This is a genomic window from Nocardia sp. CA-136227, assembly GCF_050955695.1.
Taxonomy (GTDB): Bacteria; Actinomycetota; Actinomycetes; order Mycobacteriales; family Mycobacteriaceae; genus Nocardia.
In genome coordinates, this window is the sequence record NZ_CP192081.1 from 5465919 (window position 1) to 5696604 (window position 230686).

Genomic DNA, 230686 nt, shown 5'->3' on the forward strand with positions numbered 1-230686 from the left:
ATGGAATTACGGTCATTTGCACCGGAATTGAACCCTTTTGGCCTGGGCGGCGTAAGCCTGATGAACCCGTCGAGTTGCAGCTGCATGGTGTTAGTGTGGTCAATGGTGCACAGACAGTGACCTCCATTCATGAAGCTATGACCCAGTTTCCTGATAAGGCTGAGGATGCCGACGTTACCGTGCGCGTATTCTCGCTTGATGAGCAAGGCTTGCGTTACGCAACACGAATCACTGAAACTACCAATACGCAAAACGACGTGTCAGCGCAAGATTTCGTTGCACTCGACCCGGCCCAGTCAGAAATCCGCGAGGACTTCTTGTTATCTCTCGGTATGACCTACGTGTACAAGCGTGGTGAGCCGGATCCGGCGCCGGATACCGGTTGCTCGATCAGCCAAGCCGCAGTTGCGCTGGCGTGCGCGCATCATTCGCCCGAGTTGGCGGTGCGTGCATCCAGAGACACGAACCTGCTGTGGGAACGGGGGAGTCGTGGCGCCTATTCGAGGCTCTTTGGCGAAGCTCCGAGTGCGTATCGGATATGGCGGTCAGTTCAGCTCTATCGTTCCGTGGGTGACGCTCTGGCGCGGGTGCGGAGCACTTTGAATGGTAGAGGTGCCGACATCACTCGCCGAGGCGAAATGTTGATATGCCATCTGGTCTTCCAGCAGATCGACCTGGACGAATTGGACGATCCGGAGGTGGACTGGGCTACAACGCTGGAGCAGGTGCCTCATTTTGTCTCGGCGGCTGCATCGTGGCTGATCTATCATCTCGATAGTGAATTTGGACGTAATTCCTTCCTAAGTAGCACATTCATCGACGAGACCCGATGTCGTCAACTGGTCAAACTCGTCCTGTCTGATATCAGTGCAGGGAGAGAACGGCCGGAGTTGCCACCCGACTATCAATTGCAAGCTAAACGCACTCGGAAGCCACGCCGACCAAACGCTGTTCCGCTGCTGGTAAACGCGGGCGGTATTGCTGACGGTACAAAATTGCACTTTCATCCGCAATCGGAGATGGAGCAAGTCGCTGTCAATGGATGGTTGGCCGAGGATCATCGTCGAGGATATGCAACTTGGGTGAACGATCGTCTGAAGTGCTTGCTGTGGGCCTACGATGAACAACAGTACTCCGCAACTGGTCTTGTACAGAGGATTTGGAAGCTCGCCGCTTATCAAGACTCTCCTGTCGCAGTGCAGGGCACGAAGCGATGGACGCTTTCAAGCGGTGAATCGATCGCTGATTTGGCCCTTGAGATTTACAAAGATGAGTCGGGCGGCGAATATTCTTAGCAGTGACAACCATCGACAGAATACTCCGCGACGGTAGATGCTGCGGTTATATGATTGGAGAGTCGGAGCTAAATATGTCTGTCCACAGCGAGCAGGTGTTCGGGGAGGCCATCGTCGCAGCGATGGTGGAGAACGGCTGGCGGGAGGGGAATCCGCACGAGTACAACGCGGAGCTCGGGCTGGATATCGGGGAGTTGCTGACCTTCGTCTCGCGGACTCAGCAGACGGAGTGGTACGACCTGGTCGCCACCTACGGCGACGATCAGGATGAGGCGCAGCGCGGGTTCGCGAAGCGGCTGGGGCAGGAGCTGGCGACCAAGGGGCTGGTGAAGATACTTCGGGAAGGGGTGAAGGATCGGGGGGTTTTGATCCGGGTCGCCTACTTCAAGCCGAACCTCGTCGGGTCCGAGGACGTGCTGAACGCCTATGAAGCCAATCGGCTCACGGTCGTTCGCGAACTGCGCTACGCCACGAAGCCGGGCGCTTCGCGGCCCCGTCTGGATCTCGCGATGCTGCTCAACGGGATTCCGGTGGCGACGGCGGAGTTGAAGAATCCGCTGACCGGGCAGGGGGTCGAGAAAGCGAAGCGGCAGTATCGCGAGGACCGGGATCCCACCGAGCTGATCTTCAAGCATCGGGTGATCGCCAATTTCGCCGTCGACCCGGATCTGGTATTCGTCACGACTCAGCTGCGGGCGGCGAAGACGGTGTTCCTGCCGTTCAACACCGGTTCGGAGGGGCCGGGAAACGCTGGCGGCAAGGGGAATCCGTCGGCCACTGTGGAAGGCAAGTACGCGACCTCGTACCTGTGGGAGCAGGTGTGGCAGCCGGACAACTGGCTGGACCTGCTGGAACGGTTCGTGCACACAACCGAGAAGAAGGGGCCGGCGGGAAAGGCGACTCGCTCGACCATCTTCCCGCGGTTCCACCAGTGGGATGCGGTCAAGAAACTCACCGCGCACGCCGCGACCCACGGGTCCGGGCACGACTACCTCGTGATGGCCTCGGCCGGCTCCGGCAAATCGAACACCATCGGCTGGCTCGCGCACCGGCTCAGCGACCTACACACCGAGCGGCTGGGGAATCTCGACGCAGAGGCGCGCGCGGCCGGATTGCAGCCGGGTGTACCGGTTTTCGACAAGGTCATCATCATCACCGATCGGCGCAACCTGGACTCCCAGCTTCGCGACACCGTCGGCGGGTTCGAGCAGGTGTCCGGACTGGTGGTGAAGATCGACGACAAGGCGGGCGCGAAGTCCGAGCAACTGGCGCGGGCATTGAGCTCGCAGAGCGGCAAGATCATCACCGTCACCCTGCACACCTTCCCCGCGCTGCTGGACTATCTGCGGCGCGAGCAGGCCAAGCTGGCTGGTGGCCGCTACGCCGTCGTCATCGATGAGGCGCACTCATCGCAGTCCGGTGACGCTGCGGCGGCGGTACGGACCGCGCTGCGCGACATGGGGCTCGACGCGGACGACGAGGAACAGGGCGCGGTCGAGGTGAACATCGACGCACGTCTGCGGCGTAAAGCCGAGGCGCGGGCGAAGGCCTCCAACATCTCCTACTTCGCGTTCACCGCGACGCCGAAGGCGAAGACACTGGAGAACTTCGGTACCGCCGACGGCGCCGAATACCGTCCGTTCCACACGTATTCGATGCGGCAGGCGATCGAGGAGGGGTTCATCCTCGACCCGCTGCGCAACTACGTCACCTACAAGGCCTACTACCGGTTGGTGAACCAGAATCCCGACGACGTCGAAGTACCCGAGGCCAAAGCCTCGAGCTTGCTCGCACGGTTCGCGTTCATGCATCCGTACGCGGTGGAACAGCACGCGCAGGTGATCGTCGAACACTTCGTCGCGCACACCCGTGGGCGGCTCGGTGGCCGAGCGAAGTCGATGGTGGTGACCGCTTCTCGGCAGAGCGCGGTCGCCATGGCGCGGGCGATCAAGGAGTACCTGAAGGATCGGGAGTACGACCTCGAGTACCCGGATATCGGTGTGCTGGTGGCCTTCTCCGGCAGCCTGGAAGTCGATGGCGAGGAAGTCACCGAGCCGTCGGAGAACGGTGGGCTCGCCGAATCCGCACTGCCCAAGGCGTTCCGGTACACGCGGGCCGATGACCGAGCCACCCAGGTGGGCGGCAAGGGGCAGAAGGAATATCGGATCCTGGTGGTCGCCGAGAAATATCAGACCGGGTTCGACGAGCCGCTGCTCACCACCATGTATGTGAACAAGACGCTCACCGGTATCGCCGCCGTACAGACGCTTTCGCGGCTCAACCGAACCCGCGAAGGCAAATCACAGCAGGATCTGGTGGTGCTCGACTTCGTCAACGAGGCCGAGAAGATCAAGGAATCGTTCGCGCCCTACTACGAGGACGCGTTCACCCTGCCGACCGACCCGAACCTGCTGTACGTCGCACGCGACCGGGCGCTGGCCGCGCCGATCCTGATCACGCAGGAGATGAAGGATTTCGCCGAGGCCTATCTCGACGCCGAGCAGAAGGCGGCCGGATCGGCGTCGAAGTGGGCCAAACTGCATGCCGAGCTGTATCGGCACCTGGCACCGGCTGTCGACCGGTTCAGCGTGTTTCTCAACAGCGAGGAGGAAGACGATGTCGCGCTCGCCGAGTCATTCCGCGCCGACCTCAATGACTACGTCCGCAAGTACGGGTTCCTCGCACAGATCGTGCCCTATCAAGACCCTGATCTCGAACTGCTGCACCTGTACGGGCGCCACCTGCTGAATCGGTTGCCGCGACGCGCTGATGGCGGCATCGACATCGGCGAGGTCGACTTGAGCCACCTCCGGCTCGAGCAGACCGGGGAACACGATCTCGGACTCGCTCCTGAAGGCTCACAGGAATTGCGGGGGTTCGGTGACGGCACCGGGTCGGCCAAGGAGCCCGAGAAGTCGCTGTTGTCTGAGCTGGTCGAGCGGTTCAACGAACGGTTCGGCACCGAGTTCTCCGAGGAGCACCTCGCTGTGCCGTTCAACGCCGCCATGGATGAACCGCAGGTGGCGCAGGCGCGCCTGGCGAACAAGAATGTCGACGACTTCGGCGTCGTCTTCGACAAAGTGTTCGCCGAGAAGATGGTCGAACACTTCGATACGCTCAACGATCTGGGCGAGCGGTACTTCGCTCGGGACAACGAGTTCAAGAAGGACCTGGATCGGCAGGCCCGCACCGCGGCGTTCCGGCTGCTGGGGCGGCGGCATGGACTGCCCGAGATGTAGAGCGGCGGTACATGGGTATTGAGGGATGGCAGGGGGTAGACGGTGCCGGCTCGGCGCATCGGTAAGCGGTACGACCTGATCGAAGAGATCGGGTTCGGCGGGATGGGGTCGGTCTGGCGCGGGTACGACACCGTGCTCGACCGTGAGATCGCGGTGAAGATGATCCGATTCACCCAGATCCACTCGCAGACCGATGCCGCCGAGTTCGCCGAACGGTTTCGTCGTGAAGCTCGGATCACCGCGCAGATCCGACACCATGGCGTGCCCCAGGTGTACGACGCGGTCCTCGACGCGGATCTGAGCGAGGTGTACCTCGTGATGGAACTCGTCGAGGGCGCCAACACATTGCGGCACTATCTCAACCCCGGCGCCCCGCTGCCGGTCGAATGGGCAGTCGCGGTGACCGCGCAAATCGCCACCGCACTCTCGTACGCGCACGCGCTGCCGGTTGTCCACCGCGACCTCAAACCCGACAATATCCTCGTAACGCCCAGCGGCACAGTGAAGATCATCGACTTCGGCATCGCCGCGCTGCTCACGGCCCGCGCCCCGAGGCTGACCATGACGGGTGCGATTCTCGGTTCGGTGGCATATATGTCGCCGGAACAGGCCATCGGCGCCAAGGCAACGCCACGCACCGACCTGTATGCACTGGGCTGCATCTTCTACGAAATGTTGTGCGGCTACCCGGTGTTCGACGGCGCGGCCCCGATCGTGATGCACCATCACGCTGCCACCCCGCCCGTTCCGCCCGGCGAACTGCGTGCCGAGGTACCTGCCGAATTGGACCGGCTGGTCTTGGACCTGCTGGCCAAGGAGCCCGAATTGCGACCAGGTGACGCCGCGGATGTCTACGAGCGACTGCTTCCGTTACTGCCCCCGCCGGGGTCGACTGCCAGACCGAGCGCTGGGCATCTGTCCGGCATGCCCGACCCGACCGCGATTTTCCGACGCCCCAACGGACCTCTGCGTCCGGAGCAGGTAACGCCCACCACTCGGTTCCAGGGAGCGTTGCCCGCCACCGCTCCGATCAGCGATGCGGTGCTCGAACAACGGCTGGAACATAAGCTGGCCGAGTACCGCGACTTGCTCGCCGCGGGCCGCACACTGCAGGCAGCTGATGTCCTCAGTAGCATCCTCGAGCCGGCGGGCCGCGCCCTCGGCACCGATAGCCCGCGGGTACTGGAACTACGGTTCGATATCGCGCTCGCGCGCTTCCTCGGTGGGGAATTCCGAAAGGCAAGAGCGGAATTCGACGTTCTTGCCGCGGCATCCGCCCGTGTGAAGGGGTTCGCCGACGACCTGACAATCCAATGTCGCAAGTTCGCCGCGGACTGCCGCATCGAGCTCGGCGAACTCACCGAAGCGCTGTCCGGGATGCGCTCGGTGCTGGACGACGTACGCGCCACACAGAGCGACGGCAGCGAAATGGCGCTCGAGTTGAGGCTGGCTCTCGGGCGGTTGCTGGCCCTCATCGGTCATCGCGTGGAGGCGCACACCACGTTGAGCGAGCTATACGAGGATCTGCTGGTCCTGCGCGGGATCGATGACCCGCTGACCCGAGATGCGGCGGAAGCACTCGAGCGGTTCATCGACGATGATCCGGCACCCGGTGGGCAGGAACAATCGTGACCGCATCCGTCCATTTCGCCGTCAATGCACCAGATCTGAGGCAAGGTTCTGCGCGGCCATCTGCAGTTGTCCGAGCTCGTCGGAGGAAAGACGTTGGGCTGAGGCGGCTCTGCCGGTCGCAGAGAAACTGATTCCTTCGCTTTCGAGTAGTTGGCGCGGGTTCTCAGGGATGTCGCCGGGCCCATAGGAAATCATGCCGTGTGCGTCGAGAACGCGGTGAGCATTGGGCGCTGGGTGCGACCGCAGCCGGGTGCCGACGCGGTGGGCTGCGGTGCCCAGAAGGTTGCCGAGGTCGCCATAGGTCGTCCAACGGCCGGCGGGCAACACCGTCAGCAATTGGTGCATGGCAGCCCAGGTAGGGTTGTCGGGAAAGGCTGATTCGTCGGCCGGTCCCGGCCAGAATTCGATGATCCGCTCGGACAACGCCAGGCCTCGCTTCTCGATTTGGCTCGGGCCCCACGATTCATGCGCGGCGATGTCTTGGTTCATGCGGATACTGCTGGCGCGCAGGGTCTCACGCTTGAGGGCGAACTCGTGGTTACTCAGCGATTCGTTGTAACCGGTCAGAGTGAGGTTGCCGAGAGTGTGGAGGTACCGCTCGTGCAGAACGTCGACCTCGTCCTCTCCGTACTCGGCGCTCAGCTCAGCGCGCCACTGCGCTGAAAGACTTTGCGGCATTACATGTTCGATCGACAACGATTCCGGTTGGACGGTTTCTCTCGAGAGAAACAATTCCTCGATCCAGGTCATCAGAATCTTGCGATGCGCGCTACGTCCGTTCAGGTAGAGCGGCACGGTCACGATCGCCTCGGTCAGCTGCTTATCGGTCGCATAATGCTTACGACCAGCCGAGAAGTGGACACGCAGCGCGGTGTCCACCGGCAGCGCGGTGTCGAGTTGCTGCGTGGCTTCCGCGAACAGGCGATTCAAACCCTGAGATACGCGACCGACAAGGAATCGCCGCACCAGCAACGATTCGATGTACAGCAGAGCTCGCGCAACCTGCTCGCTCGAGGCTTCGCCGCGGTCGCGTAGCAGCAGCAGGTGCAGAACCAACGGTGCAGGCGCGGTGGAATCCCACTCGGCGAGGCGGGTAAGCCGCACGCGAACCTCGGGGTCGGGCTCGCCTTCTGGCTCGCTCATCAGCCGATACAGGCGGCCGAGCCGGGCGATCCGTTCGATCTCGGCGACGATTTGTTCTTCCGAGGTCAGCTTCTCGAGTCTGGCCTGCTGCGCGGCGAAAGTCTGGCTCTGCTTAACGCTGGGACGCTTGTGCAGCAGATCGAGCCAGAACAGTGTCTCGATGCGTTCGTTGTCCAACGAGGCCTGCAACGGCAACCAGTGGGTGCGGTAGACCTCTTCACTGCGATGCGGCAGCCGCATGAACAGGTAGTTACGCAGGAGGTCGCCCTGCGTAAGTTTCAGACCAGTGTTATTGAGGGATTGAAAGATTCGGTGGACGTTATCACCGGGGTGCGCACTGATCGACACCACCGACAGTCCCGAGACCACAGCTTGGACGACCTGCGAAAGCCCAAAAGGCTTGGCGTCGGCCGCTGATAGTTCGTCAAGGCGACTGCGGAAGAAGCGATACGCACTGCCGATATTGCCGTCGTCATCGGTAGCGCTACCATCAATGACGGCCGTGTAGGCCGGTCGGTCTACCTGTGTCGGAAGCAGTTTCAGGCGATCCGGGTCGTCGTGATACTGATTTGTCAGTAGCTGGTTGTGGATGCGGTCGGTGTCGCGGCTCGCGGAACCGTCGACTGTCCGCAGGTAGTCGCGGATCGCCGCGAGCAGCAGAGTCAAGGTTGTGAGTCGCTGCTGACCGTCGACGACGAGAAAGCGGGTGACCGCGCCTGCGACACCCGCCGGCGTCGGGGCCAAGACCACAGACCCGATGAAGTGGGTCGTCTCCGGCTCCTCTGTACGATCTTCGGCGAGCTGGATTACGTCGCTCCACAGCTCCCGCAGCTGCTCGTCGCCCCAGCCGTATGGTCGCTGATACAGCGGGACAAGGTACTGCGAGCTCCCCTCGAGGATCCGCTGCAGACTGGTTTCCTGCGCCGCGACCACTCACTTCTCCTTCGTTGTGACGCCACCGAACACCGACGAGGCATCGTTCACTCGAACCCCTCACGGAAAGTGTTCCGCCGCACCGGCATCGTATCGGGGACAGGGATGGCCGAACCACTCCGAGGTCTGCTTCGGACACCGGATGGCTGGTCGGCTTCGTGCCAGCCGCGCCCGGCTCAGCACACCTCGAAGCGTTCCTCGATCAGGTTCTTGCCATGAGAACCTTCGCGGACCGGTACCGCACCACCTCCCCCATCAGGAGCGGCGACATGGGTGAGGTGTGGGGAGCGAAAGACCTGTGCCTCACCCGTAATGTCGCCGTCAAGCTGGTCGCCGCCGAATTCACCAATGACAGCGACACCCGGCGTAGGTTCAACAGCGAAGCCCGGATCACCGCGCGACTGCACCACCCTGGAGTACCCGCGGTCTACGACTTCGGCCACGGCGTTGATCTCTAGATAGTGATGGAGTTGGTGCCCGGCGGCACGGTCGGCTCGCTGCTCGCCGAGCCGGACCACATACCGACGAACTGGGCGGCCTGCATCACCGCTCAGGTCTTCGCGGTACTGACCGCGGCACACGAGGCGGGTCTGATCCACCGCGATGTCAAACCGAGCAACCTCGTGCTGTGTCCGACCGGGTATGTCAAGCTCATCGACTCGGAGCGGCGACCTCGGTCCGAACCGGCGAGTTCTCCGCCATCACCGCATGAGGCGATATTCCGGGCTCAGTCGGCTACATGGCCCCTGAGCTGCTGCGGGGCGAGATCGCCGCCTTCTCGCGCCAGTTCGGCATTCCCACGCCGATCTGCAGCGTCCACAGGCCGTAGCGGTTGAACACCTGAGTCGACTTGGCGCTCAGATTCTTCAATGAACTGGAAGTCGTCGCCGACAAGGTCCGAGGATGGCTCGCCGCCAAGGTGGAAGCCTCCACCATCGCGGTCCTCACCCGCGGCCAGAACGAACGAACCCAGTTCGTCCGCGCCCTCGGCGAACGCGGCATCGAAGCCCGGGCCCTCTACGACAACCCCGCAACCTCCGGCCACGTCCAGGTCCTCACCATGCACCGCTCCAAAGGCATGGAATTCTCCCGCGTGATCCTCGCCGGCATCGACGAATCCCACGTCCCCTCCCGCTCGGTGACCAAGTCGGTGCCTGAAGAGGAATAGCCCGAAGCCCTCCTGCGCGAACGCTCCCTCCTCTACGTCGCCTCCAGCCCTGCCCGCGACGAACTCGTGGTCATCTGGAGCGGCAAGAAGTCCGAACTACTGGATTGAGGAAGACGCCGGGCGTACCCGCACCCACGGATACGCCCGGCCGCCCGAATATCCGACAGCGGTTCAGCCCCGCCAGATCCCGCTGGAGAGGAAGCTGTCCCACTGGTCTCCTGAGAACACCAATGCAGGACCGTGCGGATCCTTCGAGTCGCGCACTCCGACTGAGCCAGCCGAAAGATGCGCGATCTCAACACAGTCTGCGGTCGGCTGGCTGTATCTGCTCTTGAACCATCGAGCACTGGACAGGTCTGCAGTCACTCCCCGTACTCCTTCACGATCTGTTGAATGCATTGCACTGTGTTGTGTTCAGTCAACGCTACCCGTTGGATGTCCAGTATCGCCCGCCGATGCCGGTCGATCATGTCAGTCCGTTCCAAGTACAGGCTTCCGTCGTAACCTTCGACATAGACGATCGGCGGCTCGGCCAGATGGCTTGCTAGGGGCGGGAATTCGAGCAGAGTGAACGACTGCGTCAGCAGACCAAGGTGACTTCCAGCGTCTGAGGGTACGACCCGGATCGACAGGTTTGTGCTGGCTTCGATCATCTCGAGCAGATGACGCAGCTGCTCGACCATGACCGACCGCCCACCCGGCGTCTGGCGAAGTACCGCTTCGGAAAGCAGCACATCCGCCCGAAAGCTCGGATCCGCCAGCCTGACCCTCCGGTGTGCGGCCAGTTCCAGACGTCGTTCAAGCGCGGCCGGCGATACCGTCGGATCGCCAACGAGGCTGAGCGCGCGCCGATAGTCGCCGGTCTGCAACAGGCCCGGAAGCAGGAGCACCTGATGCGTCGTCAGGTGCGTCGCAACAGCTTCCAGTCCCAGATAGTGGTCGAAATGCGGCTCGTACTGGTCGGTATACGCCTGCCACCAACCTTTCGCCGTACCGGCAAGCTTCGCAGCGAGCGCCTGATCCCTCACCTCTTGCCACAGCATGAATATTTCGTTCCGCTCATCACTCGGATTCGGAACACGGTATAGGTCAAGGAGATCCCGAATTTGCGAAGTGCAGATCTTTACCTTCTGCCCATCCTCCATTCGGCCGATGCTCTGCGGCGACATCTCGATATGCAAACCCGCAGCCAGTTGACTCTTTTCAGCCTCTACTCGATAGCCGCGCAGCCTGCGACCGAGAGCCCTTCGGGGAAGCGATGATCCGGCCATTTCGTTAGCCTCGCTATCTGGGATGCTCCGTTCTGGAATGTGCCCAGCTGGAACGCCAACCATTCTTCATTCAGAAGGTGCTGGACATACCAATTCTATTGCCGCAGGTGTCTACTGAACTCACGATCACGAAAAGCCGAGGGGAGCAACCAATGACCACCCACCTGCCGTCCAAAGATCTGCTCCTGCACGCCTGCGCCGGAACCATCACCCAGCCCCACCCGCTCCTGCAGGCCGCCTACGAACTGGCCAGTCTCCACGAAGCCCGCCACTCCGCCATACCCGCGGATCTCCCCGAAATCGACTGCACCCGAGACCGATTGATCTACGACATCGACCTCTGGACCGCCCGCGAACTCCCCCGCCCTTTCGCCGCCGCCACCTTGCACACCGAAACCCTCGGCATGGTCATCGACCGCCTCGCCCGCTTCTCGGTCGCCGCCCGCACAGACCTCCCTGACCCCACCACCGGCCTCTACTCCCACCACGCCTGGACCCGCCTGGCCGAAATCTCTCTCGCCTACGCCGACCTCACCCAGGACCTGACCGCCCGCACCCGCCGCATCCCACACTCCGTCACCACCCGGCCGGACAACCTCCCCTGCCGCTGAATCCGACTACCAACCAGCGGATCTCACCGACTGCCACCGGCCCGATCGATTCCCCGATCTGGTCGATTCCCCGAAAGAGGCGCACGATGACCACCCTCTGGCTCCCCTTCCTCCTCGGCCTGACCGCCGGCATCACCCTCACCTGCCTGCTCCCCCTGATCAGCCGCCCCACCCACCCACCGACCACCGACGGCTGGACCGTCGCCGACATCACTTCCCGCCTCGAACTCGAACGCGACGAGACCCGCCGAGGCTCGGCATCTGCTCAAAAACCCCTCGGCAGATACCACGCAGCTGCCTCAGCCAAGCCCACATCATCGCGGCCGATGAGACTGCGGGCCTGAACCAACGCCAGCTACGGGCATCGAACCTGAACATAGCCAACGGTAGTAGGTCTTCCAGGTCGCGCTGAGCACTACCAATCCGGGGCCTTGATCGAGCCGCGCTCGTAATAGTCGTCGTCGAACTCTTCCTCCGACTTGCGCTGCCGTTCCATGCGCTCGGCTTCCCAGCGTGCCGAGTTCGCCTTCGTGTAGGTCGAAACCGCTTCGAAGGTTGGATCGGCTCGTAGTTCCCGCAGTGCTTCATCGACCTTGGGGCGCTTGTCTTCTATCGCCGCCTGATACGCGGCCATGATCATGGCTTCCTCGTTCACTGTCACCGAGAGCAGACGATCTTCGGCGTCGACGATCACGCGGACACCCTGTACGGCACCTACGCCACGTATCTGTTCGAGAGCGTGTTGAGCACGCTGCACCTTGAGGCCCAGTTCGTCGGATTCGTTGCGTGGAGGGAACATTCACGAATCCTTACGGGCGCTTGATCTCGGTCGGTTGGGGAGCAGCCGTGCTTTCGGCTGCCTTGGGAAAACATGGAGAGCTGGCGGTGACGCTCAACGAATGGTCTTGTGCGGGAGCGTATTGAAGGACGAGTGCATAGCCGTCGGGAGTGTGCACCGGAGCCCAGCGCGAGTCGGCGTCCTGCTGAAGGGCCCAGCCTCGCGCGGTCCATGCGTTCCGGATGAGGTCGAAATATTGGGCGTTCTGGCCCGCCGGAACACCGACGACCCAATAGCTGAGCTGGAGTACTTCCGATCCGTTGCCATGGTCGTCGCAGGGGACGGTGAGGCTGGGCGTGTGCATGTTTCCGAGGTACTGATTGTCCGACGCGATCGAATAGCCCACGCTCGGCGGGAGTCCTTGGAGGGATTCGAGGAGGTAGGCGTTGAGCCGATCGCGGGCCTTCGACTCGGTGAGAGATGAATCCACCTTGGTTCCTCCGCTGTTTCCCGTGTCGATGATCCTCGGTGCGTCATGGTTGTCTCCGCGGTCCTTCGCGCATCCGCTCAACAGGGCCGCTGCGGTGAGCAGCGCAATACCGAGCTCCGAAACCCTCCTGTGCCGCCTGATAATCATTTGATTTTCACAGCCTCATTTCCGTTGCCCGCGATGATGTCGCCCATGCCACGCAAGGATTTGGAGTCCGGTAGCCAGTACTCGCTGTGCGTGTTTCCGTCATATCCCAACGCGCCCTGATGATCTGAGGGGAATGACTGAGCGCCGTACCTGTTCCAGGTGGGATCGACACCGAAGTCGTCCATATTGGCATGACGCGCGAGCCATCGGAGCGGTGAGACTTCTTGCTTTTGGGCGTACAACGCTACTGGATCGGCGTCCGATTTAGTGGCGAAGACATGTTTGGCTGTTTCCGAGCTCGGTACGCCGGTCAGACTGAGATCGCTGGCATGCTGAACCGTGGTCCCCGGACTGGCCACGAGTACAACGGCATCGGCATTCAGCGTTCGTCCATGACTGGCGGAGTCGCCGACCAGCGTCGTGCCGTAGCTGTGGCCAAGCACTGTGTTGTACGACGGTTGCCCCTCGTGGGAGGCCCGAAGCCCGTCTTGGAACCGATCCAGGGCGGGTGCTCCCTTGTCCGCATAGGACACATGCGTTGCATTCAGCAGCTCTGGCGGTGCGTCGTAGCCGAACCATGCGACCACTGAGGTGTCCGGCGCACCGCTTTTCTGGGCTTGCTGTCTCATCGCGTCGACCCGCGGCATATCGCCGTTGATTGTATTGGTGCCGTTCATCGCCGAGGGGCGCGAAGTGGTCCCGGGTACGTAGGTACACACGTTGCTGGCGGTATCGGGATTGCCGGCCGCGATTGCCGCGTGCGGGATGCCGCCCGATTGAGTATCCATCAGCATCAGATACCGGTCGGATCCGGTTAGCGCGGTGGCGATGCCCTGCAAGTCGGCAAGTTTGTCTTTGAGTGCTGGATCGCCATTCTGGGCGCGGGACAGTTCGTCGTCGAGTTTCTCGCGGTTGTAGTGGTCGCGGTCCACTGTGGGCAGCCCATCGCGGTTACCTATGTAGTTGTCCTTTTCGTACAGCGCGTCCTTCTCTGCCGGTGTCAGGCTCTCCCAGAGGTCGTGCAGTTTCTTTGGGTCACTAGGCAGTTCAGAGTTGCCGTCCAGAATGTCCTGCACGCTGGAACTAATTGGCGCGCCGTCCGGCTTGGTCTCATAGCTCCCAAGTAGTTGCAGGTCGGCGGAGATCGCTGTTTTCGCCGATATTTCCGACATGCCGAACTGGAACAGGAGTGCCCTGATCCGGGACTGGAATCCTGATGCTTGACCGTCGAGGGTCTGTTGAAGCAGCGCAGCGGTCCCTGTCAGCGGATGATCGGGGTCGGAGGGAACCTTCGGCGCGGTCACGTTGCCGTCATCGTCCACGGTCATCCCGGCGGCAGGGAGTTCGGTATCCAGAATCTTCAGCAACGCGGTCCGGGTGTCACCCAGTTGAGCGCCGTATGTGTTGTAGTGGTCGGCGATGCCGACGATGGTGGTCGCGAGGTGGTTTCCGTGCAGCTTGTGAGCTACTGCACGCTCGGAGGCGGACGCCGCGCCGGCGCCCTTCCAGCGGTTCATGGCATTGTCGACCGATTGCTCCATCTGGTCGACCTTCGAAACGAACGCATCGTTCTGCTTCACCAGATCCGTGGCGTAGTCGAGCATCGACTGTGGGTCGCATCCACGAACGTGACCGATCGTGGTCAATTCACGCCCTCACCACGGCCGTACTTGTCCAACTGGTCGGCGTTGGACTTGTCCATGTCCTCGTAACTGCCAGACGCCGACTTGGCGCGGTCCGCCAAGATCTGGATCTGGCCACGGATCAACCCGTACGCCTTCAACACCGCGTCGCCGACCTGCGTCGAGACCGCCTCGATTGGGGATCCCGGCATATTCACGGCCTTGGTCAGGGTGATCCTGCCGATATCCTCCGCCTGCCCGCCGAGCTCGTTCGCCAGCCCGTGCAGCGTAGATAGGTCAACGTCGAGAATGTCAGTCACCGCTGGACCCCCTGAATCAGTTCGCGGTACGAACGTTCTCGGGGACCCTAGCATGATCATCCGACCAGTCTGTTCAAAGACCAATGGGCCGAGGACAACCCCGCAGCGGCAACCTCACGTGAGGCTGCTCGAGGCTGACCAGCGCGGCCGAGGTCTCCGATGGGATCGAGGCGATGAAGCGGGAGTCGGAGAACATCTACAATTTCCGGCCCTGACCGACCTGATCAGCCGTTCCCTCGGTCGCCACCGGGCGATGCTTGTAGAGGGCGCCCGAATCGCACTGACAAACTGTGCCAATTTGCCCGAATCCGGTTAGCCACAGTTCTTCTGACCGAATTATTCCAGTTCCCCCACACGCATACTTACCAGTCGGTTATAGCGGATTTGCCGTCCTGCCCGCAGGCGCGCAACGTGATTGACACTCACCGGTGCCGTCCGATTTCATTGACTGTGCGGGCCGCATAGTGCCGCACAAAGATTGCGCCTCGCACGAGGTGTCACGTCAGGGGAATGTCGATGTCATATACGGCAGAGATCAGTCGCACCAATCCAACCTGCTTCGTCTTCCTGGTGGATCAGTCCACCTCGATGAACGACCTGATCGGTGGCGAGGTGCCACAGAAGAAGTCGGATGTCGTTGCGGACGCGATCAACCGGCTGCTGACCGAGCTATCGGTCAAGTGTGCCAAGGAAGAAGGCGTGCGGGACTACTTCCACGTCGCGATCGTGGGGTACGGCGCCGCTGTCGGCTCAGCCTTCTCCGGCGCGCTGACCGGTCGCGACCTGGTACCACTCAGCGAGGTCGCTGACAACCCCGCACGGGTGGAGGAACGAACCAAGAAGGTTCCGGACGGCGCGGGAGGGCTGGTCGAGACGACCGTACACTTCCCCCTCTGGATGGATCCGGTCGCCGGCGGCGGAACGCCGATGACCCGCGCGCTCAGGTACGCGGAGTCCTTGGTCAGAGGATGGGTTGAGCGCTATCCCGGAGGGTTCCCGCCGATAGTGATCAATCTGACCGATGGCGAATCCACGGACGGCGCCCCCACCGAGGCCGCCACCGCCATCACCTCCCAGGCCACCGCCGATGGCGCGGTGCTGCTGTTCAACTTGCACGTCTCGGCCAGTGGCGGCACCCCGGTCGTCTTCCCCAGCTCCGATGTGGGACTGCCCGATACCTACGCTCAGACGTTGTTCGCCATGTCGAGCGTGCTTCCGAGTCACATGCGGTCCTACGCCGCGGCTCAGGGCCAGCAAATCGGCGACACCACACGTGGTTTCGTCTACAACGCGGATATCACCTCGGTCGTCCAGTTCCTGGACATCGGTACGCGCGCAACCGAACTGCGGTGACCACTCCCGGGCTTTTCGTTACGCGCCTGCTCGCGGCGAAACAGGGCAATTCGATGAGCGAGTGTGAGGACGCCGTTTACGTCCTGCCGCCAACGCCGTTCGATGAGCTGATCGACGGTGCGGTGACGGCGAGCGTATGCGACGGCGCGACCGAGAGCGTCCTCGCCAAGGATTGGGCGCAGCTGCTGGCGTCGATTTCGGCGACGAGAGCCCACGCTGATCCAGAATTCTTCGAAACAGGGAGGGTTTTCGAGGAATTCGCGAAAGAGGTCGTGAACCACTGGGGCCCTTGGGTCGATGAATACGAGAGCCTTCGTGCGGCACAGGGCCGCCCGCTCAAGTGGTACGAACAGCAAAAACTGTCCGGCAGTACCTTCGCGACCCTCCTGAGCGTTCGTGTCACCCCGATCCACCTACCGGATCGTCATTCAGCCCAGCAACCCCCGTCGGCCGAGTGGCGGTGGCAGGCTGCGGCGCTCGGAGACTCCTGCTTGTTCCACATCCGTGACGACGTGCCTGTTCAGTCCTTTCCAGTCGAGCAGGTCGAAGAATTCGGAACGACCCCCGACCTGTTCGGCAGCCGAAACCATGACTCGGGACTCCTCACAGCTCGGACCCGATTCGCCGAAGGGCTATGCCGACCGGGCGACAGACTGCTACTCATGTCCGACGCATTGGCGGCGTGGTTCATGACCGCTGACGACTGTGCCGCCGCGACACGCGAGCTTCTGGAATACAGCGGCCCACACGATGCCGCCGAGTTCTCCGCATGGCTGGGGTGGCTACGCGCTCGACGAGAACTGCGGAATGACGACGTCGCGTTGATCAGAATCGACGTCGAGGGGAGATAGCAGGGATGGTGACGGAAACGGCTCGCCACTTTCCCACGGCCGGGAATTACCAAGAGGCGCTTCAGAATCCGAGCGTGTGCTTCACGCATGCCGAGCTACGGGACTCGGTTCCCGATTTGACGAAGCTTCGCCAGCCCAGGGCGATCTCCGGAGCATTCGCCAGTGTATTCCCATTGACCCACACCGCGACCGGGCGCAGATACGCCATCAAGTGCTTCACCCGTGACGTCCCCGACCAGCAAGCCCGCTATCGGGCCATCAGCGAGAAGCTGTCGGCGTTGCCGGCCGCCGAGCTCTCCCAGCCCTGGAAGATCGGGTTCGAGTATCTGCCAGACGCCGTGCTGGTCGGGACTGCGCGGTACCCGATACTGAAAATGGAATGGGCGCAGGGCATCACGCTATCGGCCTGGCTCGATGCGCACCACGACGACCGCCGTAAGGTGGACCGGCTCACCGAGCGGTTCGCGCAGCTGATTCTCGATCTCGAGGCCCACGGTATCGCTCACGGCGACCTGCAACACGGCAATCTTCTTGTCGCTGACGATGAAACGCTGCGCCTGCTGGATTACGACGGCATGTTCGTACCGGACCTGGCGGGGTTCGCTGGCACCGAAAGAGGCCATCGCAACTATCAGTCACCACGCCGCGGGGACGATGACTTCGGCACCGAGATGGACCGATTCTCCGCGTGGCTCATCTATTCCGCGCTGAAGGCCGTCGCGATCGACCCAAGCCTGTGGCGACAGTTACACGAAACGCACGGTGAATACCTGCTGCTCAACGAGGACGACCTCAAACACCCGGAAGGGTCATCCAGGTTCCCGACTCTGCTATCGCACTCGAACCTCGAAATACAACAACTGGCCGAACACGTCCGGATACTGGCCTACCAACCACTGGCAGCACTACCGGCTCTGGCCCCGAACCCCGTGGCGGTGGTCCCGGCACCGACAGCTCCCACCACGTCCGCGAGTAGCGGCGCACTACCAGCATGGATGACCACAGGACACCTGGAACACGCCGCCACGTCGGTAAGCCCTCAACAAGGCACGCTGGACGAGCCCATCGGATTCGCTGGTCGGCGCGTAGTCGATGTCCTGGCCATGACCTTCCTTGTCATTGCGATCGCGGTCGGAGCCTTCACCGTTCCCCTCGCGCCTGTACTGGTCGTCCTGGCTTCCATCGGCGTATGGGTGGCCCGCCGCACCCGCGTTGAAACGATCGCGCATCGGAGCCGTCTGCGTGATCTCGACGTGCGACGCGGTGCGGTCGCCGACACTGCCGGGGCCGCCGACGCGTTACAGCGCGACACCTTGGAACTCGATCGATCCGAGCAGCGGCGATCGTCGGACCAGGCCGGCCTGCGCAGTCAGTTGAAGCAGCGACACGACCAGGAACTCGCCGACATCGAACGCCGGAAGATCACGCGAGCCACCGATCTGGATCGCCAAATCCTGGCTCTGGAGCAGCGACTGCGGGAGGCGCTCCGGGCCGCGCTGGAGCAGGAGCGGAACGAAATCATCCAGCGCGAGCTGGCCAGGTTCACTCTGGCGAGCGCGTCGATCTCCGGCATCGGAAAGACGCTCACCGGCGAGCTGGCGAACAACGGGATAAGAACAGCAGCCGATTTCACGGGAATCCGCGTGAACCCAAGTACAACCGGCTACAGCTCCACATCGACATCGATCATCCTCGCCAGCGGTCGCGCAGTGCACGTCCGGGGAATCGGTGAGGCCAAGGGCAAATCCCTCCTGCAATGGCGGGATGGCTTGAAGACGAGAGCGCAGGCACGGTGCAATATCAGCGCTCCCACCCAGGGGTCGGCCATCACCTCGCGGTTCGCCGCCGATCGCCAGCAGCTCGAGGGCCAACGCCGCAGCATCGACACTGACGCCCGCACTCAGCGCGACCAAGCCAAACAACGGCTCGAAGCCGACCAGATCAGGCTCAGCGAGGATGCCGCGAAGGCTGCCGCGGCGGCCGTGCGACAGCGCCAGGAATTCGCCCGCCGCAGGCTCGAGATCCAGAACGCACCACAAGAACTGGCGATCATCGACGCACGCATCGCGGAGGTTCGTCGCCACCGACACGTAACGTCTCACCGGCGCTACCTGAAATTCGTCCTGGTAGGCCGATAGCGACGCCGGAAGTTCGACCACAACCGCTAACCGTCGTAAGGGGACACGATGCTGCGCCGCGCTGAGAACGTCGGTGTCACACACCGGCAGGGACTGTTCACCAACAAGGGCCCGATGACCTTGCACGTCGGTCGTCAGTCCTACGTCATGATCCCTAAATTGCCGGTGGAGCAGTACCGGCAGATGCTCGCGTCCTCTGCCGGCCTACCGGTGCTGTTCGGCACAGTCGGGGCCCGCGCGTACTGGCTTTTCGAAGGAAAGTGGTTCTGGGACAACGATGGGCTGACCGCGGACGAGGTTTACGCCGTGCTCGTCACGCGTGGCCAACGCCGCCAGGCGCAGATAGACCGGGCGCAATCAATGGTCGCGATGCAGCAGGCCCCCGTCCCCAGCGTGCGCGGCGCGATCCCGGATGACGTCAAGCAACTGGTCTGGACCAGAGACCACGGATGCTGCCGACAATGCGGAGCGAATATCGAGCTGCAGTTCGACCATGTCATCCCGGTATCTATGGGAGGTGCGTCCACCCCGGAGAACCTCCAGATCCTCTGCGGACCGTGCAACCGGAGGAAGGGAGCCTCGATCATCTGAGGCACGTCTGCCCGCACCTACGACACAGCCGATCGGATGCAACGCATTCGCCGAGACCCAGCAAGACGTCGTCAAGATCGGGACCGTCTACCACGCCAAGGGCATGGACTTCGGCGATTGCTTCACCTCACCGATGCACCGAAACAGCTGCCGGGGCAACTCACCGATACCGAACGCGATCGCACGGAATTGGCTGCGCGACAGCGCAGAGTGGCGCTGATACGTGCTCGCGACTACATCCGGAACGGCTTCATGCAGGGCTGACGGCAGAGCATTACATCGCCCAGCATGGCCGGGTTAGTCGAGGGGCATGTGGTATTCGACCTGGATGTCGGGGAATTGGACGCCGTGGCGGCGGAGGTTGTCGAGGAGTTGGCGGGTGAAGCGGCGGGGTGGGCGGTAGTGGGTGCTGTGGTCGGAGATGAGATGGAGGTGGCCGGATTTGGCGGAGAGTTCGCCGGCAGCGGCTACTGGGGCGCCGGACAGGAAGCTGGAGTGGTGGAACTGGCCGAGGATGTGGTGAGGGGAAGAGTAGAGGGCGCCGTCGGCGTCCATGACGAAGATGGCTCGGCCGCCCTGGGGGGTCCAGAGGGTTCGGGATGTAGTGGTGTCGAAGGGGGCGCCTTGGGCGTCGTAGAGGAGGCCGTTGGTGATGGTGAGCTTGTATGGGGCGCGTTCGGCGGGGGTGAGGTAGCGGACGTGGGTGCCGTTCCAGCGGGTGTTTCCTGGGAGGTGCTCGCCTATGAACTCGGGGCGGAGTGGGGTTGTTTCGTAAGGCACGGGAGCTGAGGGGGTCGACAGGACGGTCACTTTGGAGGGGTCGAGGGATGAGGACGACAGGATCTCCCGGACTATCGCGGCGGCGTTGGGGTCGTTCTCGCGCGCTACCAGAGCGGTCGCGTTTCGGTCGCGCCAGCCGGGCCAGATGAAGCCCACTTCGGTGCTGGACTTCAGGCGGAGGAGCAGTACCTCGCGGTTGTAGCCGGCGGGCTTTCGGAACATCTTTCCGACGATGGGCTGGATGTCGATCCAGGACAGGTCGATTCGGGCAATGGGGTCGAGGTGGACGAACTCTGACCACCTTTCGAGCGGGATCTCGCGGTAAGCGCGGTCGGGCCATGGGCGCATGGTGTCGAGGTCGGCGACTACGCGGGTGAGGAAGTGGCGCTTTTCTGCTTCGGTGAATGGGGCGTGGACGACTGGGTCGATGGCCGTGTCGGAGTGGAGGGCCGTGGTGAGGGCCTGATGTTCTTCCTCGACCGTCAGGTCCCAGAGGGGTTGGTGGACAAGCCATTCTGCGGTGCGACGGGCCTCCGTGTCGCCGAGGGCACTGGCGAACTGCGTGCGGTACAGGACGGCGGTGACAACTGCCCGCCATGTCTCGGTCATGTCGAATCCTCTCTTGCTACTTCGGGGCTCGCAGGTCGATCTGGGTGGGATCTATTCGGAGGCCTTCACTGCGAAGTTGGTCGATAACCTGGTTCGAGAATGTTTGGGCGGGGCGGTAGTGGCCACTGGCGTCGGTGATGAAGCGGAGTTCGCCGTTGACCACTTCGAACTCGCCTGCACCGGCAACCGGGGCGCCGGAAAGGAAGCTGGAGTGGTGGAATTCGCCGGGGGCATGGTACTTCGAGGCGTAGAGGGCACCGTTCTCGTCCATGACGAAGATCGCTCTTCCGCCGTTGAAGTGGGTAGCTGAGGTGGTGGTGTCGAACAGGGCGCCGGTGGCGTCGTAGAGCTTGCCATCGTGGATGGAGAGTTGGAAGCTCTGGCGTTCCTCGGGGGTGAGGTAGCGAACGGATTGTCCTGGCCAGATCGAGTTTCCGGGGAGGTTTTCGCCCTTGTAGTGGGGGTTCATCGGGGTGGTCCTGAGTTTGGGAACAGAGCCTGTTCGGCGGCCGAAGACTGCCAGTCTCGCTGCGGCCTCCTGGACCCACTTGGCGACCTTTGCCGTGAGGGCTCGGACTCGGTCGGCCATGACGCCGACGACCCGCGCGGATTCCCTTGCCTTGGTGGCCAAGCCGGCGATGATCGACGCGATGCGGGCTGCTTTGACGGCTACTCGGGCGGCCCAGGCGGTGTTGCCGATGTACTCGGACAGGCCCGCGGTCACCGGAGCCAATAACGCCAAGCCGATTTCTACCGCGGCGGTTTCGAGGCCCAGGTCTTTCAGCTCTTCGAGGATTTGGTGGTGGGCCTCGTCGAGGTGGTGGGCGTAGTCGCCGCAGGCCGTTCCGATCTCGGTGCTGATGGTGGCGAGGTCGGTCAGGTCTGATTGGCGGGAGCGGGCGGCCTCGATCGCGGCGGGGATTTCCTCGGACTGTTGGTTGGCGAGGAGGTCGATGGCCTTCGGGATCGTGTCGGCCAGGGTGTGGAAGTTGGTGGCCGTGGTGGACCAGGCGGACTGGGCGGCAGAGAGTTCGGACTGGTGGCCGTTGGGCCACATCGCGCCTACGGCGTCCTTGATGATCGACCAGCCGAACGGTTCGGGGATGCCGTCGCCGGCCGCGGAGGGAGCCTCGTCGGGGAGGCAGGATGGCGGGGTCAGAGCGGGTGGTGGAGGGGGTTCCACCTCGTTGTGGTCGGCTGCGGACTCACCTGCCTGGTGGTTGTAGGCACCGACCACGATCAGGTCTCGGACTTGTGCCGCGGCGGCGGCCAGTTGGGCGGAGGCTTGCAGGGCTGAGTTCGCGGCTTGGTCGTAGGCGGCGGACCATTCTTGGGCGATGGTGTCGCTGCCTGCCATACCGACGTTCGCGCGGAGGACGGTGAGCAGGCCGGAGTGGGTTTCGATCGCGTCGGACTCGAGGGTGCCGAAAACCTCTCCGGCGGAGCTGTATTCGCCTGAGCGGCAGACGATCAGCGGGACCGTGGGAGGCGGGCTCATGGCCACATGGACGCGTTGGTGGATCCCACCGTTTCGTAGGCGGTGTGGGCTGCGGAGAGCTTCTCGCGCAGGGCTCGCAGGGCCTCGCGCATGAGGGCGGCCGCGGCTACACGGTCATCGTGGGCGGCGCGGTGGGCGGTGGCGGCTTCGCCGGACCAGTCCACGTGGAGCTCGGCTACGCACTTCTCGATCGCGGCTATCCGGGCCTCGATCGAGGACTCCAGTTTGGCTGTGCCGTCGATGAGTTGTTGCAGACCACCCAGGTCGACCCGATAGTCCGCCACTAGACCACCTCGGGCAGGTCGAGGCCCGAGCCGGCTTGCGCGACCGCCTCCGCTCGGTGGTGGTCAATCCGGGTGTGTTCCGCGGCCGCTTGACGGAGGAGGGTGGCGTCGGTGGCGAAGGAGGTGAGAATCCGGCGGGCGCCGGATTCCCAATCGGTCCACGGGGTCTCGTGTGAGGCCGCTGCGTCACCTTGCCAGTCGCCGCCCAGGAACGATCGGACCAGCCGCATGTGTGCGGTCAGGTCGTCCACGAGGTCCTGGGCCGCGCGGTCCAGCCAATCCGCGGCCGCTCGCATCGCGGCCGGGTCGATCTTCAGTATCCCCACCATCCGCACGAAGGTAGTGACGGAAGGCGGTGGTGGGGTGCGAGATTCGAACTTCGCGCACTCGGGGTGGGGCTAGCCCGCGTGCATCCACTCGGAGGTGAAGCGGGGGCGCGGGCGGTGGTAGGAGAGGATCGAGGTGGGGGTGGTGTGGCGGCGGATGATGACCTCGAGGGCCTGGGGGAAGGTGGGGGCCACGAGGTCGAGGGAGAGGACGCCGTCGGAGACGATGCGTCCGTCGTCGAGCATCAGGAGGAAGGTGGTGCCGGCGGTGTTGGCTGCCAGGGGGGTCATGCGGTGGCCCAGGGCGCGTTCGAAATCGGCGTAGCGGTCGTACATGCCGCTGGCTACGTCGATGGGGTCGAAGAATAGGGGGTCCGCGGTCCAGAGGGCGCCGGGGAGATCCGGGGGCTGGAGGGTCAGGTTGCCGAAGCCTTGGAGGATGCTCGCAGCAGGGCGGGAGACGTGGAAGCCCTCGGCTTCCAGCTGGTCGGTCCAGCCGGTGATGTCGATACGACGGGAAGGGGTCCAGCCCGCTGCGGTGAGGGCTCGGCACGTCACTGGATTCGGCCAAAAGTAGCGCATAGTGGATATTCGGCGCTGGAAGTTCTTGGGCACGTATCGATTTGATCGAGATACGCCAAAGGCCCCCAGCAGATTGCTGGGGGCCTTCGCGAATGATGTTCCGGCGGTGTCCTACTCTCCCACACCCTGTCGAGTGCAGTACCATCGGCGCAGGTGGCCTTAGCTTCCGGGTTCGGAATGGGACCGGGCGTTTCCCCACCGCTATAGCCGCCGTAACTCTATGAAACTATCCACGCGGTGCGACAAGGACTTTCGTCCTCCGCAACACATGTCGTGTGTTGTTTCAGATACTGCACAGTGGACGCGTAGCTTCTTTGTTGGTAAGTCCTCGGCCTATTAGTACCAGTCACCTACATCTGTTACCAGACTTCCAGTTCTGGCCTATCAACCCAATGGTCTGTTGGGGGCCTTACCCCCTCGAGGGGGTGAGAAACCTCATCTTGGAACAGGCTTCCCGCTTAGATGCTTTCAGCGGTTATCCCTTCCGAACGTGGCCAACCAGCCGTGCTCCTGGCGGAACAACTGGCACACCAGAGGTTCGTCCGTCCCGGTCCTCTCGTACTAGGGACAGCCTTCCTCAAGTTTCTAACGCGCGCGGCGGATAGAGACCGAACTGTCTCACGACGTTCTAAACCCAGCTCGCGTGCCGCTTTAATGGGCGAACAGCCCAACCCTTGGGACCTACTCCAGCCCCAGGATGCGACGAGCCGACATCGAGGTGCCAAACCATCCCGTCGATATGGACTCTTGGGGAAGATCAGCCTGTTATCCCCGGGGTACCTTTTATCCGTTGAGCGACACCGCTTCCACTTGCCGGTGCCGGATCACTAGTCCCGACTTTCGTCCCTGCTCGACCTGTCGGTCTCACAGTCAAGCTCCCTTGTGCACTTGCACTCAACACCTGATTGCCAACCAGGCTGAGGGAACCTTTGGGCGCCTCCGTTACATTTTGGGAGGCAACCGCCCCAGTTAAACTACCCACCAGGCACTGTCCCTGAACCCGATCAGGGTCCGAGGTTAGAGGTCCAATACGATCAGAGTGGTATTTCAACGATGACTCCACGAACACTGGCGTGCCCGCTTCACAGTCTCCCACCTATCCTACACAAACCGTACCGAACACCAATACCAAGCTATAGTGAAGGTCCCGGGGTCTTTTCGTCCTGCCGCGCGTAACGAGCATCTTTACTCGTACTGCAATTTCGCCGAGTCTGTGGTTGAGACAGCTGAGAAGTCGTTACGCCATTCGTGCAGGTCGGAACTTACCCGACAAGGAATTTCGCTACCTTAGGATGGTTATAGTTACCACCGCCGTTTACCGGGGCTTAAATTCTCAGCTTCGCTCCGAAGAGCTAACCGGTCCTCTTAACCTTCCGGCACCGGGCAGGCGTCAGTCCGTATACATCGTCTTACGACTTCGCACGGACCTGTGTTTTTAGTAAACAGTCGCTTCTCACTGGTCTCTGCGACCCCACCCAGCTCCAGGAGTAAATCCTTTCACCAGGCGTGGTCCCCCTTCTCCCGAAGTTACGGGGGCATTTTGCCGAGTTCCTTAACCACAGTTATCTCGATCGCCTTAGTATTCTCTACCTGACCACCTGTGTCGGTTTGGGGTACGGGCCGTGTACCAACTCACTAGAGGCTTTTCTCGGCAGCATAGGATCACTGAATTCGCCTCAATCGGCTACGCATCACGTCTCAGCCTCATGGGATACGGATTTGCCTATACCCCGGCCTACACGCTTACACCAGGTATTCCATCACCTGGCCCAGCTACCTTCCTGCGTCACCCCATCGCTTACCTACTACAGCCAGGGTCATGCGCAGCCGCGTTCCCTCTCGCCCGAAGGCTCGATAAGACCGCATTTGGGCACTTAGCACAACTGATTCGATATTTGGCGCGGATACACGGGTACGGGAATATCAACCCGTTGTCCATCGACTACGCCTGTCGGCCTCGCCTTAGGTCCCGACTCACCCTGGGCGGATTAACCTGGCCCAGGAACCCTTGGTCATTCGGCGGACGAGTTTCTCACTCGTCTTTCGCTACTCATGCCTGCATTCTCACTCGCATGGCCTCCACGGCTGGATCACTCCGCCGCTTCCCTGGCCATACGACGCTCCCCTACCCATCCAGACTCCTGGCCCGAAGGCGGGATAATGTCTGAATGCCGCGGCTTCGGCGGTGTACTTGAGCCCCGCTACATTGTCGGCGCAGAATCACTTGACCAGTGAGCTATTACGCACTCTTTCAAGGGTGGCTGCTTCTAAGCCAACCTCCTGGTTGTCTTCGCGACTCCACATCCTTTTCCACTTAGTACACGCTTAGGGGCCTTAGCCGGCGATCTGGGCTGTTTCCCTCTCGACTATGAAGCTTATCCCCCACAGTCTCACTGCCGCGCTCTCACTCACCGGCATTCGGAGTTTGGCTGACTTCGGTAAGCTTGTGGGCCCCCTAGGCCATCCAGTAGCTCTACCTCCGGTGAGAAACACGCGACGCTGCACCTAAATGCATTTCGGGGAGAACCAGCTATCACGGAGTTTGATTGGCCTTTCACCCCTACCCACAGCTCATCCCCTCAGTTTTCAACCTAAGTGGGTTCGGGCCTCCACGACGTCTTACCGTCGCTTCACCCTGGCCATGGGTAGATCACTCCGCTTCGGGTCCATAGTGTGCGACTCAGGGCGCCCTATTCGGACTCGCTTTCGCTACGGCTCCCCCACACGGGTTAACCTTGCCACACACCGATGACTCGCAGGCTCATTCTTCAAAAGGCACGCCATCACCTATTACAGCTCTGACGGATTGTAAGCGCACGGTTTCAGGTACTATTTCACTCCCCTCCCGGGGTACTTTTCACCTTTCCCTCACGGTACTAGTCCGCTATCGGTCACCAGGTAGTATTCAGGCTTATCGGGTGGTCCCGACAGATTCACAGCAGATTTCACGGGCCCGCTGCTACTCGGGTGCCCACCACATGAGCCAAGATGTTTTCGTCTACCGGACTCTCACCGTCTACGGTTGGCCATCCCAGACCAATTCGACTAACAACTTGGTTTCTTACTCATGCCCAATTCGGCAGAATTGGGAAGATGGGTCCCACAACCCCGGCTATGCAACGACTGCCGTCTATCACACACAACCGGTTTAGCCTCTTCCGCTTTCGCTCGCCACTACTCACGGAATCACTGTTGTTTTCTCTTCCTGTGGGTACTGAGATGTTTCACTTCCCCACGTTCCCTCCACACGCCCTATATATTCAGGCGCGGGTAACACGACATCACTCGTGCTGGGTTTCCCCATTCGGAAATCCTCGGATCTCAGCTCGTTTGACAGCTCCCCGAGGCTTATCGCAGCCTACTACGTCCTTCATCGGCTCCTGGTGCCAAGGCATCCACCGTACGCTCTTACACACTTACTAACAAAGATGCTCGCGTCCACTGTGCAGTTCTCAAACAACACACAAGTCCGAATCCGTGTTTCAGCACCAGCCCGAGCAAGCTCGGCGGTATGACTGAGGATTCAGTCTCGTCGTTTTTGATTCCTAGAAAGAATCGCTTTCGCGTGTTCTTTCAGGACCCAATAGTGTGTCGGTATATTCACCGCGCTCGAAGACATGGCTTCGAGCTAGGTGCGATGAAGGTTGTCAGTGTTCCACCCATGAGCGTCCGCCGGCCTACGTGTGAGGCCGAAACGGTCTCTGACACAGTCACATTCGACTCTTCGAACGGTCTGTGTAGAAGTGCTCCTTAGAAAGGAGGTGATCCAGCCGCACCTTCCGGTACGGCTACCTTGTTACGACTTCGTCCCAATCGCCAATCCCACCTTCGACAGCTCCCTCCACAAGGGTTAGGCCACTGGCTTCGGGTGTTACCGACTTTCATGACGTGACGGGCGGTGTGTACAAGGCCCGGGAACGTATTCACCGCAGCGTTGCTGATCTGCGATTACTAGCGACTCCAACTTCACGGGGTCGAGTTGCAGACCCCGATCCGAACTGAGACCGGCTTTAAGGGATTCGCTCCACCTCGCGGTATCGCAGCCCTCTGTACCGGCCATTGTAGCATGTGTGAAGCCCTGGACATAAGGGGCATGATGACTTGACGTCGTCCCCACCTTCCTCCGAGTTGACCCCGGCAGTCTCTCACGAGTCCCCGCCATTACGCGCTGGCAACATAAGATAAGGGTTGCGCTCGTTGCGGGACTTAACCCAACATCTCACGACACGAGCTGACGACAGCCATGCACCACCTGTACACCGACCACAAGGGGGGCCATATCTCTATGGCTTTCCGGTGTATGTCAAACCCAGGTAAGGTTCTTCGCGTTGCATCGAATTAATCCACATGCTCCGCCGCTTGTGCGGGCCCCCGTCAATTCCTTTGAGTTTTAGCCTTGCGGCCGTACTCCCCAGGCGGGGTACTTAATGCGTTAGCTACGGCACGGATCCCGTGGAAGGAAACCCACACCTAGTACCCACCGTTTACGGCGTGGACTACCAGGGTATCTAATCCTGTTCGCTACCCACGCTTTCGCTTCTCAGCGTCAGTTACTTCCCAGAGACCCGCCTTCGCCACCGGTGTTCCTCCTGATATCTGCGCATTTCACCGCTACACCAGGAATTCCAGTCTCCCCTGAAGTACTCTAGTCTGCCCGTATCGACTGCAAGCTTGCAGTTGAGCTGCAAGTTTTCACAATCGACGTGACAGACCGCCTACAAGCTCTTTACGCCCAGTAATTCCGGACAACGCTCGCACCCTACGTATTACCGCGGCTGCTGGCACGTAGTTGGCCGGTGCTTCTTCTACAGGTACCGTCACTTGCGCTTCGTCCCTGTCAAAAGAGGTTTACAACCCGAAGGCCGTCATCCCTCACGCGGCGTCGCTGCATCAGGCTTTCGCCCATTGTGCAATATTCCCCACTGCTGCCTCCCGTAGGAGTCTGGGCCGTGTCTCAGTCCCAGTGTGGCCGGTCACCCTCTCAGGTCGGCTACCCGTCGTCGCCTTGGTGGGCCGTTACCCCACCAACAAGCTGATAGGCCGCGGGCCCATCTCGCACCAGTAAACCTTTCCAACAGCCCCCATGCAGAGGCTGCTCATATCCGGTATTAGACCCAGTTTCCCAGGCTTATCCCAGAGTGCGAGGCAGATCACCCACGTGTTACTCACCCGTTCGCCGCTCGTGTACCCCGAAGGGCCTTACCGCTCGACTTGCATGTGTTAAGCACGCCGCTAGCGTTCGTCCTGAGCCAGGATCAAACTCTCCGTTGAAGACTCTAGATGCACCCGAAGGCGAATCAGAAGTATCTCGAACCAGAGTCCGAAAACCTAGCAATCGTCGGCTGGAAAATTAGCCGACTTAAATGTCCAACCACCCTCACGGGGGTGAGAATGATTGGAACCAAATATAATATTTGGCACTGACATTCATCGACACACTATTGAGTTCTCAAAGAACACACGCACAAGCCATCGATCCGAGCGGTAAGCCCGTTCGACTAGCTAGGCAACTTTTCAAGCTTAGCCCCGTCCATGCAGCAGAACCAAATCCGCTGGTCAGGTGGAACTAGTGTGATCGTCAGGCGCTCCTCGTCCAACCTCGTTTCCCAGGCCCTTGGGGCTCCGGGTCGGTGTCCGTGTCGCTCTGACCTGGACTGTTGCGTTGAACCAAAGTCAAATCGCCTCTCTACCTGCAGTTTTCCGGCGACTATGCGGAGGGCTGCGGGGGCTTCCAGCCTTCGAGGGTCCGGCGACTGTTGGAACGGAACATCGCTACCGAGACTTTGTTCGGAATCGCGAGGAATGCGGCGTCCCGCAAGGCGGCAAGAGCGGTCGAGCCCGGAGAGGTCATTCGGGTGCCGTGCTTGGACAGAAAGCTCATCCGGGCGACGCGGCTGCGGCGGGCGGCGGAGTAGCGAGCGAGATCCGGGGCGCAGGCCGCCAGAGTGACGGCATCCTCCAATGCCATTCCCGCACCCTGACCCAGGGTCGGCCGCATGGCGTGGGCCGCGTCGCCGAGAAGGACAGCGCGGTCGTTCCACAGCTGCCGGGGTACGTCGATTTCGAGCAGCTCGTCGGTGACCACCGCGGATCGGTCGGTGGCGGCGATCAGTTTCGGAAGCGGGTCCGGCCAGTCGGTGAAGTAGTCGAGATCGTCGATGCCCGGGAGGCCTGCGGTGAAGACGTAGGTGCGGTCGCCGGTGATGGGGACGACGCCGGCTTCACCACGAATGCCCATGATCACGCCGACCGGGTCGGGCGCGGGGGTGTCGAGGACCCATCGCCAGGCGGTGATCCCGGTGCGGTGCACCGGGCCGGACTGCGGCCACAGCTGGGTACGGACCACGCTGTTGACGCCGTCGGCACCCACGATCAGGTCGTACCGGTCCGTATCCGAATCGGTTTCGATCCGGCCATCGGCATGGACGGCGACCACACGGGTGCCCGCGCGGACGCATTCGGCGGGTACCGCGGCTGCGAGGATCGCGATCAGGTCGGCGCGATGTACGGCGACGAGGCCACCGGTGAAGTCACTGATGCGGGCATCCACCAGTACCCGTCCCCGCTGGTTGCGGGCGAAGGCGCGGCGGTCCGCGACCGCTCCGGCTCGCACCGCTTCTCCCACACCGAGCATGTCCAGGGCCTTCAAGGCATTGGCCGCGAGGGTGATTCCCGCACCCACCTCTGTGAACTGCGGCGCGCGTTCGTAGACGGTGACGTCCCAGCCCGCCGCGCGCAGTGCGATCGCGGCGGCGAGACCACCGATTCCGCCCCCGACAACCCCGGCCCTGCCCTTACCTTCGGCCATGATCCCTCCCCGAACGTAGACGTGTCGCGATCGTAAATCTCCGATTCCTCCCGAAGTCGTAGGAGTGCGCGGGATCACGGCACCGAATACCTCCCGACCGGAAATCGAGTGGAGGGCAAGCGGTATGGGTGCAGCGGCGGAGCAGAGCGGAGTGTCGAAGGCGGTGTCGGCGGCGGTGGAGGCGGCCAAACGGGGTGACGTGATCGCGGCGCGGCAGTTGCTGGCATTGGCGGACCAGCTGGCGGTCGAGGCGCTGGCGCGGGAGACCGCGCGGGCGAATCGGCCGGGGTGGCTGCGGGTTCCGCGCATCCCCGGGTTGCGGCGTTGAGCTGAGGCGTGGCGCAGTTCCCACAGGGATGTGGAGAAGCCGCAACGCCAGGCCCGATGCGGGACAGCCGCCCAGCCGTCCGGGTGCCGTGGAACGGGCGACCAGTTCGGCGTTGCGTTGAGCGTTGACAGCGATTCCGGCGGCCACAATGGGCGAAGTGCGCCGTCTGACGGGGTTTGTGCGTCATCTCGGCCGAACCCAGAGATGGCTCGGGCTCCCGCGGCCCGGGTCCGGACGAAGGAGTCGGCGTGAATTCATCGGTGAGGTCGCGAACCTCGGACGATCAGGAGCGCGGGGCCGACAGCCTGGTCTACGTCGTGTTCATCACCGCGGCGGCCGCGATGGGCGGATTCCTGTTCGGATATGACAGTTCGGTCATCAATGGCGCGGTCGAGGCCATCCGGGATCGGTACGACATCGGGTCGGCGACGCTCGCGCAGGTGGTGGCGATCGCGTTGATCGGCTGCGCGGTGGGCGCGGCCATCGCGGGACGGATCGCGGACCGGATCGGGCGTATCTGGTGCATGCGGATCGCGGCGACGCTGTTCACGGCGAGCGCGATCGGGTCGGCGTTGCCGTTCGCCCTGTGGGATCTGGCCATGTGGCGGGTCATCGGCGGGATCGGGATCGGGATGGCCTCGGTGATCGGGCCCGCCTATATCGCCGAGGTGTCGCCGCCGGCGTATCGCGGGCGGCTGGCCTCGTTCCAGCAGGCGGCCATCGTGATCGGCATCGCGACCTCGCAGCTGGTGAACTTCGCGATCCTGAAGATGGCGGGCGGTGAGCAGCGCGGGACCATCGCGGGGCTGGAGGCCTGGCAGTGGATGCTCGGGGTGATGGTGATCCCGGCCGGGCTGTACGGGTTGTTCTCGTTCGCGATTCCGGAGTCGCCGCGGTATCTGATCTCGGTCGGCAGGATCGAGCAGGCGAAGCAGGTGCTGGCCGAGGTCGAGCGCGGGCAAGAGGATCTGGACGCGCGGGTCGCGCAGATCGAGCAGGCCATGCACAGCGAGCACCGGTCGACGTTCAAGGATCTGCTGGGCGGGAGGTTCGGGTTCCTGCCGGTGGTGTGGATCGGCATCGGGCTGTCGATGTTCCAGCAGCTGGTCGGGATCAATGTCGTCTTCTACTACTCGGCGACGCTGTGGCAGTCGGTCGGCATCGATCCGTCCAGTTCGTTCTTCTATTCGTTCACCACCTCGATCATCAATATCGTCGGCACCGTGATCGCCATGCTGCTGGTCGACCGGATCGGGCGGAAACCGCTGGCGCTCATCGGCTCCACGGGCATGGCCGTCGCGCTGGCGCTGGAGGGGTGGGCGTTCTCGGCCAAGACCGGGTCCGGCGAGAGCGTGTCGCTGCCGCACGCGCAGGGCATTGCCGCGTTGGTCGCGGCGCACTGCTTCGTGCTGTTCTTCGCCATGTCGTGGGGTGTGGTGGTGTGGGTGCTGCTGGGTGAGATGTTCCCGAACAAGCTGCGCGCGGCGGCGCTGGGTGTGGCTGCGTCGGCGCAGTGGATCGCCAACTGGGCCATCACCGCCAGCTTCCCGAGCCTCGCGGATTGGAATCTGTCGGGGACGTACGTCATCTACACGCTGTTCGCGCTGCTCTCGATTCCGTTCGTGCTCAGGTTCGTTCCCGAGACCAAGGGCAAAGCACTCGAGGAGATGGGCTAGCGGCCGGGCTATTTCAGGATCTTGGTGATCTGGCCCGCGCCGACGGTCCGGCCGCCCTCGCGGATGGCGAACTTGAGACCGACCTCCATGGCGATCGGCTGGATCAGCACCACTTCCATGGAGACGTTGTCGCCGGGCAGCACCATCTCCACCGCCGTGGGCAGGGTCACCACGCCGGTGACATCGGTTGTGCGGAAGTAGAACTGGGGGCGGTAGTTGTTGAAGAAGGGGGTGTGCCGGCCGCCCTCCTCCTTCGACAGGATGTAGGCCTGGCCCTCGAACTGGGTGTGCGGGGTGACCGAACCGGGCTTGATGACGCATTGGCCGCGTTCCACGTCCTCGCGGCGGACTCCGCGCAGCAGCAGGCCCACGTTCTCCCCGGCCTGGCCCTCGTCCAGGAGTTTCCGGAACATCTCGATGCCGGTGACCGTGGTCTTCGTGGTCTTCGGGCGGATGCCGACGATCTCGACCTCGGCATTGACCTTGAGCACGCCGCGCTCGATGCGGCCGGTGACGACGGTGCCGCGGCCGGTGATGGTGAAGACGTCCTCGATGGGCATGAGGAACGGCTTCTCCACCTCGCGGGCGGGGGTATCGATCCAGTCGTCCACGGCGGCCAGCAGTTCGGTGATGGTCGCGCCCCACTCCCCCGCCGGATCGGACAGCGCCTGGAAGGCGGAGACCCGCACGATGGGGCTGTTGTCGCCATCGAACTCGTACTCGCTGAGCAGTTCGCTCACCTCGAGTTCGACCAGCTCCAGGATCTCCTCGTCCTCGACCATGTCGCACTTGTTCAGCGCCACCACGATTTTCGGGACGCCGACCTGCCGGGCCAGGATCACGTGCTCCTTGGTCTGCGGCATCGGGCCGTCGGTGGCGGCGACCACCAGGATCGCGCCGTCCATCTGCGCGGCGCCGGTGATCATGTTCTTGATGTAGTCGGCGTGCCCGGGGCAGTCGACGTGCGCGTAATGCCGTTTCTCCGTTTGGTATTCGACGTGCGCGATGGAGATGGTGATGCCGCGCTGGCGTTCCTCGGGGGCCTTGTCGATGTCCTCGAAGGGGGTGAAGGGGTTCAGGTCCGGATATCGGTCGTGCAGGACCCGGGTGATGGCCGCGGTGAGCGTGGTCTTGCCGTGGTCGATATGGCCGATGGTGCCGACATTGACATGCGGCTTCGTCCGCTGGAATCTCGCCTTCGCCACTGGAACCTCCTGCGCGCCCGTCGTTTCCAGGGTAGGGAGGATGGGGGCCGGAAGAGCTGAAAACCGGGCGAAACAGACGTCGAGGACTGTTGACGAAAACCATTCCCGAACAGAGGTTTTCCACGGCCGGCACCGCTCCACCACCGCGGGCGCGGGACTGCGGCGCGCGGGTGCGCCGAGCGAAACCGGGCGGATGCGGCGGTGACCCGAGAAGCGGGGGCAGCGCCGCGAGGGTTCGAATCGATACCTTTCAACTTCACGTCGGCAGCGTCAGCCGATCGGAACGACATGAGGTATCGATGAACAAGCGCATTGCCGGTATCGCCCTCGCGGGCGCCCTGCTGGTCCCGGCCCAGTTGGCCGCCTCCGCCGTGGCGACCGCCGCACCGCAGGCCGCGAGCCCGATCGGATCGGCGGACTACGGCTGCACCTCTTCCCAGCCGCCCACGTGCAACCCGGCCTTCCTGCAGTTCCTGCTGCCGCTGCTGACCGGATCCGCCTCCGGATCCGCCAACGGCGCGAAGTAGCACCGCGATCCTCCCAGTCGCCGGCGGGGGCGGGAAGTACGGGAGAACGGTCGAAACGGACGTCGAGGACTGTTGACGAAAACCCGTCCCGACCAGAGGTTTTCCACGAATTCGCCGAGCGGTCAGCGGGCGCCGGGCTCACCGGCGGAAGTCGGCGCGGTGGGCTCGGTCGAGGTGGCCTGTTCCTTCGGGACGCACACCCACTGGCCGTCGGCGGTCAGACCCCACTGGGCGACGATGCGGCCGTCGGAGCAGTCGTCGCCGACATTGTGCTCGGGCTGGACGGAAGTCGGCGGTATCGACGGCAGCGTGGTGACGGTGGTCGGCACCGGGGCCTGGCCGGTGTCGGAGCAACTTGTCAGCAGGCAGCCCGCGAACGTGACCCCGACCAGGGCTACAGCCGATCCGGTCGTGCGCACCTTCAACCGTGACGCCATGTGGTCACCCTTTCGTGCCGAGACGATTCGGGTCAAACAGCAATCACAGAGCAATCTATCGTGCGGTCCGCGCCCAACCGGCTGTGGCCGGGGCGGCGCAGTAACGTGGGCAGCTATGACAGCTGTTGCAGATCGTTCGCTCGGGCCGGAACTCGCCCGCACCGAGGGCATCGGGGAGGCCGATGTCCTGGTCATCGGACTCACCTCGTCGGAGGACGGGCCGGTCATCGCGCCCGCCGACGCGTTCGAGGATGTGCTCGACGGTGACACCCGCGACGCCCTGCTGAGCGCGCTGCGGGCCGTCGGGGCCAAGGGTAAGGGCGAAGAGGTCACCAAGGTGCCCGCGCCCGCCGGGCTGGGCGTGGACTTCGTGCTGGCGGTCGGGCTCGGGGCGGCGGACAAGCTCGACGCCGAGCAGGTGCGCAAGTCGGCCGGTGCGGCCGGTCGGGCGCTGACCGGGGTCGTCACCGCGGTCACCACGCTGTCGGGCCTGGATCTGGGCGCCGCGGCGGAGGGGTTCTATCTGGGCGCGTACCAGTTCACCACGTTCAAGTCCGCCAAGAGCGCGCCCAAGCCGGAGGAGCAGCCGGTGCAGCGGGTCGAATTCCTGGTGCCCGCACCGGGATTCGGCGAGGAGGAGCTGTTCCGGGCGCAGGCCATCGCCGAAGCCGTCGCCACCGCACGTGATTTCGTCAACACCCCGCCGAGCGACCTGTTCCCGGCCGAGTTCGCCAACCGCGCGGCCGAACTGGCCAAGGCGGCCGGTCTCCAGGTCGAGGTCCTCGACGAGACCGAGCTCGAATCCCAGGGCTACGGCGGCATTCTCGGCGTCGGCAAGGGCTCCTCGCGGCCGCCGCGCCTGATCCGCATCACCTACGCCGGCGGCGACCCCAAGGTGGCGCTGATCGGCAAGGGCATCACCTTCGACACCGGCGGCATCTCCATCAAGCCCGCGCAGTCCATGGAGAACATGACCTCCGACATGGGCGGCGCGGCGGCGGTCATCGCCACCACACTGCTGGCGGCGCGGCTGAGCCTGCCGCTCACCGTCATCGCCACCGTGCCCATGGCCGAGAACATGCCCTCGGCCACCGCGCAGCGGCCCGGTGACGTGCTCACCCAGTACGGCGGCACCACCGTCGAGGTCATCAACACCGACGCCGAGGGACGCCTCATCCTGGCCGACGCGCTGGTACGCGCGGGCGAGGACGAGCCGGACTACGTCATCGACGTCGCCACCCTCACCGGTGCGCAGATGGTGGCGCTGGGCACCCGCACCCCGGGCGTCATGGGCACCGACGCCTTCCGCGACCGGGTGGCGCGCATCTCACAGTCCGTCGGCGAGAACGCCTGGGCCATGCCGCTTCCCGCGGAACTGCGCGCCGACCTGAACTCCAAGATCGCGGATCTGCAGAACGTCGCGCCGCACCGCTGGGGCGGCATGCTGTCGGCGGGCCTGTTCCTCAAGGAATTCGTGTCCGAGGGCGTGCAGTGGGCGCACCTGGATGTCGCGGGTCCGGCCTACAACACCGGCGGACCGTTCGGCTACATCGGCAAGGGCGGCACCGGCGTTCCGGTCCGCACGCTGATCAGCACCCTCGAGGACATCGCCGCCGAATAGCGAACGGCCAAGTCCCACAGCGACGCCCGCCCCGCGGTTCCGCGGCGGCGGGCGTTCGCGTTCACAGGGACGCCGACCGGTCAGGTCAAGGCGGCCGCGCGGCGTTCGAGAACGCGGCGGCGCGCCTCGTAGTCCCGCATGCGCTGCGGGTAGCCGACGCGGCGCGCGTCGTAGACCGGGACGCCGAGGGCGCCCGAGAGGCGTTGCGCCCCGCGTTCGCCGACCACCCGGCGGGTCCATTCGCCGTCATGCGCGACCAGCGCCACCGTGACATCGGTGACCGTGGTGCGCGGCTCGACGAAAGCCTCCACGCCGTAATGGTTTCGCGTCCAGGCCACGAGATGGGCCATGTCGGCCGGATCGGCCTCGCCTCGGCGCGCGGCGCCGCTGTGCCCGAACAGATCCAGGAAACCCATTCCCGTCAACCTCCTCTCCGGCTTCGGAAAACCGCCGGATACTTCGATAGTGCGCAGCTCACGCCCGCTTCGCCAGACGATCGGCGATTTCCATAGCAGCTGCACAGAATCCCTTCAGAATCGACTCAGCGGGCGTGCGCGGTCCGGTCAGTGGCACGCCGGAAAGGCCAGTTCGACGCAAACGTGATACGTGTCATGGCATCCCGCTATTTCACCCGCGCTCCGTGGCGTTCGACGCTCACGCCGGGAAATGTGGCGTAGAGAGGTCGGCACAACCGCCGCCCTGTGACACGCCGCACCCGGACGAATGCAAGGATGGGTGGCTGGAACAAGAACCAACACGGATCTCCGGTGCCATCGCCGTTCGATGGCCGTCCGGGACGACACCGCGACCCGCGGTGCCACGCCCGCGGAGAGACGAACTGTTTAACCCGACGAGCAGTCAGAGGAGTCAACGGACATGACCTTCTCCGTCCAGATGCCGGCTCTTGGTGAGAGCGTCACCGAGGGCACTGTGACCAGGTGGCTGAAGAAGGAGGGAGACTCGGTCGAGGTCGACGAGCCGTTGCTCGAGGTCTCCACCGACAAGGTCGACACCGAGATCCCCTCCCCGATCGCAGGCGTTCTCGTGAAGATCGTCGCCCAGGAGGACGACGTCATCGAGGTCGGCGGCGAACTCGGCGTGATCGGCGAGGCCGGTTCCGCCCCGGCCCCGGCCGCCGCCCCGGCTCCCGCCGCAGCCCCTGCCCCGGCCCCCGCGCCGCCGGCTCCCGCCCCGGCCCCGCAGCCGGTCGCCGCCGCACCCGCCCCGGCTCCGGCCGCCGCGCCCGCTCCCGCCGCTGCCGCCTCCGGCACTCCGGTCAAGATGCCGGAGCTCGGTGAGTCCGTCACCGAGGGCACCGTCACCCGCTGGCTGAAGCAGGTCGGCGACCAGGTCGCGGTGGACGAGCCGTTGCTCGAGGTCTCGACCGACAAGGTCGACACCGAGATCCCGTCCCCGGTCGCGGGCACCCTGCTGGAGATCTCCGCGCAGGAAGACGACGTCATCGAGGTCGGCGGCCAGCTGGGCGTCATCGGCAGTGGCGCCCCCGCGGCCGCCCCGGCCCCGGCTCCCGCTCCGGCCCCCGCCCCTGCGCCCGCTCCGGCTCCGGCCGCCGCGGCTCCCGCGCCCGCCCTGGCCGCTCCGGCCCCGGCTCCCGCGCCGAAGACCGCCCCGGTTCCGGCCGCGGCGACCCCGGCCGAGGAGCCCTCCGGCAACGGTGGCCCCTACGTCACCCCGCTGGTGCGAAAGCTGGCCGCGGAGAACAACGTTGACCTCGCCGCCGTGACCGGCTCCGGCGTCGGCGGCCGCATCCGCAAGCAGGATGTGCTCGCCGCCGCGGAGGCCAAGAAGGCTCCGGCCCCCGTTGCGGCCGCGCCCGCCGCCGCTGCTCCGGTCGCCCCGGCCGCTGCCGCCGCCGCACCGCGTCCGTCGCTGTCGCACCTGACCGGCACGGTCCAGAAGGCCACCCGCATCCGGCAGATCACCGCGGCCAAGACGCTCGAGTCGTTGCAGACCACCGCGCAGCTCACCCAGGTGCACGAGGTCGACATGACCAAGATCGCGTCCCTGCGCAACCGCGCCAAGGCCGCGTTCAAGCAGCGCGAGGGCGTGAACCTCACGTTCCTGCCGTTCTACGCCAAGGCCGTCATCGAGGCGCTGGCCGTGCACCCGAACATCAACGCCTCCTACAACTCCGAGACCAAGGAGATCACCTACCACTCGGTGGTCAACCTGGGTATCGCGGTCGACACCGAGCAGGGTCTGCTCTCGCCGATCATCCACAACGCCAACGACCTGTCGCTGGCCGGACTGGCGCGCGCCATCGCCGATATCGCCAACCGGGCCCGCACCGGCGGCCTGAAGCCGGACGAGCTGGCCAACGGCACCTTCACCATCACCAACATCGGCTCGAACGGCGCGCTGTTCGACACCCCGATCCTGGTGCCGCCGCAGGCCGCCGAGCTGGGCACCGGCGCGATCGTGAAGCGCCCCATGGTGATCAGCGACGACGGCAACGAGTTCATCGGCATCCGGTCGATGGCCTACCTGCCGCTCACCTACGACCACCGCCTCATCGACGGCGCCGACGCGGGTCGCTTCGTGACCACGATCAAGCACCGTCTGGAAGAGGCCGCGTTCGAGGGTGACCTGGGCCTCTGAGGCCGGAACGGAGACGGGTCGGGGGTTGGATCGGATGAAGATCGTGGTCGCCGGTTCGTCCGGACTGATCGGGACGGCACTCGTCGCGGCCCTGCGCCGTGACGGGCACGAGGTCACCCGCCTCGTGCGCCGTCCCGTGCACGCCCGCGACGAATTCACCTGGGATCCGGTCCGTTCCAACCTGGACGAGCGCGCGCTGCGCGGTGCGGACGCCGTAGTGAACCTCTGCGGCGCGAGCATCGGGCGGCGGCGCTGGAACGGCAGCTACAAACAGGAGCTGCGCGACAGCCGCATCGTCCCCACCGATGTCCTGGCCGCCGCGGTCGCCGCCGCGGGAGTGCCGACGCTGGTCAACGCCAGCGGCGCGCACTACTACGGCGGCGAGACCGGCGACCGGGTCGTCACCGAGAGTTCCCCCGCCGGAACAGGATTCCTGGCCCGGCTCTGCGCCGACTGGGAAGCCGCCACCGAACAGGCCGCCGACGCCGGGGTGCGCACGGTGCTGCTGCGTTCGGCGGTGGTGCTGGCGCGGCACGGCGGCATGCTCGGAATGCTGTACCCGCTCTACTATCTCGGGCTCGGCGGGCGGCTCGGCAGTGGGCGGCAGTACGTCCCGTGGATCTCGCTCGACGACGAGGTGGGGGCGATCATCTACGCGCTCACCCACGAGAACCTGTCCGGGCCGGTCAATATGTGCGGTCCCGCACCGGTCACCAATGCCGAGTTCACGCGGGCGCTGGGGCGGGTCATGCATCGGCCGACGCCGTTGATGGTGCCCGCGTTCGCGTTGAAGCTGACCGTCGGCGAGTTCGCGGACGAGGCGATCCTGCACGGGCCCAGGGCGATTCCCGCCGCGTTGGAGGACGCCGGGTACGAGTTCCAGCACCCGACCATCGGCGCGGCGCTGACCGCGACGCTGGGCCACTCGGGCTGATTCCCTCCGCTTCCGGCTGATACCGGGCGCGGTGCGCGTCACAGCAACCTCGCCGATACCGTGGACCCGTGACCAATCAACCGTCCGACGTGGTGGTGCGCGGCGCACGCGAGAGCGATCTGCCGGAAATCCTGGTGATCCACAACAACGCCATCGCCGAGACCACGGCCATCTGGGATACCGAACTGGCCGACATCCACGAACGCGAGGCCTGGTTCGCGGCGCGCACCGGGTCCGGGCATCCGGTGCTGGTCGCCGAGATCGGCGGCAAGCTGGCGGGGTACGCGAGTTACGGGCAGTTCCGGCCCAAGTCGGGCTACCGGTTCTCGGTCGAGAACTCGGTGTACGTGTCAGATATATTCCATCGCCGCGGCGTGGCCACCGCGCTCATGCGGGCGCTGCTGGCGCGGGCCGAGACAGGCGATGTGCACGCCATGATCGCGGCGATTGAGTCGAGTAACCGCACGTCGATCGGGCTGCACGAGAAGTTCGGCTTCAAGGTTGTCGGGCAGATGCCGGAAGTCGGGTTCAAATTCGGGCGCTGGATGGATCTGACGCTCATGCAACGGACCTTCCCCGAGGGAGTAGCGTCGCCATCGTGAGCGAGAGCATGACGGCCACCGCGGCGTTACCCCGCGCGGTGTCGGCTCGCTTCGACAGCACACCCCTCGCGGTCGAAGATCTGGGCCTGATCGACTATCAGCGAGCCTGGGAATTGCAGCGGTCCATCGCGGACGAACGCGCCGAGGGCATCGGGCAGGATCGGCTCCTGCTGCTGGAACACCCCTTCGTCTACACCGCCGGACGGCGCACCGAGGCACGGGATCTGCCCGTGGACGGCAGCCCGGTCATCGCGGTCGATCGCGGCGGGAAGATCACCTGGCACGGGCCGGGGCAATTGGTCGGCTACCCGATCGTTCGGCTGGCCGAACCGGTCGATGTGGTCGCGTACGTGCGTCGCCTCGAAGAGGCTCTGATCGCCGTATGCGCGCAGCTCGGGCTGGAAACCGGTCGGGTGGAAGGCCGTTCGGGCGTGTGGGTCCCGGCGAACCAGTTCCTGCCCGAGCGCAAAGTCGCGGCGATCGGTGTGCGCGTACAGCGTGGCGTCGCCCTGCACGGCATCGCGCTCAACTGCGATTCCAGCCTGGACGGTTTCGATGCCATCGTGCCGTGCGGTATTCGCGATGCCGGGGTCACCACCCTGAGCCGCGAACTCGGCCGCGACGTCACCGTCGCCGAGGTGCGGCCGCTGGTCGCCGACGCGATCACCCGCGCCCTCGACGGTGTCCTCGAGGTGACCGACCACGCTCTGTCGCGCTGCGTCGAAGCCTTTGCCGAATGTCCCGAGCCGCTACCCGCCCTGCAGACCGACGAGTCCGCCGCAGGGCACGCCAAAGCCGAATGATCACGAGCGTAGGGTGAACCAGTGACCTCCGTCGATACCCCGACACCTGATAACTCGGCCGCACCCAACGGCCGCAAGCTGCTTCGCATCGAGGCCCGCAACGCCGAGACCCCGATCGAGCGCAAACCCTCGTGGATCCGCACCCGCGCGACCATGGGCCCCGAGTACACCGAACTCAAGGGCCTGGTGAAACGTGAAGGGCTGCACACGGTCTGCGAGGAAGCCGGGTGTCCCAACATCTTCGAATGCTGGGAGGACCGCGAGGCCACCTTCCTCATCGGCGGCGAGCAGTGCACGCGGCGCTGCGACTTCTGCCAGATCGACACCGGCAAGCCCGCCGCCCTCGATCGTGACGAGCCGCGGCGCGTGGCCGAGAGCGTGCAGGCCATGGGGCTGCGCTACTCCACCGTCACCGGCGTCGCGCGCGACGATCTCGAGGACGGCGGCTCGTGGCTGTACGCCGAGACCGTGCGCGCCATCAAGCGGCTCAACCCGCACACCGGCGTCGAACTGCTGATCCCCGATTTCAACGCGGTGCCCGAGCAGCTGGCCGAGGTGTTCGAGTCGCGGCCCGAGGTGCTGGCCCACAATCTGGAGACGGTGCCGCGCATCTTCAAGCGCATCCGTCCCGCCTTCCGCTACGAGCGGTCGCTGGCGGTCATCACCGCGGCCCGCGAGGCCGGTCTGGTCACCAAGTCCAACCTGATCCTGGGTATGGGCGAGACCCCGGAGGAAGTCACCCAGGGCCTGCGCGACCTGCACGAGGCGGGCTGCGACATCATCACCATCACCCAGTACCTGCGGCCCTCCCCGCGGCACCACCCGGTCGACCGGTGGGTGAAGCCGGAGGAGTTCGTCGAGCACTCCAAGGCCGCCGAGGAGATGGGCTTCGCCGGTGTCATGGCCGGTCCGCTGGTCCGGTCCTCGTACCGGGCGGGCCGCCTGTACGCGCAGGCCATGCGCCACCACGGCCGCGAGATCTCCCCGGAGATGGCGCACCTGGCCGAGGAGGGCAGCGCCGCTCAGGAGGCCACCAGCGTCCTGGCTCGTTTCGGTTCCTGACACTCCCGGTTCACTCCGCTCGACCTAGTTGTTCGGCGATTCGTGGACGCGACCCCATAACCGGTGGGAAGCTCGAAGGACCGCAATGATCGACCCACGGAGCGAGCCATGGTCGAGCGAACGACGACACCGCACGGTGTCAACGGCAAGGTAGTCGTGGCCGAACGGCCCGGCGATATCCGGAATGTGGTGCTGGTCGGGCACAGCGCGTCAGGGAAGACCACGCTGGTCGAGGCGCTCGCGGTGGCCGCCGGGGCGGTGCCCAGAGCCGGGCGGGTCGAGGACGGCACCAGCGTCTCCGACTACGACGACATCGAGCAGCGCCAGCACCGGTCGGTGCAACTGTCGGTGGTGCCGATGGGGTGGGAGAAGGTCAAGGTCAATCTTCTCGACACCCCCGGCTACGCCGACTTCGTCGGGGAGCTCAGGGCCGGTCTGCGAGCAGCGGACGCGGCCCTTTTCATTCTCTCCGCGGCCGCCGGCGTCGAGGGCGTCAGCGGACCCACCCTGGCACTGTGGGAGGAGTGCGCGAGCGTCGGCATGCCGCGCGCCATCGTGCTCACCCATCTGGACACCGCACGCGCCGATTTCGAGGACATGGCCGAGACCTGCCGGCAGATCCTCGGCGGCGGACGCTCGGAATCCATACTGCCGCTGCATCTTCCGGTGTACGGGCCCAAGAATCCCGACGGGCACCGGCCGGTGACCGGGCTGATCGAACTGCTCACCCAGCACGTCTACGACTACACGACCGGGGAACGCGTCGAGACACCCGCCTCCGACGAACAGCGCGAGCAGATGGAAGAGGCGCGCAACCGGCTCATCGAGGGCATCATCGCCGAGAGCGAGGACGAGACCCTCATGGACCGCTACATCGGCGGGGAGGAGATCGACCTCGCCTCACTGATCGCCGATCTGGAGAAAGCGGTCGCGAGGGGGAGCTTCCACCCCATGCTGATCGCCGCTCCCCCGCCCGAGGGCGCGCGGCAAGGTCTCGGCACCGTCGAGATCCTGGATCTGATCACCCGCGGATTCCCCACGCCCGCAGAGCATCCGGTGTCCGCGACCGGCAGCGGCGGCAAGTCCGCGGCACTGGCCTGCGATCCGGACGCGCCGCTGGCCGCCGAGGTGATCCGCACCGCCTCGGACCCGTACGTGGGCCGGTTGTCGCTGGTCCGGGTGTTCTCCGGAACCCTGCACGCCGACGACACCGTGCACGTGTGCGGACACGGCACCGGCACGAACGGCGATCATGATGCCGACGACCGGGTCGGCGGAGTGTCGGCGCCGTTCGGGAAACAGCAGCGGCCGCTGCCGCAGGCCATCGCCGGGGACATCGTGTGCGTGAGCAAGCTGACGCACGCCGAGACCGGGGACACCCTGTCCGCCAAGGACAGCCCGCTGCTCATCGAGCCGTGGGACTTGCCGGATCCGCTGCTCCCGGTCGCCATCCAGGCACACGGCAAGGCCGATGAGGACAAACTCTCCCAGGGGCTGTCACGACTCGTGGCCGAAGACCCCACGGTCCGGCTCGAACAGAATCCCGACACCCACCAATTGGTGCTGTGGTGCCTCGGCGAGGCGCATCGCGAGGTGGCCCTCGAACGGCTGCGGTCCCGGTTCGGGGTCCAGGTCGACGTCGTCGACCACAAGGTGGCCCTGCGCGAGACCTTCGCGACCCAGGCGGCCGGGCGGGGACGACACGTGAAACAGTCCGGCGGCCATGGGCAGTTCGCGGTCTGCGAGATCGAGGTGGCACCGCTGCCGGAGGGATCCGGCATCGAGTTCGTGGACAAGGTGGTGGGCGGAGTCGTTCCGCGCCAGTTCATCCCATCGGTGGAGAAGGGCGTGCGCGCCCAGGCGCTGCGCGGCGTGGCGTCCGGATTTCCGCTGGTCGACGTGCGGGTGACGCTGTTCGACGGCAAGGCGCACTCGGTGGATTCCTCCGACGCGGCGTTCCAGACCGCGGGCAGCCTGGCCTTGCGGGAAGCCGCCGCCACCGCCCGCATCAGCGTGCTCGAACCGATTGCCGAAGTGCTGGTGGTGGTTTCGGACACCTACGTCGGTCCGGTGCTCGGAGACCTATCGAGTCGCCGCGGCCGAGTGCTCGGCACAGAACCGGCGGGGCTGGGCCGCACCGCGATTCGGGCCGAAGTCCCGGAACTGGAACTCAGCCGCTACGCCGTGGACCTGCGTTCACTGGCTCACGGCGCGGCGAGCTTCACCCGCGCCTACGCCCGCCACGAGCCGATGCCACCACAACTGGCCGACAGCCTGCGCGAGCACGCCAAAGCCGGCCGCTCCTGACCGTCAGGACTCCGCCGCCGCGGTGCGCGCGGGCAGGGGCAGCGCGGCCAGGGCCGTCATGAAGAAGTCGAGCCCGAAACCGTAGTGCTGGTCGGCCTCGCAGGAGGTCAACGCGTCCGCGGCCGCCACGACCCGGGGATAACGCTGCCGCGGAAGGGTTTCCAGGCGTAGGCGCTTGCGGCGGATCATCTCGGCGTTGTCGTCGGCGGACTGCTGCGGGGTCGGGGCGCCGGGCTCGCCCAGCACCAGCATGACGGCGGTGCGCAGGGTGTTGCCGCAGACCGCGGCGGCGGGTTCGACGTCGAAGCCGTATTCGGTGAGGATCTCGAGCGCGGTCTCGGTGGCATCGAGGAATCCGGGGCTCGGGTCGTTGTCGCCGGGCACCTGGAACAGCGGGACCAGGGCGCGGTGCCGGCGCAGCACCGTCACCAGTGATTCGGCCAGGGCGCGGAACTGTTCCAGCAGCGGGCGCGACCGGTCGCGGGTGGTGTCGACCTGTTCCCACAGCCGGTCGACGACACCGGCCAGCAGTTCGTCCTTGTTCTTGAAATGCCAGTACAGGGCCATCGGGGTGACGCCCAGTCCCTGTGCCAGGCGCCGGATGGTGAGCGCTTCGAGGCCCTCGGCGTCGGCCAGCGCGATCGCGCCGTCGGCGACGGTCTCCCGGCTCAATCGGTTCTCCGCTTTTGCCACTTGACAAATATACAACGTACAGGCTTTCCTGTACCACGTACATGTACAACGTATGTGAATTATGTACAGGCACAACGTATAGGAGTTGCGGTGCCACTACTGCCCCGCCGCTGGTGGGCCCTGATCGGGGTTTCCCTGGCGACCTTCATGACATTTCTCGACAACAACGTGGTCAACGTCGCGCTGCCGTCCATCCAGAGCGACCTGGGGCTGTCCATCTCCGGCCTGGAATGGGTGGTCAGCAGCTACATCCTGGTCTTCGCCGGGCTCATGCTGGCCGGTGGACGACTCGCCGACCTGTTCGGACGCCGCCGGATGTTCCTCGGCGGACTGGCCGTGTTCACCCTCGCCTCACTGCTCGCCGGACTCGCCGACAGCCCGGCCATGCTCATCGCTGCCCGCGTGCTGCAAGGCGTCGGCGCGGCCGCCGCGATACCCCCGACCCTCGCCATCATCGCCGGGCTGTTTCCCGACGACTCCGAACGTGCCAAGGCGGTCGGCGTGTGGAGCGCCATCGGCGCACTGGCCCTGGCGCTCGGGCCGTTCACCGGCGGCGTGCTGAGCCAGCACGTGGACTGGAGCTGGATCTTCCTGATCAATGTGCCCTTCGGCGTCCTGACCTTCGCGCTCACCGCGCTGACCCTGGACGAAACCCGCGAACGGGTACGGCACCGACTCGACCTGCCCGGGCTCGTGACCTCGGCAGTCGCGCTCTTCGCGATCACCTACGCCCTGATCGAAGGACACACCCGCGGCTGGACCTCGACGGTCATCGTGGGGTGCTTCGCGGTCGGCGCGGCCGCGCTCGCGGCGTTCGTCGCCATCGAATCGCGCCGGCCGGACCCGATGGTGGACATGTCGATGTTCCGTTCCCGCGCCTTCAGCGGCGGCATCGCCGTCATGATGCTGTGGGGCTTCGGGGTGATGGGCATCTACTTCTTCACCGCGATGTATCTGCAGAACGTGCTCGGCTTCTCCCCCACCGCGGCGGGCGCCGCGTTCATTCCGATGGCGGTCGCCATGGTGCTGGTGTCGCCGCTCGCCCCGCTGGCCGCGCGCCGGCTGGGCACGAACGTCACCGTGGCGCTGGGCGTGGCGGGCATCGTCGGTGCGCTGCTGGATATTTCGACGATCGGCGAGCACGGGCACATCCTCGACCTGATGCCCGCGTTCATCGGCTTCGGCATCGGATCGGGCCTGCTCATGACGCCGTTGAACACCGCGATCATGGACCGGATGCCGCCCGCGGTCGCGGGCGCGTCGGGCGCGGTGGTCAATGCGAGCCGCGAGATCTCGGCGCTGCTCGGCGTCACCATCGTCGGCGCGATCCTCACCACGCGCGCGGCGACCGTGGCCGGGCAGGGCGCGGCTCCGATGCACGCGTTTCTCGAGGGCTACCGCCTCGCGATCATCGTCGCGGGCGTCATTGTCGCCGTGGGTATTCCATTGGCGCTGATCACCCTGCGGACCCCACGCCAGGAAGCACCCGACGCGATGGCCCCCGAACCGATCGGGGCGGCGGCCTGACGCCACGCGTGCCGCATCGGCCGGAAGGACTCCGGCCGATGCGGCGGCTCCGGCCGACAAGCACTCGCGCCGAGCGCGATTCGGGCCGCCCGGCACCGACCGGTCGCGTGAGTGTCCATCCCATCGCGAACCGGGCGTACCCGGCGATTAAGCTGGACCGCATGGCAGCAGGCAAGGGCGGTAATCCGTCGAAGGAAGCGAAGGCCGCGGCGAAGGCGGCGCGCAAACAGGCGTCCAAGGACCGCCGCCGCCAACTGTGGCAGGCCTTCCAGATGCAGCGCAAGGAAGACAAGCTTCTGCTGCCGCTGATGATCGGCGCGCTCGTCGGCGTGACCGTGCTGTTCCTGGTGATCGGCCTGATCTTCGGTCTGCAGTGGTTCCTGCTGCCGATCGGCCTGGTGCTGGGCGTGCTGGCCGCGTTCATCATCTTCGGGCGCCGGGTGCAGAAGAACGTGTACGCCAAGGCCGAGGGCCAGGCCGGCGCGGCCGCCTGGGTGCTGGACAACCTGCAGGGCAAGTGGCGGGTCACCCCGGGCGTCGCGGCCACCACCCAGCTCGACGCGGTGCACCGCGTGGTCGGTCTGCCCGGTGTGGTGCTGGTCGCCGAGGGCTCGCCGCAGCGGGTGAAGTCGCTTCTGGCACAGGAGAAGAAGAAGGTGTCGCGCCTAGTCGGCGACACCCCGATCTACGACATCGTGATCGGCAACGAGGAGGGGCAGGTTCCGCTCAAGGAGCTGGAAAAGCACCTGCGCAAGCTGCCGCGCAATATCGACGCGGCGCGCATGGACAATATCGAGGGGCGGCTGTCTGCCCTCGCGACCCGTGGCGGGCCCGCGCTGCCCAAGGGTCCGCTGCCCAATGGCGCGAAGATGCGCGGCGTGCAGCGCTCGATTCGCCGCCGCTGACCCATCGACGACGAAGGCCCGCATCCTGTCCGGATGCGGGCCTTCGTTTTGTTGGTCTGGTCAGCGCACGTGACGGGAGAGGAAGCCGATCACGTCGGGCGTGACCGTCCGCCAGTACTCCTCGGTGTGCGTGCCCGGGGTCACCAGGCCCACCTCGGGGCGGGCGGTGGCGATGAAGCGGCGGCAGCCCTCGATGAAGCGGTCGCGGTCGCCGCACCACAGGCCGACGGGAGCCGGGCCGAGCTTGTCGAGGTTGCGTAGCGGGTCGAGGGCCGCCCACTGGTCGGCATTGGTGAAGGCGTTCCGTTTGGCCATTTCGGTCCATGAGGTGAGCAGCCCCGGCGACATGGTGGCTACCGCGTTCAGCGGGCGGTTCTGCTCGGCGCGGCGACGCGCGTAGACCAGTGCGCCGAAGCCGCCCATGGAGGTTCCGGTGCAGGCGAAGGGCTGTCCGTCCTTGCCGGCGAGGCGACGCTGGGCGAGCCAGCCGGGGACCTCGTCGAGCAGCATGGCCATCGGGTCGTCGCCGGTGCCGTGGTCGTGCCAGTAGTTGTCACCGCCGTCGAGGGCGACGAAACCGAAGGCCGGGGTGAGGCGGGTGGCGACCGCGGCGGCCAGCAGGTCGGCGATATTGCCGACGGCGGCGTTGCGGGCGGTGCCGTGCAGGCCGTGCAGAAGCAGAGATATAGGGATGTTCTCAGCGGGGACGCCGGGCGGCAGAATCGTGACCAGGTCGACCTCGCAGCGGCGGGCCTTCGAGTAGACGCGTTCGGTGTTGATGATCGGGGTGACGCCCATGGCCGTCTGGCCGATGTCCTCGGCGTGCTGGGTGCGCTGGACGCCGTCGGCTTCGGTGGCGGCGTTGACGCCCGCGGCGACGGCCGCACCCGCCGCGGCCAAACCAACCAGTCCGGTGGTCGCGAGCAGAGACCGCCGGCTCAGGGTCCGCGCGGCCGCCCGGTAGTCCTCGACCATCGATCCCTCCATCAGCACAGCAACAGCTACCGCCCTGACGACGGCCAGGTGGCTGTATCAGGGCAAATCGCCGCCACCATACCGATCGAAAGCAAACAGCGGTGAACATTTGGCAACGCCTTGCAACACACTGCACCAACAGCATCGCAGGTAACGTGCCTGATCCGCGCCGACCCGGCGCGGCGTGATGCGTTCGAATCGTCCCGAGCACAATTCTGTGACCGGAGACGAGAGGATCCGTGACCGGAGCTGGTGAACGCGGGTGACCGCGCGGGGTCAGCGGCTGTAGACGAGGGCGGTGCCGGTGGCGCGGTCGTGCATGCCGCGGCCGTCACTGTCGGTGAACAGCGCGGGGATGACGAACAGCAGGATGAGCTGCCGGCCCAGCGCCCGGACGAAACCGACCGGCGCGTCAGCGTCCACGCGGCTGACCTTGATCTTCAGGAAGTACTGCCCCGGCGTGAACCCGAACAGTGTGACCGCGATGATCCCGAGCACGAACCACACCAGCAGCGTCGGCGTCGACAGCGCCTGGGTGATGACCTCGAAATGCGAGGGCGGCTGCTGCCCCTTCGGGATGGTCATCTTCGACAGGATCTTGTCCGCGTCCGGTCGCACGATGATGGCGGCCAGGCCCATGGAGATGAACCAGTCCACCAGCACGGCCAGCACGCGGCGGGTGAAGGGAGCGAGCGCGCCGGGACCGGAGGCGGGGAGACCGAGTTCCTTGCCCTGGTATTCACCGAGCGGGTTGTCTCCGGATTCGGCGTTCGGTCCGGACAGCCATGAGCCGGTGATGCGTGCCATGGACTCAGCTTATGCGCCGCCCGGCGGCGGGTCGCCGACGCCCGTCGATCGGCGGACGAGCGGGGGATCGTATATGTTGTCGGCACTCTTCCGGCTGCTGCCGCAACTGTTCGGCGACCCCGGTTGCCAGGTGGATGCCCGGCGGTGAGGATTGTCACGCTCACCGGGTCGGACGCGGTAAGGACCCTAACTTTTCAGAGTCTTAACAGCCGGTTCCGGCAGGTCGGTGGCAGGATATCGGTGCTGGTCGAGCATTGCTCGGCGACCGCTGCGGCGTCCACGCGAACCCGGGGGCACCGCCGAACCCCCGGCCAGCAGTGCGTGTAACACTGGCGAAACACAGCCTTGATTGCAGGGAAACACCGCATCCATACCGTGTGGTCGCGACGAACCCATGCAGTCACCACTGGCTGGGAACCGATCCGTAAGGAGTACTAAGTGGCGTTCAGCACGGCCGACGAGGTCATCAAGTACATCAAGGAGGAGGAGCTCGAATACGTCGATATTCGCTTCACCGACCTCCCCGGTGTGCAGCAGCACTTCTCGATCCCGGCGAAGGCGTTCACCGCTGATCTCGCCGAAGAGGGCCTGGCGTTCGACGGTTCTTCCGTCCGCGGCTTCCAGTCGATCGACGAGTCGGACATGCTGCTGCTGCCCGATTACAGCACCGCGCGGGTCGACCCCTTCCGTGCCGCGAAGACGCTGAACATGAACTTCTTCGTGCACGACCCGTTCACCCGTGAGGCGTACTCCCGCGACCCGCGTAACGTCGCCCGCAAGGCCGAGGAGTACTTGGCCGCCACCGGCATCGCCGACACCTGCTACTTCGGTGCCGAGGCCGAGTTCTACATCTTCGACTCGATCCGCTACGACTCGGCGATGAACGGTTCGTTCTACGAGATCGACTCGGTGTCGGGTTCCTGGAACACCGGCGCGGAGTACAACGCCGACGGCACCCCGAACCGTGGTTACAAGGTTCGCAACAAGGGTGGTTACTTCCCGGTTGCGCCGTACGACCACTACGTCGACCTGCGCGACAAGATCTCGACCAACCTGCAGAACGCGGGCTTCGAGCTGGAGCGCGGCCACCACGAGGTCGGCACCGCCGGTCAGGCCGAGATCAACTACCGCTTCAACACCCTGCTGGGCGCCGCTGACGACCTGCAGCTGTTCAAGTACATCGTGAAGAACACCGCGTGGCAGGAGGGTAAGACCGTTACCTTCATGCCGAAGCCGCTGTTCGGCGACAACGGCTCGGGCATGCACGCCCACCAGTCGCTGTGGAAGGACGGCAAGCCGCTGTTCCACGACGAGGCCGGCTACGCGGGCCTGTCGGACCTGGCGCGTCACTACATCGGCGGCATCCTGCACCACGCCCCGTCGCTGCTGGCGTTCACCAACCCGACCGTGAACTCGTACCACCGTCTGGTGCCGGGCTACGAGGCCCCCATCAACCTGGTGTACTCGCAGCGCAACCGCTCGGCCGCGATCCGTATCCCGATCACCGGCTCGAACCCGAAGGCCAAGCGCATCGAGTTCCGCGCGCCGGACTCCTCGGGTAACCCGTACCTGGCCTTCGCCGCCATGATGATGGCCGGCCTGGACGGCATCAAGAAGAAGATCGAGCCGATGGCTCCGGTCGACAAGGACCTCTACGAGCTCCCGCCGGAGGAGGCCAAGAACATCCCGCAGGCCCCCACCTCGCTGGCCTCGGTCATCGACCGCCTCGAGCAGGACCACGACTACCTCACCGAGGGTGGCGTGTTCACCACCGACCTGATCGAGACCTGGATCGACATCAAGCGCACCCAGGAAATCGCCCCGGTCAACCTGCGCCCGCACCCGTACGAGTTCGAGCTGTACTACGACGTCTAAGTCGAAGTAGCGCAAGCGCTCTCGGAAGCCCCATCCGCCTCGGCGGGTGGGGCTTTGCGCGTTACCGGCGGTGGCAGTAGACCCGGACGAGCACGGTGTCGTCGGGCAGTGTCTCGAGGTAGTTTTCGAGATCGCCGGGTGGTATGGGGCAGGCGGGCCGGTCTGCGGGGGACGTGTTCTGGTCCCAGTCCTTGTGTCGGCAAACGCCGCTCGACTCGATCCACCAGCCATCCAAGGTGAGCACATCGGGCTCTGCGAAATTGTGTGTCGCGACGTCCAGCAAGGCCTTCGGGCCGCCCGCGCATTCGCCGCGCGTGGGGGGAAGCACGATGCCGAATCGGTTGGGACCATCGTGGATCAGCCGGGGATCATCCTCGTGGCCCGGTCGGACGTAGAACCCGGCTCCGTCTCCACCGTTCCGAAGCCGCCAGGTGCTCCACATGTCTCGCTCCGGAAGCCCCTGGTGCATCTCGAATGGAGCGAGGGCTCTCGTGATCGCGGCCTGCACGTCATCGATCGCATCCGGCGGCAAGCAGACCGTCACCGAGATTTGCGCCAAAACGACTCCCCTCCTGGGGTACCGAGCGCCTCAGGTTACCTCTCGGAATCGACACTCCGGGTGGTCAGTGCGACTCCGGTTCTTGCGGGGGTAGAATAGTTGCGCGAGAGTTACTGGGGTGCAACGGTGTTCGGGGTGGTCCAGTGGTGGTCCCGGTGGGTGGGGACGGGTGGCCGGTGAGCGGGAGGACCGGTGGGTAACCGGGCGGGGCACGCGTAAGCACCCCTACCGTCGCCGCCGTGAACATCAAACGATTTGCACGACTTCGTATTTCAATGCTCGTTGTGACCGCTGCCGCGGGGGCGCTGCTCGGGGGCGGGGTGGCGGGGGTGCCGTCCGTGGCTCTGGCCGCGCCGCCGATCATGCACACCGAGGCGACTCGGATCACGTTGCAGGGGGCGGTCAATGTGCGCGATATCGGGGGGTATGCGACCTATACCGGGGATTCGACCAAGTCGGGGAAGGTGGTTCGGGCGGATGCGCTCGGGAAGCTGACCGACGCCGATGTGCAGCAGTTGGGGGCGCTGGGGATCAAGTCGGTGATCGACTTCCGGACGCAGGCCGAGGTGGGGGCGCAGGGGGCGGATCGGGCGATTCCGGGGGCGACGGCGGTGTCTCGGCCGATCAGTGATGGGGGGATGTATCTGAAGATGGTGCAGGCCATCGGGTCCAAGGATCCGGCGGTGCAGCAGGCGGCGCTGGGTGACGGCAAGGCCGAGCAGATGATGCGCGATATGTATCAGAGCTTCCTGACGCCGGATTCGATGGCGAAGTTCGGGCAGACGATCAAGGACATCGCGGCCTCCGGGGGCGCGACGCTGTATCACTGCACCGCGGGCAAGGACCGGACCGGGTGGATGACGTATGTGATGCTGCGCGCCGTGGGTGTGCCGGAAAACGTTGCCCGCCAGGACTATCTGCTGTCGAACCAGTACCGGTCGGCGGCGGATGCCGCGCAGCGGGCGCAGTTGAAGCAGACGGGCATCATGCAGAACCCGGATCTGCTGATTCCGCTGCAGGTCGTCAGCGATGAGTACCTGAACAACGCGATCGACAAGATGAACGAGCAGTTCGGTGATTTCGGCAAGTTCCTCACCAAGGGACTGGGCGTCGACGCCGCGACCATCGTGAAGCTGCACAAGACCCTGGTGGGCTGACCCTCACCCGTTCCGGCCCCGTCGTACCGCGTGCGGCGGGGCCGTCGCGTGTCCGGCTACGGCCGGGAACTCAAGGCGGACAGGTCCAGAGCGGTCGTCTCCGCCCACGCGGTGGCGCGCAGGTCGCCGGGGTCGCCGACGCCGAGGGCCTCGTGCAGGCCGCGGGTGGCAGCGCGGGCGAGGTCCTCGAAGGCGGAGCGGGTGATCGGCCAGCGCAGGGTGCGCCGCCAGTTCTCGATCTCGCGTTGCAGGGCGGGAGCGGTCCAGCCGAGGTCGCGCAGCAATTGGGCGGCGGCCTCCGAAATCGGTTCGGGCAAATAGTAATTACCGGTGAGTTCGGCGGAGAGATTGATGTCGAACTGCTGGAATTGCACGTATCGATTGCCGGTGGCGACGAGGGTGAGGGTGGCGCGGGAAGGCAACCCGGCGAGGAAGGTGGCCAGCCTGTGTGCGAACACGTCCCAGTCGGTGGTGACTATTCGTTCGCGCTGGCCCTGGATGCCCATCCCGGCCGATCATACGCCGTCCAATGCAATCACCGGACGAATTACCGTGCCGCCCAGTCCGATCACGGAAATATTGGCGACTTCGATCAGCACGGACGATCATGGACATCGCCATTACCGCCACGGTGTAAGGAGCAGACGATCCATGTCCTCGGAATTCTCCAGCGGCCCTGATCATTTCGAGGTACGCCCGGTCGGCCACGTCCGCTCCCCGCTGGCCGACCGCGCCGGGGCGCCGCGTCAGCCCGATGAGGACGCGCCGCCCGCCGAGGTGGTGCTGGCGCCCGAATTCGCCGCGGCGGCGGCCGATCTTCAGCCCGGCATGCGGGTGATCCTGCTGACCTGGTTGCACGCGGGAAGCCGGGACGTGCTCGCGGTGCATCCGCGCGGGGACCGCTCCCGTCCGGCGACCGGTGTCTTCGCGACCCGCTCCCCCGACCGGCCGAACCCGATCGGCCTGCACGAGGTGACATTGACGGCGGTGGCGCCGGGCGTGCTGGGGGTGGCGGGCCTGGAGGCCATCGACGGCACGCCGATCCTCGATATCAAGCCGGTGCTGGGCGGGGTAGAAACCCGCTGACCGGCCCGGATGGGACGGGCGGGCGACCCTCGAGGGTAGGTTGAGTCCCATGGCGGCACCCAGGCATCCGATCCCGGCGGTCGGCACGCAACGGCTGGCCGCGGCGTGTCAGGCCGAGGTGACGGCATTGACCAAGCAGTTGATGGCGGCGATCTTCACCGACAACCCGGGCTGGACGGATTACACGGCGGTGCCACGCGCGGACCTACGGGACGGCTGTCGGCGGTATCTGACGCGGATTCTGGACCTGCTGGGCGGTTTGCCGCCGAATCCGGACGGCGACGATGTGGCCGCGGCGATCGGCAGGCGGCGCGCCGAGCAGGGTGTGCCGCTGGAGGCGATGCTGCGGACGTTCCGCCTCGGCGGCCAGATCGTGTGGGAAGCCTTGCTGGACAAGGCCGATGACATCGGATCGGCGGAGACCCGGCAGGTCGGCTCGGCCATGTGGGCGGTGGTCGACGGCATGTCATCGGCCCTGGTCACCTCGTACCGGAACACCGAGCTGGATCGGGTGCGCAGCGACGAGCGGCGCCGGCATTCGCTCATCGAGGACCTGCTCGCCGGGCGCGCCCACGACGCCACCTTCGCGGCGCGGGCCGGGCGGGAACTGAATCTGCCCGCCCACGGCGCGTATCTGGTGGTGGTGGCGCGCGGCGAGGGCGGTCCGCGGCTGCACACGGGTGCCGAGGCGGCGCTGGGGGTTTCGGGAGTGCGGTCGGTGTGGCACGAGCGCGTGGATTCGACCGTCGGACTGGTGTCGCTGGAGCATCGGGACAGTTCGGTTGTGCTGCAACAGCTTCGGCCGTTGATCCGAGGCCGGGCGGGCGTCTCCCCCGCGGTCGCCGGGCTGGCGGGCATCGATACCGCGCACGGGCTGGCGGTACTGGCGCTGGATACCGCGCCCGGGGACGCGGCCGGGCTGCTGGTCTCACTGGACGAGCGCTACCCAGAGGCGCTGCTTTTACGCTCCCCCGATCTGACCGATCTCTTGGTCGCCCGGACCCTCGGCCCGGTCCTGGAATTGCCGCCGAAAGAACGCGACATTCTGCTGCGGACTTTGGCCGTCTGGCTCGCCGAGAACTGCTCCGCGGCCAATGCCGCACCCAAGTTGCACTGCCATCGGAACACGGTCATCAACCGGTTGCAGCGCATCACCATGCTGCTCGGCCGACCCGTGGAAGGCCAGCGCGCCTACCTGGAACTTTCCCTCGCTCTGGCCGCTCTGGAATTGCCCGGGACCACCCGCGGCTGAGCCGCCGAAAGCACGCTACTCACGGGTACAAATTGTGCTCTCCGCCCAGTCGCGCACAGACATATATGGGCTTCGAGGGCATTGATTGTGCAAATGGGGACCGACAGACTCGTTCGCAATGACTCGCATCACAACCGATGGCGGGTCGAGTTATCGAGAACGAGGAGCACCACGAGTGCCGGAATTCGATCTTCTGGTGATCGGTGGCGGTCCCGGCGGGTACGTCGCCGCCATCCGCGCCGCTCAACGAGGCCTCACCGTCGGCCTGGTCGAGAAGGAACGCCCGGGCGGAGTCTGCCTGAACTGGGGCTGCATCCCGACCAAGGCGATGCTGCGCTCGGCGGAGGTCTTCCACACCGTCGCGCACGCCGCCGAATTCGGCATCTACGCCGATAACCTGCGCTTCGACTACGCCGCCGTGCGGCAGCGCAAGGACGGCATCGTCAAGGAACTGACCGACGGCGTCGCGGGCCTGCTCAAGGCCAATGGCGTCACCGTCATCGAGGGCCACGCCCGCTTCACCAGCCCGACCACGGTCGAGGTCGTCGAGGCCGGCCCGTCGCCGATCTTCGAGGGCGGCCCGCGCTACGCCGCCGCCCCGACCGCGAACGCCGTGCGCACCGTGAGCGCGAAGGATGTCATCGTCGCGACCGGTTCGGTCCCGGCCGTACTCCCGATCCCGGGGGCGGACCTGCCCGGCGTCATCACCTCCGACGGCGCGTTCGGTCTCACCGAGGTGCCGAAGCGCCTGGTCGTCATCGGCGGCAGCGCGGTGGGCGCGGAATGGGCCAATCTGTTCCACGAGTTCGGCGCGGACGTCACCGTCGTGGAGATGCAGGATCGCCTGGTTCCGTTGGAGGACAAGGAGATCGGCACCGCGCTGGTCCGCTCGTTCACCAAGCGCGGCATCAAGGTCCTGACCGGCGCGACCGTCACCGCCATCGCCGAGGGCGATGCGGGCCTGACCGTCACGGTCGGCGGCGCGAAGCCGCAGGAGCTGCCCGCGGACGTGGTGCTGGTCGGTGTCGGCCGCCGCCCCAATACCGCCGGGCTGGGCCTGGAGGTCGCCGGAATCGCCACCGACGCACGGGGTTTCATCCCGGTCGACGAGCACCTGCACACCGGTGTCGAGCACGTCTACGCCATCGGCGACGTCACCGGTAAGGCGCTGCTCGCGCACGTGGCCTCGCATCAGGGCCTGGTCGCCAGCGACACCATCGCCGGTCACGCCGCCCACATCGACTACAACGTGATCCCGGCCGCGACCTTCACGCATCCCGAGATCGCGAGCGTCGGCCTCACCGAGGACGCCGCCAAGGCCGCGGGCCACGAGATCGTGGCCGCGAAGTTCCCGTTCGCGGCGCTGGGCCGGGCCAAGTCCTTCGGCGATCAGGAGGGCTTCCTGAAGATCGTCGCGGGCAAGAAGCACGGCGAAGTGCTGGGTGTGCACATCATCGGCCCGTCGGCCAGTGACCTGATCACCGAAGGGGCCCTGGCGATCTCGCTGGAGGCGACCCTCGACGAGCTGGCCGAGACCATTCACGCCCACCCCACCCTCGGCGAGATCGGTATGGAGGCCGCCCTGGTCGGGCTGGGCCTGCCGATTCACGTCGCGCCGCCCCGGAAGCGTTGAGGAGTTCCGTCATGACCACGACCACTTCAGCGGAGCTGATCAAGACCACCGCCGCGCCGCGCAAGCCGGCGCGCAAGGCCACCCGCCCGGCCGACCAGACCGCGGACGCCGCCGTATCCCAGGCCGAAATCGCCGAAACCCTGCTTGGTGGAGCCGATTTCGGCGGCACCGACGCCGCGACCCTGCGCGAGCTGTACAGCGAGATGCTGTTCATCCGCCGCTTCGAGGAGCGCACCGCGCAGGCGTACCAGCAGGCCAAGATCGGCGGCTACTGCCACCTGAACCTGGGTGAGGAAGCCACCGTCGTCGGTGTCGGGCGGGCCATGCGTCCCACCGACTACCTGTTCACCAACTACCGCGAGCACGGGTACGCGCTGGCCAAGGGCATCGAGCCCGGCCGCGTCATGGCCGAGCTGTACGGCCGCTCGACCGGCACCTCCAAGGGCTGGGGCGGGTCGATGCACATGTACGACACCGAGACCCGGCTGCTCGGCGGGTATGCCATCGTCGGCGGCCAGGTGCCTCTGGCGATCGGCGCGGCGCTGGCCATCGACTACCGCGGCGGCGATGACGTCGTGGTGTGCCAGATGGGTGAGGGCACCACGAACATCGGCGCGTTCCACGAGTCGCTGAACATCGCGGCGCTGTGGAATCTGCCCGTGGTGTTCCTGGTGATCAACAACCAGACCGGTATGGGCACCACCGTCGAGAAGTCCTCGGCCGAACCGGATCTGTGGAAGCGTGCCGCCTCGTACCGCATGCGCGGTGAGCGGGTGGACGGCACCGATGTGCTGGCCGTGCGTGAGGTCGCCGCCGATCTCATCGAGACCGCGCGCCGCGAGGGCAAGCCCGCGCTGCTGGAGGCCGTCTCCTACCGGCTCAAGGGGCATTCGGTGGTCGACCCGGCCAAGTACCGGGCCGAGGACGCCGTGTCCACCGCGGTCGCGCACGACCCGATCGTGTTGTGGCACAACCGTCTGCTGGAGGCTGGCGTGCTGAGCGAGGAGTCGGCCGCCGCCATCGAGGCCGACGTGAAGGAGCGGGTGCGCGTCGCGGTCGATTTCGCCGACCAGTCCCCGCATCCGGACCCGGCCACCCTGTTCGATTACAACTACGCGACCCCGGTCGCGGGCGATTCCCATCGCCTGCCCGGTGATCCGCTCTTCACCGCATAAGGACATCACCGTGGCTGTCATGACCTACCGTGAAGCGCTGCGCGAGACCCTCCGCGAGGAGATGCGGCGCGACGACGACGTCTTCCTCATCGGTGAGGAGATCGGCGTCTTCGAAGGCTCGTACAAGATCACCGCCGGCCTGCTGGCCGAGTTCGGCGAGAAGCGGGTGCGCGACACCCCCATCGCCGAAGAGGGTTTCGTCGGTGCGGCGATCGGCGCCGCCATGCTGGGCCTGCGCCCGGTCGTCGAGATCATGACGATCAACTTCTCGCTGCTGGCGCTGGACCAGATCGTCAATCACGCCGCCAAGATCTACGGCATGTTCGGCGGGCAGACCGCCGTGCCCATGGTCATCCGCACCCCCGGGGGCGGCGGGCAGCAGCTGGGTGCGACGCATTCGCAGAACATCGAGCTGTACTACGCGTTCGTGCCCGGCCTGAAGGTGGTCGCGCCGTCGACGCCCGCCGACGCGGCGGCGCTGATGAAGGCCGCGATCGCCGACAACGATCCGGTGCTGTTCCTGGAGAACCTGTCGCTCTACAACACCAAGGGCGAGGTCCCCGAGGACCTGCCGCCGGTCGAGATCGGCAAGGCCGCGGTCACCCGTGAGGGCACCGACATCACCCTGATCGGCTACTCCCGCATGGCGAACGTCTGCACCCAGGTCGCCGAACAGCTGGCCGCCGACGGCATCTCGGCGGAGGTCATCGACCTGCGCAGTCTGCGCCCGCTGGACCGCGACACCATCATCGCCTCGGTCAAGAAGACCGGTTGCGCCGTCATCGGCGAGGACGACTGGCTGACCTACGGCATCGGCGCGGAGATCGCGGCGTCCATCTCCGACGGCGCGTTCGACTACCTCGACGCCCCCGTCCGCCGGGTCGCCATGGCCGAGGTGCCGCTGCCCTACGCCAAGCCGCTGGAGAAGCTGGCGCTGCCCTCGCCCGAGTCGCTGTACCGGGCCGCCACCGAAACCCTTGCCGCCGTGGGCAAGCGCCGCTGAGATCCGGAAGGAACCATGTCCGAAGTAACCATGCCCCGGCTCTCCGACACCATGGAGGAGGGCGTCGTCGCGGCCTGGCTCAAGCAGGTCGGCGACCAGGTCAAGGCGGGCGAGATCCTGGCCGAGATCGAAACCGACAAGGCGCTCATGGAGCTCGAAGCCTACGAGGACGGGGTGCTCGAGCGGATCATCGCCGAAGCCGGTGCGCGCGTGCCGATCGGTGAGGCCATCGCGATCCTGGGTGACGGCAGCGGGTCCTCCTCCGCTCCGGCCACAGCCGCCGTCCCCGCTGCGGCTCCGGCCCCCGCCGCTCCTGCCGCGCAGAGCAATCCGGCTGTCGTGAACGGAAACGTCGGCGCCCCGGCGGTGTCCGCCGACGGCGAGCGCAAGAAGTCGTCCCCGCTGGCCCGCAAGGTCGCCAAGGAGCTGGGCGTCGACATCACCGCCGTGACCGGCACCGGCCCCGGTGGCCGCGTCACCAAGCTGGATGTCGAGACCGCGAGCAGCACAGTCGCTCCGCCCGCCCCCGCCGCAGCCCCGACCGCCGCCGCGCCCGTCGCGGCGGCCGCCCCGGCCACCGGCGACTACGACGAGATCCCGCTGACCACCATTCAGCGCGTCTCGGCCCAGCGCCTGACCGAGTCCATGCAGCAGGCGCCGCACATCTACCTGACCAGCGCCATCGACGTGACCGAGCTGCTGGCCTTCCGTGCGCAGATCAACAAGACCCTGGAGGAGGCCGGTTCCGGCAAGGTCAGCGTGAACGACCTGCTGGTGAAGGCGGTCGCCACCGCGCTGCGCCTGGATCCGTCGGTGAACGTCTCCTTCGCGGGCGACAAGCTGTTGCGGCACAAGGCGATCAATATCGGCATCGCCGTGGCCACCGACGCGGGCCTGTTCGTGCCGGTCATCCATGACGCGGACCGCAAGTCGGTGTCGGCGATCGCCGCCGAGGGCCGGGAGAAGGCCGGGCGCGCCCGCGACCGGAAGCTGAAGGGCGAGGACATGTCCGGCGGCACCTTCACCATCTCCAACCTGGGCATGTTCGGTATCGAGCAGTTCACCGCCGTGATCAACCCGCCGGAGTCGGCGATCCTCGCGGTCGGGGCGGCGCAGGACGAGTTGAGGCTCGACGGCGAGAAGGTGGTGTCGCGCAAGATCCTTCGCGTCACGCTGTCCGCGGATCATCGGTCGATCGATGGTGCGGTCGCGGCGAAGTTCCTGCAGCAGCTGAAGGAACTCATCGAGCATCCGCTGCGGATCGTGACCTAGTCACCCCGAGACCGTCGTCCGATTTTCTGATCCAGGATCGGACGGCGACGCCCGCCGTGAGCCGAACTCACCCGGTGGCGGGCGGAATCGCCGGATGGCGTGGACCGGTTTTACCCGGCTGGTCCCCGTCATCCGGCTTTTCACGTTTCGGCCGAGGGCGCGGGCCGGGACTGTCCGGGTCCGGCCGCCAGTTCGACGACCACCCATGCGGTGACGGTGGCGAGCAGAGTCCAGATGACCACCGGCCCGGTCGGGTACGACCAGAACGTCAGCGTGATCGCCGCGACGGCGAGAACGGCGATCCGCAGCGAGCCCCGGTAGCGGGCCACGACGGATCGGATCGCCCGTGGATCGCGCGCGACTCGGTGCGACTGCGCGGCCAGCACGATCACCACGGCCAGGGCGAACATCACTCGCACGGTGGTGTCGAGCCGCACCAGGAAGGCGTCGATCACCGCCGCGGCGGCTCGAGGGGTGAGCACGTCGGCTGGTACCGCGTCCAGGTAGGCCGATCGTGCGATGCCGACGGCGACCGCGAGCAATGCCATCGCCAACGCCAACGTCGCACCGAGCCAGGTGAGGGCGCGACGCCGCGCGCCGGCGGGTGCGGCCCAGACCGCGCCGGCCGCGACGAGCACCGTGATCCAGGGCAGCACGTCGGCCACCCGATCGAGGATCATCACCCATCGCCGCGCCTCGACCAGTTCGGGAGACCGGAAGACCACGAACGATCGGTCGATCGCCGGCACCTGGTCGGCGAACGTGAAGCCCCGGTCGGTCAATTCGGATCGGACGCTGTCGATGAGCGGGCCCAGTTGCACACTCACCGCGCCGTTCCGATCCATTCCGACCGCCGTGGGGGCCGCACCGGTCAGCACGACGACCAGCCCCCGGTGCGCCTGCCGGTTCGCCTCGATCCACACGGTTCGGAATTGGCCGGACGCCAGAACGGATTCGGCCGTGTCACGCACGAGACCTCGCGCTTGCCGGGTGGCCAGGGGAGCCAGACCGGTCACGGCGCGCGGAACGCGCGGGTTGCTGTCGGCCAGCGCGGCCAGGGCCTGGGCGGTGACGGATTGGACGTCGACGCTGTTCATGATCGCGTCGGTGGCCCGGTCGGCCAGCACTTCCCGCAGTGCGGGGTCGGCGGACAACGGCGTGACGGTCCGGACGTAGCGGTCGGTGTCGAGCAACTCGCGGTGCGCGAATCCGGCGAGGACCGAGGTGATCGCCAGGACGGCGAACAGGGTCAGCAGAACGGCCGCGGCCGTCCACCGCAATGCGCTCCGGCGTGGGCGTTCGGGTTCGGAAGCCGCCATGACTGTCCCGCCTCGATCGTGCGATGGTCAATTCGAGCCGTGCAGAAACCGTCCGATCACGGTCTCGTCCAGGGCGAAAGCCTTGATGATCGCGGCAGCGCCGACGATCACCACCGACATCACGAAAAGCCAGCTGACAGAAGTGAAAGCGAGCCCCAGGGGCCCGAAGTGCCGCTGGGCGTTGGCCGTGATCCTCGGCAGCACGGCCCGCCCGGCCAGATGCACGGCGGTCAGGCCCGCCGCGGTCAGCAGCCCGGTCGCCCAGGCCACCCGCCGGGTCAACGCGCCCTTCGTGAGCAGGAACGGCGCGAACGCCCACACCACCGTCCAGATGACGAGCTCGCCGGCCAGCACGAGCGGCCACCCCACATAACTGACCCGCGCGAGGTTCTGGGTCTGCCCGACCAGCGCGACCGCCAGGGCGACCGCGAACAGTGCCGCGAACCACCGCCACGCGTCCCGTGGCCCGATCGAATTCACCTGCCACACCGCGCCGTAGACCCGTCCGAGCGCGCGGGCGAACGACGTGCCGCTGAACACGACCATCAGCAGACCGACCACGCCGAACGCGGCCAGCGACGAATCCGACGCCTGTGCCGCGTCACCGACGGGCAGCGCCTCGAGATCGAATCCGAACTGGAAGCGGATCGCGCCGGACGCGGAATGCCAGCCGCTCAGGGCTGATGCCGCCATGATGACCGGCAAGACCGACGTGAAGATCTGCGCGGACAGCGCCAGCGAGCGATCGACGAGCTCGATCTCGAACAGGCCCTGGACCGTCCGCCAGGCGGTCCGGCCCCAGGGTGTGCCGCGCAACCAACCGGCAGCGGTGTCCACGAATCGATCGTATCCCGATCGATCGTGACGGTTGCCACTCCACCGACATGATGAGAAGATTCGGTAGTAACTCTCTCATCCTGTCGGCGCGTGACCGCCGTCAGGAACGGTCGATCAAAGGAGATCCACCATGACCGCCGCCGTCGCGCTCACCGAGGGATCCGGAGCCGCCCGCCCCGAACGCCGTCCGTTCGGACCCGGCAGCCGGATGTGGGAGGACACCGGGCTCATCACCTTCTCCCTCACCGCCGGCTCGGCCTTCCTGCTCCAGACCATGGAACCCAGCATCGCCGCCGTGGTGGACGAGCACTCCAGCTTCCGCACCGACGCACTGGGCCGCGCGGCCCGCAGCATCGCCTCGGTCATGATGTGGATCTACGGCGGCGAGGAGGCTCTCGCCGAGGCCGACCGGCTGCGCACCATGCATGCCACCCTGAATTCCACCGACGCCCAGGGCGTCAAGCACCGCGCCCTGTCCTCAGGCCCGTGGGCGTGGGTGCTGCACACCGCGGTCTTCGCCTTCACCGAGGGCAACAAGTACTTCTCCAGCGACAAGCTGACCGAGGCCGAGAAGGAGTCCTATTACCAGGAAGTCGTGCAGCTCATGCGCAACTTCTCGGTGCCGCCCAAGGAGATTCCGGCCACCTATGCCGAATGGCTCCCCTGGTTCGAGGACCAGATCGAGAACCACCTGGTGCCCACGAATGTCGCGCACGACTACCTGAAGGTCATCCGGAACATCGCCCCGCCCAAGCAGATCCCGTCCGCCCTGCGCCCGGTGTGGCGCGTGGCCACCCAACCCATCGGCCGCCTCCAGTACTTCTGCACCGTCGGCACCACCCCCGACTCCATCCGCGACCGCCTCGGCCTGGAGTGGACCGCGAACGACGAACGCGCCCTGCGGGTCCTGGGCTGGGTCATCGGCCGCCTCGTCCCGATGCTCCCGGAACGCGTCCGCTACTTCCCCATCGCCTACGAGGCCCGCCGCCTCGAACGCGACCGCGCCCGCCTGCGCGCGATCATCGACGTGCGCCCGATCTGACGTTCACGTCCGGCCGGTTCGGTTCGCGAGCCGCGCGCGAACCTCCGGCCACTCCTCGGCGATGATCGAGAACAGCACGCTGTCGCGCACGGTCCCGTCGCCGCGCCGGAACTGACGGCGCAGCGTGCCCTCGTACCGCGCGCCCAGTCGCGCGATCGCCTGCTGGGAGCGGTGATTGCGGACGTCGGTCTTCAACTGGACCCGCCCCACCTTCAAGGTCTCGAAGGCGTACTCGAGTAGCAGCAGCTTGGCTTCCGGGTTTACCGCGCTGCCCCACACCGACGGGGTGTAGAGGGTGAACCCGATCTCCAGCCCCGCATCGCGCGGGCGGGCCTCCAGATAGGCGGTGACGCCGACGATCGATCCGGCGGGGAGGCCGCCGAGCTCCACGCGCGTCCGCACGATCCAGATGTGCCAATCGTCCTGCGAATGACGTTGACGCAGGCTGTCTTCGAACTGTCGCGGGTCGGTGGGCCGCCAGGGCACATGCGCCCATGCCCGCTCATGATCGAGGGCCGCGAACAGCGCGTCGGCGTCGGCGGCCGGGTCGATCGCGGTCAACTCCACGGCCTTCCCGCTCAGGACGGTCCCGGTCGGCACCGGCCAGATCATGTCCGGCCACACCTCGTCGTCCGGCCGCGGATCCGCGATCACCGGAAACCGATCCGATTCGGTCGTTGCCAGTTCGTTCGCCCGTGTCTCAGTGGGCATGTCGACGCTCCCCCGTGTTCTCCGCTGGTTGTCCCGAGGATAACGGGGGGCCTGGGAACCAGCGGCGGATGGCGACCGCACCCGCGGTCGCGACCGCTCCCAGTGCGACGCCGGCGGAGCCGAGTGTGGCTGCCGTGCCGATGATTCCGACCGCGATCGGGCCCGCGAACATGCCGAGGTCGTGGGTCAGCCGCCAGGCGCCGAGGAATTCGGCCTGCGACGACGGCGGGGCGACGTCGGAGCCGACGGTCATGATCAGGCCGTTGCTGAGGCCGTTGGCGATTCCGAGGATCACGGCGATCACACACAAGCCGGCGGCGGTCGTGGCCAGGGGCAGCGCGGTGTAGCCGAGCGCGAACAGCAGCAGCGAGGGTGTTCCGGTCGCGCGGCGCCCGTAGCGGTCCAGCCAGATGCCGGACGGGTACGACAGCAGGACGTCGACGGCTCCCGCGATTCCGAAGATCAGTCCGATGGCCGGGGCGCTCATGCCGATGTGCGCCGCCCACAAGGGAAGCAGGGCGACCCGGGAGGCTCGGGCCGCGCCGGTCGCGAGTGCGCCGAGCCCGAGTGTGCCCAGGACACGGCGGTTTTCGGTCACCACCGCACGCAGGCCCTGCCGGACCTGCTCGGCCTCCTCGATATCACTGACCGACATCATCAGTGTTCCGCCGACGAGTATCGCCGCCAGTTGCAGCCACATCGCGCCGGTCACGCCGAACGCGTGTGTCGCGGCCGCGCCGATCAGCGGCCCGGCGAACACCCCGAACCGCTGTGAGCCCGCCAGCAGCGACAACGCTCGCCCGCGGTCGCCGGCGGGCACGACGGCCACCAGATAGGTCTGCCGCGCCAGCCCCCACAGCGCCGACGCCGCGCCGGTGAGCAGCATCCCCGCCGCCAGCCACCCCAGATTCGGCGCGAAGATGGCCATGAGCACACCGACCGCCCCGCCCACCGATGCCGCGGCGACCGCGCGCCGCTCCCCGACCCGGGCGATCAGCTGTCCCGCGGGCAGATCCGCGAGCAACAGCCCGAAGCCCGAGAGCGCCACCACGATTCCCGCCGCCCCCGCGCTCGCGCCCAGCTCGAGCGCTCGCAACGGATACATGGGAGCTGCCGCCCCGCCGCCCATCCCCAAGACGGCGGTCGGAACGAACACCTGCCAGGTCAAGGCCCGCAGCCGCACCACCGGCGCAACGAGGTCGGTGACGCCTTCACCGCTCATCGCACTCGAACCCCGAACACCGATCCCACAGCAAGATCCCGGCTACAACCACATCCGCATCGAATCAACCGGCGCGGTGACGGAACACCCTTTTCCTGCCGCTGATTCCAACCCGGGAAGACGGGTCAGCGGAAGGCCCACAGTTCGGGCGACTGCAACCCGTCTGAGCGCTACCGCGTGGCGGGTGCGCGGTGCAGTTCCTTTCGGTCGTAGTAGCCGGTCACGATCAACCCGAGTAGCAGGCCGATCACCAAGCCCAGCAGCGTCATCCAGCACGCGTGGCTCAGCCCGGCCGAGCCGTCGCCGTTGAAGTACAGGATGGCGCGGACGCCCAGGTACACCTGATGCATGGGCTCGAAATCGGCCAGCCAGGCGACCGGCCGCGGGATCGCCTCGACCGGGACGGTGCCGCCGGAGGATGGCAGGCCGAGCACGATGAACAGCACCAGGTTCACCAGCAGGCCCATGGTGCCGAGCGCGGAGACGATCGACAGCGCGGTGATGCCTACCGCGATGATCGCGAACGTGCTGTAGAGGAACAGCAGCAAAGGCCGGTCCATCGGCATGCCCAGCCACTTCCCGATACCCAGGAAGATGCCCGCCACCACCGGGGCGACGCCGGTGATGACGGCCCACTTGAGGAACAGTGTGCGCAACCGGGAGATCGGCACCGGCGGATAGTGCACATACCAGGGTCCGAACTCGGTCGGCGCGAAACCCAAGGAGGAGTCGACCATCCCATTGATGACCATCGCGCCGGTGAAGCCCGCCAGCAGCACCATCATGGTGAAGAAGAAGGCCGTGATCCCGCCGCCGGTGCCGCCGGGCAGCGGATGGAACGGCGTGACCGTCACCTCGATCGGCTTGGCCAGCATGAGCTTGCTCAGCCCCGGCAGCGTGGCGACGCCGCCGGAGGGTTGCAGCTGGGTGTTCACGGCGCCGGTGAGCCGTTGGCCCACAGTATCGTTCGCTTGTTTCAGCGCCGTCCCGGCGATGTTCTGCATCACCTGCGATCCGAAGGTCCCGGTACGCGGATTGGTGAACACCGTGATCTGCGGGCGGGCCACATCGCCGGGCACGGCACTGGCCGCCGCGAAAATGCCCAGCCGCTTGGTGAAATCACTGGGGATGACGATGGCCCCGTACACCTTGCCCGTGTTCAGCTGCTGCTGCGCCTCGCTGATGCCCAGCACCCGCAGATCGAACTTGTCGGCCGGAATCTGTTGCACCAGTGCGTCATTGATCTGCTTGCCGATATTGGTGGGCTGACCGCCGATCACATCGCCCGAATCCTGATCGACCAGGGCGACGGGAAAACCGTGCAGGTGCTTCGACGGATCCACCACGTACGCCAGGTACATGGTGGCCAGCAGTGCCATCAGCAGCGACACCACAACCGCGGGGGCCAGCCACACCCGCGGGCTCTTGCGCGGCAACGACTCGGGAGCGGTTTCCTCTACATTCGCCATGGGGTACCGACTCTCTGTGATTCAGGGGTTGGTGCCGGTGACCTCGCGCACGAACGCGTCGACGGCATGCTCCATCTGGGTGAGTCCGGGTTCCTCGAGCGGATAGTGCCCGGCGTTCTCGAGCATCACCACCTTCACCGGAACCTTGTCGATCGGGTCGAGCACGGGTTTGCTCAATTCCAGCGGCGTCCAGTGATCCTCGGCGGGCTGGGCGTGCAGGATCGGGCAGACGTCGAAATCGGGTGGTTCGATATCCGGGACATAGGTGCGGTAGTCGTCGAGGAATTTCATCGACGCCACATTGCCCGCCGAAGTCCTGTCCGCCAGAAACACTTTCATGGCGTCCGCGTTGTTGCACAGCGCGCTCATCTTCGACGCGAGGCTCATCGGGAATTCCAGGCCCTTCATCGGCGAACGGGCCAGGGCGCCGACGCCCTTCGTACCCACCGTGGCGCTGAACTTGTTGTACGCGGTCGCGATCAACACGTCGCGATTACGCTGGTCGAGGAAGGTCAGGCCGACGATGCCGCACACGGTGCCGCGCGGTGCGTGCGCGGCGACGTGATAGGCGACCATGCCACCGGCCGACAGGCCGTAGAGCACGATCGGGCGATCGTCGCGCGACTTCTCGTAGGCCAGGTAGTCGGTGACCATCTGGACCCACTGGGTGTACCCGTAGGTGCCGCCGGGGCGGACCTGCGTCATGCCGTAGCCGAGATTGTCGACAGACGTCACTTCCCAGCCCTTGTCGGCCAGCGGCTTACCGAGAATGAGGTTCAGCTGCCGCCCGTTGGTGCCGACGCCGTGATGCAGGATCACTTTCGCCGGGGCGTCGGGGTTCAGATACTGATCGAGGTGGATGTTGTTGTCCTCCCATTCCCAGAAATCCTCGGTGGGGAGGTCCGCTTCGACCGTGAGCCGGAGCCGGGGCGGGAGAAACTCCTGGAGCTTCCGCCACGCGGATTGATCGTGGTACAGGGTGTCGCGCCCGGTTTTGCGCTTCATCGAACGCCCCTCGTTGACGAGCAGTTTGCGAGCCGTTCGCTCTCCAATCGTGGCCAGTGCGTCCGGAGCAGTCAATAGCCGGCTACCCGGGGCGGCTCGCGCGCCTTCGTGACGCCGCCGACCATCGTGCACCCAGGTTCCTGGGGCTGGTCAGGGGCGCGCACAACCACCAAGGTCACTATGGTGAGCATGCGGATGGTGGTGTGGCGCGCGGTGGTCGGCGTGCTGTTGGTGATGGGAGCGGTGGTCGCGCCGGGGCAGGCGAGCGCGAATCCGGGGTATCAGTGGCGGGAGGAGTTCATCACCGCGCCCGACGGGACGCGGTTGCACGCGGACGTGCTGCGGCCGGTGGGGCTCGGGGACGATGTGCGGACGCCGGTGGTGATGACGGTGAGTCCGTACCGGTCGCACGAGGCGCGGTTGACGGAGTTGCGGCCCGGTGGCGGGCCGTCGACCGGGGATCTGCCGGTGCCGATGCTCCTGGCCGCCGGGTACACCTATGTGATCGTGGACCTGCGCGGGTTCGGCGGATCCAACGGGTGCCCGGACTTCGGGGGGCCGGGTGAGCGGTCGGACGTGAAGACCGCGGTGGAATGGGCGGCGGCACAGCCGTGGTCGACCGGGCGGGTCGGGTTGTACGGGGTGTCCTACGAGGGGTGGACCGGGCTCATGGGGCTGTCCGAGAAGCCGGCCGGATTGGCGGCGGTGGCCTCGTTCGAAGTCGTCGCCGACCCCAACGCCTACCTGTACATGCAGGGCATCGCGTGGAAGTTCTCGCTGAAACCGATCAGTGAACAAGGTTTCCGGCCCGGGGACATGGCCGGGTTCGAGCACCTGCTGATCGCGTCGACGCCCGCGCATCCCAATGACTCGGCCGAGTACAAGGCCAACGCGTCGTCCATCGATCCGGCCTGCTACCAGCAGTATCTGGCCGAGACCAGCAACCACGACGCGAGCACGCCGTTCTGGCGCGACCGCGATCTGGTGGAGAAGCTGCGCGGCAACACCATTCCGCTGTTCCTCGGCCAGGGGTTCGTCGACTACAACACTCGCGCCGACCGGGTCTTCCAGCTGTGGAACGGGCTCGGCCCCGGTGAGCACAAGGCCATGTTCGGGCAGTGGGGTCACCGCGATTGCAGCGAGAAATGCGGTGCCACACAGTTCTCCTCGGAGCTGCTGGCCTTCTTCGACCGGCAGGTGGCGGGCAAGGATGTGACGGTGCCCGGCCCGCGCGTCACGGTCGGGCAGTTCGACGGCCGCTGGCGGGCGGAGACGGCGTGGCCGCCGGCCGACAGCCGCGCCCTCGACATCGACCTGCGCACCGGACGCTACAACGATCGCGGGCTGCTGCCCGGCGCGGACCGGGAAATCTGGACCGTCTCCGAACCGCTCGCCCAGGATCAGCAGCTGTCCGGTGCGCCGACCGCCACGCTCACCCTGGACGGTCCCGCCACGGCCAGCGTCACCGTCGAGGTCTACGACATCGCACCCGACAATCGGGCCACCGTGATCACCCGCGGCATCGCACCGGTCACCCCGACCACACAGGTCCGGCTCCTCGCCCAGGACTGGCCGATTCCCGCCGGACATCGCATCGGCATCCGCGTCACCGACGTGGTCGACGACGTGTGGGCGCACCAGCCGGCCAATGCCCCCGTCACCGTCACCGCCGCCCAGCTGCACCTGCCGCTGCTGTCCGGAATCCGCACCCCGGACCTGCCCGGCGACCTCAGCGAGGCGATTCCGAAGTGGCGAAACGAGAAGACGGTCTCCCTGATCCCTGATCTGGTGAACAATGCCAGTGTGGCCGTGACCTTCCCTCCCCGGACCGGCGGTTAGCCCATGACCAGCACCGCGCCGACCGACACGCCCACCGTCGACGACGCCACCGCCGAGCGGCTGGCGGGGGCGCTCCGCTGCCGCACCGTCTCCCACGAGGACCACAGCCGTATCGACCCGGGCGAATTCGAACGCCTCACCGGCCACCTGGAGAAGTGCTTCCCCCTGGTCCACGCCCATCTCACCTGGGAGAGCTTCGGCCACAGCCGCTTGTACCGCTGGGCGGGCAGCGCGGTGGCCGAGCACCAGGCGGGCGGAGCCGGGCAGGCGGCGAAGACCGCCGACGTTGGGGCGGCCGGGAGCATGCGGCAGGGGACGCGCACCGGAGAGCCCGGGGCTGAAGCCGTAGCCGCGATTCTGCTGGCGCACATGGATGTCGTGCCCGTCGACGACCACGACGGCTGGCCGTACCCGCCGTTCGGCGGGATCGTGGACGACGAATTCATCTGGGGGCGCGGCGCGATCGACGACAAGAGCCGGATGATCGCGATTCTCGAGGCGGTCGAAGCGGCGCTGCGGGACGGCGTCGAGCCCACGCAGACGGTGTATCTCGCGTTCGGCCACGACGAGGAGATCTTCGGGGCCGACGGCGCGGGACAGATGTCGCGGCGGCTGCGGGACGCGGGGGTGCGGGCCCGGCTGCTGGTGGACGAGGGCGGTGTCATCACCGTCGGGGTCGCCGAGGGCATCGACGTGCCTGTGGCCACGATCATGGTGGGCGAGAAGGGCTTCGCGACGGTCCGGCTGTCGGTCACCGATGTGGGCGGGCACTCGTCCATGCCGGGACGGCAGACCGCGGTCGGGCGGCTGGCGCGGGCGGTGGCCCGGATCCAGGACCATCCGTTCCCGCTGCGGCTCACCCCGGTCGCCGTCGACATGCTCACCCGGGTGCGGAAATTCGTGACCGAACCGCGGCGCACCCTGCTCGGACTGGTCAATGTGGCAGGGCCGATCGCGGCGCGGGTGCTGGCCGCCCGGCCGCAGACCGAGGCGCTGGTGCGGACCACCACCGCGCCCACCGTGATCAGCGGCGGGGTCAAGTCCAACGTGCTGCCGCAGCGGGCCGAGGCGTACGTGAATTTCCGTATCCTGCCCGGTGATTCGGTGGCCGGTGTCCTGGCGCACTGCCGGAAGGTGGTGCGCGACAACGGAGTCACCATCGAACTCGACGGCACCTGCTCCGAGCCGTCGGCCAACCCCAGCGCCGGACCGGATTTCGAGGTGGTCGCCGATGTGGCGCGCGCGGTGGTGCCGGGGCTGGCCGTCACCGTCGGCGTGGTTCCCGCCGCCACCGACTCCCGCTACTACGACGATCTGGCGCGGACCCGCTGCAACTTCGCCCCGATCATGCTGTCCGCCGCCGACCTGGAACGCATCCACGGCACCGGCGAACGCATCTCCCGCGCCAACTACGCCCGATTGATCCGGTTCAACCGGCTCCTCATCGACCGCATCGCCACCTTCTGACCCGAGCCCGGCACTACCGCCGCCGGCCGCGCACCCGGGCGCATCGGCCCCTCCGAGGCGTCGGCCTCGCGTCCGACCCGCGTGAACGCCGTCATCCCCGCGCCGACTGCCACGCCCACGGGTGCGAACTTCGCGGTCCCGCTCCGCGCCGCGCCGGATACGCAAGAATGGCTTCGCCGGAGGGTGACAATTCGGGCGCACGTCGTCGTGGACGGGCGTTCCCGCCGGCACGGTGACCATTCGACCCCGAAGGGAGCGGCGATGACCCGCACGGAGACCGGTGAATTCCAAGGCGCGGGCGGGCGGGTGTTCTGGCAGGCGTGGCTGCCCGACACCGAACCGCGCGCGGTGGCCGTGATCGTGCACGGCTACGCCGAGCATTCCGGCCGGTACGCCCATGTCGCGCGGCGGCTCACCGAATCCGGGTTCGCCGTCTACGCGCTCGACCACACCGGCCACGGCAAGTCCGAGGGCGCCCGCGCCAATATCGGCTCGCTCGACACCGCCGCCGACAATGTGCGCACCATGCTCGCCACCGCCACCGGGCGTCACCCGGGGCTGCCGAAATTCGTCATCGGCCACAGCATGGGCGGGCTCACCACCGCCTACTTCGCCACCCGCGACCAGCCCGAGGTCGACGGCCTCGTGCTGTCCGCCCCCGCGATCGACATCGAGGCCGGTAATGCCGTGCAGCGCGTGGCCGCGCCGCTGGTGGCCAAGTACCTGCCGAACGTGCCTGTGGTGAAACTGGATTCGAAGCTGGTCAGCCGCGACCCCGAGGTGGTGCGCGCCTACGACGACGACCCGCTGGTGCATCACGGCGGCGTGCCCGCCCGCACCGCCGGAGAGATGCTGCGCGCCGGGGAGTACGTCAAGGCGCACCTGGATCGGCTGACCGCGCCGCTGCTGGTCCAGCACGGCAGCGCCGACGGCCTCGCCTCACCCACCGGCACCGACAAGGTGGAACGCGACGCCGCGGCCAAGGACAAGACGATCATCCGCTACGACGGGCTCTACCACGAGATCTACAACGAGCCCGAGCAGGACAAGGTGCTCACCGACGTGGTCAACTGGCTCGAGGCACACCTGCCCAATGCCTGACCGGGCTCACCTGTAGGTCTTCAGGCAGGCGTCCTCGCCGTCGAGGACGCCGGTCCGGAACGCTTCCAACCGGACGAAACCACTGGGTACCACCGCGCCGTTGACGTCGGCGGCGGCCAGGCCGTCCATCAGCAGTCCGGAGACGGCGGCGTCGAGATCGGTTGCGGACAACTGCAGATCGCTGCCGGGGCGACTCAGCTTGGTGCTGTAGGCCCCGGAGAAGCAGGCGGCGCGCAGCCCGGCGCTGTCGGCTCCGGAGATGGCGAGCCGGCGGGCTTGCTGCACGGCGATCATGTAGCGCGAGACGAACACCACGAAGGCGTTGTAGTCACCGCCAACGGTCGCGGAGAAGAGGTCGCCTGTGTCGCCAGTGGCCGCGCGCTTTGCCAGGCTTGGAATGTCGGTGCCGATCACATTGGTGGTCGGGCAGTACGAAACCGGCTGGGTTACGGTCACTTTCGGGCAGGCCCGGGTGACTCCGCTGTAGTCGAAGGCGGGCGCGGGCTGGATCGGATAAGTGCGGATCAGCGACTGCGCCACCAACGCCAGATCGGGCTGATCCACCGGCAGCTGGCGTTCCTTGTCGCCCGGCTGGAAGCTCGTCGGCAGGGTGCCGCGGCGCTGCTTCAGTTCGGCGCGGGTGATGCCCTTGCAGGCGGTCGCGCCGTCGGTGTAGCCGATCTGGACGGCGGTGACGCGCTCGAACGCGGTGCCGTGCTCGTCCTGCGACGCGCCCGGTTCGCGGTCGCGGAAGGAGATCACCGCGGCCAGTACGCCATTGAGGCCCTCGGTGGTGTTGAGGGTGAAGTGGCGCGCATTGCCTTCCGCCACCGCACGCAGGAAGACGCCGGCGAAGCAGTCGGCCTGCTGTTCGCGGACCACGGTCGGGGTGAAGAAACCGTTCAGCTTGGCCTGCGCCTGGATCGAATGGCCGTACTCGTGGGCGAGGACCATGACCACCGCCATCGGGCCGAACTTCTTCACCAAGCCGGGCAGCAGGGTGCCACGGTCGAAGCCGATGGTCTTGTCGACACCGCAATAGGCGGCATTGACTTGCTGAAACGTACTGCTGCGGCAGAATTCGACGGCCTGGGCGCGCGGGGCGGTGGAGTCCCAGGAAATGAACCGGGTCACCGGTTTGAACGCGCCCGGAAAGGTTTTGGCGTACTGGCCGTTCCAGTAGTCGGCGATATCCGCGATGGCATTGAGGGCCAGCTTGTCGACCGCGCCGCCGTCGCCGTTCTCGGCCGTGAGGTTCGCGTCCGGCACCCCGGACCGGGGTCCGCTGGGCCCGGCGGCCGAGGTCTGGCCCGCCACCACCCACGGGTTGTCCGTCAACGGTACCGAAACCTGCTGCGAGGCAGGGCTTTTCGCCGATGAGCAGCCGACCAGGGCCACCCCCGCGACCGCCAGCAGTACGACCAGTCCCCGCCGAATCCGCGACGTCCCCATCTCGCCTCCCACACCGCTCGGGACAAGTATCCACCGAGATATCGCGCGAAGTCCCCGGTCCCGCAACGACAGTTCGTGACACAGTCGAGGATCATGAGCGACTATCGCGGCCTGAACCGGGCCAATTGGAACGATCGCGCCCCACTACACGCCGATTCCCTGGACTACCACTTCGACGACTTCCGGACCGACCCGTCCTTCCTCAGCCATGTGGTGCGCTTCGACCTGCCACGGCTCGGCGACATTCGCGGGGTCGACGCCGTGCACCTGCAATGCCACATCGGCACCGACACGCTGTCGCTGGCCCGGCTCGGCGCGACCGTGACCGGACTCGACTTCTCCCCCGCCTCGCTGGCCGAGGCCCGCAAGCTGGCCGACGCCGCCGCCACGCCGATCGAGTACGTCGAATCCGATATCTACGAGGCGGTGTCCGCGCTCGGCGGGAGGCGGTTCGGGCTGGTCTACACCGGGGTCGGCGCGCTGTGCTGGCTGCCCGACATCCGCCGCTGGGCCACGACCGTGGCCACGCTGCTGCGGCCCGGGGGCCGCCTGTTCCTGCGGGAGTACCACCCGGTGCTGTGGTCGATCGACGAGACTCGCACCGACGCTCTGACGATCGGCTACCCCTATTTCGAGACCGCGGAGCCCATGGTGTTCAACGACGAGACCACCTACGTCGAAACCGATTCCACGGTGGCCAACACCATCACGCACGAGTGGAACCACGGCCTCGGCGAGATCGTCGAAGCCCTGCTGCAGGCCGACCTCACCCTCACCCAGCTCGTCGAACACGACAGCGTCCCCTCGAACCCGTTGCCCGGCCGCATGGCCCACGACGAACAGTGGGAATGGCGACTGATCGAACACCCCGAACGCCTGCCCCTCAGCTACACCCTGCAAGCCCGCAAAGGCTGACCGGCCGCAGAGGGAACCGGCATCGACCCTCCCGCGTCCAAGTACTCGGAAGCTGGACGACGGGAGGGACGCCGATGGAACCGGAAGCCTTGCGGCGCAGCGCCCGCCTGAGCCAATCGGGCGCCGAACACGACCAGGCCCGCCTCACCGACCGCACCACCGACCCCGACTACATCGACCAGGTCGAAGACTTCACCCGGCTGACCCACCAGCAGATCCACGACGCCGCCCAAGCCATGAACCCCGCCGACATGCATACTGCCGCCGACACCTGGGTCACCATCGCCGACAGCATCTTCGGCGCCGTCACCACCCTGCACGCTGCCGTCCACACCGCCCTCGCCGACAGCATGACCGGCCACCTCGCCGACGCCGCCGCGGCCACCGCCCGCCGCTTCGTCCAGGACGCCACCGACACCGCCGAGATCGCCCACAGCACCGGCCACCGCATGATCGCCGCCGCCTTCGGCGCCGAAGCCCTCCGCAAAACCGTGCCCCCACCGGTGACCCACGGCTCCCAATCCGACCGAGACGAGCAATATCAGCTCGCCCTCGCGGCCCTGGACGCCAACTACACCCCGATCTATCCGCCCGCAGGCTCAGGAATCCCGGCGTTCTTCACGATCACCACACCGGGCGCCGCCGATGCCTCCGGGAACAGCCGTGGCGCAACGGATCCGAGTCCCGCCTCCGATGCGCGAGCCATTACCACGCCAGGGTTCACTCCGAACATGGACGCGTGGCGCAATCCGGCCGACCTCGATACCCACCGGCCACACGCCGGTGAGGAGACCGCCTCGGCCACCAATTCCCCATTCGCACAGCACATCCCCCAGGATCAAGCCGCCACCGACGAGCCGGACGCGCTCCATCGCAGCGCGACCGACCCCGGCGCGGATCGGTGGCGACCGGACACCGATCCCGATCACCGCTCGACCACGCCACCGACCACCACCGAAACCCACCCCACGGCGACCCTCCCGACCTCGACGACGCCCGCCGACGATCCCACCCGTGCAAGCCGGCCCAGCTCCCGCATCGGCTCGCCATCGAACCGATACTCCCCCAACCCCTTTCCCGACCTCGCCCACAGCGTCCGGGGCCCGACCGTGCCCGAGCCGACCACCCAGCCCCGCCCCCTCACACCACAGCTTCGCCCCGAATCTCCCGGCACCGCCATACCGCCGGGTATGTTCGCTCCGGGCACCCGAACGACCGCTCCCGAATCGGCCCACACCTGCCCGCCCTGGTTGATCCGCAATCGCGAGGACGAGCTACTCGGCAGCCCACTCCCGCACGTCCCACCCACGCTCGGAGCCGAATTCCCCTCCACCCGAATCGACCCCGCGCGCACGCCGGACGACCACCTCTGACCCGCAGGCCGAGAATGGCCTGCCGCGAAATTCTCCGCCCAACGGGTTTTCGCCGCCCGACCCGGAAGGCGTGCGTTCGTACCGCATGGGTTCGGAACTGGATCCCGGGGGTTGATGGTGGACATGTTCACCCACGATCCAGGGTGCTGAACAGCCCGGAAAGCCCTGGTGACGGCCCGGTTCGAACCTTTCACGGCACGCTCGACCATCCGAGACGCCCCTGTGATCCGAATGCGAATCGACAAGATCTCTGGATTGTGAAGGGTGATACATGGACACAGGCAAGCACAGAAAGATCAGTCCGCGTCAACAGAAGGTGGGGTCGATGGTAGTGGCGGGAGCGGTTCCCGTTGTTCTCACTCTGGTGGGTAGCAGCGGTACCGCGAACGCCGAGCCCGGCCGCTACGTTCCGGGGAGCCCGACCGAGCACGGCAGCCACGTTGCCTTCGTGGCCGACGACCCGGATTCAGGCGAGGCGACCCCCGCCGTGCAGGCAGAGCAGACGAAGCAGCCCCCGACCTGGCCCGCCGCGCAAGTGCCGAATGTGCGCCCGTACCTGGGAACGCGAATCCCGGACGACACGCGCAGTTCGCTGCAGTGGGCACGGCCGGTACCGAAAAGCGAGTATCTGTCGCCGGTCGAGTTCCTGCACGCCCCGGTCCCGGTCGCGCCGGTGCCGCCGATCGCGCCGCCGCCGGGCATGTTGCGTTTCGGCAACGTGCAGGTCGAGGCGCCGGATTGGCTGCCACGGGAGCCCGCCATCCAACTCAACGACGCCGCGGCGGTCACCGAGGCCGATCTCGCAACGTTCCTCGACTCGGTCGGTATGGAACGCACTCGCTCCGATCGTGTTGCGAGTCAGACCGTCGGCTCCGCGGCGCTCGGTGCTGCCGCAGGCGCAGTGATGGCGAGCCCGTTCGCACTGATCGGCGCAGGTGTCGGCGGTGCACTCGGTCTGGCGATCGGCTTGCCGTTCGCACCGATCGGTCTCGCCGCGGCGCCCATCGGCGCCGCGTACGGCGCGGCCCTCATGGCGGCACCGCTCGCCGCCATCGGCGCGGGAATCGGCGCGACTCTCGGCGCGACGCAGGCCCTCACCGCACCCCCGCGAGCCCTCGGCCCAGCTGAGGCCGCCACCGACGCACCCGCGACCGATTGACAGAGTTCCACTTTGTCGAACCGGTCGCGATACCGCCTGAAATGCACCGGCAGATATATCGGCTGCCGCACGCGGCCCCTTTGGCCTGTCGATTTGTGACAAGTCGAAGGGGCCGAGATATCGGAGACACCGGCCGTGTGTCAGGACTCCGCGGCGTCGTCGGCCGGCTCGGCCTCGGTCTCCGGCTGCCGGTGCGCGGCCAGGAACTCGTCGACGATGCGAACGTGGTCGTTGTGGGTGGTGCGGGCGGCTCCGACCAGCCGACCGTAGGCGATCGGGCCGACCAGTTGCGCGACCACCGCGGCCACGTTGTCCGTACCGATCGCCGCACGGCCGTCCTCGGTCGCGAACAACTCTTCGAACGGCTGGCGGTAGTGGTAGTTCAACGCCAGCCGGAACATGTCAGCTTTGCTCAGCTGTGCGCTCAAATCGACCGGGGTGCCGGCGGCGAGCCAGGTCAGGGCCACCTTGCGCACCGGCGCGGCATGGATGACCTCGGCCTGGCGGTCGAGCAGCTCGATCAGCCGGTCGCGCACCGGCCCCGCGCCGGGTGCGGTCGCCACAGGCACCAGGGCGCGGTGCAGCGCGGCTGTTCCCGCCATGACCCCCTTGCCTAGGTACTGGTACATGGAGTTCTTGGCGGCCTTCTTCCGCTCGCCGTACACGTAGATCGCCAGCGGCTTCAATCCACCCGATTTGACCAGCGTCACCACCGCGCGCAACTGATCGGCCCGTGTCATCGGCGCCTGCGGGGTCTCCGCCTGGCGGGTGTCTTCGGTGGTCTCGGTGGTCATCGGGGTCCTTTCGTCCACAACCCGCCGCGACTGCTCCGGCAGGAAATCCATCACCGATCTTACGTACGATCGTTTCACACACTTCGTCATGCCAGCGGGGGTCAGGGGTCGAACCAATTTCCCCATGTCCAACCCACTCTCGGAGCCGAATTCCCCTCCGCCCGAATCGACCTCGCACCCGCGGACGACCTCTGATCCGCGGGCCGAGGATGGCCTGCCGCGAAATTCTCCGACCAACGGGTTTTCGCCGCCCGACCCGGAAGGCGAGCGTTCGTACCGTGTAGTCGACCTGAATCCGCATCACAACAACTTCCGACCGGCGAGCACGGTAATCGAGCGCGCACTCTTGCTCGCTCCATCCAGCTTGGAAGCGGCCCGCACTGGAAACCTCTGCGGCGAGTGAGCCGTGCCCGCATCGGGTTGCGTCGTCGGCGGGGCGGTCCAGCTAGCGGTAGCAGTAGGAATCGGAGGAGGCGTCACCGCCCTGGAGGCGCACCTGGTGCACCCGCAGACCTCTGAAGTCCTCGTCGTGTGGGAGGAACGACTCGTCGATGGTCATTCCGCCGTCGGGATCGGTGTGCAGCACGGCCATCCAGGCGCCGACCCCATCCGGGTAGAACTGGTCGTCCCACGTGCCGTAGAGCGAGTTGGTGAGGTAGACCCGCTGACCGTTACGGCTGATCTCGACCATCTGGGGGCCACCCGCAAGCGGCTGGTTCGGCGCCGCCGGGTGGGCGGCGCGGCCCACGATCCCGCCCAGCCGGACGGACCCGGTCTGTTTCGGGCTGGCCGGATCGCGCACGTCGAACTGCTTGAGCTCCCCGGTGCCCCAGCACGAGACGTAGAGGTACGCGTCATCAACCGACAGGTCGATGTCGGTGACCAGCGGCGGCACCGCACCGAACGGTTTCAGTGCCGGTGGCAGCAGGTCGGGATCAGCCGGCTCGGCCGGGATGGTGATCACCTTGTCGACCGCCCACACATCGCCGTCGTGGTGCCAACGCCACACGGAGGCCGACAAATCCTCGGTCGAGATCACCACGCCGACGAAACCCCAGGTGGCATCCGGATCGTGCGAAGGGCGCAGCTCGAGTGCCATCTGGTTCTGTTCCCCGAGATCGACCCGCTGCTGGTGCCGACCGGCGGTGAGGTCCCAGAAGTGGATCGCGTGGCCGTACTTGTTGGCCAGCAGCAACTCCGGCTGCAACCCGTCCTCGATCATGGACGGAGTGCCCCACTCACTGCTGATCAGGGTGTTCTGGTTGAGATGCCACCAGGCGTCGTACGCGAGGTATTGCGGCCCGCGGTCGTTCTCCCACTGCCGCAACACATCGAACGTGCCGTGATCGAGCAGCGCGATCCCGCCCGGCCCGTCCGATCCGTCTGCCCCACCGAGGCAGGTCAGGAAAACACCGTCCGGCCCGCAGTGCAGCGTGTGCGGGCGGGAGTAGCCGGCCTTCGCCGCGAGCTCGGAGCTGTCCACGATCTTGGAAAGGGTGGGCCGACGTGGGTCGGGCTGGGTGTCGAACACGTACAGGTGCGACGAGCGCAGACCCGGCACGATCAGGTAGCGCCGAGCCAGCCCGTCGATGTGGTGGCCCTCGTGCTTGAGCGCGCTGCTGCAGACGTTCCAGCCGAAATGGTGCAGCTCGTTGCCCAGGTGGGGCACCTCGGTCCAGCCCACCACCCTGCCGTAGGTGGCCGAGCCCGGATCCACATCGACTACCGACAGCGCATCCGGCTGTTGCGCCGCCCGGTCGAACGCAACAACGTAGGCGAGCCGCTCCGGTGGCGCAGCAGCCGCCTCCGCTGCACTCCGATAGAAGGTCGGGTCCAAGTCTGAACGATCCATTTCCAGCCTCCTTCGCATCGATAAGCGGAGACTCACGCACGTCGCCCGATCTGGCGTATCCGAGGTGGGGCGACCCGTGTAGTCGCAATGGCGCGGACAGGCATTAACCAGTCTCGGCCTTTCGACGTAGATCCACCAGCTGGTCAGTGCTGCAACCGCGGTCGTCGATTGACTCGGTAGCGCTCCGCACTGGTATCCAGGTGTGCCGCACTCTGACCGGGGCCAAGGCTACGAGATGGCCGAACACGCCACGTTCACCCTTCGCAACCGGCGTCTCGGTCTGTTTCTGCAACCCGGAGAACCCTCCCTACCGGTCATCGCGACACTTGTTCGAGTGCTTCTGATGGTGTGCGGAATCCGAGGGTTTGTCGAGTCCGTTGAGTTCGTCGGGATGGTGTCGAGGTCGGCCTGGCTGTAGGTGCGCAGGTGTGATCCTCATCCGACGGGTACGCCGATCCTCCCGTCGCCGCCCTAGGGTGTCCGCATGGGGAGAGATGACATCCTTACCGGGTTCCGCCAGGAGGCGAAGGCACTGGTCCACGTGGTATCAGGGCTCTCCGAAACCGAATTCGCCAAGCCGACACCCTGCGCGCCGTGGACGGTCACCGAGTTGCTCGCCCACGTGGTCGCCGGGATCGAGCGTGTCACCGACGGCCTGACCGTCCCCGAACCGGCCACGGCTCCCCTGAACGCCGTCAACTACTACAACCCGCGAATCTTCGACGCGCAGGCCAATATCGAACGCGTGGCCCTCGCCCAGCACGGCGCCACCGCCTACCCCTCCGGCCGAGCCGTCGTCGCGGCACTCGACGCCGCCTGGCCGCTCGCCCACGACTCCGCCCGCCGCGAACCCGACGACCGCCGAGTGATGACCCGCTGGAACATCGGCATGGGCCTCACCGACTTCCTCATCACCCGCGTGGCCGAACTCGCCCTCCACGGCCTGGACCTCGCCACCGCCCTCGACCGCGCGCCCTGGACCACCCCGGAAGCCGCCGACATCGTCACCACCCTGCTACTGGTCTCCGGCAAACCCGACGACCTCACGCCCCTGGGCTGGGACCCCATGACCTACCTCGCCAAGGCCAGTGGCCGCGCACCACTGACCGCCGACGAGGCAGCGCACATCGAACAGGTTGGCGTGGAATGGATTCCACTCGGCTGAGCCGCGCGTCCCCGCGTCAGCGGTCCCAGATGCGACTGCCGAGGAAGGCGTCCCACTCGGAGCCGTCGAAGAACAACTCCGGGCCACCGGGGTTCTTCGAATCGCGTACGCCGACACGATCATCGTCCTGGTAGAGCTCGACGCACTGGTTCGAGGTTTCACTTCGGGTGGACTTGTACCACTGCCGGACAGGCGGATTGTTCACGCCGCATACTCCTTCGCGACCTCGAGCACCATGGTCCTGGTGTCGTCCTCAGTCAACGCTACCGTTTGCAAAGCGGCGATCGCCTCGCGATAGCGGTCGATCACGTCGGTTCGATCGTGATAGAGGGCCCCTACAGCGCCCTCGAGGTAGACGACGGGCGGCTCGGTCAGGCGACTCTGGATGCTGTCGAAATCCAGCAGGGTGAATGATTGCATCACCAGACCTCGGTGGGGACCGATTCCGAATGGAATGACCCGGATACCAACGTTTTCCCGTTCGCCCACCTCCGCCAGCCAGCGCAGCTGAGCGGCCATCACGGCGGGTGCCGCGGGGCGATGCCGCAGGACCGCCTCCGACAGAAAGACCTTCAACTGGAAGGCTGGGTTATCGAGCCGGATCTGCCGACGCTCCATCAATTCGATCCGCCGCTCGGTATCGACAATCGACAGCTCCGGCGCATCCAGCTTGGCGACCGCCCGGCGATAATCAGCGGTCTGCAACAGACCGTGGACCAGCACGAGCTGATGTGTGGTCATGCGATCGGCTGCCGCTTCGAGCCGCAGGTAATGCGGAAAATGCGAAGGCAATTGATCCGCGTACGGCTGCCAGAAGCCTTTCGAATTGCCTTGCAACTTATCGGCTTTGGCCTGCTCCCTGACTTCTCGCCAGAGGTTCAGCGCCTCCGCTCGACTTGCCTCGTCTGCCTGATAGAAGGTGAGCAGACTTTCGAGCTGCATGGTGGTGACCTTCGTGAGCATGCCGTCTTCCAGCCGGACGATGGTCATGCGAGAGGTTTCAGCGTGCAGTCCAGCTGCCAGTGCAGTCTTCTTCGCCTCTTCCCGCATCTGACGCAAGAAGTTTCCAAATGCCCTGCGGGAGACCGTTGATCCGGCCATGTTAGTTAGCCTCGCAATCTACGGATTGCCCAGGACCGGTGTGCTCATGGTGAGCATGCACACCATGAGCGTGCACAGCCTGAGCATGCACAGTGTGTGCACCCATCGTAATTCGCGTGCAGCACATTGTGAACGGCACTCTTCGGCCATCCTGGGTGCACCGAGAACCGGCGCCGAGCGATAACGCCCGCGACGCCGTTCGGGAATCAGGCCATTCGGGAACCACGCAATTCGAGGGGATGCCGTAATGCTTTGGGACACTTGGGCGCTGCTGTCGATTCTCGCTCTCTGCCTGGCCGTGATCGGCTGGAGCGTGTGGGGTTTCTACCGGGATGAGCATCCGGGTGGTGAGGCCCGGTTTCTCCGACTGTGTCTCGACGGTTCGAGGTATGTGGAGGCGCCGGCGAGCGGGCGGGCGGGGCGTCGGCACCGCGGCCGGCATCGGTCCGGGCGGTGACGACGTTGTCCCGGACCACATCTCGCGTAAGCCATCATCGACTGCCGCTGACACCGTCGACGCAGACTTCCGACAGCGTGAAGATCCTGTTGTGGCCACATCGGCTGTGCGCCGAAGGCGATGGGCACCGGCCCGGTTCGTGCAGCGCGCGCAAGCAGCTACTCGCCATCGCCCGTGGGGCCGGATGGTCCTGGGTCGAGGGCGTGTGAGTTGCTACTCGCCGCCGAAGACCCTTTCCACCACCGTTTTCGCGCGGCGGGTGACGCGCATGTAGTGGTCGAGGAACTCGCTGCCGTCATCGTTGGGCCAGCCCGCGACCCGGGCTACCGCCGACAGCAGGGTGCCGGGGCCGGGGAGTTGGTCGGCTGGTTTGCCGCGGACCAGGACCAGGGCGTTGCGGGCCTTGGTGGCGGTGAGCCAGGCGTCGCGGAGGAGTTCGGCGTCGGCGGTGTCGATGAGTTCGGCGCGTTCGATGGCGTCGAGGGATTGCAGGGTCGAGGTGTTGTGGAGGTCGGGGACCTCGTGGGCGTGCAGCAGTTGGAGGAGCTGGACGGTCCATTCGATGTCGGCCAGGCCGCCGCGGCCCAGTTTGGTGTGGGTGGCGGGGTTGGCTCCGCGCGGGAGGCGTTCGGAGTCGACGCGGGCCTTGATGCGGCGGATCTCGCGGACACCCTCCGGCGACATGCCGCCCTCGGGGTAGCGGACCGGATCGATGGTGCGCAGGAAGCGGACTCCGAGTTCGGGGTCGCCCGCCACCTGATGCGCGCGCAGCAGCGCCTGGACTTCCCACGGCTGCGCCCACTGCTGGTAGTAGGCGGCGTACGCGGCCAGGGTGCGGACCAGCGCGCCGTTGCGGCCTTCGGGGCGCAGTCCGGCGTCGACCTGCAGCGGCGGGTCGACGCTGGGCGCGCCGAGCAGGCGCTGCACCTGTTCGGCCACGCTGACAGCCCATTTCACGGCGACGGTCTCGTCCTCGCCGGGGCGCGGGTCGCAGACGAACAGCACATCGGCGTCGGAACCGTAGCCCAGTTCCATGCCGCCGAGCCGTCCCATGCCGATGACGGCGAAGTCCGCGGGCGCGGGCCGGCCGAGTTCGGCCTCACTGGCCCGGATCACGGCCTGTAGCGCGGCTTCCAGGGTGGCGATCCACACCGAGGACAGCGCCTCGCACACCTGCTGGACGTCGAGCATGCCGAGCACGTCGGCGGAGGCGACGCGGGCCAGTTCGTGCCGGCGCAGCGAGCGGGCCGTGGCGACCGCGCGCTTGGGATCGTCGTAACGCCGTGCCCCGGACAGGATTCCGCGCGCCACATCCGAGGGCTTGGTGGCCAGCAGCAGCGGCCCGTTGGGGCCATCGGCGTACATGCGGATGGTCTCGGGCGCGTTGATCAGCAGGTCCGGCAGGTACGCCGAGGAGCCGAGCACGATCATCAGCCGTTGCGCGATGGCCCCTTCGTCGCGCAGTTCGCGCAGGAACCAGATCTCGTTGTCGAGACCCTCGGAGACCCGCCGGTAGGCGAGCAGGCCCGCGTCGGGATTCGGGGTCTCGCCGAGCCATTCGAGCAGGGTGGGCAGCAGCAGGGCCTGGATGCGGCCCTTGCGCCCGACCTCACCGGTCAGCGCCTTGAGGTGGCCGAGCGCGTTCTCCGGGGACACATAGCCCAGCGCGGCCAGCTGCCGCACGGCCGCCGCGGGGCTCAGCCGCAGGGCGGCGGCGTCCATCCGCGCCACCGAGTCCAGCAGCGGCCGGTAGAAGAGCTTGGCGTGCAGCCGCCGCACCCGCACCGCATTGCGTTTGATCTCGCTGGTGAGCACCCCGACCGCGTCCTGGCGGCCGTCGGGGCGCATGTGCGCGGCGCGCGCCAGCCAGCGCATGCCCTCCTCGTCCTCGGGGGCGGGCAGGGTGTGGGTGCGCTTGAGCTTCTGCAACTGCAGCCGGTGTTCGAGCAGGCGCAGGAATTCGTAGGAGGCGGTGAGGTTGGCGGCGTCGTCGCGGCCCACATAGCCGCCCGCGGCCAGCGCGCCCAGCGCCTCCACGGTGCTCTGCACGTGCAGCGACTCGTCGGCCTTGCCGTGCACCAATTGCAGCAGCTGGACGGCGAATTCGACATCGCGCAGACTGCCGTGCCCGAGTTTGAGCTCGCGTTCGCGCAGATCGGCGGGCACCAGGTCCTCGACGCGGCGGCGCATGGCCTGCACGTCGGCCACGAAGTCGGGCCGTTCGTTGGCCGCCCACACCATGGGCATGAGGGCCTTCTGGTATTCGCGGCCGAGGTCGAGATCACCGGTGGCGGGCCGCATCTTGAGCAGCGCCTGGAATTCCCAGGTGCGCGCCCAGCGCTTGTAGTAGGCGACGTGCGAGTCCAGGGTGCGGACCAGCGCGCCCGCCTTGCCCTCGGGCCGCAGTGCGGCGTCGATCTCGAAGAACGCGGCGCTGCCGACGCTCATCATCTCGGCGGCGAGCCGGGTGGCGGTGGTGTCGGCCGGTTCGGCGACGAAGATGACGTCCACGTCGGAGACGTAGTTCAGTTCCCGCGCACCGCATTTGCCCATGGCGATGACGGCCAGGTGCACCGGCACCTCGCGGTCCTGGCACACCCGCGCGACCGCGACCGACAACGCCGCGGTGAGCGCGGCGTCGGCCAGATCGGTGAGGTGCTGACCCACCTGCTCGTACGGCAGCACCGGTTCGTTCTCGACGGTGGCGGCCAGGTCGATGGCGGCCAGCAGCATGAGCTGATCGCGATACCGCTTGCGCAGCAAGGCGATCGCCTCGGGCCCGGAGATCCCCGCCCGGTACATCATGGGCCCGGCCGCGGCCCCGTTCTCCGGGACGGCCTGCACGGCGTCCAGCAGATCCGCCAGCACTTCCGCGCGGCTGGGCAGCGTGGGCCGCCGCAGCAGCCGCCACGCGCCCGGATCGGCCACCAGGTGGTCGGCGAAGGCACTGGAGGAGCCGATCAGCGCGAACAGCCGCCCGCGCAGCGCGGAGTCGCGGCGCAGTTCGGAATCCACGGCGGCCCAATCGCTCCCGAGCTGCTCGCGCAGCCGGATCAGCGTCAGCAGCGCCAGATCGGCGTCGGGGGAACGCGACAGCGCCCACAGCAGGGGAACGCTGTCCACGTTGTCCCACGCCAACTCTCGCAGAGAGGCGGCGGCCGACGGCTCGAGCAGACCGAGCCGCCCGACACCGGGCACAGCGGAACGAGCAGTCGGTGGCCGAACCATGCCCACCAAATTACAGGCCGCGACCACCAGACATGCCACCCATCCCACCCAAACCAGACACTGTGTCCAATCCGCTTCCGGTCCGCGACGCCACCGAGTGGCCGCGGTGACGTGCCGCTCGGGTCCCGGGAGTGCCGGCGTGAGACGCGAATCGGGCCGCAATCGCGAGGATTGCGGCCCGATTCGGGTGCTTTGCCGGGTTCAGAGACCCAGGTATTCCTTAAGCTCGTACGGCGTCACCTGAGCGCGGTAGCCCGCCCATTCGCGACGCTTGTTGCGCAGGAAGAAGTCGAAGACGTGCTCGCCCAGGGTCTCGGCGACCAGCTCGGACTTCTCCATCGCCTTGAGCGCCTCGTCCAGGGACGCGGGCAGCTCGCGGAAGCCCATGGCGCGACGCTCGGCGGAGGTCAGCGACCACACGTCGTCCTCGGCCTCCGGCGGCAGCGTGTAGCCCTTCTCGATACCACGCAGACCCGCGGCCAGCAGCACCGCGAACGCCAGGTACGGGTTGCAGGCGCTGTCAGGGCTGCGGATCTCGACACGACGCGAGGCCGACTTGTTCGGGGTGTACATCGGGACGCGCACCAGCGCAGAACGATTCGAGCGACCCCAGGAGGCGGCGGTCGGGGCCTCGCCGCCGTGGATCAGGCGCTTGTAGGAGTTCACCCACTGGTTGGTGATCGCGGAGATCTCGTGCGCGTGCTCGAGGATGCCCGCGATGAAGGCGCGCGCGGTCTCGGACAGGTTGTCCGGGTCGTCCGGGTCGGCGAAGGCGTTCTGCTCGCCCTCGAACAGCGACATGTGGGTGTGCATGGCCGAACCCGGGTGGTCGGCGAACGGCTTGGGCATGAAGCTCGCGCGCACGCCCTCGTCGATGGCCACTTCCTTGATCAGGTAGCGGAAGGTCATCACGTTGTCGGCCATGGACAGCGCGTCGGCGTAGCGCAGGTCGATCTCCTGCTGGCCCGGCGCGCCCTCGTGGTGGCTGAACTCCACCGAGATGCCCATGGACTCGAGCGAGTCGATGGCGTGGCGACGGAAGTTGGGGGCCTCGTCGTGCACGGCCTGGTCGAAGAATCCGCCATTGTCGGCGGGGATGGGCGCGGTGCCGTCGTGCGGGCCCGGCTTGAGCAGGAAGAACTCGATCTCGGGGTGCACGTAGCAGCTGAAGCCGAGGTCAGCGGCCTTGTTGAGCTGGCGGCGCAGCACGTGGCGGGGATCGGCCCAGGACGGCGAGCCGTCGGGCATGGCGATATCGCAGAACATGCGCGCCGAGTGCTGGTGGCCCTTCGAGGTGGACCACGGCAGCACCTGGAAGGTGGACGGATCCGGCTTGGCCACCATGTCCGCCTCGGAGACCCGGGCAAACCCCTCGATGGCCGAACCGTCGAAGCCGATACCCTCCTCGAACGCACCCTCGAGCTCGGCGGGCGCGATCGCCACGGACTTGAGATATCCCAGGACATCGGTGAACCAGAGACGCACGAAACGGATGTCCCGCTCTTCGAGCGTCCGGAGCACGAATTCCTTCTGACGGTCCATGACCGCGAGCGTAGGGTCCCGGAGTTAAATCCGTGTTACATACGCCGACAGATTCAACTCTCGGAACTGTCAGCAGTGACGACCCCGAACCGCGCGGAGATTCCGGCGCGCGGCCCGGGCGTCGCCGATCAGCAGGTGAGGCCCTGGGCGGGCTGCTTCAGGTCCACGAGATAGTCGATGACCGGGTCGTCGACGCATTTCACACCGGACAGCGACACGGTGTGGCGTGTCCCGTTGAAGGTGATGAGCGAGGCGCCGAGCTGCTGGGCCAGGTTCACGCCCGCCTGGTAGGGGGTGGCCGGGTCCTCGGTCGTGGAGATCACCACGACCTTGGGCAGGTTCGGGATCGAGATCTTGTGCGGGGTGCTGGTACTGGGGACCGGCCAGATGGCGCACAGTTCCAGCGGCGCGGCATCGCTGCCGTGCCCGTCGTCGAGGAAGGGCGCGACGCGGCGGTAGTCGGCGTCCTGCTTGGCGGCGACGGCGCGATCGGTGACGGCCGGGTCGTCCACGCAGCGGATGGAGTTGAAGGCGTCGGCGCTGTTGTCGTAGGTGCCGTCGTCGTGGCGGCCGTCGTACATGTCCGCCAGCGCGAGCAGGGTGTCGCCGCTGCCCTGGGCCAGTTCGCGCAGGCCCTTGGTGAGGGCGGGCCACAGGCGGTTGGAGTACAGGGTCTGCTGGACGCCGGTGATGGCGTCGCCGTAGTGGAGGCCGCGACCGTCCTGGGTGGGCACCGGCTTGTCCCACAGCGGGTCGACGAGGGCGCGGAACTTCTTGGTGGCCTGACCCGGGTCGTCGCCGAGCGGGCAGTTGGTCTTCTCCTTGGCCGCGCAGTCCGCGGCGTAGGCGTCGAACGCCTTCTGGAAGCTGGCCGCCTGCGCCACCGACTCCTTGACCGGATCCTGTTCCGGATCCAGCGCGCCGTCGAGGACCAGGGCGCGGACCTTGTCGGGGAACTTCTCGGCGTAGGCGTAGCCCAGGCGGGTGCCGTAGGAGTAGCCCACGTAGGTGAGCTTGGGGTCGCCGAGCGCGGCCCGGATCACGTCCATGTCCTGTACGACCTCGCGGGTACCGACGTGGCCGAGGAACTCCTTGCCGGTGCGCTCCACGCACTTGTTGGCGAAGTCCTTGTTCTCCGCCTCCAGCGCGGCGATGCCGGCGGGAGAGTTGTCCCGGTTCGGCTCGGCGCGCTGGGCGTCGTTCTCGGCGTCGGTGCGGCATTTGATCGCGGGCTGCGACGCACCGATACCGCGCGGATCGAAGCCGACCCGGTCGAAGCGGTCGGCCAGCGCGGTGCTGTCACCGAGGGTGACCATGCTCAGGCCGGTCACACCCGGGCCGCCGGGGTTGAACAGCAGCGAACCGATCTTGTCGCCGTTCGCCTTGACCCGCGAGATGGCGATCTTGGCGGTGGCCCCGCCGGGATTGGCGTAGTCGACCGGCACGGTGACCCGGGTGCACTCGGCGTCGCGCGGCATCTGGTCTTCGCTGTACTCGCGGCAGCTGCCCCAGTTCAGGGTCTGGTTGTAGAAGGATTCCATCCCCACCGGTGCCGACGCGGTGGGATTGCCGTCCACCACGCTGGTGCACGCAGCCGCGGTCATCGCCAACGCCGTCGCCATGAGCACGACCCGGCCGGTTCGCATCAACGCCATCCCACGATCGTGCCATGTCACGGTTTCGGCGATGGTGGAGGTTCGGTGCCGGTCCTGTCCGGTACGTGGGTGTTCGCACGGAAAGTCCCCAGGCCGCTCTCAGAAACCGCATGCTTAATGGGAGAGAACCGGGGGGCTCTACGTACGAGGGGATGCCATGTCCGTGCAACCACTTTCGCCGAATCGGTCCACCACCCGCTCGTCCCGCCCCCGCGCGCTGCGTATCGCCGCGGCGGCGGTGGTCGCGCTGACCGCCACGCTGGGACTGGTCGCGTGCGGGCCCTCGACCATGCCGGGTGCGCCGATCGCGGAATCGCCGGGCGGGGTGACGAAGAGCCAGCCCATCGACTTCACCACCGCGCCAGCCGATCTCGACGCGGCCGCGCGAAATGCGGTACCGGGCATCGTGGATATCGACACCGAGCTGGGGCTGCAGAACGGCGAGGGCGCGGGCACCGGCATCGTGCTGGGCTCGGACGGCCTCGTGCTCACCAACAATCACGTGGTGGAGGGCGCGACCAAGATCTCGGCAACCGATCTCGGGAACGGGCAGACCTACGAGGCCACCGTGGTCGGGTTCGATCGCAGCGAGGACATGGCCGTCATCAAACTGAGCGGGGCGTCCGGGTTGCAGACCGCGCCGCTCGGCGACTCCGACAAGGTGACGGTCGGCGACCCCGTGGTCGGTGTCGGCAATGCCGGCGGCCGCGGCGAGCCCACTCCCGCCCAGGGCACGGTGACCGCGCTGAACCGGTCCATCACCGCCAGCGACGACGCCACCGGCAGCTCCGAGCAGCTGACCGGTCTCATCCAGGTGGCCGCGAATATCGAACCCGGCGATTCCGGCGGCCCGCTGGTCGACGCGACCGGCAAGGTGATCGGCATGGACACGGCCGCGTCCAAGGGCTTCCGGTTCAGCATCGGCGGCGGTCAGGGCTTCGCCATCCCGATCAACAAGGCCGTCGGGGTGGCCAAGCAGATCCAGGCGGGCCAGGGCTCGGACCGCATCCACATCGGCGACACCGCCTTCATCGGCGTCTCGGTGACCTCGGCCGGGGGCGGCGCGCAGATCCGGGGCGTGGTGCAGGGCGGGCCCGCCGATCAGCTCGGGCTGGCCGCCCGCGACGTCATCACCGGCCTCGACGACCACACCATCACCACGGCCACCGACCTCACCGCCACCATGGACCTGCACCATCCGGGCGACACCGTCACCTTGAAGTGGACCGACGCGACCGGGCAGAACCGGTCCGCGCGGGTCCAACTGGCGAAGGGACCGGTCGGCTGAGATGTGAGGAATCGCATTCCTGGGGTGAGCGGCCGCGATGGCAGACTGAGGACGTCAGAACAACCCGGGGACCCGGCACGGGCCTCGAGGAACGACGAAAGGGACGATGATGTCCGTATCCGATGCGGAAACCCCTGTGTACGGTTCGGCGCCGAAAACTCCCAAGCGCGGGGAGGCGGAGCGGAAGCGGAAGACGCGAGTGCAGCACCTGCAGCAGATGAAGCAGGCGGGCGAACGCTGGTCCATGCTCACCGCCTACGACTACTCCACCGCTCGGCTCTTCGAGGAGGCCGGGATTCCGGTCCTCCTGGTCGGCGACTCGGCCGCCAATGTGGTGTACGGCTACGACACCACCGTGGCGATCACCGTCGACGAGCTGATTCCGCTGGTCCGCGGCGTGGTGAAGGGCGCTCCGCACGCGCTGGTCGTGGCCGACCTGCCGTTCGGCAGCTACGAGTCCTCCCCCGAGCAGGCGCTGGCCACGGCCGTGCGGTTCATGAAGGAGACGGGGGCGCACGCGGTGAAGCTGGAGGGCGGCGAGCGCGTCGCCGACACCATCCACAAGCTGACCGCCGCCGGCATCCCGGTGATGGCGCACATCGGGTTCACCCCGCAGAGCGTCAACACGCTGGGCGGATTCCGGGTGCAGGGCCGCGGCGACGGGGCCGAGCAGCTCGTCGCCGACGCGATCGCGGTGCAGGAGGCCGGCGCCTTCTCCGTCGTGATGGAGATGGTGCCCGCGGAGCTGGCCGGGCAGGTCACCCGCAAGCTGACCATTCCGACCGTCGGCATCGGCGCGGGCGCGGAATGCGATGCGCAGGTGCTGGTCTGGCAGGACATGGTGGGCTACACCGGCGGCAAGACCGCCAAGTTCGTCAAGCAGTTCGCGGATGTGGGCGGGCAATTGCGCACCGCCGCAGCCACTTACGCCGACGAGGTGCGGCGCGGGGTGTTCCCCGGCCCGGAGCACAGCTACTGAGCCGTCCGGCCGCGTACCGAACGAGAACGCCCCCGCGATGATCGCGGGGGCGTTTCGCTGAGGCCACCCGACGACGCCCCACCCGCCCGCGTTCCATAGCTTCCGGCTATCTCTCAGCCTTCGGGCCCGTCGACTCGGTCCACAGCGCGAATTTGGTGGCAGACTCGAAAGCCAACGAGCTGGAACGACCAAAGGGAATTCATGGATCGTGGAACGAGTCGCTGGATCCGCCGTACCTCGCTGCTGGGCGCGGCGTTGGCCGCCGTCGCGCTGACCGCGGCGTGCGGGGACAACACCTCCACCGGGTCGTCGCAGCCCAAGGGCTCCGGCTCGCCGCTCACCTCGGCGCCGACGACCGCCCCGAGCACCGGTGCGGCCTTGAACATTTCCGAGGATCAGGCCAAGCAGATCTGTGACATGCTGCGCCCGCAGCTGTCGGACTGGCGGGTGCAGGGGCCGACGCTGGGCAAGATCGCGTTCAACGCGACCGTGCTGCAGTGGGCCACCCAGAACGGCTTCCTGCTGCAACTGCCGGGCGATCGGGGCGTGGTCGACCGGGTCACCACCAAGAGCTGTTCCGACGTCCGTGATCAGACGCTGTCGGCGCTGGAGATCCCGAACATGGCCGCGGGGCTGGTGGCGGGCTGATGCGCACCCTGTACCCGGCGATCGAGCCCTACGAGCAGGGCAAGCTGGAGGTCGGTGACGGTCAGTCGCTCTACTACGAGGTGAGCGGCAATCCGGACGGCAAGCCCGCCGTCTTCCTGCACGGTGGACCGGGCGGCGGCACCGCGCCCTATCACCGGCAGTTCTTCGATCCCGAGGCGTACCGGATCGTGCTGTTCGATCAGCGCGGGTGCGGGCAGTCGACGCCGCACATCGCCGACGGAGCGAGCCTCGAGCACAACACCACCTGGGATCTGGTCGCCGATATCGAAAGGCTGCGAACGCATCTGGGCATCGAGCGGTGGCTGGTGTTCGGCGGATCGTGGGGTTCGACGCTGGCGCTGAGCTACGCGCAGACCCACCCGGACCGGGTCACCGAGCTGGTGCTGCGCGGCATATTCCTGTTGCGGCGCAAGGAAATCGATTGGTACTACAATGGCTCCGCGGGGTACGTGTACCCCGACGAGTGGGAGAAGTTCCTGGCGCCGGTGCCGGAAGCCGACCGCGGGCGTGACCTCGTCGAGGTCTATCACCGCCTGCTGCACTCCCCCGATGCCGCTCTCGCCACCGACGCGGCCGTCGCGTGGTCCACCTGGGAGGGTGCCACGAGTTCCCTGCTGCCCCAGCCGGATCGGGTCGCCGAGACCGCCGATCCGCGCTTCGCGCTGGCCTTCGCGCGCATCGAGAACCACTACTTCGTCCACGGCGGCTTCCTCGACGAGGGACAGCTGCTGCGCGACATCGACCGCATCGCCCACATTCCCGGCGTCATCGTGCAGGGCCGCTACGACGTCGTGTGCCCGGCCACCAGCGCCTGGGATCTGCATCGGGCCTGGCCCGGCTCGGAACTGCACGTGGTGGCCGACGCCGGCCACGCGGCCCTCGAACCCGGCATCACCCACCATCTGGTGGAAGCCACGGACAAGTACAGGACGTAGATGAGCACCACAGCCGGTCCCGCCTTGGTCGACGCAGTAGCCGCCGATGTGGACCGGCTGTGTACGGCCGAACCCGATGTGCGCCAGGACCTTCCGGACTCGGTACACAAGATGCGGGTGGCCACCCGGCGGCTGCGCAGCGTACTGAAGTCCTACCGCCGGGTGCTGCGCCGCAAGGCCGTCGGCCAGATCACCGACGAGCTGCGCTGGATGGCCGGACTGCTCGGCGTCGCCCGAGACGCCGAGGTCCGCGCCGAACGCTTCGCGGCCCTGCTGGACGATGACACGGCCAGCGATAGCCCGCCGTCCCACCAGACTGACGAGACCCCCTCTCCCCACCGGGATTTCGGTCACCGCCTGGTCGCCGAGGAACGGCAGATCTACGCCGACGCGCACCGCGAGGTGGTCCACGCGTTCGACGGCGACCGCTACACCGCCCTGCTCAGCACCCTGCACGGCCTGATCACCGACCCGCCCCTGAAGCACTCCCACGCGGACGAACCCGCCGAGCCGGTCTTCACCAAGGTGCTGCGCCGCGACCTGCGCGAGCTACGCCACCTCGTCCACTCCGAACACGGGCTTTCCGGCCCCGAACGCATCGAGCGCCTGCACGATATCCGCAAGGCCGCCAAGCGATTGCGCTACTCCGCCGAAGCCGCTACCGCCGTCCTCGGCAAACCCGCCGAAGACCTCGGCAAGAAGGCCAAACACCTCCAGGGCGTCCTCGGCGACCACCGCGACGCCGTCGAAGCCCTCCTCACCATCCGCACCCACGTCGCCGACACCGCCGACTCCGGCTACCGACACCTCTGCGACGCCGAGGAAGCCGCGGCCGCCAAGGCCCTCGGCGAGTACCCGGACGCCGTGGAATTCGTCCACCACCACCCACTGAGCTGACGCACGGTCCTAGGCCCTGTCCTCAAAGTCGGTGTGGCGGAACTGTGTTGATGGCAGACAGCCGTTTAGTGCGTTTGTGCAATACATCTGTTTATTACAAATGTTCAGATAGGTGACGACGGGTTCGAGACACTGCGGGGACGGCGATCGAGCTGCTCGACCTGCACCGAGCTGTCTTCGTACCACCATCGAGTCAGCCCATGCGGGCGCGTTGGCCGGCGTCAGATTCTCCAAGCCGCCGATCCTGGTCCGGCTCACTCAAACTGATGTCTCCTGCTAACCGCCCGGTACGTTGTGTTGATGACCGTGGCTCTGTATTCGGCCGAACAGGTGGCTGCCATTCTCGGATTGCATGTGCGTACCGTGCGCGGATACGTTCGAGACGGCCGCCTGCCGGCCGTGCGGATGGGCAAGCAGTACCGAATCAGCGAACGGGACCTTCGTGCCTTCACCGGCGTGGTACCCGACGAACCGATCAGTACCCCACACGTGCACGTTTCGTCTGTCGTGCACATCGACGACGTCGACCGTCTCGCGATGGACCGGATCACCGCACACCTCGCCGCGACCGCGATCGGCGACTCGAGCGTCCCAGTGCAGCTCAACGTCCACTGGACCTACGACGAATCTGCTTGCCGCCTTACCATCTTCGTCGTCGGTGACCCAGAATCCGCGGCAGCCGTGATCAGACTGATCGGCACTTCGACGCGCGCGGGTCGGGAAGTGAGCACCGAGGTTTGCCGCTGCCGATCTGGTCGGCATGCCGTCGAGCACAGGTGATCGTGAGCACCTTCGGCGCTGGACAGCGCTCGTGAGAGTTGCCTGGCGGCAACCGGTTTCCGCGTAGCCTGGCAGGTTTCCGCAGCGGCACATCGCATCCCATAATCGACACCGTGTTCGCCCTCGACGACATCGTCGCAGCCACCGCTATCCGCATTGGCAAGATCGTCGCCACCGTCTGACACCGACCTGGCAAGCCCTCCGAGATAGCGGGGAAACCTCAGGTGGGCTATGCCTGTCTTCCGCATGCCCTGCCCAGCCCAGGATGGACGCGACGGCCGACTACCTATGTGATCGTGGAGTACAGCGATGCCACGACATCGGCCGTGCGTGCTTGACCTTGTCACTGTGTAAAGGCATTGAATGGCTGTCGGAGGTGGTCCCCATCAACTCGACACACAGGAACCCACACACTATGCGACTGTTCGAGGCATTGGCCGCTGCGAACTCATCGACCCGGCTCGAGGCGGCTCTGGCAGCCGGCACGCATCCCGAGCCCTTCTTCGTCGATGCACTCGTAGAGCGGTGCGCGATCGAGCCGGACTTCTTCGTGCGCGACATGCTCACGTGGGCGCTGACCCGCCTCCCGCGCGAGATCACCGTTCCCGCACTACGGGCGGAGCTCTATTCCGAACACGCGCAAGCCCGCAGCCAAGCGTTGCACACGCTGTCCAAGATCGGGGACCCGAATACCTGGTCAGCGATTACGCATTCGATGCTGCACGATGCCGACGACGAGGTCGCGCGGAGTGCATGGCGCGCTGCGGTCGTTCTCGTGCCCGACGAGGAGGAGGTGAAGGAGGGGCTGGCCGCGGAACTGGCCACGCAATTCGGCCGAGGTGACTGCGAGGTACGGCTGAGTCTGAGCCGGGCTCTGGTTGCACTCGGCGAGGTGGTCGAGCCGGTCCTGCAGGCGGCGATGACAAGTCACGACCCGACGATGCGGGCGCACGCGAGCGCCACGCAGCGGCTCCTGAGTGACCCGGATGCCGGATTCGACCTCGCTATCGGTGAGGCGAGACGGGTCGTCGCACTCGGTCCGGATCGGGAGGAGGCAACGGCGTGCTGATCGGCGACGTGGCGCGATTCTCGGGAGTGAGCGCCCGGATGCTCAGGCACTACGACTCCCTCGGGCTGGTACGACCGACAGGCCGCACCGTGAGTGGCTACAGGGAATACTCACCCGACGATATCCGGCGGATCTTCCATGTGGAGGGGTTGCGGTCGCTGGGACTTTCCCTGCGCCAAATCGGACAGGCTCTCGACGATCCTGGATTCAGCCTGTCCATACTGGTCGGTGACCTCATTCGAAGGACCGAAGCACGACTGAACCGGGAGCAAGAACTCCTCGAGCGGCTCCGTACCGTAGATGCCGCCGATCCAGGCGGCTGGCAAGACGTCCTACGCATAGTCGAGCTCTTGCACGGACTCCGTTCGCGCAGTGCCGCCCGGCGACAGCAGGCCGTCCTCGCCCCCGCCGAGGACGTGCCGGTGCCTGCCGAACTGCTGGCCGAGGCGATCCTGACCGAATCCGATCCGAACGTTGCCGGGGCCCTTCGGTGGGCACTCGCCCGGGCCAACGGCGACGGCATGGCGAGCGTGGCGTTCGGCCTGGCCTCGGAAGACGTCGAAGTCCGGCGGCGCGCGGTCCTGGCACTCGCCGAGCTACCGGGCGACGAAGCGACCACGATACTTACGGACGCGCTCGGGGACGCCGACGCCACGGTCCGCAGACATGCCGCTCTCTCACTCGGTGCGCGGGGCGTGGCCCGGGCTGTGCCGGCACTGGTCGATACGGTGGTCAAGGGGCCGAACGATGTCGAGGCGGCCGAGCTCTTGGGAGCATTGGCACAGGACGCGAAGTGGGCGGACCTGATCATGAATGCGCTGGCAGACGAACTCACCGCGCACACAGCGGACTCGGCGGTACGGGTGCGACTGACCCAGGCGCTCGCCGAGATGCCGGGGGCCATCGCGCTGGACATCTTGCGACAACTGGCCCACGACGAAGACCGCGTCGTCGGCCTCGTCGCCTCGGCCCTCATCAGAAGGCTCGAAGAAGAGCCGGATCAGGAAAACTGAGACGGGCTGGGACTGTTGCTGCTCGAGACGCTCCCTGACACAGAAGTAACCCCAGCTATCGGGTCTACAGGCGCGCGCCCCGAAACTGTGATACTGACTCCCGTCCAGATCGAAACAGATGGAGTCCCAAATGAATTCGAAGAAGTTCCTCGGTGCCTTGGCCGTCACGGCCGGCCTCTGCACCCCCGCTACCCTCCTCGCCGCCCCCGCCCAAGCCGAGCCACTGCCGGTCACCGCCGCACAGCCCGTCGACACCACCGGATCTTCGAACGGCTCGTATTCTGCCGCGAACCACCTGGTCTGCCTCCTCTTTCACACCAGCCTCAACGGCTCCGTAGGGATCGCGTCCTGTTGACCCGCTAGCTCGAGCTTTAAGCCTTGGGGTTGTGCTGGCCGCGTACTCCTGGTTGATCATGGCCGAAGCCCTTGGTGGACGATTTATCCTGCGAGAGAACGAATCTTATGTCCGCCGGGCGGTATTGTTCCCCTTGCGCACAAAGCACTTTCACAGAATCTTCGAAATCCAAGAGGGTGTGATGATCGCAGTGGTGCGGCCGGTCTCGGCCTCGGCGGCGCGGGTGCATGGATGCTCGTGCCCTACACATCGATCAGCCCCATGCCCATGCATGCGCCGCAGACGAAAGACTGTCTGACAGTGGAAAACATCACGGCGCGAATCGAACGCGGACTGCGGGGGGCGCAACCACTGCGGAAACGGTTCGACGGTCATGACGTCGAGTATGACGTCGAAGGCGCTGGTCCGGCGGGGTAGCTGAAGGTGACCGTGCGGGTCACGGGGTCAGCCTCGGCGAGGCGGACCTTGACGTTCTCGCCTTCGGGTGGGCGGCCGATGCACTTGGCCAGCACGGGTGGGTCGGCGATGAAGATCTCGGCGGGGCGGGTGCCGTTGGCCTCGCGGAGCACGACCGCGTCGAAGTCGGTGTGCAGGCGCGGGGACAGGACGGTGGCCTCGGTGAGGTCCAGGCAGGCGCGGTCGACCTTCCCGGCCAGGGCGTCGGTACGGCGCATGGTGTCGACAGCGGCGGCGAGCTCGTCGTGGACCCAGTGCGGGACTTCGGTTTTCGCGCAGTAGGCCAGGCAGATCTCGGTGGCGTAGCGGTCGGCCAGGCGCCGCAGCGGAGCGGTCACGTGAGCATAGGTCCCGGCGATCGCGCTGTGCCGCAGGGTTTCCGGGTCCTGACCGTTCAGAATCGTGTAGGATGCGCCGCGCAGCAGGCTGACGGCCTCCGACATGAGCACCAGGGCGGCGGGAGTATTGCAGTCCAGACCAGCCAGCATGCGACCCACCGACTCGTCCGGTGGCCAGGCCACCCCGACCGCCGCGGCGGTGCGCCGCATGGACTCGATGGCGGCGGGCGGAGCCGGGGGCATGGTCCGCAGCAAACCCGGGAGCGCGGGTTTGCCGGAGCCGTTCGAGTTATGTCCATCGAGCATGATTCTGGCCGCACACATACCAGTCAGCAGGGAGACCTGTTCGTTCCAATCGTCCGCGGCGGTGCGCGGCTCGATAGCGAGTTGCCAGTGATCGACTCCGGATTGCGCACCGTCGCGCACCACGGTCTGGGCGGGCAGTCGCAGCGTGATCGCGCCGCGCTCGATGCCGGCCGCGATGCGCAGCCGCCCGAAGTCGGGCAGCGCGGCGATCGACGGGTGCAGGCGGCCGTTGTCGGCGTCGGCCTGCACGCCCTGATAGTCGAGGCGGGCGCGGGAGCGGACCAGTGCGCGGGTCACCGAGAACCGCACCGGTTCGGCGTGCGCGTCGCATTCGATGGTCCACAGCGCGGCCGGGCGGTCGACGTCGGGCAGCAGGCTGGCGAGGCCCTCGCTCAGCACCGGCGGGTGCAGCGGGACGGTGCCGTCGGGGAAGTAGAAGGTCTGGCCGCGGGCCAGGGACGCGCGGGCCAGCGGCCCGCCGGGGACGACCACCGCGGCGACGTCGGCGATGGCGTAGTGGAGGAGGAATCCGCCGCTCGGGGTGCGCTCCAGGCAGACGGCCTGGTCCAGATCCATGGCACCCGGGGGATCGATGGTGACCAGCGGAATCTCCCGCCGGTCGGCTCGGGCGCCCGCGAACGCGTCGACCGCGTCGCGGGCTTCCGAGACGGCCTCGGACGGGTAGTCCGAGGCCAGTCCGAACTCGGTTCGGACGGCGCCGAAGTCCACCGGCGCCGACACGATCCGTTGATGCAGTTCCACTGCGGAGACTGGCCCTACTGCAGGGCCAGCATCGTGCCGTTCAGCTCGTTGAACGGACCGTACACGGTGAACACCACGCGGCCGCCCGGGTACTGCGACGACAGCAACGCGGCCGAGTCCAGGGCTTCCCCGAACGACGCGGCCGACGGATGCGGCAGGCCGGCGATGACCTGTCCGAAGTGGTTCTGCGCCACCCACTGAGTGTCCGCCGCGGTGAGATCCACCTGAATTCCGCCCGGCAGCGGCGTCACGGCCACCGCGGAGGCAGAACCGGCACCCAGCACAGCGGAGGCGGCAGCGGCGAGAAGCGCCCCCACTGCCAGTTTGCGAGCAATTCGCATTGAGACGAGACCTGCTTTCCGACGATTGTCGAGCCCTTGTCCCGTCGCGGACCGCTACGGGACTTTCCAACGCGCAACACTTTATGACGTCGATCACGTTCGGTGCCAGTTCAAGGCGGATAACCCGCCCGACACGCCGAGCCGCGCCGGTACACACCGTGTGGCGCGCCGCAATTCTTATCCAACCGGATGGTTCGCGCAGGGAAAAGGGCGAGCGGTGTCGATCACGCCGCCCGCCCGCCTGTTTTCCCGCGGCCGCACTGCTCGCCGCGCGGTGCGCCTACCTACCGCGCAGTCCGCCCGGGAACTTGGCACTGAAGAGTTTGAATCCATACGCGATGGCGAACAGCACCACGATGGCCGCCGGTTGAACGACACCAGCCATGACTTACTCCCTCATCTCTTGCGACGCGCCGGGCTCCTCCGGCGCGGTCTCGGCCGGCATCCGCCCGCTGCGCTCGAGGAAACGCAGCAGCTCCACCGGGAACGGCAACACCAGGGTCGAATTCTTCTCCGCCGCAACCTGAACCACGGTCTCCAGGAATCGCAGCTGCAAGGCGGCGGGGGCGTCGGACATATTGGCGGCGGCCTGCGCCAGCTTCCGCGAGGCCTGCAATTCGCCCTCGGCGGAGATGATGCGGGCGCGGCGTTCGCGTTCGGCCTCGGCCTGGCGGGACATGGAACGCTTCAGCGCGTCCGGCAGGGCGACGTCCTTGATCTCGACGCGGTCGATGTGCACGCCCCAGTTCAGGGCGGGCGAGTCGATGAGCAATTCGAGGCCCTTGTTGAGCTGCTCCCGATTCGACAGCAGATCGTCGAGTTCGCTCTTGCCGATGATCGAACGCAGGGATGTCTGCGCCACCTGCGCGACCGCGAACAGATAGTCCTGCACCTCGATGAGGGCGCGGATCGGATCCACGACCCGGAAATACACGACCGCGTCCACCCGGACCGTCACATTGTCCCGCGTGATGCCCTCCTGCGCGGGCACCGGCATCGTGACCACCTGCAGGGAGATCTTCGACATCTTGTCCACACCGGGAATCAGCAGCCGCAATCCGGGATCCCGCACGGCCCGCACCCGCCCGAGCCGGAACACCACGCCCCGCTCGTATTGCGTGACCACCCGTACCCCGGCCGCCAGGCCGATTCCGGCGATCACGACGATGGCGGCGAGCCATCCGATCAACAGATACAGAACATCCATGGCGAGCTCCGCGAAAATATCTCCGCGCCATCGGAAATCCGACGGTGTGCCTCCATGATGGCACCGGACGGTGAACCCCGCGACGGGGAAAGGCGGACGAGTCGGTCTGTAAGCCGGATCCTGTCCCCGACGTCGAAACGCCGGGTGGCGACCATCCATCTGGACACACCGTTGCCGGGTGCCTCGAGCGGTCCACCCGCAGGCTCGGGCGAGCAGCCCTCGAACACCTGCGCAGCCGCACTCTCGCGAGTGCGGCCTTCGACCTTGCTCCGGGCGGGGTTTACCTAGCCGCGCCGGTCACCCGGCACGCTGGTGCGCTCTTACCGCACCGTTTCACCCTTACCGGCGGTGCACTTCTCGCGAAGTGCGGCCCGCCGGCGGTTTGTTTTCTGTGGCACTGTCCCGCGGGTTGCCCCGGGTTGCCGTTAACAACCGCCCTGCTCTCCGGAGTCCGGACTTTCCTCGGCGACAGGCTGTGGCACACGTGTTGCCCGTTCCTCTCGCCGCGGCCGCCCGACCGACTCGTCCGCGGCCACCAGGGTACGGTAGGGCGTCATGGAGCGTGTCGAGGTGGGGTTCCCTTCGGGTGTCGAACAGTGCGCCGGCTGGCTGTATCTCCCGGATGGACCGCCGCGTCCGCGCCCGCTGGTGGTCATGGGGCACGGGCTGGGGGCGGACCGGGAAATGGGGTTGGATCGGTACGCGCGCCGTTTCGCGTCGGTGGGAATCGCGGCTCTGGCCTTCGACTATCGGCATTTCGGGGCCAGTGGGGGCGAGCCCCGGCAGGTGATCAATATCGCGCGCCAGCGTGAGGACTGGCACGCGGCGATCGCGTTCGCGCGCACGATTCGCGGGATCGACGCGACGCGAATCGCTTTGTGGGGCAGTTCTTTCGGCGGCGGGCATGTACTCGCCGTCGCTCCCGACGACCATTACATCGCGGCGGTGGTGGCACAGTGCCCGTTCACCAGCGGCTGGTCCTCGGCACTGGCGAAGGGACCGTTCAGTCTGATCAAGACCGGGACGCTGGCGGTGACGGATCAGGTGGTGGGGACGATCATTCGGCGTCCGATCACCGCGCGGCTGGCGGGCAAGAAGCACTCCGCGGCATTGATGAGCGCGGCCGACGTGCCCGCCGGATTCGGGCGGCTCGCCGAGGAGAGCGCGCAGTACCGGCCGAAGGTGGCGGCGCGGATCGGGCTGTCGACGCTGTTCGACAATCCGACGCGGCACGTCAAGGACATCAAAGCGCCTGTGCTGTACGCGATCTGCGACAACGACTCGGTGGCCCCGGCGGGCCCCACCGTGAAGGCGGCCGAGCGGACCAAGCACGCCACCGTGAAGCGTTATCCGATCGGCCATTTCGACATCTACTTCGACGACTGGTTCGAGAAGGCCGTCTACGACCAGACCGAATTCCTGATGGCGACCCTACGTCCGTGAACCGAACCCCCTGCGGCGCAAGGGGTTACCAGTCTCCTCAGAGATACGACGTGTCGTTGACCAGGCGCACCGACGAGCCGCCGTCCGGATAGAACTCCGCGATCGACAACGACGCCAGATCCAGGTGCAGCCGGTACAGCAGCGACGGACCCACCCCGAGCGCCAGTTGCAGCAGCGTCTTGATCGGCGTGACATGGCTGACCACAAGCACATTCGCGCCCGGATACAAGGCCACCAGATCCCGCCGCACCGACTCGACGCGCTCCCGCACCTGATCGAAGCTCTCGCCGCCGGGCGCGGGGATCGAGGGATCGCCCAGCCACTGCCCGTGCAGCTCCGGATCCTGGTCCCGGGCTTCCAGGAACGTCATTCCCTCCCAGGCCCCGAAGTCGGTCTCGGTCAAGCCTTCCAGCACCCGCACCGGCAGCCCGAGCGCCTTCCCGGCCGCCTCCGCGGTCTCCCGCGCCCGGCCCAGCGGGGAGCACACGATGGCCTCGATCCCGCCCTTGCGGGCGAGCATGGCCGCGGCGTTCTCGGCCTGCTGCCGCCCGAGCTCGGTCAGCGGCGGATTGCCGCGGCCCGAATACCGGCGCTCCACCGACAATTCCGTCTGCCCGTGCCGGAGCAGCAGCAGCCGCGTCGGCCGCCCGATCGCCCCGGTCCAGCCGGGTGCGGGCGTCGCAGCGGATGCGGGACTGTCCACGACGCCGCCCGCCACCGCGGCGGCGACCTGCCCCAGCGTGCCCTGTCCGCTCCCGGAATCGCGTTCGGCCGCTGTCGAATTCGATGCGCCGGATCCGAGTTCGGCCGGTCGGCCGAGCGCCTGACCCGACTCCCGCAGCGCCGTGCGGACCTCGGCGACGGTGTCGGCGTCGTCCATGGCCTCGTTGGCGAGCCGGTCCGCGTGCGAGTTCTCCTTTCGCGGAATCCACGCGAAGCTCACCCGATCGAACCCGGCCACCAGCCGCCGCGCCCGATCGGCGAGCGGAATCATGGACTCGTGCTTGACCTTCCAGCGGCCGGACATCTGCTCGACGACCAGCTTGGAGTCCATGCGCACGGACACCTCCCGCGCACCCAGCTCGGCGGCGGCCTCCAGACCCGCGATGAGCCCGCGATATTCGGCGACATTGTTGGTGACGACCCCGAGGAATTCCTTGCGCTCGGCCAGGACGCGCGCACGATCGGCGTCCCAGACCACCGCGCCGTACCCGGCGGGGCCCGGATTGCCGCGCGAGCCGCCGTCCGCCTCCACGATCACCATGTCCACCAACGCTGTTCACCTTCCGTGCAGGTCCGAGAATCCGCCGGCGGGTCACGCCGCCGTGGCGTCGAGGTCCGCGCGGGCCAGGCGTCGATACTGTCGCGTCGCCGTGCTGGTTTCGCGGTATTCGGGCTGTCGTGTCGTGTGCCGGTCCACGCGGGGCGGCACGGGTGCCGCGCGCCGAGGGGCGCGCGGCGGGCGGGTCAGAGCCCGGAGTGCTTGGTGCGCACCAGGATCGCGCCGCATTCGGGACAGCGGACCACGACATCGGGGGCGGTCTGGGTGATGCGGGAGATCTCGCCGCGGTCCAGTTCGATGCGGCAGGCGCCGCAGCGGCGGGCCTGGAGCAGGGCCGCGCCGACACCGTAGGTGGTGCGCTGCTTGTCGTAGGCCGCGAGCAGGTCGGCGGGGACGGACCGGGTCAGGGCTTCGCGGTCGGAGTCGCAGCGCTGCTGGGCCACGGCCAGGTCGGCGAGCGCGCTGTCGCGCAGGCGCTCGGCGTCGACCAGTTCGGCCTCGGCCTGGTCCAGGTTGGCCCCGGCGTGCGCGTGCGCGGCGGCCGCGGCCTCGCGGCGCTCCATCACCTCGATCTCGTCGTCCTCGAGGACCTTGCGGCGGCGTTCCAGGCTGGTCAGCTCGTGCTGCAGTTCGGAGAGCTGCTTGGCCCCGACCGAACCGGCGGTGAGCATGCCGCGGTCGCGCTCCTCGCGCTTGCGGACGGCCTCGATCTCGCCTTCCAGCTTGCGAATGTCGCGATCGAGGTCGTCGATCAGGATCTCGGCCTTCACCGCCTCGTCCTTACGAGTGGAGCGCTCCGCCGCCAGCCGATCCACGTCCTGCTGCTCGGGCAGCACCTTGCGGCGATGCTCGATCCGCGTCAGCTCGACGTCGACGGCGGCGAGGTCGAGCAGCTTGGCCTGGATCGATGGTTCGGCATTCAACGCGAAGGTCTCCTGGACGCTCTGGACGAATTCAAGACACCCACCGTACCGTGTGAAATTTGCCCTCCGCTCCGCTCCGGGCCGGTTCGCGGCCCCGAAGTCTCGATTCTTCCCTCCTCCACCCCTCCGCTTCGCTCCTGTTTCCGCTCCAAGCGCGGGGAGGCGGAGCGCAGTCCAGAATCGAGACGGCCGCGAACCACCAGGGTGGTGCCCAGGTCAGCAGGCGTTAGCGCCCAGGGTCCACGGGTCGGTGCGGAGGGTGGAGACGCGGGTCTCGAGCCCGGGCAGGGCGTGGCGGACCACACCTTCGGCCTGGCCGCACCAGGGGAACTCGGTGGCCCAGTGGGCGGCGTCGATCAGGGCCGGGCCGCCCGCACGCAGGTGTTCGTCGGCGGGGTGGTGGCGCAGGTCGGAGGTGACGTAGGCGTCCACGCCGAGGCGGGAGACCTTGCCCAGGAAGGAATCTCCCGCGCCGCCGCAGACGGCGACGGTGCGGATGATCCGGTCCGGGTCCCCGGCGGCGCGCACGCCCCAGGTGGTGGCGGGCAGAGCGGCACGCACGCGAGCGGTGAACTCGCGCAGGGTTTCCGGGGCGGGCAGCTCGCCGACGCGGCCGATGCCCAGGCCGGACGGCAGGTCGGCGCGCTCGGTGACGTGATAGGCGGGTTCCTCGTACGGGTGGGCTTCGCGCAGGGCGGCCAGGATCGCGGTCCGGCGCGACGGCGGGGCCACCACCTCGAGGCGATCCTCGGACACCTCGTGCAGCTCGCCGACCACGCCGAGGGCCGGGTTGGCGCCCTCGAGGGGCCGGAACTGGCCGGTGCCCGCGACCGTCCAGGCGGCGTCGGAGTAGGCGCCGATCCGGCCCGCGCCCGCCGCGAACAGGGCGTCCAGCACGGCGTCGCGGTGCGTGACCGGCACCTGCACCACCCACTTGTCCAGGGCGGTCAGCGGTTTCGGATCGAGCGGGCCGGTGACGGTGAGTCCGATCGCCGCCGCGAGCGCGTCCGAGACGCCCGGATCGGCGGAGTCGGCATTGGTGTGGGCGCTGAACAGCGCGCAGCCGGAGCGGATGAGCCGGTGCAGCAGCGCGCCTTTCGGGGTGTCGGCCGCGACCGTGTCCACTCCGCGCAGCAGCAGCGGGTGGTGCACGACCAGCGCCTGCGCGCCCCACTCGATGGCCTCGTCCACGACCCCGGCCGTGGCGTCGACGGCGAACAACACCCGCGAGACCGAGTCCCGCGGGTCACCGCACACCAAGCCCACCGAATCCCAGGACTCGGCCAGTCCGGGCGGGTACGCCGCTTCCAGCGCCGCGATGAGATCCGACAGCCGCACCGTCGTCACAACCGAACCTCCTGCTCGATCCTGCCTGCCACGATCACACACCCACGTCGCGAATGGCCGCGACGAGCCGGTCCACCGCCTCCGCCGGCCGCACCGCGACCCGCAGGAAACCCGTTTCCAGCCCGGGGAACGTATCACCGCGGCGCACCGCGATCCCCTTGTCCGCGAGCTGCTTTCGCAACAGTTCCGCGTCCGGCACCCGGATCAGCAGGAACGGCCCGGCCGCGGGCTCGTGCACCTCGACGCCCAGTTCCCGCAGCCGCGGGATCATGGCGGCCCGATCAACGGCGATGCGCTCGGCCATCCGCTGCGCCTGCGCGACCGCGGCCGGTTCGCTCACCGCCGCGATGGCTTCCAGCTGCAGGGTGCCCAGCGGCCAGTGCGCGCGGCCGTGATTCAACCGCGCCAGCACCTCCGGCGCGCCGAGCGCGTACCCGCAGCGCAGTCCGGCCAGCGCCCAGGTCTTGGTGAGGCTCCGGAACACCAGCACATCCGGATGACTCTCTCCGGCAAGGGATTCCAACTCGCCCGGCACGGCGTCGGCGAACGCCTCGTCCACCACCACGATGCGCCCCGGCCGCCGCAGCGCCCGAATGCTGTCCGCCGAGTGCAGGACGGAGGTCGGGTTCGTGGGATTGCCCACCACCACCAGATCCGCGTCCTCGGGCACCACGACACCGTCGAGCGAGTACGGCGGCTCCAGCAGCACCCGCGCCACCGGCGCCCCGGCCTCGCGCAGCGCCAGCTCCGGCTCGGTGAACGACGGATGGATCACCGCGGCCAGCCGTGACACCAGCCGCGGCAGCATCGCGAACCCCTCGGCCACCCCGGCCAGCAACAGCACCTCGTCGGCCGAGCGCCCGTGCCGCGCGGCCACCGCCGCCCGCGCCGCCCGCTCGTCCGCCTCCCCCGGATACCGGCCCAGCTCCCCCAGCCGTCCCGCCAGCCGCTCCCGCAGCCATTCCGGCGGCGCGCTGCCCTGAACGTTCACCGCGAAATCCACCATGCCCGGCCGCGCGTCCACGTCCCCGTGGTGCCGCAGCCTGGCATGGTCGAAATCCTGGAACTCGGTGTCGTCCGGCACAGCCGTCCACCCTACGTGGCCGCCGTCCGCGCCTACCGGCCAGAATGGCTGTCGTGGGCGACCTGCATGTGACGTTTATCTGCACCGGCAATATCTGCCGGTCCCCGATGGCCGAGAAGATCTTCGCCGCGCATCTCGAGCGCGCGGGATTGGCGGATCGGGTGCGGGTGAGCAGTGCCGGGACCGGCAGCTGGCATGTCGGGGACGAGGCCGACTACCGGACTGATCGGGAGCTCAGCGCGCACGGGTATCCGACCGGGCACAGTGCGGCGGTGATCGGGGACGACCACCGCGACGCCGATCTGGTGGTGGCGCTCGACACCGGGCACAAGCGGGACCTGGCCCGGATGGGGGTGCCGTCGGATCGGCGGCGGCTGCTGCGCAGTTTCGACCCGGACGCGGACGGTCGCTCGGTGCCGGACCCGTACTACGGCGACCAGTCCGATTTCGCGTTGGTGCGCGAACAGATCGAGGCGGCCGTGCCGGGGATGCTGGACTGGGTGCGCGAACAGCTCGGCGAGGAACCGCGGGCCGGAGGCCGGTACGCATGAGTTCACTGCTGCGTCGCCTCACCTTCCTGCTGCGCCCGAGCTGGCTGATCCTGGCCGTGGTGGTGGCCGGTTTCGCCTACCTGTGCTTCACCGTGCTCGCGCCCTGGCAGCTGGGCAAGAACACCCGCACCTCCGAACGCAACGACCGCATCGCCGCCTCGGTGCACGCCGACCCGGTGGACATCGCCGGGCTGCTGTCGGGCGACGGCAAGAACACCGAATGGCGGCGGGTCACCGCCGATGGCAGCTACGTCCCGGACTCGACGGTCCTGGTGCGCCTGCGCCACCTCGACGGGCAGCCCGCCTACACCGTGCTCGCCGGGTTCCGGCTCGACGACGGCCGCACCCTGCTGGTCGACCGCGGCCAGATCGCGGCCGCGCAGGGCGGCACCCGCCCGCCCGCCATCGCCGACCCGCCCACCGGGCCGCAGCACCTCGAGGCCCGCATCCGCGCCTCCGAGGGCGTCATCGAGAAGAAGCCGCCGACCACCGAGGACGGCTACCGGCAGGTGTACACAACCGACACCCAGCAGGAAGCGACCGTTCTCGGTCTGCCGCTGACGCCCATCCCGACCGACGGCCTCGGCGGGTATCTGCAACTCGACGCGGGCCAGCCCGGAGCGTTCACCCCCGACGCCCTCCCCCAGCTCGACGCCGGCCCGTACCTGTCCTACGGCCTGCAATGGCTGGCCTTCGGCGTCATGGCGCCGCTGGGTCTCGGCTACTTCGTGTGGGCCGAGATCCGCGCTCGCCGCCGCGAGAAGTCCGAGGCCGCCAAGTCGACGGGCGCCGAGACCCCGGCGACCGAAGCCACGACGCAGGCGGCCGAATCACCCGCTCCGGCAACCAAGTCGAAGCCCAACGACCCGGCCCCCAAACCCGCGCCCGCCACGAACGAGGCCCGCCTCGCCGACCGCTACGGCAACCGGCGTTGAGGGCGACCGCTACCGCGGCCGGACTGCTCCTCGGGTTCGGCCTGGACCGGATGCTGGGCGATCCCCGGCGCGGACATCCGGTGGCCGGGTTCGGTTCGGCGGCAATCCAGGTCGAGCAGGTCACCTATCGAGACGACCGGGCCGCCGGAGTCGTGCACGAAGTCGTGCTGGTCGGGACCGTCACGGGACTCGGAATCGGGTTGGGACGCGCCGTCTCCGGACGGACCCGGGCGAAACACCGCACCTCGCGGCCGCGTTCGAACGAGATCGTTCGGACGCTCGGCGAGGTGGCGCTCACCGCCGCCGCGACCTGGACCGTGCTGGGCGGGACGACCCTCGCCAAGACCGGGCGCGACATGGCCGATCGCCTCGAGTCCGGCGATATCGAGGGCGCGCGGGCCTTGCTGCCGTCGTTGTGCGGCCGCGATCCCGAGGTGCTCGACGCGGACGGGCTGGCGCGCGCGGCGCTCGAATCGATCGCGGAGAACACCTCGGACGCGACTGTCGCGCCACTGTTCTGGGGCGCGGTGGCGGGCGTTCCCGGACTGCTGGCCTACCGGGCCGTCAATACCCTCGACGCGATGGTCGGCTATCGCAACGAACGCTACGGGCGGTTCGGTTGGGCCGCCGCGCGAACCGATGACGTCGCCAATCTCGCGCCCGCCCGGGTGAGCGGCCTGCTCACCACCGCCCTCGCACCGGTGATCGGCGGCCGTCCCGCCGCCGCCTGGCGGGCCTGGCGGCGCGATGCGGGCAAGCATCCGAGCCCGAATGCCGGTGTGGCGGAAGCCTCCATGGCGGGCGCGCTGGGCGTGACGCTCGGCGGCCGCACCGAGTACCGGCACGGGATCGAGATGCGGCCCACCCTCGGTGACGGTCCGGTCCCCCGGGTTCCCGATCTGCGGCGCGCGGTCCGGCTGTCCGAGGCCGTTCAGGTCGCGACGGCGGTCCTCGCCGCCACGGCCGTCTGTCTGCGGCGACGCTGACCCGTCACCGCGAATTCGCGAACCGTCCGGTCGCCTTCGCTAGATTTTCCAGGGGAATGTCACAGCCCGGCGAGCTGTCTCGTCGGTCCTGTGAACGGTCCGCCCCATCGGGCGGGCGTGAGCGAAGGCGAGGGTTGCGATGAGTGGTGACGGACGGAACGGGCCCGATCAGGCCGAGCTGGCACGGCAGTTCGAGGAGCATCGCGGCTACCTGCGGCGGGTCGCGTACAGCACGCTCGGCAGTCTCAGCGACGCCGACGACGTGGTGCAGGAGGCGTGGCTGCGGCTGGTCCGGTACTACGAGACCAGCCCGGAGGATGCGCAGATCGAGAACCTGCGCGCCTGGCTGACCACGGTCACCGGGCGGCTCGCCCTCGACTATCTGGGGTCGGCGCGGGCGCGGCGCGAACAGTATGTGGGCGAATGGCTTCCGGAGCCCGAGGTCACCACCTGGGACGACCCGGCCGACCGCGTCTCGCAGGACGAGCGGGTCACCACCGCGCTGCTGGTGGTGCTGGAATCGCTGTCGCCCGCCGAGCGGACCGCGTTCGTGCTGCAGGACGTCTTCGGCATGACCGGCCCCGAGGTGGCCGAAGTCGTGGGCCGCACCCCCGCCGCGGTGCGCCAATTGGCTTCGCGCGCCCGCAAACACGTGGAGAACGGCACCCCCCGCTTCCCCGCCAGCGCCGACGAGCACGAGAAGGTGGTGTCGGCGTTCGCGGTGGCGTGGCGTTCCGGCGACCTGAGCGCACTGCTGGGCGTGCTCGACACCAATGTCACCTTCACCTCCGACGGCGGCGGCAAGGTGCAGGCGTTCCTGCACCCGATGCACGGCGCGGACAAGGTCGCCGCGACGCTGCTCGGGTTCCTGGAGTTCGCGTCGAAGATCGGCGGCGCGTGGGGTCGCCCGGTGCTGGTCAACGGCCGTCCCGGCCTGGTGGTGTTCGACGGCAAGAACACCGGCGTCTTCTCGTTCACCATCGACGAGGGCCGGATCACCAAGATCGACGTGGTGCGCAACCCCGACAAGCTCCGCGACCTCCCGGCCGACGGCGCGGGACCCGATTGGGCGCTGGGCTCGTCCGAGTCCTGAGCGACGGACACCGCGGGCCCGCAACCGGATTCACCCCGGTCGCGGGCCCGCCACCGTGGTCAGGACGAGGTGTACGTCGCCGGCCCCAGGCCGTGCGCGGCCGCCACCTCCGGCGAGTAGAGCCGACCGGCGTCGGCCGTGAGCCCCTGCGCGAGACCGGGATCCGCGGCGCACGCGCCCGACCAGCCCAGGTTCGCGATGGCGCGCGCGTACGGCAGCGTCACATTGGTGAGCGCCACCGTGGACGTGTGCGGGACCGCGCCCGGCATGTTCGCGACGCAGTAGAACAGCGTGTCCGCCACGTGGAACGTCGGTTTCGCGTGCGTGGTCGGATGCGAGCTCTCGAAGCAGCCGCCCTGATCGATGGCGATGTCGACCAGCACCGCGCCGGACCGCATCCGCGCGACCAGACTGTCGGGCACCAGTTTCGGGGCCCGCGCACCCGGCACCAGCACCGACCCGATCACCAGATCGGCGGCCAGCACTGCCTTCTCGACCTCGGCGGTATTCGATCCGATGGTGGTGAGCCGCCCGCCGAACCGGGCGTCGAGTTCCCGCAAGCGCGCGATATTGGTGTCCAGCACCGTGACCCGCGCCCCCATGCCGAGCGCGACGGTCGCCGCGTTGACGCCCGCCACGCCCCCGCCCAGCACCACCGTGTCCGCGGGCCGCACGCCCGGCACCCCGCCGAGCAGCAGTCCGGACCCGCCCTGCGGCGCCATCAGGTGATACGCCCCGACCATGCCGCCGAGCTTGCCCGCCACCTCGCTCATGGGCGCGAGCAACGGCAGGGTGCCGTCCGCGGCGCGCACGGTCTCGTAGGCGATGGCGGTGATGCCCGAGCGCAGGATGGCGTCGGTGCATTCGCGGGAGGCGGCCAGGTGCAGGAAGGTGAACAGCACCTGCCCCGCCCGCATGCGCGGATACTCCTCGGCGATGGGCTCTTTCACCTTCAGCACCAGTTCGGCCGCGTCCCAGACGTCGTCGGCGGTGGGCGCGGTGCGGGCGCCCGCCTCGAGGTAGTCGGCATCGTGGAAGCCGGACCCGATGCCCGCTCCGGCCTCGATCAGCACCTCGTGGCCGCCCCGCACCAGTTCCCCGGCGCCGGCCGGGGTGAGGGCGACGCGGTATTCCTGCTCCTTGACCTCCCGTGGAACCCCGATTCTCATACCGCCATAGTTCCCCGGCCGGGGCCGCGCAGCCATCAGCGCCACGGCCCGAATTCGGCGGCCACTATCAGCGGGCTACCGCGGCGGGGAGTTCCAGGGCCAACGTCTCGCCCGGGCTCGGGATGCGCAGGCGGTCGGTCTGTCCCGCGAGCATGAAGCGGTGGGTCAGGTAGTCGAGGTGCTCGGAGAAGTGCGCCCAGCCCTCGGCGTGCACCGGCACGATCAGCGCGTCACCGAGCGCGAGCGAGGCCTTGGCGGCGGTGCGGCCGTTGAGGGTCAGGTCCAGATCGCCGAAGCGGTCGACGTTCGCCGCGCCCACATTGAGGATGGCGATGTCGATGCGCCCGAAGCGTTCCGCGATCCGCTGCACGTTCTCGACCGAGGCGTTGTCGCCGGAGACGTACACGGTCGGCAGCCCGTCGGCCTGCAGGACGAACCCGGTGACCACACCGGTGAGCGGCTCGCAGCCCTCCGGTCCGTGCAGCGCGGGCACGCCGGTGACGGTCACCGCGCCGATCCGCGTCGACTCCCAGTTCGCGAGTCCCCGAACGCCTTCCATGCGCTCGGCGGCGTCGGGGGTCGACAGCACGTGTTCGACGCTCGGCAGCAGCGCGCGACCGGCGGCGTCGAGATTGTCGGCGTGCTGGTCGTGCGAGAGCAGCACCACGTCGATCGGGCCGATCTCCGCGACCGGGACGGCGGGTCCGGCGAGCTTGTAGAGGGTGACCGGGCCGGGGTAGTTGCCGGGCTCGTCGAAGGTGGGGTCGGTCAGGAAGGTCAGGTCGCCGTAGCCGAAACGCACGGTGGGACCGCCGATGTGGAGGATCTCGAGGGCGGGCGCGGTGTCGATCTTGTTCGTCATGGCATCGAGTTTCGTCGTCGGGGCCGAGCGCCGACAGTGGCCCGAAGGCCTCGTATCGATAAGATCGGGCCATGAGTGCCGAGCACACCGTCGCCGTTCTGGCGCACGACGGGATCAGCCCCTTCCACCTGTCGGTCCCCACCCTGGTGTTCGGCCGGATCGGCGCGGGCGGCCCCGACCACAGCCCCTACCGCGTGGTGGTGTGCGCCGAGCAGCCCGGAACCTTCGCCACGCCCGCGGGATTCGACATCGTCGTCGGCCACGGCCTGGAGGCGGCCGAGACCGCCGACACCTTCGTGATCCCCGCGTGGGACCGCGATCGCCCACTGCCCGAACCGGTTCGCGAGGCCCTGCACCGGGCGCACGCCCGCGGCGCGCGGATCGTGGGCCTGTGCCTGGGCGCGTGGGCGGTGGCGGCCAGCGGCCTGGCCGACGGACGCGAGATCACCACGCACTGGTCGGCGGCCACCGAGCTGGCCCGCACCTATCCGGCGGTGCGGGTACGAGCCGACCGGTTGTGGACCGACGACGGCGACCTGATCACCTCCGCCGGCACGGCCGCGGCGCTCGACTGCTGCCTGCATCTGGTGCGCACCGACCACGGCAGCCGGATGGCGGCCGAACTGGCGCGCAGTCTCGTGCTGGCCCCGCATCGCAGTGGCTCACAGGCGCAGTACATTCCGGTCGCGGTGCCGGAGTCGGTGGACGAGGATCCGATCGAGCACGCCATGGTGTGGGCCCGCACCCATCTCGACGAGCCGGTGGACCTGGACGGCTGGGCGCGGACGGCGCTCATGTCGCGGCGCACCTTCACCCGGCGATTCCGCGATCGCACCGGCGCCAGCCCGCAGCAGTGGCTGCTGCAGCAGCGCGTCGATCACGCCCGGCTGCTGCTGGAATCGACCGACGACACGATGGATCGCGTCGCCGCCGATTCCGGTCTGGGCACCGGCGTCAATCTGCGCCATCACTTCCACCGGCTGCTGGGCACCACCCCCGCGGCCCACCGCGCCCTGTTCCGCCGCTAAGTTCGCCCCATGAGGATTCAGCTGGGTGAGCACGCGCCGCAGATCGACGAGACCGCGTGGATCGCGCCCAACGCCACCGTGGCCGGCCGGGTGCGGCTGGAAGGCGAAGTGAGCGTCTGGTATTCGGCGGTGCTGCGCGGGGACATGGACCAGATCACCGTGGGCGCGCGCAGCAATATCCAGGACGGCTGCGTGCTGCACGCCGATCCGGGCTTCCCGTGCACCGTGGGCGAGGGTGTCTCGGTCGGGCACAACGCGATTCTGCACGGCTGCACGGTCGGCGACGACGTGCTGATCGGGATGGGCGCGACGGTCCTCAACGGCGCGGTGATCGGCGAGGGCAGTCTGATCGCGGCCAACGCACTGGTGCCCGAGGGCGCGCAGATCCCGCCGGGGTCGCTGGTGGCGGGCGTCCCGGGCAAGGTGCGCCGGGAGCTGAGCGAGGCCGAGCGCGATCACATTCGCCTGAATGCGGCCGCATACCTGCACAACTCGGCGCTGCACCGGCAGGGTCAAGAGGTGTGACTGAAGGGGGCGTGTGAGAAGCCCCACACTGAACAAGTGACCAGTCAGTACGCTGCTAGCATCGGCGGATGCGTTCCCGGCGGCCCGCGCTGTGCCGCCGCCGGCCGGGTCCGCGCTCGGGGCTAGCAGGAGGTTTCACGGTGTCGTACAAGCACGACGGTATGCACCGACAGCGCATCAGCGTGGCCGACATCGCCGCGCAGCCAGGGGGATTCGAGGCGCTGCAACGCCGAGTCCACGAACTGCGTTCCAGCGGCATCGATTTCGCGGCCAATGCCATCGAGAGCGAAATGGCCGCCCTCGACGTCCGCTGACCGGACCGGGCGTTCACTGATCGGACGGGGTACGAACCGCGACCCCGAGGCAATGAGATACTTTCGGATCGGCCTGTGCGCTACCGCGCCTCGGCCGTTCACCGCGTTGTCGCGGGGTCGTCCACCCGATCGACTGGAGACTCGATGCCGTCCGTTCCCACCATCCTGCAACGCATTCTCGAGAAGCCGCGGAGCGAAGGCGAACAGCTACTGGAAAGCGCGCTGTCGGCGTTCCTGGACTTCGGGATCAAGCGAACCAGCATGGGGGAGATCGCCCGTCGCGCCGGGATCAGCCCCGCCACCCTGTACCGGCGATTCGAATCCAAGAACGATCTGGTCGCCGCGGTCGGCGTGCGCGAGGCGCAGCTGTTCATCGCCGAGATCGACGAACGCGTGCGCCGCGCCGCGGTCGGCAAGTCCGGGCAGGCGCAGCTGGTCGAGGTGTTCGCGGCGTTCATCATTCAGCTCGCCAACAACAAGCTGCTGCGGCGGCTGCTGCGCACCGAACCCGACACCATCCTGCCGCGGCTGACCACCGAGGCCGGGCCGGTGCTCGCGGTCGGACGCACCTACCTGGCCGAGAAACTGCGCGCGCTACAGGCTTCCGGGGACGTCCCGGACTTCGACGCGGATCTGGTGGCGGAGGTGTTCGCGCGGCTGGGGCAGTCGCTGGTGCTGACGCCGGACGGGCTGATCCCGCTCACCGACGAGACCGCGGCCCGCGAGTTCGCGCGGCGCACGGTGCTGCCGATGATCGGCGTGCAGCCGATCTGATCCGGTCGCGACGCGGGCGAAAAGTCGTTCGATCGGCGCGGGGAGTTCCGGCACACTGGCAACCATGCCGTTGCGTTCCACTCTCCGCTCCGCCCGCAGCCGGGTCGCCACATGGTTGCCGTTGCGGCGGGTGGTGAAGATCTGCGCCGTGATCGCGGTGCTGGGGTTCACGGTATTGGTCGCGTCGGATCTGTGGATCCGGATGGCGCACCGGAAGTACGAGTACAGCGTGGAGAGCGCTCCGTCCGCCGATGTCGCCATCGTGCTCGGCGCGGAGGTCAAGGCGAACGGGAAGCCGTCGGACTATCTGAAGGCCCGCCTGGACCTGGGCCGGCAGCTGCTGGCGGCCGGGAAGGTGAAGGCGCTGCTGCTCACCGGCGACAACGGCCGCTCCACCTACGACGAGCCGACCGCCATGCGCGCCTACCTGATCGAACAGGGCGTGCCCGCCGCCAAGATCGCGCTCGACTACGCCGGATTCAGCACCCACGAATCGTGCGTGCGCGCCCACGACATCTTCGGCGTCACCTCCGCCATCGCGGTCACCCAGGATTTCAGTCTGCCCCGCACCATCGCGCTGTGCCGCGCGGCCGGAATCGATACGGTCGCGGTCGGTGACGACACCATGCCCCACACCATGGTCTATCGCCAGAATTGGCTGCGCGAACAATTGGCCGACACCAAGGCCGTCTATTCCATTCTCCTGCACCCCGAGCCGACATTCCGTGGCGCACAGGAGAGTTCGGTCCGCGACGCGATGGCCGCGGACCCGCAGCCCTGACCGGTCAGATATTCCCGGCCAGCGATCCCGCGCTACCCGCCGCACCCGCGGCCACCGCGCTACCCGTCATCAGACCGACCGCGGCGAGAACCAGAGCCCACATGTGTTGAACCTTTCGAGAGCGAGAAATTGAAGACGCCTCGAAAAGTAATGCGGCCCATCATGTCCCGGCGAGAGCCGGACGCGGATTCTGCGCCGACTCCATGGCGATACCCAGCACCTTCCCAGTACCCGATCGCGGCACGGTGTGGTAAGCGCGACTAGCACGCGTGGCACCGCCGCCACAAGCGCTGCAACACACACAAACAGGATCCAACGCATGATCGTCGCGAAACGAGTTGTGTGGCAGCATCCCGTTATGGGTTGCTCGTCGGTGACTGCGAGCGGGAATCGGCGACGAGCAGGCAGTGGGAAGGCGGGCATCGGTGACCGGAGACGGCGACCGGCTGGCGGATGACATCTCCATTCCCAGCTTCGGCCAGGCCTTACGCCGCCTCCGAGACGAACGCGGCTTCTCCCGCGAACACCTGGCATACTCGGCCGGCGTCAGCGCCAGCTATGTCACGCTGCTGGAGAAGGGCGAACGCGGCAACCCCACCCGGTCCGTGGTCGAAGCCCTCCTGCGCTGCCTCGACACCAAGGCGCCCCTGACCCCCACCGACCGCCGCCACCTCTTCGACCTGGCCGGCCTGCGCGCGGACGACGCCCCCACCTCCGAGGACCTGTACGACTCCCTCACCGCCGACCAGCACGAGGCCCTGGCCCTGTTCGAACCCGCCCCGGCCGCCTATATCGCCCCTTGCGGCGACGTCCTCGACGCCAACGAGGCCTGGTACGCCGCCCTCCCCGGTCTCCGCGAGGACCGCAATATCTTCCACTGGCTCTTCGGCAACCCGATAGCCAAACTCGTCGAACCCGACTGGCAGACCGAGGTCCGCCTCTACGTCCAATGGCTCCGCATGACCGTCGGCCGCCTCCCCGACGACCCCGCCCTCACTACCCTGGTCGCCGAGCTGGCCCGCTACCCCCACTTCCGCCACTACTGGTCCGAAGGCACGGTCGACTTCACCCCGCCCGTCCGCACCCTCCGGCTCCGAAACCCCAACTCCGGCACCATCCGCGAGTACAACGTCCAGGTAGGCCCCATCCAGTGCGAAACCCACCCCGACCGAATAGTCCTGTTGCTGTGCCTGCCCCTATGACGTCACCACCTGTGCCCCGCCCCGCCGCTCCTCCGGGCTGTTCCTCGTCCTCATGATGGTCGCGGCCGCGCTCGCGGTCACGGCGGCGCCGTTCATCGCCCTCGCGGTGTGGGGCGTGCTGAACGAGAAGGCGGGGCAGGCGCCGAGTCGGCGCCTGCCCCGCCTTTCGGGTGAGACCGGTTGTCCTGCCGCGAATTACGCGGGGACTTCGCTGCGGTCGCCGCTCCACAGCGTGTGGTACTTGCCTTCGGCGTCGACGCGCTCGTAGGTGTGGGCGCCGAAGAAGTCGCGCTGGCCCTGAGTGAGGGCGGCCGGGAGGCGCTCGGCGCGGAGGCCGTCGTAGTAGGACAGCGAGGAGGCGAAGGCCGGGACCGGGATGCCGAGCTGGGTGGCGACGACGACCACTCGCCGCCAGCTGTCGATGGCCGTCTCGATGGCCTCGCGGAAGTACGGGGCGAGGATGAGGGACGGCAGGGACGGGTCGGCTTCGTAGGCTTCCTTGATGCGGTTGAGGAAGCGGGCGCGAATGATGCAGCCGCCGCGCCAGATGGTGGCCAGGTCGCCGGGGTGCAGGTCCCAGTTGTATTCGGCGGAGCCGGCGGCGATCTGGTCGAAGCCCTGGGCGTAGGCGACGATCTTGGAGGCGTAGAGGGCCTGGCGGATCGCCTCGGTGAATTCGGCGACGTCGGTGGGCTTCTCGCCCAGGACGCCGGAGGCGAGGCCCTTGGCGGCGGCGCGCTGGGCGCGGGAGCCGGACAGGGCGCGGGCGAAGACGGCCTCGGCGATACCGGTCACGGGGATGCCGAGATCGAGGGCGGACTTGACCGTCCAGCGGCCGGTGCCCTTCTGCTCCGCGGCGTCGACGATCACGTCGACCAGCGGCTTGCCGGTCTTGGCGTCGACCTGGTTCAGCACCTCGGCGGTGATCTCGACCAGGTAGCTCTCCAGGTCACCGGAGTTCCACTGGGTGAAGACGTCGGCGATCTGCTTGGCGTCGAAACCCAGCGCGTCGCGGAACAGGTTGTAGGCCTCGCCGATGAGCTGCATGTCGGCGTACTCGATGCCGTTGTGCACCATCTTCACGAAGTGGCCGGAACCGTCGGGGCCGATGTGGGTGCAGCAGGGGACGCCGTCGACCTGGGCGGCGATCGACTCCAGCAGCGGGCCCAGCGACTCGTAGGACTCCTTCGGGCCGCCCGGCATGATGGCGGGGCCGTTCAGCGCGCCCTCCTCACCACCGGAGATACCGGCGCCGACGAAGTTCAGGCCGCGCGCCTTCATGGCCGCCTCACGGCGAATGGTGTCGGTGTAGAGGGCGTTGCCGCCGTCGATGATGATGTCGCCGGGCTCCATGGCCGCGGCCAGCTCCTCGATGACGGCGTCGGTGGCGTCGCCCGCCTTCACCATGATCAGCACGCGGCGCGGCTTCTCCAGCGCGGCCACGAACTCCTCGACGGTCTCGGTGCGCACGAAGTCGCCGTCACCGCCGTGCTCGGCGAGCAGGGCGTCGGTCTTGCCGATGCTGCGGTTGTGCAGGGCCACGGTGTAGCCGTGCCGGGCGAAGTTGCGGGCGATATTGCTACCCATGACCGCCAGGCCGGTCACGCCGATCTGGGCGCGCGCTTCCGAGGTCGCCATGAAACAGCCTCTCCGTTCAGATGTCGATGACCGCACGAAGTCTCCTCGGCGGCGGCATCAGCGGATGCGTCCACGACGCCATACCTTTTCTACCGCACGCCCGATTTCCGCCGCAGCGCGGCTTCGGGGCGCGAGACCCCTCCCCTGTTCCCCCGGGCACCCGTGCTCGACAGCCGATCGAACAGCCCGCCCGGGCCTGGCCGTCGCGGTGCGCCGAAAATGCTTGGCCGCCAAGACCGATACGCCGATACAGTGCCCGAATGACTCGTTTGAACCAGATTGTCGCCGTCGAGAAAGGGATCAAGTCCCGCACCTTCTCCGAGCTCGCCGAGGCCCAGGCCAAGCTGGCCAAGAACCCGCTGCTGAGCGGTATCTCACGCACCTACCGACCCAAGGACGAGGAGGGTGAGCAGCTGCCGCCCGAGTCGACCCGGGTCCAGGTGCGTTCGGAGGAGGTCCTGCAGACCACGGCCGACATTCTGACCAAACTGTTCGACGTCGTCGCCACCAAGGACTGGGCGAACTGCACCGCCACCGCCGACGTCGTCGTGGACGGCCGCACGCTGGTCGCCGACGCGCCCATCACCTACCTGCTGTTCCTGGAGAAGCAGCTGGTGGACCTGCACACCCTGGTGCGCAAACTGCCGGTCCTCGACGCCGCCGAGACCTGGGAGTACGACGCCGCCGCCGACTGCTACGCCACCGAGCCGGTACAGACGGTGCGCACCAAGAAGATCCCGCGCAACCACGTGAAAGCCGAAGCGACGGAGAAGCATCCGGCGCAGGTCGAGGTGTATCACGAGGATGTGGTGGTCGGTTACTGGCGGACCATCCGGTTCTCCGGCGCACTGCCCGCCAAGCGCGTCAACGAGCTGACCGAGCGCGTCGAAAAGCTCCAGCACGCAGTCAAGTTCGCGCGCGAGGAGGCCAACAACGCCGAGATCACCCAGCGCAAACTGGGGGCGGAAGTCTTCGGATATTTGTTTGGCTGATCGGTGCGGCGGCGACTACAGTCGGCACTGCGCAAGGAGCGCAAGCTGAAACAGAAGATCAATGTGACCGGCGCTGTGCGCCATCAAACTCACACTATCGCTCCAGTTTCAGCATTCGCCGCCGAACGCCGAACCGAGAGGACGGATTGTCAGCGTGAAGGTTGAGGGTTCAACTCCCTCCGGCTCAGCCACCAATGGGCCGTAGCTCAATCGCAGAGCGTCACGTTAACGTAAGACTGAGCACGTTCTTAAACAGGTCGGCGTGCCGCAATTGGGTGGCCACTGAAACCCCGGGGCAGGCTAGTCCCCGGGGTTTCCCTTATGTTCCGGCCCGGAATCAGCTCGAAGGCAGTGCGGGCGCAACCCATTTCGACAAATATTCGCGCAGCTCGGTTCCGCGGCGCGGGGGGCGGCCCGGGTCGATGACGAACGACTGGACTATGCGCAGCATGTGCTCGACGAGCTCGTCCAGGTCGCTGTCCGAGATGCCGGCGGCCGCCCAGTCCACCGAGTAGCGCTTCAGGAGTGAACGCCCGAAAGACCGTGCGGTATCGGAGGTTACGCCCGCCGAGAAGGCGCTGGCCCGTCCCGGACGCAGCAGCAGACCGAGGTATTTCTCCTCCGGCAGGCGTTCGAGGGTGTAGGCGATGCCCTCCACGACCGCGGTCGCCGGATCGCGAATCTCGACCAGTCGCTCGGCAAGCACATTCAGGAAATGTTCGGTCTGTGCGATGGCCGCCGCGGTCAAAAGCGTTTCCGCACTGGGGAAATAGCGGTACACGGTCTGCCGGGTGACGCCGAGGTCGCGGGCCACCTCCGCGATGCTGAACTCGTCGCCGGAGCGGTCGATGGCGCGGCGGGCGGCGGCCACGATGCGGTCGATCGCCTCCGCGTCGTCGGCGGGAGCTGATCCGGACCATCCATGCGTGCGCACTCCTTGACCATACACCTGGTCCTGACTGTATGGTCGAGGGGCGTGAAAGGAAGCCCATGACCACCACCCCGCCGCGGCCCCCGCAACTCGACTCCCCGGTCCTGCCCAAGATCTTCAAATACACCGGCCGCGCACAGGTCTGGATCTACCGCCGCACCGGCGGCCGGATCGGCGGGAAATGGCGCATCGGCGCGGGCTTCCGCAAACCGGTGCCGACCCTGCTGCTCGAGCACCGCGGCCGCAAGTCCGGCACCGTCTACACGGTCCCGCTGCTGTACATCGGCGACGGCGCCGACACCATCGTGGTGGCCTCGCAGGGCGGGCTGCCGAAACACCCGCAGTGGTACCGCAATCTGTGTGCGAACCCGGACACCCACATCCAGATCGGCCGCGACCGATTCGCGGTGCGCGCCCACACCGCCGACGCCGAGCAGCGCGCCCGGCTGTGGCCGCGACTGGTGGAGGCCTACGCCGACTTCGACACCTACCAGGCGTGGACCGAGCGCGAGATCCCGGTCGTGATCCTGACCCCGATCAATTAGGCGACATCAACTAGACGACACCGGTGGGCAACCCGACCGTGGCGACGATATGGCCGGGATACGCCACGGAATCCAGCATGCCCACCTGGATCCGGTACACCTTCAGCTCGCCCGTGCCCCGATCACGCAATCGCATGGTCCGCACGGGCGGAGCGAACCCGACATCGCCGGAGGACCAGAAGCGCCGGAACTCCGCGAACTCACCGAGCTCGCGCATGAGATCACCGAATACGGTGGGATCGGTCAGCGACCCCACACTCCCGCGCAGCCAGCTCACCGACTGCCGCACATCGGCCTCCCAATCGGCCATCACCCGCCGGGCCGCCGGATCGGCGAACATCCACCGATACAGATTCCCGTTCTCGGCCAGCCCCGGAAACGCCTGCGCCCATTCGATGTTCCCGGCCAGCACATTGCCGCGGGTGTCGTAGAACGCCGCCAGCTTGGGCCGGTGCATGGCGAGCATGCGCAGCGCGTCGGCGCTGATCGATCTCTTCAACTCCGCGACCGTCGGATATCCGGCGCCGGTGAGCCCGGCCAAATCGTAGAGATAACGACGCTCGGTGTCCGACAGCGGATTCCGCTGATTGATGCATCTGACGAGCGCGTCGACCACGGCCTGGGTGGGCTTGGCTTTCCCGCCCTTCTCCAACTGCGTGACATAACTGGCGCTGACCCCGGCCGAGAATGCCAGCCGCTCCCGGGAAAGTCCGCGCTGGTCTCGTAGCCGCCGCAACACATCTCCGAATGTGGGCAGCGCGATGTCCTGGTATTCCCCGATACTCGTTGTCCGGATACTCATATCCGCCGGTTCCCTCCTGCCCTGTAGCGAATCGACGACTCAGCGTCCGCGACCACTGCCAGAACTTCTCCCGCACGGAATACTCCCACATAATCGGCCTGGGGTCCCATCCGCCGGGCGGCGCGTCGATTGATAGCAATGAGGAATCCGCTATCGTCCCGCGAATTAACCTCGGTGAAATCGGCACGGCACAATGGAATTGGATTTCGCCCCGCGCGCCGCCACGCCGGGCAATTGGAACATGTGTCAATTATCCCATCCGTCCGGTTCTCGGCGTTTCCCGCGCAATCAGTCTCGAGACCGGCCCCCACCTTTGGTATGTTCTGCTCGACGTGCCGCCCCGGCACCGACCATGCGGTGGAGAAATCGTCCGAACGATTCGATCAAGGGGTGTGGACCTTGTCCATTCGAGTTACCCGAGCCTTCAGAACGGCGAGCAGCGCGCTCGCGGCGGTGGCGACCGCGGCCGGAATCCTCACGGCCACCGGCGCACCCGGCGCACAGGCCGCGCCCGCGGATTGCCCCAACCTCAATGTGATCGCCGTCCCCGGCACCTGGGAAACCTCGGTCGACGATCCGAAACAGGGCATGCTCGCCCAGGTCACGCGCGGCCTGCCCGGCACCGTGCGCACCGACTACGTCAGCTATCCGGCCACCGCCTTCCCCTGGGACGGCGAGGTCTACGGCCGCTCCAAGCACGAGGCCGTGGGCAATGCCCGCGGGCTCATCTCCGCCATGGCCGCCCGATGCGCGGCAACGCGTTTCGCGCTCATCGGCTACAGCCAGGGCGCGGACGCCGCGGGCGACCTGGCCTCCGAGATCGGCACCGGCCTCGGCGTCGTCTCGCCCGATCGGGTGGCCGCCGTCGGACTGGTCTCCGATCCGCGCCGCTCCCCCACCGACGCCCTGATCGGCCCGCAGGTGGCCGGCACCGGCGCGGGCGGTGCGCGGGCCGGCGGCTTCGGCTGGCTCAGCCCGAGGGTCCGCACCTTCTGCGCGGCGGGCGACCTGTACTGCTCGGTCCCCACCGACGACCTGGCGGGCCGCTCGGCCGGGCTGCTCACCCAGCTCACCGCCCAGGACCCGGTGCAGATCCCCAGCTATGCGCTGACCTTCCAGTCCATCCTGTCCGAGGCCCTGGTCCAGGGCGGCACCGCCATTCTCAGTGCGCCGGGCGACCACCCGGCGAGTGAGCAGTGGATCAAGCAGGTCCAGGACTTCCTGGACTCGGGCGTGCACCAGTCGTATCCGCGGTACGTCGTCGACAGCAACGGCACCACCGCCACGGTCTGGCTGCGCAACTGGTTGGCCGATACCGCGGGCGAAACGCGCTGATCCCTGGCCGTTCCGGTGGGCCGGACCCGCTATTCCGGCCCACCACACACCGACCGTTCCAACGCGCCGTGCAGCCATTGCTGCGCGGCGCCGGTCGTCAGGGCGCCCGTGACCTCTCCGGTCAGGCTCCAGTAGCGCAGGATCCGTTCGTCGGAATCGGTTGCGCCGGACAGTAGTCGCCGCCGGAGACCGGGACTGTCGTGTTCGCCGCGCGCCCGGGCGTGGACGTCGACGAACCGATCGAGTTCCGGTCCCGGGCCCGGCGGCCGGTTCGCCACCACCTGCGGCCCGGCCGCCGCACACGCCCACGCGACACCGTCCAGCAGCGCCCGCCGATGCGTGATGCGTTCCCGGTCCGCCCGCCATAGCTGCCGCGAAACCGCCTGATACAGGCCGGGATCCCCGACCGCGGTGACCAGTTCCGCGAAGGCCAGCAGTTCCGCGGGTGTCGGATCGATCGGATCCGGGACGTTCATGTCGACGAACGCGTCGAACATCTCCGGTGTCAGCGGCTCCAGGACCCGACGCCAGAACCGCACCACCGTGTCCTTGGCGTGTCCCCGATCCCGCACCACCGCAACCAATTCCAGCCGGCTCGCCCGCTCCCCCTCCGGCGCGTCCGCCACCGCCGTCAGCGCCGCCTGCCGCCAGGTCAGCGCGGCCACTTGAACCTCCACCCGGGTGGAATTCCTACGGTACGGGAATGACAACTCCCACCCTGACCACCGAACAGATCTGGCGGGCGGTCGCCGCCGAACGCGTCAGCCTCCACGACATGCTCGACTCGCTGTCGGACGCCCAGTGGAATCACCAATCCCTGTGCGCGGATTGGCGAATCCGCGACGTCGTCGCCCACGTGATCCTGTCCGCCCGGCCGAGCACCGCCGCCATCCTGATCGGCCTGGTCCGCGCGGGCGGCAACCTGCACACCATGATCCGCGACACCGCCATCCGCCACGCGGCGGCCGCGACCACCACGCAACTGCTCGACGAACTGCGAGCCACCGTGCCCACCCGGGCGACCGCCCTCGGCTCCACCCCGGCCGACCGCCTCATGGACCTGCTCGTGCACGGCCAGGACATCGCCGTCCCCCTCGGCATCCCGCGCGACATACCGATCGACGCGGCCCGGGTGTCGCTCGACCGGATCTGCGCGGCGGGCACTTTCGGGATTCGCGACACCTTGGCCCGGCAACGGCTCACCGCGACCGACACCGAATGGACTGCGGGCAGCGGTGTCCCGGTGCAGGCTCCCATCGGCGAGCTGTTGCTGCTGGCCACCGGCCGTTCGCGGCCATGAGTTTCTCGTTGGTCGTTCGTTGGTAGCCGCCCGCATTCTCGGTGCACACCACCTCTCGAATACGAAGGAACCGCACCGATGATCGCCACCCACGCCCGTACCGCCGCCCGCGCCGCGCTCGCAGCGGCCGTCGTCGGTTCCGCCAGTTTCGGTCTGTTCGGCAGCCTCACCGTCGCCAACGCGGGCGGCGACTACGGGCCCGACACCTGTCAGGAGGGCTACGTGTGGCGGGAGGCCAACTCGGCCGACCACGTGTGTGTCAGCCCCGGCACCCGGGATCAGGCGCGCGCCGACAATGCCGCGGCCGCGTCCCGCAAGGCGGGCGGCGGCGCGTACGGGCCCAATACCTGTGTGAACGGCTACGTCTGGCGGGAGGCCTACAACGGTGACGTCGTCTGCGTCACCCCGGCCGTGCGGCAGCAGGCCAAGGACGACAATGCCGCGGCGGCCGCCCGCAAGGCGTCGCTGAACATCTGGCTGACCACCTACACCGCGGGCAACAAGTGCGACGGCGACGTGTGCACCGCGGTCTCCGATGCCGGAGCGCAGTTCAAGATCAATGGCGATCACTTCAACAATGGGACCGTCACGCTCATCGTGAACCGGAACAACGGCACGCGGCTGGCCACGTACACGGTGAAGGCCGGGCCGCACAACGGCTACGCGGGCGCCTCCTTCGGCTACCAGACCACCATGTGGGATCCGAAGTCCGGCTTCCACGCGCCCTGCACGGGCGGCGACGACTCCTACATCCAGGCCTACGATCCGACCTCGCAGCGCTGGTCGGAGCGGTTGTCGTTCAAGCACGACTGCCACTGACCGGGGATGTGCGGGACCGCCTCGGTGGTCCCGCACCTCACTGAGCGCACTCCGAAAAAATCGGAAACAAGTTCGTTTAAAAACAGCCCGGCCGGTACCCCACTCGAGGTACTTTCCTGCCGAGTCCGTCACCGGACCGGAAGGGTTGAAACACAGTGTTCATTGGGCAAATCGGGTCGACCGCGATCCTTGCGGCCGGAGATTCGGCCGACTCCTCCGGCTTCTCCGCCGGCAGCCTCCTGATCCCAGCGGCCGGTGTGGTCCTGCTGATCGTGGGGCTCGTACTGCGCAACCGGTCGAAGACGACCCCCGTCGCAGCGGAAGAGGGCGGCATCCCCGCCAAGACCGCGTCATCCGGCCTGCCCAAGCACACGGGCACCATCGTCGCCGTCGCCGGCATCCTGATCCTGGCGCTCGGCCTCGTCGCGGGCCTCACCAAGTCCGGTGCCATCTCGGCCAAGGATCCCGAACTGGCCGTGGGCAACTGCGTCACCGCCACCGACTACCGCGGCGCCCAGATCGGCAAGATCAAGCCGACCGCCTGCGAGGACAACTCCGCGGTCTACGAACTGGCCGCCTCGGTGAAGAACGGCGCCACCTGCCCCGACGGCAAGCTGCGCGACGCCGGCTACTTCGTGCTCACCAACGGCAACAACTCGCTGTGCTTCGCCCCCAACGTCAAGGTGGGCAGCTGCTACAGCATGCAGCCCGACGTCAACCAGATCGCGCCCATCGACTGCGCGACGAAGAACGGCACCGCCATCACCGTCCAGATCGGCGGCCGCTTCGACGGCACCACCGACACCAACCAGTGCGCCATCCCCGCCGGCGCGACCGTGACCCCGCAGCCCGCCCGCGTGGTGTGCTGGCAGCCGGTCACACCGGTCAGCTAGTCGACACACAGCGAAGGGCCCCGGCGGTCACACCGCCGGGGCCCTTCGTCACGTCCGGGGACTAGCCCGCCGCGACCGCGACGCTCTCCGCGCCCACGCGCGGGTAGGTCGGGTACTCGATACCCGAGATGTACTGCACGGTCCGCACGACCTGGCACGAGTAACCGAACTCGTTGTCGTACCAGAGGTAGAGGATCGCGGTGTCGCCGTCCACGATGGTGGCGTTGGCGTCCACGATCGAGGCCGCGCGCGAGCCGATGAAGTCACTCGAGACCACGTCGGTGGCCGCGGTGAAATCGAGGTTGCGGCTCAACGGACCCGACAGCGACATCTCGCGCAGGTACTCGAGCACCTCGTCCTTGGAGGTCGCGCGCTCGAGCTGCAGGTTCAGGATCGCCACCGAGACATCCGGGGTGGGAACGCGAATCGAGCTGCCGGTGATCTTGGCCTGGAAGTCCGGCATGGCCTTCTTGACCGCGGACTGCGCACCGGTCTCGGTCAGCACCAGGTTGAACGGCGCGGACCGGCCGCGACGGTCGGAGCTGTGGTAGTTGTCCAGCAGGTTCTGGTCATTGGTGAACGAGTGCACCGTCTCCACGTGGCCGCGCACGATGCCGAACTCGTCCTCCATCGCCTTCAGCGGCGGGACGATCGCATTGGTGGTGCAGGACGCGCAGGAGTAGATGGTCTGCGACAGGTCCAGCTCACGGTGGTTGACGCCGTGCACGATGTTCGGGACGTCGCCCTTGCCGGGCGCGGTCAGCACGACCTTCGAGATGCCCGGGCGCAGGTGCTGTTCCAGGCCCGCGCGGTCACGCCACTTGCCGGTGTTGTCGATCAGGATCGCGTTGTCGATCCCGTACTCGGTGTAGTCGATCGAGGTGGGGTCGTTGCTGTAGATGAACTTGATCGCGTTGCCGTTGGCGATGATCGTGCTGTTCTCGGCATCGACCTTGATGGTGCCGTTGAACTGGCCGTGCACCGAGTCGCGGCGCAGCAGAGACGCGCGCTTGACCAGGTCGTCCTCGCCACCCTTGCGGACCACGACGGCCCGCAGGACCAGGCCGTTGCCGGAGCCGACCTTCTCGATGAGCAGGCGCGACACCAGACGGCCGATGCGACCGAAGCCGTACAGCACGACATCGCGGGGGCCCTGCGCCTCGGCCTTGTTGCCGTCGGTCACCTCGGCGAGCACGTCGGCGGCGAACTCAGGGACCGACAGGCCGCGCTCGTCGGCGCGGTAGGCCATCACCAGACGGCCCAGGTCGATCTTGCTGGGGCCCAGGTCGAGCGAGCGCAGCGCCTCCAGGAAGGGCAGCGTCTCGTCGATCGACAGTTCCTCGCCCTCGATCTGCCGCGCGAACCGGTGGGTCCGCAGGATGCTGATCACCGACTTGTTCACCAGTGACCGGCTGTGCAGCAGAATCGTCACCCCCTTGTCCCGATACAAGCTGCCGATGATCGGAATCATCGCCTCCGCCGCAGCCTCGTGAGCGTTCCAGCGGTCAAGATGGTCGGTAGTCAACACAAGTCCTCGGGGTTTCCTCGATCTGCACGTGCTGACGATGCTAACCAGCCCCGAAGTCGCACAATCCTCGGCTACCCGCATGTGAGATCCACGTCGCGTTCGCGAGGGGAAGGAACGCGACCACGCACGACGGCGGTCGCCGGGCGAAACCGCCCGGCGACCGCCGTCGTCCACTCCGACGCTAGTGCGAGGAGATTCCGGCCGAGAGGGTGCTCAGGACGCCGTTGGCGTACCCACCGCCGAACGCGCTGCCCAGGCCCGCGCCCATGGCGGTGAGGTCCACCGACCCGGTGCCGATCGCGTTGCCCAGTTCCGAGGCCGAACCGGACGTGACGGGCAGATCCACCGGAGTGGTGAGCGGAATCCCGTCCGCCGCAGCCGTTCCGATGCCGGCTCCGAGCAGCGCGGCCGACGCGATGCCCACAAGAATCGTTCGTTTCATAAACTGTCCCTCTTATCCAGGTTGTCGGAACGGACGAGGTCGTCCCACTCCGCGCGCCAGAGCATATGAAATATCGCTAATTCACATGAGTGTTTTGGACCGTTTGGTATCCCCGCCACAGTGACCCCCGGGCGGCGGTTGTGAATAGTCCCCATTAGCGAATAAGTCGCCGGGGAGCGGTCCACCGCCACCCAATCCGCGAAGTACATGGTTCGAACCATGGAACCCGGAAGCGGAGTCTTTGCCCTACTGACCAATTCGGGCCGGGCACAACGAGAACGGCCCGCCGGGCCAGCTTCAGGATGGTCGGCGCGATCCGCGTGGTCAGCACGGCATCGTTCACGACCGCGCGCTTCGCCCCGGGACCGAAGACCACCAGCGTCCCGCCATTTTTGTTCCGCGCAGAATATTTCACGGTGGAATCACATATTCTGGACAATTGCCCAGTTCCGAATTGTCGTTATCAACGACGAGAACCCGGGCCGAAGCCCGGGTTCTCGAAGTATTCGCCGCGAACGAATCAGCGCGTCACGATGGTCGCCGAACCGTGGCCGAACAGGCCCTGGTTCACCGCGATGCCGGCGCGGGCGTTCTCCACCTGACGGCCGTCGGCCTGGCCGCGCAGCTGCCAGGTGAGCTCGCAGATCTGGGCGATGGCCTGGGCGGGGATGGCCTCGCCGAAGCAGGCCAGACCACCGGAGGGGTTGACCGGGACGCGGCCGCCCAATGTGGTTGCGCCGCTGCGCAGCAGCGCCTCCGCGCCACCGACCTCGCACAGGCCGATGTCCTCGTACCAGTCCAGCTCCAGCGCGGTGGACAGGTCGTAGACCTCCGCCATCGACAGGTCCTCGGGGCCGATGCCGGCCTCCTCGTACGCGGCGTGCGCGAGGGAGGACCGGAAGGTGTGCGGCGGCGGCTCGACGGCCAGGGCCGAGTCGGTCGCGAAGTCCGGCAGGTCGAGCACGGTCTTCGGGAAGACCGGGGTGACCGTCGACAGGGCGCTGATCCGGACCGGGTCGGCGATGCCGTGCTTGCGCGCGTAGTCCATCGAGGTGAGGACCAGGGCCGCGCCGCCGTCACTGGTGGCGCAGATGTCCAGCAGCCGCAGCGGATCCGAGACGATGGCCGAGGCGGCGATCTCCCCGACCGACACCTCCTTGCGGTAGCGCGCGTTCGGGTTGTTCAGGCCATGGCGGGCGTTCTTCACCTTGACCGCGGCGAAGTCGTCGAGCGTGGCGCCGTGCAAGGCCATGCGGCGGCGGGCGTACAGCGCGAAGTAGATCGGGTTGGTCGCGCCGAGCAGGTGGAAGCGCAGCCAGTCCGGGTCGTCGCGGCGTTCGCCGCCGACCGGCTGGAAGAAGCCCTTCGGGGTGGTGTCGGCGCCGATCACCAGCGCCACATCGGTGAGCCCGGCCAGGATCTGGGCGCGCGCGTTGGCGATGGCCTGCGCACCGGAGGCGCACGCGGCGTAGCTGCTCGAGATGCGCGCGCCGGACCAGCCCAGCGCCTGGGCGAAGGTCGCGCCGGCGACGAAGCCCGGGTAGCCGTTGCGGATGGTGTCCGCACCGGCGATATAGCCGACGTCCTCGTGCTTGATCCCGGCGTCGGCGAGCGCGGCGCGGGCGGCGACCAGTCCGTACTCGACGAAGTTGCGTCCCCACTTGCCCCACGGGTGCATGCCCGCGCCGAGGACGGCGATATCGCGATTCGTGTCAGTCATTGACCGGCCTCCACTTCCACACCGTGTGCTCCGCCTCGTCGTCCTCGTACAGGGTGCCGATGGCGAGTTCGACGGGCATGCCCACGGCCAGGTCGTCGACGGTGAACCCGCGCACCACCTGTCCGAGAATGACCATCTTCTCGACCTCGAGCTCGACCGCCGCGATCACGTACGGTTCGAACGGGTCACCCGAGACATACGGGGCGGGCGGCTTGTACCGGGCATCCGCGTACGACCAGATCCGGCCACGCGTGGAGAAGAGGTAGTCCTCCAGCTCGGAGCCGTCTTTCGGGCCCGCACACCGGGGGTTCCGGCAGGCGAGGGTGTTCTTCGGGAAATACGGTGTGCCGCACTCCTTGCAGCGGCTGCCGCGCAGCCGCGCCACACCGTCATCCGCAGTGAACCAGTCGGCCACGGCGGGGCGTTGTTCTTTCTGCACAAGCCCGACGGTATAGGAACACGTTCTACTTTGGGGGCGAATTCCCCACGCGCGATCCACCCCCGGAGGTACGGTGAACCCTCGGATTGAGGAGTAACCCACCGCGATGGCCACCAAAGCTATTGACCCGCAGTCGATCCGCAACGTGACGCTCATCGGCGACCCCGCCGACACCACCCGACTGCTGCACCGCCTGCACGGCTCCGCCCACCCAGGCCCCGAGCTGCGCTGGTCCGCCGATCGAGCCGATCACACGATCCGCCTGTCCGAGGTCTCGAGCCACGCCCCCATCCCGATCCTCCAACGCGCCATCCGTGTCGCCGACAGCGTCATCGCCGTCGTGAACGCCGCCGAAACCAACGCGCCCCGCCTGGAGACGATCCTCCAGATCGCCGACGACCACCAGGTCGCGCGCCTCTGCCTCGTCACCTCCCTCGACGATCCAACCGCCAACTTCCCCCGCTGCCTGCGCACCATCGCCGACACCCGAGGCGCCATCCCCCTGACCCTCCAACTCCCCCTCGGCACCGGGACCGCCTTCGAGGGCGTCATCGACCTCCTCCCCCTCTGGGCCCTGGAACCCCTGGCCGCCGAAATCTACGGCCCCCACTGGAAATCCGCCGAACACGGCTACCACGCCCTGATCCGCACCCTCACCGAAGACACCCCAGACTCCACCGAACTGACCCTCGACCACCTGCACCGCCGAATCCGCTCCCTCACCCGCCTGGGCGACGTAGTCCCGGTCCTGTGCAGCGCCACCCCCCGAAGCAACGACACCGCCCCCCTCCTCGACGCCATCGTGCGCTACCTCCCCTCCCCACTCGACGTCTGCCAACCCGAGCACGCCCTCGACTACTGATCCGGGTCAGGTCCAGACCGGCGCAACCGGAACCCGGTCGGCGGCCACCGGATCGCTGCGATCAGCGGGTCAATTCTGGTCCCATGTCGAGTAATTCACGGTACCGGCTCCCAATCAGGTTGCCCTCGAGCCATTTCGTCCCGAGTTGCCTCATCCGGCCGAGGAGGGGATGGAAATACGAGTAGCCTCCGCCGACGGTCCGGATCCGCCACGCCACGGCATAGCCGTCCGGATCGACCCATCCGAAGCCCTGACCGCACCGGGTCGAGCGGCCAGAACCGGTCTGATCATTTTTGCGTAAGCTGAAGTCGGATTCGCCGTGTTCGAGAAAGTACGACCATGGGTAGAGCAATGGCGCTCCTCGCCGCGCTACTGATGAACATCCTCATCCCCATCGCCCCGGCGATGATCTCCCAGGCTGGTGCGGACAGCTGTGTCGGGACCTGGACCATAGGGATCGGCGGTGGCGACAACGTCGAGTCGGCATTCACCCCGTATGCCGACCGGGTGATCACCTACAGTTCCGTCGCCCCGGTATCGGCGATCGACGAACTCGACCTCCTGTTCTGGTCACACCGAGCGGAATGCCCGGGCGACCATATTCGCTTGATCGGCCACAGTCAGGGCGCGGCCATAGTGCACGCGTGGATTACCGCCCACCCGAACGCCGCCAACGCGAACGCCATTCTCCTGGCCGACCCCAAGCGCGCCCCGGGTCCCGGCGGCGGCGGGGTGTCCGCGACGCCCGGCAATTCGCTCGTCGGTTACCCCCTCGCCGGTGTGGACGATTGGTTCGGAAACGTCCCGGTTCTCACCGTCTGCAACCACGACGACCCGATCTGCGACGCCTCGGCCACGTGGCGGGGTTACGCCGAGGGCGCCCACCTCCGCTACGACTTCGACGTCAACGACTACGGAAACTGGGATTCCGGCGTCTGGTATCGCTAGCCGACGCCTGCGCGAACCGTGCCGACGAAAAGGTGGGCCCCCGTTTTCCGCCGATACCGCCTAACCTCGCTGATGCACAACGGTTCGGCTCAGAAGGTGGCAGTAAGTGATCGGTACGCGGGCGAAGCTCGATGAACTGGCCAAGATCCTGGAGATCGCGGCGGAACCGGCGGGGGAAGCCGGAGTCGTCAAGCGGGAGAAGAAGGGAATTCCGAGCGTTCGGCAGCGGGTGCACATGCTGCTGGATCCCGGGACATTCATCGAGACGGGGGCGCTGGCTCGGCAGCCGGGGCAACCGGAAGCGCTGTACGGTGACGGGCTGGTGACCGGTCGCGGGCTGATCGGGGGCCGGCCGGTGGTGGTGGTCTCGCATGATCAGACCGTGTACGGCGGGTCGGTCGGGGTGACGTCGGCGCAGAAGTTCATGCGCGCATTGCAATTCGCGTTCGACACCGCGTGCCCGGTGGTGACGATCAACGATTCCGGTGGCGCGCGCATCCAGGACGCGGTCGGTTCCATCGCCTCCTTCGGCGATATCTCCCGGGTGCTGGAGAAGCTGTCCGGCTATGTGCCGCAGGTGTCGATCATTCTCGGGAAATGCGCCGCCGGTTCGGTGTACGGGCCCATCAATACCGACGTGCTCATCGGCACCAAGGATTCCTACATGTTCGTCACCGGGCCGGACGTGATCAAGGCCGTCAACGGTGAGGACGTGAGCGCCGAAGAACTCGGTGGCGCCGAGGTGCAGGCCAAACGCGGCACCCTGCACCACGTGGCCGACACCGAGGAAGAGGCCTACAAGTGGGCGCGTGATTACCTGAGCTATATGCCGACCAGCTGCCTCGAGCAGCCGCCGATCGTGAATCCCGGTCTGGAACCGGAGATCACGGCGCACGACATGGAACTCGACACGGTCATCCCGGATTCCGATCGCTCCGGATACGACATGCACGAGATTCTGCTGCGCCTCTTCGACGACGGCGAATTCCATGAAATCCGAGCGGCATTCGCGCCGAATCTCATCACGGGATTCGCCCGCGTCGACGGCTATCCGGTCGGTGTGATCGCCAATCAGCCACTGGTGCTGGGCGGTTCGATCGACGCCGCCTGCTCGGACAAGTCGACCTACTTCATCCGCCTGTGCGACGCGTTCAATATCCCGCTGGTGTTCGTCGCCGACACCCCGGGCGTGCTGCCGGGTCTCGCGGAGGAGGCGGCCGGCGTGATCATTCGCGGCGGCCGCACACCCCGGGCGATCATCGAGGCCACCGTCCCGATCATCAACCTGGTGGTGCGCAAGTCCTACGGCGGCGCCTACGGCATGATGGCGGCCCGGCAGGTCGGCGCGGACATCAGCCTGGCGTGGCCGACCGCCCGCATCGCGGTGATCGGCGCCGACAGCGCGGTCGACCTGCTCGGCAAACGCCAGCTGGCGGCGATGCCTGAGGAACACCGCGCCGCCGCCCGCGAATTCATGGTCAACCAGTACAACGAGACGATCGCCACCCCGTGGATCGCCGCCGAACGCGGCTACATCGACGCGGTCATCGAACCGTCCCGGACCCGCCTGGAAATCCGCCACGCCCTCCGACTACTCCGCGACAAGCCGAAGGTGAAGCCGGAGTTCAACCCGCGCAAGCACGCCATCTACCCGATGTGAGCCGATGCGGCCCGGTCAGGCGGTCAAGCCTCGCCGGGTCAGCAGGGGTTCGATGATCGGCGGGCGGCCCCGGAACGATTCGAAGGCCGCCATCGGGTCGACCGAGCCGCCGCGGGAGAGCAGTTCCCGGCGGAACGCCGCACCCTTGTCGCGGATGGATACGGCATCGTCCTCGAACCAGGTGACGGTGTCGGCGTCGAGCACCTCGCTCCAGATGTAGGAGTAGTAGCCGGCGCCGTACCCACCCGCGAAGATGTGCGAGAAGTAGGCAGTGCGGTAGCGCGGCGGGATCGCGGCCAGGGCGACACCGGCCTTGCCGAGGGCTTCTGCCTCGAAGGCTTCTGCCTCGACGCCGTCCGTGGCCCCGGCGGGCAGGCGGTGCCAGGCCCAGTCCAGCAGCGCGGCCGCCAGGTATTCGACCGTCCGGAACCCTTCGCCGAACTGTCCCGCCTCGAGCATGCGCTCCACCAGCTCGGTGGGCATCGGCTCCCCGGTCTCGACGTGCTTGGCGTAGTTGGCCAGCACCTCCGGGCGGGACATCCACATCTCGTTCACCTGCGACGGGAACTCGACGAAATCGCGGGGCACCGCCGTCCCGGAGAAGAACGGATACCGCACATTCGAGAACAGCCCGTGCAGCGCGTGGCCGAACTCGTGGAACAGGGTGCGTACGTTGTCCCAGGTGAGCAGGGCTGGTTCGCCCTCCGGCGGCTTCACGATATTGAGGTTGTTGACCACGACCGGGTGCGTGCCCAGCAGCGTCGACTGGCCGACCAGGCTGTTCATCCACGCGCCGCCCCGCTTGGACGGGCGGGCGAAGAAGTCGCCGAGGAACAAGCCCAGACCGGAGCCGTCGTCGTCGAAGACCTCGAACACCCGGACTTCGGGGTGATAGCCGAGCAGATCCGGGCGCTCCTGGAAGGTGACGCCGTACACCTGACCGGCCGCGAAGAAGACGCCGTCCCACAGCACCCGTTCGAGCTCGAAATAGGGACGCAACGCCTCGGCGTCGACCGAGAACTGTTCCGCGCGAATCCTTTCCGACCAGAACTGCCAATCCCAGGAGCGCAGGTCCTCGTCGTCGCCCGCCGCGCGCATGGCCGCGGTGAGTTCGCCCTGTTCCCGCTCGGCATTGGCCACCGCGGGCGGAACGAGCTGCGCCAGCATCTCCTCCACCGCGTCCACCGTCTTCGCGGTCTGGTCCTCGACCACGTACGCCGCATGATCGGAGTACCCGAGCAGCGCCGCCCGCTCGGCCCGCAACGCCGCCATCCGCACCGCCAGCTCGGCATTACCCCCGTCCGCGCCGAACCCGCGCCCCAGCGACGCCGCCATCATGCGCTCCCGCACATCCCGGTCGGCCAATTCGGCCAGCACCGGCTGGTTCGACACATTCTGCAGGCTCAACGCCCACGCCCCCGTATGCCCGAGCGCCGCCGCGTTCTCGGCTGCGGCCGCCACCGCCGCGTCCGCCAGCCCCTCCACCTGCTCGGCCCGATCCAGAATCAGCGCCGCGGCATTGGTGTTGGCCAGATTGTTCTTCTTGAACAGCGTCGACGCCGACGCGAGCTCGGCATTCAACTCCCGCAACCGAGCCTGTTGACCCGCGTCCAGCCGCGCGCCCGCCCGCACGAACCGCAGCCGATACCGCTCCAGCAGCCGCACCTGCTCCGCATCCAGCCCGAGCTCCCCGCGCCGCTCGTACAGCCCCTCGATCCGTTCGAAAAGCTCCCCGTCCAGCAGGATCGAATCCTCGTGCGCCGCCAGCCGAGGCGACACCTCCGCCTCGATCGCCTCGGTCCGCTCCGTCGAATCCGACGACGCCACATTGAAGAACACCCGCGACACCCGCCCCAGCAACTGCCCCGACAACTCCAGCGCCTCAACGGTATTCGCGAACGTCACCTCCCCCTCGCCTGCCGTGATCCCCGCGACCTCGGCCAGCTGCTCCGCCATCCCCCGCTCGAACGCGGGCAAGTAATGCTCGTCCCCGATCTCCGCGAACTCCGGAAGCTCATACGGCAGCACACTGCGCTCAAAGAAGGGATTCCTCGACATACGCGCCACCCTACGTACTACGCACCCCGACCGCCCATCCGTAAGTAGTCGACCAGCAGAAATACCGGAAACTACGGATTCCTCCCCAACCCCGACACCCCACTATGGATATCAGCAAGTACTTGGCAACACCGTCACCCCCATTCGGCGGAATCGCCCGACAGATCTCGCCAATGACGTCGAGATCAGGCTCAATGAAGCGCCGCAGTCGTTCAGATCGACCGAATGGGGTTGTCACATCCTCCGCTCGCCCTCCTGGTCAGGCTTCCAGTCTGGCTCGGATGGTGGCGAGGCGTTCCCGGAGTTCGGATTCGTCGATGACGCCGCGGACCACCAGCGAGTGCGCCAAGGCGACGAGCTGGTTTTCCGGGTAGGGCAGGTCGGCGTAGAGCGTCGACGACAATGAGTCCTCTTCGTCGCGCCGCTCCTTGAAATCAGGGATGTTCGCCGCGCAGGCGGCGTTGTCCAGGGCGTCGCACATCCCGTCCAGGCTGGTCTTCCAGGGCGGCACCGGGTTGCTGACGCCGTATTTGGCGGCCATCCGGGGCCACACCTGGTTTCGTTCCACGATGCCCCGCAGCGACGAGATTTCTTCCGTGCTCACGATTGCCCGCTCCCTCAGTCGACTGGATGGATGGCCGCACGCGTATCGGTGATGACATTGCTCGTCACGCCCACCTTGGGCAGGGCAACACCGATCAAGCAATCGCGGGTGATGATTTCGGCGAGCTGGTCTTCGCTCCAGCCGGCGGTTCCCTCCGGGCGCATCGGCATCACCATGAAACGGTGTTTCTGGTTGGAGTCCTGGACACGCACCGCGACACCCTCGGGCAGGTCGAGCCCGAATTCCGACAGCACCTGGCGCGGCCAGCGGACCATGCGCCGCCGGTAATTGGGCGTGCGATACCACTCGGGGGAATTGCCGAGAATCGGCCGCGGGTAGCACGAGCACAAGGCGCAGACGATCACATTGTGCAGGTCCGGTGTGTCCTCGAGGATCTCGAATGCGGTGAAATCACTGGGTGTTCCGAAACCGGTGGGGTCCAGCCAGTCGACGCCGACTTCCCGGCTGGCGGTCATCGGTTCCGCGAGAGCGAGCGCTTTGAACTCGGGGTCGAGCCACGCCCGGGCTACCAGGTGTGCGGCGGGAGCGGGCCCGATCTGCTCGGCGAATTCGGTGAAACGGCGATGCTCCTCGGCCGTGAAAATGCCTTTCTCGATACACAATTCGCGGAGCGCGATCTCCAGGACTTCGAAGTCCGTGATTTCGTCGACCATGGGCGCAACCGTGCGCACATGGTCGTGGTCATGATCATGGCCGGTCATTCGATCCCTTTCAGCCAACGCTCGGGCAGCTCGGTTTGCAGGGTGTCGGTGCTCGTTCCGGTGTAGCCGTACCACAATTCGGCGAGATTGAACCGAACGACGTAGAACCACTCCGGTTTCGCGTCGGGCCGATCCCACGTTTCGTCCTCGGCCGCCGGGCTTTCATAAGCGACAGAAGCGATTTCACCTTTGGCGCCGCGGACGTACTCCGGCGTCCGCGTGTAGAACAGGGCGGGCAGTTCACGCACGATCACGGCATCGCCGACCCGGAACTTCGGTTCCCCGGCCTGCCCCGCGAACACCTGCGGATCGCCTTTACCGACCGCCTCGACGTGGTGCCGATTGCGTCCGACCCGCGACCCGTCCCCTTCGAACTTCGGTCGAGCCTCGATGGGCCGGCCATCGAGACCATCCGCATAACGGTCCTGAACCTCGATCATCCGCTCGCTCAACTCGCCGAGGCTGATGTGATGCTTCTCGACCAGGACGCGCGCGACAGCGAGCAGCCACCGAGCGTAGTACGGAATCCCCAGATAGATCGCGCGACCCACATCGACATTCCCCATCCGGCGCCGCTCCTCCGACAACCAGATTCCACGCCAGGCCAGCACCTCACAGATCACATACGTGTTGTGCTCCCACACCTCGTACTGCTTGTTCTCGTACTTCATCGGCGCGCACGGCTCACCGCCCACGTCGTGAACGGTCTTCATATAGGCGGCGAAGTGCTCGTGATCCATGAGATCGGGAGTCGGCGCGTCCGGAGTCTCGGAATACGAGGATTTGAGGCGAGCGACCAAATCCAGCTGGGCTGCCCGCTCGGCGGCACTGCTCATGACGGCTCCCTTCCTCGGCGGATAGCAAACCAAGGCCAAATCCGGGCCGCACCACATCAGGTGTGAGGAGATCAGAGCTGAGACACGAAGACCCAGGTGCGCTACCGACCTGGACCCAGGGAACTCATCCTACAGCGGCTCGCTACCGGCCTACCGCGGCCGATAGTTCTCGCGGACCGCCGGTCGGGCATCTACAGCTACCCTCGGATATCCGCCCTGCCGAGAGCATGCTCCGCCGCATCGATCCGCCGCGCACCTTGGAGTCCATCCTGACCGAGAACCTGAATGCGTTCGCGCACGCCACAACCGAGGCCCTCCGATGACGGCCGGCGTCGACACCCCCGACCCGCGCGGCCGCACCGGCCTGGACCGGCACGGCCGCGACCTGACCGGAAACCCGCGGGTCCGGATCCACGATGTCGACGTGCTGTCCTGCAACTGGTACGTCCTGCGCAACACCACCTTCGACTACCAGCACAGCGACGGCCACTGGACCCGCGAACAGCGCGAAACCTACGACCGGGGCAATGGCGCGACCATCCTCCTCTACAACACCACCCACGAAACCGTCCTGCTGACCCGCCAATTCCGCCTGCCCGCCTACGTCAACGGCCACCCGGACGGCATGCTCCTCGAGACCGCCGCCGGCCTCCTCGACGGCGACACTCCCGAACAGGCGATCCGCCGCGAGGCCCAGGAGGAAACCGGACACCGCGTCGGCGCCGTCGAACCCGTCTTCGAGGTCTACATGAGCCCCGGCTCCGTCACCGAGCGACTCCACTTCTTCGCCGCCCCCTACGACCGAGCCGACCACCTCGCGGACAGCCACGGAGTCGCCGCGGAAGGCGAGGACATCACCACCGTGGAAATCCCATTCCCCCGTGCGCTCGCCATGATCCGCACCGGCGAGATCGCCGACGCCAAAACGATCATGCTCCTGCAATGGGCCGCCCTCGACGGCCCCTTCCGCCGGCACTAGCCGCGCCTCGGGTCGAAAACCGTGTCGGCCGAAGACGCCGACGCCACCTTCGCACGCCTCGAAGCCGCCGGCGCCCCCGTCGAACAGCCCCTCATCGACCAGCCCTACGGCATGCGCGACTGCGGCTTCGCCGACCCCTGGGGCAACCACCTCCGCTTCTCCCAGCCCCAGGGCTGATCGGTTCGAGGACCCATCGGTCTCCGACAGAAGATCGGGAGCTCATCCACCGAAACGGATGGGCTCCCGAGCTCGCTTGCGACGCATGGACTATCCGGCTAACTCGCCAGCGCTCTACCGCTGAGCTGAACGCCCGCTACCACCCGGCTGACCGAAGCATTGACCATGATCCAATCCTGGTGCAGAAGGCCATGATTCGCGCCGAAGGCAACGGAGGAGGATCGCCCAGCAGTGAGGGCTTTTCACGCTGGTAAGCCTCTCGGAGGAGAGACCCACCTCTGACGCGCGTGCAGGGACGGTTGGTGGTTGATCAGCGCCCGCACGTCGAATCCGGAACGGCCGCGTAGCCCCTGGAATTCATCAAAACTCACTCAAAATGCACCCAAAATGTCGCTATTCAGCAGCTAAAAGCCACAACGACCCGGTGGAAAATGGCTGGTCCTCCTTCATAATCTCGTAGCCCCAAAACCGTTGAGGTATCTCGATACACATCTGACATTGGACGCCGATCTCCATGATGGGCACACGACGACCAACGTCCTTACGGAACAGGACCAGCGAGTCTGCAGAAAATAACCGCCATGACGTCGGGTAAATGTGACAGTGACCACGCAAGGCCCACCCTCGGCCGACCGCAGTGACCAGTACACAATTGGAGGGATCCGGATCATGTTCGTCGATAAGTCGCTCAAACCACTGGGCGCAATTCTACTGTCCGGCACGTTGGTGATCGGCTGTGCAGCGAGTGCGGCGGGTGCGCCCAGCGGACCCGATCTGGAGAGGTCGGTCGTCCTGCTCGAGACGAGCTGGGACGGATATATATTCGTGCCGCCGAAATACGATCAGGATGGCGTGGGGTTCACGAAGGAAGTGACAGCGGATTCGACTTGCACGGGCTGGTTCGTCGGCAAGACCGGCCAGATGATGACGGCCGGTCACTGTGTCGATCCGGCGGAGGGCAAGAAAGCCCTGTTGCAGCATTTCCTCTCGTCCAAGGGCAGATCCGACCTGCTGGAAACCGCCCTCATGAATTGGAAGGTGGAGGGGACCACGCAAGGGGCGCCGGTGGACCGCGCGGTGAAGGCGATTCAGCCGACAACGGTGAACGACGCCGTGCTCACGACCGCCACCACCGTTCAGATCGTCGACTTCCGGTCGTTCGAGCAAGGGGATCTGGCCTTGCTGAAGGCGTCGGGCTTGTCGAAGGACACACCGGCACTGTCGATCGCCGACGTGACTCCGCAGGTCGGCAGCCAGCTGACCTCCATCGGGTTCCCCGGTAGTGTGTTGAACTTCGCCGATCCCAGCCGGATCCCCCACGCGTCGTTCAAGTCCGGCACGGTGTCGAGCCAGCAGGTTTCGCCTCAGGGAGTATCGGTCCTCGAGGTGAGCACCGACATGTCCGGCGGCATGTCGGGCGGCCCGACCGTGAACAGTGATGGTCAGGTCGTGGGAATCAACAGCTTCGGCGTCCTGAATCCCAGTACCGGTGCGGAGATGGCCGGCACGAACTTCATTACTGAAACCAAGGATCTGCGGACCTTCCTGGATTCACACGACGTACCACTCGCTCAATCCGCGTCGAAGAGCAGCTTCCCGGTCCTTCCCGTGATCGCTGGAGTGGTAGTGGCCGCTTTGGTCATTGCCGGCGCGACTGCGGCCCTGTTGTTCCGGCGCCGGAGGACCGCTATGGCGGTTCCTGCACCGGCCGGCGAAGCTGCCGCCACGGGTTCGGTTTCTGCTGCCGGTCTCCGAGACGACCCGGTTGGCGGACCGGAGACAACTCACGCACAGCCGATGTCGCATCCGACGCCGGTCACCGTCGGGTCGGCCGAACCGATTCCCGCTGAGGACCACGAGCCGTCGAGGACAGACGGCCCGGATACCGAGGCGCGCTACTGCTCCAACTGCGGATTCGAACACCACCCAGAGGAGAAATTCTGCCCTCGCTGCGGACACGCCGCCGGCTGAACCTCAGGGCTGCTGCAGGATCGGGTGACAGCGGTCATTCAGCGGTGACTATTGAGCGCGTGCACGAATCTCGTCGAGCGAAGCTGGGATCCGCGGTCGGTGTGCACTGAGCCACAAACGATGTGGTTCGCCGGCGGTGAAATTCCGCTGCACCACGTCGTCGTGGACGGGTGATTATTCAAGGTGGGCGCAGAGGGTTTCGAACCCCCGACCGCTGGTGTGTAAAACCAGAGCTCTACCACTGAGCTATACGCCCTGACCGCCCGGAAACCCGGGCGACGGGTTATGAATCTAGTGTGGCGAGGGCTTTTTCCCAAGCTGCCTGGTCACGGGGCTCGCCGGGGCCGTTCATTTCGGCGAAGCGGATTATGCCGTCCTTGTCGACGACGAAGGTGCCGCGGTTGGGGTAGCCGGATTTGGCGTTGAAGACGCCGTAGGCCTGGGCTACTTCGCCGTGGGGCCAGAAGTCGGAGAGCAGGGGGAAGGTGTAGCCCTGTTCGGCGGCCCAGATCTTGTGGGTGGGCGGGGGGCCCACGGAGATGGCGAGGATTTCCGCGTTGTCGTTCTGGAACTTGGGGAGTTCGTCGCGGACCTTGCAGAGTTCGCCCTGGCAGATGCCGGTGAAGGCGAGGGGGTAGAAGACGATGAGGACGTTCTTCTCACCGCGGAAGCTCGACAGGGTGACTTCCTGGTTGTTCTGGTCCTTCAACGTGAAGTCCGGTGCGTGCGTACCGATCTCGAGCGGCATGCGTTCCCCTCCATCCTGATGTGGCGGCGCGGCGTACGACGCGGCGCCGCGTGCGACCCGGTGGATCGGACGAGCCGATCCACCGGGTGCACCCGGTTCACCGAAAACCTTAGTGGAAGGCCTCAGCGCTGCTTGGAGGGTGTCTTGGGCTGGGTGAGCTTGGTGCCCGTCCAGGTGCCCAGGGAGACCGGAGTGGTCGAGGTGAGGCCGGCGGGGGTGGCCGACTCGGCGATCTCACTCGGATCGACATGGCCGGATTGACCGGTCTTGGGTGTGAGCACCCAGACGACGCCGTCATCGGCGAGCGGGGTGATCACATTGAGCAGTTCATCGACCAGGTCGCCGTCACCGTCCCGCCACCACAGCAGCACGACGTCGACCACCTCGTCGGTGTCTTCGTCGAGCAGCTCGGATCCGGTGGCTTCTTCGATCTCGGAGCGAAGCGCGTCGTCGGCGTCTTCGTCCCAGCCCAGTTCCTGAACCACCATGTCGTGTGAAATGCCAAGCTTCTGAGCGTAGTTCTGCGCGTCCGCCGCGGCGACCACGGTGGTGTCCTCCTCAATTCCCGACAATAGGTAGTTGCAAGCGAACATGGTAAAAGCCCCCAGCGCAAGCCGATCGGCCGAAATCGCACCCTAAATGTCGTATGTGAGACCGCCGGGACTCAGCGGACAGCCCGCTCACACCCCCTCCGACCTGGCCTATCGATCGGGCTCGCGGCGGGAGCGGCGTTCAGACCGGACAGGAGTTGCGAACCGCGGTCAACGTGTCGTTGACCTTCTTGCTCGCGTCGTTCAACGGCGCGACGGAGGAATTGGTGGTCAGCTTCCGCACCGACGCCGCCAGATCCCGGGCCGCGGACACGTAGTCGGTGAACCTCTGCGCCACCTCCGGCGCCAGGTCCGGACCCGACGCGGTCACCTGAGCCTCGACCGTCTTGGCCGCGTCCTCGAGCGCCTGGGCCGCGGTGTCGCGCTTGGCGTTCTTGTCGGCCGCGCTCACGTCGTTCGCGTCGTGGGCGTCCACGAACTCGTTGTAGCGGTCGACCTGGGTGCCGGTGGTCTTGCGGAACGGGCCGCAGTTGTCCGCGGTCGCCTTCGCCTTCGCCGCGGCCGCCTTCGAGGAGCTGGCCGCCGCCGCCGAGGTGGCCGCGTCGGCCTTGTACGACGACACCTGAACCTGATTCGCCGTCGGGGTACCCTCGACCGTGTTCGCGCACCCGGCCAGCACCAGTCCGGCCGCCACCGCCGCGGACGCGCACAGCAATCCGAACCCCCTCGGGTTCAGCAGCTTCACTCGGTTCCTCCCCGATCCAGCCCGGAAGTGATGGAACCCGTCGCGAGCGGCGCGGTTCCCTGCGCCACGGTACTGGATTTCCGGCTGACATGATGACCTGGGCCGCATCATCGGCAAGGATGTGAGATGCGCCCCAACCGATCGTTGAACGGGTACGCCGCGCACCAACGGCTACCCGGGGTATTGACGCCACACCAGATGTCCCACCCCATGTGTACGAGGAGCAATCGTCTTGACCGACTTGATGCACCCTACGTCGTCGAACTCCACCAACGGGTCACAGGAACCCCAGGGCGGATCGGCACGCAAAAGCCCGGCGGGGGGCCGGGTTCGAGTGATTCGCGAGGGGGTGGCGTCATACCTGCCGGACATCGATCCGGAGGAGACCAGCGAATGGCTCGACTCCTTCGACGAAATGCTGACCCGCGAGGGCCCCGGCCGCGCCCGCTACCTCATGCTGCGCCTGCTGGAGCGCGCCGGTGAACGCCATGTCGCGATCCCCGCGCTGACCTCCACCGACTACGTCAACACCATCCCCACCGAGAACGAGCCGTGGTTCCCCGGCGACGAAGAGGTCGAGCGCCGCTTCCGCGCCTATATCCGCTGGAACGCCGCTGTCATGGTGCACCGCGCCCAGCGCCCGGGAATCGGTGTGGGCGGCCACATTTCGACCTACGCGTCCTCGGCGGCGCTCTACGAGGTCGGTTTCAACCACTTCTTCCGCGGCAAGGACCACGCCGGCGGCGGCGACCAGGTGTTCATCCAGGGCCACGCCTCCCCCGGCATCTACGCCCGCGCGTTCCTCGAGGGCCGGTTGTCCGAGGATCAGATGGACGGCTTCCGCCAGGAGTACAGCCACGGCGGTCCCGGCGCGGGCCTGTCGTCCTACCCGCACCCGCGCCTGATGCCCGACTTCTGGGAATTCCCCACGGTCTCCATGGGTCTGGGCCCGATGAACGCCATCTATCAGGCCCGCTTCAACCACTACCTGCACGACCGCGGCCTCAAGGACACCTCCGATCAGCACGTGTGGGCGTTCCTCGGCGACGGCGAGATGGACGAGCCGGAGTCGCGCGGCCTGATCCAGGTGGCCGCCAACGAGGGCCTGGACAACCTGACCTTCGTCATCAACTGCAACCTGCAGCGCCTCGACGGCCCGGTCCGCGGCAACGGCAAGATCATTCAGGAGCTGGAGTCGTTCTTCCGCGGCGCCGGCTGGAACGTCATCAAGGTGGTGTGGGGCCGCGAGTGGGACTCGCTGCTGCAGGCCGACCGCGACGGCGCGCTGGTCAACCTGATGAACACCACCCCCGATGGCGACTACCAGACCTACAAGGCCAATGACGGCGCCTACGTGCGCGAGCACTTCTTCGGCCGTGACCCGCGCACCAAGGAACTGGTGAAGGGCCTGTCGGACTCCGAGGTCTGGAACCTCAAGCGCGGCGGCCACGACTACCGCAAGATCTACGCCGCCTACGCCGCGGCCATGGCGCACAAGGGCCAGCCGACGGTCATCCTCGCCAAGACCATCAAGGGCTACGGCCTGGGCAAGCACTTCGAGGCCCGCAACGCCACCCACCAGATGAAGAAGATGACCCTCGACGATCTGAAGGCGTTCCGCGATGTGCAGCGCATTCCGATCACCGACGCCGAGCTCGAGGCGAATCCGTACCTGCCGCCGTACTACCACCCCGGCATGGACGCCCCCGAGATCCAGTACATGATGGCCCGCCGCGGCCAGCTCGGCGGTTTCGTCCCCGAGCGCCGCACCATGTCCAAGCCCCTGCAACTTCCCGGCGACGAGGCCTACCGTTCGGTCCGCAAGGGTTCGGGCAAGCAGAGCGTGGCCACCACCATGGCCTTCGTGCGCCTGATGAAGGAACTGTTGCGCGACAAGGAGATCGGTAAGCGCATCGTCCCGATCATCCCCGACGAGGCCCGCACCTTCGGTATGGACTCGTGGTTCCCTTCGTTGAAGATCTACAACCGCAACGGCCAGTTGTACACATCGGTCGACGCGGAATTGATGCTTGCCTACAAAGAGTCGAGCATCGGCCAGATCCTGCACGAGGGCATCAACGAGGCCGGTTCGACCGCCAGCTTCACCGCGGTCGGCACCTCGTACTCGACGCACGGCGAGCCGATGATCCCGCTCTACATCTTCTATTCGATGTTCGGCTTCCAGCGCACCGGCGACGGCCTGTGGGCGGCCGCGGATCAGATGGCCCGCGGTTTCGTGCTCGGGGCAACCGCCGGGCGAACCACACTGACCGGTGAGGGCCTTCAGCACAACGACGGTCATTCCCTGCTGCTGGCGTCCACCAACCCCGCCTGCGTCGCCTACGACCCGGCCTTCTCCTTCGAGATCGCCCACATCGTGCGCGACGGCATGCGCCGCATGTACGGCGGCGGCCTGGCCACCGGGTATCAGGAGGCGCTGCCGGGCACCGATCCCGAATCGCACTCGGTGCATCACGAGTTCGGCGGCGAGGACGTCTTCTACTACATCACCCTCTACAACGAGCCGTATGTACAGCCGGCCGAGCCGGAGGGCCTCGACGTCGAGGGCCTGCTGAAGGGCATCTATCTCTATCAGCCCGGTTCGGCGGGGATCCTGCGCGCGAACATCCTGGTCGCGGGCGTCACCATGCCGGACGGCCTGCGCGCCCAGGAGATGCTGGCCCAGGACTGGAACGTGCAGGCCGATGTCTACTCGGTGACCTCGTGGGGCGAGCTCCGCAAGGAGGCGCTGTCCAAGGAGATCGCGAAACTGCGCCACCCCGACCAGGATCAGGGCCTGCCGTACATCACCGAGGTGCTGTCCAAGGCGCAGGGCCCGTTCGTGGCGGCCTCGGACTGGATGCGCGCGGTGCCCGATCAGATCCGCCAGTGGGTGCCGGGCGAGTACATCACCCTGGGAACGGACGGTTTCGGATTCTCCGACACCCGCCCGGCCGCGCGCCGCGTCTTCAATGTGGATGCCGCGTCCATCGTGGTGGCAGCCCTGCAGGGACTGGCCAATCAGGGCCGGATCGCGCAGGCGACGGTGGCCGAGGCGGCCCGCCGGTACGGCGTCGACGATGTGAACGCCGCGCCGAAGGCGGCACCCGGTACCGAAGGTGGCGACGCATAGCCGAACATAGGAACTGTGGAACGTAAACCGCCGAGGCCGCGCCGGATAAACGAAGAGGGCACCTCCTCCCACGAGGTCTATCTTCCGACCGGCGCGCTCTCCCCGAATCGGCAGACGCGCGACCCGCTTCCGGACACTCTCCTGAAACGGGTCAAGCAGTTCTCCGGTCGCCTGTCGACCGAGGCCGTGGCCTCGATGCAGGATCGGTTGCCGTTCTTCGCCAATCTGGACGCCGCCCAGCGGGCCGGGGTGCAGATGCTGGTGCAGACGGCGGTGGTGAACTTCCTGGAATGGCTGCAGGACCCGGAGTCCGACATCCGGTTCAGCCTCGATGCCTTCCAGGTGATTCCGGATGATCTGGCGCGGCGGCTGACGCTGCGCCAGACCGTCGACATGGTCCGGGTGGCCATGGAGTTCTTCGAACAGTGGCTGCCGGCGCTGGCCCGCAACGACCGGCAGCTGGTGGCGTTGACCGAGGCGGTGCTGCGGTACGGGCGGGAGCTCGGGTTCGCCGCCGCCTCGGTGTACGCCTCGGCCGCGGAGTCGCGCGGCGCCTGGGACACCCGATTGGAGGCCTTGGTCGTCGACGCCGTGGTGCGCGGCGACAACGGCCCGGAAATGCTCTCCCGCGCGTCCACCCTCAATTGGGATGCGACAGCACCGGCGACCGTTCTCGTTGGGACTCCTCCCAAAGATCAGGTGGCCGTTGTCAGTTCCGTACATGCGGTGGCGGCCCGGCACGGCCGCAACGCGCTCGCCGTGGTGCAGGGTTCGCGGCTGGTAATGGTAGTCAGCGGACATCTCGGGGACCCGATGTATCCGTCGCAGTTCCTCGCGGATCTGCTGGCGGACGCCTTCAGTGAGGGCCCGGTGGTGATCGGCCCGACGATGCGCGCGCTGTCCGCGGCGCACGTGAGTTCGGTGGAGGCGATGGCCGGCATGGAGGCCGTGGTGGGCTGGCGGGGAGCCCCCCGACCAGTGCACGCGTCCGAATTGTTGCCGGAACGTGCCCTGCTCGGAGACCGCGCTGCCATCGACGCTCTGAACGAGCTTCTCGTGTTACCGTTGGCCGCCGCCAGCGCCGATTTGTCGGACACGCTGGATGCGTATCTGGATTGTGGTGGAGCCGTCGAAACCTGCGCCCGCCAGCTGTTCGTTCATCCAAATACCGTGCGCTATCGCCTCAAGCGGATCGGCGACATCACAGGTCGGGATCCGATGAATCCGCGCGATGCCTATGTGTTACGGATCGCGGCCACAGTAGGCCGGCTGACACGAACCCGTAACGAATCACCCACTCCTGCCACTGATGTGACTCCCGTCACAGAGCCCAAGGATGGGGTGTAACGAGATTCGAGGATCGGGCGATCCGGACAACCCACGTGGTCTTTTGTGGACTCCTCACAAAACTGCCAACGAAGCTTCATTCGCGCCGACATCTCGTGAGAGCCGCCTCACAGTGTTTTCTTAAACCCGTGATCGCATTGCTCACGCCCGGACAGGGCTCACAGACACCCGGCATGCTCACCTCATGGCTGGAACTCCCCGGCGCCGCGGACCGCGTCGCGCTGTGGGGTAAGGCTGCGGGGCTGGACCTGCTGCGGTTGGGCACGACTGCGACCGCCGAGGAAATCGTCGACACGGCTGTCACCCAGCCGCTCGTCGTCGCGGCCGCCCTGCTGGCTTTCGCCGAAATCCCGCAGGATTCACTGCCCGCCGATACAGTCGTCGCCGGACACTCGGTCGGTGAGTTCGCCGCCGCCGCCGTCGCCGGAGTCATCTCCGCCGACGACGCGGTCACCTTGGCCGCCATCCGCGGTGCGGAGATGGCCAAGGCGTGCGCGCTCGAGCCGACCGGAATGTCCGCGGTGCTCGGCGGTGACGAAGCGGAGGTTCTCGCTCGTCTCGAGGAACTCGGCCTGGTCCCGGCCAACCGCAATGCGGTGGGTCAGATCGTGGCCGCGGGTAAGCTCGAGGCGCTCGAAGCCCTGGCCGCGAACCCGCCCGAAAAGGCCCGCGTCCGTGCTCTGCCGGTCGCCGGCGCCTTCCATACCGCGTTCATGGCACCCGCCCAGGACGCGGTGGCGGAGGCCATCGCCCAGATCGTCCCGAACGAGCCGGTCCGGACCCTGCTGTCGAACTTCGACGGGCAGCCGGTCAGCTCGGGCAAGGATGCGATCGACAAGCTCGCTGCTCAGGTCACGCGCCCCGTGCGCTGGGACCTGTGCACCGAAACGATCCGTGCGGCAGGGGTTTCCGCGGTGGCAGAGTTGCCGCCTGCGGGCACCCTGGTCGGCATCGCCAAGCGGGAGCTCAAGGGCACCCCGAATCTGGCGCTGAAGACCCCCGCGGATCTCCCCGCGCTCGCCGAGCTGACTTCAGCAAGCTAGCTTGGCTGGCGGCCCGCTCCCATCAACGGCGATGGAGCAACCGGGTCGCAAACAATGAATCCCCACCCCTCTACAGAAGATAAGGAGCCACCACAGTGGCCGCTCTGACCCAGGAACAGATCGTCGAAGAGCTCGGCAAGATCATCGAAGAGGTGACCGGTATCGAGCCCTCCGAGGTCACCATCGAGAAGTCCTTCGTCGACGACCTGGACATCGACTCGCTGTCGATGGTCGAGATCGCCGTCCAGACCGAGGACAAGTACGGCGTCAAGATCCCGGACGAGGACCTGGCGAGCCTGAAGACCGTCGGCGACGCGGTGGCGTACATCCAGAAGCTCGAGGCCGAGAACTCCGAGGCTGCCGAGGCCCTCAAGGCCAAGCACCAGGGCGAGTAGGACCGACACCGTGACCACTCCTTCCACCTTGAACGGGAACTTTCCCAACGTCGTCGTAACGAGCATGGCGGCGACCACGTCGATCGCCGGTGACGTCGATGCGACGTGGAAGGGCCTCCTCAATGGCGAGAGCGGCATCGACACTCTCGAGGACGACTTCATTGCGGAGTACGACCTTCCGGTTCGTATCGGCGGCCACCTGAAGGTGTCGCCGGACACGCTGCTCGAGCGGGTCGAGATCCGCCGCATGGCGTATGTCGAGCGACTGGCCACCGTGCTCGGTCGTGAGGTCTGGAAGAACGCCGGCACCCCCGAGGTCGACCCGCTGCGGCTGGGTGTGGCCATCGGTACCGGTCTCGGCGGCGGCGACGCGCTGATCGATTCGGTCGACAAGCTGAAGAACGGTGGCTACCGCAAGGTTTCGCCGCTGGCCGTTCAGATGGTCATGCCGAACGGTCCGTCCGCCGTGGTCGGCCTCGAGCTCAAGGCCCGCGCGGGAGTGGTCACTCCGGTCTCGGCCTGCTCGTCGGGTTCGGAGGCCATTGCCAACGCCTGGCGGATGATCGTCATGGGTGACGCCGACATGGTCGTCACCGGCGGTGTCGAGGGCTTCATCGACTCGATTCCGATCGCCGCGTTCTCCATGATGCGGGCCATGTCGACTCGCAACGACGATCCGAAGGGCGCCTCGCGTCCCTTCGACAAGGATCGCGACGGCTTCGTCTTCGGCGAAGCGGGCGCGCTCATGGTCCTCGAGACCGAGGAGCACGCCAAGGCTCGTGGCGCCACCATCCACGCCCGCCTCATGGGCGCGGGTATCACCTCCGACGGGTTCCACCTCGTGGCTCCCGATCCGGAGGGCAGCGGTGCGGCTCGCGCCATGCAGCGCGCGATGCAGACCGCGGGTCTGTCCGCTTCGGACATCACCCACGTGAACGCTCACGCGACCGCCACCCCCGTGGGTGACACCGCGGAGGCCAACGCGATTCACAAGGCCGGCGTCAAGCACGCCTCGGTCTACGCACCCAAGTCGGCCCTGGGCCACTCGATCGGCGCCGTCGGCGCACTCGAGTCGATTCTCACGGTGCTCAGCATCCGGGACGGTGTCGTCCCTCCGACGCTGAACCTCGAGAACCAGGATCCGGCGATCGATCTGGACGTCGTGCACGGCGCTGCGCGTCATCAGGACATCCAGTACGCGATCAACAACTCCTTCGGTTTCGGTGGGCACAATGTCGCGCTCGCCTTCGGCCGGTACTGACGCGCACTAGACGAACCGCGCACTTCTAGAACCGGTCAGTAAGACAAGTGGTCCCGGCAGGGGATTTCGGATCGAGATCCCGGACCCGAATCCCCTGCCGGGATTTCGACATTTCGCAGCCGCTCTCAGCGACCGCATTTTCCTCATGAGGAGAGTTTGCGATGACCATCATGGCCCCCGCACACGCGGACACCACGACCGATCCCCGTGACCCGCTGGGTCGGTTGCAGCGCTTCTTCGATCCCGGAACCGTTCTCCCGCTCCACCCCCGCGACAAGTCCGGCGTGCTCGCCGCCATCGGTGAGATCGACGGTGTCCGCACCGTCGCCTACTGCTCCGATGCGACCGTGATGGGCGGCGCCATGGGCGTCGAGGGATGCAAGCACATCGTCGATGCGATCGATACCGCCATCGACTCCAAGATTCCCGTTGTGGGCCTGTGGCATTCGGGCGGGGCGCGACTGGCGGAGGGCGTCGAGGCCCTGCACGCCGTCGGCCTGGTCTTCGAGGCCATGGTCCGCGCGTCCGGCCAGGTCCCGCAGATCTCCGTGGTGCTCGGCTTCGCCGCCGGTGGCGCCGCGTACGGCCCGGCGCTGACCGACATCGTCATCATGGCTCCGGAAGGCCGGGTCTTCGTGACCGGTCCGGACATCGTGAAGACGGTGACCGGTGAGAGCGTCGACATGGAGACCCTGGGCGGCCCGGTCACCCACGGCAAGAAGTCCGGCGTCTGCCACATCGTCGCCGATGACGAGCAGGACGCGATGCACCGTGCGCGCCGCCTGGTCTCGATGTTCGCCGAGCAGGGCGAATTCGACCTGGCCGCCGCCGCGCACGGCGATGTCGACCTCAAGGCCATGATGCCGGAGTCGGCCAAGCGCGCCTACGACGTCAAGCCGATCATCAACGAGCTGCTCGACAATGTCGACGGCGAAAGCACTTTCGAGGAACTGCAGGGCGGGTACGCCCGGTCCATGGTGGTCGGTCTGGGTCGCCTCGGCGGCCGCACCGTCGGCGTGCTGGCCAACAACCCGATCCGCCTGGGCGGCTGCCTCAACTCCGAAAGCGCCGAGAAGGCTTCGCGTTTCGTGCGCCTGTGCAACGCGTTCGGCATCCCGCTGATCGTCGTCACCGACGTGCCGGGCTACCTGCCGGGCGTCTCGCAGGAGTTCGAGGGCGTGGTGCGCCGCGGCGCGAAGCTGCTGCACGCGTTCGCCGAGGCCCGCGTCCCGCGCGTCACCCTGGTGACCCGCAAGATCTACGGTGGCGCCTACATCGCCATGAACGCCCGCTCGCTGGGCGCGACGGCCGTGTACGCGTGGCCGGGTTCCGAGGTCGCGGTCATGGGTGCCAAGGCCGCCGTCGGCATCCTGCACAAGAAGGCTCTCGCGGCCGCCCCGGAGGAGGAGCGCGAGGCCATGCTGGAGCGACTCACCGAGGAGCACGAGCGGATCGCGGGCGGCGTCGAGCGCGCCATAGCGATCGGGGTCGTGGACGAGGTCGTCGACCCGGCCAAGACCCGCTCCACCATTGCCGCCGCGCTGGCCGCCGCGCCGTCGCGACCGCAGCACAACAAGAACATTCCGCTGTAATTCGTTACGCGGCAACGCAAAGCGGGCGGTCTCTACGGAGACCGCCCGCTTTGCGTTGCAGGGGAATCGATTCCGGGTCAGACCGGAGGGATGTTCGCGTTGTGGTGGAAGATGTTGTCCGGATCCCACTCGGCTTTCAGGGCGGTGAGCCGGGAGTACTTCTCGCCGTAGGATTCCTGGAGCCGGGCGGGGTCGTCGTCCACGAGGAAGTTGACGTAGCTCGCCGAGGAATTGGCGTACGGGCGCAGGGCATCCCAGAAGTCGCGGGTCCACTGCCGTTCCGACGCGAAATCGGCCGGGTCGGGGGTGATGGCGCTGATGTTGATGGCCCAGCACGGGTTGCGGGAACCGCTGAATGCCGTTGTGTCCTCGTGGGTTTCGCTGTAGCGGCCGCGCAGCGGGAAGATCGGGACCAGGGTCAGCGGGGAGCGGCGCCGCGGGAAGGTGCTGATCAGCGTGGCCAGGCAGGCGTCCGACAGATCGTCGACGTAGAGGGACTTCTCGTACGCGTGCAGTCCGGGCGGGGCCGACTCGTCGAACATCTGCTGCAGCGCGGTGTACGGGAGCGGGGTGACCAGTTCCCAGGCCGGGGCCGGGGCGGCGGCGCGCAGCGGCTTGACGATGGCCTCGAGTTCGTCCGGATCGCTGAATCCGGCCACCCCCACCACGAATCCCGGCTGACCCTGATAGTGCTCGGGCACGAACGGGGCGGGCGGCGCGCTGACCGCCATGATCACGCCGCCGTACCCCTTGGGCAGGCCGGCGATGAGTTCACGCCCGGCGGCCAGACCCTCGGCGGCGCGCTCGGGGGTCCAGCACAGCATGGCGAGCTGGGCCAGCGACGGCACATCGTGCAGGGTGAAGGTGAGGGTGGTGACGATGCCGAAATTGCCTCCGCCGCCGCGCAATCCCCACAGCAGTTCGGCGTTCTCGCGCGGTGAGGCGACCACGACGCGACCGTCGGCGGTGACGACCTCGGCGGCGACCAGATTGTCGCAGCTCAGGCCGCAGCGCATGGTGAGCCAGCCCATGCCGCCGCCCAGGGTCAGGCCGCCGACGCCCGTCGTGGAGATGAAGCCGCCGGTGACGCCCAAGCCGTGCGCGGAGGTCGCGGCGTCGGCCTGCGCCCAGGTGGCGCCGCCGCCGATGTGCGCGAGTTTGGCGTCGGTGTCGACGGTGATCGAATCGAGGGCGCGGAGGTCGATCATCATGGCGTCGTCGGCGACCGCGTGGCCCGCGTAGTTGTGGCCGCCGCCGCGCACGGTGATCTCGAGGTTGTACCGGCGGGCGGCCAGCACGGCGGCCGCGACACCCGCCGCGGAGGCGGGGCGGATGATGACGGCGGGGCGGCGGTCGATGCCGCCGTTCCAGACTTGACGGGCCGTGTCGTAGTCGGGGTCGGCGGGCGTGATCACCACCCCGTCGACGGCCGAGCGCAGTACCTCGATATCGATTTCCGCAGTGGTCATGTCCGCTCCTCAAAGGTGTCGGTCTGCCTCCGTGGCGAAATTCAGGCTGCGCTGTACGGGGTCACAGCACATCGGTCGTTCGCCCTATTGAACGCCGCGGCTCGGGTGTTCCGGAAGTACGCAGCAGACGCGGACCGGGTTCATGGGCCGGAGCGCGCCGAAATGGTCGGCGAGTCGCGCGTGGCGCGTGTTCCGCCCGCGCGGCGGGTCGATGGCGAACCGCCGGGGATGTGGCGCAGCAGATGCGTGGCGGCCCCTCCCCGACGACCACGCCGTCCGCATCCTCACCGACGCCGCCCGCGCGCGCCGAACCGACTGAGCGATGAGCAGAATGCTGACCGCCCCTTCACCCGCCTGTCGATCGGCGACAGCGCTTCCGAGCATTGGATTCTCGCCCCGCCCGTGCTGTTCTCGATAACCCTGCTCGCTCTGGGGGCGGCCAATGTAGCCGAGCTGGCCGGCACCCACGGCGACCAGCGATCCGCTTGATCCGGCCGGGCGGAAGCAGCACGGTCGCACCCGGGTAGTCGTGCGTGAATCCGTTGGCCGGGTTCAGGACTGGAGTCGGACCTTGTCGGCGGATTCGTTCTGGCTGGCGCATTCCTGGTACGGGTTGGGGCTGCCGGCGCGTTCACCGCAGACCCAGCGGATGGTGGCCACGGTGACCGCGATGTCGCCGGTGGATTGTTTGGCGCGTTGGTCGGCGTAGGCGCCCGCGACGGAGAGGGCGGTGGGGCAGAAGTCGTTGCCCTTGGCGGTGGAGGCGACGACGGCGAGTCCCCAGGGGCCGGTGCCGCACTGGACGGCGTCGTGGCCGGCGGCCGGGAAGGCGGCGGCGGACGGGGCGGGTTTGGCGGCGCTGCTGGTCGCGTCCGAAGAACTGTTGCTGGTGGCGTCGTTGCAGGCGGTCAGGGTGAGGGCCGTGGTGATGACGGCCAGTGCCGTGCCCGCGATCTGCGCTGTGGTCCGCACGAATCCTCCTCGTCGGCTGCCCCTCCCCTGGGAATTCTGCCCGTTTCGGGGCGTTTGCGACGGCAGGCTCGGATGGTTCGGCGGTCCGCGCGGTGTGTCCGGTGGTACGGGTCTAGCCGACGTCGCGGCGCAGCCAGGTGACGTCCGCGCCGTCGCCGCCGAGGCGGTAGGGCTCGAGGATGTCGTCCCAGGCGGTGCCGAGGGCGCGATCGATTTCGGCGGTGATCTCGGCGGCGGTGCCGCGGCCGTGGGCGCGGGCCTCGGCGACGATGGCGCGCAGCCGCATCTCGCCGACCATGACGTCGCCGCTGGCGCCGGTGGCGCCGCTCCACATGCCGAGGCCGGGGACGAAGCTGAAGCGTTCGCCGTCGACACCCTCACTGGGTTCCTCGGTGACCTCGAAATGCAGCACGGGCCAATCGCGCAATGCTCTGGCTAATCGCCCCCCGGTACCGACTGGCCCGTACCAATCAGTGGTGGCGCGCAGCTGCCCGGGATCGGCGGGCTGGACGGTCCAGCGGAGTTTGGCGGGGGCCTTGAGCGTCGAGGTGAGTGCCCATTCGATATGCGGGCACAGCGCGGCCGGCGACGAATGGACATAGACGACCCCAGACGTCGCTTCCGCGAACTGACTAGACGCACGCACCACTGACACCTCCGGCTCGACGAGGTACGTCTTCCCCAACGACCCTGGTCCGAGCTCGGCGTGGCCCGAGTTTACTGGAGTGCCCGATGTTGCGTGTGTTACTCCGCGACCGTGTCGCCGTCTACGCAAACTCCGCGATCACGGCATCGCTGAAGGTCGGCCACGCGGCCCGGGCCCAGTCTCCGAAATTCTCGTCCGCGAGTGCGAGACACGCCATGCCGACGTTCGGATCCACCCAGAGGAACGTTCCGGATTGCCCGAAATGCCCGAAAGTGCGGGGCGAGTTCGCGCCGCCGGTCCAGTGCGGCGCCTTGTGGTCGCGGATCTCGAATCCCAGTCCCCAGTCGTTGGGCCGTTGCGAACCGTAGCCGGGCAGCACGCCATTGCGTCCCGGGAATTGCACTTCGCTTGCCTCGGAAACCAATTCGGCACTCAGAATTTCCGGTGCCAGCAATTCCTCAGCGAAGCGCAGCAGATCTGCGACCGACGAGCGGCCCGCATGCCCGGCGGGACCGGTCAGCACCGAGGACGTCATCCCCAGCGGTTCGAACACCGCCTCGTGCAGATACCGGTCGAACGCGATACCGGTCTGCGCCGCAACGAAATCCGCGAGCACCTCGAATCCGGCGCTGGAGTAGATCCGCTTCGCACCCGGCGCGGCCAGCACCGCGTCGGTGTCGAAGGCCAGCCCGGAGGTGTGGGCGAGCAGGTGCCGCACGGTGGATCCGGGCGGCCCCGCGGGCTGGTCGAGCTCGATCGCCCCCTCCTCGACCGCCACCAGAACCGCGTACGCCACAAGGGGTTTGGTCACCGAGGCGAGCGGAAACACCCGCGCGGTATCCCCCTCGGTGTCGACCACACCCTTGCCCCGGACGGCGACACCCGCCGCCGCGTTCCGGACCGGCCACTGTCGAATCTGCTCGAGCGCTCGCATATGTCGAGCCTAGGCGGCCCGGTTCAGCGCCGATCGCCGCCTGCCGTACCCGAAGTACACCAGCAGCCCGATCGCCGACCACACGGTGAACGCCAGCCAGGTCACCCCGGGCAGATGGACGAGCAGCCACACGCACATGGCCACGCCGATGACCGGCACCACCGGCACCAGCGTCCGGAACGAGCGCGGCAGGTCGGGCTTGGTGCGTCGCAGCACCAACACGCCGATGTTCACCAGCCCGAAGGACACCAGCGTGCCGATATTGGTGGCGTTCACCAGTTCTCCCAGCGGCACCAGCGCCGACAGCACCGCCACCACCCCGCCCACGATGAGCGTGTTGATCGTCGGCACCTGCTTCTGCCCGACCCGTGACAGCACGTTCGGCATGAGCCCGTCGCGGGACATGGCGACCAGGATGCGGGTCTGCCCGTACAGCACGGTCAGCACCACCGAGGCGATGGCGATGACCGCGCCGGCCGCGAGGATGGTGGCGGGCCAGCCGCGCCCGGTGACCTGGTCGAGCACGGTGGCCAGGGAGGCGCCGGAGCTGCTCACGTCGTCCACGCCGACCGCGCCGACGGCGGTCAGCGCCACCAGCACGTACATCAGGGTCACGATGCCGAGCGAGATGATGATGGCGCGCGGCAGATCCCGCTGCGGGTTCTTGGCCTCCTCGCCCGCGGTGGAGGCGGCGTCGAAGCCGATGAAGGAGAAGAACACCATCGACGCGGCCGCCCCGATCCCGGAGATGCCCTCCGGCGCGAAGGGGTGCAGGTTCGAGGAGTTGAAGGCGGTGACCGCCACGACCACGAAGAACATCAGCACCGCGATCTTGATGATGGTGGTGACGGTGGTGACCCGCGCACTCTCCCGGATGCCGCCCAGCAGCACCGCGGTGGCCAGCAGTACGACGACGGCGGCGGGCAGGTTGATCACGCCGCCTTCGCCCGGCGGCTGCGCGAGCACGTCGGGGATGCGCCAGCCGATGGTGGAGCCGAGGAATTCGTTGAGGTACGCGCCCCACCCGACCGCGACGGCCGCCACCGAGACGCCGTACTCCAGCAGCAGGCACCACCCGCACACCCAGGCCACGATCTCGCCCAGCGTCGCATAGGTATACGAGTAGGCCGACCCGGATACCGGCACGGCGCCGGCGAGTTCGGCATAGGACAGCGCCGAGAACAGCGCGGCGAGCGCGGCGATGACGAAGGAGACGACGACGGCCGGCCCCGCCAGCGGCGCGGCCTCGCCGAGGACGACGAAGATGCCGGTGCCCAGCGTCGCGCCGACCGACAGGGCGATCAGCGCGGTCAGGCCCATGCTGCGCCGCAGTGCGGTGTGCTCGCCGTCGGAGGTGAGTTGTTCCACCGGCTTGGTGCGCAGCAATGATGCGGTAATCCGCGGGATTCCGGGCATGTCCGGCCACGATACCGGCACGGATCGGCAGAAATATCGCGCGGTCACGGTGGCCGGCAGGGTCTTCGGCCACGCCCAGCTATGTACTGGCGTCGCCCGGTGTGCGCTGCGTCGCCCGGCCGCGGACCAGCGCATCACCGGACCGAGCGTTGTCCGTCGCCCGCTCGAGCGCTCACCCTGGCGCTGTCGCCGAACCCGGTTACGATCGACCCCATCATGAGTGAGCAGGTCACGGTCCACGGCGAGGTGGACGCGGGTTTCGGTCCGGTCGCCGACGCGTTCCGCCGCAATTTCTCCCGGCACGGCGAGATCGGTGCGGCGGTCGCCGTCTTCGACGGGGATCGGCCGGTGGTGGATCTGTGGGCCGGCTATCGCGATCGCAAGCGCACGGCGGCGTGGGAGCGCGACACCATGGCCCCGGTGTGGTCCTCGACCAAGGGCATGACCGCGTTCGCGATCGCGTCGGCGGTATCGAAGGGCCTGCTCGACTACGAGGATCCGGTGGCGCTGCACTGGCCCGAGTTCGCCGCGCACGGCAAGGAATCGATCACCGTGCGCCAGCTGCTCGACCATCAGGGTGGCCTGGCGGCCCTGGATCGCCCGTTCCGGCTCACGGACATGGCGGATCTGGACGGCATGGCGGTGGTGCTGGCCGAGCAGAAACCGTTGTGGCAGCCGGGAACCCGGCACGGCTATCACCCGATCACGGCCGGCCTGTACCAGGGCGAGCTGCTGCGACGGGTGGATCCCGCCCATCGCACGCTGGGCCGCATCTTCGCCGAGGACATCGCCGCCCCGGTGGGCGCGGAGTTCTATATCGGCCTGCCGGAGGAGATTTCCCTCGATCGGGTGGCGACCCTGTCGGCGACCGAGGGCCTGGACATCCTGCGCTACGAGCGGGATCTCCCGGTGCGCATCGGCATCCAGCTCTACAGCAAGCGCGGCCTGTCCTTCCGCGCCTTGAACAGCCCGCAGGTGGGCGCGCCCGCCCGAGCCGCGCGACGCGAGTTCCTGTCGGTGGAGAGCCCGGCGGCCGGCGGCGTCGGCACGGCGCGCGCCCTGGCCCGGGTCTACGGCGCGGCGGCCGGGCAGACCGGTGAGCTGCCCATCGACCGGGCCCTGCTGGACCGCCTGGCCACCGCCGACACCGCCGACGACGTCCCCGCCGAGGATCTGGTGCTGCTCACCCCGAGCCGCTACCACCTGGGTTTCCGCAAGTCCCGCGGCGGTTTCCGGTTCGGCTCCGACAAGCGCGCCTACGGCACCACCGGCTACGGCGGCTCGTTCGGTTTCGCCGATCCGGCAACGGGTCTCGGCTTCGGTTACGTGATGAACCGCCTGGGCATGGCGGTGCTCGACGACGTTCGTTCGCGCAATCTGCGTGACGCCCTGTTGCGCTGCCGCTGATCCTCAGCCGCGTTCGACGTCGTGCGCGTGATGCACGAGGTCGTGCAGGAAGTACCGCGCCATGGAGTCGATGGTGAACGCGGAACCGTTGCCGCGTAGCGCGGCCCGGTCGCGTTCGCCGTCCGGCACGGCCGCGAAGGCGTTGGCGACCACGTCGACCGCGGCCGCGAGTTCGGCTGCCACGGTGGCGGTCTCGGCCGCGCCGTAGTTCTCGGCGAGCGCGGTGGCGTCCTGATCCCAGTTGGCGAACATGGGAATCCCGTTGTCCCCCACGGTGACCGCGGTGTCGTAGGCGGCGATCACCGGCCCGGGCCGGGGCTCGCCGGTGCGCGCGATGTCGAGCCGATGGGTGAAGATGCGGCACACATCGCGCACGTGGGCCGCGTATTCGAGCGCGGACCAGGTGGAGTCGTCGGGCCGCAGCCGCGCGTCCGGCCGTTCCAGCGCGGCCAGCAACCGGGTGACACTGGCGCGGGCCGACCCCGGCACCGCCGCGAAGGCGATGGCGTCGGGGTCGAACCCGCAGTCGGCGCAGATGCGTTCGAGCACCCAGGTCCAGTCTTTGGCGTCGGGAACGATCGGCATGGCCCCAACATACGGTGGCATTTGTTTGTCGGCCACCAATATTCAGCCAGCTGTCGTCGAGATGGCGACAGGTTTGCCGTCACTCCATCAGCTTGTGCGCCTTGTCGAACAGTTCGAGGGTGATGGCGTGCAGGAAGTCGCCGACCTGCTTGGGCGCCTTGCCCGCGAACGCGCGCGCGTGGGTGCCCTCGAGGACGATGCCGAGCTTGAAACAGGCCAGCACGGTGTACCAGGTGACGTGGCTCAGGTCGCGGTCGGAGAACCGCCCGTAGTGGGCGATCATCTCCTCGGCGGTGGGCAGGCCGCCGACCGCGCCGAGGGTGCCGATCAGGGCCGCGCCGGTGGTGCCGGGTTCGGGGCGGGTGGCGATCTGCCAGCCGAGGTCGAGCAGCGGATCGCCGATGGTGGACATCTCCCAGTCGACCATGGCCACCACATCGGGGCCGTCGAAGGAGAACATCATGTTGGCGAGGTGGCAGTCGCCGTGCAGGATGCCCGCCTTCGGCTGCACCGGCCGGTTGCGGTCGAGCCAGTCGCCGACCTGCTGCACGCCGGGGATCTCAGGGCCGGGGTAGCCCTCGTTGACGCCGTAGGAGTCGAGTTCCTTGAGCCAGCGCGGCACCTGGCGTTCCAGGAAGCCCTCGGGCTTGCCGTAGTCGGCCAGGCCGAGCGCCTCGTGGTCGAGGGAGCCGAGCCGGGCGATGGCCTCGACCGCGGACAGACCCATCCGCCGCCGCACCTCGGGGTCGCCGGCGTGCAGTTCGGGCAGCTCGTTCTGCGGGTTGAAGCCGGTGATGGGTTCCATCAGATAGAACGACGCGCCGAGCACGGATTCGTCGGGGCAGGCCGCGATCACTTTGGGGGCGCGGATCTCGGTGTCGCCGAGGGCGCCGAGGATGCGGGACTCACGCTGGATGACAGTGTTGCTGGCGGTGCGCAGATGCTTGGGCCCGCGCCGCAGCACGTAGTCGCGGCCACCGCGCCGGAAGCGCAGCATGATGTTCTGAGTGCCGCCGCCGAGCGGCTTCACCTCCTCGAACTCGCCGCCGGGCAAGCCCTGCTCCTCCATCCACTTTCCGACGATGGCGAAATCGACGACGTCACGATCCACTTCGGACGGCTGCGCAACAGACATGCCGACCATTGTGCCGTAGTCGCCCGGACAAACTGAAGGCGTGTGCCAGCAGTAGTGGCGGGCGACTCGTTCACGCAGGTCGGAGCGCGGTGTTTCAACGCGGCAGGCGTAATGTGCGTGGTCAAATGCGCACGCTGTTGATCGATAACTACGACTCGTTCACCTACAACCTGTATCAGCTGATCAGCCGGGTGAACGGGGTCGAACCCGTGGTCGTGCGCAATGACGAGGTGGGGTCGATCGAGGAGCTCGGGCTCGAACGATTCGACAACATCGTCATCTCCCCCGGGCCGGGACGGCCGGATGTTCCCCGCGATTTCGGCATCTCGGCGGCGCTCATCGCCGAATCGGAGCTCCCTTTGCTGGGCGTATGCCTGGGCCATCAGGGCATCGTGATCGCGGCGGGCGGCGAGGTGGTCATCGCACCGCGGGCCCGGCACGGGTATCCGGATCTGATCAGCCATGACGGACGCGGCCTGTTCGCCGATGTGCCGCAGGCGTTCTCGGCGGTGCGTTATCACTCGCTGTGCGCGGCTCAGCCGGTCCCGGCGGCCCTCGAGGTCACGGCCACCGCGCCGGACGGCGTGATCATGGGCGTACGCCACCGCACCCGCCCGCAATGGGGTGTCCAGTTCCATCCGGAGTCCGTCTCCAGCGAGCACGGGGAACAGCTGCTTCGCAATTTCGCCGCCCTGACCACCGAATACCATCGGGGACAGGGTGTCTCCTTCCCTTCCGAGCGAACACCTGTGGCGCACAGCGAGATCGAGGCCGAGGCCTCGCGCCCGGTCGACGCACCCGTCCACTACCTCGTCGAGCGGACCGTCGTGGAGCGCGCGGTCGACGCCGAGGCCGTCTTCGACGCCCTCTACGCCGATTCCCCCCACGCCTTCTGGCTCGACAGCGAACACGTGGAGCCGGGCCTGGACCGCTTCTCGTTCCTGGGTGACGCGTCCGGCCCGCTGGCCGAGGTGGTCGGCTACCGGGTGGGCAGCGGCCACGTGGAGGTCGAGTCCGCGGCCGGGAGCCGCACGGTCCCGGGCAGCGTCCTCGATTACCTGTCCGCCGAGCTGCGCCGCCGCCGGATCGACTTCCCGGACGTGCCTTTCGATTTCGCGGGCGGCTACGTCGGCTACCTCGGATACGAGATGAAGGCCGACTGCGGTGCCGTCGCACCGCACCGCTCCCCCACCCCTGACGCTCAGTGGATCTTCGCCGACCGCCTGATCGTGGTGGACCACGAGGCGGGCCGCACTCACCTGCTGGCCCTCACCGATCCGGAGGCCACCGCCGCCGCCCGGGACTGGCTCGCCGCCACCCGGGCCGTCGTGGAAACCCTTCCGACGTGGGAGAATCCGCCGCTGCTGGAGTTGCGTGCCGACGAGGCGACGGTCGCGCCGCTGCTGACCCGGGGCCGCGCCCGCTATCTGGCCGATGTCGCCGCTTGCCAGGAGCAGTTGCACGCGGGCGAGTCGTACGAAATCTGCATCACCGACAGCGCGTATCCGCCGGGCGACGCCGACGGCCTGACCGTGTATCGCACACTGCGCCGCTGCAATCCGGCCCCCTACGCGGCCTTCCTGCGCTTCGCGGACCTGGAGGTGGCCTGCTCGTCTCCCGAGCGCTTCCTCAAGCTGGACCGGTCCCGGACCGTGGAGAGCAAGCCGATCAAGGGCACCGCGAAGCGCGGCCACACACCCGCCGAGGACGCGGAGATCGCCGCGGATCTGGCGCGAGACCCGAAGACCCGCGCCGAGAACCTGATGATCGTGGATCTGCTCCGCAATGATCTGGGCCGGGTCTGCGAGGTCGGTTCGGTGCATGTGCCCGAGCTGATGGCAGTCGAGACGTACACGACTCTGCACCAACTGGTCTCGACCGTCCGCGGCAGGCTGCGTCCGGAGCTGAATGTCGTCGATTGCCTGCGCGCCTGTTTTCCGGGCGGTTCCATGACCGGCGCGCCGAAGCTGCGCACCCTGGAGATCATCGACGCATTCGAAACCGAGGCCCGCGGCGTCTATTCGGGCACGATCGGCTTCCTCGGCCTCGGTGGCACGGCCGATCTGAACATCGTCATCCGCAGCGCGGTCCGCTACGACGGCCGGTGGCGGATCGGCGCGGGCGGCGCGGTGGTCCTGGATTCCGATCCCGAGGGCGAGTACCACGAGATGGTGTGGAAGGCCGCGGCCGCGCTGCGCGCCCTGCCCGGGCTGGGCGTCCCGCCGCGGGCTCCGCTCCCTCTGTCCTGACCGCCGCGGTCACATTATTTGCGGCGGCGGGACTTGTCCTGCGGCGGTTCGGGTTCCGGATTGTCGCGGCCGCCGGTGAGGCGACCCAGCAGGGAGACGCCGGGGAGCTTGTCCAGTCGCTCGATGATGTCCTCGCCGAGGGCCGTGACCGATTCCAGCCGGGACAGGACGCGGTCGTAGGCGATGAAGGCCGGTTCGGCCAGGGCGAGGGTGCGGTCGAGCCGGTCGATGGTCGAGTTGAGGCGTTCGACCGCGGTGGTGAGGCTCTGGATGAGGTCGGGCAGCTGCGCCGCGAGCTGGATGGAGGCGGGCGGCAGCCGGACCGCGGTGTCGAACGCGGTCGAGGCGGTGACCTGCGCCGAGTCCAGGGCCAGCCCGGCGGCGTTCTGGGCGGCCTCGACGGCGGCCTGCGCGGCGGCCAGGATGTCGCCGGCGGTGGGCACCCGCGAGCCGGCGCCCTTGCCGCGCGGGGCGGGGTTCTGCTGGTCGCTCCCCTTGGGGTTGGTCATCCCTCTACTGTGCCGCACGATTTCCGGATCGGCCGTGAGGGCGGGCGTGCGGTTTCGCCGGTGGCCGGTGGCCGGTTTTGTCGGTGGCTCGTGGCATAGTGCCACCACGATGAAACTGACCAAGGGTGAGCGAACGACGGTTCCGACATCGCTTCTGACGGTTGTGCTTTCGTGGCGGTCGTCGCATGCGGTGCGGGCGCAGGCCGTCCTGGTGACGGAGCACGGCCGGGCCCGGTCCGACCGCGATTTCGTCTGGTTCGACGCGCCCCGCCACGTCTCCCAGGCGGTGACGCTGGATCGCGAGCCGGCGGCGGGGACGGCCCGGCTGTCGGTGTCGCTACCGCGGACCGGGCCGGAGGTGGCCGGGATCGTGGTCGTCGGCGCGGTCGCGGAAACCGAGGGTTCCGGCCGGGGCGGCCAGGGTTTCGCCGGGGTCGAGGGCCTGCGGCTCACCGTGTTCGACCACGACAGTCCGGTGGTCTCCTACGAGGTGGACGCGTCGCAGCCGGCGTCGGCGCTGGTGCTGGGCGAGTTCACGCGCGCCGACGGCGCGTGGGAGTTCCGCGCGCTGGCCGATCCCGGGGTCAGTCTGGCGGGGCTGGTGCGCGAGTTCGGTATCCGGATCGATCCCGCGCGCGGCGTCGAGGCCGAACCGCGCCGCACCCCGCCGCCCTCGGATCCCGAACGGGCGGACTGGCATCCGGACCCGCGCGATCCGGCCCGCCTGCGCTGGTGGGACGGTGGCGCCTGGACCGCCTCGACCCGCCCGGTCCCGGTGCGGGACGCCCGCCACTGCCCGCGTTGCGGCGCGCCCCGCAGGGGTCTGCTGAGCGCGGCCGCGGGACTGTTCGGGGCGACCCCGCTGTGCCGTGAATGCGGTACGGAGACAGCCGAATACCTGCGGGACTGGCGTCCTCGGGCCGAACGGGTCCTGCGCGCCGGCGGTGACTGGGAGTCGATGTGGTCGGATCTGCGCTTCCAGCGCATCGACCGGGCCGCGGCCCTGGACCTGTTGCGCCCGGCCGCCTCCGAGCAGCTGGAACGCGTGGTCGCCTTCGCCCTCGCCGACGGCGTGGTCGAGCAGTCCACCCTGGACGACTTCGACGACACCGCCGCCGAACTGTCCCTGTCGGGCCCGCTGGTGGAGGATCTGCGCCGCCGCCTGCACCGTGCCCGCCTGCTCACCCGGCTGCGCTCCGGGGAACTCCCGCACCAGCCCGCCACCGGCCTGCACCTGGACCCCGACGAGCGCGTCCACCTGAACCTGCCCGCCGTCCACGTCCGCCAGCTGGCCCGCGGCCCCAAACGCACCGAGGGCCGTCTGATCGTCAGCAACCGCAAACTCCGTTTCACCGGCCCCGACACCGGCATCGAGATGCCCTGGGCCCGAGTGGTTTCGGTGACCCCCGCCGCCGGGCGGATCGAGATCTCGGCCACCTCCGCGCGCGGCGGCGCGATCCTCGAGCTCGCCGATCCGGACTACGCGGCCGCCGCCATGGAGGGCGCGCTCCGGGTGGCCAAACGCCTGGCCCTCACCCCCGGCCGCCGCGACACCCGTTCGGTTCCACCGGATGTCAAGGCCGTGGTGTGGCAGCGCGACGGCGGCAAGTGCGTCGAATGCGGCGACACCCACTATCTGGAGTTCGACCACATCATCCCGATCAGCCGCGGCGGCGCGACCAGCCCCGCCAACCTGCAGATCCTGTGCCGCGCCTGCAATCGCACCAAGGGCGCGCACATCTGAGCCTGGAATCCAGCCGCACCACCCCGCGACAGCGCACCGAATGTGGGTAATCGAACGCTGTGGCAATCGAACACCATGCGATGAATCATGGTGAGCGCCATCCCTTGTAGTTCTAGCGTCCGAGACGAGCAGATCGAGGAAGGGGAGTCGAAATGCAGGTAGCAGTGGTGGGCGGCACCGGAACCCTGGGCGCGCCGGTGGTCCGTGAGCTGGCGGCCCGGGGCCACACCGTGCGGGTGCTGAGCCGGTCCGCACCGGCCGATCCGGTGCCGGGGACCGAGCATCACGCGGTCGATCTGGTGACCGGCGCGGGCCTGGACGCGGCGCTCGAGGGCGTCTACGCGGTGGTCGACGCCGGTAATCACCGTGGCCCGCGCAGCGCCCGCACCATGGTCGAGGGCGTGCGCGACCTGCTGGCCGCCGAGCAGCGCGCGAAGGTCGGCCATCACGTGGAGATCTCCATCGTCGGCTGCGAGCGGGTCCCGTTCGCGTACTACCGGACGAAGGTCGCCCAGGAGCGGGCCGTCACGCAGGGCCCGATCCCGTGGACCCTGCTGCGCGCCACCCAGTTCCACGAACTCATCGACGAACTGCTGGGCGGCGGCGCGAAGTTCCGGATCGCGCCGCACAGCGCCATGCGTTTCCAGCCGGTCGACGTGACCGCGGTGGCGGGCCGGCTCGCCGACGCGGTGGAGGCCGGGCCGTCGGGCCGGGTCCGCGATGTCGGCGGCCCGGTCGTGCAGACGCTGGCCGAGCTCGCCGACCTCCGCGCCCGAACCCTCGGCCAGGCCCTGTTGCCCTTCCCGGTGCCGCCCATCGGCCGCGCCATCCGGCGGGTGCGTGACGCCGCGCTGTGCCTCGACTCCGAGGGCGAGGCAGTGTCTTTCGACTATGCCGAGTGGCTGCGCCGCCGGTACGCGAAGCCGGTCAGCGCTTGACCCGCAGCACCGTTGGTTCGGCGCAGAATTGGGCTGTGGCCTGGTCTGGGCTGAGCCCCGTGCGGGCCAGCCCGCCGGTGTCGACGACCGTGCATTCGCTGCCGCCGACGTGACCGGTGCCGTCGTCGAGGAAGTGGACCTCGACGGTGACGAGCGGGTGCAGGACGGCGGCGTCGAAGGTCCAGAACTGGATGTTCCACAGTTCGTAGGAGTCGCGGGCGGTGATGACGGTGTAGCCCGCGGCGGAGGTGTCGATGCCGATTCCGGCGAGTTCGCCGGAGCGCTGGAGCTTGCCGTCGGGCGCCGCGTGGTAGATGACGTACCGGATATTGGCGGTGGCGGCCATGACCGGGATGATCAGCTCGTCGCGGCCGTCGTTGTCGACGTCGCGCAGGCGCGGTTCGGTCGTGCCGACGGCCGGTTCGGTCAGAGTCTGGAGGGTGACGCCCTCGGGGTCCAGGGTGGTGACGGTGACCGCGCTCTGCTGCCCGTGGCCGTGGTGGCGGACCTCGAAGGTGAGTCCAGCGCTGTCGTGTGACTGCAGGTAGCAGTCGGGAGGCGTTGCGGCGGAACCGATATCGCCGCAGGGCTGTAGCCCGGAGACGGGGGCGGGCGGCTCGGTGGCCGCGATGTCGCGGGGAGCGCTGGGTTGCGGGTCGAGGTTGCCCGCCATGGGCGCGTCGGGGCGGGCACAGGCGGCCAGCGCCAGTGTCGCGGCGGCGACCAGGGCGCCGGCCGCGAGATTCCTCCCCATAACAGTGAGGATAGCGACGAATCGCCCAGTCACCCGCACGGCGACGGGGTGCCGGAAACATATACGCGACATCATGTGCACACCTGCGCACCTATTGGCCTATAGTGGCGGCATGCTCGTCGTGCTGCGCCATCCTCAGTTCCGCAAGCTGTTCACCGCCCAGGTCGTCGCCCTGGTCGGTACCGGCCTGCTGACCGTCGCGCTGGGCCTGCTCGCCTACGAGGTGGCGGGTGGTCAGGCGGGGGCGGTGCTGGGGACCGCGCTGGCCATCAAGATGGTGGCGTATGTCGCTGTGGCGCCGGTGATCTCGGCACTCACCGGGCGGCTGCCGCGCCGCCTGGTGCTGGTGTCGGCGGACGCGGTGCGGGCCGGAATCGCGCTCATGCTGCCGTTCGTCACCCACACCTGGCAGATCTACGTGCTGATCGCGCTGCTGCAGTCGGCCTCGGCGACCTTCACCCCGGCCTTCCAGTCGCTGATCCCGTCGATCCTGGTCGACGAGGAGGACTACACGCACGGCCTGTCCCTGTCGCGCCTGGCCTACGACCTGGAGTCGCTGCTCAGCCCGATGCTGGCAGCCGCCCTGTTGACGGTGATCAGCTATCACTCGCTGTTCGTCGGCACCGCCGCGGGCTTCGTGGCCTCGGCGCTGCTGGTGGTGACCACCCGGCTGCCCCGCCTGGACCCGGCCGACCACTCGGCCCCGCTGCTGGAGCGCATCACCGCGGGCGCGCGCATCATGATGAACCGCCCGGTGCTGCGCGGCCTGCTGGCCCTGAACATGGTGGTGGCCGCGGCCTCGTCGCTGGTCCTCGTGAACACCGTGGTGTACGTGCGCGACCAGCTCGACGGCTCCAATACCGGTGTGGCACTCGCGCTGGCCTGCTTCGGGTTCGGATCGATGGCGGTGGCGCTGTCGACCCCGCGGCTGCTGACGATCCTCCCCGACCGGCGATTCATGCTGACCGGCAGCGCGTTACTGCCGCTGGGCCTGATCGCCGCGTCCCTGCCGCCGCTGCTCCCCGACACCGCCGGCGCGATCGTGCTGGCCCTGACCTGGCTGTTGCTCGGCGCGGGCACCTCGATGATCAGCACCCCGTCGGCCCGCCTGTTGCGCGCCCAGACCCAACTCTCCGATCGCACAGCCGTTTTCACCGCCCAGTTCTCGCTGTCGCACGCCTGCTTCCTGGTGACCTATCCGATCGCGGGCAAGCTGGGCGCGCTGGCGGGTCTGCCGACCACGGCCATCGTGCTGGCCGCGCTCGCTACACTGGCAGCGACGACCGCGGCGCGGGTCTGGCCCGCGTCCGTCCCCGCCGACATCGAGGCGGTGCCCGCGGCAGGAAGGTGATCAGGTGAGCAAGGCCGAATCGCTGCCCGCCGCCACTCCCAGCCTCACCCATCCGGTCGCCCCGGACGAGGCCCGGCTGGACGTGGCCACCGAGACCTTCCGCATGCTCTCCGATCCGACCCGCCTGCACATCCTGTGGATCCTGGCCGACGCCGAGGCCGATGTCTCCGCGCTCACCGTGGCCTGCGGCGCGTCCCGGACCGCGGTCAGCCAGCATCTGGCGAAGCTGCGCTTCACGGGCATGGTCGACACCCGCCGCGAGGGCCGCCGCATCATCTACCGGATTCGCGACGGCCACCTGGCCCGCCTGGTCCGCGAGGGCCTCAACCACGCCGATCACGTCGTGACCGGCGAACCCTCCCACGAGTAACCATCCCCCGGACCTGCGCTCCTGGTCAGTGGGACGTGGTATCGCCGTGTACCCGCATTCGCCGCGACGATATGCCTATTCGAAATATCGCCGGACGAATAGTGAGAGGTCGCGCGCATGCATCCCGAGCAGGGCAGCCCATTCGATGTCATCATCATCGGGGCCGGATTCGCCGGACTGTACGGCGTCCACCAGGCGGCGAAGGCCGGATTGAACGTGCTCGGCCTGGAGGCCGGCGAGGGCGTGGGCGGCACCTGGTTCTGGAACCGCTATCCGGGCGCGCGCTGTGACGTGGAGAGCGTCGACTACTCGTACTCCTTCGACGAGGACCTGCAGCAGAGCTGGACCTGGACCGAGCGGTTCGCCGCGCAGCCGGAGATCCTCGACTACATCAATCACGTGGCCGACCGCTTCGAGCTGAAGGGCCACTACCGCTTCGGCCAGCGCGTGATCGGCGCGAGCTTCGACGACGCCGCCGCCATCTGGACGGTGCGCACCGAGTGCGGCGACGAATTCCGTTCGCAGTTCGTGATTTTCGCGACCGGCTGCCTGTCCGCGCCGATCAAGCCGAACATCCCCGGCATCGAATCCTTCGCGGGCGAGGAGCTGTTCACCGCGCAGTGGCCCGAGCAGGGCGTGTCCTTCGAGGGCAAGCGGGTCGGCGTGATCGGCACCGGTTCCTCGGGCATCCAGGTGTCGCCGATCATCGCGCGGGAGGCGCAGGCGCTCACCGTGTTCCAGCGTTCGGCCAACTTCAGCGTCCCGGTCCCGAACCGCCCCTGGACCGAGCAGGAGCAGACCGACATCCGCGCCACCTACCGGCAGCGCCGCGAGAAGTCCTACTACGCGGGCGCGGCCACCCCGCACGCCTCGCTGGAGACCAAGGCCCTGGAGATGAGCGCCGAGGATCGGGCCACGGCCATGGAGGACCGCTGGAACGGCGGCGGCGTGCTGTTCAACAAGGTCTTCCCGGACCAGAACAGCGATATCCGCGCCAATGAGCTGGTGCGCGAGTTCGCGGTCGCGAAGATCCGCGCCAAGGTCGACGATCAGGCCGTCGCCGACGACCTGATCCCCTCCGACCACCCGATCGGCACCAAGCGCATCTGCACCGACTCGGGCTACTACGAGATGTTCAACCGGCCCAATGTGTCGCTGGTGAACCTGCGTCGCGAGGCGATCGAGGAGGTCACCCCGACCGGCATCCGCACCGCGGACCAGTTCATCGAGCTCGACACCCTGGTCTACGCCACCGGTTTCGACGCCATGACCGGCGCGCTGCTGCGCATCGACCTGCACGGCGCGGGCGACGCCCGCCTGGGCGACCTGTGGGCCGACGGCCCGGTCACCTACCTGGGCTTCGGCATCCCCGGCTTCCCGAACATGTTCAGCATCAACAGTGTCGGCACCCCGTCGGTGATGGCGAACATGGTGCTGCACTCCGAGCAGCAGCTGGACTGGGTGCTGGCGCTGGTGCAGCACTGCCGCGCCCATGGCATCCGCACCGCCGAAGCGCGGTCGGAGGCGGCGGTCAAGTGGACCGATCACCTGCTGGAGGTCGCCGAGGGCACGCTGTTCGTGAAGGCCAACTCCTGGTACATGGGCGCGAACGTGGAGGGCAAGAAGCGCGTGTTCATGCCCTACATCGGCGGTTTCGGCAACTACCGCCGCTACTGCGACGACGAGCGCGACAACGGCTACCCGAACTTCGAGCTGACCGCGTAATCGGCCGAGGAGACCGGCTTGCTTCCCGTGGAAGCAAGCCGGTTTCGTCGTATTCGGCGCTGTGTCGTGTCAGGCGGGCAGTCCCAAGCCCGCCGCCAGCACCGGCCACGACTGCTTCACCGCTTCCTGCCAGTAGCCCCACGAGTGGGTGCCGGTGAGCGTGAAGTAGCAGGTGACGGGAATGCCGAGCCATTCGAGCCGGGCCGCGAGATGGTGGCTGCAGTAGTCGGTGACGGCTTCGATGGAGCCCCCGAGGGTCAGCTGGTCGATCCAGCCGTCGAGGCCGGGCAGGGTGTGCGGGCCGCCCGGCAGATCCCACTGGCCCGGCACCCCGGATCCGCTGGAGATGAACAGGTTCAGGCCGCGCAGCTGATCGGCGTGCAGGAAGGGATCGTTGGCCGCCCACTCGGGATCACCCGCGGGCCCGTACATGTTGGCCGGGTTGCCGCCGCCCTTCTCCACCACGGTGCTCACGAAATGGTGGCCCAGCGGGTCGCTGATCTGGGCGCAGCCGCTGTAGGACGCGACCGATCGATACAGCCCGGGCGCGGCGATGGCCAGTTGCAGCACCGAGGTGCCCGCCATGGACAGGCCCGCGATCGCGTTGCGCCCGTTGCCGTTCAGTTCCCGGTCCACGACCGGCGGCAACTCCTGGGTGAGGAAGGTCCGCCATTTGTTCACGCCCAGAACGGGATCGGGCGCGCGCCAGTCGGTGTAGTAGGTGTAGTCGCCGCCGATGGGCGCCACCACGGTGACGTTCTTGCCGGCGAGGAAGTCCATGGCGTCGGTCGCGGTCTGCCAGTTCACCGCGCCGACGCCGCCGCCCGCGCCGCCGAGCAGGTAGAGCACCGGGACGGGCTGCGCGGTGTCGGCGGCGCGCTGCACCTCGACCTGGATGTCGCGGCCCATGGCGTCGGAATGGACCCACAGCGTCTGGAGGCGCCCGTCGCCGGTGTCGGGTTCGGCGGCGGCGGTGCCCGCGGCGGTCGTGAGCAGGATGGTTGCGGCCACGGCGGATAGTGCGCTGACCAGGGAATTTGTCGATCGCACGGTGTCTCCTTCGGCGATGGAACTATGCCTGAGGGTACGATTCCGCGCCGCCGGTCAGGGCCGGATTCCGCCCCCGGTGACCGCACTGTGGCCGTCCCGCGACCACCCCCGGACACGACGAAACCGGCTCGCTTCCCCTAGAGGCGCGCCGGTTTCGTCGTCTCCGATCAGGCGGGCAGGCCCAGACCGGATGCCAGGACCGGCCACGACTTCTTCAGCGCGTCCTCCCAGTACCCCCAGGAGTGGGTGCCGGTGGGCGTGAAGTCGTAGGTGGCCGGAATACCGAGGCCGTCGAGCTTGACCTTCAGATTCTGGGTGCAGTAGTTGGCGGCGGCCTCGAGCCCGCCGCCGAGGGCGAGCTGGTTGATCAGGCCGCCCGCGCCCGGCTGGGTGTGCGGGCCGTCGAGGGTGTCCCATTCGCCCGGCAGGCCGGATCCGCTGGAGATGAACAGGTCCAGGCCGCGCAGCTGATCGGCGTGCAGGTAGGGATCATTGGCGGCCCATTCCGGATCGCCTTGGGGGCCATACATGTTCTTGCTGTCACCGCCGCCCACGGCGACGACCATATTGACGAAGTTGTAGCCGAGCGGGTCGCTGATCTGGGCGCAACCACTGTAGGCGGCCACCGATTTGTACAGGCCCGGCGCGGCGATGGGCAGCTGCAACACCGAGGTGCCCGCCATGGACAGACCCGCGATGGCATTGCGCCCGTTGGTGTTCAAGGCCGCGTCGATGAGCGGGGGTAGCTCCTCGGTGAGGAACGTCTTCCACTTGTTCACGCCCAGTGTGGGATCCGGGTCGCGCCAGTCGGTGTAGTAGCTGAACGCGCCGCCGATCGGCTGCACCACATTGACGTCCTTGTCGGACAGGAAGTTCAGGACGTCGGTGCGCTTGCGCCAGGTCGCGGTGTCGGTGCCGCCGCCCGCGCCATTGAGCAGGTACAGCACCGGGGTGGGCCCCGAGGTGTCGGCGGCTCGTTGCACGTCGACCTGGATGTTCTTGTCCATGGCGGCCGAATAGACCTGCAAGGTCAGGTTCCGCGCATCGGTGGGCTTGCTGGAGGCGATGCGGGAGCCGTCGGCGGAGGCCCCGGCATAGTCCACCGAGGCGCCCGGGTCGGCCCAGGCGGCACCGGCGGCGATTGGTAGCAGGACGGTTGCGGTCAAGGCGAGTACTCCACTGCACCAGATCTTCGTTGAACGCACGCTTTCTCCTTCGGCAGTGTTTTCCAGCTTGTTACTACTCAGCGCATCACATTGCCGATACGTTCTAAGTAATTGCTGGCTCGAAACTGAGTGGCGGCTGAGAACCCCGGTCAGTGGCTGTCAGCGCACTGTCGGTGAGGTGTCAGCGGCGGTCGGCATCGTCATGGACATGACACAGACCACAACTTCCGACGCCGCCCTGACCGCTTTCGTCGAGGCCACGGCCGCGCGGTACGACATGCCGGGCATCGCCGTCGGTATCTGGGCGGGCGGCCGTGAGATCCATGCCACGGTCGGCGTGACCAGCACCGAGAACCCGGTGCCGGTGACCGAGCACACCGTGTTCGCGATCGGCTCGACCTCCAAGACCTTCACCGCCACCGCCTTGCTGCGCCTGGTCGCCGACGGCCGGGTCGACCTGGACGCCCCGGTCCGCACCTACGTTCCCGAGCTCGAACTGCTCGACGAGCACACCGCGGCCACCATCACCGTGGCGCAGCTGCTCAACCACACCGCCGGGTTCGAGTGGAACCTGATCAACAACACCGGCGAGGGCGAGGACGGGCTGGCCGCGTTCGTGGCGTCGCTGGCCGAGCTGCCGCTGCTCGGCGCTCCCGGTGAGCGCGCGTCCTACAGTCAGGCCGGTTTCAATCTGCTGGGCCGCGTCATCGAGAACGTGACCGGCGAGCCGTTCGAAAAGGTCGTCGCCGACACCGTTTTCGCGCCGGTCGGGCTGACCGAGAGCCACTACTTCCAGGGCGACATCATGACTCGCCGTTTCGCGGCCGGGCACGAGCGCCAGGAGGACGGGGCCCTCGAGGTGGCGCGGGTCTGGAAGGGTACCCGCGCCAACAATCCCGGCGGCGGCCTCGGCACCACGGTGTCGGATCTGTTGCGCTGGGGCCGCTTCCACCTCGGCGACGGCCGGGGCGCGCACGGCGAGACCGTGCTGCCCACCGATCTGCTGCGCGCCATGCGGGAGCCGACCGTCACGCTGCGCAACAGCACCCTGGCCGACGCGTTCGGCCTGTGCTGGATGCTGCGCGAGGTGGACGGGGTGCGCATGGCCGGGCACGGCGGTTCCGGCTTCGGCCAGTTCGCGGACTTCCAGCTGGTGCCGGAGCGCGATTTCGCGATCGTGGTGCTCTCCAATGCCAGCCCGGACGGCATTCCGGCCAACCAGGCCATCGTCCGCTGGGCGCTGGAGCATTACTTGGGCGTGCTCGACCAGAACCCGGAGCCGGTGCCGTTCGACGCCGCCCGCGTCCCGGAGCTGTCCGGCGTGTACGACATCGACGCTATGACCATGACCTGCTACGCCGAGGGCGATCAGTTGTACCTGGACTGCAAGGTCAAGCCGGAGATCCGGGCCGCCGGGGGCGCGGAGATCCCGCAGGATCACCCGCCGTTCCCGTTCGGCATCCTGCCGGGCGACGGGGACGACTATGTGATCACCGCGGGGTCTTTCGAGGGTCAGCGCGGGTTCTTCAGCCGGGACGCCGACGGGGAGATCATCGGGGTGGATCTGGCCGGGCGATTGTTCAGCAGGGTGTCCTGAGCGGCGTCAGCCCACCGCCCCCGTCAAGCGGCCCAGGGCTTCCGGCCTGGAGAGATCGGCCCCGAGGCGATATGCGCGGTGGTACTCGTCCTCGCCGAGACGCTCGGTGAGGGTGGCGACGAGCGTGGTCAGCTCGGGCTCTCCGTGATCGAAGACACCGCGGATGACCTCGCTGAGGCCGAGAGCCGTGGCGGCCGCTGCGGGATCATCCTCCAGGAGACGGAGTTTCGCGAGCAGTTCCGCGGCCTGAGCCTGCGCGTGCGCGGTGAGGGCGGAGTCGCCGTGCACGAACGACCCGTCGATCACCTGAGGGAGCAGCGCACGGGCGGACCCGACGTCCGCTCCCGAGAGGTGATTCCGCAGCCGCGCGACCGCTATCTGGTTGGCTGCCATGGATTCCGGGTAGGGCAGGTGACGAATCCGCTGTTCGACCTGCTCCAGATCGCGGCCGGAACGATCGAGATCACCTGTGCGGCGATGCAATTCGGCGCTGGCGAAGAGGATCACCGCGCTCAGCCGAGCCAGGCCCTGGTCGGCGGCGAGTCGTTGCGCGGCCTCGATATCGCCGGCGGCCTCGGCGAGTTCGCCGCCACGCATTCGTTCTTCCGCGAGGGCGGTGCGAGCGGCGGCGATATCGTCCTCGGTCCCGAGTTCGGACGCCAGGGTGACCGCGCGGGCGAAGTCGGCGAGGGCCCGATCGTGCTCGCCCGCCACCGCGTGGGCGCGTCCGTCCGCGAGCAGGGCCATGCCCAGGCCCCAGCGATCACCGACGATCTCGAAGCCTCGCAATGCTTCTCGCCGGGCCTCGACTCCCTCCGCCAGCCGTCCCTCCCCGGTCAGGGCGATGTCGCGGGCGAACTGGGCGCTGGCCCGCACCCACGGATCCGGCCAGGTCATGGCTTGCCGCAGCTGTCGTTCGGCGAGCTTCCCGTCCTCGGCGCGGGCGGCCAGCAGCGCGGTCCACAGTGGTACAGCGGGATGGAATTCCAGCCCACCGGCTGCCACGCAGTCCTCGATCAGTGTCGACAGCGAGCTTCCGGCGGGCGGGGCTCCGGCCATGAGGGCGATGACCCGGAACGCGGCGCGCGCCGATTCCGGCAGCTGATCCGCGAGGGCCAGGATTCCGGCCAGCGAGCTCTCGAACTGGGTGCTCATCCCCCGGATCCCCCAGTACCAGAACAGGGCGCGCACCAGCCGCGACGCGATCTCCGGCGATGCCGGCTGTCCCAGCGCGGTGCGTAGCGCGGCGGCCAGGTTGGCGTGTTCGGCGTCGAAAAGGGCGATGGCGGCGAGCTGTTCGGTGCCGCGCAGGTGGGGTTCGGCCTGTTCGGCGAGGGTCAGGTAGTAGTCGGTGAACGGCTCGGTGAGGTGGTCGGTGGAGGACGCGAGCCGGTCGGCGGCGTAGGCGCGGATGGTCTCCAGCATGCGGTAGCGCGGCGGATCATCGGAGCTCACGGTGACCAGGGACTTCTCGACCAGGGCGTCCAGCAGGTAGAGCAGGTCGTCGGCCGGGAGTTGCTCGTCGCCGCAGATGATCTCGACGGCTTCCGCGGTCGCGCCGCCGGGGAACGCGGAAAGCCTTCGGGCCAGGACCTTTTCGGGCTCTTCGAGGAGATCCCAGCTCCATTCGACCAGGGCGAGCAGGGTGCGCTGCCGGGGCAGGGCGGTGCGGCTGCCGGAGGTGAGCAGCCGGAAGCGGTCGCCGAGCCGCCGGGCCACCTGGTCGACGCTCATGGCGCGCAGTTTCGCGGCGGCCAGTTCCAGGGCCAATGGGAGGCCGTCGAGCCGGCGGCAGATCTCCACCACCGGTGCGACGGTGTCGTCGTCGAGCGCGAAGCCGGGACGGATGGCGGCGGCGCGTTCGACGAAGAGCCGCACCGACGAGGAGCGTTGGGCCGCAGCGGAATCCGCGGTCTCGGCGGGCACGTCGAGCGGACCCAGGTGACACAGGGCCTCACCGGTGATGGCGAGGGGTTCGCGGCTGGTGGCGAGTACCCGCAGTTGCGGCAGCCGGTCCAGCAGTGTCTCGGCGAGCCCGGCGGCGGCCGCGATGACGTGCTCGCAGTTGTCGAGCACCAGGACGGCGGGCCCGACGTCGAGGAGTTCGATCAGCCGGCCGGTCTTGTCGGGACGTTCGGCGGCAGCACTGTCGAGTGCGCCCGCGACGGCGTCGGCGAGCTGGTCGGGTGCGCCCAGTTCGGCCAGCGGGACGAAGAACACCGCGCCGGTGCCGTGCCGGTCCATGGCCTCGAGCGCGAGGCGGGTCTTGCCGGCGCCGCCGGGTCCCACGATGGTGACCAGTCGTGAATCCGCCAGCAGCCCGGTCACTTCCGCGATCTCCGGTTCGCGGCCGACGAATCCGGTGAGGCGGGCCGGGAGGTTCCGGGTCGCGGGTTCCCTTCGCGGGGAGGGGCTTTCGAGTTCGCCGCGCAGCAGTGCCAGGTGGGTTTCGCGCAGGATCGCCGACGGGTCGATGCCCAGTTCCTCGTCGAGCCGGGCCCGGGTCTCCTCGTAGGCCGCCAGCGCGTCGGACTGCCGTCCGGCCGCGGCGAGGGCCCGCATGCGCAGGGCGGCGAGCCGTTCGCCGAGCGGATTGTCGGAGGCCGCGACCTCGAGGTCGGTGAGCACCTCGATGTGGCGGCCCAACCGCAGATCGGCCTCGAAGCGGTCCTCGAGGGCGGCGGCCCGCAGATCGTCGAGCCGGGTCGCGGCGGTCTGGGCGTACGGGGCGTCGAGTACGTCGCCGAGGGCGGGCCCGCGCCACAGCTCGAGGGCCTCGCCCAGCAGTCGGGCAGCCGGTTCGGCACGGTCCGCGGCCAGTTCCTGCCGTCCGCGCCGCACCAGATCCTCGAACTGCTCCGCGTCCACGCGGACCCCGGGCAGCCGGTAGCCGCCGGGCCCGAATTCGACGGTGCCCACATCGCGCAGGGCCTTGCGCAGCCGCGACACCAGCGCCTGCAACGCGCCCGACGCCTCGGCGGGCGGTTCCTCGCCCCAGAGGCCGTCGACGAGCGCGGAGACCGACACATCGCGCCCCGACTCCAGCGCCAATCGCACCACCAGCATTCGCACCCGGACGCCGGAGATCTCGACCCGGGTCCCGTCCTCCGCATGGACCCGAACCGGTCCGAGCACACTCACCTGCACCCGGCGAGTCTTCCAGACACACCGGCCGGGCACCCGTCTCCGATCGGGCGGGGCCCAGCCGTTTACCCCTGAGGTAATCGACTCCGGGCGCCGCGGCGGGCACAGTCGATCCCATGACCGACATCTCCGCCGACCCGATCGGCCCCCAGTTGTTCGCCACCATGCCGTTCACCGAGAGCCTCGGCGTGCAGGTTCTCGACTGCGGCCCGGAACTCGTGCGCAGCCGGCTGCCTTGGCGCGAGAACCTGTGCACGCTGGGCGGTTCCCTGCACGGCGGCGCGCTGATGGCGCTGGCCGACGCCACCGCGGCGGTGTGCGCGTACCTGAATCTCCCGGCGGGCAAGCAGGGTACGACCACCGTGGAGTCGAAAACGAACTTCGTGCGCGCCCTGCGGTCCGGTCACGCCACCGCCACCGCCACGCCGCTGCACACCGGCCGGAGCTTCATCGTCGTGGAGACCGAGATCCGCGATGACGCGGGCGCTCTCGTCGCCAAGGTGACCCAGACCCAGGCGGTGCTCTAGCCCGGCTGTCGACGCGATGCCCCCAAAGTTGCGGTCGTTCCAAACGGAACGACCGCAACTACTGTTCGTCCCGTCGAAAGGGACCCTCCGTGAACCGATTCATCGCCGCAGCCTCCACCAGCACACTTCTCGCCCTCGGCCCGTTGGCCGCCACCGCCGCCGCGGCGCCCGAGCCCGCCACCCCCGTCGCCGACAGCGGCTCCGCCTCGGGCTCGGGCACTGTGGTCGGCCTCGGACTCCAGACGCTGTTGTGCCAGCTGAAGGGCGGCACCATGACCAGCTCCGCCGCCGAAACCGCTCCCCCGTCCGACTGCACCGTCATCTGATCCCGAGTGGATGCCGATCACTCCTCGATCCGGCCGGGTGGCCCGGATCGGGGTGGGGCGTTATGATCGGCTCGATGATTACTCATTCCAATCCACGATTGGGGGTCTCGTTCGCTTCTGGTGAGTGCTGATGCACCCATCCACCGCGAACGGGACGACTTCCCGACATTCATTCTGGCTGCGCGTGCGGGAGCTCGCCGTGCCGCCCTCCATGATCGAGACCGCTACCACTCGGCGTCGTGCCGGGGATTGGGCTGGGGCTTGTGCCGCAGCGGGTTTCGATGTGGATATCGATCTGCGGGCCGTGGCCCGCGTCCATGGACGAGGGCTTGCCGCTCGCGTTCGAGACGATCTGCGAAGTCTGGCACCGGATCTGCTGCGCTGGCATCTGCCCCGGGTCGCTCCTGACGGATTGCTGCGGCCCGGGCTGACGATGTCGCTGGCTCGGTACGGCGGCGACGAGTACGGAAGTGGCTGCGGCGGAGCCGATTCGGTTCATCTGGTGGTGCGGACCGCTCCCGCGTGGGCAGATGCCGGTCAGCGGGTGAGTCTCGCGCTGTGGGACGGATCCGGTGACCGGGACGTGGGCACCTTGCATCCGCATCCCCGTCCGGACCGGCGGTATCGGCTCGATCTTCATCGCCACCTGTGGGATTCGCTTCGTAGCGACGAGCTCCGAATACGTTCCGGGGCAGTGCGACTCGACAGCCCGAACGAAATCGAGACCCAACTCTCGGGCGCGGCCCCACCCGGTTGCGCCGTGGACCGGTGGGCCGACGAGGCCGGGATTCTCCTGCGCGCCGAAGGGAATACCGGCGGCCAGGTGCTCGTGCGGGCCGGGGTTCGGCGGCGGATCGTTCTCGAATTGCCTTCGCACGCAGGTGATCCGCCCGATGTGCGAATCGCCGAGCGATATCCACGCGGCGAGATGTCCGGGCTACCTGTGCTGCCCGATGCCGCGACCTGGGTGCTGCCCGATCTGGAGTTGTTGCGCGCGGGTGCGATCACGGCCGATCGGCTGCATCCACTGGTCGCGTCGGCGCTGGAGCCGGGCCATTCGAGGTCCGAAACCTCCGGTGGCACAAATCAGGACGGTCGGACGCTGTTGGTGGAGTGCCGCGGCGAGCTGCATCGGGTGGCACTGGTGGACGGGGTGCTGACTGCCCTGGATCACGCTCCCGCCGAGGTCCGGCGGGAGGAGCTGCTGGTCGCCCTGACCGGCACTCCCCTGCCGTGTCTGCAGGCGATCGACCGGGCGCACCGGCGACCGGACTGGCTGTCCGATGTCCGGGAACGGTTGATGCACGGCGACACCGCCGGTGCACTGACCGTTGTCGAGCGCGCTCTGGGTCCCGACGCGTTGCTCCGCGAGGGCGCGCTGCGCGACGAGCTGGAGGCGGCCGCGCGGCAACGGATCACCTACGGCCTGTTCCGATCCGGCCTGTCCAAGCCGTTCCCTTGCATTCCTCGGCCGACGCACCGCGCCCATCCACGAAACGCGACCTCCCGCTGATCCGCGGGCGTCGCACCTTTCCCCATTCCTCTGAACTCCCAAGGTGATTCACGCATGTCTACTGAAGCCCATTCCGACTCCCAACTCGCCATCGCGGGCGACCTGCTGACCCTGCTGGGCGATGTCGCCACCGAGCCCCGGCCCAATCTTCAGCTCGAAGCCCTCACCCTGGCCGTGGCCGCCGACCTGCCGGTTCTCCTGTGGGGCGAGCCGGGCATCGGCAAAACCGCGGCCCTGACCCAACTCTCGGACGCCCTCGACCTCCCGCTGACCACGGTGATCGCCAGCGTGCACGAACCGTCGGACTTCTCGGGCCTGCCGATCATCGGCGACGATCCCGCCACCCAGGGTGTCCCCATGGCCCCGCCGGAGTGGGCGGTCCGCCTGGTGCGCGCCGGGCGTGGCCTGCTGTTCCTGGACGAGCTGTCCACCGCGCCGCCCGCCGTCCAGGCCGCCCTGCTCCGCCTGGTGCTGGAACGCCGGATCGGCACCCTGCGACTGCCGCCGGGCGTCCGGATCGTGGCCGCCGCCAACCCGCGGTCCTCGGCGGCCGACGGCTGGGAGTTGAGCCCGCCGCTGGCCAACCGTTTCGTCCACCTGAACTGGGTGCACGACCATGAGGTGGTGGTGCGCGGTCTCGGCGGGACGTGGCCGTACGCGACGCTGCCCACGCTCGATCCCGAGAAGTTCCCGGAGGCAGTCGATTTCGCCCGTCGCGCGGTGTGCGGCCTGCTCTCGGGCCGCCCGAAGCTCGTGCACCAGCTGCCCAGCAGCGAGGCTCGTCGGGGCGGCGCGTGGCCGTCGCCGCGCAGTTGGGAGATGACGGTGCGGCTCATCGCCTTCGCCACCGCCGCGGGGGCCGGCCGTGACGTGCTGTCGCTGCTGGTCCGTGGCTCGGTCGGCGACGGCCCCGGGTTCGAGCTGCTCACCAGCATCGACCGCATGGATCTCCCGGATCCCGAGCTGTTGCTCGCCGATCCCGACGCCGCCGACCTGCCGACTCGCGGCGACCTACGGCAGGCGGCGCTCGACGCCGTGGTGGCGGCCGTGCGCAGCCGCCGCACCAAGGCCCGCTGGGACGCCGCCTGGGCGCTGCTGGCGAAGGCCGCCGAAACCGGCGCGCCCGACCTGGTGGTCGTTCCGGCCACCACCCTCGCGAGTCTGCGCCACGAAACCTGGGACGTGCCCGCCTCGATCGAGCGCCTCACCGGCATGGTCTCGGTCTCCCAGGGCGCGGACCGCGCCGCCGCCCGCGTCACCGCGCAGGTGGGCCGATGACCCCGATCCTGGACTCCGAGAAGCTCTTCGCCGCCCGCCTGCTGGCCGTCCGCGCCCGGCCCTACCTGGCCACGGCCCTCTACGCCCTGAACATCGTCGAATCCCGCCGGGTCCCCACCATGGCCGTCGACCGCTACTGGCGCTGCTACGTCTCCCCCGCCTTCGTCGACCACACCCCGGTCGAGAATCTGGCGTCGATTCTCGTGCACGAGGTTTCCCATCTCCTCCGCGACCACCACGGCCGCAGCGATCGTTTCGCCCAGGCCCACAACCTGTCCGGCCCCGCCGAACGCCTCCGCATGAACATCGCCGCCGACGCCGAGATCAACGACGACGCGTTCGGCGACGGCCTGATCCAGCCCGAGGACGCGGTCACCCCGGCCACCCTCGGGCTGTCCCCGGGCGAGCTCATGGAGGACTACCTCCACCAGTTCCGGCTCACCGTCGACGCCCAGCACCTGGCCTGGCTCGACTGCGGCAGCGGCGCCGACGGTCTCGACCGCGAGTGGGATCTGGGCCCGGGCGATGCCGACGGCTTGACCGACCAGCAACGGGACGCCGTCAAATTCCGTGTCGCCCAAGGTATTGTCGGCCAGCCCGGCGACGCCCCCGAAGGCTGGCGTCGCTGGGCCGACCGCGCCCTCCACCCACCCCAGCCCTGGCGAGACCTCCTCGGCGCGGCCCTCCGCTCCGCCGCCTCCGCGCCCGGCCTCGGCGCAACCCACACCTACTCGCGACCGTCGCGCCGCGCCACCGCCCTCCCCCGAACCATTCTCCCGACCCTGCGCCGCACCCCACCCCGCGTCACCGTCATCATCGACACCTCGGGCTCGGTGAGCGACACCGAACTGGGCAGCGCCCTAGTGGAAACCGCCGCCATAGCCCGGACTCTGGGCGGCCGAAAGGACCTCCTGACCGTCATCTCCTGCGATGCCGCGGCGCACATCGCGGGCCCGTTCTGCCAGTCCGAGAGCATTCCGTTGATCGGCGGTGGCGGCACCGACCTCTGTGCGGGTTTCGCTAAAGCCGCACGCGCCCAACCCCGCCCGGATGTCCTGGTGGTCCTCACCGACGGCCAAACCCCCTGGCCCAAGCAGTGTCCGTCCGCTCGAACCGTGGTCGGACTCTTCCGCCGCCCCATCACCTGGACCGCGGACGACACGGGCTTCGTCCCCGACAAGCCCCCATCGTGGGCCCGTGTCGTCGAGATCGGCTGACATTCGTGGCGGCGGCAGGTCGAACAACGCCGCCGCGCAATCGGATTCAGTCCTCGCAGCAGTCGCACTCACGGTCCGCCGCTCGGGCGCCTGCTCCGAGCGCGGCCGGGGACGGGCAGCAGGTGTCACCGCGCCACGCGTTGACACCTTCCTTCACCGCGATGACGGCGATGACGAGAGCGGCGATCGGGTCGGCCCACGACCAGCCGAACGCAGTGTTGACCACCAGTCCGACCAGCAATACCGCGGACAGATAGGTGCACAGCAGCGTCTGCTTCGAATCGGCCACCGCGGAGGCCGACCCGAGTTCCCGCCCGGCCCGGCGCTGCGCCCACGACAGCACCGGCATCACCGCCAGACTCACCGCCGCCAGCGCGATCCCGATCGGCGAGTGCCGAGCCTCCCCCGCACCGGCCAGCCCGCGCACCGAGTCGACCGTGACGTACATGGCCAGCGCGAAGAACGAGAACGCGATGATCCGCAACGCGGTCCGCTCCCGCCGCTCCGGATCCCGGCCCGCGAACTGCCACGCGACCGCCGCGGCCGAGGACACTTCGATCACCGAGTCCAGACCGAACCCGATCAACGCCGTCGACGACGCCCGGGTGCCCTCACTCAGCGCGACGATCGCCTCGACCACGTTGTAGCCGATGGTCGCCGCCACGAACCAGCGAATCCGACTCGCCAGCACCGCCCTCCGCTCCGCCGAAGGCCCCACCACCCCAGCGGACGGCATCCCCAGCGACGCCGACATCAACAGCACCCCTCGGCCTCGGCCGCCGCACAACACGCGGGATCGACCGCCAACACCAGCCCGGTCAGATCATCCAGCGCCCGCCCGATCCGCGCATCCGCCAACTCATACCGCGCCCGCCGCCCCTCCGGCACCGCGACGACGAGTCCGCAACCCCGCAGGCACGCAAGATGATTCGACAGAATCTGCCGAGACACCCCGATCCGCTCCGCCAACTCCGACGGATAGCTCGGCTCCCGCCGCAAACTCAACAGAATCCGGGTCCGCGTCGGATCCGACAAAGCATGCCCGAACCGGGCAAGCGCATCACGGTGCAGCAGGGCGTCCATACCCAGACAGTACATCAGAATCTGTATTCAGAAAACGATGAACCATTAGGGGGAGCCGCCCATTCGGCAACCTGTCTCACGAACCGGTCGAGGCACGCCGCGCCGTGATGCCGAGCGCGGTCAGCACACTGAGCAGAGCCACCGACGCGATCGCCCACCATGAGTGCGTGAACCTGTCGAGCGAGTCACCCTCGGAGGTGGTGAGCGTACCGAGCAGGGCGACCAGCATGGCGACACCGAGGACGTAGCCGAGCTGGCGGCTGGTGTTCACGATGCCGCTGCCGGTCGAGACCCGGGCGGGCGGCAGATCCACCGTGGCGGAGGCCAGCAGGCTGGGCAACGAGAAGCCGACGCCCACACCGATGATCAACCAACCGGGCAGTACCTGGGTCAGGTAGTCGACCTCGGTCCGGGCGCTCAGAGCCAAGACCAACGCGCCCAGGCAGACCAACGAATTACCCAGGGCCACAAGATAACCGGCCGACCAGCCGCGCCCGGTCAGGCGCTGCCCCACCGCGGCGAACACAGGCACCATCAGCGGGCCGGGAGCCACCGCGAGCCCGGTGGCCAGGGCGCTGTACCCCGCGCCGCCCTCGAGCCGTAGCACGACGCTGGGCAGCACCGCACCGAAGGCGGTGCAGAACAGCAGGGCGGTCACATTGGCCCAGAAGAAGGTTCGAACCTTCATCAGGGCCGGATCGATGATGGGCGACGCGTGGGTGAGCACTCGGGCGATCACCAGCGCCGCGGCAATGGCGGCCGCCGCGAAGGCGATGAGCGTCGAACTCCCCGACCAACCCCATTCCTGGCCCTTCACCAGCGCGAGCGCCAGCGCGCCTAGTCCGATGGCGAGAATCAGCGCGCCCAGTAGATCCGGAATCCGTTCCACCGTCTCGCCTTTGGTATCCGGCAGCAGTGCCAGCGCGCCGATGAGCGCGATCACGCCGACCGGCACATTGACCAGGAACACCCACTGCCACGACACCTTCACCAGCGCACCCCCGATCACCGGCCCGATCGCGGCGGCGAGGGAGGTCGAGGTGGCCCAGATCTTCACCGCCCCGGCGCGCCGTTCCACCGGCAGCACGGTCAGCAGCAGCCCCAGGCTGGTCGGCGTCAGCACCGCGGCGCCGGCGGCCTGCAATACCCGGAATCCGATGAGCCACCACAAGGTCGGGGCGAGGGCGCACGCCACGCTGGCGAGCGTGAAAACCGCGAGGCCGATGAGGAATCCCCGCTTGCGCCCGAACCGATCGGCCAGCCGCCCGGCGGGAATCAGCAGCGCGGCATACACGATCGTGTACCCATTCAGGACCCAGCTCAGATCCGACAATGTCGACCCGGGATAGCCCTCCCCGATCGCCTCGAAGGCGACATTGACGATGAAGGTATCGAGCATCGCCATGAAGGCCGCCGAACACAGCACCAGCAGAACGAGATCCGAACGATTCCGCGTCTGTTGCGCAGCAGAATCCACCTGACTTGTTTCAACCATAGTTAGATACCGTAGATGCTGACTATGGTTGCATCAAGTCAGGTGACTGAACGAAGGCCCGCCCCGACGGATGCCGGGGCGGGCCTATGGGCAATGCGCGATCAGTGCGGTTGCGCGGCGGCCTGTTTCGGCAGGCCGTACACCACCGCGAAGGAAGCCACGGTGAGCGCGATCGCCACCCCGGTGACGGCGCGGATGGCGGTCACCGCGACCGCCGGGCCGTCGCCGAGCGCGAAGCCGCTGAAGAACACCGTGCCGAGAATGGCAACACCGAGCGCCGCCGCGCCCTGCTGGAAGGACTCCAGCAGCCCTGAGGCCGAACCGATTTCGTGATCATCGAGCTCGCCGACGATGATGCCGAACAGCGGCACGAAGATCATGCCCATCCCGAGCCCGTACGCCAGCAGCGCCGGGGCCAGAGCGAGCGCGGTCGGCGTAGCTGCCGAACTGAACTGGCAGAACAGGGCGATCAGGCCGAGCAGCATCCCGCCCAGGCCCAGGTGCAGCACCTTGCGGCCGAGCTTGGGCGCCAGGCCCGCGCTGACTCCGGACCCGAGAAACGCGCCGATTGCCCAGGGCGCCATGGTCAAACTGGCCCGCAGCGCGCTGAAGCCGAGACCCATTTGCAGGAACAGCCCGACCGCCAGCGAGAATCCGCCGACGCCGCCGAAGAACACGGTGATGAAGCCGATGCCGGAGGTGTAGGAACGCTTGGCGAACACACTGGTCTCGATGAGCGCGGCCTGCCCGGCGCGGGAGCGGCGCACCTGATCCAGGGCGAACAGTCCGAGTACCGGAATGGACGCGATCGCCATGGCGATCATCCAGCTCGGCCACCCGGCCGCGCGCCCCTCGACCAGCGGGTACAGCAGCATGCCCAAACCGGCGCCGGCCACGATCGCACCGCGCAGGTCCAAGGTCAGACCCGGCAGCGGGGCGGCGGCGGGCAGGATCCACGCGCCCAATGCCAGCGCCACCACGCCCAGCGGCAGGTTCATCAGGAAGATGGCACGCCACCCGCTGCCGAGCAGGTCGGCGTCGATGAGCAGTCCCGCGACGATCGGCCCGGCGATGGTGGCGACGCCGATGAGCGGCCCGAAAGCCGCGTAGGCCTTACCGAATTCGCGTCCGAACAGATCGCGGATGAGACCGAAGCACTGCGGCACCATGACCGCCGCGAACGAGCCCTGCACCACCCGTCCGGCCAGCAGCAGTTCGATGGACCCGGCGGCCCCGCACAGCAGCGACGCGATCAGGAATCCGGCGAGCCCGATCATGAGCACCCGCTTGCGCCCGTACATGTCGCCGAGCCGCCCGCCGGTCAGCAGCCCGATCGCCATGGCCAGGGTGTATCCCGCGCTGAGCCACTGCACGGTCGCCGCCGACCCGCCGAGCTCGCCGCGAATGGCGGGCGCGGCCACGTTCACGATGGTGGCGTCCAGCAGATTCAGCAGGGTCGCGGCCAGGATGGCGAGCAGCCCCCACCACCGCCGCGGCAACGGTCCGGCGGAATCGGTTGTGATCGTGGAGGTTTCGAGGGGCGGATGGTCGACCGTGACGGTCATGGCTGTCTCCTGACGCCGATTGCCTAATCAGAACGGAATGATCTGTTCCGTTACAGTGAACCAGAGGGCTCCGCCCGGATCAAGCGTGAAATTGAATTGGAATAGAACATTCCGTTCTGATACTGTCGCCGCATGCGACCGACCCGGGTCGCTGATCCGAAGGGAAGAACCCATGTACCTCGTCGTCGGCGCCACCGCTCACTTCGGCCGTCAGGCCGTGGACGCCCTGCTGACCGCGGGCCTGCCGGTACGGGCTCTGACCCGCCGCCCCGAGACCGCCGGGCTGCCCGCGGCCGCCCAGGTGACCGCAGGCGACCTCACCTCCGAAGACGCTCTGGCCGAAGCGGTTTCAGGCGTCGAGGCGATCTTCCTGGTGCTCCCCTACGACATGGAGGTCGCTCCCCTGCTGGCCGCCGCCCGCCGCGCCGGAGTGCGGCGCATCGTCTTCCTGTCCTCGGGCGCGGTGGTCGACGGCGCGCAGGCCCAGCCCGACGTGATCGCCCGGTACCACCGCGACGTCGAAGCCGCGATCGAGGCGTCCGGCATCGAATGGACGTTCCTGCGCCTGCTGTTCCCGGCCATCAACTCCCTGACCTTCGCCATGCAACTGGCCGGCGGCGACGTCATCCGCGCCGCCTACGGCCAGGCCGCCGCGTCGGTGGTCCACGAGAACGATGTGGCCGAGGTGGCCGCCGCGGTACTGCCCGGCGGCCACGCCGGAAAGACCTACGACCTGACCGGCCCGCAGTCCCTCACCCAGACCGAGCAGGTCGGGATCCTGGCCGCGGCCCTCGACCGTCCCCTCACCTTCGAGGAACTCGACGACGCCCCGGTCCGCGCCCAGATGGCCCAGTTCATGGACCCGGCCTTCATCAACGCCCTGTTCGACCTGATGGCCGAAACCGTCGGCAAGCCCGCCGCACTCAATACCGTCATCGAAGACCTCACCGGCCACGCTCCCCGCACCTACGCCGATTGGGCAGCCGACCACCTCGCTGACTTCTCCTGAGCGACACGCGCAGCGACGCGCGGTTCGATGCGGTGAAAATCGCATCTTGGGTTCCTTGATGGCAAGGTGCTCGATCACGGCGCCCTGGTGAATGGACCGGCGTCGCTGCGCTTGCGGATGTCGGCCTTGCCGATCCGGCGATCGCGTGATCGATCGTCATCGCACCGCCGATCTCGATGCACGCAGAAATCACTCGATGCAACATGCAGGAATCAGATGCACATGCAGGAATCAACAGTGAGGAGGGCTAGTGACGAGCAAGGTGGTTCAGCGGGCCGGCATGGTCGGCAGGCTGGGTTTCGCGGGTGTGGTGGCCGGTGCGTTGGTTCTGGAACAGCACGCCGTCGCGCACGCCGCCGAGACGACCACGTTCCAACTCCCGCTGCTGGAGGTATCCCAATCATGGGGTGTCCCAGCATCATTCACGATCTTCCTGACGGCGACCGTCGGCAACGAACCCGGAGTCACCACCTTCGGTGTCGCCAACCCGCCGCCGTTCGACGGCAAGCACCCGCTCGATTCGCCCGCCCGGATCTGGTGGGCGAACCTGTCGACCGGAGCGGCGGGCATCGTCGACATGGACGTTCGCGAGACCGCGGAGCAGCCCTGCGACTGCGCCCCGGTCCCGGTGTCGGTGAACACCGGACCGGGCCGGATCGCCGCGATCGTGACCGCCGGCGGCGTCGCCGCCAACGTGTCCTCGGGACTCGGAACGTTCACCACTCCTTGAGCCCCTGGTGAGGGGCACATAAGCCGGAACCCGGAACACCGGACCGGCCCCACGGAGTAGCGTGCGGTCAATGAGCGCATGCGAGGTTTGCGGTAACGATTACGCCATGCCGATCGTCGTCGAAGCTCAGGGAGTGCGGCACGTCTTCGACTGCTTCGAATGTGCGATCCACCGTATGGCACCCATCTGCGAGCACTGCAATTGCAAGATCATCGGACACGGCGTGGAGTCCGAGGGCAGATTCTTCTGCTGCGTGCACTGCGCCGTGTCCGAGGGTGCCATAGGCCTGGTCGACCACATCTGAAACGGGCGGTCCGGAATGCCGAACACCCCTGCGGTGCTTCGGCATTTCGGACTGCGCACCGTGGCGGTTGTGGGGCGGGCGGGGCAAAGGGCCACAGGGATACCCTGGCAAGTGGCCGCTGAGTACGAGGCACGAGCACGCGATGGCCGAAAGCGATCAATTCCAGACACAGCGTGATGCGGGTAGCGATGTCATCACGGAACTGCACGCTGCCGGTTTCGACGATGCGGAAGAGATCGGCCGCGGCGGGTTCGGCCAGGTATATCGGTGTACCGAGCTCGCTGTGGACCGTACGGTCGCGGTGAAGGTGCTCACCGGTGAGCTCGACGATGATCGGGAACGTTTCCTCCGCGAGCAGCGCGCGATGGGGCAGCTGACCGGGCACCCCAATATCGCCGACATGCTGGAGGTGGGTCAGACCTCGGGCGACCTTCCATACCTGGTGATGCCCTACTACTCGCGCGGCTCCCTCGATGCCCGTATCCGGCGAGACGGCCCACTGTCGCTGCCAGACGTACTGCACCTGGCGGTGAGGATCGCCGGGGCGCTGGAAACGGCGCATCGGGCGGACGTGCTGCATCGCGACATCAAGCCAGGGAACATTCTGCTGACCGACTACGGCGAACCGGTGTTGACCGACTTCGGGATCGCCCATATCGCCGGTGGGTTCGAGACCGCGACCGGCATGATCACCGGTTCACCGGCGTTCACCGCGCCCGAGATACTCGGCGGGGAAGCCCCGAGCCGGGCCTCGGATGTTTACGGGCTCGGCGCTACCCTGTTCTGCGCCCTGACCGGCCACGTCGCCTTCGAACGCCGAAGCGGCGAGCAACTTCTCGCGCACTTCGTGCGAATCACCGAGCAACCGATCCCGGATCTGCGCGAGAGCGGCATCCCCGACGACCTGTCCGCGGTGATCGAGGCGGCGATGGCACGCGACCCGCAAGACCGACCGACCGCCGTGGAATTGGGTCGGCGACTCCAGGAGATCGAGCGCGAGCACGGATTCGCCGTAGACACGATGGCACTGCCGGCCGAACCCGGAGCCGCCCGTCCATCGGCGGTGTCGTCGATGCCCGCGGTGGGGAACGGCATCGGAAATCTCCCACTCGAGCTCACCAGCTTCGTCGGTCGGCGGATCCAGGTGACCGAGGTCAAGAATCTGCTGGCCGGGTCGCGCCTGGTGACGCTGACCGGCATGGGCGGAGTCGGCAAATCACGGCTCGCACTGCACGTCGCCGGCAAAGTGAAGCACAATTTCGCCGACGGCGTCTGGGTCGTCGAGTTGGGTGATCTGCGCGATGAAACACTGCTGGTCGACGTGGTGGCCGCCACCCTCGGCCTACGGAATCAGAGCCCGCGCCCCATGCTCGAGGTCATGGCGGAACTGCTGTCCGAACGCACTCTGCTGCTGATCCTGAACAACTGCGAGCAGGTGATCGAGGCCGTCACGAAGCTGACCAAGTCACTACTGCAGACCTGCCCACAGCTGCGGATTCTGACAACCAGCCGCGAGGCCTTGAACGTAGGCGGGGAATCGGTATTCGCGGTGCCGCCCTTGGGGATTCCCGACGTGACGGACAAGCCGTCGGCGCGTGCACGCTACGACGCGCTGGCCTTGTTCGCCGACCGCGCCGCCGCAGCCGCACCGGGGTTCGAGATCACCGATGACAACAGGCACACCATCGCTCGCATCTGCGCACGGCTCGACGGCCTGCCGCTGGCGATCGAGCTGGCCGCGGCCCGCCTGATGACGATGTCGCCCGCGCAGATCCTGTCCCGGCTCGACGACCGATACTCCTTACTGACCGGCGGCAGCCGTGTTGCCCCGAAGCGGCAGCAGACCTTGCGGTGGTGCATCGGCTGGAGCTACGACCTGTGCACCCCGGTCGAGCAGCGGCTGTGGAACCAGCTGTCGGTGTTCACCGGCGGGTTCGAACTCGATGCCGCCGAACAGGTCTGCGACCTGACCGAGGCGGAATTACACGACGGGCTGTCCGGGCTGATGGACAAGTCGATTCTGATCCGCAAGGAAACCGCCGGCACGATTCGCTTCCGAATGCTCGAAACAGTCCAGGAATACGGCCGGGAGCGGGCCGTGGAAAGCGGACGGCACCTCGAATACGTTCGGCGGAATCGAGATTGGTACGAGCAGCTGGCGCTCCGAGCAGCGGCGGAATTCGTCGGCCCGCACCAGCTGCAGTGGGTTGCCCGATTGGAAAGGGAACTACCCAATCTGCGCGACGCACTGGAACTCAGCGTGAGCGAGTCGAACGATGCCGCACTGCGGATCGCCTCCGCTCTCTTCCCTCTGTGGACAACGCGCGGACGGCTCAGCGAGGGGCGCCACTGGTGCGAGCGTGCCCTCGACCATACGACCGGCGCGCCGACCGCCGACCGGGCCAAGAGCCTCTACGACGCAATCACGCTGGCAGGGTTCCAGGGTGACCTGTCGGCCGCCGCCGACAGAATCACGCAGCTCGAGCTCCTGGCCGAGCAGACCGACGAGCCGCTGGTCAGAACCTTGTGCAAGCATGTCGAGGCAATCACCTGGCTCGAGGGCGGTGACGATGATCGGGCTCGCGCAGAAACCGTGCTCACCGAGGCCGTCGACACCTACGAGGCATCCGGGAACCTCTGGCTGCAGTTGGATGCCCTGATTGCGCTCGGATGGGCCTACGCCCTGCAGGGGGACGCCGCGCAAGCTCTCGCGTACCTCGACAAGGCACTCACGATCTCCGAATCCACCGGTGAGATGATGCTTCGTCCGTGGGAGTTGTGGGCAGCGGGATTCGCCGTGTGGCGAGGACATGAACCCGACCGCGCTGCGCACCTGCTGCAGGACGGGATTCGAACGGCCCGGCTGGCCGCGGACCCTCTCATCATCGGTACCTGTGTGGAGACGCTGGCCTGGATCGCGGCCGAGCAGCACCACGTCCGGCGCGCCGCTGTCCTGCTGGGTGCCGCCGATTCGCTGGGCCGTCTTGCCGGCGGCTCCACGGCCACGCTGCGCGCTTTGCTCGCCTACCGTGAGAAATGCACCCAATGCAGCCGCGAAGCACTCGGAGAGCAAGCATTCGAGGCGGCTCACCAAGAAGGCACCGCGATGACTGTCGATGCCGCGATGGAATTCGCGCTCGAGGAACGAGCCAAAGCGGTTGAACCGGAACCCCATTCGGAAGGTGACCTGACCAAACGAGAGCGTCAGGTTGCCGATCTCGTTGCGCAGGGTCTGACCAACAAGGCAATCGCCGCCCGGCTGGCGATCTCACCACGCACAGCCGATGGGCACGTGGAACACATCCTGACCAAACTGGGATTCACCTCGCGCGCACAGATTGCCGCCTGGGCCGCCCAGCACGGAGACAACCGCTCGTTCGGCATCTGAGACCGCAGATCGATTGCGAAGTCGTCCTTCGGTTTCGGGGGAGATTGTCTGCTGGTGAAGGAGTGCTGTGGGGCGGGCGGGGCTCGAACCCGCGACCAATGGATTATGAGATCAATCGCTGTCGGCTCTGTGCGGACCAGCAAAGTACCTGCACGTCATGGAGCGCTTTTCCATAATCTATTGGCGTCCATCGAAGACCATCCAACGGCGTGGAGCCACGACTAGGTGTATTGACCGGAGACGTTGATCGAGTGCCTCACTCAGCTTGGCCATTCACGGGTCTTGCTGTCGCTGGGGGATGCCGATCTCGTCAATGTCATGGCCGCTGCGGTGGGGGCGAGGGGATGGGCAGGCCGATGCTGTGTCTGCATCCCTGCGGGCGCTGCGCTGCCGTTCCGCCCCCGCGGACCGGTGTTCCGGATTCGCTGACCCCCAACCCTTCTCGAAGCGGCTCCGGGCCTCAGAAGGTGAACTGATCGCCGTAGGCGGTGGTCTGTACAACCCCCCGCGCGGTACTCACCGTGGCCGTAACGAAGGGGACGGCCGACACCGGCGAGGCGCATTGGGCGACATTCAACGCGGCGCTGTCGAAAGAGATGCGGTACGGGAACACGGTGGTGTCGTCCAGGGCCGACGTCGCCGTTGTCGCGACGGTGACCTGGCCGGGCCCCAACGTGGCCGTCAAGACCTCTAGCAGGCCCAGTACTCCACCGACACTGGGTCCGAGGTCGATGCTGGGTGGACTGGTACTGGTTGGGGTGGTAGCGGTTGGGGTTGTCGTAGTTGTCGTGGTCGTCGTGGTCGTCGTGGTCGTCGGGGTGGTTGGGGCAGCGGCCGGGCCGGTAGTGGTTATGGCGAAGCCGACCGGGCGGGTACCGGGCGTGATGGTGCTGGGGGTGATGACGGAGGCGATGGACGTAGTCGGCACGGGAGTGGCCGTCGCAATCGGCGCGCTGACAGGGCTCGCAGGGCTCACGGTCGGGGCAAGGGCACCGACCAAGCCTTGATTGGGCTCGATTCCGACGGTGAAGCCGCCGGCCACACTGATCCCGCAGCCGAGGATGAGCCCTGCGACGGCTTGACCGGACGTGATCGGGCCACCCTCCACATTGACCGAGTAATCACCGGACATCTGCGCGGCATGCGCGAACGTCATGAGGAAATTCGGAGTCCGGTTACCAGGCAGATTCACCCCGACGCTGTCGACGGATGCCGTCAGATGAACTCCCGAACCGGTTACCTCCGAGCCGGGCGGCTGGGCTCGGCCCAGGTTGGTACCCCAGACCCACACGCCCAGGGTTGCCACGGCCGTGCCCGCCGCGGCGACGATCAGTAGACGCCGCAAACCTGGATCCTTTCTCGAAGATGTGCGCTAGCGCTTCTTCCAGAGTCCGATATCACAGGAACAGCCGCTGTTGGCTGGCAATAGAGCCTATCGGAGATATCAGGCTGAGGAGCAATGCGGCGATAAGGCGTGTCGACCAGGGAATTCCTGCCGACGAGCCGATACCCGCCGTAAAGGTCAGAACAGTCGATCCGGCGGTGCCGACAGCGGACTCCTACGGCTCGAACCGAACCACATGGGCAAGAATCCACGCCCATCGACGCTGGTAGCCGTGCTCGCAGCAGAGTCCGGTATAGGCTTCCAACGCACACACAACTAGCGCGCCGGGCGTTCAGGCGTTTCGACTGACCAGCCAGACCTGTTCGTCGGGATAGTCTTTCGCGACAGACTCGGTTCTTCCGCCTCGGCTCGGTCACGAAGTCGTCCTTCAACGGTCCGCCGGTTCGTTCGCGACAGCCACGTCTCGATGTATCCGTCGATGTGGTCGCGGGTGATTTCGGGTGCTTCGATCGGAAGTGCCTCGGAGAGAAGGTAATCGGCGAAGTGGCCGATGTGCACCAGGTACACCTGGATCGACTTCTGGGCTCGGTTCCTTCGCCTCAGCTCGGTCGCGAAGACCTCTCCAGAAACGACAAAAACCCCTGGTCAGAGGGGTTTGTGGGGCGGGCGGGGCTCGAACCCGCGACCAATGGATTATGAGTCCACGGCTCTAACCGACTGAGCTACCGCCCCAGACCGCTGGAGATCACCGCGGGCTGCGCGAGATGCTACCGCTTCGGTGGGGGCGATGCCCAGTCGGACCTATCAGGCGGCGGGGCCGTCGGCGATCTTGTTGAGTTTGAGCTGGTAGTAGAGGATGCCGAGGCCGAAGACGAAGTTGAGGAGGAAGCCGTAGAGGGGGTTGCAGGTGGGTTCGAGGCCTGCGGCTTGCTGGGACTGGCTGATGCGGGTGCCGGTGCGCCAGAAGCTGATCAGGGCGGCGATGCCGGTCCAGGAGAGCAGGATCATGACCAGGAGGGGGCCGGCGACGGGGGCTTCGGGGTCGCGGCGGAGTTCGGCCATCTCCTTGTGGATCTTGTAGTACCAGACCAGGAAGTAGATGCCGAGGGTCAACAGCGGCCAGACCAGCCACACCAGCACGGGGTTGCGGGGTTTGATCGGTGTGGCGAGGGCTGTGGTCATGGGGTGAATCCTTTTGTTGTGGTGCGATTTTCGTGTCCCGGTGGGAACCGGCCGCCGAAACGTATCCACAGGATCGTGACCTGATCGTGAAGCGTTAATCTGAGGCGACCACCAACGGCAGGGAGGCACAGGATGTCGAGTCTGTTCGGGAACGTGCTGAAGGCGCACCAGTGGATGTATGAGAACAGCCACGGGGTGATCGGGCACAAGTTGTTGTTCGGGAATCCGACGCTGCTGCTGCGGACACTGGGGCGGAAGACCGGTCAGCAGCGCACGAATGCGCTGACCTACGCCAAGGACGGCAAGAACTACTTGGTGACGGCCTCCAACGGCGGGTCGCCGCGGCCGCCGGGTTGGCTGGCGAATGTGAAGGCCCGGCCGCAGTGCGTGATCCAGATCGGAACCCAGCGGATTCCGGTCACGGCCACCGCGACTTATCCGAATGATCCGGACTACGCGCGCCGGTTCCAGCTGGCCGACAAAGTGAACAAGGGCCGCTATACGCAGTATCAGACGATGACGTCGCGGCCGATCGCGGTGGTGGTGCTCACACCCCGGTGACCCACGCGTTGGGGTTGAACCGGCGACTAAGGGTCGGCTACCCTGCTGGCTAGAGGGGAGTACTTCCCACGAGCCATTCCGGTCAGTACGGGCCGCGCCGTCGCGTCCCCCGGGTGGTTGCCCACGGTATCCGCGGGTGAAGGAGACCTCGGCTGGTTTGCCATGTCCGAGGAGGTCCCATGAGTGCTACCCCCACTCTCCTAGCCGCTACGCCCGTCATCGACAGCATCGGAACCCCCTGGTTGTGGGGTGGAACGATCGCCGCGGTGCTGGCGCTGCTGGTTCTCGATTTCACGCTCACCCGCCGCCCGCACGAGGTCTCCATGCGGGAGGCCATCGGCTGGACGGTCTTCTACATCGCCCTGCCGGTCGCGTTCGGCGTGTTCCTGTGGTTCAACAACGGCGGCACCCCGGCGGTGGAGTTCTTCACCGGCTATCTGCTGGAGAAGTCGCTGTCGGTGGACAACCTGTTCATCTTCATGCTGCTGCTGTCGGCGTTCGCGGTCCCGGCGGCGCTGGCGCAGCGGGTACTGCTGTACGGCATCGCGGGCGCGCTGGTGCTGCGCGGCATCTTCATCGCCCTGGGCGCGGCCGCCCTGGCCACCCTGGACTGGGCGTTCCTGCTGTTCGGCCTGATCCTGCTGGTCACCGCGCTGAAGCTGCTGGCCGACGCGGCCGGCGGACACGAGCAGGAACTCGACGTCGCCAACATGAAGTCGGTGCAGCTGCTGCGCCGCATCTGGCCGGTCACCGACGACTACCGCGGCACCAAGATGACGGTGAAGGAAGCCGACCCGGACAAGCCCGGCAAGTTCCGCCGCGTCCTGACCCCGCTCGCCCTGGTCGTGGCCGCGGTCATGGCCACCGACATCGTCTTCGCCGTCGACTCGGTCCCCGCGGTGTACGGCGTCACCGGCGACCCGTTCCTGGTCTTCGCCACCAACGCCTTCGCGCTACTGGGCCTGCGCGCACTGTATTTCGTCCTGCACGCCGCCCTGTCCCGCCTGGTGCACCTGGCGTACGGCCTGGCCGCCATCCTCGCCTTCATCGGCGTGAAGCTGGTCCTGCACTGGGCCCACGGCATCTGGAGCGGCGTCCCGACCATCCCCACCGCCGCCTCCCTGGTGGTGATCGTGGTGGTGCTGACGACCGTCACCCTCACCAGCATCTACTCCACCCGCGGCGAGGAGAACGAACCCGTAGCCGACCCGCGGTGAGCCACCGCGGCGTAACCCGATGCCGCTGAACCGGTTCCCGCGTCCACCGCTCGATCCAGTCGATCGGGCGGTGGACGCGCGGCTAACCGCCGCCGCCACCGCACCCGCCGCCGCCACCGCCGCAACCCCCTCCGCCTCCACCACCGCCGCAGCCTCCGCCACCGCAGCCGCTGCCACCGCCGCACCCGCTGTGCCCGCCGCCGCAGCCACTGCTGCCACCGGGATCACCGCCCGCGCCGCAGTTGATCACACCGCCGCTGCTGTTCACCGAACCGCCGCTGTAGGCCGAGCCACCGGCCCAGCCTCCCCCGGCCCGCCATCGCTCCCTTCGGCGCTTCACCTCGAGATCGGACCGGATGCCCTCGATGAGCCCGTAACTCAGCGCGCTCACGAAGCCGATACACAGGATCACGGAAATTATGGTGCCGATCATCGCCGGCCTCCTCCCCCGTCTCGCGGCAGCCGTGACCGCGAGATACAGCCGAAAAATACGCCGGGAGAATCGCTTCGACCAACCTATTTATCGGGCCCTGCCCAGTCGCGGTATTCGACGTAGCGTGTAGCCATGTTGCTGAACCGTTCTCGGCGTCCGAGCATCGAACAGGTCAATCGGGTGGTCGACGCGCTGGAGATTCCGGAGGCGGTGTTCAAGACCTGCCCGTGGCAGCCACGGGAACTGGTGGAGACCGGTTTACGGCAGTGGTTGCGATGCTGCGGAGCGGCCATGCGCGACGATCGAGTGATCGGGATGCCGTCGCATGCGGTGGACGAGGCCTGGCACGGACTCATCCTGTGCACGAAACGGTATGCGCGCCTGTGTGATGACGCGTACGGGCGATTCCTGCACCACTTCCCGGACGGGGAGGGCTCGGGATCCGGGGACCCGATGGCGGAGCAGTTGGGACGCACCGTGGTCGCATGGTCGTTCGTGGCGCGACCGGGCGAGGACTGCGTGCTGTGGAACCTGGACAGCTTTGTAGGAGTGGACCATCCGTGGGGTATCCCCACCGAGCGGGTCCACTCGATCGAGGCGGCGTTGCGGGCGGGCTAGTTCCCGCCGCCTCCGCCGCACCCACCACCGCCGCAGCTGCTGCCGCCGCCACACCCGCTGTGCCCGCCCCCGCAACCGTGGTGGCCGCCTCCGCTGTCGCCCGAGTCACCGCCGGAGCCGGAGTCCCAGCTCCTGCTGCGCCTGCCCCGCGCTGGATCGCGGTCAGCCCGGTTGGTGATCACCGCCACGGTGACCAGCGTGAAAACGATGATGACTACGACGAATCCGATCGCGAACATCGTCGGCCTCCTCCCCCGTCTCGCGGCCCCTGTGGCTACGAGGCTGAGCCGAAAGCTACGCGGGGAGGGCGGGTGCGACAAGCGCATTCTTCGAGGGGCTCAGCACCGGTGTGAGCCCCTCGAAGAATGGGTATTCCCTACGTCAGTTTGACCCGCGCCGCGAAGAAGCGGGCGACGGCCGGGGCGAAGCGGTTGAAGCGATACTGCAGCCACGCCTCCGGGGTCACCGGCACCACGTCGCGACCGTTCTCGACGGCCTTGACGATCTGGTCGGCGACCTTCTCCGGGCCGTAGCGGCGGGCCGCGTACAGCTTGTCGTAGCGCTGCTGCTTGGCGGCTTCCTCCTCGGCGGAAACGCCCGAGAACCGTGTGTTGGCAACGATATTCGTATGCACGATTCCTGGGCAGATGGTCTGCACACCGATCCCCTGGCCCGCCAGTTCGGCGCGCAGGCAGTCGGAGAACATGAAGACCGCGGACTTGGAGGTGGAGTACGCGGCGAAGCCACGCTGCGGGGTGTAGGCGGCCATCGACGAGAGGTTGACAATATTGCCGCCGAGGCCGCGGTCGGCCATGGCCTTGCCGAACGCGCGGCAGCCGTTGATGACACCGTGCAGGTTGATATCGAGAACCCGGTTGAATTCCGCCGCGGAGGTGTCGAAGAAGTCGCCCGCGGCGCCGATGCCGGCATTGTTGATCAGGATGTCGGGCACACCGTGCGCGGCGATGACCGCGTTCGCGTGCTCGGCGACGGCCTCGGCGTCGGACACGTCGAGCTGGTAGGCGTGCGCGACACCGCCGATCCCCGCGATGAGGTCCGCGGTCTCCTTGGCGGAGTCCAGGTTGATGTCGGACAGCACAACCTCGGCGCCCTTGCGGGCGAAAGCCAGAGCGGTCTCGCGGCCGATGCCGCTGCCGCCACCGGTGATCACCAGCAGCTGGTGATCGAAAGGCCGCTGCTCCGAACCGACCTCGGCCCGGCGCAGGGTGCGCGGGGTGTCCCCGGTGCGGAGCGAGTCGATGAGCTCGATGGTGGAGGTGGCCAGCAGTTCCGGGTGCGAGAACGGCAGCCAGTGCCCGCCGCCGACCTCGCGGCGGTACAGGTTGGGCGCGTACTCCTTGGTGTCGGCGTAGCCGGCGGGCCGCACCGCCACATCCCGGCGCGCGATGACCAGCTGCACCGGCACCTCGGTGCGGCGTTCGCGCGGATCACCCAGGCGCTGCAGGATATTGGCGCGATAGATGCGCATGCCGTCGAAGAAGTCGCGCCGGAACTCCGGTCCCAGCTTGATGTTCTCCGGCGAGGTCTCGTTCATCAGACCGACGAAGCGCGACCACATCTTCTCGGTGCCCAGCGGCTTGAGCACCACCCGCGGCACGCCCGGCGTCATGAACAGACCGGTGTACAGCGAGGACAGCAGCTGGGTGAACGGCCCCCACACCTTGCCCTGCGACATGCGCGAGCGCACCCAGGCGCCCAGGTGGTCGAGGTTGGGTCCGGACACCGAGGTGAAGGACGCGACCCGGCCGACGGCCTGCGGCTCGCACACGGCCTCCCACATCTGCACCGAACCCCAGTCGTGGGCCAGGATGTGCACGGGCGCATCGGGACTCACCGCGTCGGCGACGGCGAAGAAGTCGGCCGCGAAGTGCTCGAGCCGGAAGTCCTCGGTGCGGTCGGTGCGGGTGGAGCGGCCGTGGCCGCGGGTGTCGTAGGTGACGACGTGGAAGCGGTCGGCGAGCAACGGCACGACCCGGTCCCACAGGTGGTTGTCGTCGGGCCAACCGTGAACCAGCACAACGGTTTCGGCGGACGGCTCGCCGTATTCGTAGACGGCGATATCGAATTCGCCCGAGCGCACCCGGCGCTCGGCGGCGGGGATGACGGTGGCTTCGGTCACGATCTTCTCCTCGTTGAGACGGTGCTAGAGGTCCAGCACCAAACGGTCCCCGCCGCAACGGGATACACAGATGAGCATGTCGCCGGCCGCGCGCTCGGCATCGGTGAGCACGGTGTCGCGGTGGTCGACCTCGCCGGAACGCACCCGCACCACGCAGGTGCGGCAGAAGCCCTGACGGCACGAATACGAGCTGTCCGGACGGGCTTTCAGCACTTCCTCGAGCACCGACTTGTCGGCGGGCACGTCGAGCACCTCACCGGTGCGGGCCAGCTCCACCTGGAAGGCGGTGCCGTTCACCACCGGCGGCGGCGAGAACCGTTCGGAATACAGTTCCACGCCAGGCATGCCGTTGAATGTCATTGTGCGCACGGTGTCGGCGATGACCTGGGTCATGACGACCGGGCCGCAGCAATAGACGGAGGTGTCGGGCCCGACGCCGGGCAGCAGGTCCGCGGCGGTGGGGACACCGTGCTCGTCGTCGGTGCGCACGGTGACCCGCGCCCCGAACGACTCCACCTCGGACAGGAACGGAATGGTGTCGCGGGACCGCCCGGCGTACACCATGGTCCAGTCGACGCCGAGCCGATCGGCCATCCGGATCATCGGCAGGATCGGCGTGATCCCGATGCCGCCCGCCACGAAATGCACTCGCGCGGCGGAGGATCCGTAGCCGGGCAGCACGAACGGGAAGGCGTTGCGCGGCCCGCGCACGGTGATCGTGGTGCCGACCCGCACCTGGTCGTGCACCTCGAGCGAGCCGCCGTTGCCGTCCGGAATACGCCGCACCGCAACGCGATACGCGTGCCGATCAGCCGGGTCACCGCACAGCGAGTACTGGCGGACCTTGCCCGAGGGCAGTTCCAGATCCAGGTGCGCGCCGGGCCGCCAGGCGGGCAGTTCGCGCCCGTCGGGGGCGGTCATCAGCAGGCTGATCACGTCGGTGTCGTGCGCCTCTACCCGGCGTTCGACGACCACCAGCGGAATCCGCCACGAGTCGACCCGCACATCGGGCTCGTACCGGTTGACGAAAGTGCTCCAGCGCAAACGACTCTCGGCGATGAAGTCCAGGACCCGGGTGGTGCGGTCGGCACGCCCCTTGCCGAACAGATCCTGCGGCGGTGTGACGGGAACGGGCCGGATCGCGGCGCTCACGCCTGCACCTCGCTGCGCTTGGCTCCGGCGTGCGCGAAGCGCGCTGTGTCCATGGTTCGCTCGCTCCGCTCGTTCACGAGGCCATCACGCGCGCGGCCGGGGATTGCGCCAGGTAGGCCACGGCCTGCGCGGTGGACCCCACGCCTTCGGGGCTGTAGCCGGGCTTGAACGTGGACAGCGCGCTGATCAGCAGCGACGGGATGCCGGGCACCGAGCCGCGCCACATGGCCGCGAAGATCCGGGCGACCAGCATGGGATAGCGGTGGTTGGGCAGCGCGGGGTCGGCGTGCACCAGGAACTTGGTGCCGCGCAACAGCAGCGCGATGAAGATCGGGAAGACCATCAGCATGAGCGCGCCGCGGCGCACGTAGCCGATCTCGAAGTACTCGGCGACGTCGTGGGCGACCATGCGGTGCTCGACCTCTTCGGCGCCGTGCCAGCGGAACAGGTCCAGCATCTGCGGGTCGGCGTCGAACTGCTCGAGGTCGGCGTTGATCACCCAGTCGCCGAGGAAGGCGAAGAAGTGCTCGAGCGCGGCGATCACACCGAGCCGTTCGACGAGTTGCTGCTGCTGGGCGGCCGTGGTGCCCAGTTCCCGCGGACCCAGGGTCTTGCGGAACAGGAACTCGGCCTGCCGCACGTACGGCTCGACATCGATGCCGTGCGCGGCCAGCACCTCCTCGAGCGCCCCGTGGTGGCTCTCGGCGTGCATGGACTCCTGGCCGATGAACCCGATCATGGCCTCGCGCAGCTTCTCGTCCTTGACCAGTTCGAGGGCTTCGCCGAAGGTCACCAGGAACATGCGCTCGCCCTCGGGCAGCAGCATGCTCAGGGCATTGAGGACGTGCGAGGCGATCGGTTCCTGCTTCATCCAGACCGGTTCGGTCTTCGACCAATCGAACCGGACATTGCGGGCGTGCAGGGCTACCTCTCCGGGTTCGGTCACCTCTCGGCGGCCCAGCTTCGGAAGTAGCTTCATCGGTACTCCTGGTCTCGTAGCGATTTGCTGCGTGAGCGTAGCAACATTCTACCTATGTATGAAACCAGGAGTTACACCTAGATTTTTTCGCCCCGATCAGCTATCGACGTGCACGTGCGGGCGCTGCGACCGCCGCGGGATGGCCCGGCGCAGGATCTCCCGGGTCACCGGCGCGACCTCGCCCTCACCGAAGAACACGAACCGCACCAGATTGGCGAGCGGGTTCCCCTCGGTCCATTCGAAGTAGACGTGCGGGCACTCCCCGGTCCGGTCCCGGATGGCGATCAGGATGGACGCGATGCAGTTCGGCACGGCCGCGGCCTCGACGGTCAGGATGTGGTAGTCCTCCACATCCACCTCGGTCACGTGCAGCGTGGTGCTGAACTCCGAGGGGTCCTTCACGATGACCTCGAGGAAGAGGATGGGCTCGCTGTCGGGAATGTGGCTCTCCCGGCGCTGGTCGGCCTCCTTCTCCCGGTACTCCTCGGGCGAGCGCCCGTCGGTGATGTCGTGGGTGACGATGCGGATCTCGCCGCGCTCGGCCAGCTGGTCGATCACCGCGCAGGCCTTCTCGTCGAAGATCACCTCGACGGCCCGCAGCTCGAACGCCCGGCGGATGCGCGAGGCGAACGACACCACCAGGGTCGCCAGCACGAACAGGATGGCGAGGTGCAGACCTTCGGGCTTCTCGATGATGTTGTCGATGGTGGTGTACACGAAGATCAGCGACACCACCCCGAAGCCCAGCACTCGCGAGTACTGCTGCTTGCGCCACGCCGAAATGGTCACCGCCACCGCCGCGGAGGTGATCAGCACGAGCACACCGGTCGCGTACGCCGCGCCCTGCTGGTCCACGCTGGCGTCGAAGTACCAGGTGATCCCGAAGGCGATGAGCGCGAAAACCAGGGTCAGCGGCCGGATCTGACGCGCCCACTCGGGAGCCATACCGAAGCGCGGGAGGTAGCGCGGGACCAGGTTCAGCAGGCCCGCCATGGCCGACGCGCCCGCGAACCACAGGATCGCGATGGTGCTGATGTCGTAGACGGTGCCGAACGCGTTGCCCAGATGCTCGTGCGCCAGATACGCGAGCGCCCGCCCATTGGCCTGCCCGCCCTCCTGGAACTCCTTCTCCGGAATCAGGATGGTGGTGATGAAGCTGGTGACGATGAGGAACCCGCTCATGATGACCGCGGCCGTGGTCAGCAGCTTGCGGGTGCCGATGATGCGGGTGCGCGGAAAGTCCTTGGGGTCGGCCGGATTGCCCTTGATCTGCGGCATGACCGCGACGCCGGTCTCGAAGCCGGACAGGCCCAGCGCCAGCTTGGGGAACACCAGCAGCGCGACGCCGATCATCGCGAAGATATTGCCGTGCTTGGCCGTCAGCAGATGCGACCAGTCGGTCACCAGATGCGGGGCCTCCAGCACCTTGACGATGCCGACCACGGCCACCACCAGGTTCAGCGACAGATACACGCCGACCAGTCCGACCGCGATGCCGATGGCCTCGCTGAAGCCCTTGAGGAACACCGCCGCCAGCAATGCCAGCAGGACCAGGGTGATGGTCATGTTCTGGTCGGCCAGCCACTCGGGCACGTACGGGTTCTCGACGATGTGCGCCGCGCCGTCCGCGGCCGACAGCGTCATGGTGATGGTGAAGTCGGTGGCCGCGAAGCCCAGCAGCACCAGGATGAAGATCTTGCCCCACCAGTTGGGCAGGAAATTGGCGAACATGGCGATGGAGCCGCCGCCCTCGTGGCTCTCCTTGGCCACCCGCCGGTACACCGGCAGCGCACCCAGCAGCGTCAGCGCGACCAGCACGATGGTCGCGAGCGGGGACAGCACGCCCGCGGCCAGCGCCGCGATGCCCGGCTGATATCCGAGTGTCGAGAAGTAGTCGACACCGGTCAGGCACATCACCTTCCACCAGGAGTGCTGATGCTCCTTGGGCGGCTTCTTCGCCATCGGGCCCGGAATCTGCGAGTGGTGTTCCCCCGCGTCTTCCAATAGCCAGTTCGCGAAGCGCGAGCGCGGCCGTACATCGGTCGTGGTCAAGGAGTCCTCCCCGGATCGCTGCGGTCCGGTTTCCCGTAAATCTTCCGAAATGACGTGATGAATGTACTCACGGCAAACCGGGCACGGTCAGAGCCCGCGCCGTGAGTCGATCAGGGGAATGTGCTAGCCGAGATAGGCCGCGATGGCGTCGGCGATGGCCCGCGCGAATCGGGCACGGCCGTCCGGGGATTCGATCAGGGCGGCATCGCCGGGATCTCGCATGTTGCCGCATTCGACGAGGGCGGTCGGCCGCTCGGAGAAGTTCAGCCCGGCCAGGTCGGGCCGCGGGTTCATGCCGTCGGAGCCGACGTAGGTCGAGGGCGTGAAGCCCGCCCCGGACAGGGTGTCGCGCAGCCGGGTGGCCAGCTGCACCGACGGCCCGGACTGGGCGTCGTTGAGCGCGGGCGAGGAGTAGGCGACGTGGAAGCCGTGCGCCCCGGCCGGCGCGCCGTCGGCGTGGATCGACACCACGGCCGCCGCCCCGACCCGATTGCCGAGGGTGCCGCGGTCGTTCACGCACGGGCCGACGCCGGTGTCGCTGTCGCGGCTCATGATCACCTGGAAGCCGCGGGCGGTGAGCTGATCGCGCACCAGCTGGGCCACCGCCCAATTGAATTCGTGCTCGGTGTAGCCGTCGTCACCGCTGGTGCCGGTGGTGTTGCAGGGCTTCATGCCGCCGCGCCCGTCGGGCACCTTGGCATTGATCTCGTCGGCGTGGGCCGCGCCGCCGCCATTGTGGCCGGGGTCGATCACCACGGTCCGGTTGGCGATCGGAAGGATCGGGAGGGCAGGCAGATCCGCTTTCGCGGGGGCGTCCTGCGCCGGGCGCGACTGCGAGACCGGGACGGCTTGGCTCTGCACGCAGCCCGCAACCAACAGCGCGCCGCAGAGTGCCGCCATGGACTTCCAGTGTCGGTGTCGCACGCTTCGACGATAACGGTTGAATCACGAACCCGTAAGTCAGTGTTCGAGTTTGCGCAGGATCTCGTGGAGAGTGCGCAGGTCGGCCGGGGTGAGGCCGGCCAATTCCGCGGGCGCGGGGTCGGGTGTGGCGAGCGCGTCGGCCACCACCCGCTCGCCGGCGTCGGTGAGCGAGATCAGCTTGCTGCGCCGGTTGGTCGGATCGATCTCGCGGGTCACCAGTCCGCGCTCCTCGAGGTCGTTGACCACGACCGTGGTGGCGGGCGCGTCCATGGCGGCCGCGCGGGCCAGGTCCTTGGCGCTGAGCGGTCCGGGCCGCAGCCGCCGCAGCACCCGGATCCGGCTGAAGGGCATGCCGGTTCGCTCGGTCACCGCGCGCTTCCAGCCGTCGCGGGTGTCCATCACCAGGTGAGTGAGCTGCCGCCAGACCTGGTCGGTGGTGGGCGTGTCATCCGGCATGAACGGGGACCTTCTGTTCCAGCAGGGGCGCGATCCGATCTCGCGAACGGTACGCCCAGTCGGTATTGGCGGCGACGCCGAGCGCGGTGACGGCCACGGCGAATCCGCTGATGGTCCACCACAATCCCGCGCCGGTGAGCGCACCACACAGTGCCACACCGAGACTCACGCCGACCTGGCGGCTGGTGGAGGCCACCGCCGCGGCCGCCCCGGCCCGATCGAGCGGCATCCCGCTGACCGCGGTGGTGGTGATGGGCGCGTTGACCATGCCGAATCCGATGCCGAACAGGGTGAATGTGACGACCAGCTGCCAGATCGGGGTGTCGGCGCGCAGCAGGGTGAGCAGGACCGCGGCCACGCCCATCAGGGATCCGGAGGCCAGCAGTGACGGCCGGGTGCCGTAGCGGCCCACCAGTCGTCCCGACAGCGGCGAGAAGAACAGCATGCCCAGCGCCATCGGCAGGTACAGCAGGCCGGTGTGCACGGCCGAGAAGTGCCGCGTCCCTTGCAGATACATCGACATGCTGAACAGGAACGCGCCCAGCGCGGCGAACGAGCAGACCGCGATCACGGTGGCCGAGGAGAACGGGAAGCTGCGGAAGAAGCGCAGGTCGATGAACGGCGACCGGTGCCGCGACTCATGCCACAGGAATCCGGCCAGGGCCGCCGCCGCGATCACGAACACCGCGGGCTTGCCCTCGATCAGCCCGAACACCAGGGTGAACAGCACGGCGATCGCGAGCACCTGCCCGATCGGATCCATGCCGCGCGGATTGGCCGACTTCGACTCGGGCACGAAGATCGTGGTGAGCGCGAACGCCACCGCCACGATCGGCAGATTGATCCAGAACACCGACTGCCAGCCCAGGCTGTCGATGAGCACGCCGCCGACCATGGGCCCGAGCGCGGTCGAGATGCCGACCACCGCGCCCCACACCCCGACCGCCCGCGCCCGCTCCACCCGCCCCGTGAAGGTGGTCGTAATGATCGACATGGCAACGGGATTCAGCATGGACCCGCCGACGGCCTGCACGAACCGCGCGCCGATGAGGACCTCGATGCTGGGCGCCAGGCTGCACAGCAGCGATCCGGCCGCGAAGGTGAGCAGCCCGATCCGGAACACCCGCTTGCGCCCGAACCGGTCCGCGGCCGCGCCGGAGAGCATGAGCAGGCTGGCCAGCGTCAGCGTGTAGACGTCGACGATCCACTGCAACCGCGACAGCGGCGCGCCGAGATCGTCGCGAATGGTGGGGATGGCGACATTCACGATCGTGGCGTCCATGGACGAAATCAGCAGGCTCAGGCAGCAGGTGACCAGGATGATCTTCTTACGCCGCGCGTCGAGCTCCTCAACAGTTGTAAGCACACAACCATTGTGAAATCACAATCGTTCCGGACGCAAGGTCTCGCGCAGTGGCCCCGGTCACACCGGCATGGCCAACCGTCGTTGCGACGGACTGTTCCGGTGGGTGGTGCCTCAGTGTTCGCCTTCCGTAGTGATGTCGAAGGCGTTGAGGAAGTTGCAGACCAGCTGGTAGAAGCCAACGGTGAGCACGAAGTCGGCCAGTTCGGTGACGGTGAACAACTCGAGCGCCTCGGCCCGGGTGGCTACGTCGAGTGTGTGCTCCTGCAGAAGCTTGTCGGTCCAGCGCAGCACGGCGGATTCCTCCGCGCTGAGGGCATCGCCGTCGCCGGTGGCCGCCGCCGCGATCGCGTCCTCGCTGAGTCCGACTGCGCGAGCGAACCTTTCGTGGTGGTGCAGTTCGTAGGCGGCTTCGTACGCGTGGCCCACGCGAAGGATCGCCAACTCCCGCAGCTGGAAGGGCACCGAGTTGGTTTGCAGCATCGCATCGGCCATGTTCAGAAAGCTCACCGCCATGCCGTGGGAGTGACCGATCATGCGGTAGATGTTGGCCGAGTGGGTGGTCAGCGCTTCTTGTACTGCGGTGGGCAGGGTGGCGGAGTCTGGGTAGTCGATGGTGGTCATGGGAGCCTCTTCTTGGTCGGGGCCGGTCTGTGGTCAGGCGAGCTTGTCGACGTCGCCGCGGATGGGTTCGCTGCCGTCCCAGGTGGCGGCGACTTCCCGGATGTAGCGGAAGAACTGGCCTTTGGGGCCGCTGATGTCGGAGATCTCGATGATGTGGCCGAAGGTCTTCTCGGTGTCGAAGTAGGCGAAGCGGCCCTGCTCACCGCCGATCGCCCCTTCGTGGCCCACCTCGTAACCCAGCGACAGCGCCTTGTCGTAAAGACCCTGGTAGTCCTCGGTCCAATAGGCGATGTGCTGCAGTCCCTCACGACCGGATTCGAGGAACTCCCGATACAGCGAGGGCGCGTCGTTGCGGGGCTGGATCAGCTCGATCTGAACATCGCCGGAATTGGCAAGGGCGACACTCATTTTCATCGGTGATTCGCTGCCGCGGTGGGTGAAGTAGTCGGTCTGTACGTCGTGGACATAGAACCAGGGGCCGACGCCGTGGGCGAGCCACCGCCGCATCTCGGCGTTGATGTCGTGTACGACGTAACCCATCTGGGTGATGTTTCCGAAGATCCTGCTCATAGCATTGCTGCTTTCTCTCTGTGGTCGATACGGTTCCGCGGGTGCGCGGAGCCGTAGCATTTGCTGACGTGCGTTCGGCAGACCGAAGGGTCAGGCCCGTCCGAGGGCGCGGTCGAGCAGGTGCGGGTCGTGGGCGTTGACCAGCAGCAGGTCCGGATCGGCGGCGCTCCACAGCTTGCTGAGGCGTTCGTGGTTGGCCTTGACCTGTTTCCAGTCGTAGGCGATGACCCGTTCCATCGCGGTGAGTGCGCGTGGCGCGGAATGCGATCCGTCGAGCTGACCATGGTGGTAGAACGAGTCGCCGACGTGCAGTACCCACCGGTCGCCGGCGTCGACGGCCACGGCGGCGTGTCCGCGGCTGTGGCCGGGCAGGTTGATCAAGACGATGCCAGGGCCGATGTCGGCGAGTTCCTCCGCGCCGGCGAATCCACGCCAGGCTTCGCCTGTGGCCGGGGTGTGTTCGACGAGCTTCGGCTCATGAGCGCGTTGGGCCGGAAGGTAGCGCTCGCGTTCCATCATGGTGTTGGGATGTTGCGCCGCAAAGGCTTCCGCGCCGGTGAGGTGGACCTGGGCCCACGGGAAGTCGGACAGTCCACCGGCGTGATCGGCGTCGAAGTGGGTGAGCACGATGTGGCGCACGTCCTCGGGTTGGAAACCGAGAGCGCGGATCTGGGAGATCGCCGCTTCGGCCGGGTCGAAGACGGGCCGGACATAGAACCGCCCCGGACCGAACCGCTCGGCGGGGAACTGGACGTCATTCAGTCCCAGGCCCGAATCGATGAGGGCGAGCCCGTGCGGTGTCTCCACCAGCAGGACGTGGCAGACCAGCCCGGCGGATGTGGCGCGCGGGTGCATGGTGCCGCAGTTGAGGTGGTGAACTTTCATCCGCCCAACGCCGCCTTCATCTCTTCCATGGCAGCCGGGTCGCCGCTGAGCAGGCCCGGGTCGATGACCTGGATCGGGTTGGTTCCATCCCAGTTCGCCGTGGCAAGTTTGATGAGGTCGAACACGAACTTCTTGGTGCCGCCCAGATCGGAGATCTCGATGACGGTTCCGGGGTGGTGTTCGGTTTCCAGGTAGGCGAATCGTCCTGTCGGGCCGCCGATTTCGCCTTCCTGTCCGACGGTGAACCCGGCAGCTTTCGCCCGGTCGTAGAGATCCTGGTAGTTCTCGTTCCAGTAGGCGATGTGCTGCACGCCCTCGTGGCCGGCTTCGAGGAAGTCCTTGTACATCGACGGTTCGCCGTTGACGGGCTGGATCAGCTCGATCTGGATGTCACCGCTGTTGGCGACCGCGACGTCCATGACCATCCCCGACGGTTCGCCGCGGTAGGTGAAGTTCCCCGGCTGCAGGCCCTCGAGGTAGAACCAGGGACCGATACCGCTGTCGATGAATCCGCGCATCGAGGACTCGATATCGCGTACGACGTAACCGATCTGACGAATGGTGCCGAACATGTTGGCACGTGGCTCGGGTGCGGGCGCAGGGCCGGTGTGGGCGGCAGCGAAGGACATCACGATCTTGCCGGTCGCGGTGTTCTCCCGCAGTCGCCCGGCCGCATGGTCGGCCTCTTCGGGCACGAAAACGCTGTCCAGGCGCGGGGCGATCCTGCCCTCCGCGACAGCGGTCAGCACGTGCGGGGAAAGGGCGGCGACCACCTCGGCCAGCTCGGCGCGGGTGCGGATGCTGAAGGTGGTGCCCAGCAGCCGCTGACGGCGGAAGGCGATGGTGTCGAGGTTGAGGTTGGTCGCCGCACCGGCCAGGCGCCCGATACTGACGATCGTGCCGCCCACGGCGGTGGCCGACGGCAGCTGCGCGAACAACTCGCCGCCGACATGGTCGAGGGTGATGTCGACGCCGCGGCCGTTCGTCGCCTCGGCAACGGCCTCGCTCAGATCCTCGATGGCGGTGTTGACCGTGACGTCGGCGCCGGCGGCGATCAGCGCGGCGCGCTTGTCCTCGCTGGTGGTGGTGGCGACGACCGTACTCGCGCCCAGGGCCTTGGCGAGCTGGATGCCGACCAGCCCGATCGAACTGGTGCCGCCGACGATCAGCACGCTGTTGCCGGCGGTGAAGCCCGCTTGGGTGACCAACGCGTCGTGTTCGGTGATCAACCCGACCGGCAGCGTCGCAGCCTGCTCGAAGCTCAGGCCATCCGGAATGGGCACGAGCAGACGCGGATCACACAGGGCGTAGTCGGCGAACGCCCCCACGGTGATACCCATGACCCGCGTCCCGGCACTCAGGTGCGCGGCCAGTGGACTCGAAGTCTCCACGACCCCTGCGACTTCCATACCGGCGGTGAACTCACCGCCCTGCTGGGAATTGGCGGTATAGCTGCCTTCGAGCGCGTACAGGTCCGCGCGGTTGAGACCGGCGGCCATGACCTGGATGCGGACTGCGCCGAGCCGGCTCGGCGCGTCGATTTCACGCAACTGCCAGTTCGGTGCGGCTCCGCCGATGGGTGCACGCATGTGCGGGTTTCCTTTCACAGCATGGGAATTCGGATCAGCGGGGTCGGCGACGAGTCGGCGCCTGCGCCCCGGATCAGTGGTGGGTGATGGCGCCATGGGTGAACGTCGGAGAGGTTCCGGGATTGGTCCACGCCGCGGTCAGTTCGCTCGACGGGAAGAACTGCAGGAAGCGGGAGTCCTTCTCGCTGCGGTCGGCGAGCGTCTTCTCCAACACGATCGAGTTGTATTGATCGACGGTGGTCTCGATGGTGTTGGCGTTGAGCACGATCTCCTGGCCCCACTCCTTCGCCCAGCGGGCCAGCCCCGGCATCCGCGAATGCTCCGGTGTCAGGCATTCGGCGGCGATCACGTTCTCACTGCTCACCCACACCCCGGTGGAGGTGTTGAGCACCAAGCTCTGGTTACCGAAGACATGACCGGGCGTCTTGACCACGGCGACGCCGGGTCCGAGTACAACCGATCCGTCGATGGGCAGGAACGCCTCCGGCGGGACGTCGCGGTACGTGCCGGGCTGATACCAGGGCCGCTGCATCGGGTGAAGGTCGGCCATGGCGGCCAGTTCGTCTCGTTGCACGATGACCTTCGCGCGCGGGAACAGGGGTTGGGGTTGCTCGCCCAGATCGGGCTGGTGTGCGGTGGTGCCGATCCACCGCCGCAGGTCCTGGGTATGGAGGTGGTCGAACATCAGATAGTCGACCTCGCCCGGGTCGATCCCCAGCCGGGACAGATGAGCGAGAACGGTTCCGCGCTCGGTGACCATCCGATTCGAGACGACGTCGGGGGTGCGGTCGGCGAGCTTGTCGAAATACGGTGTGTAGCGGCCGAGTTCGACGTCGCTGGGCTCGAACAAGAGCACACGCGGTGTTCCGTCGCTGTCGCTCCAGCGGATGACCACCATCCGGTTGGTGATCGACAGGAACGGCGCGATCGCCCGCGAAGCGCGGAACAAGCCGAACCGTGTCGGATAGGGCAGCGTCACCAGATCGCAGGTGCTGACGCTGTCGGGGGTTCCGGTCTGAATGAACTCCCTCCGGAACGCCGCGGCCTGCGCCCGGACCGCGGTGAGCCTGGCACCCGGTCCACCATCGATCGTCGAGAGATCGGTCAGGCTGTCGACCCGCGAGCCGATACTCGCAAGGTCCAGTACGTCACCTTGTCGCCACGGCATTTGCATGGGATTTCACCTCGTGTCATTTTTCCACAGCGTGGGATTAATGCCAGATTAAATCCACGCTGTGGAAAAATGCAAGGGTGGGTTCCATGAAGGCCGTACCCGGCCCAACAGCAAGCCAGCCGACATCGAGTGCACCCCGCCGCGGGCGGCCACCGAAAACGAAAACGGCGCAGCTCTCGCGGGAGGCGATCCGGGAGGCGGCGCTGTCGGTGATCGACGCCGACAGCGTCGAGGCCGTGACCATGCGATCGGTCGGCGGCGTGCTACAGGTGGACCCCAAGAGCCTCTACTACTACGTCGACGGCAAGGACGACCTCCTCGACGCCGTCGCCGAATACCTGCTCGAGCAGTTGCGCCCGCCGGAGGCGACCGACTCCGTGGCCCACGATCTACGTGCGTGGGCCCACGAGTTCCGCCGCATCACCCTCGCCCACCCCAAGGCCGCGACATTGGTTCTGACCCGCCAGCTTTCCTCGACGGCGGGTCTGGCTCCCGTCGAAGCCGCTCTTGCGGTGCTGCGGCGCACCGGGTGCGGTCCTGAGGAAGCGGTCCACTTGATGCGGACACTGCTGGCGACATTGATCGGAACTCTGCTTCGCGAGGTGTCGGCCGGCCCGACGTTCGGGACGGCCGACCCGACCGGTATCGCCGAGCGGCAGAAGACGCTGGAATCAGCCGGACTTCCGCAGATTGGCCTGGCCGCGCCCTACCTGGCCCGATTCGATCGAGACCGCGAGTTCGACTACACCATCGACCTGGTCATCCAGCTCATCACCTCCCGGTTCGACAGTGACCGCACCCGACACGCTGGGGGTTAGAACAGCCGCAGTTCCGCCGTGATCTCGAGCGATGCTGGGATCGGCGACAAACAAGCCCCGACTTCGCACCACGTGAAGGACACTCGACACCCATGACGGGAAACGTGAAGCGACGGTTGGTCATCGCCACGCTGCTCACCGCCGGACTGGTCGCCGCGACGCCGGCCGCCGCGCAGCCCGCACCCACCGCGGCCACCGAGTACCCGTGGCGTCAGCTCATGGTCGACACCGGGCGCGAGTATTTCCCGATCGACTGGCTCGAGGCGCGGGTGCGGGAGCTGTCGGCGCTGGGAATGAACACTCTGCACCTGCACCTGTCCGACAACCAGGGCTTCCGGCTGCGCAGCGACACCCATCCGGAGGTGAACTCGGCGCAGACCTATTCCAAGGACGAGATCCGCGCGCTGGTGTCCTACGCCGAGGGTTACGGCATCACAGTGGTGCCGGAGATCGACATGCCCAGCCACATGGGGCAGATCCTCGCCCACCACCCGGAACTCCAGCTGGTCCCCGCGCACACCACACCGGCCGAGGCCCAGCAGGATTCGCTGCTCGGCGGACCGGAGACCAAGATCGACCTGTCGAATCCGGCGTCGTATCAACTCATGGGCGACCTACTGCGCGAGTTCCTCCCGCTGTTCCCCGGCCCGTACTGGCATCTCGGCGCGGACGAGTACGTCAGCGACTTCGATCGCTATCCCCAGTTGAGTCCGTACGCGGTGCGCGACTACATCGCCTGGGCCTCAACCATTCTGGCCGAGACGGGCAAGACGCCGATCGTCTGGAACGACGGCCTCAACTGGCCCGGCGCCCTCGGCCTGGACCAGTCGATCATCATCGACTACTGGTCCGCCGGCACCGCGCCCTGGATCCGCACCGGCCGCGGCCCCGCCGAACTCGCCGCCAATGGAAACCGCTTGGTCAATGCCGGTTTCACCCCCACCTACTTCGTCACCGGTGGGCCCGCCGCGGGCCTGAACACCCCGCCCGCCCTGCTGAAACTGTGGAATCCCAGCATCTTCGTGGACCTCAGCACACTGCCCGCCGCAACCCGATCTCAACTGATCGGCTCCGGCATCTTCGTCTGGTGCGACGACCCCACGGCCATGACCCCGGACGAGATCACCGCTCCCCTGTCGGAACGCCTGGCGATCATCGCCGGAAAGCTGCGCGGGCAGTAACACCGACTCTGCTTGTCAGTGTTTGGGCGACACCTCGGGCAGCAGGGCCGACCACGCCGCGAGCACGTCCTCGGTCTGCTGATCCGGGGTGCCGTAGGTGTGGGCGGCGACGGTGAAACCGGGGCCGAAGGAGACCGACGACACCTCCGGGTCGCCGACATCGGCCCAGCCCCATTTGGTTCCGTACACCTGCGGTAGTCGAGCGGTGCCCCAGTCCTGGCGGGTGCCGTCGGCAGCGCGGTCGGCGGGCTGTTCCATCCACGCCAGGATGGGGCTGTCGGGGTCGGCGCGGATCTTCGCGGCGAGGAAGTCGGCCACGTCGGCGGTGCTGGTGGTCGAGAATTCCCAGTCGCCCTGGCTGTGGGTGGAGCGGAGGTGGTACTCGGCGGCCTCGGCGGCGATGGCGTAGGGGTATTTGGCTTCGATCCGGTCGGCGGCGCCGTCGTCGGATTTGCGGATCATGCGTTCGCTCAGGTCGCGGTCCTCGGCGGAGCCGTCGCCGTGTTTGAGGGCGTAGTCGGCGAGGTAGAGCTTGGCGAGGGACAGGGCCGCGCGTTCCTCGTGCTGGTTGGCGGTGCCCCAGCCCGCGCCGGGGACCAGGGTGCGCACCGAGAGCGAGGTGCGGGGCGGGACGCGGGACGGGTCGAAGGCGCCGGGGTCGAGCGCGGGTTGCGCGCTCGCGGCTCCGCCGGCGCAGACGCCCAGTGCCAGTCCGACTCCGGTCGCCACGGTCTCGACCACACCTGCCCGCCTGCCCATCGCCCACCTCCGCGTCGCGTTGTACCCGGTGTCACCTTGCTCCGCGGAGCTGGGCGGATGCTCACGACACGCCGATGACGGTCAGACCGTGAGCAGGGTGCGGCCCAGCGCGGCGCGCGATCCGATGGCGGTGTGCGCCGCCGCTGCCTGGTCGAGCGGGAAGGTCTGGCCGATCACGACTTCCAGGCGTCCGGCGGCGACTTCGGCGTGCGCGCGCTGGTGCAGCGCGAGCCAGTCGGTGTCGGGGGTGGTGAGCTCGAACAGCGTCACGACGGTGACCTGCTGGGCCGCAGCGGCTTCCGCGTCCACCGCGGCGAAGCCACCGGCGGCATTGCCGTAGGCGATGAGCAGACCGCCCGGCGCGACGGCGGCCAGTGCGTCGCGACCGATCTCGCCGCCCGCGCCGTCGAGGACCACCGCGACGCCGCCGGTGCGTTCGCGCACCCGCTCGGCCCAGCCGGGCTCGGAGTAGTCGATCACCTCGTGCGCGCCGAGTCGTTGCGCCAGCGCGAGTTTCGCCTCACCACGGGCGGCGGCGATCACCCGGGCTCCGGCGGTGCGCGCCAATTGGACCAGCAGCGTGCCCAATCCGCCCGCGGCAGCGGTGACCAGCACCCACTGCCCCGGTTCGATGGCGGCCCGGTCCGCGATGGCGAGCACGGTGCGGCCGTCGTGGACCAGGGCGGCGGCCTGCTCGAAACTCAACTCGGCGGGGATGGCCGCGAGAGTGTCGGCCTTGGCCAGGGCCAGTTCGGCGTAGCCGCCGATGGGCAGGCCGCCGCCGACGCCGCTGGCCGCGGTGGGGGTGGCCACCCGCTTGCCCACCCACGCGGCGTCGACATCGGGGCCGACGGATTCGACGGTGCCGGTGACCGCGCCGCCGGGGACGAACGGCGGTTCGGCCGGGAAGTACTCACGCGCTACGCCGCTGCGCAGCATCGTGTCCAGGAACATGACGTCGGCGGCGGCGACCCGCACCACCACTTCGCCGGGTCCGGCGACGGGGTCGGGAACCTCGCCGACCTTCAGCACCTCGGGCCCGCCGAACTCTTCGACCTGCACTGCACGCATCTCGTTGCCTCCCTCTCGCTTCCGACGACCGCTTCGACCGGCCGTCGCTGCACCCAGCATCGAACCTCGATATATGTTGAGGTCAAGGCCGGGCGGCGAACGTTCACTCCGGGCGAACACGGGAGTTCTGTTCTCGAGACGAGCCGCGAGCCCTGACCTGCGCCGCAACTGCTCGGCGAACTGCTGCGCCGGGAAAATGAACCCGGAGACACGCCGCGGAACAAAACACACTCGCAGCATGTCCGGGCCAGGCTGTTCGGGTGAGCGCTATCGCGTCGATGAGGATCGCCGGGTCGGTGAGCGAGACAGCGGCGAGCGGTATCGCCGCGGCGGGAAATCTCGTACCGCTGCTGGCCGCCGTGTGCGCGCTCGTGGCGGCGATCGCCCGGCTACCGCGCTGGCGTTCCGCCGAATCCCGGGCGTTCACCATCGCTTTGGCGTTGCTCGCACTGTGGGCACTGCTGCGCGCGCCCGCCGTCAACAGCTCGGCCGACGAATTGGCGCTGCCGAGCGGGCATTTCGAGGGCTTCCCCGGACTGGTCGCGGATCTGGCGCTGGTCGGCGCGGGCGCGCTGATCGGGGTGACGGTGGCCGACCTGTGGGGGCGGGCGCTGTTGAAGCGCGCGTTCTACGTCGGGCTCGGCGCGCTCGCGGCGGCGCTGCTGTTCACCTACGACCCGCTGCACCCGTCGTACATGACCATCGAGACGCACAAGTGGATCCTGGCCCTGTCGGGCGTCGTGGTGAACGCGGCGGTGGTGGCCGCGGTGGCGCGCAGCCAGCGCGTCGCACCCGAGGCGTTCCGGCTGCCGTTGTGGCTGTTCATGTTCGGCGGGCTGAGCGGTGCGGCGCTGGCGCTGCTGCGGGTGATCACCCTGGTGCGCCCGGCCGGGCCGCAGGTGCATTCGTGGTCGCCGATGGTCAGTATTCCCATCTTCGGATTCGCCCTGGGGTCGCTCCTCGCCGGCGCCCGGCTGCGCCGACAGGAATTCGACGACCTCGACGTCTGACCTGCGCCGTCGACCCGCTGTCCCAGCGGATGGGACGGATGTTTGCCCGTGGGTACGCGCTCGGGTAGCGCCGCTGACCGGGGGCGCTTATGCTGCGTCCGGCAGAACCGAATCCGCTTGGCGGTCCGGGCATTTGGCACGGTATTTCGCGAGGCGGGCGCGGTCGGGGGCATCGGGGCGTCCGCCCTGGTGGACGTAGTTCGGAAGTGCGGAGCGTGTCGGAATCAGTCAATCCGCCGAACGGGGAACAGCACACCGTTCGGAGTCAGCGCCCGCCGTATGTCACGACGGCCGTCTCACTGGTAGCCACCGTGGTCGTGGTCGCGGTCACAGTCCTGCTGTCCCCCAATGAATTCCGGATACCGCTGGCCATCGGGGCGAGTGTGGCGGCGTTGTTGCTGACCGGCGCGCTCACCGCGGCCGCCTACTACCGGGACCGGGTGCACGCGGTGCGCCGCGAGGCCCTGGCCTACACCGCGCAGGCCGATGCCCATGTGGCCGCGACCATGTCGGCCGCCCAGGCGCGCATCACCGAGTCCGAGGCCCGGGCGCACGACATCCGTGAACACGCCGCCGAACAGGCCCGCGCCGCCAAGGACAACGAGCACCGCCGGGCCGCGGCCATGGCCGCCTTCGCCGGGGCCGCGGGCCGCATGCAGGCCATGAGCACCTCCATGCTGGCCGAGCTGCGCGAGATGGAACACCGCCACGCCGACCCCAAGGTGCTGGCCGACCTGCTCGAACTCGACCACCGCACCGCCCAGGCCGGACGGCTCGCCGACAGCATCGCGGTGCTCAGCGGCGCCCGGTCCGGCCGTCGCTGGGCGAAACCCATTGCCATGGAGTCGATCCTGCGCGGGGCCATGGGCCGCGTCGCCGGATACCAGCGGGTGCGGCTGCGCGCGGTCACCGAGATCGCCGTCGCGGGCCACGCCGCCGAGGGCGTCATGCACGCGCTGGCCGAGCTGCTCGACAACGCCTGCAACTTCTCCCCGCCCACCACCGAGGTGCACGTCTACGCCGCCGAGGTTCCGGCGGGTGTGGTGATCACCATCGAGGACAGCGGCCTCGTCATGAGCGAATCCGCCCTCCGCAGAGCCGAATCCGCGGTGGCGGGCCCGCGCGCCGACACCGACCTCTCCTCCCTCTCCGGCACCCGGCTGGGTCTGGCCGTGGTCGGGCACCTGGCCCGCAAGCACGACCTGACCGTCAGCTATCGGCCCTCCGCCATCGGCGGCACCGCCGTGGTGGTGGTCATCCCCCGCGAGCTGACCACCCGCCTGGAACGCCAGTCCGGCACCCTGTCCCGCCTCACCCCGGTGGCGGCCGCCGGCACCGCCGAACCCCAGATCGCCCGCGCCCCAGCGCGATCGGAGGACTCGGTCGCCGAACCCGCGTGGGCGGGCTCGGCCACCGCACCGGGACGCGGCCCCGAGCTCGCGACTCCTGACACTGCCGCCGACCGAGCGCGTGGAGCCGAATTCGCCGGATCGGCCCGCACCGGGTCCGTCGCCCCGGCGAGCGGAGAACGACCCGAGCCCAGCTCGGCAGCACCCGATTCCTCCCCGGTGAACTACCCCGATCCCACCAACTCGGCACGCACCGGTCCGGCGCAGTTCCCCGCGAGCGGCAGCGGCCAGGGTCATCAGCAGGACGAATCCGGCTCGCACGCAGCGACTTCCAGTGTCCTGCCGAAGCGGCAGCGCGGCAGTACCCTGGCCGCCGTCCACCCGGAGGGCCTGGCCGTTCCGGCGGCCCCGCCCCCGCCGCGCCCCCCGGCCGCTCCGTCGTCGATGGCCGCCTTCCAGCGCGCCGTCTCCGGCCGGGAGGCCCCCGCCGACGCGGGATCCTCGCCGCTCACCAACCTCGATCCGCCCTCGGGCGGCCGCATCCCCACCGTCTCGACCCGGCCGGATCCGCTCGGCCTCGACGGTTCGAGCGACGCCTCCCCGCTGCCGAGGTCACTGATGGACGCGGTCCGGCGCGGAATCGATCTGCGCGACAACGCCACCGCGGCGTCGCATTCCGCCGGCCGGGCCGCACAGCTCCCGGACGGCGAGAGCGGTCGCGAGCCCGGCCCCGGCGCTTATCCTGCCCCTGCGAACCCCTGGGAGACCGATCGATGACACCGTCCGCCACACATCTGGGCTGGCTGTTGGAGCAGTTGCTGGTGCGCACGCCGCGGGCGCGGCACGCGCTGCTGCTGTCGGGGGACGGTTTGAAGATCTGTCATACGCCGGGGCTCGGGATGGACAGCGCCGATCAGCTGGCGGCGATCGCGGCCGGGATCCAGAGCCTGTCGCACGGGGCCTCGGTGGAGTTCGGGGACGGGCGCGGCGGCGTGCGGCAGTCGATGACCGAGTTCTACGGGGGCATCCTGTTCATCGTGGAAGCCGGGGTGGGCGCGCACATCGCGGTGGTCGCCGCGGAGGACGCCGACGCCGGACTGGTCGGCCACAATATGCGCGAGCTGGTCGAGCAGCTCGGCGAGCATCTCGCCGCAGCCCCGCGAGTACCGGGGGCGAGCGTGCCGTGACCAGGCCAGACGAGGATCCGGATCGGCTGTACACGCTGACCGGCGGTCGCAGCCAACCGGATTCGGACGCCTTCGACCTGGTCACCCTGGTGGTCAGCGAGAGCGCTCCGGTGCGTGGCATGCAGTCCGAGCACGCCGCCATCCTCGATATGTGCCGCGCGCCGACCGCGGTGGTGGAGATCGCGGCCGAGCTGCGCCTGCCGGTGGGCATCACCGTCATCCTCCTGTCGGACCTGCTGCACGCGGGCAAGATCACGGTGCGTCATCCGGATCACGCGTCGCGGCAATGGAATTGGCTGCCCACTACCGACACGCTGGAAAAGGTGCTCGTTGGACTCCGCAAACTCTGACCTCCGCCCCACCCGGGCCGAGGCTCCGCTGCCCGCCGACGCCCGTCAGGGCCTGAAGATCGTCATCGTCGGCGGCTTCGGCGTCGGCAAGACCACCATGGTGCGCTCGATCAGCGAGATCCGCCCGCTCGACACCGAGGCCACCATGACCCAGGTCGGCCAGGACGTCGACGACCCGGCCGGGATACCCGGAAAGTCCACCACCACGGTGGCTTTCGACTTCGGCCGCATCACCATCGACAACGAGCACGTGCTCTACCTGTTCGGCGCGCCCGGCCAGGAACGCTTCTGGTTCCTGTGGGACCGGCTGTTCACGGGCGCGCTGGGCGCGATCGTGCTGGTGGATCAGCGCCGGATCGCCGACTCCTGGTATGCCATCGACCGGCTCGAACATCAGGGCACGCCGTTCATCGTGGCCTGCAACAGCTTCGGGCCCGGACCGACCATGGCGGAGGTGCGGGAGGCGCTGGATCTGGGCCCGCACATCCCGCTGGTCGAATGCGATGCCCGCCTGCGCGATTCGTGCAAGAACGTCCTGATCACCCTGGTCGAGTACCTCTACCACCCGGAGACCGTCTCATGACCTCGCCCGCGCAGGGCAGCTGCCCGGTGCCCCACGCCGCCATGGCGGTTCCGCTCAGCGGCCCCCGCTTCCACACCGACCGCAACTCCCTCTACCGCGAGATCCGCCGCGACCACGGCCCGGTCGCCGCCGTCGAACTGATCGGCGGGATCCCGGCCTGGCTGGTGCTCGGCTACCGGGAGATGCACCAGGTCACCAGCTCGCCCGAACTGTTCCCGCGCGACGTGAGCCTGTGGAACCAGTGGCCCAACATTCCCCCGGACTGGCCGCTGCTGCCCATGGTCGGCACACCCATGCCCTCGATCTACTTCACCGCGGGCGCCGAGCACCGCCGCCACCTGGCCATGGTGGAACCGGCGCTGGAATCGGTGGACAACTTCGAATTGCGCAGGGTCGCCGAGGGTTTGGCCGACCAGCTGATCGACGCCTTCTGCGGGCGCGGCACCGCCGACCTGGTCGCCGACTTCGCCGAACCGCTGCCGGTGCTGGTGCTCGCCGGACTGCTGGGCATCCCCGAGGTCGAGGGCCCCGGGCTGGCGCGCGCCATGAAGGTGATGGCCGACGGCGGCGCCGACGCCCAGACCGCGTACCTGCAGTTCATGCAGTACATGCAGCACCTGCTGGCCATGAAGAAGGCCGCGCCCGGCGACGACCTGGTCTCGCGCATGCTCGCGCAGCCGGGGCAGTTCACCGACGAGGAATACGTCAACGACCTGATGGCCGTGACCGCCGCCGGGCATCTGCCCACCGCGGACTGGCTGATCAACTCGGTGCGGCTGATGCTCACCGACGACCGGTTCGCGGCCGCGCTCGGCGGTGGCCGGCGCAGCGTGGACCAGGCCATGAACGAGGTGCTGTGGGAGGACTCCCCCAACTCGATCCTGGCCGGCCGCTGGGCCGCCCGCGACACCCGGCTGGCCGACACCCAGATTCGCGCCGGTGACCTGGTGCTGCTGGGGCTGGCCGCCGCGAACACCGATCCGCATGTGCGCCAATCGGTCGGCGACGGCATCAACAGCGGCAACAACGCCCACTTCGCGTTCAGTCACGGCGAGTACCGGTGCCCGTTCCCGGCGCAGCAGATCGCGGAGACGGTGGCGCGCACCGGCATCGAGGTGCTGCTGGACCGGCTGCCCGACATCGATCTGGCGGTGCCCGCGGCGAGCCTGGTGCGCCGGCCCTCCCCGTTCCTGTGCGGAATGACTTCTCTGCCCGTTGTTTTCACACCTGTTCGTGCTCTCGGAGGTTTCCAGTGAGTTCCCCCTGCCCGCATGCCATCGCCATCGATCCGATGGTCGGCGATCTCGCCGGTGAGACCACCCGTCTGCGCTCCGCCGGGCCGATCACCCGCATCGACCTGCTGGGCGCGCCCGCCTGGACCATCACCGATCACACCGTGGCGCGGCAGCTGCTCACCGACGCCCGGCTGGTCAAGGACATCAACGCCTGGAAGCTGTTCAGCGAGGGCGTGATCACCCGGCAGTGGCCGCTGATCGGCATGATCGACGCCGGGCGGTCCATGTTCACCGTGGACGGCCCCGAGCACCGCCGCCTGCGCATCAAGACCACCCAGGCGCTGACCCCGCGCCGCCTGGAAGAGCTGCGCCCCACCGTCGAACGGCTCACCAAGGAACTGCTCGACGACCTGGACGCGGCGGGCGGCGAGGGCGCGGTGGTCGACCTCAAGCAGGTCTTCGCCTACCCGCTGCCCATGCGCGTGATCTCCGAGCTGATGGGCGTGCCGCGCGAGGACCATCCCATGCTGCTGGACTGGTACAAGAAGTTCTTCTCCATGATGACCCCGCAGGACGAGCGGCTGCGGGTCATCGACGACATGGACGTCTACTTCACCGCGATGGTCCGCCGCAAGACCGCCACCCCCACCGACGATCTCACCAGCGCGCTCATCCTGGCCGACGAGGGCGGCGAGCCGCTCACCGAGGAGGAGGTGGTCGGCAACCTCAAGGCGCTGGTCGCCGCCGGGCACGAGACCACCGTCAGCCTGATCCTGAACACGGTGCGCGCCTTGCTGGCCCGGCCCGAGCAGCTGGCCCGGGTGCGGTCGGAGGAAGTGGAGTGGAAGCAGGTCATCGAGGAGTCGCTGCGCTTCGACGGCCCGGTCACCCACCTGCTGATGCGGTTCGCCACCGAGGACATCACGGTCGGCGACACCGTGATCGAGAAGGGTGAGGGCGTGGTCATGTCGTACCGCGCGATCGGACGCGACACCGGCGTATTCGGTGACGACGCCGACGAATTCGACATCACGCGGCCGACCGCGCACCGCAATATCTCCTTCGGCTACGGCCCGCACATCTGCCCCGGCGCGGCACTGGCGCGGCTCGAGGCGGCCATCGCGCTGCCCGCGCTGTTCGACCGGTTCCCGGCGCTGCGGCTGGCCGGCGCGGATTCGGACATCGTGAACCTTCCGGTCATGACGCAGAACGACATCGCGGCGCTGCCGCTGCACCTGGTCTGACCGCTCGCGCACGCGCCGGGACCCTGTTTCCGGCGCGGGCGGTTGTGTCCGCCACGGGCGAATTGGGGTGTTTCGGCTCGCTCATCACCGGCCTTCGCCCTGCTACCGTCGACGCAGCGGAACCCAACGACAAGGAGAATGTCATGGGCGGCATCATCATGATGATCATCATCGGCCTGATCGCGGGCGCGATCGCCCGGCTGATCGTCCCCGGCAAGGAGGACTTCGGCATCATCTGGACCGCGGTGCTCGGCATCGTCGGCGGCTACGTCGGCGGCACGCTCGGCAGCCTGCTGTTCTCGCCGCACGAGTTCAGCGTGCATCCGCCGGTCAAGCACGCCTTCCTGGGCGCGATCGTCGGCGCGATCGTGGTGCTGGCGATCTACAAGTGGATCCGCGCACGCGTCTGAGCGCATATCGAAGACCACCGCTCGGGGCGGGGCCGCTGGAACGCGGTCCCGCCCCTTGTGGTTTCGGCGGCGTTGCACGCGATGAGGGGTCCGTACAAGGCCGCCGCCGCCACGACGCCGTCCCCACGGCGCCCCCGGGTCGCAGGTGGTCTACGCCCCAAGCTTTCTACGTACCTACTTAGTAGATACGTAGAAGTTAGCAGAAGGTTGCGGCTGGATCAACGGGCGGATTTCGTCGATCGGCGGGCGGAGATCAGTCGCAGCCGGTCTCGCGGTAGGCGGCCGGGGTGGTGCCCATCTCGACCCGGAACGCGCGATAGAACTGCCGCTCATTGGTGAAGCCGGAACTGTGCGCGATCGCGGCCACCGGGAGATCCCTTCGCGCGGTGAGCAATCCGCACGCGTACTCGACCCGCATCCGGCGCAGCAGCGTCGCCGGGCCCTCTTCGAACTCCTCGAGCACGCGATACAGGGTCCGCCGCGACACCCCGCAGCCCGCCGCGATCGCCTCCACGGTGAGATTCGCGTCGAGGCAATGCTTCCGGAGGAAATCCAGCACCTGACGGCGGGTGAGGGTCTCCGACGCCTCGCCCGGCATCGAGCGGCCGGAGATCAGGGCGATCGCGGAGGACAGCAGATCCACCGTCGAACCGGCCAGCACCGCGGCCTGCGCGGGGTCGGTGTTCTGCAGTTCGGTCAGCTCGCGCAGGAAGGTCGTGACCACACCGGCGGGACTGTGCTCCATCACCGTGGTCGCGGTCGGGATCTCGGAGGGGGCGATGCCGGAGCGCTGCCGCAGCCGGCTCAGCGGCACCTGCACCGCGGACATCTCCCACGCGCCCTCGAACTCCCAGTGGTACGGGCGGGTGCTGTCGTAGAACACCATCTCGCCCGGACCCACCTCCGCGATCCGGCCGTCCTGATGCAGCCAACCGCGGCCCGCGATCTGAATGCTGGTGTGCAGGAACTCGTCATCGGTGCGGGCGATCAGGGTGCGGGTGCGATGCACCCGCTGTTTGCTCGCGCCCAGCGTCGACAACTCGACCTCGTTGTAGCGGCCGTGCACGATCCAGCCCTCGAAGCGCTCCTGCTCGCCGGGCGACACCGCCAGCGGCACATACGCTTCGCTCAGCCCCGCCTCCCACTGCTCGAACAACTGCCCCGCCTTGACCCCCTCGCCGCCGCGGACGTCGACCCGCCGAACCCCCTGCAAAACACCCACTCCGATCGATCCACCACCGCGGTTCCCGCCATTTTCTCATGGGCCCCGATTCGAGCCCCGAAGCGCGCCAGGCCCTTCGACGCCGTCCGGCTCGCCGCGGGCGGCGCCGATCACGCCGCGGTGTTCTCCTCCGTCACCGCGTGCCCGGTCGCGGCACGGGCCAGGGTCGCCCAGTTCTCGGCCTGTTCGGCGGCCAGCTCGGCGATCAGCGCGGCGTGACAGGGCGAGAGCTCGCAGGCGAGATCGGCCCAGGCGGCGGGATCGGCGGGGAGGGCGGCCAGCAGGGCCAGCAACTGCCTGCCGGATTCGGTGCGTTGCAACGCGGGATCCGGGCACAGGGTGCGCAAGGCGGGGGCCTGCTGGGCGCGGTCACCGGCGGCCGAGTCCGAACGGCGTTGCATCGGACGGGGATCGGTGAGGTGGACGCGCTCGGGGCGGCGATGGACCTCGTCCGGCGCGGCCGCCGGGGTCGGGCACGGGCGCGGTTCGCAGGTCGGGAGCAACGCTGTTCTGCGCCGGATGGCCGCGATCGCGCGCTCGGACAGACCGAGTGTCATGGCCAGCCGGCGATCCGACCAGTCCGGGTAGTACATCAGCGCCTGTTCGGCGGCGGCCTTGCGATCGGCGGCGGACAGCGGCAGGCCGTGCGCGGTGTTCAGCCGGATGGCCAGCAGCAGGGCTTGCCCGTCGTCGCCGTCGAAGTAGACCGCGTCGATCCACTGCGACCCGCTGCACTGCGCGGCCCGCACGCGATGAGCGCCGTCGATGACAGTCATGCTCGGCCGGTGCACCACGATCGGCGGCAGCGCCGCGGCGACCTCCGACAGCGCGGCGACATGCCGCGCGTTCTCCCCGGATTGCCGCAGCGTCGCGCCGATGTGCACGCGGTCCAGGGGGATTCGGACGATCTCGGCGGGATTCGGCTCGAGCCCGCGGACATTCACGCCCCGATAGGTGCGCAACCCCATCGATCGCACCATACGAGCCGCCAACCACTGCCGGATGCCGGTGAGAAGACGCAGCCACCACGCATTGTTCGGTCCGAGCACTGTTGCCGCCTCCCTACGCCGAGCAGCCACGACCGCCGGAGCCGCAGAAGCGTTTCCGGGCAGGGCCTGTCAACGACGCGCCAGGCGGTCTCACGGGGAGAACCGGCAAGATTCCCGCTCGCACGGGTGCGTACTGGCGGCAGTGTAGCGATTCGGACATTCCGTGATCAATTGAGCAAATCCCCCGCCCACCTGCGTATTTCCCCCTTGATCACGCTGACCTGCCGCAAACCCGCGACGCGCGGTCAACCGCTGTTATATACCCAACAAACATTACTGGTGGTTTGTTTGCTGGCCGGCTAATCCACCAGGTCCGGGTCCCGCACCGTCACCAACGCGGCCGTCGTGTACTGATCCAGCGCCATCAGCACCGCCCGTGCCCGCACCACTTTCCACCCACCATCCAGCTTCCGCAACCGCAACACCCCCGATGTCCGCGACTGCGCCAGATCCCGGCTCATGGCCTTCGCGATCCCCAGATCCTCCGGATGAATCCCCGGCTCCGGCTCCCCCGCCAACGACTGCCACGCGATCCCCGGCATCGCCGGCCCCATCCACCGCAACAACCGCAGATTCCGCAAATCCACGATCGCCCGATAATCCCCCTCCGCCGCAGCCGCATCCAGCACCCGATGCTCCAGAATGACGGGTGGCGGCGCCGAACTCACCTCGGTCGCGTCCCCGATGTCATGCGTAACGCCCCGCATGAAGATCTCCGGCCCCTCGGCGGACGTGCGCTCCTCGAGGATCCGGCAGGAGAAGTGCGCCGCCCGCAACGCACCGTCATCCCGCCGCACGGTCCACACCGCCTGATGCTCGGTCCCGGGAGCCGACCGCACAATCTTCGCCAGCGCATCGGATTCGTCACTATTGGTGATGACGCGGGCGAACACCCCCGCGATGGCATGCTCCCGAGCCCGGTTCTCCGGCGCGACCCCGTACAGCTCGAGCAGATCATCCGACCGCGTGGATTTCGACGTCGAGAGGTTGAAGTACCACGCCCCCACGCGATCTCGCGGCGGCAACTCCTCCTCGACCGGGCCCGACCACAACAGCACCGCGTGCACTCGTTCCGGTGTGATGTGCAGCGGCACCGTCACCGTGCGCCGCCGCCCGTCCTCGCTCACGAGATCCACCGACCCGAGGCGGGCCAAGGTCGCCGCCACCGCGCCACGAATGGCCGAGAGGGTCTCTCGCTGCCGGAACATCTGGGTGAGCGGGACGAATTTCCTCGGCGCACTTCCGAGTCCGACCACCGTTGGCTCGCCGCCGCCGAAGGTCTCGATCAACAGCCACCGTGTACCGCTCACCACATACTCCCCTCTCGTCCCCTGACCATGAGTACACGAGTCTTCCCCAGCGCGGCACCGGCCGGTATTCGCTACTCGAGTCAGGCCTTCCCCCAAGACTTTTCACCGAGCGGTCCGCGTTGAGCCATTCCCGCCAAGTTTCACGTTCGGCCTGCGAGTGATCGGCGGTGGGGTTAATTTGGTCATGCGTCCAGGTTTTTCGGGGAAAGCAGTACTTCGATGCGAAACATCATTCTGATCACCGCTTCTATCGGTATTTCACTCGCCATCGCGGCCGCGCCGGCGGCCGCCGAACCACTCACAGTAGAAGGCCCCGGGGTTGCCCAGGCCGATCCCACCGCATTGGATCCCGGCATGACCTGCCTCGAGGGATTCCTCAAAGGCTGGGCCAGTTCGGCCGCCACCGGCTCGGTGACGGGTTCCGCGCTCGGGTTCCTCGGCGGTTCCGCCGCAGGCCCCGAGGCCGGTCTCGCCGCAGGTCTAACGAACGGGATCATCACGGCTCTGACCAGCGGCTCCGGCGGCGGACTCGCCACCTGCGCCCTCGACGAGCTGGCCAATGGGGGCGGCGACGCCTTCCTCGGCTCGACAACCGGGCCGGGCCGGGGATACCTGACAGGGTCCGCCAGTGGGTCCGCGTCAGGATCGGCCACCAGCGACCTGCCGGGTGCGGTGATATCCAGCATCCTGTCGGGACTGCTCGGCGCGGCGACCAGCGGCTCGAGTTAGCGGGCCAGTCGCACGAAAAGGCCTTCACCGACCGGTTGATCGGTCGAGGAAGGCCTTTTCGGCGCGGTGGATCAGTAGGTCGGGAGGACGTAGTCCTGGGTCTGGTCCAGCATTTTCATCATGATGGGACGGAACAGCTTGGTGGTCATGAGCTTTCCGACCTGCTGCATCATCTTCAGGCCGAGCTTCGAGGTGGGGAGCATCATCTGGATGCCGCCGCCGGGGAGCTCCTTGGCCTTCTCCAGGAACGGGGTGACCTGCTCCTCGTAGCGGGCCAGCGCGCCGTCGATATCGGCTGGGGTAGCGGCGATTTCGCCCGCCAGCAGGTAGGCGCCGACGATGGCCATGGCGGTGCCCATGCCGGTCATCGGGGAGCCGCAGAAACCGGAGTCGCCGAGCAGGGTGACGCGGCCCTTCGACAGGGTGGGCATGTCGACGCGGACCAGCTCGTCGAAGTAGAAGTCCTCGGTGGTCTCCAGGTGCCCGAGGGCCTCGGGCACCAGCCAGCCCGCCTCCGCCAGCATGTCGCGAATCAGCTTGCGCTGGGCGGGGATATCGCGGCGCAGGGCCGGGTCGGCGTCGGTGCGCAGGGTGATGATGGCCTTCGAGGTGGCCGGGTCGAAATCGGGGCGCAGGCCGAGCGAGGCGCGCGGCACCACGTGCATGGACATCCAATCCTTCTCCACGCCCGCCGGAGTGGGGATCGTGTAGAAGGACATGTAGCCGCCCAGGTAGGTGGTGAACTCCTTCTCCGGGCCGAACACCAGCTTGCGGGTGCGGGAGTGCACGCCGTCCGCGCCGATCACCAGGTCGTAGCGCTCCTCGCGGCCCGAAGCGAATCCGACCGTGGCGCCGTCGGCATCCTGGTCGATGGTCTCGATCCAGTCGCCGTAGCGGTAGTCGAGTTCGCCTGCGGCACCGGCGAGTTCGGTGAGCAGCACATTGTTGAGGTCGCCCCGGCTGATCTCGATGTCGGCCACCGGACCCTTGCCGTCGAACATCTCCATCGACATCCGGTACACCGACGACCCGTCCGCCTTGACCAGGGCCATCCCCTTCTCGTGCAGCAGGCTCTTCTTGATCCCCTCCATCAGCCCCATGCGCTCGGCCACCTCCCGGCTGGGCCCACGCAGGTCGACAGCCTGCCCGCCGGGCCGCGGCGCGTCCGCCCGCTCGACTACGGTGACCGCGATACCGGCCCGGAGCAACTGCAGGGCAACAGCATTGCCGGCAATGCCGCCGCCGGCGACCAGGACGCGGAGGGTGTTGGCGGTGGTGCTCATGGGGTGTCTCCCGGTTCGTGGTGAAGAACGTTTGTCTAAGACATATGTCTACACGAGGTCTGACACGTTTGTCTAGAACAAATGTCTAACACGGTGGCGAGCGTAGGCTCGAACGGGAATCAACGCTGGTGAGAGGACATGAACGTGACGACCCGCAGGGGACGGATCGGGCTGTCGATCGGGGCAGTCGTGGCGGTTGCCCTCTGGGGTGAGTGGGAGAACTGGCGTGCCTCACGCAGATTCGTGGGGTCCGCCCCCGGCACCACCGAGGCGGTCGTCGTGCTGGGCTATCGCAATGCGGGCACCCGAGCCAATGTGATGAACCGTTGGCGGGTGCGAGCGGGACTACGGTCCGTCGACCCCGCCGCAGCCAGCAGCCGGCTCGTCCTGTGCGGCGGCGCCTGTGCCGGCCCGACCCCCGAAGCCTTGCTGATGGCCGACTACGCCACCGCCCACGGCTATCGCGGACCCCTCACGGTCGAACGACAGAGCCGAAGCACCTGGGAGAACATCGCTTTCGCCCTCCCCTACCTCGAGAGCGTCGACCGGATCAAAATTGTCTCGCTCCCCTACCACGCCGAGCGAGGCCGGTCCTACCTCATCCGCCAGCGCCCGGACCTGGCCGAGCGGCTCGTCCGCGGCGCCGAATACCGCTTCGGCGAATGGATGCCGCTGAAACCCCTACTCGCCCTGTACGGCCGAGGAAAACTGGTGCGATGGCCGATCTCGTACTCACGCCGGAGCGGCGCGACCAGCTAGCCGCCCTGCTCGCCGACGAACATCGACTGCGGACGCAATTCCCCCGGGTTGCCGAATATTTGACGACAGCGCCGATGCTGTCAGGCACCCGCGACGACGCCACGGACGCCGCCTTCGACCTTCGCCTGGTGCATTACCTGACCGGCGGCGAGTCCCGGAATCCGTACTGGGACATCGTCGCGGCATCCGTGAGTGAGTGTAACGGCCGTCGAGTGGTGAACGGCGGCAGTTCATCCGGCAGCGGACGCCTGGCCTACGCGCAGACGATCCTGCAAGCGGCCTACGCGTATGCGATTCCCTCACCTCAGACGATCGCGTGGATGCGCGAGTTCTGCGGGAGCAGAACAGTGGTGGAGCTCGGCGCGGGACGCGGCTACTGGACCGCACAGCTCACCTAAGCCGGCGTGACCGTGCAGGCCTACGATTCACATCCTCCGCACGTCACCGACAACGCCTTGTCCCCCAACGCAGTTGGCCAAGGCTACCGGCTTCCCGTTTCGGGCACGAGCGTGAACAAGGAAGGGCCAGACGGCCTTCAGACCCGTCTAGTAGTGGTATCGCGCCTGAACGATCGTGATCGTCTCGCCTGCAACCGAATAGATCAGGCGGTGTTCGTCGGTGATCCGACGCGACCAGTAGCCGGATCTGTCGGCCCGCAAGGGTTCCGGCTTGCCGATGCCTTCGAACGGGTTGCGGGAGATCTCGGCGATCAGGCGGTTGATCTTCGCGAACATCTTGCGGTCCGCGGTGATCCAGTGCTGGTAGTCCTCCCAACCGTTCTTGGTGAACGTGATGTTCATTCGTCCTCCGCTTCGATTCGGGCGGCCATATCTTCCAGCTCGCCTAGGGAGAACGTCACCACCTCTCCGGCCTCCGCCTGAGCCATACCTTCCGCGAGGCGCTTTGCGTTCGCCGGAGAGCGGTACAGATAGATGGTCTCGCGCCACGAGTTGAAGTCCTCTTCACTCATAAGAACGGCGTTGCCCTTCTTACTGGTGATGTGGATCGTGGTGTGGTCGGTGTTGACTTCTTCGATCAGCGGGAACAGCTTGTTCCGAGCTTCGCTTGCCGACACGGATTCAGTCATCGCTACATCCTCTTCCGGTACGGGACACTTGTACGGTACCAGAAACCGGTACAAGTTGGGTTTGCGCTTGACGAAATCCGTTCGGCGCGAAAGCATCTAGCGCACAGACAAACGAAAAAAGCCCCTGACCGTGCGGGGTGAACCGCGGGTCAGGGGCTTTTCGGCTCCCCCATCTGGACTCGAACCAGAAACCTGCCGATTAACAGTCGGCTGCTCTGCCAATTGAGCTATAGGGGATTGTTTCCCTGGCTGGCCCTTCCGGACCGGCCGGGGAAAACTTTAGCGTATCGGTTGTACAGTTCCCAAATCGTGGCTCTACCTGCGGGAATATGGACGGGGGCGAGATGGGGTGCCGGATCGACAGGGGCGGGGTGGGGGCGGGCAGGGCCGGAGGCGGGATGGTATGCGCGAAGAGTCGCGGGTCCGCTGGAAACGCGTCCGTTCTGTCCTTCTGTTCGCGCTCGGGGCCTGAAGTTGTCGGTGGCCTCATGTATTGACTGGAGTCATGAAGCCCGCTGCGGAGGTCGCTGCGATGAGTTGCCGGTCCTACCGGCTGCCGTCATGCGCGAACGCGGCGAAACTCGCGCGGGTCGCGGCGGTGTTGCCGGTGTGGCAGGCCGGGCTCGGGCGGGCCCAATCGGCGGTGCGGCGACAGTTGTTCACCACCGGTGTACTGCCCCGGTGGGTGGACACCAAAGGCTGGGACGACGGCTTATCGCAACGGCAGTGGGACTCGGTCGGTCAGCAGGCGGTGGCCACGCACCGGTCATGGCTGGGCAACTGCGAACGCGTGTTTCGCGACCTCGTCACCGGCTCAACTCTGCCCGAGAAGGTCGCCGAGGATCTGCTGTACGTGAACAAGGCCAACGCCTGGTACCGGCAGCCCGGCCTCGGGCAGGACGGGGCCCAGGCCGGGCAGATTCAGATGTCGAAGCACCGTGTGATCGCGGCCGAGATCTTGACCCTGGCCCGCACGATCATGCGCCAGGTCCGCAAGCGTGTCGGGGCTCCGGATCTGCGGCGTGTCCGCACCATGGTGATGGACGGCAAGATCGCCGTCGTCGAATCCCCGAAACACGCTGGCACACACGCTTATTGGGTCCGGATTTCCACCCTGACAAGAAACAAGCCGGCGTGGATCCCACTGCGCACCCAAGCAGCGTTCGAGGCGCGCCTGGCGCGCCCGGGCGCGGTGGTGGCCAACCACTGCCAAGTCATCATCACCGGGGAGGGCCGGGTCGAGTTCCGGCTTGTCGTGAAAACCAG

210 protein-coding genes, 3 tRNA genes, 3 rRNA genes, 1 other RNA gene and 1 pseudogene (2 of these 218 only partly in view) are annotated in these 230686 nt (G+C 67.5%); 112 read left to right on the plus strand and 106 right to left on the minus strand.

Going from position 1 to position 230686, the window contains the following annotated elements:
- The 3 genes in view from ACQP06_RS25300 to ACQP06_RS25310 are tightly spaced (at most 42 nt apart) and all read left to right on the plus strand, a layout consistent with a single transcriptional unit that may run on beyond the window.
- Window positions 1–1295: the 3' portion of an AIPR family protein gene (locus tag ACQP06_RS25300; RefSeq protein WP_433666933.1), read on the plus strand. Its footprint begins 868 nt before the window's first position; the window shows 1295 of its 2163 coding nt (coding positions 869–2163); the start codon falls outside the window, past its left edge; its stop codon occupies window positions 1293–1295.
- A gap of 2 nt (window positions 1296–1297) precedes the next feature.
- Complete coding sequence (locus ACQP06_RS25305; protein WP_433666934.1) at window positions 1298–4534, plus strand: type I restriction endonuclease subunit R; 3237 nt, start codon at window positions 1298–1300, stop codon at window positions 4532–4534.
- Between the two features lie 42 nt (window positions 4535–4576).
- Complete coding sequence (locus ACQP06_RS25310) at window positions 4577–6166, plus strand: protein kinase domain-containing protein (RefSeq protein ID WP_433666935.1); 1590 nt, start codon at window positions 4577–4579, stop codon at window positions 6164–6166.
- A gap of 21 nt (window positions 6167–6187) precedes the next feature.
- On the opposite strand, the gene ACQP06_RS25315 is transcribed toward ACQP06_RS25310, so the two are convergent.
- Window positions 6188–8242, minus strand: a complete 2055-nt coding sequence (locus tag ACQP06_RS25315) for a GmrSD restriction endonuclease domain-containing protein (protein ID WP_433666936.1) — start codon at window positions 8240–8242, stop codon at window positions 6188–6190.
- Window positions 8243–8457: 215 nt separating this feature from the next.
- On the opposite strand from ACQP06_RS25315, the gene ACQP06_RS25320 reads away from it, so the two are divergent.
- The 3 genes and pseudogenes from ACQP06_RS25320 to ACQP06_RS25330 form a co-directional block, all read left to right on the plus strand.
- A complete protein-coding gene (locus ACQP06_RS25320) occupies window positions 8458–8700 on the plus strand; it encodes a hypothetical protein (RefSeq protein WP_433666937.1) in 243 nt (80 codons plus the stop codon).
- Window positions 8701–8706: 6 nt separating this feature from the next.
- Window positions 8707–9078, plus strand: a complete 372-nt coding sequence (locus ACQP06_RS25325; RefSeq protein WP_433673430.1) for a protein kinase domain-containing protein — start codon at window positions 8707–8709, stop codon at window positions 9076–9078.
- A gap of 35 nt (window positions 9079–9113) precedes the next feature.
- Window positions 9114–9518, plus strand: a pseudogene (locus ACQP06_RS25330) (3'-5' exonuclease); the annotation flags it as partial.
- A gap of 63 nt (window positions 9519–9581) precedes the next feature.
- Here ACQP06_RS25330 and ACQP06_RS25335 read toward each other — a convergent pair.
- Window positions 9582–9809: a DUF397 domain-containing protein gene (locus ACQP06_RS25335; RefSeq protein WP_433666938.1), complete on the minus strand. Its 228-nt coding sequence runs from the start codon at window positions 9807–9809 to the stop codon at window positions 9582–9584.
- Window positions 9773–10681, minus strand: a complete 909-nt coding sequence (locus ACQP06_RS25340; protein ID WP_433666939.1) for a DUF5753 domain-containing protein — start codon at window positions 10679–10681, stop codon at window positions 9773–9775. Before ACQP06_RS25340 ends, ACQP06_RS25335 begins: the two co-directional genes overlap by 37 nt.
- Window positions 10682–10833: 152 nt before the next feature.
- Between ACQP06_RS25340 and ACQP06_RS25345 the strand changes: the two genes are divergently transcribed.
- Complete coding sequence (locus ACQP06_RS25345) at window positions 10834–11292, plus strand: DUF4254 domain-containing protein (RefSeq protein WP_433666940.1); 459 nt, start codon at window positions 10834–10836, stop codon at window positions 11290–11292.
- An 86-nt stretch (window positions 11293–11378) separates the two neighbouring features.
- Window positions 11379–11636, plus strand: coding sequence for a hypothetical protein (locus ACQP06_RS25350; protein ID WP_433666941.1), 258 nt, complete (start codon window positions 11379–11381; stop codon window positions 11634–11636).
- A 71-nt stretch (window positions 11637–11707) separates the two neighbouring features.
- Here ACQP06_RS25350 and ACQP06_RS25355 read toward each other — a convergent pair whose 3' ends face one another.
- The 4 genes from ACQP06_RS25355 to ACQP06_RS25370 are packed head-to-tail and all read right to left on the minus strand — an operon-like array spanning window position 11708 to window position 14649.
- Window positions 11708–12091 carry a YbaB/EbfC family nucleoid-associated protein gene (locus ACQP06_RS25355; protein WP_433666942.1) on the minus strand — a complete coding sequence of 128 codons (384 nt, stop codon included), beginning with the start codon at window positions 12089–12091 and terminating at the stop codon, window positions 11708–11710.
- Between the two features lie 10 nt (window positions 12092–12101).
- Window positions 12102–12707, minus strand: a complete 606-nt coding sequence (locus ACQP06_RS25360; protein ID WP_433666943.1) for a hypothetical protein — start codon at window positions 12705–12707, stop codon at window positions 12102–12104.
- Entirely contained in the window at window positions 12704–14311 is a 1608-nt protein-coding gene (locus tag ACQP06_RS25365) for an alpha/beta hydrolase (RefSeq protein WP_433666944.1), read from the minus strand. The genes ACQP06_RS25360 and ACQP06_RS25365 overlap by 4 nt, the downstream gene beginning before the upstream one ends.
- Window positions 14312–14349: 38 nt before the next feature.
- Window positions 14350–14649 (minus strand): hypothetical protein, encoded by a 300-nt coding sequence (locus ACQP06_RS25370; RefSeq protein WP_433666945.1) that lies wholly within the window; start codon window positions 14647–14649, stop codon window positions 14350–14352.
- 516 nt (window positions 14650–15165) lie between these two features.
- Between ACQP06_RS25370 and ACQP06_RS25375 the strand changes: the two genes are divergently transcribed.
- The 4 genes from ACQP06_RS25375 to ACQP06_RS25390 are packed head-to-tail and all read left to right on the plus strand — an operon-like array spanning window position 15166 to window position 19582.
- Window positions 15166–16002, plus strand: coding sequence for a VWA domain-containing protein (locus ACQP06_RS25375; RefSeq protein ID WP_433666946.1), 837 nt, complete (start codon window positions 15166–15168; stop codon window positions 16000–16002).
- Complete coding sequence (locus ACQP06_RS25380; protein ID WP_433666947.1) at window positions 15999–16853, plus strand: hypothetical protein; 855 nt, start codon at window positions 15999–16001, stop codon at window positions 16851–16853. The genes ACQP06_RS25375 and ACQP06_RS25380 overlap by 4 nt, the downstream gene beginning before the upstream one ends.
- A gap of 5 nt (window positions 16854–16858) precedes the next feature.
- The gene (locus ACQP06_RS25385; RefSeq protein ID WP_433666948.1) at window positions 16859–18991 is read left to right on the plus strand and encodes an AarF/UbiB family protein; all 2133 of its coding nucleotides are present in this window, start codon (window positions 16859–16861) and stop codon (window positions 18989–18991) included.
- A gap of 48 nt (window positions 18992–19039) precedes the next feature.
- Window positions 19040–19582, plus strand: coding sequence for an HNH endonuclease (locus tag ACQP06_RS25390; RefSeq protein WP_379107706.1), 543 nt, complete (start codon window positions 19040–19042; stop codon window positions 19580–19582).
- A gap of 297 nt (window positions 19583–19879) precedes the next feature.
- Here ACQP06_RS25390 and ACQP06_RS25395 read toward each other — a convergent pair whose 3' ends face one another.
- From ACQP06_RS25395 to ACQP06_RS25435, 9 genes are all read right to left on the minus strand, one after another.
- Window positions 19880–20971 (minus strand): hypothetical protein, encoded by a 1092-nt coding sequence (locus tag ACQP06_RS25395; protein ID WP_433666949.1) that lies wholly within the window; start codon window positions 20969–20971, stop codon window positions 19880–19882.
- 16 nt (window positions 20972–20987) lie between these two features.
- On the minus strand, window positions 20988–22469 hold the full coding sequence (locus tag ACQP06_RS25400) for a hypothetical protein (protein WP_433666950.1): 1482 nt from the start codon (window positions 22467–22469) through the stop codon (window positions 20988–20990).
- Window positions 22466–22753 carry a WXG100 family type VII secretion target gene (locus tag ACQP06_RS25405; protein ID WP_379280446.1) on the minus strand — a complete coding sequence of 96 codons (288 nt, stop codon included), beginning with the start codon at window positions 22751–22753 and terminating at the stop codon, window positions 22466–22468. Before ACQP06_RS25405 ends, ACQP06_RS25400 begins: the two co-directional genes overlap by 4 nt.
- Window positions 22753–23082 carry a WXG100 family type VII secretion target gene (locus ACQP06_RS25410; RefSeq protein WP_433666951.1) on the minus strand — a complete coding sequence of 110 codons (330 nt, stop codon included), beginning with the start codon at window positions 23080–23082 and terminating at the stop codon, window positions 22753–22755. The genes ACQP06_RS25405 and ACQP06_RS25410 overlap by 1 nt, the downstream gene beginning before the upstream one ends.
- Before the next feature lie 69 nt (window positions 23083–23151).
- On the minus strand, window positions 23152–23637 hold the full coding sequence (locus ACQP06_RS25415; RefSeq protein WP_433591131.1) for an SUKH-3 domain-containing protein: 486 nt from the start codon (window positions 23635–23637) through the stop codon (window positions 23152–23154).
- 122 nt (window positions 23638–23759) lie between these two features.
- Window positions 23760–23876, minus strand: a 5S ribosomal RNA gene (gene rrf / locus ACQP06_RS25420).
- 101 nt (window positions 23877–23977) lie between these two features.
- Window positions 23978–27083 (minus strand): 23S ribosomal RNA (locus ACQP06_RS25425).
- A gap of 332 nt (window positions 27084–27415) precedes the next feature.
- Window positions 27416–28932: ribosomal RNA gene (locus ACQP06_RS25430) — 16S ribosomal RNA — on the minus strand.
- Together the 16S, 23S and 5S rRNA genes form the textbook arrangement of a ribosomal RNA operon.
- Window positions 28933–29368: 436 nt before the next feature.
- Window positions 29369–30469: an FAD-dependent monooxygenase gene (locus ACQP06_RS25435; protein ID WP_433666952.1), complete on the minus strand. Its 1101-nt coding sequence runs from the start codon at window positions 30467–30469 to the stop codon at window positions 29369–29371.
- A gap of 124 nt (window positions 30470–30593) precedes the next feature.
- Between ACQP06_RS25435 and ACQP06_RS25440 the strand changes: the two genes are divergently transcribed.
- Together ACQP06_RS25440 and ACQP06_RS25445 are read left to right on the plus strand one after the other, a co-directional pair.
- Entirely contained in the window at window positions 30594–30797 is a 204-nt protein-coding gene (locus ACQP06_RS25440) for a hypothetical protein (RefSeq protein WP_433666953.1), read from the plus strand.
- A 248-nt stretch (window positions 30798–31045) separates the two neighbouring features.
- Window positions 31046–32473 carry a sugar porter family MFS transporter gene (locus tag ACQP06_RS25445; RefSeq protein WP_433666954.1) on the plus strand — a complete coding sequence of 476 codons (1428 nt, stop codon included), beginning with the start codon at window positions 31046–31048 and terminating at the stop codon, window positions 32471–32473.
- Window positions 32474–32481: 8 nt separating this feature from the next.
- On the opposite strand, the gene tuf is transcribed toward ACQP06_RS25445, so the two are convergent.
- The gene (tuf, locus tag ACQP06_RS25450) at window positions 32482–33678 is read right to left on the minus strand and encodes an elongation factor Tu (RefSeq protein WP_433666955.1); all 1197 of its coding nucleotides are present in this window, start codon (window positions 33676–33678) and stop codon (window positions 32482–32484) included.
- Window positions 33679–33977: 299 nt separating this feature from the next.
- Here tuf and ACQP06_RS25455 point away from each other — a divergent pair, with 299 nt between their 5' ends.
- Entirely contained in the window at window positions 33978–34205 is a 228-nt protein-coding gene (locus tag ACQP06_RS25455; protein ID WP_357096963.1) for a hypothetical protein, read from the plus strand.
- 122 nt (window positions 34206–34327) lie between these two features.
- On the opposite strand, the gene ACQP06_RS25460 is transcribed toward ACQP06_RS25455, so the two are convergent.
- Complete coding sequence (locus ACQP06_RS25460) at window positions 34328–34642, minus strand: hypothetical protein (protein ID WP_433666956.1); 315 nt, start codon at window positions 34640–34642, stop codon at window positions 34328–34330.
- A gap of 115 nt (window positions 34643–34757) precedes the next feature.
- On the opposite strand from ACQP06_RS25460, the gene ACQP06_RS25465 reads away from it, so the two are divergent.
- Window positions 34758–36263: a leucyl aminopeptidase gene (locus ACQP06_RS25465; protein WP_433666957.1), complete on the plus strand. Its 1506-nt coding sequence runs from the start codon at window positions 34758–34760 to the stop codon at window positions 36261–36263.
- An 80-nt stretch (window positions 36264–36343) separates the two neighbouring features.
- Here the strand turns inward: ACQP06_RS25465 and ACQP06_RS25470 are convergent, their stop codons facing one another.
- Window positions 36344–36679 (minus strand): oxidoreductase, encoded by a 336-nt coding sequence (locus ACQP06_RS25470; protein ID WP_433666958.1) that lies wholly within the window; start codon window positions 36677–36679, stop codon window positions 36344–36346.
- A gap of 460 nt (window positions 36680–37139) precedes the next feature.
- On the opposite strand from ACQP06_RS25470, the gene sucB reads away from it, so the two are divergent.
- From sucB to ACQP06_RS25500, 6 genes are all read left to right on the plus strand, one after another.
- Window positions 37140–38882, plus strand: coding sequence for a 2-oxoglutarate dehydrogenase, E2 component, dihydrolipoamide succinyltransferase (gene sucB / locus ACQP06_RS25475; protein WP_433666959.1), 1743 nt, complete (start codon window positions 37140–37142; stop codon window positions 38880–38882).
- A 34-nt stretch (window positions 38883–38916) separates the two neighbouring features.
- Window positions 38917–39816 (plus strand): TIGR01777 family oxidoreductase, encoded by a 900-nt coding sequence (locus ACQP06_RS25480; RefSeq protein WP_433666960.1) that lies wholly within the window; start codon window positions 38917–38919, stop codon window positions 39814–39816.
- A 68-nt stretch (window positions 39817–39884) separates the two neighbouring features.
- The gene (locus tag ACQP06_RS25485; RefSeq protein ID WP_433666961.1) at window positions 39885–40418 is read left to right on the plus strand and encodes an N-acetyltransferase family protein; all 534 of its coding nucleotides are present in this window, start codon (window positions 39885–39887) and stop codon (window positions 40416–40418) included.
- Window positions 40419–40426: 8 nt separating this feature from the next.
- Entirely contained in the window at window positions 40427–41221 is a 795-nt protein-coding gene (gene lipB / locus ACQP06_RS25490; protein ID WP_433673431.1) for a lipoyl(octanoyl) transferase LipB, read from the plus strand.
- A gap of 21 nt (window positions 41222–41242) precedes the next feature.
- Window positions 41243–42283 (plus strand): lipoyl synthase, encoded by a 1041-nt coding sequence (gene lipA / locus ACQP06_RS25495; protein ID WP_433666962.1) that lies wholly within the window; start codon window positions 41243–41245, stop codon window positions 42281–42283.
- A 108-nt stretch (window positions 42284–42391) separates the two neighbouring features.
- On the plus strand, window positions 42392–44590 hold the full coding sequence (locus ACQP06_RS25500) for an elongation factor G-like protein EF-G2 (protein WP_433666963.1): 2199 nt from the start codon (window positions 42392–42394) through the stop codon (window positions 44588–44590).
- Window positions 44591–44593: 3 nt separating this feature from the next.
- Here ACQP06_RS25500 and ACQP06_RS25505 read toward each other — a convergent pair whose 3' ends face one another.
- Window positions 44594–45283, minus strand: a complete 690-nt coding sequence (locus tag ACQP06_RS25505; RefSeq protein ID WP_433666964.1) for a TetR family transcriptional regulator — start codon at window positions 45281–45283, stop codon at window positions 44594–44596.
- Window positions 45284–45373: 90 nt separating this feature from the next.
- Here ACQP06_RS25505 and ACQP06_RS25510 point away from each other — a divergent pair, with 90 nt between their 5' ends.
- Complete coding sequence (locus ACQP06_RS25510; RefSeq protein WP_433666965.1) at window positions 45374–46810, plus strand: MFS transporter; 1437 nt, start codon at window positions 45374–45376, stop codon at window positions 46808–46810.
- Between the two features lie 161 nt (window positions 46811–46971).
- Window positions 46972–47715 (plus strand): DUF4191 domain-containing protein, encoded by a 744-nt coding sequence (locus tag ACQP06_RS25515; RefSeq protein WP_433666966.1) that lies wholly within the window; start codon window positions 46972–46974, stop codon window positions 47713–47715.
- A gap of 60 nt (window positions 47716–47775) precedes the next feature.
- Here the strand turns inward: ACQP06_RS25515 and ACQP06_RS25520 are convergent, their stop codons facing one another.
- Both ACQP06_RS25520 and ACQP06_RS25525 read right to left on the minus strand, forming a co-directional pair.
- The gene (locus tag ACQP06_RS25520; RefSeq protein ID WP_433666967.1) at window positions 47776–48690 is read right to left on the minus strand and encodes an alpha/beta hydrolase; all 915 of its coding nucleotides are present in this window, start codon (window positions 48688–48690) and stop codon (window positions 47776–47778) included.
- 276 nt (window positions 48691–48966) lie between these two features.
- Window positions 48967–49497, minus strand: a complete 531-nt coding sequence (locus ACQP06_RS25525; protein WP_433666968.1) for an RDD family protein — start codon at window positions 49495–49497, stop codon at window positions 48967–48969.
- Window positions 49498–49935: 438 nt separating this feature from the next.
- On the opposite strand from ACQP06_RS25525, the gene glnA reads away from it, so the two are divergent.
- Window positions 49936–51372 carry a type I glutamate--ammonia ligase gene (gene glnA / locus ACQP06_RS25530; RefSeq protein WP_379095637.1) on the plus strand — a complete coding sequence of 479 codons (1437 nt, stop codon included), beginning with the start codon at window positions 49936–49938 and terminating at the stop codon, window positions 51370–51372.
- A gap of 61 nt (window positions 51373–51433) precedes the next feature.
- Here the strand turns inward: glnA and ACQP06_RS25535 are convergent, their stop codons facing one another.
- Complete coding sequence (locus ACQP06_RS25535; protein ID WP_433666969.1) at window positions 51434–51931, minus strand: hypothetical protein; 498 nt, start codon at window positions 51929–51931, stop codon at window positions 51434–51436.
- A gap of 275 nt (window positions 51932–52206) precedes the next feature.
- On the opposite strand from ACQP06_RS25535, the gene ACQP06_RS25540 reads away from it, so the two are divergent.
- Window positions 52207–53088 carry a tyrosine-protein phosphatase gene (locus tag ACQP06_RS25540; RefSeq protein ID WP_433666970.1) on the plus strand — a complete coding sequence of 294 codons (882 nt, stop codon included), beginning with the start codon at window positions 52207–52209 and terminating at the stop codon, window positions 53086–53088.
- Window positions 53089–53144: 56 nt separating this feature from the next.
- Here ACQP06_RS25540 and ACQP06_RS25545 read toward each other — a convergent pair whose 3' ends face one another.
- Entirely contained in the window at window positions 53145–53594 is a 450-nt protein-coding gene (locus ACQP06_RS25545; RefSeq protein WP_433666971.1) for a TY-Chap domain-containing protein, read from the minus strand.
- Between the two features lie 145 nt (window positions 53595–53739).
- On the opposite strand from ACQP06_RS25545, the gene tsaA reads away from it, so the two are divergent.
- The 6 genes from tsaA (at window position 53740) to ACQP06_RS25575 (ending at window position 60509) form a co-directional block, all read left to right on the plus strand.
- Window positions 53740–54174, plus strand: coding sequence for a tRNA (N6-threonylcarbamoyladenosine(37)-N6)-methyltransferase TrmO (gene tsaA / locus ACQP06_RS25550; RefSeq protein WP_433666972.1), 435 nt, complete (start codon window positions 53740–53742; stop codon window positions 54172–54174).
- Between the two features lie 49 nt (window positions 54175–54223).
- On the plus strand, window positions 54224–55426 hold the full coding sequence (locus ACQP06_RS25555) for a PucR family transcriptional regulator (RefSeq protein ID WP_433666973.1): 1203 nt from the start codon (window positions 54224–54226) through the stop codon (window positions 55424–55426).
- 175 nt (window positions 55427–55601) lie between these two features.
- Window positions 55602–57059, plus strand: coding sequence for a dihydrolipoyl dehydrogenase (gene lpdA, locus ACQP06_RS25560; RefSeq protein ID WP_433666974.1), 1458 nt, complete (start codon window positions 55602–55604; stop codon window positions 57057–57059).
- An 11-nt stretch (window positions 57060–57070) separates the two neighbouring features.
- The gene (gene pdhA / locus ACQP06_RS25565; protein ID WP_433666975.1) at window positions 57071–58234 is read left to right on the plus strand and encodes a pyruvate dehydrogenase (acetyl-transferring) E1 component subunit alpha; all 1164 of its coding nucleotides are present in this window, start codon (window positions 57071–57073) and stop codon (window positions 58232–58234) included.
- A gap of 19 nt (window positions 58235–58253) precedes the next feature.
- Window positions 58254–59237, plus strand: coding sequence for an alpha-ketoacid dehydrogenase subunit beta (locus ACQP06_RS25570; RefSeq protein ID WP_357288816.1), 984 nt, complete (start codon window positions 58254–58256; stop codon window positions 59235–59237).
- A 15-nt stretch (window positions 59238–59252) separates the two neighbouring features.
- Complete coding sequence (locus ACQP06_RS25575) at window positions 59253–60509, plus strand: dihydrolipoamide acetyltransferase family protein (RefSeq protein ID WP_433666976.1); 1257 nt, start codon at window positions 59253–59255, stop codon at window positions 60507–60509.
- A gap of 140 nt (window positions 60510–60649) precedes the next feature.
- Here ACQP06_RS25575 and ACQP06_RS25580 read toward each other — a convergent pair whose 3' ends face one another.
- Window positions 60650–61828, minus strand: a complete 1179-nt coding sequence (locus tag ACQP06_RS25580; protein WP_433666977.1) for a hypothetical protein — start codon at window positions 61826–61828, stop codon at window positions 60650–60652.
- Window positions 61829–61855: 27 nt separating this feature from the next.
- Window positions 61856–62665, minus strand: coding sequence for a hypothetical protein (locus ACQP06_RS25585; RefSeq protein ID WP_433666978.1), 810 nt, complete (start codon window positions 62663–62665; stop codon window positions 61856–61858).
- 130 nt (window positions 62666–62795) lie between these two features.
- Between ACQP06_RS25585 and ACQP06_RS25590 the strand changes: the two genes are divergently transcribed.
- Complete coding sequence (locus ACQP06_RS25590; protein WP_433666979.1) at window positions 62796–63707, plus strand: oxygenase MpaB family protein; 912 nt, start codon at window positions 62796–62798, stop codon at window positions 63705–63707.
- 3 nt (window positions 63708–63710) lie between these two features.
- Here ACQP06_RS25590 and ACQP06_RS25595 read toward each other — a convergent pair whose 3' ends face one another.
- From ACQP06_RS25595 to ACQP06_RS25610, 4 genes are all read right to left on the minus strand, one after another.
- Window positions 63711–64418 carry a GNAT family N-acetyltransferase gene (locus ACQP06_RS25595; protein WP_433666980.1) on the minus strand — a complete coding sequence of 236 codons (708 nt, stop codon included), beginning with the start codon at window positions 64416–64418 and terminating at the stop codon, window positions 63711–63713.
- A complete protein-coding gene (locus ACQP06_RS25600) occupies window positions 64408–65640 on the minus strand; it encodes an MFS transporter (RefSeq protein ID WP_433666981.1) in 1233 nt (410 codons plus the stop codon). Before ACQP06_RS25600 ends, ACQP06_RS25595 begins: the two co-directional genes overlap by 11 nt.
- Before the next feature lie 170 nt (window positions 65641–65810).
- Window positions 65811–67109 (minus strand): YhgE/Pip domain-containing protein, encoded by a 1299-nt coding sequence (locus ACQP06_RS25605; protein ID WP_433666982.1) that lies wholly within the window; start codon window positions 67107–67109, stop codon window positions 65811–65813.
- Window positions 67110–67130: 21 nt separating this feature from the next.
- Window positions 67131–68114 carry an alpha/beta hydrolase gene (locus ACQP06_RS25610; protein ID WP_433666983.1) on the minus strand — a complete coding sequence of 328 codons (984 nt, stop codon included), beginning with the start codon at window positions 68112–68114 and terminating at the stop codon, window positions 67131–67133.
- Between the two features lie 180 nt (window positions 68115–68294).
- Here ACQP06_RS25610 and ACQP06_RS25615 point away from each other — a divergent pair, with 180 nt between their 5' ends.
- The 3 genes from ACQP06_RS25615 to ACQP06_RS25625 all read left to right on the plus strand — a co-directional run bounded on the left by ACQP06_RS25615 (window position 68295) and on the right by ACQP06_RS25625 (window position 72521).
- Complete coding sequence (locus ACQP06_RS25615) at window positions 68295–69953, plus strand: CocE/NonD family hydrolase (protein WP_433666984.1); 1659 nt, start codon at window positions 68295–68297, stop codon at window positions 69951–69953.
- 3 nt (window positions 69954–69956) lie between these two features.
- A complete protein-coding gene (locus ACQP06_RS25620) occupies window positions 69957–71420 on the plus strand; it encodes a M20/M25/M40 family metallo-hydrolase (protein WP_433666985.1) in 1464 nt (487 codons plus the stop codon).
- 261 nt (window positions 71421–71681) lie between these two features.
- A complete protein-coding gene (locus tag ACQP06_RS25625; RefSeq protein WP_433666986.1) occupies window positions 71682–72521 on the plus strand; it encodes an alpha/beta hydrolase in 840 nt (279 codons plus the stop codon).
- A 6-nt stretch (window positions 72522–72527) separates the two neighbouring features.
- On the opposite strand, the gene ACQP06_RS25630 is transcribed toward ACQP06_RS25625, so the two are convergent.
- Window positions 72528–73973 carry a metallopeptidase gene (locus ACQP06_RS25630; protein WP_433666987.1) on the minus strand — a complete coding sequence of 482 codons (1446 nt, stop codon included), beginning with the start codon at window positions 73971–73973 and terminating at the stop codon, window positions 72528–72530.
- Window positions 73974–74063: 90 nt separating this feature from the next.
- Between ACQP06_RS25630 and ACQP06_RS25635 the strand changes: the two genes are divergently transcribed.
- From ACQP06_RS25635 to ACQP06_RS25645, 3 genes are all read left to right on the plus strand, one after another.
- Window positions 74064–74888 (plus strand): class I SAM-dependent methyltransferase, encoded by an 825-nt coding sequence (locus tag ACQP06_RS25635; protein ID WP_433673432.1) that lies wholly within the window; start codon window positions 74064–74066, stop codon window positions 74886–74888.
- A gap of 74 nt (window positions 74889–74962) precedes the next feature.
- Window positions 74963–76261: a hypothetical protein gene (locus tag ACQP06_RS25640; protein WP_433666988.1), complete on the plus strand. Its 1299-nt coding sequence runs from the start codon at window positions 74963–74965 to the stop codon at window positions 76259–76261.
- 325 nt (window positions 76262–76586) lie between these two features.
- Window positions 76587–77420 (plus strand): hypothetical protein, encoded by an 834-nt coding sequence (locus tag ACQP06_RS25645; RefSeq protein ID WP_433666989.1) that lies wholly within the window; start codon window positions 76587–76589, stop codon window positions 77418–77420.
- Window positions 77421–77560: 140 nt separating this feature from the next.
- Here ACQP06_RS25645 and ACQP06_RS25650 read toward each other — a convergent pair whose 3' ends face one another.
- Window positions 77561–78214: a hypothetical protein gene (locus ACQP06_RS25650; RefSeq protein WP_433666990.1), complete on the minus strand. Its 654-nt coding sequence runs from the start codon at window positions 78212–78214 to the stop codon at window positions 77561–77563.
- Window positions 78215–78659: 445 nt separating this feature from the next.
- Window positions 78660–80066: a selenium-binding protein SBP56-related protein gene (locus ACQP06_RS25655; protein ID WP_433666991.1), complete on the minus strand. Its 1407-nt coding sequence runs from the start codon at window positions 80064–80066 to the stop codon at window positions 78660–78662.
- Between the two features lie 484 nt (window positions 80067–80550).
- Here ACQP06_RS25655 and ACQP06_RS25660 point away from each other — a divergent pair, with 484 nt between their 5' ends.
- Window positions 80551–81231, plus strand: coding sequence for a maleylpyruvate isomerase N-terminal domain-containing protein (locus ACQP06_RS25660; RefSeq protein ID WP_433666992.1), 681 nt, complete (start codon window positions 80551–80553; stop codon window positions 81229–81231).
- Between the two features lie 16 nt (window positions 81232–81247).
- Here ACQP06_RS25660 and ACQP06_RS25665 read toward each other — a convergent pair whose 3' ends face one another.
- The 5 genes from ACQP06_RS25665 to ACQP06_RS25685 form a co-directional block, all read right to left on the minus strand.
- Entirely contained in the window at window positions 81248–81436 is a 189-nt protein-coding gene (locus tag ACQP06_RS25665) for a DUF397 domain-containing protein (protein ID WP_433666993.1), read from the minus strand.
- Window positions 81433–82332, minus strand: coding sequence for a helix-turn-helix domain-containing protein (locus tag ACQP06_RS25670; RefSeq protein ID WP_433666994.1), 900 nt, complete (start codon window positions 82330–82332; stop codon window positions 81433–81435). The genes ACQP06_RS25665 and ACQP06_RS25670 overlap by 4 nt, the downstream gene beginning before the upstream one ends.
- A 670-nt stretch (window positions 82333–83002) precedes the next feature.
- On the minus strand, window positions 83003–86017 hold the full coding sequence (locus ACQP06_RS25675; RefSeq protein ID WP_433666995.1) for a bifunctional [glutamine synthetase] adenylyltransferase/[glutamine synthetase]-adenylyl-L-tyrosine phosphorylase: 3015 nt from the start codon (window positions 86015–86017) through the stop codon (window positions 83003–83005).
- A gap of 201 nt (window positions 86018–86218) precedes the next feature.
- Entirely contained in the window at window positions 86219–87559 is a 1341-nt protein-coding gene (locus tag ACQP06_RS25680) for a glutamine synthetase family protein (protein ID WP_213560277.1), read from the minus strand.
- 128 nt (window positions 87560–87687) lie between these two features.
- On the minus strand, window positions 87688–89205 hold the full coding sequence (locus tag ACQP06_RS25685) for an alpha/beta hydrolase (RefSeq protein WP_433673433.1): 1518 nt from the start codon (window positions 89203–89205) through the stop codon (window positions 87688–87690).
- 166 nt (window positions 89206–89371) lie between these two features.
- Between ACQP06_RS25685 and ACQP06_RS25690 the strand changes: the two genes are divergently transcribed.
- The 9 genes from ACQP06_RS25690 to ACQP06_RS25730 all read left to right on the plus strand — a co-directional run bounded on the left by ACQP06_RS25690 (window position 89372) and on the right by ACQP06_RS25730 (window position 97199).
- Window positions 89372–90502 (plus strand): S1C family serine protease, encoded by a 1131-nt coding sequence (locus tag ACQP06_RS25690; RefSeq protein WP_433666996.1) that lies wholly within the window; start codon window positions 89372–89374, stop codon window positions 90500–90502.
- A gap of 109 nt (window positions 90503–90611) precedes the next feature.
- Window positions 90612–91481, plus strand: coding sequence for a 3-methyl-2-oxobutanoate hydroxymethyltransferase (gene panB / locus ACQP06_RS25695; protein ID WP_433666997.1), 870 nt, complete (start codon window positions 90612–90614; stop codon window positions 91479–91481).
- Between the two features lie 201 nt (window positions 91482–91682).
- A complete protein-coding gene (locus ACQP06_RS25700; RefSeq protein WP_433666998.1) occupies window positions 91683–92129 on the plus strand; it encodes a hypothetical protein in 447 nt (148 codons plus the stop codon).
- Window positions 92129–93085 carry a prolyl aminopeptidase gene (gene pip, locus ACQP06_RS25705; RefSeq protein ID WP_433666999.1) on the plus strand — a complete coding sequence of 319 codons (957 nt, stop codon included), beginning with the start codon at window positions 92129–92131 and terminating at the stop codon, window positions 93083–93085. Before ACQP06_RS25700 ends, pip begins: the two co-directional genes overlap by 1 nt.
- Entirely contained in the window at window positions 93086–93982 is an 897-nt protein-coding gene (locus ACQP06_RS25710) for a CHAD domain-containing protein (RefSeq protein WP_433667000.1), read from the plus strand.
- Window positions 93983–94282: 300 nt separating this feature from the next.
- Window positions 94283–94762: a helix-turn-helix domain-containing protein gene (locus ACQP06_RS25715; RefSeq protein WP_433667001.1), complete on the plus strand. Its 480-nt coding sequence runs from the start codon at window positions 94283–94285 to the stop codon at window positions 94760–94762.
- 415 nt (window positions 94763–95177) lie between these two features.
- Window positions 95178–95831 (plus strand): HEAT repeat domain-containing protein, encoded by a 654-nt coding sequence (locus ACQP06_RS25720; protein WP_433667002.1) that lies wholly within the window; start codon window positions 95178–95180, stop codon window positions 95829–95831.
- On the plus strand, window positions 95825–96844 hold the full coding sequence (locus tag ACQP06_RS25725; protein WP_433667003.1) for a HEAT repeat domain-containing protein: 1020 nt from the start codon (window positions 95825–95827) through the stop codon (window positions 96842–96844). The genes ACQP06_RS25720 and ACQP06_RS25725 overlap by 7 nt, the downstream gene beginning before the upstream one ends.
- Before the next feature lie 130 nt (window positions 96845–96974).
- Window positions 96975–97199: a hypothetical protein gene (locus ACQP06_RS25730; RefSeq protein WP_433667004.1), complete on the plus strand. Its 225-nt coding sequence runs from the start codon at window positions 96975–96977 to the stop codon at window positions 97197–97199.
- 371 nt (window positions 97200–97570) lie between these two features.
- Here the strand turns inward: ACQP06_RS25730 and ACQP06_RS25735 are convergent, their stop codons facing one another.
- The 4 genes from ACQP06_RS25735 to rnpB all read right to left on the minus strand — a co-directional run bounded on the left by ACQP06_RS25735 (window position 97571) and on the right by rnpB (window position 101134).
- On the minus strand, window positions 97571–99061 hold the full coding sequence (locus tag ACQP06_RS25735; RefSeq protein ID WP_433667005.1) for an RNB domain-containing ribonuclease: 1491 nt from the start codon (window positions 99059–99061) through the stop codon (window positions 97571–97573).
- A gap of 14 nt (window positions 99062–99075) precedes the next feature.
- Complete coding sequence (locus tag ACQP06_RS25740) at window positions 99076–99402, minus strand: hypothetical protein (protein WP_357096850.1); 327 nt, start codon at window positions 99400–99402, stop codon at window positions 99076–99078.
- Window positions 99403–99790: 388 nt separating this feature from the next.
- Window positions 99791–100609 carry a slipin family protein gene (locus ACQP06_RS25745; protein ID WP_433667006.1) on the minus strand — a complete coding sequence of 273 codons (819 nt, stop codon included), beginning with the start codon at window positions 100607–100609 and terminating at the stop codon, window positions 99791–99793.
- A 93-nt stretch (window positions 100610–100702) separates the two neighbouring features.
- An RNA gene (rnpB, locus tag ACQP06_RS25750) (RNase P RNA component class A) lies at window positions 100703–101134 on the minus strand.
- A 30-nt stretch (window positions 101135–101164) separates the two neighbouring features.
- On the opposite strand from rnpB, the gene ACQP06_RS25755 reads away from it, so the two are divergent.
- Window positions 101165–102052: an alpha/beta hydrolase gene (locus tag ACQP06_RS25755; protein WP_433667007.1), complete on the plus strand. Its 888-nt coding sequence runs from the start codon at window positions 101165–101167 to the stop codon at window positions 102050–102052.
- A 37-nt stretch (window positions 102053–102089) separates the two neighbouring features.
- Here ACQP06_RS25755 and ACQP06_RS25760 read toward each other — a convergent pair whose 3' ends face one another.
- From ACQP06_RS25760 to cobC, 4 genes are all read right to left on the minus strand, one after another.
- The gene (locus tag ACQP06_RS25760) at window positions 102090–103322 is read right to left on the minus strand and encodes a bifunctional RNase H/acid phosphatase (RefSeq protein WP_433673434.1); all 1233 of its coding nucleotides are present in this window, start codon (window positions 103320–103322) and stop codon (window positions 102090–102092) included.
- Between the two features lie 197 nt (window positions 103323–103519).
- On the minus strand, window positions 103520–104257 hold the full coding sequence (locus ACQP06_RS25765; RefSeq protein ID WP_357096844.1) for a zinc ribbon domain-containing protein: 738 nt from the start codon (window positions 104255–104257) through the stop codon (window positions 103520–103522).
- 216 nt (window positions 104258–104473) lie between these two features.
- Window positions 104474–105604 carry a Nif3-like dinuclear metal center hexameric protein gene (locus ACQP06_RS25770; RefSeq protein WP_433667008.1) on the minus strand — a complete coding sequence of 377 codons (1131 nt, stop codon included), beginning with the start codon at window positions 105602–105604 and terminating at the stop codon, window positions 104474–104476.
- A gap of 34 nt (window positions 105605–105638) precedes the next feature.
- Entirely contained in the window at window positions 105639–106688 is a 1050-nt protein-coding gene (cobC, locus tag ACQP06_RS25775; RefSeq protein WP_433667009.1) for an Rv2231c family pyridoxal phosphate-dependent protein CobC, read from the minus strand.
- Between the two features lie 44 nt (window positions 106689–106732).
- Between cobC and ACQP06_RS25780 the strand changes: the two genes are divergently transcribed.
- The 4 genes from ACQP06_RS25780 to sigJ all read left to right on the plus strand — a co-directional run bounded on the left by ACQP06_RS25780 (window position 106733) and on the right by sigJ (window position 110253).
- On the plus strand, window positions 106733–107239 hold the full coding sequence (locus tag ACQP06_RS25780; RefSeq protein WP_433667010.1) for a low molecular weight protein-tyrosine-phosphatase: 507 nt from the start codon (window positions 106733–106735) through the stop codon (window positions 107237–107239).
- A gap of 8 nt (window positions 107240–107247) precedes the next feature.
- Window positions 107248–108174 carry an SURF1 family cytochrome oxidase biogenesis protein gene (locus ACQP06_RS25785; RefSeq protein ID WP_433673435.1) on the plus strand — a complete coding sequence of 309 codons (927 nt, stop codon included), beginning with the start codon at window positions 107248–107250 and terminating at the stop codon, window positions 108172–108174.
- Window positions 108171–109160, plus strand: a complete 990-nt coding sequence (locus ACQP06_RS25790; RefSeq protein WP_433667011.1) for a cobalamin biosynthesis protein — start codon at window positions 108171–108173, stop codon at window positions 109158–109160. The genes ACQP06_RS25785 and ACQP06_RS25790 overlap by 4 nt, the downstream gene beginning before the upstream one ends.
- 139 nt (window positions 109161–109299) lie before the next feature.
- Window positions 109300–110253 (plus strand): RNA polymerase sigma factor SigJ, encoded by a 954-nt coding sequence (gene sigJ / locus ACQP06_RS25795; protein WP_433667012.1) that lies wholly within the window; start codon window positions 109300–109302, stop codon window positions 110251–110253.
- A gap of 59 nt (window positions 110254–110312) precedes the next feature.
- Here the strand turns inward: sigJ and ald are convergent, their stop codons facing one another.
- Complete coding sequence (ald, locus tag ACQP06_RS25800) at window positions 110313–111422, minus strand: alanine dehydrogenase (protein WP_433667013.1); 1110 nt, start codon at window positions 111420–111422, stop codon at window positions 110313–110315.
- Window positions 111423–111489: 67 nt separating this feature from the next.
- Window positions 111490–112284, minus strand: a complete 795-nt coding sequence (locus tag ACQP06_RS25805; RefSeq protein WP_433667014.1) for an MBL fold metallo-hydrolase — start codon at window positions 112282–112284, stop codon at window positions 111490–111492.
- 71 nt (window positions 112285–112355) lie between these two features.
- Between ACQP06_RS25805 and ACQP06_RS25810 the strand changes: the two genes are divergently transcribed.
- From ACQP06_RS25810 to ACQP06_RS25835, 6 genes are all read left to right on the plus strand, one after another.
- Window positions 112356–113312, plus strand: a complete 957-nt coding sequence (locus ACQP06_RS25810) for a GlxA family transcriptional regulator (protein WP_433667015.1) — start codon at window positions 112356–112358, stop codon at window positions 113310–113312.
- Window positions 113313–113321: 9 nt separating this feature from the next.
- Window positions 113322–113837: a gamma carbonic anhydrase family protein gene (locus ACQP06_RS25815; protein ID WP_357096816.1), complete on the plus strand. Its 516-nt coding sequence runs from the start codon at window positions 113322–113324 to the stop codon at window positions 113835–113837.
- 140 nt (window positions 113838–113977) lie between these two features.
- Window positions 113978–114151 (plus strand): hypothetical protein, encoded by a 174-nt coding sequence (locus ACQP06_RS25820; RefSeq protein WP_213560258.1) that lies wholly within the window; start codon window positions 113978–113980, stop codon window positions 114149–114151.
- 144 nt (window positions 114152–114295) lie between these two features.
- A complete protein-coding gene (locus tag ACQP06_RS25825) occupies window positions 114296–114925 on the plus strand; it encodes a TetR/AcrR family transcriptional regulator (RefSeq protein ID WP_379276425.1) in 630 nt (209 codons plus the stop codon).
- A gap of 64 nt (window positions 114926–114989) precedes the next feature.
- Complete coding sequence (locus ACQP06_RS25830; RefSeq protein ID WP_433667016.1) at window positions 114990–115706, plus strand: SanA/YdcF family protein; 717 nt, start codon at window positions 114990–114992, stop codon at window positions 115704–115706.
- A gap of 425 nt (window positions 115707–116131) precedes the next feature.
- The gene (locus tag ACQP06_RS25835) at window positions 116132–116908 is read left to right on the plus strand and encodes a helix-turn-helix domain-containing protein (protein WP_433667017.1); all 777 of its coding nucleotides are present in this window, start codon (window positions 116132–116134) and stop codon (window positions 116906–116908) included.
- A 195-nt stretch (window positions 116909–117103) separates the two neighbouring features.
- Here the strand turns inward: ACQP06_RS25835 and gndA are convergent, their stop codons facing one another.
- Window positions 117104–118546 carry an NADP-dependent phosphogluconate dehydrogenase gene (gene gndA / locus ACQP06_RS25840; protein ID WP_433667018.1) on the minus strand — a complete coding sequence of 481 codons (1443 nt, stop codon included), beginning with the start codon at window positions 118544–118546 and terminating at the stop codon, window positions 117104–117106.
- A gap of 260 nt (window positions 118547–118806) precedes the next feature.
- On the opposite strand from gndA, the gene ACQP06_RS25845 reads away from it, so the two are divergent.
- Window positions 118807–119538, plus strand: a complete 732-nt coding sequence (locus tag ACQP06_RS25845) for a hypothetical protein (RefSeq protein WP_433667019.1) — start codon at window positions 118807–118809, stop codon at window positions 119536–119538.
- 337 nt (window positions 119539–119875) lie between these two features.
- On the opposite strand, the gene ACQP06_RS25850 is transcribed toward ACQP06_RS25845, so the two are convergent.
- A complete protein-coding gene (locus ACQP06_RS25850; RefSeq protein ID WP_433667020.1) occupies window positions 119876–120472 on the minus strand; it encodes a TetR/AcrR family transcriptional regulator in 597 nt (198 codons plus the stop codon).
- 56 nt (window positions 120473–120528) lie between these two features.
- On the opposite strand from ACQP06_RS25850, the gene ACQP06_RS25855 reads away from it, so the two are divergent.
- The gene (locus ACQP06_RS25855; RefSeq protein ID WP_433667021.1) at window positions 120529–121014 is read left to right on the plus strand and encodes a nitroreductase family deazaflavin-dependent oxidoreductase; all 486 of its coding nucleotides are present in this window, start codon (window positions 120529–120531) and stop codon (window positions 121012–121014) included.
- Between the two features lie 10 nt (window positions 121015–121024).
- Here ACQP06_RS25855 and ACQP06_RS25860 read toward each other — a convergent pair whose 3' ends face one another.
- Window positions 121025–121816 carry a helix-turn-helix domain-containing protein gene (locus ACQP06_RS25860; RefSeq protein ID WP_433667022.1) on the minus strand — a complete coding sequence of 264 codons (792 nt, stop codon included), beginning with the start codon at window positions 121814–121816 and terminating at the stop codon, window positions 121025–121027.
- A 405-nt stretch (window positions 121817–122221) separates the two neighbouring features.
- Between ACQP06_RS25860 and ACQP06_RS25865 the strand changes: the two genes are divergently transcribed.
- The gene (locus ACQP06_RS25865) at window positions 122222–123151 is read left to right on the plus strand and encodes a cutinase family protein (protein ID WP_433673436.1); all 930 of its coding nucleotides are present in this window, start codon (window positions 122222–122224) and stop codon (window positions 123149–123151) included.
- A 29-nt stretch (window positions 123152–123180) separates the two neighbouring features.
- Here the strand turns inward: ACQP06_RS25865 and ACQP06_RS25870 are convergent, their stop codons facing one another.
- The gene (locus ACQP06_RS25870) at window positions 123181–123828 is read right to left on the minus strand and encodes a hypothetical protein (RefSeq protein WP_433667023.1); all 648 of its coding nucleotides are present in this window, start codon (window positions 123826–123828) and stop codon (window positions 123181–123183) included.
- A 26-nt stretch (window positions 123829–123854) separates the two neighbouring features.
- Between ACQP06_RS25870 and ACQP06_RS25875 the strand changes: the two genes are divergently transcribed.
- The 3 genes from ACQP06_RS25875 (at window position 123855) to ACQP06_RS25885 (ending at window position 126163) form a co-directional block, all read left to right on the plus strand.
- A complete protein-coding gene (locus ACQP06_RS25875; RefSeq protein WP_433667024.1) occupies window positions 123855–124451 on the plus strand; it encodes a maleylpyruvate isomerase family mycothiol-dependent enzyme in 597 nt (198 codons plus the stop codon).
- Between the two features lie 78 nt (window positions 124452–124529).
- Window positions 124530–125270 (plus strand): hypothetical protein, encoded by a 741-nt coding sequence (locus ACQP06_RS25880; protein ID WP_433667025.1) that lies wholly within the window; start codon window positions 124530–124532, stop codon window positions 125268–125270.
- Between the two features lie 155 nt (window positions 125271–125425).
- The gene (locus ACQP06_RS25885; RefSeq protein WP_433667026.1) at window positions 125426–126163 is read left to right on the plus strand and encodes a hypothetical protein; all 738 of its coding nucleotides are present in this window, start codon (window positions 125426–125428) and stop codon (window positions 126161–126163) included.
- A 61-nt stretch (window positions 126164–126224) separates the two neighbouring features.
- On the opposite strand, the gene ACQP06_RS25890 is transcribed toward ACQP06_RS25885, so the two are convergent.
- From ACQP06_RS25890 to ACQP06_RS25905, 4 genes are all read right to left on the minus strand, one after another.
- Window positions 126225–127688, minus strand: coding sequence for a glyceraldehyde-3-phosphate dehydrogenase (locus tag ACQP06_RS25890; RefSeq protein WP_433667027.1), 1464 nt, complete (start codon window positions 127686–127688; stop codon window positions 126225–126227).
- 184 nt (window positions 127689–127872) lie between these two features.
- Window positions 127873–128133 carry a hypothetical protein gene (locus ACQP06_RS25895; protein WP_433667028.1) on the minus strand — a complete coding sequence of 87 codons (261 nt, stop codon included), beginning with the start codon at window positions 128131–128133 and terminating at the stop codon, window positions 127873–127875.
- A gap of 520 nt (window positions 128134–128653) precedes the next feature.
- A complete protein-coding gene (locus ACQP06_RS25900) occupies window positions 128654–129853 on the minus strand; it encodes a lipid-transfer protein (protein WP_433667029.1) in 1200 nt (399 codons plus the stop codon).
- Complete coding sequence (locus ACQP06_RS25905) at window positions 129846–130292, minus strand: Zn-ribbon domain-containing OB-fold protein (protein WP_433591193.1); 447 nt, start codon at window positions 130290–130292, stop codon at window positions 129846–129848. Before ACQP06_RS25905 ends, ACQP06_RS25900 begins: the two co-directional genes overlap by 8 nt.
- 106 nt (window positions 130293–130398) lie before the next feature.
- Between ACQP06_RS25905 and ACQP06_RS25910 the strand changes: the two genes are divergently transcribed.
- A complete protein-coding gene (locus ACQP06_RS25910) occupies window positions 130399–131154 on the plus strand; it encodes a GTP-binding protein (RefSeq protein WP_433667030.1) in 756 nt (251 codons plus the stop codon).
- 61 nt (window positions 131155–131215) lie between these two features.
- Here the strand turns inward: ACQP06_RS25910 and ACQP06_RS25915 are convergent, their stop codons facing one another.
- A complete protein-coding gene (locus ACQP06_RS25915) occupies window positions 131216–131506 on the minus strand; it encodes a hypothetical protein (protein WP_433667031.1) in 291 nt (96 codons plus the stop codon).
- Here ACQP06_RS25915 and ACQP06_RS25920 point away from each other — a divergent pair.
- Both ACQP06_RS25920 and ACQP06_RS25925 read left to right on the plus strand, forming a co-directional pair.
- Window positions 131494–132102: a cutinase family protein gene (locus tag ACQP06_RS25920; RefSeq protein ID WP_433667032.1), complete on the plus strand. Its 609-nt coding sequence runs from the start codon at window positions 131494–131496 to the stop codon at window positions 132100–132102. The two genes, ACQP06_RS25915 and ACQP06_RS25920, sit on opposite strands and share 13 nt — an antisense overlap.
- A 106-nt stretch (window positions 132103–132208) precedes the next feature.
- Window positions 132209–133762 (plus strand): acyl-CoA carboxylase subunit beta, encoded by a 1554-nt coding sequence (locus tag ACQP06_RS25925; RefSeq protein ID WP_433667033.1) that lies wholly within the window; start codon window positions 132209–132211, stop codon window positions 133760–133762.
- Between the two features lie 15 nt (window positions 133763–133777).
- Here the strand turns inward: ACQP06_RS25925 and ACQP06_RS25930 are convergent, their stop codons facing one another.
- From ACQP06_RS25930 to ACQP06_RS25945, 4 genes are all read right to left on the minus strand, one after another.
- Window positions 133778–135820, minus strand: coding sequence for a M3 family metallopeptidase (locus ACQP06_RS25930; protein ID WP_433667034.1), 2043 nt, complete (start codon window positions 135818–135820; stop codon window positions 133778–133780).
- Window positions 135821–136079: 259 nt separating this feature from the next.
- Window positions 136080–136361, minus strand: a complete 282-nt coding sequence (locus tag ACQP06_RS25935; protein WP_379095880.1) for a thiocyanate hydrolase — start codon at window positions 136359–136361, stop codon at window positions 136080–136082.
- A 77-nt stretch (window positions 136362–136438) separates the two neighbouring features.
- Window positions 136439–137146 (minus strand): thiocyanate hydrolase subunit gamma, encoded by a 708-nt coding sequence (scnC, locus tag ACQP06_RS25940; RefSeq protein ID WP_433667035.1) that lies wholly within the window; start codon window positions 137144–137146, stop codon window positions 136439–136441.
- Complete coding sequence (locus ACQP06_RS25945) at window positions 137143–137982, minus strand: SH3-like domain-containing protein (protein WP_433667036.1); 840 nt, start codon at window positions 137980–137982, stop codon at window positions 137143–137145. The genes scnC and ACQP06_RS25945 overlap by 4 nt, the downstream gene beginning before the upstream one ends.
- Window positions 137983–138301: 319 nt before the next feature.
- On the opposite strand from ACQP06_RS25945, the gene ACQP06_RS25950 reads away from it, so the two are divergent.
- The 3 genes from ACQP06_RS25950 to ACQP06_RS25960 all read left to right on the plus strand — a co-directional run bounded on the left by ACQP06_RS25950 (window position 138302) and on the right by ACQP06_RS25960 (window position 141109).
- Window positions 138302–138961, plus strand: coding sequence for an NUDIX domain-containing protein (locus ACQP06_RS25950; protein WP_433667037.1), 660 nt, complete (start codon window positions 138302–138304; stop codon window positions 138959–138961).
- Window positions 138962–138982: 21 nt separating this feature from the next.
- Window positions 138983–139138, plus strand: coding sequence for a VOC family protein (locus ACQP06_RS25955; protein WP_433667038.1), 156 nt, complete (start codon window positions 138983–138985; stop codon window positions 139136–139138).
- A gap of 669 nt (window positions 139139–139807) precedes the next feature.
- Window positions 139808–141109, plus strand: coding sequence for a trypsin-like peptidase domain-containing protein (locus tag ACQP06_RS25960; RefSeq protein ID WP_433667039.1), 1302 nt, complete (start codon window positions 139808–139810; stop codon window positions 141107–141109).
- A gap of 184 nt (window positions 141110–141293) precedes the next feature.
- Here ACQP06_RS25960 and ACQP06_RS25965 read toward each other — a convergent pair.
- The 4 genes from ACQP06_RS25965 to ACQP06_RS25980 form a co-directional block, all read right to left on the minus strand.
- Window positions 141294–141365, minus strand: a tRNA-Val gene (locus ACQP06_RS25965).
- A 27-nt stretch (window positions 141366–141392) separates the two neighbouring features.
- The gene (locus tag ACQP06_RS25970) at window positions 141393–141857 is read right to left on the minus strand and encodes a peroxiredoxin (RefSeq protein WP_357098120.1); all 465 of its coding nucleotides are present in this window, start codon (window positions 141855–141857) and stop codon (window positions 141393–141395) included.
- 122 nt (window positions 141858–141979) lie between these two features.
- Window positions 141980–142402 (minus strand): DUF3052 domain-containing protein, encoded by a 423-nt coding sequence (locus ACQP06_RS25975; RefSeq protein ID WP_433673437.1) that lies wholly within the window; start codon window positions 142400–142402, stop codon window positions 141980–141982.
- A gap of 187 nt (window positions 142403–142589) precedes the next feature.
- Window positions 142590–143153 carry a hypothetical protein gene (locus tag ACQP06_RS25980; protein WP_433667040.1) on the minus strand — a complete coding sequence of 188 codons (564 nt, stop codon included), beginning with the start codon at window positions 143151–143153 and terminating at the stop codon, window positions 142590–142592.
- A gap of 232 nt (window positions 143154–143385) precedes the next feature.
- On the opposite strand from ACQP06_RS25980, the gene aceE reads away from it, so the two are divergent.
- The 6 genes from aceE (at window position 143386) to ACQP06_RS26010 (ending at window position 151924) form a co-directional block, all read left to right on the plus strand.
- On the plus strand, window positions 143386–146286 hold the full coding sequence (gene aceE / locus ACQP06_RS25985; RefSeq protein WP_433667041.1) for a pyruvate dehydrogenase (acetyl-transferring), homodimeric type: 2901 nt from the start codon (window positions 143386–143388) through the stop codon (window positions 146284–146286).
- A 45-nt stretch (window positions 146287–146331) separates the two neighbouring features.
- A complete protein-coding gene (locus tag ACQP06_RS25990; RefSeq protein ID WP_433594726.1) occupies window positions 146332–147633 on the plus strand; it encodes a PucR family transcriptional regulator in 1302 nt (433 codons plus the stop codon).
- A gap of 128 nt (window positions 147634–147761) precedes the next feature.
- The gene (locus tag ACQP06_RS25995) at window positions 147762–148676 is read left to right on the plus strand and encodes an ACP S-malonyltransferase (protein ID WP_379276474.1); all 915 of its coding nucleotides are present in this window, start codon (window positions 147762–147764) and stop codon (window positions 148674–148676) included.
- A gap of 95 nt (window positions 148677–148771) precedes the next feature.
- Entirely contained in the window at window positions 148772–149071 is a 300-nt protein-coding gene (gene acpM / locus ACQP06_RS26000) for a meromycolate extension acyl carrier protein AcpM (protein WP_357098105.1), read from the plus strand.
- A 10-nt stretch (window positions 149072–149081) separates the two neighbouring features.
- Window positions 149082–150332, plus strand: coding sequence for a KasA/KasB family beta-ketoacyl-ACP synthase (locus tag ACQP06_RS26005; protein ID WP_213560178.1), 1251 nt, complete (start codon window positions 149082–149084; stop codon window positions 150330–150332).
- Between the two features lie 161 nt (window positions 150333–150493).
- The gene (locus tag ACQP06_RS26010; RefSeq protein WP_433667042.1) at window positions 150494–151924 is read left to right on the plus strand and encodes an acyl-CoA carboxylase subunit beta; all 1431 of its coding nucleotides are present in this window, start codon (window positions 150494–150496) and stop codon (window positions 151922–151924) included.
- A 77-nt stretch (window positions 151925–152001) separates the two neighbouring features.
- Here the strand turns inward: ACQP06_RS26010 and ACQP06_RS26015 are convergent, their stop codons facing one another.
- From ACQP06_RS26015 to ACQP06_RS26035, 5 genes are all read right to left on the minus strand, one after another.
- A complete protein-coding gene (locus ACQP06_RS26015) occupies window positions 152002–153393 on the minus strand; it encodes an FAD-binding oxidoreductase (protein ID WP_433667043.1) in 1392 nt (463 codons plus the stop codon).
- A 552-nt stretch (window positions 153394–153945) separates the two neighbouring features.
- Window positions 153946–154365 carry a hypothetical protein gene (locus tag ACQP06_RS26020; RefSeq protein ID WP_433667044.1) on the minus strand — a complete coding sequence of 140 codons (420 nt, stop codon included), beginning with the start codon at window positions 154363–154365 and terminating at the stop codon, window positions 153946–153948.
- Window positions 154366–154477: 112 nt separating this feature from the next.
- Window positions 154478–155011 carry a DUF3145 domain-containing protein gene (locus ACQP06_RS26025; RefSeq protein ID WP_379278772.1) on the minus strand — a complete coding sequence of 178 codons (534 nt, stop codon included), beginning with the start codon at window positions 155009–155011 and terminating at the stop codon, window positions 154478–154480.
- Between the two features lie 121 nt (window positions 155012–155132).
- Complete coding sequence (locus ACQP06_RS26030; RefSeq protein WP_433667045.1) at window positions 155133–155945, minus strand: serine hydrolase domain-containing protein; 813 nt, start codon at window positions 155943–155945, stop codon at window positions 155133–155135.
- Between the two features lie 9 nt (window positions 155946–155954).
- Complete coding sequence (locus ACQP06_RS26035) at window positions 155955–157361, minus strand: amino acid permease (RefSeq protein ID WP_433667046.1); 1407 nt, start codon at window positions 157359–157361, stop codon at window positions 155955–155957.
- 216 nt (window positions 157362–157577) lie between these two features.
- On the opposite strand from ACQP06_RS26035, the gene ACQP06_RS26040 reads away from it, so the two are divergent.
- Window positions 157578–158768 carry a serine hydrolase domain-containing protein gene (locus ACQP06_RS26040; RefSeq protein WP_433667047.1) on the plus strand — a complete coding sequence of 397 codons (1191 nt, stop codon included), beginning with the start codon at window positions 157578–157580 and terminating at the stop codon, window positions 158766–158768.
- 3 nt (window positions 158769–158771) lie between these two features.
- Here the strand turns inward: ACQP06_RS26040 and ACQP06_RS26045 are convergent, their stop codons facing one another.
- A complete protein-coding gene (locus tag ACQP06_RS26045; RefSeq protein WP_433667048.1) occupies window positions 158772–159353 on the minus strand; it encodes a DinB family protein in 582 nt (193 codons plus the stop codon).
- A 79-nt stretch (window positions 159354–159432) separates the two neighbouring features.
- On the minus strand, window positions 159433–160497 hold the full coding sequence (locus ACQP06_RS26050; protein WP_433667049.1) for a phosphotransferase family protein: 1065 nt from the start codon (window positions 160495–160497) through the stop codon (window positions 159433–159435).
- 116 nt (window positions 160498–160613) lie between these two features.
- Between ACQP06_RS26050 and pabB the strand changes: the two genes are divergently transcribed.
- Entirely contained in the window at window positions 160614–162737 is a 2124-nt protein-coding gene (pabB, locus tag ACQP06_RS26055) for an aminodeoxychorismate synthase (protein WP_433667050.1), read from the plus strand.
- A gap of 14 nt (window positions 162738–162751) precedes the next feature.
- On the opposite strand, the gene ACQP06_RS26060 is transcribed toward pabB, so the two are convergent.
- Window positions 162752–163246, minus strand: a complete 495-nt coding sequence (locus tag ACQP06_RS26060; RefSeq protein ID WP_433667051.1) for a hypothetical protein — start codon at window positions 163244–163246, stop codon at window positions 162752–162754.
- A gap of 109 nt (window positions 163247–163355) precedes the next feature.
- Here ACQP06_RS26060 and ACQP06_RS26065 point away from each other — a divergent pair, with 109 nt between their 5' ends.
- On the plus strand, window positions 163356–164990 hold the full coding sequence (locus tag ACQP06_RS26065; protein WP_433667052.1) for a TerD family protein: 1635 nt from the start codon (window positions 163356–163358) through the stop codon (window positions 164988–164990).
- Window positions 164991–165142: 152 nt separating this feature from the next.
- On the plus strand, window positions 165143–165928 hold the full coding sequence (locus ACQP06_RS26070; RefSeq protein ID WP_433667053.1) for an SDR family oxidoreductase: 786 nt from the start codon (window positions 165143–165145) through the stop codon (window positions 165926–165928).
- Here ACQP06_RS26070 and ACQP06_RS26075 read toward each other — a convergent pair.
- Complete coding sequence (locus ACQP06_RS26075) at window positions 165918–166682, minus strand: hypothetical protein (protein ID WP_433667054.1); 765 nt, start codon at window positions 166680–166682, stop codon at window positions 165918–165920. The two genes, ACQP06_RS26070 and ACQP06_RS26075, sit on opposite strands and share 11 nt — an antisense overlap.
- Before the next feature lie 112 nt (window positions 166683–166794).
- Between ACQP06_RS26075 and ACQP06_RS26080 the strand changes: the two genes are divergently transcribed.
- From ACQP06_RS26080 to ACQP06_RS26090, 3 genes are all read left to right on the plus strand, one after another.
- Window positions 166795–168033: an MFS transporter gene (locus tag ACQP06_RS26080; RefSeq protein WP_433667055.1), complete on the plus strand. Its 1239-nt coding sequence runs from the start codon at window positions 166795–166797 to the stop codon at window positions 168031–168033.
- Between the two features lie 4 nt (window positions 168034–168037).
- Window positions 168038–168403, plus strand: coding sequence for an ArsR/SmtB family transcription factor (locus ACQP06_RS26085; protein ID WP_433667056.1), 366 nt, complete (start codon window positions 168038–168040; stop codon window positions 168401–168403).
- A 117-nt stretch (window positions 168404–168520) separates the two neighbouring features.
- Complete coding sequence (locus tag ACQP06_RS26090; RefSeq protein ID WP_433667057.1) at window positions 168521–170128, plus strand: flavin-containing monooxygenase; 1608 nt, start codon at window positions 168521–168523, stop codon at window positions 170126–170128.
- Window positions 170129–170197: 69 nt separating this feature from the next.
- On the opposite strand, the gene ACQP06_RS26095 is transcribed toward ACQP06_RS26090, so the two are convergent.
- Both ACQP06_RS26095 and ACQP06_RS26100 read right to left on the minus strand, forming a co-directional pair.
- Window positions 170198–171178: an alpha/beta hydrolase gene (locus ACQP06_RS26095; protein WP_433667058.1), complete on the minus strand. Its 981-nt coding sequence runs from the start codon at window positions 171176–171178 to the stop codon at window positions 170198–170200.
- 167 nt (window positions 171179–171345) lie between these two features.
- Window positions 171346–172383: an alpha/beta hydrolase gene (locus tag ACQP06_RS26100; protein WP_433667059.1), complete on the minus strand. Its 1038-nt coding sequence runs from the start codon at window positions 172381–172383 to the stop codon at window positions 171346–171348.
- 169 nt (window positions 172384–172552) lie between these two features.
- Between ACQP06_RS26100 and ACQP06_RS26105 the strand changes: the two genes are divergently transcribed.
- Window positions 172553–173941 carry a serine hydrolase domain-containing protein gene (locus tag ACQP06_RS26105; RefSeq protein WP_433667060.1) on the plus strand — a complete coding sequence of 463 codons (1389 nt, stop codon included), beginning with the start codon at window positions 172553–172555 and terminating at the stop codon, window positions 173939–173941.
- Window positions 173942–173947: 6 nt separating this feature from the next.
- Here the strand turns inward: ACQP06_RS26105 and ACQP06_RS26110 are convergent, their stop codons facing one another.
- The gene (locus tag ACQP06_RS26110) at window positions 173948–177088 is read right to left on the minus strand and encodes a BTAD domain-containing putative transcriptional regulator (protein ID WP_433667061.1); all 3141 of its coding nucleotides are present in this window, start codon (window positions 177086–177088) and stop codon (window positions 173948–173950) included.
- 113 nt (window positions 177089–177201) lie between these two features.
- Between ACQP06_RS26110 and ACQP06_RS26115 the strand changes: the two genes are divergently transcribed.
- The 5 genes from ACQP06_RS26115 to ACQP06_RS26135 all read left to right on the plus strand — a co-directional run bounded on the left by ACQP06_RS26115 (window position 177202) and on the right by ACQP06_RS26135 (window position 181946).
- Complete coding sequence (locus ACQP06_RS26115) at window positions 177202–177612, plus strand: PaaI family thioesterase (RefSeq protein ID WP_433667062.1); 411 nt, start codon at window positions 177202–177204, stop codon at window positions 177610–177612.
- 89 nt (window positions 177613–177701) lie between these two features.
- On the plus strand, window positions 177702–177938 hold the full coding sequence (locus tag ACQP06_RS26120) for a hypothetical protein (protein ID WP_433667063.1): 237 nt from the start codon (window positions 177702–177704) through the stop codon (window positions 177936–177938).
- Window positions 177939–178632: 694 nt separating this feature from the next.
- The gene (locus tag ACQP06_RS26125; RefSeq protein WP_433667064.1) at window positions 178633–179451 is read left to right on the plus strand and encodes a hypothetical protein; all 819 of its coding nucleotides are present in this window, start codon (window positions 178633–178635) and stop codon (window positions 179449–179451) included.
- A gap of 54 nt (window positions 179452–179505) precedes the next feature.
- Window positions 179506–180729: an AAA family ATPase gene (locus ACQP06_RS26130; RefSeq protein ID WP_433667065.1), complete on the plus strand. Its 1224-nt coding sequence runs from the start codon at window positions 179506–179508 to the stop codon at window positions 180727–180729.
- Window positions 180726–181946 carry a vWA domain-containing protein gene (locus ACQP06_RS26135; RefSeq protein WP_433667066.1) on the plus strand — a complete coding sequence of 407 codons (1221 nt, stop codon included), beginning with the start codon at window positions 180726–180728 and terminating at the stop codon, window positions 181944–181946. Before ACQP06_RS26130 ends, ACQP06_RS26135 begins: the two co-directional genes overlap by 4 nt.
- A gap of 46 nt (window positions 181947–181992) precedes the next feature.
- Here ACQP06_RS26135 and ACQP06_RS26140 read toward each other — a convergent pair whose 3' ends face one another.
- The 4 genes from ACQP06_RS26140 to ACQP06_RS26155 all read right to left on the minus strand — a co-directional run bounded on the left by ACQP06_RS26140 (window position 181993) and on the right by ACQP06_RS26155 (window position 186089).
- The gene (locus tag ACQP06_RS26140) at window positions 181993–182700 is read right to left on the minus strand and encodes a cation transporter (protein ID WP_433667067.1); all 708 of its coding nucleotides are present in this window, start codon (window positions 182698–182700) and stop codon (window positions 181993–181995) included.
- Window positions 182700–183029: an ArsR/SmtB family transcription factor gene (locus tag ACQP06_RS26145; protein WP_433667068.1), complete on the minus strand. Its 330-nt coding sequence runs from the start codon at window positions 183027–183029 to the stop codon at window positions 182700–182702. The genes ACQP06_RS26140 and ACQP06_RS26145 overlap by 1 nt, the downstream gene beginning before the upstream one ends.
- Window positions 183030–183105: 76 nt before the next feature.
- Window positions 183106–184524 (minus strand): MFS transporter, encoded by a 1419-nt coding sequence (locus tag ACQP06_RS26150; RefSeq protein WP_433667069.1) that lies wholly within the window; start codon window positions 184522–184524, stop codon window positions 183106–183108.
- Between the two features lie 101 nt (window positions 184525–184625).
- A complete protein-coding gene (locus ACQP06_RS26155; RefSeq protein ID WP_433667070.1) occupies window positions 184626–186089 on the minus strand; it encodes an MFS transporter in 1464 nt (487 codons plus the stop codon).
- 172 nt (window positions 186090–186261) lie between these two features.
- On the opposite strand from ACQP06_RS26155, the gene ACQP06_RS26160 reads away from it, so the two are divergent.
- The 4 genes from ACQP06_RS26160 to ACQP06_RS26175 all read left to right on the plus strand — a co-directional run bounded on the left by ACQP06_RS26160 (window position 186262) and on the right by ACQP06_RS26175 (window position 191520).
- A complete protein-coding gene (locus tag ACQP06_RS26160) occupies window positions 186262–187098 on the plus strand; it encodes an NAD(P)H-binding protein (protein ID WP_433667071.1) in 837 nt (278 codons plus the stop codon).
- 250 nt (window positions 187099–187348) lie between these two features.
- Window positions 187349–187828 carry a hypothetical protein gene (locus ACQP06_RS26165; protein WP_433667072.1) on the plus strand — a complete coding sequence of 160 codons (480 nt, stop codon included), beginning with the start codon at window positions 187349–187351 and terminating at the stop codon, window positions 187826–187828.
- Window positions 187829–187898: 70 nt separating this feature from the next.
- Window positions 187899–188132, plus strand: a complete 234-nt coding sequence (locus tag ACQP06_RS26170; protein ID WP_083869469.1) for a hypothetical protein — start codon at window positions 187899–187901, stop codon at window positions 188130–188132.
- A 142-nt stretch (window positions 188133–188274) separates the two neighbouring features.
- Entirely contained in the window at window positions 188275–191520 is a 3246-nt protein-coding gene (locus tag ACQP06_RS26175; RefSeq protein ID WP_433667073.1) for a protein kinase domain-containing protein, read from the plus strand.
- Window positions 191521–191980: 460 nt separating this feature from the next.
- On the opposite strand, the gene ACQP06_RS26180 is transcribed toward ACQP06_RS26175, so the two are convergent.
- The 3 genes from ACQP06_RS26180 to ACQP06_RS26190 all read right to left on the minus strand — a co-directional run bounded on the left by ACQP06_RS26180 (window position 191981) and on the right by ACQP06_RS26190 (window position 194047).
- Window positions 191981–192826, minus strand: coding sequence for an MspA family porin (locus ACQP06_RS26180; RefSeq protein WP_433667074.1), 846 nt, complete (start codon window positions 192824–192826; stop codon window positions 191981–191983).
- A gap of 697 nt (window positions 192827–193523) precedes the next feature.
- Window positions 193524–193597, minus strand: a tRNA-Ile gene (locus ACQP06_RS26185).
- Between the two features lie 72 nt (window positions 193598–193669).
- Window positions 193670–194047, minus strand: a complete 378-nt coding sequence (locus tag ACQP06_RS26190; protein WP_433667075.1) for a DUF4234 domain-containing protein — start codon at window positions 194045–194047, stop codon at window positions 193670–193672.
- A 132-nt stretch (window positions 194048–194179) separates the two neighbouring features.
- Here ACQP06_RS26190 and ACQP06_RS26195 point away from each other — a divergent pair, with 132 nt between their 5' ends.
- Both ACQP06_RS26195 and ACQP06_RS26200 read left to right on the plus strand, forming a co-directional pair.
- The gene (locus ACQP06_RS26195; protein ID WP_433667076.1) at window positions 194180–194608 is read left to right on the plus strand and encodes a nitroreductase/quinone reductase family protein; all 429 of its coding nucleotides are present in this window, start codon (window positions 194180–194182) and stop codon (window positions 194606–194608) included.
- Between the two features lie 179 nt (window positions 194609–194787).
- On the plus strand, window positions 194788–195825 hold the full coding sequence (locus ACQP06_RS26200; RefSeq protein WP_433667077.1) for a TerC/Alx family metal homeostasis membrane protein: 1038 nt from the start codon (window positions 194788–194790) through the stop codon (window positions 195823–195825).
- 82 nt (window positions 195826–195907) lie between these two features.
- Here the strand turns inward: ACQP06_RS26200 and ACQP06_RS26205 are convergent, their stop codons facing one another.
- Complete coding sequence (locus tag ACQP06_RS26205; protein ID WP_433667078.1) at window positions 195908–196258, minus strand: hypothetical protein; 351 nt, start codon at window positions 196256–196258, stop codon at window positions 195908–195910.
- A 132-nt stretch (window positions 196259–196390) separates the two neighbouring features.
- Between ACQP06_RS26205 and ACQP06_RS26210 the strand changes: the two genes are divergently transcribed.
- Window positions 196391–196876 carry a hypothetical protein gene (locus ACQP06_RS26210; protein ID WP_433667079.1) on the plus strand — a complete coding sequence of 162 codons (486 nt, stop codon included), beginning with the start codon at window positions 196391–196393 and terminating at the stop codon, window positions 196874–196876.
- 376 nt (window positions 196877–197252) lie between these two features.
- Here the strand turns inward: ACQP06_RS26210 and ACQP06_RS26215 are convergent, their stop codons facing one another.
- The 12 genes from ACQP06_RS26215 to ACQP06_RS26270 form a co-directional block, all read right to left on the minus strand.
- The gene (locus ACQP06_RS26215) at window positions 197253–199016 is read right to left on the minus strand and encodes an SDR family oxidoreductase (RefSeq protein ID WP_433667080.1); all 1764 of its coding nucleotides are present in this window, start codon (window positions 199014–199016) and stop codon (window positions 197253–197255) included.
- Between the two features lie 24 nt (window positions 199017–199040).
- Window positions 199041–200168: a PDR/VanB family oxidoreductase gene (locus tag ACQP06_RS26220; RefSeq protein ID WP_433667081.1), complete on the minus strand. Its 1128-nt coding sequence runs from the start codon at window positions 200166–200168 to the stop codon at window positions 199041–199043.
- A 73-nt stretch (window positions 200169–200241) separates the two neighbouring features.
- Window positions 200242–201147, minus strand: a complete 906-nt coding sequence (locus tag ACQP06_RS26225) for a metal-dependent hydrolase (protein WP_404204261.1) — start codon at window positions 201145–201147, stop codon at window positions 200242–200244.
- Window positions 201148–201243: 96 nt separating this feature from the next.
- Window positions 201244–203199 carry an amino acid transporter gene (locus ACQP06_RS26230; RefSeq protein WP_433667082.1) on the minus strand — a complete coding sequence of 652 codons (1956 nt, stop codon included), beginning with the start codon at window positions 203197–203199 and terminating at the stop codon, window positions 201244–201246.
- Window positions 203200–203322: 123 nt separating this feature from the next.
- The gene (locus ACQP06_RS26235; protein WP_433667083.1) at window positions 203323–204123 is read right to left on the minus strand and encodes an N-acetylmuramoyl-L-alanine amidase; all 801 of its coding nucleotides are present in this window, start codon (window positions 204121–204123) and stop codon (window positions 203323–203325) included.
- 36 nt (window positions 204124–204159) lie between these two features.
- Window positions 204160–204579 (minus strand): MarR family winged helix-turn-helix transcriptional regulator, encoded by a 420-nt coding sequence (locus tag ACQP06_RS26240; RefSeq protein ID WP_379276687.1) that lies wholly within the window; start codon window positions 204577–204579, stop codon window positions 204160–204162.
- Complete coding sequence (locus ACQP06_RS26245) at window positions 204569–205945, minus strand: MFS transporter (RefSeq protein ID WP_433667084.1); 1377 nt, start codon at window positions 205943–205945, stop codon at window positions 204569–204571. Before ACQP06_RS26245 ends, ACQP06_RS26240 begins: the two co-directional genes overlap by 11 nt.
- A 111-nt stretch (window positions 205946–206056) precedes the next feature.
- Window positions 206057–206566 carry a carboxymuconolactone decarboxylase family protein gene (locus ACQP06_RS26250; protein ID WP_433667085.1) on the minus strand — a complete coding sequence of 170 codons (510 nt, stop codon included), beginning with the start codon at window positions 206564–206566 and terminating at the stop codon, window positions 206057–206059.
- Window positions 206567–206599: 33 nt separating this feature from the next.
- A complete protein-coding gene (locus ACQP06_RS26255) occupies window positions 206600–207136 on the minus strand; it encodes a VOC family protein (protein WP_433667086.1) in 537 nt (178 codons plus the stop codon).
- A gap of 90 nt (window positions 207137–207226) precedes the next feature.
- Entirely contained in the window at window positions 207227–208021 is a 795-nt protein-coding gene (locus ACQP06_RS26260; RefSeq protein ID WP_433667087.1) for an MBL fold metallo-hydrolase, read from the minus strand.
- Window positions 208018–209610 (minus strand): zinc-binding dehydrogenase, encoded by a 1593-nt coding sequence (locus tag ACQP06_RS26265; protein ID WP_433667088.1) that lies wholly within the window; start codon window positions 209608–209610, stop codon window positions 208018–208020. Before ACQP06_RS26265 ends, ACQP06_RS26260 begins: the two co-directional genes overlap by 4 nt.
- Window positions 209611–209683: 73 nt before the next feature.
- Window positions 209684–210778, minus strand: a complete 1095-nt coding sequence (locus tag ACQP06_RS26270) for a hypothetical protein (protein WP_433667089.1) — start codon at window positions 210776–210778, stop codon at window positions 209684–209686.
- 92 nt (window positions 210779–210870) lie between these two features.
- Between ACQP06_RS26270 and ACQP06_RS26275 the strand changes: the two genes are divergently transcribed.
- Together ACQP06_RS26275 and ACQP06_RS26280 are read left to right on the plus strand one after the other, a co-directional pair.
- Window positions 210871–211602 carry a TetR/AcrR family transcriptional regulator gene (locus tag ACQP06_RS26275; RefSeq protein WP_433667090.1) on the plus strand — a complete coding sequence of 244 codons (732 nt, stop codon included), beginning with the start codon at window positions 210871–210873 and terminating at the stop codon, window positions 211600–211602.
- Between the two features lie 92 nt (window positions 211603–211694).
- Window positions 211695–212783: a family 20 glycosylhydrolase gene (locus ACQP06_RS26280; protein WP_433667091.1), complete on the plus strand. Its 1089-nt coding sequence runs from the start codon at window positions 211695–211697 to the stop codon at window positions 212781–212783.
- 15 nt (window positions 212784–212798) lie between these two features.
- Here the strand turns inward: ACQP06_RS26280 and ACQP06_RS26285 are convergent, their stop codons facing one another.
- Together ACQP06_RS26285 and ACQP06_RS26290 are read right to left on the minus strand one after the other, a co-directional pair.
- Window positions 212799–213542, minus strand: coding sequence for a hypothetical protein (locus ACQP06_RS26285; protein WP_433667092.1), 744 nt, complete (start codon window positions 213540–213542; stop codon window positions 212799–212801).
- An 81-nt stretch (window positions 213543–213623) separates the two neighbouring features.
- Window positions 213624–214613 (minus strand): zinc-binding dehydrogenase, encoded by a 990-nt coding sequence (locus tag ACQP06_RS26290; RefSeq protein WP_433667093.1) that lies wholly within the window; start codon window positions 214611–214613, stop codon window positions 213624–213626.
- A gap of 296 nt (window positions 214614–214909) precedes the next feature.
- On the opposite strand from ACQP06_RS26290, the gene ACQP06_RS26295 reads away from it, so the two are divergent.
- The 8 genes from ACQP06_RS26295 (at window position 214910) to ACQP06_RS26330 (ending at window position 221981) form a co-directional block, all read left to right on the plus strand.
- Window positions 214910–215623, plus strand: coding sequence for a hypothetical protein (locus tag ACQP06_RS26295; RefSeq protein ID WP_433667094.1), 714 nt, complete (start codon window positions 214910–214912; stop codon window positions 215621–215623).
- A 215-nt stretch (window positions 215624–215838) separates the two neighbouring features.
- On the plus strand, window positions 215839–217749 hold the full coding sequence (locus ACQP06_RS26300; protein ID WP_433667095.1) for an ATP-binding protein: 1911 nt from the start codon (window positions 215839–215841) through the stop codon (window positions 217747–217749).
- The gene (locus tag ACQP06_RS26305; RefSeq protein WP_433667096.1) at window positions 217746–218159 is read left to right on the plus strand and encodes a roadblock/LC7 domain-containing protein; all 414 of its coding nucleotides are present in this window, start codon (window positions 217746–217748) and stop codon (window positions 218157–218159) included. Before ACQP06_RS26300 ends, ACQP06_RS26305 begins: the two co-directional genes overlap by 4 nt.
- Window positions 218156–218509: a DUF742 domain-containing protein gene (locus ACQP06_RS26310; protein WP_357086153.1), complete on the plus strand. Its 354-nt coding sequence runs from the start codon at window positions 218156–218158 to the stop codon at window positions 218507–218509. Before ACQP06_RS26305 ends, ACQP06_RS26310 begins: the two co-directional genes overlap by 4 nt.
- A complete protein-coding gene (locus ACQP06_RS26315; protein ID WP_433667097.1) occupies window positions 218490–219092 on the plus strand; it encodes a GTP-binding protein in 603 nt (200 codons plus the stop codon). The genes ACQP06_RS26310 and ACQP06_RS26315 overlap by 20 nt, the downstream gene beginning before the upstream one ends.
- A complete protein-coding gene (locus tag ACQP06_RS26320; protein ID WP_433667098.1) occupies window positions 219089–220348 on the plus strand; it encodes a cytochrome P450 in 1260 nt (419 codons plus the stop codon). The genes ACQP06_RS26315 and ACQP06_RS26320 overlap by 4 nt, the downstream gene beginning before the upstream one ends.
- On the plus strand, window positions 220345–221571 hold the full coding sequence (locus ACQP06_RS26325; protein WP_433667099.1) for a cytochrome P450 family protein: 1227 nt from the start codon (window positions 220345–220347) through the stop codon (window positions 221569–221571). Before ACQP06_RS26320 ends, ACQP06_RS26325 begins: the two co-directional genes overlap by 4 nt.
- A gap of 143 nt (window positions 221572–221714) precedes the next feature.
- Window positions 221715–221981 (plus strand): GlsB/YeaQ/YmgE family stress response membrane protein, encoded by a 267-nt coding sequence (locus tag ACQP06_RS26330; RefSeq protein WP_433667100.1) that lies wholly within the window; start codon window positions 221715–221717, stop codon window positions 221979–221981.
- A 253-nt stretch (window positions 221982–222234) separates the two neighbouring features.
- Here ACQP06_RS26330 and ACQP06_RS26335 read toward each other — a convergent pair whose 3' ends face one another.
- The 3 genes from ACQP06_RS26335 to ACQP06_RS26345 form a co-directional block, all read right to left on the minus strand.
- Window positions 222235–223203 carry a helix-turn-helix domain-containing protein gene (locus ACQP06_RS26335; protein ID WP_433667101.1) on the minus strand — a complete coding sequence of 323 codons (969 nt, stop codon included), beginning with the start codon at window positions 223201–223203 and terminating at the stop codon, window positions 222235–222237.
- A gap of 110 nt (window positions 223204–223313) precedes the next feature.
- Window positions 223314–224171, minus strand: a complete 858-nt coding sequence (locus ACQP06_RS26340; protein WP_433667102.1) for a ParB N-terminal domain-containing protein — start codon at window positions 224169–224171, stop codon at window positions 223314–223316.
- 380 nt (window positions 224172–224551) lie between these two features.
- On the minus strand, window positions 224552–225562 hold the full coding sequence (locus ACQP06_RS26345; RefSeq protein WP_433667103.1) for a GAF domain-containing protein: 1011 nt from the start codon (window positions 225560–225562) through the stop codon (window positions 224552–224554).
- A 219-nt stretch (window positions 225563–225781) separates the two neighbouring features.
- On the opposite strand from ACQP06_RS26345, the gene ACQP06_RS26350 reads away from it, so the two are divergent.
- A complete protein-coding gene (locus tag ACQP06_RS26350; protein ID WP_379095025.1) occupies window positions 225782–226291 on the plus strand; it encodes a hypothetical protein in 510 nt (169 codons plus the stop codon).
- A gap of 71 nt (window positions 226292–226362) precedes the next feature.
- On the opposite strand, the gene ACQP06_RS26355 is transcribed toward ACQP06_RS26350, so the two are convergent.
- Window positions 226363–227574: an FAD-dependent monooxygenase gene (locus ACQP06_RS26355; protein WP_433667104.1), complete on the minus strand. Its 1212-nt coding sequence runs from the start codon at window positions 227572–227574 to the stop codon at window positions 226363–226365.
- 144 nt (window positions 227575–227718) lie between these two features.
- Here ACQP06_RS26355 and ACQP06_RS26360 point away from each other — a divergent pair, with 144 nt between their 5' ends.
- Window positions 227719–228333 (plus strand): YdcF family protein, encoded by a 615-nt coding sequence (locus ACQP06_RS26360; protein WP_433667105.1) that lies wholly within the window; start codon window positions 227719–227721, stop codon window positions 228331–228333.
- On the plus strand, window positions 228291–228731 hold the full coding sequence (locus ACQP06_RS26365; protein WP_433667106.1) for a hypothetical protein: 441 nt from the start codon (window positions 228291–228293) through the stop codon (window positions 228729–228731). Before ACQP06_RS26360 ends, ACQP06_RS26365 begins: the two co-directional genes overlap by 43 nt.
- A 147-nt stretch (window positions 228732–228878) precedes the next feature.
- Here ACQP06_RS26365 and ACQP06_RS26370 read toward each other — a convergent pair whose 3' ends face one another.
- From ACQP06_RS26370 to ACQP06_RS26380, 3 genes are all read right to left on the minus strand, one after another.
- On the minus strand, window positions 228879–229133 hold the full coding sequence (locus ACQP06_RS26370; protein WP_433667107.1) for a Txe/YoeB family addiction module toxin: 255 nt from the start codon (window positions 229131–229133) through the stop codon (window positions 228879–228881).
- Window positions 229130–229420 carry a type II toxin-antitoxin system Phd/YefM family antitoxin gene (locus tag ACQP06_RS26375; protein WP_433667108.1) on the minus strand — a complete coding sequence of 97 codons (291 nt, stop codon included), beginning with the start codon at window positions 229418–229420 and terminating at the stop codon, window positions 229130–229132. The genes ACQP06_RS26370 and ACQP06_RS26375 overlap by 4 nt, the downstream gene beginning before the upstream one ends.
- 164 nt (window positions 229421–229584) lie before the next feature.
- Window positions 229585–229657: transfer RNA gene (locus ACQP06_RS26380), tRNA-Asn, on the minus strand.
- Window positions 229658–229925: 268 nt separating this feature from the next.
- Between ACQP06_RS26380 and ACQP06_RS26385 the strand changes: the two genes are divergently transcribed.
- Window positions 229926–230686: the 5' end (the start) of a zinc ribbon domain-containing protein gene (locus tag ACQP06_RS26385; RefSeq protein WP_433667109.1), read on the plus strand. Its footprint extends 898 nt past the window's final position; 761 of the gene's 1659 nt are visible here — the first part of the coding sequence; its start codon is at window positions 229926–229928; its stop codon lies off the right edge, out of view.

Coding starts and splice junctions, on each gene's coding strand:
- ACQP06_RS25675 (WP_433666995.1), bottom strand. CDS start 86,017: ATGGTTCGGCCACCGACTGCTCGTTCCGCTGTGCCCGGTGTCGGGCGG.
- ACQP06_RS25860 (WP_433667022.1), bottom strand. CDS start 121,816: ATGAGTATCCGGACAACGAGTATCGGGGAATACCAGGACATCGCGCTG.
- ACQP06_RS25455 (WP_357096963.1), top strand. CDS start 33,978: ATGAACAAGCGCATTGCCGGTATCGCCCTCGCGGGCGCCCTGCTGGTC.
- ACQP06_RS26115 (WP_433667062.1), top strand. CDS start 177,202: ATGACCGACATCTCCGCCGACCCGATCGGCCCCCAGTTGTTCGCCACC.
- ACQP06_RS25595 (WP_433666980.1), bottom strand. CDS start 64,418: ATGCCCACTGAGACACGGGCGAACGAACTGGCAACGACCGAATCGGAT.
- ACQP06_RS25920 (WP_433667032.1), top strand. CDS start 131,494: ATGGGTAGAGCAATGGCGCTCCTCGCCGCGCTACTGATGAACATCCTC.
- sucB (WP_433666959.1), top strand. CDS start 37,140: ATGACCTTCTCCGTCCAGATGCCGGCTCTTGGTGAGAGCGTCACCGAG.
- ACQP06_RS25325 (WP_433673430.1), top strand. CDS start 8,707: ATGGAGTTGGTGCCCGGCGGCACGGTCGGCTCGCTGCTCGCCGAGCCG.
- ACQP06_RS25640 (WP_433666988.1), top strand. CDS start 74,963: ATGGAACCGGAAGCCTTGCGGCGCAGCGCCCGCCTGAGCCAATCGGGC.
- ACQP06_RS26275 (WP_433667090.1), top strand. CDS start 210,871: ATGAAGGCCGTACCCGGCCCAACAGCAAGCCAGCCGACATCGAGTGCA.
- ACQP06_RS26200 (WP_433667077.1), top strand. CDS start 194,788: ATGAGTGCTACCCCCACTCTCCTAGCCGCTACGCCCGTCATCGACAGC.
- ACQP06_RS26370 (WP_433667107.1), bottom strand. CDS start 229,133: ATGAACATCACGTTCACCAAGAACGGTTGGGAGGACTACCAGCACTGG.
- ACQP06_RS25390 (WP_379107706.1), top strand. CDS start 19,040: ATGCTGCGCCGCGCTGAGAACGTCGGTGTCACACACCGGCAGGGACTG.
- ACQP06_RS25610 (WP_433666983.1), bottom strand. CDS start 68,114: ATGAAGCGCAAAACCGGGCGCGACACCCTGTACCACGATCAATCCGCG.
- ACQP06_RS25525 (WP_433666968.1), bottom strand. CDS start 49,497: ATGGCACGCATCACCGGCTCATGGCTGTCCGGACCGAACGCCGAATCC.
- ACQP06_RS25755 (WP_433667007.1), top strand. CDS start 101,165: ATGGAGCGTGTCGAGGTGGGGTTCCCTTCGGGTGTCGAACAGTGCGCC.
- ACQP06_RS26205 (WP_433667078.1), bottom strand. CDS start 196,258: ATGATCGGCACCATAATTTCCGTGATCCTGTGTATCGGCTTCGTGAGC.
- ACQP06_RS25900 (WP_433667029.1), bottom strand. CDS start 129,853: ATGACTGACACGAATCGCGATATCGCCGTCCTCGGCGCGGGCATGCAC.
- ACQP06_RS26075 (WP_433667054.1), bottom strand. CDS start 166,682: ATGGGGAGGAATCTCGCGGCCGGCGCCCTGGTCGCCGCCGCGACACTG.
- ACQP06_RS25575 (WP_433666976.1), top strand. CDS start 59,253: ATGTCCGAAGTAACCATGCCCCGGCTCTCCGACACCATGGAGGAGGGC.
- ACQP06_RS26290 (WP_433667093.1), bottom strand. CDS start 214,613: ATGCGTGCAGTGCAGGTCGAAGAGTTCGGCGGGCCCGAGGTGCTGAAG.
- ACQP06_RS25375 (WP_433666946.1), top strand. CDS start 15,166: ATGTCATATACGGCAGAGATCAGTCGCACCAATCCAACCTGCTTCGTC.
- ACQP06_RS25470 (WP_433666958.1), bottom strand. CDS start 36,679: ATGGGTTTCCTGGATCTGTTCGGGCACAGCGGCGCCGCGCGCCGAGGC.
- sigJ (WP_433667012.1), top strand. CDS start 109,300: ATGAGTGGTGACGGACGGAACGGGCCCGATCAGGCCGAGCTGGCACGG.
- ACQP06_RS26270 (WP_433667089.1), bottom strand. CDS start 210,778: ATGCCGTGGCGACAAGGTGACGTACTGGACCTTGCGAGTATCGGCTCG.
- ACQP06_RS25935 (WP_379095880.1), bottom strand. CDS start 136,361: ATGGCCGCCAAATACGGCGTCAGCAACCCGGTGCCGCCCTGGAAGACC.
- ACQP06_RS25650 (WP_433666990.1), bottom strand. CDS start 78,214: ATGACCACCGAGACCACCGAAGACACCCGCCAGGCGGAGACCCCGCAG.
- ACQP06_RS26340 (WP_433667102.1), bottom strand. CDS start 224,171: ATGGGGTTGCGCACCTATCGGGGCGTGAATGTCCGCGGGCTCGAGCCG.
- ACQP06_RS25645 (WP_433666989.1), top strand. CDS start 76,587: ATGGTAGTGGCGGGAGCGGTTCCCGTTGTTCTCACTCTGGTGGGTAGC.
- ACQP06_RS26365 (WP_433667106.1), top strand. CDS start 228,291: ATGGCCGATCTCGTACTCACGCCGGAGCGGCGCGACCAGCTAGCCGCC.
- ACQP06_RS26090 (WP_433667057.1), top strand. CDS start 168,521: ATGCATCCCGAGCAGGGCAGCCCATTCGATGTCATCATCATCGGGGCC.
- ACQP06_RS25660 (WP_433666992.1), top strand. CDS start 80,551: ATGGGGAGAGATGACATCCTTACCGGGTTCCGCCAGGAGGCGAAGGCA.
- ACQP06_RS25345 (WP_433666940.1), top strand. CDS start 10,834: ATGACCACCCACCTGCCGTCCAAAGATCTGCTCCTGCACGCCTGCGCC.
- gndA (WP_433667018.1), bottom strand. CDS start 118,546: ATGGCGACCTCGGAAGCGCGCGCCCAGATCGGCGTGACCGGCCTGGCG.
- ACQP06_RS26320 (WP_433667098.1), top strand. CDS start 219,089: ATGACCTCGCCCGCGCAGGGCAGCTGCCCGGTGCCCCACGCCGCCATG.
- ACQP06_RS26135 (WP_433667066.1), top strand. CDS start 180,726: ATGACCCCGATCCTGGACTCCGAGAAGCTCTTCGCCGCCCGCCTGCTG.
- ACQP06_RS26350 (WP_379095025.1), top strand. CDS start 225,782: ATGCGAAACATCATTCTGATCACCGCTTCTATCGGTATTTCACTCGCC.
- ACQP06_RS25830 (WP_433667016.1), top strand. CDS start 114,990: ATGCCGTTGCGTTCCACTCTCCGCTCCGCCCGCAGCCGGGTCGCCACA.
- ACQP06_RS26265 (WP_433667088.1), bottom strand. CDS start 209,610: ATGCGTGCACCCATCGGCGGAGCCGCACCGAACTGGCAGTTGCGTGAA.
- ACQP06_RS26155 (WP_433667070.1), bottom strand. CDS start 186,089: ATGACCGTCACGGTCGACCATCCGCCCCTCGAAACCTCCACGATCACA.
- ACQP06_RS26105 (WP_433667060.1), top strand. CDS start 172,553: ATGACACAGACCACAACTTCCGACGCCGCCCTGACCGCTTTCGTCGAG.
- ACQP06_RS25580 (WP_433666977.1), bottom strand. CDS start 61,828: ATGGCGGCTTCCGAACCCGAACGCCCACGCCGGAGCGCATTGCGGTGG.
- ACQP06_RS25960 (WP_433667039.1), top strand. CDS start 139,808: ATGTTCGTCGATAAGTCGCTCAAACCACTGGGCGCAATTCTACTGTCC.
- ACQP06_RS25410 (WP_433666951.1), bottom strand. CDS start 23,082: ATGGTGGGGATACTGAAGATCGACCCGGCCGCGATGCGAGCGGCCGCG.
- ACQP06_RS25630 (WP_433666987.1), bottom strand. CDS start 73,973: ATGGGGACGTCGCGGATTCGGCGGGGACTGGTCGTACTGCTGGCGGTC.
- ACQP06_RS25855 (WP_433667021.1), top strand. CDS start 120,529: ATGACCACCACCCCGCCGCGGCCCCCGCAACTCGACTCCCCGGTCCTG.
- ACQP06_RS25720 (WP_433667002.1), top strand. CDS start 95,178: ATGCGACTGTTCGAGGCATTGGCCGCTGCGAACTCATCGACCCGGCTC.
- ACQP06_RS25810 (WP_433667015.1), top strand. CDS start 112,356: ATGAGTGCCGAGCACACCGTCGCCGTTCTGGCGCACGACGGGATCAGC.
- ACQP06_RS25625 (WP_433666986.1), top strand. CDS start 71,682: ATGACCCGCACGGAGACCGGTGAATTCCAAGGCGCGGGCGGGCGGGTG.
- ACQP06_RS26250 (WP_433667085.1), bottom strand. CDS start 206,566: ATGACCACCATCGACTACCCAGACTCCGCCACCCTGCCCACCGCAGTA.
- ACQP06_RS26280 (WP_433667091.1), top strand. CDS start 211,695: ATGACGGGAAACGTGAAGCGACGGTTGGTCATCGCCACGCTGCTCACC.
- panB (WP_433666997.1), top strand. CDS start 90,612: ATGTCCGTATCCGATGCGGAAACCCCTGTGTACGGTTCGGCGCCGAAA.
- ACQP06_RS25360 (WP_433666943.1), bottom strand. CDS start 12,707: ATGATTATCAGGCGGCACAGGAGGGTTTCGGAGCTCGGTATTGCGCTG.
- ACQP06_RS25590 (WP_433666979.1), top strand. CDS start 62,796: ATGACCGCCGCCGTCGCGCTCACCGAGGGATCCGGAGCCGCCCGCCCC.
- ACQP06_RS25880 (WP_433667025.1), top strand. CDS start 124,530: ATGATCGCCACCCACGCCCGTACCGCCGCCCGCGCCGCGCTCGCAGCG.
- pabB (WP_433667050.1), top strand. CDS start 160,614: ATGCGCACGCTGTTGATCGATAACTACGACTCGTTCACCTACAACCTG.
- ACQP06_RS25555 (WP_433666973.1), top strand. CDS start 54,224: ATGGCGGCACCCAGGCATCCGATCCCGGCGGTCGGCACGCAACGGCTG.
- ACQP06_RS25605 (WP_433666982.1), bottom strand. CDS start 67,109: ATGGCGAATGTAGAGGAAACCGCTCCCGAGTCGTTGCCGCGCAAGAGC.
- pip (WP_433666999.1), top strand. CDS start 92,129: ATGCGCACCCTGTACCCGGCGATCGAGCCCTACGAGCAGGGCAAGCTG.
- ACQP06_RS25910 (WP_433667030.1), top strand. CDS start 130,399: ATGGCCACCAAAGCTATTGACCCGCAGTCGATCCGCAACGTGACGCTC.
- pdhA (WP_433666975.1), top strand. CDS start 57,071: ATGACCACGACCACTTCAGCGGAGCTGATCAAGACCACCGCCGCGCCG.
- ACQP06_RS25875 (WP_433667024.1), top strand. CDS start 123,855: ATGACAACTCCCACCCTGACCACCGAACAGATCTGGCGGGCGGTCGCC.
- ACQP06_RS25895 (WP_433667028.1), bottom strand. CDS start 128,133: ATGAAACGAACGATTCTTGTGGGCATCGCGTCGGCCGCGCTGCTCGGA.
- ACQP06_RS25700 (WP_433666998.1), top strand. CDS start 91,683: ATGGATCGTGGAACGAGTCGCTGGATCCGCCGTACCTCGCTGCTGGGC.
- ACQP06_RS26040 (WP_433667047.1), top strand. CDS start 157,578: ATGAGTGAGCAGGTCACGGTCCACGGCGAGGTGGACGCGGGTTTCGGT.
- ACQP06_RS26060 (WP_433667051.1), bottom strand. CDS start 163,246: ATGACCAACCCCAAGGGGAGCGACCAGCAGAACCCCGCCCCGCGCGGC.
- ACQP06_RS25655 (WP_433666991.1), bottom strand. CDS start 80,066: ATGGATCGTTCAGACTTGGACCCGACCTTCTATCGGAGTGCAGCGGAG.
- ACQP06_RS25600 (WP_433666981.1), bottom strand. CDS start 65,640: ATGAGCGGTGAAGGCGTCACCGACCTCGTTGCGCCGGTGGTGCGGCTG.
- ACQP06_RS25950 (WP_433667037.1), top strand. CDS start 138,302: ATGACGGCCGGCGTCGACACCCCCGACCCGCGCGGCCGCACCGGCCTG.
- ACQP06_RS26160 (WP_433667071.1), top strand. CDS start 186,262: ATGTACCTCGTCGTCGGCGCCACCGCTCACTTCGGCCGTCAGGCCGTG.
- ACQP06_RS26080 (WP_433667055.1), top strand. CDS start 166,795: ATGCTCGTCGTGCTGCGCCATCCTCAGTTCCGCAAGCTGTTCACCGCC.
- ACQP06_RS25365 (WP_433666944.1), bottom strand. CDS start 14,311: ATGCTCGACTACGCCACGGATCTGGTGAAGCAGAACGATGCGTTCGTT.
- ACQP06_RS26190 (WP_433667075.1), bottom strand. CDS start 194,047: ATGACCACAGCCCTCGCCACACCGATCAAACCCCGCAACCCCGTGCTG.
- ACQP06_RS26050 (WP_433667049.1), bottom strand. CDS start 160,497: ATGGTCGGCATGTCTGTTGCGCAGCCGTCCGAAGTGGATCGTGACGTC.
- ACQP06_RS25320 (WP_433666937.1), top strand. CDS start 8,458: ATGAGAACCTTCGCGGACCGGTACCGCACCACCTCCCCCATCAGGAGC.
- ACQP06_RS25545 (WP_433666971.1), bottom strand. CDS start 53,594: ATGGGCATCCAGGGCCAGCGCGAACGAATAGTCACCACCGACTGGGAC.
- ACQP06_RS25945 (WP_433667036.1), bottom strand. CDS start 137,982: ATGAGCAGTGCCGCCGAGCGGGCAGCCCAGCTGGATTTGGTCGCTCGC.
- ACQP06_RS25400 (WP_433666950.1), bottom strand. CDS start 22,469: ATGAGCCCGCCTCCCACGGTCCCGCTGATCGTCTGCCGCTCAGGCGAA.
- ACQP06_RS25805 (WP_433667014.1), bottom strand. CDS start 112,284: ATGACGAACAAGATCGACACCGCGCCCGCCCTCGAGATCCTCCACATC.
- ACQP06_RS26260 (WP_433667087.1), bottom strand. CDS start 208,021: ATGAAAGTTCACCACCTCAACTGCGGCACCATGCACCCGCGCGCCACA.
- ACQP06_RS26175 (WP_433667073.1), top strand. CDS start 188,275: ATGGCCGAAAGCGATCAATTCCAGACACAGCGTGATGCGGGTAGCGAT.
- ACQP06_RS26145 (WP_433667068.1), bottom strand. CDS start 183,029: ATGGACGCCCTGCTGCACCGTGATGCGCTTGCCCGGTTCGGGCATGCT.
- ACQP06_RS25540 (WP_433666970.1), top strand. CDS start 52,207: ATGCTCGTTGTGACCGCTGCCGCGGGGGCGCTGCTCGGGGGCGGGGTG.
- ACQP06_RS25355 (WP_433666942.1), bottom strand. CDS start 12,091: ATGTTCCCTCCACGCAACGAATCCGACGAACTGGGCCTCAAGGTGCAG.
- ACQP06_RS25670 (WP_433666994.1), bottom strand. CDS start 82,332: ATGGCCGGATCAACGGTCTCCCGCAGGGCATTTGGAAACTTCTTGCGT.
- ACQP06_RS26030 (WP_433667045.1), bottom strand. CDS start 155,945: ATGCGAGCGCTCGAGCAGATTCGACAGTGGCCGGTCCGGAACGCGGCG.
- ACQP06_RS25570 (WP_357288816.1), top strand. CDS start 58,254: ATGACCTACCGTGAAGCGCTGCGCGAGACCCTCCGCGAGGAGATGCGG.
- ACQP06_RS25615 (WP_433666984.1), top strand. CDS start 68,295: ATGGTGAGCATGCGGATGGTGGTGTGGCGCGCGGTGGTCGGCGTGCTG.
- ACQP06_RS26375 (WP_433667108.1), bottom strand. CDS start 229,420: ATGACTGAATCCGTGTCGGCAAGCGAAGCTCGGAACAAGCTGTTCCCG.
- ACQP06_RS26010 (WP_433667042.1), top strand. CDS start 150,494: ATGACCATCATGGCCCCCGCACACGCGGACACCACGACCGATCCCCGT.
- lipB (WP_433673431.1), top strand. CDS start 40,427: ATGACGGCCACCGCGGCGTTACCCCGCGCGGTGTCGGCTCGCTTCGAC.
- scnC (WP_433667035.1), bottom strand. CDS start 137,146: ATGACCGGCCATGATCATGACCACGACCATGTGCGCACGGTTGCGCCC.
- ACQP06_RS26240 (WP_379276687.1), bottom strand. CDS start 204,579: ATGCCGGATGACACGCCCACCACCGACCAGGTCTGGCGGCAGCTCACT.
- ACQP06_RS25520 (WP_433666967.1), bottom strand. CDS start 48,690: ATGGTCGAGGACTACCGGGCGGCCGCGCGGACCCTGAGCCGGCGGTCT.
- ACQP06_RS25740 (WP_357096850.1), bottom strand. CDS start 99,402: ATGCGAATTGCTCGCAAACTGGCAGTGGGGGCGCTTCTCGCCGCTGCC.
- ACQP06_RS25780 (WP_433667010.1), top strand. CDS start 106,733: ATGGCTGTCGTGGGCGACCTGCATGTGACGTTTATCTGCACCGGCAAT.
- ACQP06_RS25350 (WP_433666941.1), top strand. CDS start 11,379: ATGACCACCCTCTGGCTCCCCTTCCTCCTCGGCCTGACCGCCGGCATC.
- ACQP06_RS25340 (WP_433666939.1), bottom strand. CDS start 10,681: ATGGCCGGATCATCGCTTCCCCGAAGGGCTCTCGGTCGCAGGCTGCGC.
- ACQP06_RS25440 (WP_433666953.1), top strand. CDS start 30,594: ATGGGTGCAGCGGCGGAGCAGAGCGGAGTGTCGAAGGCGGTGTCGGCG.
- ald (WP_433667013.1), bottom strand. CDS start 111,422: ATGAGAATCGGGGTTCCACGGGAGGTCAAGGAGCAGGAATACCGCGTC.
- ACQP06_RS25620 (WP_433666985.1), top strand. CDS start 69,957: ATGACCAGCACCGCGCCGACCGACACGCCCACCGTCGACGACGCCACC.
- ACQP06_RS26195 (WP_433667076.1), top strand. CDS start 194,180: ATGTCGAGTCTGTTCGGGAACGTGCTGAAGGCGCACCAGTGGATGTAT.
- ACQP06_RS26130 (WP_433667065.1), top strand. CDS start 179,506: ATGTCTACTGAAGCCCATTCCGACTCCCAACTCGCCATCGCGGGCGAC.
- ACQP06_RS25515 (WP_433666966.1), top strand. CDS start 46,972: ATGGCAGCAGGCAAGGGCGGTAATCCGTCGAAGGAAGCGAAGGCCGCG.
- tsaA (WP_433666972.1), top strand. CDS start 53,740: ATGTCCTCGGAATTCTCCAGCGGCCCTGATCATTTCGAGGTACGCCCG.
- ACQP06_RS26355 (WP_433667104.1), bottom strand. CDS start 227,574: ATGAGCACCACCGCCAACACCCTCCGCGTCCTGGTCGCCGGCGGCGGC.
- ACQP06_RS26285 (WP_433667092.1), bottom strand. CDS start 213,542: ATGGGCAGGCGGGCAGGTGTGGTCGAGACCGTGGCGACCGGAGTCGGA.
- ACQP06_RS25930 (WP_433667034.1), bottom strand. CDS start 135,820: ATGTCGAGGAATCCCTTCTTTGAGCGCAGTGTGCTGCCGTATGAGCTT.
- ACQP06_RS26210 (WP_433667079.1), top strand. CDS start 196,391: ATGTTGCTGAACCGTTCTCGGCGTCCGAGCATCGAACAGGTCAATCGG.
- ACQP06_RS26225 (WP_404204261.1), bottom strand. CDS start 201,147: ATGAAGCTACTTCCGAAGCTGGGCCGCCGAGAGGTGACCGAACCCGGA.
- ACQP06_RS25730 (WP_433667004.1), top strand. CDS start 96,975: ATGAATTCGAAGAAGTTCCTCGGTGCCTTGGCCGTCACGGCCGGCCTC.
- ACQP06_RS25970 (WP_357098120.1), bottom strand. CDS start 141,857: ATGCCGCTCGAGATCGGTACGCACGCACCGGACTTCACGTTGAAGGAC.
- ACQP06_RS25715 (WP_433667001.1), top strand. CDS start 94,283: ATGACCGTGGCTCTGTATTCGGCCGAACAGGTGGCTGCCATTCTCGGA.
- ACQP06_RS26035 (WP_433667046.1), bottom strand. CDS start 157,361: ATGCCCGGAATCCCGCGGATTACCGCATCATTGCTGCGCACCAAGCCG.
- ACQP06_RS25465 (WP_433666957.1), top strand. CDS start 34,758: ATGACAGCTGTTGCAGATCGTTCGCTCGGGCCGGAACTCGCCCGCACC.
- ACQP06_RS25685 (WP_433673433.1), bottom strand. CDS start 89,205: ATGCGAACCGGCCGGGTCGTGCTCATGGCGACGGCGTTGGCGATGACC.
- ACQP06_RS25395 (WP_433666949.1), bottom strand. CDS start 20,971: ATGACCGAGACATGGCGGGCAGTTGTCACCGCCGTCCTGTACCGCACG.
- ACQP06_RS25435 (WP_433666952.1), bottom strand. CDS start 30,469: ATGGCCGAAGGTAAGGGCAGGGCCGGGGTTGTCGGGGGCGGAATCGGT.
- ACQP06_RS26140 (WP_433667067.1), bottom strand. CDS start 182,700: ATGTCGGCGTCGCTGGGGATGCCGTCCGCTGGGGTGGTGGGGCCTTCG.
- ACQP06_RS25385 (WP_433666948.1), top strand. CDS start 16,859: ATGGTGACGGAAACGGCTCGCCACTTTCCCACGGCCGGGAATTACCAA.
- ACQP06_RS26170 (WP_083869469.1), top strand. CDS start 187,899: ATGAGCGCATGCGAGGTTTGCGGTAACGATTACGCCATGCCGATCGTC.
- ACQP06_RS25825 (WP_379276425.1), top strand. CDS start 114,296: ATGCCGTCCGTTCCCACCATCCTGCAACGCATTCTCGAGAAGCCGCGG.
- ACQP06_RS26150 (WP_433667069.1), bottom strand. CDS start 184,524: ATGGTTGAAACAAGTCAGGTGGATTCTGCTGCGCAACAGACGCGGAAT.
- ACQP06_RS26330 (WP_433667100.1), top strand. CDS start 221,715: ATGGGCGGCATCATCATGATGATCATCATCGGCCTGATCGCGGGCGCG.
- ACQP06_RS25680 (WP_213560277.1), bottom strand. CDS start 87,559: ATGGACCGTCAGAAGGAATTCGTGCTCCGGACGCTCGAAGAGCGGGAC.
- ACQP06_RS25690 (WP_433666996.1), top strand. CDS start 89,372: ATGTCCGTGCAACCACTTTCGCCGAATCGGTCCACCACCCGCTCGTCC.
- ACQP06_RS26305 (WP_433667096.1), top strand. CDS start 217,746: ATGACACCGTCCGCCACACATCTGGGCTGGCTGTTGGAGCAGTTGCTG.
- ACQP06_RS25460 (WP_433666956.1), bottom strand. CDS start 34,642: ATGGCGTCACGGTTGAAGGTGCGCACGACCGGATCGGCTGTAGCCCTG.
- ACQP06_RS26255 (WP_433667086.1), bottom strand. CDS start 207,136: ATGAGCAGGATCTTCGGAAACATCACCCAGATGGGTTACGTCGTACAC.
- ACQP06_RS25815 (WP_357096816.1), top strand. CDS start 113,322: ATGAGGATTCAGCTGGGTGAGCACGCGCCGCAGATCGACGAGACCGCG.
- ACQP06_RS25480 (WP_433666960.1), top strand. CDS start 38,917: ATGAAGATCGTGGTCGCCGGTTCGTCCGGACTGATCGGGACGGCACTC.
- ACQP06_RS25500 (WP_433666963.1), top strand. CDS start 42,392: ATGGTCGAGCGAACGACGACACCGCACGGTGTCAACGGCAAGGTAGTC.
- ACQP06_RS26045 (WP_433667048.1), bottom strand. CDS start 159,353: ATGCCGATCGTTCCCGACGCCAAAGACTGGACCTGGGTGCTCGAACGC.
- ACQP06_RS25710 (WP_433667000.1), top strand. CDS start 93,086: ATGAGCACCACAGCCGGTCCCGCCTTGGTCGACGCAGTAGCCGCCGAT.
- ACQP06_RS26070 (WP_433667053.1), top strand. CDS start 165,143: ATGCAGGTAGCAGTGGTGGGCGGCACCGGAACCCTGGGCGCGCCGGTG.
- ACQP06_RS26065 (WP_433667052.1), top strand. CDS start 163,356: ATGAAACTGACCAAGGGTGAGCGAACGACGGTTCCGACATCGCTTCTG.
- ACQP06_RS25335 (WP_433666938.1), bottom strand. CDS start 9,809: ATGCATTCAACAGATCGTGAAGGAGTACGGGGAGTGACTGCAGACCTG.
- ACQP06_RS25745 (WP_433667006.1), bottom strand. CDS start 100,609: ATGGATGTTCTGTATCTGTTGATCGGATGGCTCGCCGCCATCGTCGTG.
- ACQP06_RS26015 (WP_433667043.1), bottom strand. CDS start 153,393: ATGACCACTGCGGAAATCGATATCGAGGTACTGCGCTCGGCCGTCGAC.
- ACQP06_RS25845 (WP_433667019.1), top strand. CDS start 118,807: ATGACTCGTTTGAACCAGATTGTCGCCGTCGAGAAAGGGATCAAGTCC.